This window comes from Enterococcus sp. DIV0774 (assembly GCF_050539095.1).
Lineage (GTDB): Bacteria > Bacillota > Bacilli > Lactobacillales > Enterococcaceae > Enterococcus > Enterococcus faecalis.
Genome location: NZ_CP172923.1, coordinates 1,043,187 through 1,273,872, shown reverse-complemented (window position 1 = coordinate 1,273,872; position 230,686 = coordinate 1,043,187). Strand labels below are relative to the sequence as shown.

210 protein-coding genes, 3 tRNA genes, 3 pseudogenes, 3 riboswitches and 1 other annotated feature are annotated in these 230,686 nt (G+C 37.4%); of the genes and pseudogenes, 33 read left to right on the top strand and 183 right to left on the bottom strand.

Going from position 1 to position 230,686, the window contains the following annotated elements; translation table 11 throughout:
• Nucleotides 1-90: 90 nt before the first annotated feature.
• From IGL86_RS06225 to IGL86_RS06095, 27 genes are all read right to left on the bottom strand, one after another.
• The gene (locus tag IGL86_RS06225) at nucleotides 91-312 is read right to left on the bottom strand and encodes a hypothetical protein (RefSeq protein ID WP_033625924.1); all 222 of its coding nucleotides are present in this window, start codon (nucleotides 310-312) and stop codon (nucleotides 91-93) included.
• Complete coding sequence (locus IGL86_RS06220; protein WP_241433245.1) at nucleotides 309-701, bottom strand: LXG domain-containing protein; 393 nt, start codon at nucleotides 699-701, stop codon at nucleotides 309-311. The genes IGL86_RS06225 and IGL86_RS06220 overlap by 4 nt, the downstream gene beginning before the upstream one ends.
• A 143-nt stretch (nucleotides 702-844) precedes the next feature.
• Nucleotides 845-1,159, bottom strand: a complete 315-nt coding sequence (locus IGL86_RS06215) for a hypothetical protein (protein WP_430605677.1) — start codon at nucleotides 1,157-1,159, stop codon at nucleotides 845-847.
• A gap of 15 nt (nucleotides 1,160-1,174) precedes the next feature.
• Nucleotides 1,175-2,710, bottom strand: coding sequence for a T7SS effector LXG polymorphic toxin (locus tag IGL86_RS06210; protein ID WP_430605676.1), 1,536 nt, complete (start codon nucleotides 2,708-2,710; stop codon nucleotides 1,175-1,177).
• Complete coding sequence (locus IGL86_RS06205; RefSeq protein WP_016626322.1) at nucleotides 2,701-3,063, bottom strand: hypothetical protein; 363 nt, start codon at nucleotides 3,061-3,063, stop codon at nucleotides 2,701-2,703. The genes IGL86_RS06210 and IGL86_RS06205 overlap by 10 nt, the downstream gene beginning before the upstream one ends.
• A gap of 9 nt (nucleotides 3,064-3,072) precedes the next feature.
• A complete protein-coding gene (locus tag IGL86_RS06200; RefSeq protein ID WP_430605674.1) occupies nucleotides 3,073-3,327 on the bottom strand; it encodes a hypothetical protein in 255 nt (84 codons plus the stop codon).
• A gap of 81 nt (nucleotides 3,328-3,408) precedes the next feature.
• Complete coding sequence (locus IGL86_RS06195) at nucleotides 3,409-3,675, bottom strand: YiaA/YiaB family inner membrane protein (RefSeq protein WP_010828797.1); 267 nt, start codon at nucleotides 3,673-3,675, stop codon at nucleotides 3,409-3,411.
• 25 nt (nucleotides 3,676-3,700) lie between these two features.
• Nucleotides 3,701-3,994, bottom strand: coding sequence for a WXG100 family type VII secretion target (locus tag IGL86_RS06190; protein WP_010824652.1), 294 nt, complete (start codon nucleotides 3,992-3,994; stop codon nucleotides 3,701-3,703).
• 374 nt (nucleotides 3,995-4,368) lie between these two features.
• The gene (locus IGL86_RS06185) at nucleotides 4,369-6,423 is read right to left on the bottom strand and encodes a cation:proton antiporter (RefSeq protein WP_002360309.1); all 2,055 of its coding nucleotides are present in this window, start codon (nucleotides 6,421-6,423) and stop codon (nucleotides 4,369-4,371) included.
• Nucleotides 6,424-6,458: 35 nt separating this feature from the next.
• A complete protein-coding gene (locus tag IGL86_RS06180) occupies nucleotides 6,459-6,791 on the bottom strand; it encodes an ACP phosphodiesterase (protein ID WP_002357572.1) in 333 nt (110 codons plus the stop codon).
• Nucleotides 6,792-6,868: 77 nt separating this feature from the next.
• Nucleotides 6,869-7,345 carry a hypothetical protein gene (locus IGL86_RS06175; RefSeq protein WP_033625384.1) on the bottom strand — a complete coding sequence of 159 codons (477 nt, stop codon included), beginning with the start codon at nucleotides 7,343-7,345 and terminating at the stop codon, nucleotides 6,869-6,871.
• Nucleotides 7,346-7,356: 11 nt separating this feature from the next.
• Entirely contained in the window at nucleotides 7,357-7,551 is a 195-nt protein-coding gene (locus tag IGL86_RS06170) for a hypothetical protein (protein WP_002357574.1), read from the bottom strand.
• A gap of 193 nt (nucleotides 7,552-7,744) precedes the next feature.
• A complete protein-coding gene (locus IGL86_RS06165; RefSeq protein WP_002382324.1) occupies nucleotides 7,745-8,593 on the bottom strand; it encodes a DegV family protein in 849 nt (282 codons plus the stop codon).
• Nucleotides 8,594-8,668: 75 nt separating this feature from the next.
• Nucleotides 8,669-9,841 (bottom strand): LCP family protein, encoded by a 1,173-nt coding sequence (locus IGL86_RS06160; RefSeq protein WP_002365661.1) that lies wholly within the window; start codon nucleotides 9,839-9,841, stop codon nucleotides 8,669-8,671.
• 142 nt (nucleotides 9,842-9,983) lie between these two features.
• Entirely contained in the window at nucleotides 9,984-10,832 is an 849-nt protein-coding gene (gene pheA, locus IGL86_RS06155) for a prephenate dehydratase (RefSeq protein WP_033625383.1), read from the bottom strand.
• A 7-nt stretch (nucleotides 10,833-10,839) separates the two neighbouring features.
• Nucleotides 10,840-11,346 (bottom strand): shikimate kinase, encoded by a 507-nt coding sequence (locus tag IGL86_RS06150; protein WP_033625382.1) that lies wholly within the window; start codon nucleotides 11,344-11,346, stop codon nucleotides 10,840-10,842.
• Between the two features lie 19 nt (nucleotides 11,347-11,365).
• On the bottom strand, nucleotides 11,366-12,652 hold the full coding sequence (gene aroA / locus IGL86_RS06145) for a 3-phosphoshikimate 1-carboxyvinyltransferase (protein WP_025192040.1): 1,287 nt from the start codon (nucleotides 12,650-12,652) through the stop codon (nucleotides 11,366-11,368).
• A 6-nt stretch (nucleotides 12,653-12,658) separates the two neighbouring features.
• Complete coding sequence (locus IGL86_RS06140; protein ID WP_002420202.1) at nucleotides 12,659-13,753, bottom strand: prephenate dehydrogenase; 1,095 nt, start codon at nucleotides 13,751-13,753, stop codon at nucleotides 12,659-12,661.
• 33 nt (nucleotides 13,754-13,786) lie between these two features.
• Nucleotides 13,787-14,953, bottom strand: coding sequence for a chorismate synthase (gene aroC / locus IGL86_RS06135; RefSeq protein WP_010713405.1), 1,167 nt, complete (start codon nucleotides 14,951-14,953; stop codon nucleotides 13,787-13,789).
• A 1-nt stretch (nucleotide 14,954) separates the two neighbouring features.
• The gene (gene aroB / locus IGL86_RS06130; protein WP_010777636.1) at nucleotides 14,955-16,031 is read right to left on the bottom strand and encodes a 3-dehydroquinate synthase; all 1,077 of its coding nucleotides are present in this window, start codon (nucleotides 16,029-16,031) and stop codon (nucleotides 14,955-14,957) included.
• A 22-nt stretch (nucleotides 16,032-16,053) separates the two neighbouring features.
• Complete coding sequence (gene aroF, locus IGL86_RS06125) at nucleotides 16,054-17,079, bottom strand: 3-deoxy-7-phosphoheptulonate synthase (RefSeq protein ID WP_002363948.1); 1,026 nt, start codon at nucleotides 17,077-17,079, stop codon at nucleotides 16,054-16,056.
• A 36-nt stretch (nucleotides 17,080-17,115) separates the two neighbouring features.
• On the bottom strand, nucleotides 17,116-17,982 hold the full coding sequence (gene aroE, locus IGL86_RS06120; RefSeq protein WP_002369402.1) for a shikimate dehydrogenase: 867 nt from the start codon (nucleotides 17,980-17,982) through the stop codon (nucleotides 17,116-17,118).
• A gap of 488 nt (nucleotides 17,983-18,470) precedes the next feature.
• Entirely contained in the window at nucleotides 18,471-18,926 is a 456-nt protein-coding gene (locus IGL86_RS06115; protein ID WP_002357586.1) for a hypothetical protein, read from the bottom strand.
• A gap of 89 nt (nucleotides 18,927-19,015) precedes the next feature.
• Nucleotides 19,016-19,390 (bottom strand): thioesterase family protein, encoded by a 375-nt coding sequence (locus IGL86_RS06110; RefSeq protein ID WP_033625381.1) that lies wholly within the window; start codon nucleotides 19,388-19,390, stop codon nucleotides 19,016-19,018.
• On the bottom strand, nucleotides 19,390-20,610 hold the full coding sequence (locus tag IGL86_RS06105) for a CCA tRNA nucleotidyltransferase (RefSeq protein ID WP_002365655.1): 1,221 nt from the start codon (nucleotides 20,608-20,610) through the stop codon (nucleotides 19,390-19,392). The genes IGL86_RS06110 and IGL86_RS06105 overlap by 1 nt, the downstream gene beginning before the upstream one ends.
• Nucleotides 20,607-21,386 carry a 4-hydroxy-tetrahydrodipicolinate reductase gene (gene dapB, locus IGL86_RS06100; protein WP_033625380.1) on the bottom strand — a complete coding sequence of 260 codons (780 nt, stop codon included), beginning with the start codon at nucleotides 21,384-21,386 and terminating at the stop codon, nucleotides 20,607-20,609. Before dapB ends, IGL86_RS06105 begins: the two co-directional genes overlap by 4 nt.
• Nucleotides 21,379-21,729 (bottom strand): nucleotide pyrophosphohydrolase, encoded by a 351-nt coding sequence (locus IGL86_RS06095; protein WP_430605671.1) that lies wholly within the window; start codon nucleotides 21,727-21,729, stop codon nucleotides 21,379-21,381. The genes dapB and IGL86_RS06095 overlap by 8 nt, the downstream gene beginning before the upstream one ends.
• Before the next feature lie 123 nt (nucleotides 21,730-21,852).
• On the opposite strand from IGL86_RS06095, the gene IGL86_RS06090 reads away from it, so the two are divergent.
• On the top strand, nucleotides 21,853-22,737 hold the full coding sequence (locus IGL86_RS06090; RefSeq protein WP_002357595.1) for a YitT family protein: 885 nt from the start codon (nucleotides 21,853-21,855) through the stop codon (nucleotides 22,735-22,737).
• Between the two features lie 37 nt (nucleotides 22,738-22,774).
• On the opposite strand, the gene IGL86_RS06085 is transcribed toward IGL86_RS06090, so the two are convergent.
• The 10 genes from IGL86_RS06085 to IGL86_RS06040 all read right to left on the bottom strand — a co-directional run bounded on the left by IGL86_RS06085 (nucleotide 22,775) and on the right by IGL86_RS06040 (nucleotide 33,368).
• Nucleotides 22,775-23,314: a ReoY family proteolytic degradation factor gene (locus IGL86_RS06085; protein ID WP_002361802.1), complete on the bottom strand. Its 540-nt coding sequence runs from the start codon at nucleotides 23,312-23,314 to the stop codon at nucleotides 22,775-22,777.
• 9 nt (nucleotides 23,315-23,323) lie between these two features.
• A complete protein-coding gene (locus IGL86_RS06080; RefSeq protein ID WP_002377424.1) occupies nucleotides 23,324-24,580 on the bottom strand; it encodes a tetratricopeptide repeat protein in 1,257 nt (418 codons plus the stop codon).
• A 9-nt stretch (nucleotides 24,581-24,589) separates the two neighbouring features.
• Entirely contained in the window at nucleotides 24,590-25,630 is a 1,041-nt protein-coding gene (locus tag IGL86_RS06075; RefSeq protein WP_002403614.1) for a hypothetical protein, read from the bottom strand.
• Nucleotides 25,631-25,936: 306 nt separating this feature from the next.
• Nucleotides 25,937-26,212, bottom strand: coding sequence for an HU family DNA-binding protein (locus IGL86_RS06070; protein ID WP_002357604.1), 276 nt, complete (start codon nucleotides 26,210-26,212; stop codon nucleotides 25,937-25,939).
• Between the two features lie 247 nt (nucleotides 26,213-26,459).
• Nucleotides 26,460-27,770, bottom strand: coding sequence for a ribosome biogenesis GTPase Der (der, locus tag IGL86_RS06065; protein WP_002357608.1), 1,311 nt, complete (start codon nucleotides 27,768-27,770; stop codon nucleotides 26,460-26,462).
• Between the two features lie 173 nt (nucleotides 27,771-27,943).
• Nucleotides 27,944-29,155 carry a 30S ribosomal protein S1 gene (gene rpsA, locus IGL86_RS06060; protein WP_002360341.1) on the bottom strand — a complete coding sequence of 404 codons (1,212 nt, stop codon included), beginning with the start codon at nucleotides 29,153-29,155 and terminating at the stop codon, nucleotides 27,944-27,946.
• 113 nt (nucleotides 29,156-29,268) lie between these two features.
• Nucleotides 29,269-29,949: a (d)CMP kinase gene (gene cmk / locus IGL86_RS06055; RefSeq protein ID WP_002357612.1), complete on the bottom strand. Its 681-nt coding sequence runs from the start codon at nucleotides 29,947-29,949 to the stop codon at nucleotides 29,269-29,271.
• Nucleotides 29,950-30,185: 236 nt separating this feature from the next.
• A complete protein-coding gene (locus tag IGL86_RS06050; RefSeq protein WP_010775837.1) occupies nucleotides 30,186-30,815 on the bottom strand; it encodes a LysM peptidoglycan-binding domain-containing protein in 630 nt (209 codons plus the stop codon).
• Between the two features lie 75 nt (nucleotides 30,816-30,890).
• The gene (locus IGL86_RS06045; protein WP_033625670.1) at nucleotides 30,891-32,327 is read right to left on the bottom strand and encodes a RecQ family ATP-dependent DNA helicase; all 1,437 of its coding nucleotides are present in this window, start codon (nucleotides 32,325-32,327) and stop codon (nucleotides 30,891-30,893) included.
• 6 nt (nucleotides 32,328-32,333) lie between these two features.
• On the bottom strand, nucleotides 32,334-33,368 hold the full coding sequence (locus IGL86_RS06040) for a helix-turn-helix domain-containing protein (protein ID WP_033625669.1): 1,035 nt from the start codon (nucleotides 33,366-33,368) through the stop codon (nucleotides 32,334-32,336).
• 35 nt (nucleotides 33,369-33,403) lie between these two features.
• Here IGL86_RS06040 and IGL86_RS06035 point away from each other — a divergent pair, with 35 nt between their 5' ends.
• Nucleotides 33,404-33,622 carry a ferredoxin gene (locus IGL86_RS06035; protein ID WP_002357617.1) on the top strand — a complete coding sequence of 73 codons (219 nt, stop codon included), beginning with the start codon at nucleotides 33,404-33,406 and terminating at the stop codon, nucleotides 33,620-33,622.
• 22 nt (nucleotides 33,623-33,644) lie between these two features.
• Here the strand turns inward: IGL86_RS06035 and IGL86_RS06030 are convergent, their stop codons facing one another.
• The 8 genes from IGL86_RS06030 to IGL86_RS05995 all read right to left on the bottom strand — a co-directional run bounded on the left by IGL86_RS06030 (nucleotide 33,645) and on the right by IGL86_RS05995 (nucleotide 41,693).
• Nucleotides 33,645-34,976: a zinc ribbon domain-containing protein gene (locus tag IGL86_RS06030; protein WP_033625671.1), complete on the bottom strand. Its 1,332-nt coding sequence runs from the start codon at nucleotides 34,974-34,976 to the stop codon at nucleotides 33,645-33,647.
• 255 nt (nucleotides 34,977-35,231) lie between these two features.
• The gene (locus tag IGL86_RS06025) at nucleotides 35,232-35,897 is read right to left on the bottom strand and encodes an ECF transporter S component (RefSeq protein ID WP_002382314.1); all 666 of its coding nucleotides are present in this window, start codon (nucleotides 35,895-35,897) and stop codon (nucleotides 35,232-35,234) included.
• Between the two features lie 71 nt (nucleotides 35,898-35,968).
• Nucleotides 35,969-36,088, bottom strand: a riboswitch (FMN riboswitch).
• A gap of 150 nt (nucleotides 36,089-36,238) precedes the next feature.
• Nucleotides 36,239-36,955, bottom strand: a complete 717-nt coding sequence (locus IGL86_RS06020) for a pseudouridine synthase (protein ID WP_002357624.1) — start codon at nucleotides 36,953-36,955, stop codon at nucleotides 36,239-36,241.
• A 3-nt stretch (nucleotides 36,956-36,958) separates the two neighbouring features.
• A complete protein-coding gene (gene scpB, locus IGL86_RS06015) occupies nucleotides 36,959-37,564 on the bottom strand; it encodes an SMC-Scp complex subunit ScpB (protein WP_002357625.1) in 606 nt (201 codons plus the stop codon).
• Entirely contained in the window at nucleotides 37,561-38,355 is a 795-nt protein-coding gene (locus tag IGL86_RS06010) for a segregation/condensation protein A (protein ID WP_080280116.1), read from the bottom strand. Before IGL86_RS06010 ends, scpB begins: the two co-directional genes overlap by 4 nt.
• Before the next feature lie 64 nt (nucleotides 38,356-38,419).
• Entirely contained in the window at nucleotides 38,420-39,310 is an 891-nt protein-coding gene (gene xerD / locus IGL86_RS06005) for a site-specific tyrosine recombinase XerD (RefSeq protein ID WP_002360354.1), read from the bottom strand.
• Nucleotides 39,311-39,478: 168 nt separating this feature from the next.
• Nucleotides 39,479-40,408 (bottom strand): alpha/beta hydrolase, encoded by a 930-nt coding sequence (locus IGL86_RS06000; protein ID WP_002357629.1) that lies wholly within the window; start codon nucleotides 40,406-40,408, stop codon nucleotides 39,479-39,481.
• Between the two features lie 193 nt (nucleotides 40,409-40,601).
• The gene (locus IGL86_RS05995) at nucleotides 40,602-41,693 is read right to left on the bottom strand and encodes a DUF871 domain-containing protein (protein ID WP_002360357.1); all 1,092 of its coding nucleotides are present in this window, start codon (nucleotides 41,691-41,693) and stop codon (nucleotides 40,602-40,604) included.
• Nucleotides 41,694-41,874: 181 nt separating this feature from the next.
• Between IGL86_RS05995 and IGL86_RS05990 the strand changes: the two genes are divergently transcribed.
• Complete coding sequence (locus IGL86_RS05990) at nucleotides 41,875-42,624, top strand: peptidylprolyl isomerase (RefSeq protein ID WP_033625667.1); 750 nt, start codon at nucleotides 41,875-41,877, stop codon at nucleotides 42,622-42,624.
• Nucleotides 42,625-42,667: 43 nt separating this feature from the next.
• On the opposite strand, the gene IGL86_RS05985 is transcribed toward IGL86_RS05990, so the two are convergent.
• The 5 genes from IGL86_RS05985 to obgE all read right to left on the bottom strand — a co-directional run bounded on the left by IGL86_RS05985 (nucleotide 42,668) and on the right by obgE (nucleotide 47,031).
• Nucleotides 42,668-43,042 (bottom strand): YxeA family protein, encoded by a 375-nt coding sequence (locus IGL86_RS05985; RefSeq protein WP_002357632.1) that lies wholly within the window; start codon nucleotides 43,040-43,042, stop codon nucleotides 42,668-42,670.
• A 142-nt stretch (nucleotides 43,043-43,184) separates the two neighbouring features.
• Nucleotides 43,185-43,730 carry a TetR/AcrR family transcriptional regulator gene (locus IGL86_RS05980; protein ID WP_002360361.1) on the bottom strand — a complete coding sequence of 182 codons (546 nt, stop codon included), beginning with the start codon at nucleotides 43,728-43,730 and terminating at the stop codon, nucleotides 43,185-43,187.
• Nucleotides 43,731-43,948: 218 nt separating this feature from the next.
• Nucleotides 43,949-45,247, bottom strand: coding sequence for a PTS sugar transporter subunit IIC (locus IGL86_RS05975; protein ID WP_002363934.1), 1,299 nt, complete (start codon nucleotides 45,245-45,247; stop codon nucleotides 43,949-43,951).
• A gap of 26 nt (nucleotides 45,248-45,273) precedes the next feature.
• On the bottom strand, nucleotides 45,274-45,576 hold the full coding sequence (locus IGL86_RS05970) for a hypothetical protein (protein WP_002357636.1): 303 nt from the start codon (nucleotides 45,574-45,576) through the stop codon (nucleotides 45,274-45,276).
• Nucleotides 45,577-45,714: 138 nt separating this feature from the next.
• Complete coding sequence (gene obgE, locus IGL86_RS05965; protein WP_002384537.1) at nucleotides 45,715-47,031, bottom strand: GTPase ObgE; 1,317 nt, start codon at nucleotides 47,029-47,031, stop codon at nucleotides 45,715-45,717.
• A 287-nt stretch (nucleotides 47,032-47,318) separates the two neighbouring features.
• Here obgE and gap point away from each other — a divergent pair, with 287 nt between their 5' ends.
• Nucleotides 47,319-48,329, top strand: a complete 1,011-nt coding sequence (gap, locus tag IGL86_RS05960) for a type I glyceraldehyde-3-phosphate dehydrogenase (RefSeq protein WP_002357638.1) — start codon at nucleotides 47,319-47,321, stop codon at nucleotides 48,327-48,329.
• A 50-nt stretch (nucleotides 48,330-48,379) separates the two neighbouring features.
• On the opposite strand, the gene IGL86_RS05955 is transcribed toward gap, so the two are convergent.
• The 12 genes from IGL86_RS05955 to IGL86_RS05900 all read right to left on the bottom strand — a co-directional run bounded on the left by IGL86_RS05955 (nucleotide 48,380) and on the right by IGL86_RS05900 (nucleotide 66,140).
• Nucleotides 48,380-48,829, bottom strand: a complete 450-nt coding sequence (locus IGL86_RS05955; RefSeq protein ID WP_002357640.1) for a Fur family transcriptional regulator — start codon at nucleotides 48,827-48,829, stop codon at nucleotides 48,380-48,382.
• A 115-nt stretch (nucleotides 48,830-48,944) separates the two neighbouring features.
• Nucleotides 48,945-49,826: a CvfB family protein gene (locus IGL86_RS05950; protein WP_002361792.1), complete on the bottom strand. Its 882-nt coding sequence runs from the start codon at nucleotides 49,824-49,826 to the stop codon at nucleotides 48,945-48,947.
• A 73-nt stretch (nucleotides 49,827-49,899) separates the two neighbouring features.
• A complete protein-coding gene (locus IGL86_RS05945) occupies nucleotides 49,900-51,957 on the bottom strand; it encodes a cell division site-positioning protein MapZ family protein (RefSeq protein WP_033625666.1) in 2,058 nt (685 codons plus the stop codon).
• A 151-nt stretch (nucleotides 51,958-52,108) separates the two neighbouring features.
• Nucleotides 52,109-53,215 (bottom strand): RNA polymerase sigma factor RpoD, encoded by a 1,107-nt coding sequence (rpoD, locus tag IGL86_RS05940; protein ID WP_002360364.1) that lies wholly within the window; start codon nucleotides 53,213-53,215, stop codon nucleotides 52,109-52,111.
• A 108-nt stretch (nucleotides 53,216-53,323) separates the two neighbouring features.
• Complete coding sequence (gene dnaG / locus IGL86_RS05935) at nucleotides 53,324-55,210, bottom strand: DNA primase (protein WP_002380276.1); 1,887 nt, start codon at nucleotides 55,208-55,210, stop codon at nucleotides 53,324-53,326.
• 316 nt (nucleotides 55,211-55,526) lie between these two features.
• The gene (locus IGL86_RS05930) at nucleotides 55,527-57,863 is read right to left on the bottom strand and encodes a cation-translocating P-type ATPase (protein WP_033625665.1); all 2,337 of its coding nucleotides are present in this window, start codon (nucleotides 57,861-57,863) and stop codon (nucleotides 55,527-55,529) included.
• Between the two features lie 128 nt (nucleotides 57,864-57,991).
• Entirely contained in the window at nucleotides 57,992-58,609 is a 618-nt protein-coding gene (locus IGL86_RS05925) for a lysozyme family protein (protein ID WP_002357646.1), read from the bottom strand.
• Between the two features lie 226 nt (nucleotides 58,610-58,835).
• On the bottom strand, nucleotides 58,836-60,833 hold the full coding sequence (nagE, locus tag IGL86_RS05920; protein ID WP_002374894.1) for an N-acetylglucosamine-specific PTS transporter subunit IIBC: 1,998 nt from the start codon (nucleotides 60,831-60,833) through the stop codon (nucleotides 58,836-58,838).
• Between the two features lie 36 nt (nucleotides 60,834-60,869).
• Complete coding sequence (locus IGL86_RS05915; protein ID WP_002357655.1) at nucleotides 60,870-61,703, bottom strand: PRD domain-containing protein; 834 nt, start codon at nucleotides 61,701-61,703, stop codon at nucleotides 60,870-60,872.
• Between the two features lie 309 nt (nucleotides 61,704-62,012).
• Nucleotides 62,013-63,665, bottom strand: a complete 1,653-nt coding sequence (locus tag IGL86_RS05910) for a peptide ABC transporter substrate-binding protein (RefSeq protein ID WP_010710403.1) — start codon at nucleotides 63,663-63,665, stop codon at nucleotides 62,013-62,015.
• Nucleotides 63,666-63,682: 17 nt separating this feature from the next.
• Nucleotides 63,683-65,059, bottom strand: a complete 1,377-nt coding sequence (locus IGL86_RS05905) for a transglutaminase-like domain-containing protein (RefSeq protein ID WP_016617952.1) — start codon at nucleotides 65,057-65,059, stop codon at nucleotides 63,683-63,685.
• Between the two features lie 16 nt (nucleotides 65,060-65,075).
• On the bottom strand, nucleotides 65,076-66,140 hold the full coding sequence (locus IGL86_RS05900) for a dipeptide epimerase (protein ID WP_033625664.1): 1,065 nt from the start codon (nucleotides 66,138-66,140) through the stop codon (nucleotides 65,076-65,078).
• 275 nt (nucleotides 66,141-66,415) lie between these two features.
• On the opposite strand from IGL86_RS05900, the gene IGL86_RS05895 reads away from it, so the two are divergent.
• On the top strand, nucleotides 66,416-66,760 hold the full coding sequence (locus tag IGL86_RS05895; RefSeq protein ID WP_002357660.1) for a metal-sulfur cluster assembly factor: 345 nt from the start codon (nucleotides 66,416-66,418) through the stop codon (nucleotides 66,758-66,760).
• 97 nt (nucleotides 66,761-66,857) lie between these two features.
• Here the strand turns inward: IGL86_RS05895 and IGL86_RS05890 are convergent, their stop codons facing one another.
• Together IGL86_RS05890 and IGL86_RS05885 are read right to left on the bottom strand one after the other, a co-directional pair.
• Nucleotides 66,858-67,397 carry a GNAT family N-acetyltransferase gene (locus IGL86_RS05890; protein ID WP_010713419.1) on the bottom strand — a complete coding sequence of 180 codons (540 nt, stop codon included), beginning with the start codon at nucleotides 67,395-67,397 and terminating at the stop codon, nucleotides 66,858-66,860.
• A 212-nt stretch (nucleotides 67,398-67,609) separates the two neighbouring features.
• A pseudogene (locus tag IGL86_RS05885) lies at nucleotides 67,610-68,444 on the bottom strand (hypothetical protein).
• A 286-nt stretch (nucleotides 68,445-68,730) separates the two neighbouring features.
• Here IGL86_RS05885 and IGL86_RS05880 point away from each other — a divergent pair.
• Nucleotides 68,731-69,264 carry a hypothetical protein gene (locus IGL86_RS05880; protein ID WP_002365632.1) on the top strand — a complete coding sequence of 178 codons (534 nt, stop codon included), beginning with the start codon at nucleotides 68,731-68,733 and terminating at the stop codon, nucleotides 69,262-69,264.
• 15 nt (nucleotides 69,265-69,279) lie between these two features.
• On the opposite strand, the gene IGL86_RS05875 is transcribed toward IGL86_RS05880, so the two are convergent.
• On the bottom strand, nucleotides 69,280-70,272 hold the full coding sequence (locus IGL86_RS05875; RefSeq protein ID WP_016617300.1) for an alpha/beta hydrolase: 993 nt from the start codon (nucleotides 70,270-70,272) through the stop codon (nucleotides 69,280-69,282).
• A gap of 145 nt (nucleotides 70,273-70,417) precedes the next feature.
• Nucleotides 70,418-71,728, bottom strand: a complete 1,311-nt coding sequence (lysA, locus tag IGL86_RS05870) for a diaminopimelate decarboxylase (RefSeq protein ID WP_025192682.1) — start codon at nucleotides 71,726-71,728, stop codon at nucleotides 70,418-70,420.
• A 197-nt stretch (nucleotides 71,729-71,925) separates the two neighbouring features.
• Between lysA and IGL86_RS05865 the strand changes: the two genes are divergently transcribed.
• Both IGL86_RS05865 and IGL86_RS05860 read left to right on the top strand, forming a co-directional pair.
• Nucleotides 71,926-73,806 carry a fructose-bisphosphatase class III gene (locus IGL86_RS05865; protein WP_033625661.1) on the top strand — a complete coding sequence of 627 codons (1,881 nt, stop codon included), beginning with the start codon at nucleotides 71,926-71,928 and terminating at the stop codon, nucleotides 73,804-73,806.
• 153 nt (nucleotides 73,807-73,959) lie between these two features.
• Complete coding sequence (locus IGL86_RS05860) at nucleotides 73,960-74,841, top strand: serine hydrolase (RefSeq protein ID WP_002374908.1); 882 nt, start codon at nucleotides 73,960-73,962, stop codon at nucleotides 74,839-74,841.
• Between the two features lie 54 nt (nucleotides 74,842-74,895).
• Here IGL86_RS05860 and IGL86_RS05855 read toward each other — a convergent pair whose 3' ends face one another.
• The 10 genes from IGL86_RS05855 to IGL86_RS05810 form a co-directional block, all read right to left on the bottom strand.
• Complete coding sequence (locus IGL86_RS05855; RefSeq protein WP_002374910.1) at nucleotides 74,896-75,306, bottom strand: hypothetical protein; 411 nt, start codon at nucleotides 75,304-75,306, stop codon at nucleotides 74,896-74,898.
• 74 nt (nucleotides 75,307-75,380) lie between these two features.
• A complete protein-coding gene (locus IGL86_RS05850) occupies nucleotides 75,381-76,016 on the bottom strand; it encodes a V-type ATP synthase subunit D (protein ID WP_002357673.1) in 636 nt (211 codons plus the stop codon).
• A gap of 4 nt (nucleotides 76,017-76,020) precedes the next feature.
• The gene (locus IGL86_RS05845; protein ID WP_002357674.1) at nucleotides 76,021-77,397 is read right to left on the bottom strand and encodes a V-type ATP synthase subunit B; all 1,377 of its coding nucleotides are present in this window, start codon (nucleotides 77,395-77,397) and stop codon (nucleotides 76,021-76,023) included.
• Entirely contained in the window at nucleotides 77,390-79,171 is a 1,782-nt protein-coding gene (locus tag IGL86_RS05840) for a V-type ATP synthase subunit A (protein WP_002371187.1), read from the bottom strand. The genes IGL86_RS05845 and IGL86_RS05840 overlap by 8 nt, the downstream gene beginning before the upstream one ends.
• Nucleotides 79,172-79,188: 17 nt before the next feature.
• Nucleotides 79,189-79,500 carry a V-type ATP synthase subunit F gene (locus IGL86_RS05835; protein WP_002357676.1) on the bottom strand — a complete coding sequence of 104 codons (312 nt, stop codon included), beginning with the start codon at nucleotides 79,498-79,500 and terminating at the stop codon, nucleotides 79,189-79,191.
• A complete protein-coding gene (locus IGL86_RS05830) occupies nucleotides 79,490-80,491 on the bottom strand; it encodes a V-type ATPase subunit (protein ID WP_002366645.1) in 1,002 nt (333 codons plus the stop codon). The genes IGL86_RS05835 and IGL86_RS05830 overlap by 11 nt, the downstream gene beginning before the upstream one ends.
• Nucleotides 80,492-80,507: 16 nt before the next feature.
• The gene (locus tag IGL86_RS05825; protein WP_010827385.1) at nucleotides 80,508-81,089 is read right to left on the bottom strand and encodes a V-type ATP synthase subunit E; all 582 of its coding nucleotides are present in this window, start codon (nucleotides 81,087-81,089) and stop codon (nucleotides 80,508-80,510) included.
• 16 nt (nucleotides 81,090-81,105) lie between these two features.
• Entirely contained in the window at nucleotides 81,106-81,579 is a 474-nt protein-coding gene (locus tag IGL86_RS05820) for a V-type ATP synthase subunit K (protein ID WP_002363905.1), read from the bottom strand.
• Between the two features lie 27 nt (nucleotides 81,580-81,606).
• Nucleotides 81,607-83,586, bottom strand: a complete 1,980-nt coding sequence (locus IGL86_RS05815) for a V-type ATP synthase subunit I (protein ID WP_033625660.1) — start codon at nucleotides 83,584-83,586, stop codon at nucleotides 81,607-81,609.
• Nucleotides 83,576-83,899, bottom strand: coding sequence for a hypothetical protein (locus tag IGL86_RS05810; RefSeq protein ID WP_002391201.1), 324 nt, complete (start codon nucleotides 83,897-83,899; stop codon nucleotides 83,576-83,578). Before IGL86_RS05810 ends, IGL86_RS05815 begins: the two co-directional genes overlap by 11 nt.
• Nucleotides 83,900-84,015: 116 nt before the next feature.
• Nucleotides 84,016-84,063, bottom strand: a sequence feature (sodium ion sensor (DUF1646 type); this cis-regulatory element may regulate processes involved in with the transportation of sodium ions).
• 208 nt (nucleotides 84,064-84,271) lie between these two features.
• On the opposite strand from IGL86_RS05810, the gene nrdI reads away from it, so the two are divergent.
• Both nrdI and IGL86_RS05800 read left to right on the top strand, forming a co-directional pair.
• Nucleotides 84,272-84,715 carry a class Ib ribonucleoside-diphosphate reductase assembly flavoprotein NrdI gene (nrdI, locus tag IGL86_RS05805; protein WP_002389303.1) on the top strand — a complete coding sequence of 148 codons (444 nt, stop codon included), beginning with the start codon at nucleotides 84,272-84,274 and terminating at the stop codon, nucleotides 84,713-84,715.
• Nucleotides 84,716-84,773: 58 nt separating this feature from the next.
• Nucleotides 84,774-84,953 carry a hypothetical protein gene (locus tag IGL86_RS05800; protein WP_002357684.1) on the top strand — a complete coding sequence of 60 codons (180 nt, stop codon included), beginning with the start codon at nucleotides 84,774-84,776 and terminating at the stop codon, nucleotides 84,951-84,953.
• Between the two features lie 65 nt (nucleotides 84,954-85,018).
• Here IGL86_RS05800 and IGL86_RS05795 read toward each other — a convergent pair whose 3' ends face one another.
• The gene (locus IGL86_RS05795; RefSeq protein ID WP_002357685.1) at nucleotides 85,019-86,368 is read right to left on the bottom strand and encodes a glucose-6-phosphate isomerase; all 1,350 of its coding nucleotides are present in this window, start codon (nucleotides 86,366-86,368) and stop codon (nucleotides 85,019-85,021) included.
• Nucleotides 86,369-86,549: 181 nt separating this feature from the next.
• Entirely contained in the window at nucleotides 86,550-87,896 is a 1,347-nt protein-coding gene (gdhA, locus tag IGL86_RS05790; RefSeq protein WP_002366640.1) for an NADP-specific glutamate dehydrogenase, read from the bottom strand.
• Between the two features lie 137 nt (nucleotides 87,897-88,033).
• Between gdhA and IGL86_RS05785 the strand changes: the two genes are divergently transcribed.
• Nucleotides 88,034-89,320 carry an NAD(P)/FAD-dependent oxidoreductase gene (locus IGL86_RS05785; protein WP_002361770.1) on the top strand — a complete coding sequence of 429 codons (1,287 nt, stop codon included), beginning with the start codon at nucleotides 88,034-88,036 and terminating at the stop codon, nucleotides 89,318-89,320.
• Nucleotides 89,321-89,360: 40 nt separating this feature from the next.
• On the opposite strand, the gene abc-f is transcribed toward IGL86_RS05785, so the two are convergent.
• On the bottom strand, nucleotides 89,361-90,809 hold the full coding sequence (abc-f, locus tag IGL86_RS05780; RefSeq protein ID WP_033625657.1) for a ribosomal protection-like ABC-F family protein: 1,449 nt from the start codon (nucleotides 90,807-90,809) through the stop codon (nucleotides 89,361-89,363).
• A gap of 336 nt (nucleotides 90,810-91,145) precedes the next feature.
• On the opposite strand from abc-f, the gene IGL86_RS05775 reads away from it, so the two are divergent.
• Nucleotides 91,146-91,580 carry a hypothetical protein gene (locus tag IGL86_RS05775; RefSeq protein WP_002381929.1) on the top strand — a complete coding sequence of 145 codons (435 nt, stop codon included), beginning with the start codon at nucleotides 91,146-91,148 and terminating at the stop codon, nucleotides 91,578-91,580.
• Between the two features lie 25 nt (nucleotides 91,581-91,605).
• Here the strand turns inward: IGL86_RS05775 and IGL86_RS05770 are convergent, their stop codons facing one another.
• A complete protein-coding gene (locus IGL86_RS05770) occupies nucleotides 91,606-93,000 on the bottom strand; it encodes a 6-phospho-beta-glucosidase (RefSeq protein ID WP_002357694.1) in 1,395 nt (464 codons plus the stop codon).
• Nucleotides 93,001-93,141: 141 nt separating this feature from the next.
• Between IGL86_RS05770 and IGL86_RS05765 the strand changes: the two genes are divergently transcribed.
• Nucleotides 93,142-94,140 (top strand): LacI family DNA-binding transcriptional regulator, encoded by a 999-nt coding sequence (locus tag IGL86_RS05765; protein WP_033625656.1) that lies wholly within the window; start codon nucleotides 93,142-93,144, stop codon nucleotides 94,138-94,140.
• A 35-nt stretch (nucleotides 94,141-94,175) separates the two neighbouring features.
• Here the strand turns inward: IGL86_RS05765 and IGL86_RS05760 are convergent, their stop codons facing one another.
• The 33 genes from IGL86_RS05760 to IGL86_RS05600 form a co-directional block, all read right to left on the bottom strand.
• Nucleotides 94,176-95,438 (bottom strand): ABC transporter permease, encoded by a 1,263-nt coding sequence (locus IGL86_RS05760; RefSeq protein ID WP_002357698.1) that lies wholly within the window; start codon nucleotides 95,436-95,438, stop codon nucleotides 94,176-94,178.
• Complete coding sequence (locus IGL86_RS05755) at nucleotides 95,431-96,330, bottom strand: ABC transporter ATP-binding protein (RefSeq protein ID WP_002357699.1); 900 nt, start codon at nucleotides 96,328-96,330, stop codon at nucleotides 95,431-95,433. Before IGL86_RS05755 ends, IGL86_RS05760 begins: the two co-directional genes overlap by 8 nt.
• Before the next feature lie 104 nt (nucleotides 96,331-96,434).
• Nucleotides 96,435-96,692 carry a DUF3884 family protein gene (locus tag IGL86_RS05750; protein ID WP_010713433.1) on the bottom strand — a complete coding sequence of 86 codons (258 nt, stop codon included), beginning with the start codon at nucleotides 96,690-96,692 and terminating at the stop codon, nucleotides 96,435-96,437.
• Nucleotides 96,693-96,843: 151 nt separating this feature from the next.
• Complete coding sequence (gene uvrC, locus IGL86_RS05745; protein WP_033625655.1) at nucleotides 96,844-98,640, bottom strand: excinuclease ABC subunit UvrC; 1,797 nt, start codon at nucleotides 98,638-98,640, stop codon at nucleotides 96,844-96,846.
• 164 nt (nucleotides 98,641-98,804) lie between these two features.
• Complete coding sequence (trxA, locus tag IGL86_RS05740; protein WP_002357703.1) at nucleotides 98,805-99,119, bottom strand: thioredoxin; 315 nt, start codon at nucleotides 99,117-99,119, stop codon at nucleotides 98,805-98,807.
• Between the two features lie 97 nt (nucleotides 99,120-99,216).
• Entirely contained in the window at nucleotides 99,217-101,583 is a 2,367-nt protein-coding gene (locus tag IGL86_RS05735) for an endonuclease MutS2 (protein WP_010823651.1), read from the bottom strand.
• 110 nt (nucleotides 101,584-101,693) lie between these two features.
• Entirely contained in the window at nucleotides 101,694-102,242 is a 549-nt protein-coding gene (locus IGL86_RS05730; protein ID WP_002357705.1) for a CvpA family protein, read from the bottom strand.
• Nucleotides 102,243-102,261: 19 nt separating this feature from the next.
• Nucleotides 102,262-102,705, bottom strand: coding sequence for a cell division protein ZapA (gene zapA / locus IGL86_RS05725; RefSeq protein ID WP_002357706.1), 444 nt, complete (start codon nucleotides 102,703-102,705; stop codon nucleotides 102,262-102,264).
• Nucleotides 102,706-102,973: 268 nt separating this feature from the next.
• Entirely contained in the window at nucleotides 102,974-105,076 is a 2,103-nt protein-coding gene (locus IGL86_RS05720; RefSeq protein WP_033625654.1) for a heavy metal translocating P-type ATPase, read from the bottom strand.
• Between the two features lie 121 nt (nucleotides 105,077-105,197).
• Nucleotides 105,198-106,202: an ATP-binding cassette domain-containing protein gene (locus IGL86_RS05715; RefSeq protein WP_033625653.1), complete on the bottom strand. Its 1,005-nt coding sequence runs from the start codon at nucleotides 106,200-106,202 to the stop codon at nucleotides 105,198-105,200.
• Nucleotides 106,199-106,870: a molybdate ABC transporter permease subunit gene (gene modB / locus IGL86_RS05710; protein ID WP_002357709.1), complete on the bottom strand. Its 672-nt coding sequence runs from the start codon at nucleotides 106,868-106,870 to the stop codon at nucleotides 106,199-106,201. The genes IGL86_RS05715 and modB overlap by 4 nt, the downstream gene beginning before the upstream one ends.
• An 8-nt stretch (nucleotides 106,871-106,878) precedes the next feature.
• Nucleotides 106,879-107,679: a molybdate ABC transporter substrate-binding protein gene (gene modA, locus IGL86_RS05705; protein WP_002398258.1), complete on the bottom strand. Its 801-nt coding sequence runs from the start codon at nucleotides 107,677-107,679 to the stop codon at nucleotides 106,879-106,881.
• Between the two features lie 18 nt (nucleotides 107,680-107,697).
• Entirely contained in the window at nucleotides 107,698-108,669 is a 972-nt protein-coding gene (locus tag IGL86_RS05700; protein ID WP_033625652.1) for a molybdopterin-binding protein, read from the bottom strand.
• 3 nt (nucleotides 108,670-108,672) lie between these two features.
• Nucleotides 108,673-109,155, bottom strand: coding sequence for a MogA/MoaB family molybdenum cofactor biosynthesis protein (locus IGL86_RS05695; RefSeq protein ID WP_002361756.1), 483 nt, complete (start codon nucleotides 109,153-109,155; stop codon nucleotides 108,673-108,675).
• Nucleotides 109,148-109,582: an MOSC domain-containing protein gene (locus tag IGL86_RS05690; protein WP_002357714.1), complete on the bottom strand. Its 435-nt coding sequence runs from the start codon at nucleotides 109,580-109,582 to the stop codon at nucleotides 109,148-109,150. The genes IGL86_RS05695 and IGL86_RS05690 overlap by 8 nt, the downstream gene beginning before the upstream one ends.
• 2 nt (nucleotides 109,583-109,584) lie before the next feature.
• Nucleotides 109,585-110,559, bottom strand: coding sequence for a GTP 3',8-cyclase MoaA (moaA, locus tag IGL86_RS05685; RefSeq protein WP_080113331.1), 975 nt, complete (start codon nucleotides 110,557-110,559; stop codon nucleotides 109,585-109,587).
• Nucleotides 110,556-111,065 carry a cyclic pyranopterin monophosphate synthase MoaC gene (moaC, locus tag IGL86_RS05680; RefSeq protein WP_010713439.1) on the bottom strand — a complete coding sequence of 170 codons (510 nt, stop codon included), beginning with the start codon at nucleotides 111,063-111,065 and terminating at the stop codon, nucleotides 110,556-110,558. The genes moaA and moaC overlap by 4 nt, the downstream gene beginning before the upstream one ends.
• 498 nt (nucleotides 111,066-111,563) lie before the next feature.
• Nucleotides 111,564-112,766 (bottom strand): molybdopterin molybdotransferase MoeA, encoded by a 1,203-nt coding sequence (locus IGL86_RS05675; protein ID WP_430605666.1) that lies wholly within the window; start codon nucleotides 112,764-112,766, stop codon nucleotides 111,564-111,566.
• Between the two features lie 17 nt (nucleotides 112,767-112,783).
• A complete protein-coding gene (fdhF, locus tag IGL86_RS05670) occupies nucleotides 112,784-115,504 on the bottom strand; it encodes a formate dehydrogenase subunit alpha (protein WP_033625989.1) in 2,721 nt (906 codons plus the stop codon).
• A gap of 2 nt (nucleotides 115,505-115,506) precedes the next feature.
• Nucleotides 115,507-116,805: a complex I 51 kDa subunit family protein gene (locus tag IGL86_RS05665; protein ID WP_010823646.1), complete on the bottom strand. Its 1,299-nt coding sequence runs from the start codon at nucleotides 116,803-116,805 to the stop codon at nucleotides 115,507-115,509.
• 11 nt (nucleotides 116,806-116,816) lie between these two features.
• The gene (locus IGL86_RS05660) at nucleotides 116,817-117,305 is read right to left on the bottom strand and encodes an NAD(P)H-dependent oxidoreductase subunit E (protein ID WP_002357722.1); all 489 of its coding nucleotides are present in this window, start codon (nucleotides 117,303-117,305) and stop codon (nucleotides 116,817-116,819) included.
• Nucleotides 117,293-117,874, bottom strand: coding sequence for a hypothetical protein (locus IGL86_RS05655; protein WP_002378323.1), 582 nt, complete (start codon nucleotides 117,872-117,874; stop codon nucleotides 117,293-117,295). Before IGL86_RS05655 ends, IGL86_RS05660 begins: the two co-directional genes overlap by 13 nt.
• Entirely contained in the window at nucleotides 117,864-118,688 is an 825-nt protein-coding gene (locus tag IGL86_RS05650; RefSeq protein ID WP_010775809.1) for a formate/nitrite transporter family protein, read from the bottom strand. The genes IGL86_RS05655 and IGL86_RS05650 overlap by 11 nt, the downstream gene beginning before the upstream one ends.
• Nucleotides 118,689-118,703: 15 nt before the next feature.
• The gene (gene mobA / locus IGL86_RS05645; RefSeq protein WP_002361748.1) at nucleotides 118,704-119,279 is read right to left on the bottom strand and encodes a molybdenum cofactor guanylyltransferase; all 576 of its coding nucleotides are present in this window, start codon (nucleotides 119,277-119,279) and stop codon (nucleotides 118,704-118,706) included.
• A 139-nt stretch (nucleotides 119,280-119,418) separates the two neighbouring features.
• On the bottom strand, nucleotides 119,419-120,447 hold the full coding sequence (locus IGL86_RS05640) for a lysylphosphatidylglycerol synthase transmembrane domain-containing protein (protein ID WP_002360426.1): 1,029 nt from the start codon (nucleotides 120,445-120,447) through the stop codon (nucleotides 119,419-119,421).
• 19 nt (nucleotides 120,448-120,466) lie between these two features.
• Complete coding sequence (locus IGL86_RS05635; RefSeq protein WP_002377631.1) at nucleotides 120,467-120,733, bottom strand: DUF1294 domain-containing protein; 267 nt, start codon at nucleotides 120,731-120,733, stop codon at nucleotides 120,467-120,469.
• Between the two features lie 145 nt (nucleotides 120,734-120,878).
• The gene (gene pepT, locus IGL86_RS05630; RefSeq protein ID WP_033625988.1) at nucleotides 120,879-122,108 is read right to left on the bottom strand and encodes a peptidase T; all 1,230 of its coding nucleotides are present in this window, start codon (nucleotides 122,106-122,108) and stop codon (nucleotides 120,879-120,881) included.
• A gap of 29 nt (nucleotides 122,109-122,137) precedes the next feature.
• A complete protein-coding gene (locus IGL86_RS05625; protein WP_033625986.1) occupies nucleotides 122,138-123,256 on the bottom strand; it encodes a Nif3-like dinuclear metal center hexameric protein in 1,119 nt (372 codons plus the stop codon).
• On the bottom strand, nucleotides 123,240-123,956 hold the full coding sequence (locus IGL86_RS05620) for a tRNA (adenine(22)-N(1))-methyltransferase (protein ID WP_033625984.1): 717 nt from the start codon (nucleotides 123,954-123,956) through the stop codon (nucleotides 123,240-123,242). Before IGL86_RS05620 ends, IGL86_RS05625 begins: the two co-directional genes overlap by 17 nt.
• 202 nt (nucleotides 123,957-124,158) lie before the next feature.
• Nucleotides 124,159-126,801, bottom strand: a complete 2,643-nt coding sequence (gene alaS, locus IGL86_RS05615) for an alanine--tRNA ligase (RefSeq protein WP_033625983.1) — start codon at nucleotides 126,799-126,801, stop codon at nucleotides 124,159-124,161.
• Between the two features lie 345 nt (nucleotides 126,802-127,146).
• Nucleotides 127,147-127,830: a helix-turn-helix domain-containing protein gene (locus IGL86_RS05610; protein WP_002381934.1), complete on the bottom strand. Its 684-nt coding sequence runs from the start codon at nucleotides 127,828-127,830 to the stop codon at nucleotides 127,147-127,149.
• A gap of 547 nt (nucleotides 127,831-128,377) precedes the next feature.
• On the bottom strand, nucleotides 128,378-129,736 hold the full coding sequence (locus IGL86_RS05605; RefSeq protein WP_002385937.1) for a DEAD/DEAH box helicase: 1,359 nt from the start codon (nucleotides 129,734-129,736) through the stop codon (nucleotides 128,378-128,380).
• A gap of 53 nt (nucleotides 129,737-129,789) precedes the next feature.
• Entirely contained in the window at nucleotides 129,790-130,971 is a 1,182-nt protein-coding gene (locus IGL86_RS05600; protein ID WP_010825205.1) for a VanZ family protein, read from the bottom strand.
• Nucleotides 130,972-131,026: 55 nt separating this feature from the next.
• On the opposite strand from IGL86_RS05600, the gene IGL86_RS05595 reads away from it, so the two are divergent.
• Entirely contained in the window at nucleotides 131,027-131,425 is a 399-nt protein-coding gene (locus IGL86_RS05595) for a hypothetical protein (protein WP_002382283.1), read from the top strand.
• A 60-nt stretch (nucleotides 131,426-131,485) separates the two neighbouring features.
• Here the strand turns inward: IGL86_RS05595 and IGL86_RS05590 are convergent, their stop codons facing one another.
• From IGL86_RS05590 to IGL86_RS05570, 5 genes are all read right to left on the bottom strand, one after another.
• Nucleotides 131,486-131,824: a zinc ribbon domain-containing protein YjdM gene (locus IGL86_RS05590; protein WP_002357741.1), complete on the bottom strand. Its 339-nt coding sequence runs from the start codon at nucleotides 131,822-131,824 to the stop codon at nucleotides 131,486-131,488.
• A gap of 113 nt (nucleotides 131,825-131,937) precedes the next feature.
• Entirely contained in the window at nucleotides 131,938-132,891 is a 954-nt protein-coding gene (locus IGL86_RS05585; protein ID WP_033625981.1) for a DHH family phosphoesterase, read from the bottom strand.
• A gap of 13 nt (nucleotides 132,892-132,904) precedes the next feature.
• On the bottom strand, nucleotides 132,905-134,224 hold the full coding sequence (locus IGL86_RS05580; RefSeq protein ID WP_002357743.1) for a DRTGG domain-containing protein: 1,320 nt from the start codon (nucleotides 134,222-134,224) through the stop codon (nucleotides 132,905-132,907).
• 9 nt (nucleotides 134,225-134,233) lie between these two features.
• The gene (locus IGL86_RS05575; protein ID WP_002366611.1) at nucleotides 134,234-134,908 is read right to left on the bottom strand and encodes a metal-dependent hydrolase; all 675 of its coding nucleotides are present in this window, start codon (nucleotides 134,906-134,908) and stop codon (nucleotides 134,234-134,236) included.
• A 204-nt stretch (nucleotides 134,909-135,112) separates the two neighbouring features.
• Nucleotides 135,113-136,546 carry an MFS transporter gene (locus IGL86_RS05570; RefSeq protein ID WP_002366610.1) on the bottom strand — a complete coding sequence of 478 codons (1,434 nt, stop codon included), beginning with the start codon at nucleotides 136,544-136,546 and terminating at the stop codon, nucleotides 135,113-135,115.
• 191 nt (nucleotides 136,547-136,737) lie between these two features.
• Between IGL86_RS05570 and IGL86_RS05565 the strand changes: the two genes are divergently transcribed.
• The 5 genes from IGL86_RS05565 to IGL86_RS05545 all read left to right on the top strand — a co-directional run bounded on the left by IGL86_RS05565 (nucleotide 136,738) and on the right by IGL86_RS05545 (nucleotide 141,474).
• Entirely contained in the window at nucleotides 136,738-137,088 is a 351-nt protein-coding gene (locus tag IGL86_RS05565; RefSeq protein WP_002357747.1) for a helix-turn-helix domain-containing protein, read from the top strand.
• A gap of 335 nt (nucleotides 137,089-137,423) precedes the next feature.
• Nucleotides 137,424-138,545, top strand: a complete 1,122-nt coding sequence (locus tag IGL86_RS05560; RefSeq protein WP_002357749.1) for a hypothetical protein — start codon at nucleotides 137,424-137,426, stop codon at nucleotides 138,543-138,545.
• Nucleotides 138,546-138,842: 297 nt separating this feature from the next.
• Entirely contained in the window at nucleotides 138,843-139,043 is a 201-nt protein-coding gene (locus IGL86_RS05555; protein WP_002357750.1) for a cold-shock protein, read from the top strand.
• Between the two features lie 156 nt (nucleotides 139,044-139,199).
• Nucleotides 139,200-140,405: a YdcF family protein gene (locus tag IGL86_RS05550; protein WP_010713445.1), complete on the top strand. Its 1,206-nt coding sequence runs from the start codon at nucleotides 139,200-139,202 to the stop codon at nucleotides 140,403-140,405.
• A 16-nt stretch (nucleotides 140,406-140,421) separates the two neighbouring features.
• Nucleotides 140,422-141,474 carry an AI-2E family transporter gene (locus IGL86_RS05545; RefSeq protein ID WP_002357754.1) on the top strand — a complete coding sequence of 351 codons (1,053 nt, stop codon included), beginning with the start codon at nucleotides 140,422-140,424 and terminating at the stop codon, nucleotides 141,472-141,474.
• A 19-nt stretch (nucleotides 141,475-141,493) separates the two neighbouring features.
• Here the strand turns inward: IGL86_RS05545 and IGL86_RS05540 are convergent, their stop codons facing one another.
• Entirely contained in the window at nucleotides 141,494-143,905 is a 2,412-nt protein-coding gene (locus IGL86_RS05540; protein ID WP_430605663.1) for a hydroxymethylglutaryl-CoA reductase, degradative, read from the bottom strand.
• A gap of 185 nt (nucleotides 143,906-144,090) precedes the next feature.
• Here IGL86_RS05540 and IGL86_RS05535 point away from each other — a divergent pair, with 185 nt between their 5' ends.
• Nucleotides 144,091-145,242 carry a hydroxymethylglutaryl-CoA synthase gene (locus IGL86_RS05535; RefSeq protein WP_033625681.1) on the top strand — a complete coding sequence of 384 codons (1,152 nt, stop codon included), beginning with the start codon at nucleotides 144,091-144,093 and terminating at the stop codon, nucleotides 145,240-145,242.
• Between the two features lie 72 nt (nucleotides 145,243-145,314).
• On the opposite strand, the gene IGL86_RS05530 is transcribed toward IGL86_RS05535, so the two are convergent.
• The 5 genes from IGL86_RS05530 to IGL86_RS05510 all read right to left on the bottom strand — a co-directional run bounded on the left by IGL86_RS05530 (nucleotide 145,315) and on the right by IGL86_RS05510 (nucleotide 149,370).
• Nucleotides 145,315-146,097, bottom strand: a complete 783-nt coding sequence (locus IGL86_RS05530; RefSeq protein WP_033625682.1) for a hypothetical protein — start codon at nucleotides 146,095-146,097, stop codon at nucleotides 145,315-145,317.
• Nucleotides 146,098-146,220: 123 nt separating this feature from the next.
• Entirely contained in the window at nucleotides 146,221-146,823 is a 603-nt protein-coding gene (gene dhaL, locus IGL86_RS05525) for a dihydroxyacetone kinase subunit DhaL (RefSeq protein ID WP_002357759.1), read from the bottom strand.
• Between the two features lie 12 nt (nucleotides 146,824-146,835).
• Nucleotides 146,836-147,819: a dihydroxyacetone kinase subunit DhaK gene (gene dhaK, locus IGL86_RS05520; protein WP_002363860.1), complete on the bottom strand. Its 984-nt coding sequence runs from the start codon at nucleotides 147,817-147,819 to the stop codon at nucleotides 146,836-146,838.
• Nucleotides 147,820-148,218, bottom strand: coding sequence for a dihydroxyacetone kinase phosphoryl donor subunit DhaM (gene dhaM / locus IGL86_RS05515; RefSeq protein ID WP_002357762.1), 399 nt, complete (start codon nucleotides 148,216-148,218; stop codon nucleotides 147,820-147,822). It abuts the gene before it with no gap.
• Between the two features lie 12 nt (nucleotides 148,219-148,230).
• Complete coding sequence (locus IGL86_RS05510; protein ID WP_033625683.1) at nucleotides 148,231-149,370, bottom strand: glycerol dehydrogenase; 1,140 nt, start codon at nucleotides 149,368-149,370, stop codon at nucleotides 148,231-148,233.
• 160 nt (nucleotides 149,371-149,530) lie between these two features.
• Between IGL86_RS05510 and IGL86_RS05505 the strand changes: the two genes are divergently transcribed.
• The gene (locus tag IGL86_RS05505; RefSeq protein ID WP_002382271.1) at nucleotides 149,531-150,517 is read left to right on the top strand and encodes a PocR ligand-binding domain-containing protein; all 987 of its coding nucleotides are present in this window, start codon (nucleotides 149,531-149,533) and stop codon (nucleotides 150,515-150,517) included.
• Between the two features lie 112 nt (nucleotides 150,518-150,629).
• Here IGL86_RS05505 and lpdA read toward each other — a convergent pair whose 3' ends face one another.
• The 9 genes from lpdA to IGL86_RS05460 form a co-directional block, all read right to left on the bottom strand.
• Nucleotides 150,630-152,036 (bottom strand): dihydrolipoyl dehydrogenase, encoded by a 1,407-nt coding sequence (gene lpdA, locus IGL86_RS05500; protein WP_002357765.1) that lies wholly within the window; start codon nucleotides 152,034-152,036, stop codon nucleotides 150,630-150,632.
• Between the two features lie 7 nt (nucleotides 152,037-152,043).
• On the bottom strand, nucleotides 152,044-153,660 hold the full coding sequence (locus IGL86_RS05495) for a dihydrolipoyllysine-residue acetyltransferase (RefSeq protein WP_033624947.1): 1,617 nt from the start codon (nucleotides 153,658-153,660) through the stop codon (nucleotides 152,044-152,046).
• Between the two features lie 142 nt (nucleotides 153,661-153,802).
• Entirely contained in the window at nucleotides 153,803-154,780 is a 978-nt protein-coding gene (locus tag IGL86_RS05490) for an alpha-ketoacid dehydrogenase subunit beta (protein WP_002357767.1), read from the bottom strand.
• Between the two features lie 2 nt (nucleotides 154,781-154,782).
• Nucleotides 154,783-155,898 (bottom strand): pyruvate dehydrogenase (acetyl-transferring) E1 component subunit alpha, encoded by a 1,116-nt coding sequence (gene pdhA, locus IGL86_RS05485; RefSeq protein WP_002357768.1) that lies wholly within the window; start codon nucleotides 155,896-155,898, stop codon nucleotides 154,783-154,785.
• Nucleotides 155,899-156,496: 598 nt separating this feature from the next.
• Nucleotides 156,497-159,109, bottom strand: a complete 2,613-nt coding sequence (mgtA, locus tag IGL86_RS05480) for a magnesium-translocating P-type ATPase (protein WP_002388982.1) — start codon at nucleotides 159,107-159,109, stop codon at nucleotides 156,497-156,499.
• Nucleotides 159,110-159,332: 223 nt separating this feature from the next.
• Nucleotides 159,333-159,500: riboswitch (M-box (ykoK) riboswitch) on the bottom strand.
• A gap of 81 nt (nucleotides 159,501-159,581) precedes the next feature.
• On the bottom strand, nucleotides 159,582-160,163 hold the full coding sequence (locus IGL86_RS05475) for a TMEM175 family protein (protein ID WP_033625424.1): 582 nt from the start codon (nucleotides 160,161-160,163) through the stop codon (nucleotides 159,582-159,584).
• A gap of 169 nt (nucleotides 160,164-160,332) precedes the next feature.
• Entirely contained in the window at nucleotides 160,333-161,946 is a 1,614-nt protein-coding gene (locus IGL86_RS05470; protein WP_033625423.1) for a glycoside hydrolase family 13 protein, read from the bottom strand.
• Between the two features lies 1 nt (nucleotide 161,947).
• Complete coding sequence (locus IGL86_RS05465; protein ID WP_016626466.1) at nucleotides 161,948-163,573, bottom strand: glycoside hydrolase family 13 protein; 1,626 nt, start codon at nucleotides 163,571-163,573, stop codon at nucleotides 161,948-161,950.
• A 27-nt stretch (nucleotides 163,574-163,600) separates the two neighbouring features.
• Nucleotides 163,601-165,367 carry a glycoside hydrolase family 13 protein gene (locus IGL86_RS05460; RefSeq protein ID WP_016615768.1) on the bottom strand — a complete coding sequence of 589 codons (1,767 nt, stop codon included), beginning with the start codon at nucleotides 165,365-165,367 and terminating at the stop codon, nucleotides 163,601-163,603.
• Between the two features lie 259 nt (nucleotides 165,368-165,626).
• Between IGL86_RS05460 and IGL86_RS05455 the strand changes: the two genes are divergently transcribed.
• The 3 genes from IGL86_RS05455 to IGL86_RS05445 all read left to right on the top strand — a co-directional run bounded on the left by IGL86_RS05455 (nucleotide 165,627) and on the right by IGL86_RS05445 (nucleotide 169,173).
• Entirely contained in the window at nucleotides 165,627-166,877 is a 1,251-nt protein-coding gene (locus IGL86_RS05455) for an extracellular solute-binding protein (protein ID WP_002382263.1), read from the top strand.
• A gap of 85 nt (nucleotides 166,878-166,962) precedes the next feature.
• Nucleotides 166,963-168,306, top strand: coding sequence for a carbohydrate ABC transporter permease (locus IGL86_RS05450; protein ID WP_002357775.1), 1,344 nt, complete (start codon nucleotides 166,963-166,965; stop codon nucleotides 168,304-168,306).
• A 3-nt stretch (nucleotides 168,307-168,309) separates the two neighbouring features.
• The gene (locus IGL86_RS05445; RefSeq protein WP_033624944.1) at nucleotides 168,310-169,173 is read left to right on the top strand and encodes a sugar ABC transporter permease; all 864 of its coding nucleotides are present in this window, start codon (nucleotides 168,310-168,312) and stop codon (nucleotides 169,171-169,173) included.
• 37 nt (nucleotides 169,174-169,210) lie between these two features.
• Here the strand turns inward: IGL86_RS05445 and IGL86_RS05440 are convergent, their stop codons facing one another.
• Nucleotides 169,211-169,720: a MarR family winged helix-turn-helix transcriptional regulator gene (locus tag IGL86_RS05440; RefSeq protein WP_002365578.1), complete on the bottom strand. Its 510-nt coding sequence runs from the start codon at nucleotides 169,718-169,720 to the stop codon at nucleotides 169,211-169,213.
• A 124-nt stretch (nucleotides 169,721-169,844) separates the two neighbouring features.
• On the opposite strand from IGL86_RS05440, the gene IGL86_RS05435 reads away from it, so the two are divergent.
• From IGL86_RS05435 to IGL86_RS05425, 3 genes are all read left to right on the top strand, one after another.
• Nucleotides 169,845-172,184, top strand: a complete 2,340-nt coding sequence (locus tag IGL86_RS05435; protein WP_002360456.1) for an ATP-binding cassette domain-containing protein — start codon at nucleotides 169,845-169,847, stop codon at nucleotides 172,182-172,184.
• 118 nt (nucleotides 172,185-172,302) lie between these two features.
• Nucleotides 172,303-172,803 carry a plasmid sex pheromone cAM373 precursor gene (gene camE / locus IGL86_RS05430; RefSeq protein WP_033625422.1) on the top strand — a complete coding sequence of 167 codons (501 nt, stop codon included), beginning with the start codon at nucleotides 172,303-172,305 and terminating at the stop codon, nucleotides 172,801-172,803.
• Nucleotides 172,804-172,999: 196 nt separating this feature from the next.
• On the top strand, nucleotides 173,000-173,461 hold the full coding sequence (locus IGL86_RS05425; protein WP_033625421.1) for a hypothetical protein: 462 nt from the start codon (nucleotides 173,000-173,002) through the stop codon (nucleotides 173,459-173,461).
• A 42-nt stretch (nucleotides 173,462-173,503) separates the two neighbouring features.
• Here IGL86_RS05425 and trxB read toward each other — a convergent pair whose 3' ends face one another.
• From trxB to IGL86_RS05315, 22 genes and pseudogenes are all read right to left on the bottom strand, one after another.
• On the bottom strand, nucleotides 173,504-174,418 hold the full coding sequence (gene trxB / locus IGL86_RS05420; RefSeq protein WP_033625420.1) for a thioredoxin-disulfide reductase: 915 nt from the start codon (nucleotides 174,416-174,418) through the stop codon (nucleotides 173,504-173,506).
• A gap of 157 nt (nucleotides 174,419-174,575) precedes the next feature.
• Nucleotides 174,576-175,112: a hypothetical protein gene (locus IGL86_RS05415; RefSeq protein ID WP_241433241.1), complete on the bottom strand. Its 537-nt coding sequence runs from the start codon at nucleotides 175,110-175,112 to the stop codon at nucleotides 174,576-174,578.
• Nucleotides 175,113-175,159: 47 nt separating this feature from the next.
• Nucleotides 175,160-175,609: a DUF5085 family protein gene (locus tag IGL86_RS05410; RefSeq protein ID WP_033625419.1), complete on the bottom strand. Its 450-nt coding sequence runs from the start codon at nucleotides 175,607-175,609 to the stop codon at nucleotides 175,160-175,162.
• An 8-nt stretch (nucleotides 175,610-175,617) separates the two neighbouring features.
• Nucleotides 175,618-176,064, bottom strand: coding sequence for a hypothetical protein (locus IGL86_RS05405; protein WP_033625418.1), 447 nt, complete (start codon nucleotides 176,062-176,064; stop codon nucleotides 175,618-175,620).
• A 270-nt stretch (nucleotides 176,065-176,334) separates the two neighbouring features.
• The gene (locus IGL86_RS05400; protein ID WP_430605661.1) at nucleotides 176,335-177,009 is read right to left on the bottom strand and encodes a hypothetical protein; all 675 of its coding nucleotides are present in this window, start codon (nucleotides 177,007-177,009) and stop codon (nucleotides 176,335-176,337) included.
• Nucleotides 177,006-177,566: pseudogene (locus IGL86_RS05395) on the bottom strand (hypothetical protein); the annotation flags it as partial. The gene IGL86_RS05400 and the pseudogene IGL86_RS05395, both read right to left, overlap by 4 nt.
• A 12-nt stretch (nucleotides 177,567-177,578) precedes the next feature.
• Nucleotides 177,579-178,148, bottom strand: a pseudogene (locus tag IGL86_RS05390) (FtsK/SpoIIIE domain-containing protein); the annotation flags it as partial.
• Nucleotides 178,149-178,531: 383 nt separating this feature from the next.
• Nucleotides 178,532-179,059 carry a DUF2247 family protein gene (locus tag IGL86_RS05385; RefSeq protein WP_206537148.1) on the bottom strand — a complete coding sequence of 176 codons (528 nt, stop codon included), beginning with the start codon at nucleotides 179,057-179,059 and terminating at the stop codon, nucleotides 178,532-178,534.
• Nucleotides 179,056-179,904, bottom strand: a complete 849-nt coding sequence (locus IGL86_RS05380) for a hypothetical protein (protein WP_430605660.1) — start codon at nucleotides 179,902-179,904, stop codon at nucleotides 179,056-179,058. Before IGL86_RS05380 ends, IGL86_RS05385 begins: the two co-directional genes overlap by 4 nt.
• A 306-nt stretch (nucleotides 179,905-180,210) precedes the next feature.
• The gene (locus tag IGL86_RS05375) at nucleotides 180,211-180,642 is read right to left on the bottom strand and encodes an Imm63 family immunity protein (protein WP_033626073.1); all 432 of its coding nucleotides are present in this window, start codon (nucleotides 180,640-180,642) and stop codon (nucleotides 180,211-180,213) included.
• Nucleotides 180,643-180,653: 11 nt separating this feature from the next.
• Nucleotides 180,654-182,174 carry a TNT domain-containing protein gene (locus IGL86_RS05370; protein WP_430605659.1) on the bottom strand — a complete coding sequence of 507 codons (1,521 nt, stop codon included), beginning with the start codon at nucleotides 182,172-182,174 and terminating at the stop codon, nucleotides 180,654-180,656.
• Nucleotides 182,165-182,527 (bottom strand): hypothetical protein, encoded by a 363-nt coding sequence (locus IGL86_RS05365; protein ID WP_033625595.1) that lies wholly within the window; start codon nucleotides 182,525-182,527, stop codon nucleotides 182,165-182,167. Before IGL86_RS05365 ends, IGL86_RS05370 begins: the two co-directional genes overlap by 10 nt.
• Before the next feature lie 13 nt (nucleotides 182,528-182,540).
• The gene (locus IGL86_RS05360) at nucleotides 182,541-182,795 is read right to left on the bottom strand and encodes a hypothetical protein (protein WP_033625594.1); all 255 of its coding nucleotides are present in this window, start codon (nucleotides 182,793-182,795) and stop codon (nucleotides 182,541-182,543) included.
• Nucleotides 182,796-182,806: 11 nt separating this feature from the next.
• Nucleotides 182,807-183,214, bottom strand: coding sequence for a DUF4176 domain-containing protein (locus IGL86_RS05355; protein ID WP_033625593.1), 408 nt, complete (start codon nucleotides 183,212-183,214; stop codon nucleotides 182,807-182,809).
• A complete protein-coding gene (essC, locus tag IGL86_RS05350) occupies nucleotides 183,211-187,644 on the bottom strand; it encodes a type VII secretion protein EssC (protein ID WP_033625591.1) in 4,434 nt (1,477 codons plus the stop codon). The genes IGL86_RS05355 and essC overlap by 4 nt, the downstream gene beginning before the upstream one ends.
• Nucleotides 187,625-188,797: a type VII secretion protein EssB gene (gene essB, locus IGL86_RS05345; protein WP_002385952.1), complete on the bottom strand. Its 1,173-nt coding sequence runs from the start codon at nucleotides 188,795-188,797 to the stop codon at nucleotides 187,625-187,627. The genes essC and essB overlap by 20 nt, the downstream gene beginning before the upstream one ends.
• Nucleotides 188,794-189,063, bottom strand: coding sequence for an EsaB/YukD family protein (locus IGL86_RS05340; protein ID WP_010712367.1), 270 nt, complete (start codon nucleotides 189,061-189,063; stop codon nucleotides 188,794-188,796). Before IGL86_RS05340 ends, essB begins: the two co-directional genes overlap by 4 nt.
• Before the next feature lie 14 nt (nucleotides 189,064-189,077).
• Complete coding sequence (locus IGL86_RS05335) at nucleotides 189,078-189,575, bottom strand: hypothetical protein (protein WP_033625589.1); 498 nt, start codon at nucleotides 189,573-189,575, stop codon at nucleotides 189,078-189,080.
• A 2-nt stretch (nucleotides 189,576-189,577) separates the two neighbouring features.
• Complete coding sequence (esaA, locus tag IGL86_RS05330) at nucleotides 189,578-193,054, bottom strand: type VII secretion protein EsaA (protein WP_033625588.1); 3,477 nt, start codon at nucleotides 193,052-193,054, stop codon at nucleotides 189,578-189,580.
• 27 nt (nucleotides 193,055-193,081) lie between these two features.
• Nucleotides 193,082-193,375, bottom strand: a complete 294-nt coding sequence (locus IGL86_RS05325) for a WXG100 family type VII secretion target (protein ID WP_002357798.1) — start codon at nucleotides 193,373-193,375, stop codon at nucleotides 193,082-193,084.
• A gap of 415 nt (nucleotides 193,376-193,790) precedes the next feature.
• Complete coding sequence (locus IGL86_RS05320; RefSeq protein WP_002357800.1) at nucleotides 193,791-194,498, bottom strand: GntR family transcriptional regulator; 708 nt, start codon at nucleotides 194,496-194,498, stop codon at nucleotides 193,791-193,793.
• 206 nt (nucleotides 194,499-194,704) lie between these two features.
• The gene (locus tag IGL86_RS05315; RefSeq protein ID WP_033625587.1) at nucleotides 194,705-198,952 is read right to left on the bottom strand and encodes a 2-hydroxyacyl-CoA dehydratase; all 4,248 of its coding nucleotides are present in this window, start codon (nucleotides 198,950-198,952) and stop codon (nucleotides 194,705-194,707) included.
• 175 nt (nucleotides 198,953-199,127) lie between these two features.
• Between IGL86_RS05315 and IGL86_RS05310 the strand changes: the two genes are divergently transcribed.
• Complete coding sequence (locus tag IGL86_RS05310) at nucleotides 199,128-199,739, top strand: TetR/AcrR family transcriptional regulator (RefSeq protein ID WP_002357803.1); 612 nt, start codon at nucleotides 199,128-199,130, stop codon at nucleotides 199,737-199,739.
• Nucleotides 199,740-199,794: 55 nt separating this feature from the next.
• On the opposite strand, the gene IGL86_RS05305 is transcribed toward IGL86_RS05310, so the two are convergent.
• The 8 genes from IGL86_RS05305 to IGL86_RS05270 form a co-directional block, all read right to left on the bottom strand.
• Nucleotides 199,795-199,974: a hypothetical protein gene (locus IGL86_RS05305; protein WP_002357804.1), complete on the bottom strand. Its 180-nt coding sequence runs from the start codon at nucleotides 199,972-199,974 to the stop codon at nucleotides 199,795-199,797.
• Nucleotides 199,975-200,128: 154 nt separating this feature from the next.
• Nucleotides 200,129-200,200 (bottom strand) — tRNA-Gln (locus IGL86_RS05300).
• 10 nt (nucleotides 200,201-200,210) lie between these two features.
• Nucleotides 200,211-200,291: transfer RNA gene (locus tag IGL86_RS05295), tRNA-Tyr, on the bottom strand.
• A 97-nt stretch (nucleotides 200,292-200,388) separates the two neighbouring features.
• On the bottom strand, nucleotides 200,389-200,622 hold the full coding sequence (locus IGL86_RS05290) for a DUF2969 domain-containing protein (RefSeq protein ID WP_002357806.1): 234 nt from the start codon (nucleotides 200,620-200,622) through the stop codon (nucleotides 200,389-200,391).
• Between the two features lie 146 nt (nucleotides 200,623-200,768).
• Nucleotides 200,769-202,238, bottom strand: coding sequence for a flotillin family protein (locus tag IGL86_RS05285; RefSeq protein WP_002357808.1), 1,470 nt, complete (start codon nucleotides 202,236-202,238; stop codon nucleotides 200,769-200,771).
• A gap of 16 nt (nucleotides 202,239-202,254) precedes the next feature.
• Nucleotides 202,255-202,788: a hypothetical protein gene (locus IGL86_RS05280; protein ID WP_002357809.1), complete on the bottom strand. Its 534-nt coding sequence runs from the start codon at nucleotides 202,786-202,788 to the stop codon at nucleotides 202,255-202,257.
• Nucleotides 202,789-202,970: 182 nt separating this feature from the next.
• Nucleotides 202,971-205,607 carry an FtsX-like permease family protein gene (locus IGL86_RS05275; protein WP_033625599.1) on the bottom strand — a complete coding sequence of 879 codons (2,637 nt, stop codon included), beginning with the start codon at nucleotides 205,605-205,607 and terminating at the stop codon, nucleotides 202,971-202,973.
• 9 nt (nucleotides 205,608-205,616) lie between these two features.
• Nucleotides 205,617-206,318, bottom strand: coding sequence for an ABC transporter ATP-binding protein (locus IGL86_RS05270; RefSeq protein ID WP_002363831.1), 702 nt, complete (start codon nucleotides 206,316-206,318; stop codon nucleotides 205,617-205,619).
• A gap of 160 nt (nucleotides 206,319-206,478) precedes the next feature.
• On the opposite strand from IGL86_RS05270, the gene IGL86_RS05265 reads away from it, so the two are divergent.
• Nucleotides 206,479-207,138 (top strand): DNA/RNA non-specific endonuclease, encoded by a 660-nt coding sequence (locus IGL86_RS05265; protein WP_002363828.1) that lies wholly within the window; start codon nucleotides 206,479-206,481, stop codon nucleotides 207,136-207,138.
• 13 nt (nucleotides 207,139-207,151) lie between these two features.
• Entirely contained in the window at nucleotides 207,152-207,538 is a 387-nt protein-coding gene (locus IGL86_RS05260) for a hypothetical protein (protein ID WP_033625598.1), read from the top strand.
• Nucleotides 207,539-207,580: 42 nt separating this feature from the next.
• On the opposite strand, the gene nagA is transcribed toward IGL86_RS05260, so the two are convergent.
• A complete protein-coding gene (gene nagA / locus IGL86_RS05255) occupies nucleotides 207,581-208,729 on the bottom strand; it encodes an N-acetylglucosamine-6-phosphate deacetylase (RefSeq protein WP_002357814.1) in 1,149 nt (382 codons plus the stop codon).
• A 100-nt stretch (nucleotides 208,730-208,829) separates the two neighbouring features.
• On the bottom strand, nucleotides 208,830-209,657 hold the full coding sequence (locus IGL86_RS05250) for a helix-turn-helix domain-containing protein (protein WP_002381942.1): 828 nt from the start codon (nucleotides 209,655-209,657) through the stop codon (nucleotides 208,830-208,832).
• Nucleotides 209,658-209,834: 177 nt separating this feature from the next.
• On the opposite strand from IGL86_RS05250, the gene IGL86_RS05245 reads away from it, so the two are divergent.
• Nucleotides 209,835-210,011, top strand: coding sequence for a hypothetical protein (locus IGL86_RS05245; RefSeq protein ID WP_002357816.1), 177 nt, complete (start codon nucleotides 209,835-209,837; stop codon nucleotides 210,009-210,011).
• Between the two features lie 65 nt (nucleotides 210,012-210,076).
• Here IGL86_RS05245 and IGL86_RS05240 read toward each other — a convergent pair whose 3' ends face one another.
• The 12 genes from IGL86_RS05240 to mgtA (IGL86_RS05185) form a co-directional block, all read right to left on the bottom strand.
• On the bottom strand, nucleotides 210,077-211,294 hold the full coding sequence (locus tag IGL86_RS05240) for a pyridoxal phosphate-dependent aminotransferase (RefSeq protein WP_002357817.1): 1,218 nt from the start codon (nucleotides 211,292-211,294) through the stop codon (nucleotides 210,077-210,079).
• Between the two features lie 300 nt (nucleotides 211,295-211,594).
• Nucleotides 211,595-211,678: transfer RNA gene (locus IGL86_RS05235), tRNA-Leu, on the bottom strand.
• Between the two features lie 68 nt (nucleotides 211,679-211,746).
• Nucleotides 211,747-212,208 (bottom strand): SprT family protein, encoded by a 462-nt coding sequence (locus IGL86_RS05230; protein WP_002365561.1) that lies wholly within the window; start codon nucleotides 212,206-212,208, stop codon nucleotides 211,747-211,749.
• A gap of 26 nt (nucleotides 212,209-212,234) precedes the next feature.
• Entirely contained in the window at nucleotides 212,235-214,427 is a 2,193-nt protein-coding gene (locus IGL86_RS05225) for a Tex family protein (RefSeq protein WP_033625338.1), read from the bottom strand.
• A 97-nt stretch (nucleotides 214,428-214,524) separates the two neighbouring features.
• On the bottom strand, nucleotides 214,525-215,259 hold the full coding sequence (locus IGL86_RS05220; protein ID WP_002392539.1) for a metallophosphoesterase family protein: 735 nt from the start codon (nucleotides 215,257-215,259) through the stop codon (nucleotides 214,525-214,527).
• A 238-nt stretch (nucleotides 215,260-215,497) separates the two neighbouring features.
• Nucleotides 215,498-216,667 carry a molecular chaperone DnaJ gene (dnaJ, locus tag IGL86_RS05215; protein ID WP_002357822.1) on the bottom strand — a complete coding sequence of 390 codons (1,170 nt, stop codon included), beginning with the start codon at nucleotides 216,665-216,667 and terminating at the stop codon, nucleotides 215,498-215,500.
• Nucleotides 216,668-216,721: 54 nt separating this feature from the next.
• Nucleotides 216,722-216,844, bottom strand: a complete 123-nt coding sequence (locus IGL86_RS05210) for a hypothetical protein (RefSeq protein ID WP_002357824.1) — start codon at nucleotides 216,842-216,844, stop codon at nucleotides 216,722-216,724.
• 114 nt (nucleotides 216,845-216,958) lie between these two features.
• Nucleotides 216,959-218,788 carry a molecular chaperone DnaK gene (dnaK, locus tag IGL86_RS05205; protein WP_002357825.1) on the bottom strand — a complete coding sequence of 610 codons (1,830 nt, stop codon included), beginning with the start codon at nucleotides 218,786-218,788 and terminating at the stop codon, nucleotides 216,959-216,961.
• 59 nt (nucleotides 218,789-218,847) lie between these two features.
• Nucleotides 218,848-219,387, bottom strand: coding sequence for a nucleotide exchange factor GrpE (grpE, locus tag IGL86_RS05200; protein WP_033625337.1), 540 nt, complete (start codon nucleotides 219,385-219,387; stop codon nucleotides 218,848-218,850).
• 54 nt (nucleotides 219,388-219,441) lie between these two features.
• Entirely contained in the window at nucleotides 219,442-220,485 is a 1,044-nt protein-coding gene (gene hrcA / locus IGL86_RS05195; protein WP_002357828.1) for a heat-inducible transcriptional repressor HrcA, read from the bottom strand.
• Between the two features lie 225 nt (nucleotides 220,486-220,710).
• Nucleotides 220,711-221,859, bottom strand: coding sequence for a radical SAM family heme chaperone HemW (gene hemW, locus IGL86_RS05190; protein ID WP_002360468.1), 1,149 nt, complete (start codon nucleotides 221,857-221,859; stop codon nucleotides 220,711-220,713).
• Between the two features lie 243 nt (nucleotides 221,860-222,102).
• Nucleotides 222,103-224,763, bottom strand: a complete 2,661-nt coding sequence (gene mgtA / locus IGL86_RS05185) for a magnesium-translocating P-type ATPase (protein WP_430605657.1) — start codon at nucleotides 224,761-224,763, stop codon at nucleotides 222,103-222,105.
• Between the two features lie 113 nt (nucleotides 224,764-224,876).
• A riboswitch (M-box (ykoK) riboswitch) is annotated at nucleotides 224,877-225,047 on the bottom strand.
• A gap of 252 nt (nucleotides 225,048-225,299) precedes the next feature.
• On the opposite strand from mgtA (IGL86_RS05185), the gene IGL86_RS05180 reads away from it, so the two are divergent.
• Together IGL86_RS05180 and IGL86_RS05175 are read left to right on the top strand one after the other, a co-directional pair.
• The gene (locus tag IGL86_RS05180) at nucleotides 225,300-226,175 is read left to right on the top strand and encodes a LysR family transcriptional regulator (protein ID WP_002382245.1); all 876 of its coding nucleotides are present in this window, start codon (nucleotides 225,300-225,302) and stop codon (nucleotides 226,173-226,175) included.
• 23 nt (nucleotides 226,176-226,198) lie between these two features.
• Complete coding sequence (locus IGL86_RS05175; RefSeq protein WP_002357832.1) at nucleotides 226,199-227,086, top strand: LysR family transcriptional regulator; 888 nt, start codon at nucleotides 226,199-226,201, stop codon at nucleotides 227,084-227,086.
• Nucleotides 227,087-227,147: 61 nt separating this feature from the next.
• On the opposite strand, the gene IGL86_RS05170 is transcribed toward IGL86_RS05175, so the two are convergent.
• From IGL86_RS05170 to IGL86_RS05150, 5 genes are all read right to left on the bottom strand, one after another.
• The gene (locus tag IGL86_RS05170; RefSeq protein WP_033625336.1) at nucleotides 227,148-228,296 is read right to left on the bottom strand and encodes an FtsW/RodA/SpoVE family cell cycle protein; all 1,149 of its coding nucleotides are present in this window, start codon (nucleotides 228,294-228,296) and stop codon (nucleotides 227,148-227,150) included.
• The gene (locus tag IGL86_RS05165; protein WP_002357834.1) at nucleotides 228,262-229,437 is read right to left on the bottom strand and encodes an FtsW/RodA/SpoVE family cell cycle protein; all 1,176 of its coding nucleotides are present in this window, start codon (nucleotides 229,435-229,437) and stop codon (nucleotides 228,262-228,264) included. The genes IGL86_RS05170 and IGL86_RS05165 overlap by 35 nt, the downstream gene beginning before the upstream one ends.
• A 158-nt stretch (nucleotides 229,438-229,595) precedes the next feature.
• Complete coding sequence (locus IGL86_RS05160) at nucleotides 229,596-229,856, bottom strand: DUF2087 domain-containing protein (protein ID WP_002360471.1); 261 nt, start codon at nucleotides 229,854-229,856, stop codon at nucleotides 229,596-229,598.
• A 25-nt stretch (nucleotides 229,857-229,881) separates the two neighbouring features.
• A complete protein-coding gene (locus tag IGL86_RS05155; RefSeq protein ID WP_002357836.1) occupies nucleotides 229,882-230,223 on the bottom strand; it encodes a DUF1048 domain-containing protein in 342 nt (113 codons plus the stop codon).
• A gap of 3 nt (nucleotides 230,224-230,226) precedes the next feature.
• Nucleotides 230,227-230,550 (bottom strand): PadR family transcriptional regulator, encoded by a 324-nt coding sequence (locus tag IGL86_RS05150; protein ID WP_002357837.1) that lies wholly within the window; start codon nucleotides 230,548-230,550, stop codon nucleotides 230,227-230,229.
• Between the last annotated feature and the right edge of the window lie 136 nt (nucleotides 230,551-230,686).

Here is a 230,686-nt window from a genome sequence, read left to right as displayed (position 1 = left end):
TAATCTTCGTCAAGAGAGAATTTCATATGTAGCGAACCTTAACTTTGGACAAAAATTCAAACCCGCTTTGTCCAAGGTTCTGTATGTTCTTTATTTTCTTGATAAATAGCCTCGAGCAAGCTCCCAAACATTGTCTTCATAATTACTAAAAACTGTGTATATATCTTTTCCCAAAGGATTGAACAGTGAAATACAGGAAACACTGGGATCACAACCTTCAATATAAATATGCGTATGATTTTTTGTTGGATTGGCCAACCAAATTCCAAGTCCGTAATGTTCTTTTTCATTTCCTGCATGTTTTTTAATCATTTCTGAAATGCTCTTTTCAGATAAGATTTCATAGGAGAACAGTCCATCCCAAAAGTTACAGTTGTTTCATTCAGGACTAAGATGCCTTGCATCGCCAACTGCATTTCCTCTAAGCTAGTGACGAACAGGTTTTTAGTTTGTCGATCAAACTCATTGAGCTTTTGTATTTGCTTGTGGAGCTTATCAATGTCTTGTTGCATACTATCAGCCATCTTAATAAAGGTCCGTTGGGCATTTTGTAAGAGTTCATAAATTCCTGGAATCGGCTGACTATGGGCTAGCGTGGCGACTGCCCTAGCAGAATCGTGCAATAATTGTTGGTTGGCTTTCATGATTTTAGATTTTATATTTACTTTAACTAGAGTGATTACAGTTAATTCAAACCACAACCACTCTAGTTATTTTTAATGAATATACAGTTAGCTTTTGGTAGTTATTGGCAATTTGATTAGCGAGTTATAGCTTACTAGTCAAGGCTTTAGTATCCGACTCCAATCAGATATTAAAGTGCCTTTTTTCTTTAGTAATCCAATTATTGATTTTCAATACTTATAGAAAGCATTGTACCAAAACAAAGACTGGCGATTGGACTATTCTCTCTTAAAACTCTCAAATACATATCTTCCTTTCTCAATTCAGTAACATTATCAAAATCTCCATAAAAAATATCTTTTTTTTTGTAAGTCAAAAATACACTAACTTGGTTTTCATATGTTCTTATAAAGATTTTTAAAGTAAAATCACCTTTACTAATTTTGTACGTTATATTGCCATCACCTACATTATCAGTCAGACTTTCGCTTTCAGATAGAAATAGTTCCATCAAGTCTAATTCATCATATTTCATTTTTTTCAATCTCCTTTATTTAGGTATTACTGTAATTACATCACCTAAATCATTAATTATAACTGTAACATCACCAGTTTCAAATTTCCATGTATTTATTTGGTTTCCTGATATTTTCACCCCATTTGTTATAGCGTCCTCAATAACTGATGGGGGAACATTTCTTGGCTGTACATATTTTTTTATAAAATCGCTATATTCTCTTGTTCCTGGAACGTATCCTTTACCTTTGGCAATTTCTTGTGCTCTAGTATGCAATTGAGCTCGAATATCTGGTGTGTCGGGAGCCATTCTTTCTAAAACATGTCCAGAATACTTACGTCCGTTTATAGTTGCTCCATTTTTATTTAAACTCCAAGATACATCATCCACAGCCCCACTGGCTTTCTTATAAGTCACATTACCAGTACTTTTAGGCTTATCTAACACATAAGTCTTTCCGTTTTTGCTTCCTCTTAAAGCAGCGTTATCCGTTCCTTTAACTCCGTTAGAAAAGGTCTGCGCATTTCTTACCGAAGCAACACCCATTCCTAACATCCACAAGGAATCCCACACACCTGATTCTTGGATTTCATCCATAACTCCTTGGCATTTTGACAGGAGACCTAATCCTAAAACTCTGTCATCTTTTTCAAAGTAATTATAACCTTTTTTCTGTTGGTTATTGACCCGGGTAGTCAGTTCCTTTGGCGTCAATTCTACTACATCTAAGTCATATTTTCTTATTAGAGAAGCCAAGTTTCCTGATAGTTTTTTCTCGTCTATTCGGTAGGAATAGCCGTCCTTTTCTAACATGTAATAATTGAAACCGTTCTTTTTATCATGAACATAAAGAATGGTGCAACCCGCTAACAGCTGTTTGTCAGTCACTTCATTTTTAGTATCTTTTTTGATTTCCGTAAAGTAACTTTTATCAACACCACTTGGTAAGGTGTAGAGGCCGTTGCTTTTGACCGTTGTTTCATTCAGGACTAAGATCCCTTGCATCGCCAACTGCATTTCTTCTAAGCTAGTGGCGAATAGGTTTTTGGTTTGTCGATCAAACTCATTGAGCTTTTGTATTTGCTTGTGGAGCTTATCAATGTCCTGTTGCATGCTTTCTGCCATCTTAATAAAGGTCCGTTGAGCATTTTGTAAGAGTTCATAAATTCCTGGAATTGGCTGACTATGGGCTAATGTGGCGACTGCTCTAGCAGAATCGTGCAATAATTGTTGATTGGCTTTCATGATTTTTATTTTTAATTTGAGTTTGTCTTCATCTAAAAAGCCTTCACTGGCAATAAACGCATCCGCAGCGCTGTATTTGGCCAAATCACTTTGGACGTTATCAACGGCGGCAGTCATTCGATGAATCGTCGGAATCACTAATTCTGAAAATAGCCCTTTTCCCGCATTATAGGCAGCGCCAGACAATGTATGACCGTCGATAGCTGCGATTAGTTGCTGACAACCTGCTGTTAGCTCACTGGTGGTTGTTCGGGCAACTGCTAGGTTGCTGGACAGCGCGCGCATCATTGCTGAAGAATCGCTACTGGAGTAGATTAATCCCATGACAACCGACTCCTTTCTCTTTGGAGCTGTAGTCGTTCTTCATTCGATTGTGCGGTTGCTTTTGTGTATCTTTGACTTAATTCATGTGTCTGTTGTTGTAAAAAGCCCTTTAAATAGCGTTGTTTTCCAGAGAGCTCCTCTTGCTCCCAACGCGTCGACTTACCGCCTTTATGAATCACTTCTGCGTTGAGTTGCTCAAGTTCGCGAAAATTTCTAGTTAGTTCATACTCTAGTGTACCAAAAATGGTTTGGATTTGCTTCTTTTCCTTCGACAATTGATCCATCGCTCGTTCTTTTTCGACAATCTGTTCCGCATAGTTCCTTCTTAATTTTTCATTCGTATCCTTTTCCATCGTTTCTCCTTATTTAAACGTTGTTTGGCTATCTCTAGCCGCCATCGTTGCCGCTAATTTGGGGAATTTATTGGCTTGTGCGTTGACACCATTGACTACTTTTGCTAATTGATTGAGCAGTTGATTACTGACTTTAAACCCTTTTTTCATGCTTGAAATATTGCTTTCTCCTAAATGACATATTTGATTTTTATTCACAGATACACTCTTGATCCCGGCAATTGCCTTTTGGGCAGTGCCTTGATTGGATGCAATTTTTACCATCAATTTCCTCCTTTAATTATTATATAAAAAGAGCATTCAAAAGAATGCCCTTTCAATTCATTAAAAATCAGAAGAAATTTCTTACTCTTCTGATTCTTCATGTGCTCGAAACATCTGATTATATCTTTCTTCATCTTCTTGATTATCTCTAATGACTTTAGATAAAGTGAATGAAGAAGAAATTAACCCTACCGATCCCATTAAATAATATCCCTTTACCATTAAAGGCTCCTTTAATGTATAAAGTCCCACCAAAATTAATACCACAAAGAACAGAAACGAACCCCATGCTAACATCACAAAAGCTGGTGTGTTTCGATAAGCTTTTTTCTTTAAATGATTATTCATTTTCCCCTCCAACAACTATAATTATTTAAAAACCAAATGAATGTGCATCCTGTTGATCTCGTTGTGCGACAGTATCAGCGTATTTGTTCAATTGTTGATTGATGCTAATAAGTAATTCTTCCATTTTTTTCACGTTACCCTCTAATTGATTATATTGTTCCAAGTACGCTTGAAATGCTTCGCCTTTCCATTGTTGCGAAATTTGTTGATTCATTGAATTAACTTTGCGAATTGCATCGTTAATTTGATTCGAGGCTTGTGCGTAAACTTTAGCTTGACTCTTAAGTTGTTCTGGAGTTACCGCAACTGTCCCTACCATTTTCACCACTCCTTTTTAATCGTATATTTATTATTACAATAATTAATTGCACACACAAACACCACATAAATAAAGGGTTTTTTTTAACGAAATATTAAAAATTGTTATTAAATAACGTTTTAGGCATATATCAAGAAATATAAACAAACGTTACGAATAATAATTAAAATATTTATTTTATTAAAAATTATATCTATTAATGGATTTTGTTATTATTTTTAATTAAATGTATAATTATTATAAAGAAAAAACCACCGTAAAAATTCTTTAAAATAAAAAATTTTACAGTGGTTTTTAGTCTGTACTTAAAATTTAGATATAGGATTTTCAAATTTTGAAGGAGATACCAACTCATCTATCTCATACACTATTACTTATTCTTTATTAAAATTTTTAACAAATCGTTTCAGCGGAACGTTATTCACTTCGCCGCTAATCGAATAACTCTCTAATAAATTGACATTTTTTCGTAACTCGTTCGCTTCGATAATTGAAATGCGTTCAGATTGTTCGTAATGATCAATCATCCGTCGTTCTTCTTGGAAGCCTAATAATAGGTCTTTGACATAGTCTGTCTCCGTATGAACAATATATGAATCAATAAATTCGCCTTTTTCAAACTTATGGGCTAAATCCAAGCGTCCGTCAATGAAGAAATCAATTAAATCATCATCATAGACACCGCGCAAATTATCTAAACTCTTCAGAATAACTTGAGAATTTCTTAGAAAAACTTGGCGAATATTTTCTAGTTCTTCATTTCGTAATTCTTTTTCTTCTTCAGAAGCTTCACCACGATTGAAAAATAGCTTAGGATGTAAAAGAATCGAAATGATTTGTCGAGCAAATAATAACCAAAAGCCTACAATCGATAATAATTGTTTGGCAATCGACCGTTGCATCCGTGTAATCAAGCGTTGATACATACGATAACTTCTGACACTAATTTCTCCTTGTTTCAGACTTTCTTCTAAGCCGTCTCGTTCAATGGACACAATTAACGTCCGCAACTCTTGCACTTCTTGTTTTCGTTCTGCACTTAGCTGCTCGGTATACAATTCTTTTAAACGATCTTGATAATTTTCAATGACCGCATTCATTTCACCACGAGGATTCTCTTCATTTTGCTGTTTTAAGACATCAATGACATCACGTAATAAATCAATTTCGACTGACTCTTCATTTTCCACTTCCGTCTCTGAATCAGTTAAAAATGGTAAAACTAGAATCCCGCCAATCAGAGTCACCAAAATAACACAAGCCGTAATGAATAGTAATAACGGTCGTTCTTTAAAATGCTCGCCGTTAATCGCTGTTGGCAAAATAAAGATGGTGGCTAAACTCACTGTTCCTTTAACACCGCCAAAAGTTAAAATCAGCATTTCATTCATTGCGTTTTTAACTTTTTTAAGGCCATGTTGAAGCGTGTAAACACTGAAAATGGCTAAGAAACGAATCAAAAAGACAACGGCGCTAATAATTAGAACAACCATTAGTAGGAACCAGTTTGAATATTGTTGGTCAATCCAAATTGGCGAAAACACTTGAGAAAGTTCAATTCCTAAGAATAAGAAAACTAAGGCATTTAAAGTGAACTCAATCATACTCCAAATACTTTCGCCAACATTTGACAGCTCTGCTTCAAAAAGCGAAACTTTTTTCAAACTAGACGCTTGCATAATTCCAGCAATCACAGCAGCAATAATTCCAGAAACGCCAATCAACTCTGAAATTAAATAAGCAATAAATGGCAAGAGTAATTCAATCAACAAGTAGCCTGTAACATCTTTTGCCACTGCAGTTTCAAGTAAATGAACAATTTGCTGTTTTAATAGAACTAACACGATTCCGACTACCGCTCCACCAATACTGGAAATAACCAAGGTCCCTGCCGCTTCCACCGGCGAAAATGACCCCGTTAATAAAGCCGCTAATGCAAATTGAAAGGCTGTAACGCCTGATGCATCATTAATGAGTCCTTCACCAGATAAAATGTTCATCGAACGTTCAGGAATGTCAATTCGACCTGATAACGAACCTACCGCCACCGCATCCGTTGGCCCTAAAGCCGCCCCAAAAGCGAAGCAAGCGGCTAATGGTAAAGTAGGCAAAATCATATGCAAGGTCCAGCCGACTCCGACTAAGGTAATTAACACACCAAAAAAGGCCAAGAAAAGAATCATCCCGAAATTTTTCATCATTGCTTTCAGATTGATTAGCTCCCCTTCTCTAAATAAAAGCGGTGCAATAATCATTACTAAAAACACTTCAGGCTCAAATTCAATTTCCTGCCCCATTTTAGTTAAACCAATTAGAACGCCTACAATAATTTGCACAATTGGCAGCGGAATGACGGGAACAATCCGGTTGAATATGTTTGAGAAGGTAATAGACAGTGCAAAAACAATGATTAGAAAGGTAAATTCCATCCTATCATTCCCTTCTATATTAAATTTTTATTGACTTACCGATCAAAACATTTAAGTAATTTTTTCTTTTTAAGAATAATTTTCTTTTCGACTTCTTCTAACTCAGAACTGCGTTCGCAAAGTTCCAATTGAGCGCGTCGTGCTTCTAAACGAAGAAGTTCTCCTTTAATTAATTCAATCTTTTTGTAGCGTAAGAAATTTTTCTTTTGCATACGTTCTGCAAAGTGTTGTCGTTTTTCTTCAGGGATTGCTTGATATTTCTTTTTCAAGTCAGCGACACACTTTTCAAATTCTTCACTCACCGAAACAACTTCCTTCCAAAATTTAATCTGACTAATTATAACAAATTTTACCAAAAGTACAAGCAAAATTGCTTTCTTTTTTTCAAAAGAAATTCAGACAAAACTTAACGCGGGAAAAGCTGATTTCTAGGAGCTGAACATGGTTAATCTTCATTAACAATAATATCAATTTCTGCCTCTTCATTCATCCGTGTTGAAAGAAAAAGAACTATTTCTTCTAGTGGCGCAGAAAAGCGTAAAACCACCCCTCTTCTGCCTTTTTTTAAATACCCTAAACGAATACCGTTCGGCTTTTGAACAAGGACAATCTTTTCGATATCTTTAAAGGCCGTGCCCTGATTGTCAAAAGGATGCGTAATAATACAGTCCTCCGCAAAACCTCTTGCATCGTAAAGAAAACTGAAGATAATCAAAATATATAACACACTTCGAATCATTTCAATTTTATCTCCTGCCGAAAATGCATTGGCCAGAATCATTAAACTAAAAAAAGCAACTAGATATTTTGTTGTAGGATGTTTTGCAGCCGGAATTACAATACTTTTACGTACGAAGTAAAAGTAACCATACATAACGACGACAAATAAAAATAGCAATAACGTAAATCCATCGATAATCACAAACGACTCCTTTATTTCTTTTTCTTTTGAATATCTGTTAATATATCATTTATTTCTTTAATTTCTTTTTTTGATTCATTAATCTTTTTGATAACCGCCTCACGGTTTTTTCCAGGCGGTAAGTCAATTGATTCTTGGTAGTAGTTTGCTAAAGCTTGAACTTTTTTCATTTTTTCGCTTTGCAACAAGGCTATATTTCTTTTCATTTAACCGCCTCCTCTTCCTTAGTATACATTACTTTGTAAGGAATTGCTTAATTTGCAAGATATTTTCTAATAAAAAGGAGTAATTTTACATTTTCTTATAAACAAAAAGTATTCGGCTGAGTAACAGCAGCAAACGACAAAATAATAGAATAAAAGATGAGACAGAAGTAGTTTACTTTTGTCTCATCTTTTATTATTGAGCTGAAATCGCTAAACCAATTGCTTTTTCCCCTAGATGGGTCCCAATAACTGGACCAAAATGACCGATTTCAATTTCTGCATTTGGGTATAGCTTTTGTAATTTTGCTTGTTCTTTTTCAGCAACGATGCGGTTATTGGCATGAATCACATACAGTTTAACTGGCGCTTCAATCCCTGCGTTTCGTTCACCAATAATCTTTTCTGCACGAGCAAAAGCTTTCTTTGTTGAACGGATTTTTTCAAATAATACAATCTTTCCATCTTCAAAAGTCAAGATAGGTTTAATCTTCAATAGCCCAGCGATCAAGGCTGCGCCATTCGTTAAGCGACCGCCACGAACTAAGTTGTTCAGATCTTCTACAATTAGATATGCATACGTATTGTCACGAATTAAATCTAATTTGGCAAAAATTTCTTCTAAGCTGGCTTTTTCTTCTGTTAAATCTAAAGCAGCTTCTACCATGTGTCCCATTGGCATACTTGTAATTTTTGAGTCATATGGATACAAAGCAACGCCTGGGATTTCATCAGTAAGTCCGTGCAATGTATGAACAAAACCAGAGATTCCTGAAGAAAGATGAATGCTGATGATGGTGTCGTACCCTTGTTCAGCGATTGATTTGTAAAGCTCTAACACTTCTCCTAAAGCAGGTTGTGAAGTCGTCGGAAATTCTTTACTATTATTTAGCAATGCATAATATTCATCTGCTTCAATGTCAATGCCTTCGTTGTATATTTTTCCATCTAAAATGACTGGGATGGGAATTACAAAAAGATTCGGATGATCTTTAATGCGCTCGGGTAAATAAGCTGTACTATCTGTCACAATAGCAATTTTCATTTTGTAACCTCGTTTCACTAATTTTCCACGTTGTTTCTAATATAGCATAAAAAAGGATATTTTAAAATGCTTTCCTTATTCGTTCAGGAATTTTTCGATGGCGTCAGCATTTTTTTGTTCATCTACTTCTAAAATACTGCCTGCATAAGAGGATTCACCAAAATTCCAAGAATCTGGTACCGGAACCGATAATGACTCAACCCCTGCTTTTCCTTTAATCAGCAATGATGGTCCGTTCGTTAACATGAAACTAACAGGCACATCTGTCGACATATAGCCGACTAATTTCCCAAGTGATTCTGGGGTTCTTAATAAAGTCATTGGGTTTTTCATTTGGCTCATTACAGCTGACATAACTTGTTGTTGGCGACGAACCCGACCAAAGTCGCCTTCTTCATCCATCCTAAAGCGAGCGTATTGAAGTAAGACATGTCCATCCATGACCTGTTGCCCTTTTTCAATATCAACACCATCTAAATTCAGTGATTTTTCTGCATCGATTTTGACACCTTTTGGAAACATAGAGTCAACAATTTTTTCAAATGATTGGAAATCTACCTTAGCATAATATTTCGTATCTAAATTAAAGTTTTGTTTTAACGTTTCACGAACCAATTCAGCACCGCCATAAGCGTATGCGGCATTAATTTTATTCGGCCCGACACCAGGAATGTCCACGAATGTATCACGCATAAATGAAATTAATTTCGGTTTTTTTGATGGTCCATTTAGTTGGAGAACCATTATTGTGTCGGCTCGTCCAGCATCTTCCCCACGTGTATCGCTGCCAAGAATTAAAATATTCTTAGCCCCATTGCTACTTTTGACACCATTAAATGTTTCTACTTTTTCTTGAGGCAACGAGTCATCATGTTCTGCTGCAGATTTTCCTTTTAAAAACATGACTGTACTATAGGCAAATAACAGAATCAATAGGATCACTAGCCATTTGAAAAAGCGTTTTGTTTTTGATTTTTTACGTTTCTTTTTTGGTTTCTTGTCTTTTTTTCCGCGGGGTGGTTGGTCAGAACCGTTGCCACCACCTGAATCTGTTTGATGTCGCCTCTCACTTCTGCGACTGTCCTCAGTATAGCTGTCTTCGTAAACTGGCTCTTGAAGGCTTTCAGCTAGTTCTTCTGGTTCTTCTTCTCTATGTTCACCCATTGATTTTCGGGGATTAAAGGTCTTTTTATGCTCTGCTGGTCTCGATTTTTCATGAATATGTTTATAACGATCTACACGACTCATCGTGTCACTCCTTTACCTCTGTGTTTTATCACCTTTCTTAGGATACCTCATTTCGCAGGAAATTCCTATTACAAATATGTAATTTAATAAAAAATGAAACTCACTTTATCTAATAAGTAAGCTTCATTTTCATTTTAACTCTTTAAAGTGTGGACAAAACATAGATCGGGTAATCCCCTAAAATTTTTATTTCTGCGCCAATGAGTTCCAGTTCTGTTAAGGCTGCTTCAATTAATTTTTCTGGTTGATCTTTCACTAAGTCCATTAAAAAGAAGTACTCTCCTAGCTTTGTTTTCAACGGCCGCGATTCTATTTTGCTAAGATTAATCCCTCGCCAACTAAACACGCTTAATGCTTTGTGTAAAGAGCCAGGAACATTACTTGGCATCGTAATCGCCAGCGTTATTTTTTTCTCAGATAGCGGGAAAGAAATCGCTAAATTTTCAGAACCAAGAACCCAAAATCGGGTTTGATTTACCGATAAATCTTGTATATTTTTTTCTACGATGGTCAAATCATACATTTCCGCAGAAAGTTTTGGTGCAATAGCTGCAAAAGGTAATTCTGGATGTTCTGCAATGTATTTGGCGGCGTAAGCTGTTGAAGGCGTTGCTTCTAAAATCGCTTCTGGAAAGTTTTTCTCTAGAAACATCTGCGATTGAGCTAATGCTTGCGGATGTGATAAAATTTTCTGACTTTGTTGCCAGATCGCTTGATTCTCTTTTGCCACCATTAATTGTTGTTGAATCGGTAAAACTAACTCTGCTTGGACAGGTAACTGCGCTTGATGATACAAATAATCTATCGATGCGTTAACAGTTCCTTCAATCGTGTTTTCTATTGGGATAATGCTGCATACCACTTCTTGCTGTTCAATTGCTTTCAAGCAAGCTGGAATCGATGCGTACGGTATCAATGTAGCATCAGGAAAAGCAGCCAACGTTGCACTGTACGTAAAGGAACCAATCGGACCTAAATAACCAACTTTCATCGTTTCTCTACTCCTTTAATTGTTGCAGAATTTCATGGATAATTTCTTCTGGCGAGCGATTGGTCGTATCAATTGTCATCTTCGCACATTCTTCATAAAAATTTTTACGAGACTCAAATAAAGTAATGATTTCTTTTGAAGAACGTTCTATAGCTAAGGGGCGTTGGTTTTCAGTATCTTCTGCGATTCTTTTTAACAGCTCTTCTGGTGTCGCATGTAAATAAATCACTTGCTGAAAAGATTTTAATAAGCTACGATTTTCTGGTCCGACAACAATCCCGCCCCCAGTTGAAAGGACGGCTGTATTTTTTGACAGCTCCTTTAAAAGTTGGGTTTCCTGTTCTCGGAAAGCTGCTTCACCATATTTTTCGAAATAGTCAGGAATTGAGCGTCCTATTTTTTCCATTAACGCTGTATCTAAATCAAGATGAGGCATCTTTAGTTTATTGGCCAAACTTTGGCCGATAGTTGTTTTACCCGCACCCATGAAACCAATTAAAACAATGCTTTCCATGGTTCGTTATCCTCCTTCGTTAACAACTTAAACGTTCTAAGTCGTCAAAAAATGCTGGATAAGAAACTGAAACTGCTTCAGCCTTATCTAATTCAACAGTGCCTTCTTTTACAAGTAATGCAGCAATTTGTAACATCATCCCGATACGATGATCCCCATAACTGGTAACTCTTCCACCATGTAAAGAAGTTGGCCCATGTATAATTAAGCCATCATCAGTAGGCGTGATGTCGGCGCCTAAAATTGTTAATTCTTTCGCTACTGCATCAATCCGATTGGTTTCTTTGACTTTCAATTCTTCTGCATCTCGAATGATTGTCGTGCCAGTAGCCTGAGTAGCTAACAAAGCAATAATCGGTAACTCATCAATTAAACGTGGGATAATAGCGCCACCAATCTCTGTAGCTGTTAATTGACTCGTTTTTACAAGTAAATCGCCAGAGTGATTGGCCTCATCTTCATTTAAAATAGTGACGGAACCACCCATGTTTTTAATCACATCTAAAATACCTGTCCGCGTTTGATTTAAGCCAACATTTTTCAGAAGTATCTCGCTATCTAGGACTACTAAACCCGCAACTAAAAAGAAAGCTGCAGAAGAGATATCACCAGGAACTACCACATTTTGACCTGTTAATTGTTGCGGTCCAGTTAACATAATTTTTTTACCGTCTACTTCAAGCGTCCCACCAAATTGTCGAATCATCTCTTCTGTATGATCACGTGTCTTTTCTTTCTCAACCACTACAGAAGTGCCCTTGGCTTGCAAAGCAGCGAATAAAATAGCCGATTTAACTTGAGCACTTGCAACAGGCATTGTGTAGTCAATCGGTTGCAAATTTTGAGTCCCGCGAATAGAAATTGGCGGAAACTCCGTTTGCTGAACCCCTTGACATTCCGCTCCCATTTGGTTTAAAGGAAGCATCACACGATTCATCGGTCGTTTGGCAATAGACGCATCACCAGCTAGGCGCGTTTCAAAGGGACAGCCAGCTAAAATGCCCAGCATCAGACGAATTGTTGTCCCTGAATTTCCAACATCAATTGTATTCTTCGCCTTTTTTAAACCTGCAAATCCTTGCCCCTCAACGGTGATTGTCGTCCCGTCATCTTCAATGTTCACACCTAAAGAACGAAACGCCGCTAAGGTACTTAAACAATCTTCGCCTCTTAGAAAATTTGTAATCGTCGTTTTTCCAGAAGAAATCGCTCCAAACATAATACTTCTATGGGAAATCGATTTGTCGCTAGGAACCATCAGAGTCCCTTGTAAATGTTTCACATTTGTACGTAGTTGCACCCTCATCACCTCTTATTTTTCGTAACATGTATAGTTCGTTTTTTTAGATAAAATTTGTTTTGCAGCTTGGCAGTCTGGTTGATTTTTAAAAGACAATTGAAGAATCCCATAGATTTCTTCTCTCGTTTCTAAAATTTTAATATTTGTAAGAGAAAGGTCCGCTTCGCCTAAAATTTGCGTAATTTCAGCAATGATTCCTGGTTGATCTGGTACATCAACAAACAGATCATAGAAAGCTGGGATTGCGCCTTCTTTATGAATAGGCAATTGAGCACGTGTTTCTTTGGCTTTATCAAAAAAATTACGAATAGCTGGGGCGTTTTTTTCCGTTAACCATTGGCAAACAGTAGTCATCTCTTTTTGCCAATTTTCTAGTAAATCCAATAATACTAAGCGATTGCTTAATAAAATATCCGTCCACATCGTTGCATCAGAGGAAGCAATTCGAGTAATATCTCTAAATCCTCCAGCCGCTAGCTGCTGTGCTCTAGGGTAAGTGGTATTCAGTTGCTGACTTTCGTTCACTAAAGCTGCGGCAACAATATGTGGCAAGTGACTTAGAGCACCAGTAATTTCATCATGTTCCTGTGCAGGCATCGTAATAAACTTCGCATGCGTTCCTTTTAGTAACGTTTGTAACTCCTGAATCTGTTTGCTTTTTTCGCCATGGTCATCGGTAAAAATATAGTAGGCATTTTCAAACAAACGTTCATCAGCGGCTGTTACGCCGGATTTATGTGAACCAGCCATTGGATGACCACCAATAAAATTTTTCATGTTAAGCTTTGTTGCTAACTGATTAATTTCCACCTTGGTACTACCCACATCTGTGATCAGAGCAGTTTCTAGTGATAATTGGTTTAATTCTTCTAGTTGTACTAAAGTTGCTTTAACTGGGGAACAAAGAAAAATAATCTCTGCTCGTCTTGCCCCACTTGTTAAAGATTCAGCTATCTCATCAATTAGACCCGTTTTCTTAGCAAATTCAGTTGACTCCGCTTGATTATCAAAACCGATAATCTCACTGTTTGGATGCCCTTTTTTGATACACAAAGCCAGTGAACTCCCGATTAGCCCTAATCCTACGATTAAAATACGTTTCTTCATTTTTTCCCTCCATATACTTGCGACTTTCTTCCATTAAAAGTTTTGAGTATATAGGCGATAACGTTTCACTGCTTCTTTCATTTGTTCAAATGAGTCACTATCAAATTTTTCGAGCATAGCCTTCGCTACTTCCGTTGCAACAACGGCTTCACAAACAACGCTAGCGGCCGGTACTGCCGTGCTATCAGAGCGCTCAACGCTGGCCTTATAAGGCTCTTTTGTATCAATATTTACGCTTTGCAATGGTTTATAAAGGGTTGGAATAGGTTTCATGACACCACGAACGATGATTGGCATTCCGTTGGTCATTCCTCCTTCAAAACCGCCTAAATTGTTGGAAGTTCTGGTATAACCTGTACTTTCGTCCCAAACAATCTCGTCCATCACTTGACTACCAGGGCGTTGCGCCATTTCAAATCCAATGCCAAACTCAGCACCTTTAAAAGCATTGATGCTTACAACAGCTTGCGCAATTTTGGCATCTAGTTTACGATCCCATTGAACATAGCTACCTAAGCCAGCTGGAACGCCACCCACAAGTACTTCTACTACCCCACCAATTGTATCGCCATTTTTCTTGGTTTGGTCAATTAGTTCTTTCATTTTTTCTTCTACGGAAGGATCTAATACGCGAACGGCAGATTGTTCAGACCGTTCTTGAATTTCACGGATCGTTAAATTTTCAGGGATCGTAGCTTCAATCCCGCCTAATACTGCGACATGCCCAGCGACTTGGATATTCAGTTCAGCTAAGAGTTTTTTAGCAACCGCACCAATCGCCACACGCATCGTTGTTTCTCGTGCCGAAGACCGTTCTAAAACATTCCGTAAATCATCATGTTGATATTTCATGCCACCGACTAAATCAGCATGTCCTGGACGTGGTTTGCTGACGCGGCGGATTTTCTTTTGTTTTTCAGGAACTGGCTCTACTGACATCACGGAGGTCCAATTTTTCCAGTCTTTGTTTTCGACAATCAACGTTACTGGTGAGCCAAGTGTTTTACCATGCCGAATGCCCGAAGTAATACGTACTTGGTCTTTTTCAATTTTCATCCGTCCCCCACGACCGTAACCGCCTTGACGTCTTGCTAATTCTCGGTTAATCTCTTCGCTACTTAAAGGCAAGCCGGCTGGTAAGCCTTCAATAATAGCAGTTAATTCAGGTCCATGTGATTCGCCTGCTGTAATAAAGCGCATCTTAAATTCCTCCTTCTCTGTTTAAAAATGCTCGAATTTCTTCCGTTGGTAAAGAGACAATTTTCGCTTGACCAATTTTTTCTAAGACAATGATTTTAATCTGTCCCCCACGTGTTTTTTTATCATGTGTAATTGCTTGATAGAGACGTTCTTCTGGCCAACAATCTGTCGTTACTGGTAAATCGAACTTTTCTAGCATGGTGACTAACTCTTGGGTAGTCCCAAGTGGGGAAAGCCCTTGTTGTTCTGCGACTTGAGTTATTTGAATCATTCCTAAAGAAACGCCTTCACCGTGAGCAATCACCCCGTAACCAGCTGTATTTTCTAATGCGTGGCCGATCGTATGCCCAAAATTCAGAATCAAACGTAAGCCCAAATCTAATTCATCTTCTTCGACGACATCACGTTTAATCTTGCAACAGGCCGTGATAATTTCTTCTGCATGTGCCACTAAATCTTGTTCATTTTCCAAAGAGGATAAACGGTGCCACAATTCAACATCAGCGATAGCTGCTGATTTTACAATTTCTGCAATTCCTTCACGCACACGTCTAGGTTCTAATGTTTTAAGTGTATTAGGATCAATTAAAACCCCATCTGGTTGGGCAAAAGTACCGACAAGATTTTTGGCTTTTTTAGTATTAACCGCTGTTTTACCTCCAATGCTACTATCTACTTGTGCCAGTAAGGTTGTTGGTACTTGCAAAAAGTGAATACCGCGCATATAGGTTGAAGCGACAAATCCAGCTAGATCTCCCACAACGCCTCCACCTAAAGCAATTAGACCATCACTTCGAGTCAATTGCTGTTCCGCTAAAAAATCATAAAGCAGCTGAGCTGTTTCGAGGCTCTTACTTTGTTCACCTGCCGCTACAGCAATCAATGATGTTTCAAAACCAGCAGCTTGCAATTCTTTCTCAACAGCTGCGCCATATAATTTATTCACCGTTTCATCGGTAATAATCGCTACCCGTTGTGGCTGCCACAGGCTACGTACCCAGGTGCCAATTTTATCTAAGGCACCTGTTTCGATGGTTAAATCATATGAATGTGTAGGTAACGTTACGGTTAATTTCATGTCCTCTACTCCTCTGTCTTTACTAATCTTCTAAAGCATTAATTTCTTTCATTGCTTTTTCGATGATATGAACTTCTTTCATCATACGTAGGTAAGTTTTTTCATTCAAGGATTGTGGCCCATCTGACCACGCATTCGCTGGATCTGGGTGAATTTCTACAATCAAGCCGTCCGCACCTGAAGCAACACCTGCTCGGGCCATTGGCGGTACTAAATCCCAGATACCAACACCATGACTCGGATCAACAATAATTGGAAAATGACTTAATTTTTTAATTAAAGGCACCGCACTTAAATCAAGTGTATTGCGCGTAGCTGTTTCGTACGTACGAATCCCACGTTCAATGAAGATCACATTGAAATTTCCTTGCGCAGCAATGTATTCAGCTGCGTTTAGCCATTCATCAATCGTACCGGCAATCCCGCGTTTTAAGCCAATAGGTTTTCCAGTTTTACCAACCGCTTGTAATAACTTGAAATTTTGCATGTTGCGTGCACCGATTTGTAAAATGTCACTGTATTTTGCGACAAGTTCTAAATTCGCTTCATCCATCACTTCTGTAATGACTTGCATATCTAATTCATCAGCCGCTTGGCGAATGTATTTCAGTCCTTCTTCTTCTAGTCCTTGGAAAGCGTATGGCGACGTTCTAGGTTTGAATGCACCACCTCGTAAAATTGTTGCACCGCCAGCTTTAGCAATTCGCGCACATTCACGAATCTGATCTAAGCTTTCGATTGAACAAGGGCCCGCCATCATGGTCATACTGCCGTCACCGATTTTAACACCGTTCACATCAACCACTGTATTCTCTGGATGAAATAAACGACTCGTTAGTTTGTAAGACAACGAAATGCGAACACTTTTTTCCACGCCTTCTAATGCTGTTAACTCTGCTTCAACTAATTTTTCTGTATCACCAATCAAGCCGATCACTGTTTTTCCATTATCTTGACTTGTTTGAGTAGTTAAGCCTGCACCTGTTACTAAATCAATGACTTGTTTCATTTGCTTTTCGGTTGCATTTTCTTTCATAATTACGATCATTATATTCTCTCCTCATGCCTTTAAACGGCGCTCTTTTTATCTATTTTCAATTTTACGTTTTACGACTGATACAGGCATTTTTTGTCCTGTCCATTGTTCAAAAGCAGCAGCGCCTTGATAAAGTAGCATGTCCAAGCCGTTGCTTGTTTCTGCGCCACGTAAACGGGCTTCTTTTAATAACTGTGTTTCTCTGGGATTATAAATAGCATCATACACGAATAACTTCGGTTGAATCATTGCATAATTTTCTATAGGACTACTATGTGCATGGGGATGCATACCCACACTCGTTGCATTAACTAACAAGACGCTTTCAGCAACATCTTTTGCTAGTTTTTCAGTATCCGCTAAATCGTTTAAATGAATTACACAGTTGGTTCGTTCAGTGAAATTTGCCAGTTTTTTTTGACTGTCGTTAAACCCCGCGCTTTTCCTGTTGTAAACGGCGATTTCTTTCACGCCATCTAAAGCAGCTTGGGCAATGATTGATAAGGCTGCACCACCTGTTCCTAAGATGGTCATTTTATTCTGAAAAACGTCAACCTTTTTCTCTTTCAAACTCCACATAAAACCAGTACCATCCGTGCTGTCTCCGTAAAGTTTTCCATCTTTGTTGACAATCGTATTAATTGCGCCAACCAGTTGAGCGGTAGGACTTAGTTCATCCATATAACTTACAGCCGCCACTTTATTGGGCATTGATAAGTTGGCCCCTAACATGTGAAACGTTCGAATCGCTTCAATTGCTTGTGGCAATGTCTCTTGTCCAACGTCAAACGCCAGATACCGAGCATCAACTCCTAAATTTTGAAATGCTGTATTATGAATCAACGGTGAAATACTGTGTTGGCTGGGTTTCGCGAATAGCCCAGCTAAACGAGTGGCTCCAGTTATTTCTTTCATCCTGTGTGCTCCTTTACGAAATTTTTTTAGTAAGTTTCTGAAATCCTAATTTTTGGCCAAACAAAAAGGATATTCACAGTAAATTTTAAGAAAAATCTACAGTGAATACCCTACAAAAAAGCAATATAAAAGCCACTATAGATTTTCTTAAATCTACATGGCTGAAAGTCATCTTAAATTTCCCTAGCCATTATAGATACAAACGTTTGTTGTCTGTACCCATAATGTTATGAATACAAACCTATCTAAAATAGCTAAAGTAAAAGTTATTCAGTTGTGTATGGTTTTTCTTCGTTGTTGTCATAAGAATCACTCCAAAACTGATTTAATTAAGAATTGTTAACAGTATACCGCTAGAAAAAACATGTGTCAACACTTATTCGCTTATTTTTTCGACTATTCCATTAAAACCAATGTTATTTTATTCGTCAAAAGACTGAAAAAAGCCACAGGAACCAGTCATTTCACTGATTCCTGTGGGGCAAAAATTATTTTAATTCTTCAGCGTATACATCGTCAACTGTTTGTGTTGGGTCGATAACAATGTATAAGTTTTTAGTTTTTTCGCTGACTTTTGTAGATTGATAGATGTTATCCAAGCCCTCATCTGTTTTATCTTTGTAAGGGAAATAAACTAAATCTGGTGTGCCATTTTTGTAAAGAATTTCCATACGTTCGATATCTTCATATTTTAAAGCACGAGAGAACATCCCTAATTCTAAGCCACCTAAGTTAATATCGTGGGTTTGAACATGATCTCCTTCTTGGAAAATTTCAATTTTGAACCCTTCACATGGATGAATTTCAACAAATTCACTACCATGGATACGGCCAAAACTTGTTGTAATATGTTTGATCCATAAATCACCAATAAAACGACGATCAATCGTCCAAGTTTCACCATTTCTGAAATAAAATTTAAGTCCTGTCATTTCTCTAGCCATAGCACAAATCTCCTTACTTAAAAATAATTTCTTACATTATTAGTTTACCATACTTTTGATAAACGGTCACAAACTTTCGCTGTAGATTCTTAATATTTTGTTATTCTTTTTAAAAAAGAATCAATCTCAACTACTGCACGTTGGTGAGAACCTTTGGCAATTTGTCGTTCTCCTTCATAAGCAACAAATTCATAGCGTATTTTGTGTGCAGTCTGTTCAATGCTGGTCATCGTAACAACGATTGTCGCCCCTACCGCAGATGGATATAAGTGGCGTAATTCTAACACCGTTCCGACAGTTGTTTCCCCAACTGATAATTGGTCCTTCACAGCTTCTTTGGCTGTTTGTTCAATCATGGCAGCTAAAGCAGGGGTTCCTAAAACTTCTAAGTCACCAGAACCGAGCATTTTAGCCGTTTGTGATTCTTTCACCAAGAATTTTTTTGTAAACATTTCTGTTGGCATTATGCTTTCTCTCCTTTTGAACGTTGTTTTTTGGCAAACGAAAGCAGAACTTCTTGTTTATTCTCTAAGCTACCTTCAACAACGTGTTGCTCGATTTCAGCAATCAGTTCCCCTAACCATTTGCCTGGTGTTTCTTCTAAGACGGCTAAAAGGTCTTTTCCTGTTATGGCCAATTCATGTCTTTGATGGATGGGTAATGCCTTAACTAACTCTTTTGTTACTTGTACTTGACTCTCTTGTTGGTAATAATATAAAAGCCTTTCAACAAGTACTGCTGATTCTTCGCCTAATTCATAAAGCATCATTGGCTGCCAGTCGTTACTCAAGCGAAAACGCAAACCGCGTACTAATTGTGAAACGTTTTGGATTAATTGATTTGAAAGTTTCCAAGCCTTTAAGAAGGAGCGAATTTCTGCTTCTGGTAAATTCAATGATTGGATAAGTAACGTCCACGCTTCTGCTTCTGTTTCAATTTGACGAGCAGGCAAGTCCATTAAACGAAAAAGTCCAGCCCCTTGTTCTCGTAATTTGGGACAGTATTGATAGCATTCTGTTTCAATAAACGGAGCTAAGCCACCTTGTCGATTAACCCCTAAAAGCATTTTTACAAATTCAATCGTAATGCGTTCTACTGAAATTTTTTCTAATAAAGGATGAAATTCAGCGATAGCGGCTAAGGTTTTTTCTTCAATTTTAAAATCTAATTGGCTAGCAAAGCGTAAGCCCCGCATCATTCGCAGAGCATCTTCATGAAACCGCTCATGGGGATTACCGACTGCACGAATGGTTTGATTAGTTAAATCTTCGATACCATCAAATAAATCAATGATTTCACCTGTGCTGTCGAGCGCCAAGGCATTAATCGTAAAATCTCGTCGTTTTAAATCTTCTTTCAAGGAGCGAACAAAGGTGACTTCATCCGGTCGGCGAAAGTCTTGATAAGTTGACTCGGTACGAAAGGTTGTTACTTCATACTGTTGGTCTTCCATCAATACAAGGACTGTGCCATGTTCGATGCCCACATCAACGGTTCGTTTAAAAATTTGCTTAATTTCTTCTGGATAGGCACTTGTCGCAATATCGACATCATGGATTGGTTTATTTAATAAAGCATCACGGACGCTGCCCCCGACAAAATACGCTTCAAAGCCCTGTGCATTGATTTCACGAATAACGGGAGCAGCTTCTTTAAATTCGTTTGGAATAGTTGTCAATTTCATAGCATCTGTTCCAATCCGTAAAGTAGTTCTGTTCTCTGTACCACTTGCCGACAAGCTAACGCCACTCCTGTCATGAATGAACGCCGATCATAAGAATCATGCCGAATAGTGAGCCCTTCACCTACACTGCCAAATTGGACTTGTTGGTGTGCCACTAAACCAGGTAAGCGGACACTATGGATTCGCAGACCCTCGAAATCAGCCCCGCGTGCCCCTGGTATTGATTCTACCTCTTGCGGATTCCCTTGTTTTTTTGCTGGCCGAACTTCTTGAATCATTTCTGCAGTTTTTATAGCCGTTCCGCTCGGTGCATCCAATTTGTTATCATGATGTAATTCAATGATTTCCACATCTGGAAAATACTGTGCCGCTTTTTGGGCAAATTGCATCATTAAAACTGCCCCAATTGCAAAGTTTGGCGCAATTAAGCCGCCGATGGCTTTTTCTCGAGATAGGTTTGTCAATTCGTTGATTTGTTCCTCCGTAAAGCCTGTCGTCCCAACAACTGGCGCCATACCATGTTCCAACGCAAAACGTGTATTTGGATAGGCGGCTTCAGGAACCGTAAAATCAATCCAAACATCTGGTTTGACAGCTAGGACTTCTTCTAAGCGCTGAAAAACGGGAATTGCTGTTTCATCATTGAAAGAAACAGTTTCTGGTGCTTCATGAGGATCATACACACCTACTAATTCAAAGTCTGCGGTTTCTAAGACCATTTGTGTAGCAGTACTGCCCATCCGTCCTTTAAACCCAGCGACAATTATTTTAATCATGTGTTTTCCCATCCTTTCTTTCAAAGCGATAGCGATCCCGCTTGTTAAATTTGGCCATATTTTCTTCAAAAACTTCGGTTAAATCAATCTCTAAAGAATTTGCCATGCTAATCAATACAAAAAAGACATCTCCAAGTTCCTCTGATACTGTCTTTGATTTTTCGTCTGCTTTTTTCTGTTTTTCACCATAATAATGATTGACTTCACGGGCTAATTCTCCGACCTCTTCCGTCAAACGAGCCATTTGTCCTAATGGTGAAAAATAGCCTGTTTTAAACTGTTGAATATAATCATCAACTTCTGTTTGCATCGATTGCAAACTACGTTGTTCTGATTCTGACATTTTACCCCAACCTTTCTTACTCTACCTCCTACATCTTATCAAAAACTTGACTATCTGGAAAGGTTCTACTTGTTGTTTTATATAGAGAATGATACAGTTTATACTGTAAAAGGACGTGATTAAATGGAAGAACAAAGATTTTATTTTAAAGATGTGTTATTTATTGTATTAGGAAGCTGTATCTATGCCTTTGGTTTGGTTACTTTCAATATTGCCAATGACCTGGCCGAAGGTGGTGTCACGGGGATTACTTTGATTTTAAGGGCCTTATTTCATTTTAACCCAGCATATACGACATTATTAATCAATATTCCGCTCTTATTAATTGGTGGTAAAATTTTAGGCAAACGTTCCCTCTATTATACGCTAATTGGTACCGTGTCGTTATCGGTATTTTTGTGGTTTTGGCAAAAATTTCCTGTTGAAATTAATTTAGATCATGATTTATTGATTGCTGCTCTCTTAGCTGGTTTGGCCGCAGGATTCGGGAGTGGCCTTGTTTACCGCGTAGGCGGAACCACTGGTGGGACCGACGTCATTGCCCGCATTTTCGAAAAATACTTTGGGATTAGCATGGGCCGCTCGTTGTTACTTTTTGATGTTGCAGTCTTACTCCTCTCGTTGACCTATATTGATGTCAAACGAATGATGTATACTTTAATTGTGTCCTTTGTTTTCAGTCGTGTTGTCGATTCTGTACTCGATGGAGCCTATGCTGCGAAAGGAATTTTAATTGTTTCCAATCATTCCGAAGAAATCGGTCAAAGTTTAATGGCTTCTTTAGAACGTGGGGTAACATATTTAAATGGTGAAGGTGCTTATTCACAAGTGGAAAAACGGGTTCTCTACACGGTAGTCAGCCCTCGAGAAATAATGGAAGTCAAACGGATTGCTAATGAAATAGATGAAAAAGCCTTTGTGTCCATCATTAACGTACATGAAGCAATTGGCGAAGGCTTTACTTATGCAAAACCCAGCAAACAACGGCGCTTTAAATTAAAACAATAAATAAAACCCAGCATTTATTGAAAATGCTGGGTTTTATTTATTGTTGTTTCAAACGATTTAATTCATCGGATAATTCTAAAAACGCTTCTTTGTTGCCTGTTTCTAAAGCATCATCAATTTGAGCTTTAATTAATGCCATTCGTTGCGTTTGTTCTTCTTGCTTAAAGTATTGATCAATCGCTCTGGCAACTTCCTGATCCACTTGTTCATTCCATGGCGCAAACGGATTGTCTTCTAAAACAGATAAATACTGGCTCGTTTGCCAAGCCTCTGGAAATACACATTCTAAATAAAGAGCTTTCCGCCAATTCATCCGAATCTCGTGAAAAATTTGTTCCGGATCTGTAAATTCTTGTGCTTGGATAAAAAGCAATAACGGCTCCTTACCTAAACCATCTGCTACCACGCGGATCCCTCGATCAGTCTTCTCTACGTTCTCAACAAAATGAACATTATTTAAAATCGCATCGTGCGTTAATAAGTAATTTAAAATCCACAGTACTTCTCTTCTTCCAAAAGGCACTGTATTCACTAACCAAGTTAAAAATTTTTTCTTTTCTGATAAACTAACAAACATCGTCGTTTCCTATCTTTCTTCCATATCTGCTAGCACAGATTGCATGTCGACATCACCAGGTTCATGTTCCAAATAATGGTGCAACAAGTGTTTTGCTTTTTCAAGTTCGCCTTCTTCTCGTAAGAACAATGCGTATTCTTTTAGAAATTCTGGTTCGTGAGACAATTCTTGCGCTGCTTGTTCGTAATGAACTTTAGCGACGGCAAAGTCTTCTAATTCGTTGTACGCTTTTGCTAAGTTCCATTCAGCATAAGGATGATCCGTTTCCTCTAAATCATTTAAGATAGTAATTACTTCCTCAAAACGCTCTTCCGTGATGTAGAGATTACTTAAGGTCAAACGACTTTCATCTGTTTTCTCACCTAATTCCAAAGCTTTTAACAACCAGTTTTCAGCACCAGCAATATCGTGTAAGCGATAGGCATTTTCAGAGGCAAATTGGTATAACTCTACTTGGAAGGGGTTTTCCGCAATTCCTTCTTCGATCACCGCTTTTGCTTCCTCTAATTGCTCTTCTTCTTGGAGCGCTTCCGCTAAATATAGATAAAGTGATTGATAATGTGGGTTTAGTGTTTTTAATTGCTGGAACAACGCAATGGCTTTTTGATTCTCATGTAACTGTAAATAAGTGAAAGCTAACTGGAATAAACGATCGTCTGTTTGTTCTTCTTTGACCGCGGCTTCCAAATAAGGAACTGCTTCTTCAAAATCACCTAACATGCTGTAACTACTTCCTAAGCGTTCATTCAAGGAAATAGCAGAGATTTGTGCTGTCCCGCTTTCTACAATGCTTTGATAACGAGTAATAGCCTCGACAAATTGACCATTTGTAAAGTATAGTTCTCCCAAAGCAAATTGAATTAACGGCTCTTCTGGCATAAGATTGGCTGCTTCTTTTAATTTCGCTTCACTGACTTCTGGAATCCCTAAAACTTGGTACAAATCCGCAGTAACTAAGAGGCTTTGGACATAACTGTCACTAGTTTCTGGAATTTTTTCTAAATAGATGAATGCGTCATCTATTTCATTATTTTCAATGGCGATTTCTGCTAATGGAATGTTTAAGCCATCTGCATCGGGAAATTGTTCCAACAACTGTTGGAAAATTTGTTTGGCTTCTTCTAGAAAACCTAAAGATAATAACGTTTCCCCTAAATCAGCTAAAGTATTTTCATCATCTTTCTTTAATGCTTCTTCAAACATTAACTGTGCTTCTGCTAAATTTTCAGCTTGTAATGCTTGAACCATTTTTTCACTATATGACATAATTTCCCCTCAAATCTCTTTTAAAATTTCTTGGTATCTTTCAATCGTTGTTAACAGTTGATCGGGCGTTGGCTTTAAAGCTACTCCTAGTTGACCGATTTTTTCCAACACCATAGGAGGACCTAGTGTTTCTGTGTGAGCCAAGACTTGTTCTGCGTAATCAGCACTTAAAATTTCTTTTGGAAACGCCACCGGAAAACCTAAGCGAATAAACCAAACGATAAAATTTTTAAATTGAAAGTCAAAGTGATTGACTTGCTGGCTCCATAAAACTTGTAACAACAATCCCAATAATCGTTTCATGGGACCTGATAACAAATGGCCATTTTCGGTTGTAGCAAAGGCCGCTTCAAAAACTCGACCAAATTGATCCACTTTTTCCCCTGCTTGTTCATAAAAAGATAACAACTCGTCTAAAATACCATTAAATGACGTTTGATTCAACCGTTTTTTATCTGGATACGTTTGGTATAGCATTTGTAAATAAGTATAATCACAGACAAGACCCGCTCGAATAAAAACGAGCAAATCAATTAAAGGAGCGGCACCTTTTTTATTGGTCAAGGTACTATCAAACAAAATTTCTTCTGAATGATTTTCTATATGCATAGTTGCATGCTGTGCTTGCTGAATTGTGACACTTGGTAAAAGCCCTTGCCGTAACGCTTGAACAGACACAGGCATCAGCCAACATTTGGAGGAACACTTACTTACTTGGTGCAAAAATGCGGTTAATTGTAGTACCCCTTCATTACCCAAACCAATCAATAAAACATCCTGATTTTCTGGCCAATCAGCTAAGAAACGTAACACACTTTCTAATTCTGATAAGTCATTGCAATGAACATCATTGCGACAAATATACCAGTTTAATCCCAACTGTTCCCCAAAGGCATAATTAATCTTCTCCGAAAAAAGATCATAGTAACGCTGATTCGTCAAAACAACGATTGACTCCGTCGTTACTGGTCGTTTTTTTAGGACGGAAGCAAATGTTTCTCCATAAATAATAGCGACCTTGTTTTCCCCTCTAGAATAGTTGTATTTCATTGATTCACCACCTTAAGACTGTTTCCTCTTCCTTCACCCCAAGTCTAGCATAACCACTAAAAAACAGCTACTGGCAACAACTTATTTTTGTCCTTCATTCATAAATCTTTCTCTTTTTATCAAAAAAGCAAGGAGCGAGTGTCGAACCGTTCCCGCTTGATTCTCGGAGCGAAGCACGTTTTTCTCACCCAAGGTTCGTTACAATTTAGCCTTTTAGAGTACTGTTTCGACCACCTCTTAAAATAACATTTTTTATGTATGATTCAAAAAAGAACCCTTGGAAACCAAGGGTTCTAATTGTCTGTCTTATTTCACTGCATCTTTCAATGCTTTACCTGGTTTGAATGCAGGTACTTTGCTTGCAGCGATTTGAATTTCTTGTCCAGTTTGTGGGTTACGTCCTTTACGAGCTGCGCGTTCGCGAACTTCAAAGTTACCAAAACCGATTAATTGAACTTTTTCACCTTTAGCAAGAGTTTCTTGAATTGTTGAAAAGACAGCGTCTACTGCTGCAGTAGCATCTTTTTTAGTTAAACCAGTTGAAGATGCAACGTTTTCGATTAATTCTGCTTTATTTGCCATGGATCATTTCACCTCCTCTATAAGAGATACGATGTTTTTACACACCTAAAGTTCCGTCTATTTTTGAGTGGTCCAAAAACAGACAGCAAATATTGATCTGGTTCAATATTCTGTTAACAAGATAGCATAAGAAAGTTGTAATAGCAAGGTTTTTAGTGTATTTTAACCAGTTTTTTCAAAAAATAATCATTTTTTCTCAAAGTTGATAAATTTATTTGAATATCTAAAAAAAGTATGGTAGAATGCACTATTTTCGGCGTCGCGGAATGATTTTAATCGGCGTGCCCTCAAACGTAAATGCTTTTCTGATTTGATTTTCTAAAAACCGGGCATAAGAAAAGTGCATTAGTTCTTCTTCGTTGACAAAAATAACAAATGTAGGTGGTTTGACTGCCACTTGTGTTGCATAAAAAATCTTCAAACGTTTTCCTTTATCGGTTGGTGTCGGATTAATTGCTACAGCATCCATTACAACGTCATTTAACAACGCTGAAGGAATCCGTAAGTTTTGATTCATACTTACTGTTTCAATTAGTTCAGGCAGTTTGTTTAAACGTTGTTTGGTTAATGCAGACACAAAAATAATGGGTGCATAATCTAAATATTGGAATTCATCACGAATTTCAGCTTCAAAATCACGCATTGTATTTGTATCTTTTTTAACTGTATCCCATTTGTTGACCACGATAATAATACCTCGACCTGCTTCATGGGCATAGCCCGCCACACGCTTGTCTTGCTCACGAATACCTTCTTCTGCATTCAAGACCATTAAAACAATGTCTGAGCGTTCAATCGCCCGCATTGCGCGCATGACGCTATATTTTTCAGTTGATTCGTATACTTTTCCACGTTTACGCATACCAGCCGTATCAATCATTAAGAACTTTTGACCTTCTTCAGATTCAAAATACGTATCGATTGCATCTCGCGTTGTTCCTTCAATATCTGAAACAATCACGCGATCCTCACCAAGAATAGCATTAATCAATGATGATTTACCGACATTTGGACGCCCGATTAAACTAAATTTAATTGTATCTTCGTCCTCTTCTTCTGAAGTGTTAGGAAAATGTTTAACTGCTTCGTCTAACACATCGCCAATGCCTAAACCGTGACTACCAGAAACTGGGAAAGGATCCCCTAGTCCTAAAGCATAAAATTCATAAATATCATTACGCATTTCAGGATTGTCAACTTTATTAACAGCTAAGATCACTGGTTTATTACTACGATATAAAATTTTTGCTACTAACTCATCTGCATCAGTAATTCCTTCACGGCCACTAGCAACAAAGATAATCACATCTGCTTCATCAATCGCAATTTCTGCTTGGTGTTTGATTTGGTCCATAAATGGTTCGTCACCTAAATCAATCCCACCTGTATCAATAATACTAAATTCACGCCCTAACCATTCTCCAGTTGTATAAATACGGTCGCGTGTTACGCCAGGAGTATCTTCTACAATCGAGATACGCTCACCGGCAATGCGGTTAAAAATAGTCGATTTACCGACATTCGGTCTACCGACAATCGCAATAGTTGGATTTGCCATTTGATTCCCTCCTTGAGAATTTCAATCCTTACTAGTTTACCTAATCAAACCTTAAAGTGCAAGAAAAGTTTTAGTTTCTGCTGATTTTCTAACCAATTCAAGAAAAAATGAGTTTGACATAGCCGATCTGTTTACGGCTATGTCAAACTCATAAATTTCAAGAAAGTAACGTGTTATTCCTCTTCTTTCGCATCAGATAAAGCGTCACCTAAAATATCGCCCATGGTAAAGCCAGTATTTTCTTCAGGCAATTCATATTCCTGTTCTTCTTTTGGTTCTTCTTGAGACTCAGGTTTTGGTTCTAACGCTTTGATACTTAAAGCAATACGATGTTCCTCTGGATTAACTTCTAAAACTTTCACTTGTACTTGATCCCCTTCATGAAGGACTTCATGAGGCGTTGCAATATGCTTGTGAGAAATTTGAGAAATATGCACTAATCCTTCCACACCAGGGAAAACTTCCACAAACGCACCGAAGCTTGTTAGGCGTTTTACTGTGCCATCTAAAACAGTCCCAGCGGCTGCTTTTGTTTCGATATCTGTCCATGGTCCAGGCAGTGTTTCTTTAATAGATAAAGAAATACGTCCTTCTTCTGGATTAATTGAAAGAATTTTTACTTGAACGTCTTCGCCAACAGTTAACGCATCACTTGGTTTGCCCACATGCTGATGAGCAATTTCAGAAACATGAACTAAACCATCCACGCCACCTAAATCAATGAATGCGCCGAAATCTGTCAAACGAGCTACTTTCCCTTCAACAACGTCTCCGTCATGTAAGGAAGAAAGTAATTCTTCTTTTTTCGATTCTTTTTCAGCTTCAACAACTGCTTTATGTGAAAGAATTAAGCGGTTTTCTGAAGGTTCGATTTCAATAATTTTAAATGCTAGTGTTTGACCTTTATATTCAGAAAAATCTGCAACAAAATGATCTTCAACCATTGAGGCAGGAACAAATCCGCGAACACCAACATCAACAACCAAACCACCTTTAACAACATTTGTAACAGGTGCTTCGATTACTTTGCCCGCTTGGAAATCTTGTTCAATTTCTTCCCAAACTTTTTTAGCATCTAAACGGCGTTTTGACAGTAAATAACTGCCGTTTTCTTTATCTTTGCCAATTGATGTGATAACAACTAAATCTAACACATCACCGACTTTCACAAGTTCGTGTACATCTTCAACTGGTAAAGTCGATAATTCCTTTGCAGGAACAACGCCTTCAACGCCCGCTCCTTCAATGCCGACAACAACTTGTTTGTCTTCGATGGCTAAAACTTCGCCTTTAACAATATCGCCAACACTGACTTCTTGAACGCTGTTCATTGCATCTTCCATTGTTTCGTTGTTTGCTACTTGTTTGTCTTCAAAATCTGTCATGCCTCTTATCCTCCTATGCCAACAAAAATTCCAAAACTTAGCTATATATACTTACATAGTACGAGATTTTTGTAAAAAAATAAAGCGATTTCTTCTATTTTTCTTAAAATTCTTTAAAAAAGTTCAAAACCTTTTTGTTTAATCACATTTTGTATGGCGGCGACGACTTCTTCAATCGTCAACCCTGTTGTATCGATTTTCACAGCATCACTTGCTTGGACAAGGGGTGATACTTCTCTCGTTGAATCTAAATAATCCCGACGTTCAATCTCCGCCTTCAAGGTTTCAAAATCCGTCTCAATCCCTTTTTCTTGATTTTCTTTAAAACGACGTTCTGCACGTTCTTCAACGCTAGCCACCAAGAATATCTTTACTTCGGCCTTTGGTAAAACTGCAGTACCAATATCTCGACCATCCATGACAACTCCGCCGGCTTGACCAATTTTCTGTTGTAACGCCACCATTTCTTCTCTAACTTTTGCATGTTTTGAAACAGCTGAAACAGCATTCGTTACATCTGGCTGGCGAATCGCTTCGGTCACTTCATGACCGTCGATAAAAACACGTTGGCCATTCTCTGCTTGCTGAAAAGAAATAGTGTGGTTGACACAAAGCGCTACTAATGGCTCTTCCGCTTGAATGTCGATTTGATTTTGCAAGGCCAGATACGTAATCGCTCGGTACATGGCCCCCGTGTCACAATACACATAATTCAATTGTTTTGCTAAAATTTTTGCAACTGTACTTTTGCCTGACGAAGCTGGTCCGTCAATAGCAATACTGATTTTCCCCATGAAAAAACTCCTTAACTGATATGCATCCTTTAAAATGCGTTTCTTCTTTTATATTAAAATCAGAAGAAAAGAACTTGGATTTAAACTGATGACGAGTTTCTAACGAAAAAGCAATAAGCCGAAATCCCTCGAAAGACGCAAAACATCTTTCGGAAATTTCTGCTTATTGGCATTCTCATGTAATCATCCGTCGCGATTTAGCCCTTGAAAGTGCTGTCCAAACCTCTTTTTCTGGATTATTTAATACGTAATGGTTGTCCTGGATAAAACACAGATGTATCAATCCCAGGATTTAACGCTAAAATTTGTTCTAATGTCATTCCGTTACGTTCGGCAACTTGACGTGCCCCTTCGCCACTTTGAACGGTATCATAAACAGGTTGTTGGTTCTGCGCTTGTTGCTGTTGTTGATTTTGAGCTTCTTGTTGTTGCTGCTCTTGTTGTTGCTGTTGTTGTTGTGCTTGTTGGTCCTGTTGTTGCTGTTGTTGCTGTGCAGCAGCATCTGAACTTGAAGGTGTTGTATTTTCAGCTGGTTGGCTGCTTGCTGGTTCTGAGCTTTCCACTGATTTTGACGTACTTTCTTTTTTCTTCTCTTTTGATGATGATTGGACTAATGAAGAAGATGGCTGGCTATTTTTGCTAGCACTTTCGTTCGGTTTCTTGTCTTGCATCATCCATAAGAAAGTCCCAATTGGAATGGCAATAATTAATAATAGCAAAATAACTAAAACAGTTAGAAATAATGAATTTCCTCGTTGCTGTTGGCGTTTTGCTAAACGAGAACCACCACCATTTTGATCAGGTTCATAAATTGATTGTTCCCATGGCTCACGAGCTTGGTTTTTCTTTTTGTCCTTTTTACTCACTGCTAATTTCCTCCTAAACTTCTCTCGCTTGTTATTATATCATAGCTTTTGCCAACTGCCGACTAAAAAAATGAATTAATCACGTTCTTTAAATAATTTTAGAAATTTAGAACGCCAATCTTCTTCATTTTGATTGCTGGTCTTGTTCGATTTTACTATTGAATCTTGGTAAATGTCAAAGAATAACGCACAATTATCACAACAAGTTTCCGGTGATTGTTTGACAATCGATTCTTGAAAATAAGTTTGAATCAACGTTCTTCGACAGGTTGTGGCTTCAATATACGTCAGCATCCCTCTTAATTGCGCTTGACGATCTTTTTCTTTCTCCTCTAAACGATGCTCTAGCTCTTCAAAAGAATAATCCTTGGCTAAATAGCCTTGGACCCATTTTTGTTGTAACTCGGTGGCATTTTCTAACAAACCTGCTTGTTCTTCTCCTTCAATCAGCGATTTTAAGGTCGCTCGATTCGCTCTTGTCTCTTCTAAGAAAAACCGATGAATAAATTCATCCCCTTTTTTATACAATAATAGCGCCCAACTTTTTTGACTATCACGTCCAGCTCGCCCGATTTCTTGCAGGTAATTTTCTAAGCTGTCAGGCAAATCAAAATGAATCACTCCACGAACATCAGGTTTGTCGATTCCCATCCCAAAAGCATTCGTTGCACAAAGAATATCGATTTGATTATCAATAAATTGTTCTTGCAAGCGACTACGTTCACTAGCCTCCAAGCCCCCATGATAATAGGCTACCTTAAAACTGGTTTTCGCCTGAATAAGTTGACTAATTTGTTCTGTTTTGTTGCGCGTGGCGCAATAGATAATGATTTTACCAGCCGTTTTAGATAAGTAATATAGTAACACTTCTTCTTTTTCTGACGTTTCCTTCACGAACAAGCCAATATTTTTTCGATTCACTGAAGAAAGAACTTCTTGATAGCTACCATGAGAAAATAATTGTTTTATAATTGCGTGCTGTACAACGGGTGTCGCTGTGGCAGTTAACGCCAAGGTCAAAGGAAAGTCTAGCTGTTTTTGGACCAGATCTAATTTACTATATTCAGGGCGAAAATCGACGCCCCACTGATAAACACAATGGGCTTCATCCACCACAAATAATGCAATTTTTTGGCGTTGTAACACACTAAGTACTTCTTGCTGTAAAAGCATTTCTGGGCTTAAAAACAGATAATCGTATTGGAACATTTTCGCTAAAATATAACGCTTTTCTGAATATTGTAACGTACTGTTTAAGGCAACCGCACCTTTAATTCCTTGTCTTTGTAATTGATGCACCTGATCTTCCATTAACGAAAGTAAAGGAGAAACAATTACCGTTAGTCCCTCTAACTTCTGGCCCACAAATTGATAACACAATGATTTGCCAGTGCCTGTTGGCAAAACAGCCAATGTATTCATACCGTCAAGTAAGTTTGTAATCACTTCTTTTTGACCAGGCTTAAACGCTGCATAACCAAATCGAGTGAATAATTCTTGTTCTAATGTCAACAATACTCACTCCTTTTCTTGCCAAATTTGTTGGATTTGATATAACCGGAAATCTAAATAAGAAAGCGTATCTTCTTGCGCTCGCCAATCCCGATACACCCACAACCGCGGATCTTGTTCTGTTTGAGCCAAGTTTTGGAGTATTGCCTCCTTTTCAAGATAAACAGACGCCTGCAGCTGCCCTTGAATAGCCAACTCTAATAGATGGTCATGAATGGTACTCGGTTTTATTTTTCGCTGCTCAGCAATTTCTTGAAGCGTCTTGCCTTCCGTTAACAATCGTTGGGTTTCTTGCATACTTTGGTTTAGATTTTTTTCTAGATACGGCCATACAAGCGTTTGTAAAGCAGGATAGTTTCCTCCGTACATTATCAACTGCAGTAAATGATGAACCGCTTGCGTATGCCATAAACGCTGTTCAAGAGCTGTCTTATGGCTTGTTAATTGCTGAGGAACTTTGCCAGTTTGCTGATAACCAGAAAGTTGCGCAACCAAATAGTCGCTTTCTGCTTCAGGTAGTAACTCAAACCCTCGCAACAGTTCTTCTTTGATTGATTGAATGCGCTGCTCTTTCTTGTCTTGTTGTAACCATCGTTTCAAATATAGTTGCGGAATCGGTGTTGATAAAAGTGGAATATACTGTTTTTCCTCAAATGATAAATACGAAGTCACTTGCACGGCAAATTGAATGAGTTGCCAACTTTCTCGATCACTTCTGCCAAAACGATAAAGATCAATTGCAGGATAATCCAGCAACGAAAAATGGTGCTCCTTTAAAAATAGTTGCCCTTCTTTTGTTAGTTGAATCTCATTTGTCTCTTTGTGATACTGAATTTGTTTCGCCTTCGAAAGTTTTTCAAGAAATTGAAAATAGGCTTGTTCGGAAATCGTTGGCCACCAGCCAATGAACCGTAAACAATCATATAAAAAACCATAAATCAAAACAGAGCTAGTCCGTTTGCCTTTTAAAAGATGATACAAAGTTGATGCACGTACCTTGTATCCGTGAGATAATAACGCTAAAATAAAAGTTGCCTCCATAGTAAACCTCTTTTAGATAGGATGTGTCACTGTTTATGCAATCACGTTTAGTTCCTGAAAAATGTATTGCTTGTGGACTTTGTCAAGTTTATGCGCCCAATATATTTGATTATGATGATCATGGGATTGTCCTTTTTAAAGACGAGCCGCATGCTCGACAACAATTTATTCCAGAAAACGAACGCGAGAATGTGTTAAAAGCGTACCGCAAATGTCCCACGCGTGCAATAGAAATAAGCAAAAATGAGTGCTAAATAATTTAGCACTCATTTTTGCTTAGAGTATTTTTTCGAGCCAAGCAAGTGTTTGCTCATCTATCGAAACAAACTGTAATTGTCCTTCTTTTAGCGGTTCTTTGACTAAATGAATTTGATCATTTAGGCCATTGATCCATTCATAACGAAGACCATTTTCTTTTGCTTTAGAATTTTTAGCTTCTAAATAATAATTGACATGGTAATTTTCTTTACCATCCAATTGTAGCGTATTAATGGTCACTTCAAAATCTGGTGAAACATCGGTCGATTTCTTTTCACGTAATCGTTCAAGTGCTTCAATAAAAGAAGGAAATTGAGGATTATTTTCCCCACCAACGAGATATTTTTTAGCAAATTCTGTACTATCCGTATGACTTTTCACTTGTTTGGCAAATGCTTGATAAAAGGTTTCTAGCGCTTTGCGGGCATCATAGTCGCTAACTAACGGAAAATTCAATTGTAGCGTTGGATTATCGGAGAGCGCTTCGACAAAATCATTTTCACCAATCGTTTCTTTTGATGTTTGAATTTCTTCTCCATTAATCGTCTTTTTAAGTTGAATCGTCATCCCTTTGGACCAGAACAAAGGGCCAATCGTTTTGCTTCCATTTGTTAGCGTACCAACTTTCCGATCATTAATATAAATATCTGCGTCTGGCAGATTGCTCTCCACAACAAAATTCATTCGTTTAAAATCTAAAGGAATACTAGAAATATAATTTTCCTCTTCTAATAAACGATACTCTTCTGTGATAACAGGTTCGCCGGTGCTATCTTTCACTGTGGCTGTAAAGGTATATTGTCCTGGCGCTAAGGGTCCCAATTCTTTTTGATAAGTAGTTGAGTCGGAAGTGCCCACTTCCCGCCCATTCATTGCCAGCGTCACACCGCGCTGATTCGTCGTTAACTGAACAGAAACAGGCGTTAAAATGAATTGATAACGGTGAAAGAAAAATGCTGTTTGACTTGTTTCACGAATAGTTAAACCATGTAGCTTTTTATCCTTTAATAACGCTTTTTCTAATTTTTTTAGCTCAGTTGGATTTTTTTGATAATAAGTGATTAAGGGCTTAATGCTTTGCGGATTCACTTGAAATTCAGACTCGTTCGTCCTCATTTTTTTACTTAATTCTTGGGCATCACCATTCTCAATCGCTTCAATAAAATGAGAAATTTGTTGTTCCTTAGAAAAATAATGCGTCCCGAGAAAATAGCTACCCGCTCCAAGAACGATGAACACAAAAAGAAACACCCAGATCCAGCTTCTTTTTGATCTGAGAGGAGCAGATTCGTTCCCTTTATTCATTGATGGTTGTGCTTGGTTTTCCTCTTGATGCATTGATTCATTCATTAGCGGAGCGCCGCATTCTTCACAAAAGGACTCCGTATCACGATTCACGTGACGACAATTTTTACACTTTTTCACTCAGGAAAACTCCTCTTTCTTTGATGATTTCTATCATACCAAGGGAAAGTTAAAATTACAATGCAGATGGTTTAGTATTTTTTAACAGAATGATGACAGATTATGACAACCTCTTTTCTTTTAGGCGTAAATTTTAAAAACCCACTGTCAAACATTGTTCAACAGCAGGTTTTTTATCATTTATTTTGTTAACGGTGTTTTTTTCTGAATAGTATGTTGTTTTTTTGATAGCCATGGCAATAACTTCGCATGTAGTACTAGAAAAACACCACTGACTAAGAGGCCTTTAATAAGGTTGAATGGCACAATACCAATCGCCACATAGCTTGCTAAAGATGTTCCTAAAAATTGTTGTGTGGTCACACCATATAATTGTAAGTAAATGGGTGTAATGACAAAATAATTCGCAATACTCATGAAAATTGTCAAGGCTAAGATCCCACTTACTAAGCCCACTATCCGATTTGTACGGATATTTTTCTTTTTACCAAAGAAATAAAAAATTGGCAAAGTGAAGATACTACTTGCTAAAAAGCTAGCGAAATCTCCCACCATATTTTGCGGTGCTAGTCCGGTTAAGAACAGGTGTAGCAACGAACGAACAAAAGCAGTAATTACTCCTGCTAACGGTCCGTACAAGAACATTCCGAGTAAAATCGGAATATCACTAAAATCGATTTTCAAAAAACTAAACGCCGGCATAATCGGAAATGCCACAAATTGTAATACTGTACCGATTGCGGCCAACATTGCAATGCTGACCATTTTTTGTACCTTGTTGTTCATCTGAAATCCTCCAATTAAGGACCCATCTTCAACGAACTTTTTGATTCGCTTCTTTGTCATACAAAAAAACCCTATTTTTCTGCAGGGAAAAATAGAGTAGGATTATCTGATGAAAAAGCGTCTCAAATAAGCCCTATCTTCTTTATCCAGACTATACTGTCGGTATTGGAATTACACCAATTCAATCGTTAAAAACGAGTCGTGGACTATAACCACCGGTCGGGAATTACACCCTGCCCCTGAAGACGAACCTTGTATTATATTTTTTTACTTACTTAGTGTAACTGATTTGAACAATGAATGCAACTAACTAAGCTTTTTTATTAAATTTCATTGATTGTTTCATTTCTCAAAAAAACAATCCCTCCGCCATAAGCGCGAAGAGATCGAGTCATTTTATCTTATTTAGCTTGATTTAATAATTGACTGATTTCTTTTTTAGTTAAATCACGATATTGCCCTGGTCGCAAACCTTGTAAGGTCAACTCACCATAACGTTCACGTTTTAATTTTTGAACAGGGAAACCAACAGCTTGAAACATTTTCTTCACTTGATGATTACGTCCTTCATGAATCGTTAATTCCACGACACTGCTACCTGTTTTAATATCCGCTGAAAGAATTTGAAAATTGGCTGGTGCTGTGCGTTTGCCATCAATGCGAATGCCTTTGGCTAATGGCAATAGATCCCGTTTAGTAGGTACACCTTTAATTTTTGCTACGTAGACTTTATCTACTTCATGTTTAGGATGGGTTAATTTTTGTGAAAAACTTCCATCATTCGTTAAAAGTAACAACCCAGAAGTATCATAATCCAGACGGCCGACTGGATAAATTCGCTCAGTAACATCTGTAAAATAATCCGTTACTACTTTACGGCCTTTATCGTCAGACACCGCAGAAATAACCCCTCTTGGTTTATAGAATAAATAATAACCATATTCTTCTTGATAAATTGGTACACCATCAACTTCAACGGTATCTTGTTTACTTACTTGTGTTCCTAATTCTTTGACCACTTGGCCATTGACTTTTACGCGACCTTTGACAATTAATTCTTCTGCTTTGCGACGCGAAGTCACCCCAGCATGAGCAATTGCTTTTTGTAATCTTTCCATTGTTTAAGCTTCCTCGCCTTCTGTTGTTTCAGACATTGGGTTCGTTTCTTGATAACGATCAAAAAATAGATCCATTGGTAGTTCTTCTTCTAATTCATCTTCCATTTGTTGGATATCTGGTAATTCATCTAAACTTTTCAACCCAAAGTAATCCATAAAATACTTCGTTGTGCCATACAAAATTGCTCTACCAGGACCATCGACGCGGCCTTTTTCTTCTATCAACTGACGGGCAACTAACTTTTGGATAGAGCCAGAAGTCTGTACGCCACGAATTTCATCAATTTCAATACGCGAAATTGGTTGCTTATAAGCAATAATGGATAATGTTTCTAGCGCCGCTTGTGATAAGGCGTTCGACATAGGCGATTGCGCATATTTTTTTAGTAATGAGGCATATTTTTTCTTCGTTGTTAAGACAAAATGATTGCCGACTTCTAAAATATTTAACGCCGATTTATTGTCAGAAGCATAATGTTCTTTCAATTTCGTTAATTCTTCATAGGTTTTTGCTGTTGACTTCTCTAATAAGTACGCAAGCTCTTCCAAGCCAATTCCTTCTTCGCCAACCACAAATAAAATTGCTTCAATTTGACTAACTAATGTCACTGTGTTTCCTCCACCTCTGTTGTATCTTCCTGCTGGGTTTCTGTATTAAATAACAAAATTTCACTATAATTATTTTCTTGTTCAGCATAAATCACGCCCGTTTTCATTAATTCTAAAAGAGCCATGAACGTTGTCACAATTTCTTGTTTGGAATAAGAATCGAAGAAAGAATCAAACGACACTGACTTCCCTTTCTGTACTTGACGCATACGCTCTGAAATAGCGGAGATTTTTTCTTCGATGGAAACATCGTCACTGGCAACAGTTGTTTCAACAGGCTGGCGATTTTTTTTCTTTTCTAACATGGAATGAAAGGCTAGAAATAAATCAATTGTATTGATTTGATTAGGCGGTAGTGTTGTATCTTCCTCTTTATAATCATCCATATCCATTGGTTCTTTTGTATAATAGAGTTTACGTTCTTCTTCTTTTTCATGTAAAACAGTCGCTGCATATTTAAATTTCCGATACTCCAATAACTGAGCTACTAAAGCTTCCCGTGGGTCTTCCTCTTCAAAAAAATCTTCATCATCAATGATTTCAAGCTCTTGTTTTGGAAGCAACATCTGACTTTTAATAGCCATTAAGGTGGCAGCCATGACTAGATATTCCCCAGCGACTTCTAATTCTAAGGTTTGCATCGCATGAATATAAGACATGTATTGTTCAGTTACTGCTGTAATGGGAATGTCATAGATATCGATTTCTAATTTTTGAATTAAATGTAGTAGAAGATCCAGTGGTCCTTCAAAGACATCTAGTTTTAAATTAATTTCTTGCAAAAACGACACCTACTTTCTTTTCTCGACTTCCTAGTTTACCATAAATTTATTCGTTTGTGGGCATTCTCGCAAATTAAGCCCGAGGAAAATGTTCCTTATAAACATCTGCCATTCGTTGTTTGGTAATATGTGTATAAATTTGTGTCGTGGAGATATCTGCATGTCCTAATAATTCTTGCACGATTCTAAGGTCTGCGCCATTTTCCAACAAATGTGTCGCAAAACTATGCCGTAATGTATGCGGCGTAATATTTTTCTCTATCTGGGCTTCTCGGACAATCTGTTTTAAATTTTTCCAAATGCCCTGTCTAGATAACGGTTCGCCATGATGATTAACGAACAGGTGTGTTTCATTCGGATGGTTTTTAATCAATTGAGGTCTGGCTTCGTTCATATAGCGCTCAATCCATTGAATCGCATAATCGCCTAAAGGAATAATTCGTTCTTTGTCCCCTTTTCCGATTGTTTGCAATAAACCAATGGATAAATGCAGATCCCCTAATTTTATTTCAATTAGCTCACTAACTCGCAGGCCCGTTGCATACATCACTTCTAAAATAGCACGATTCCGCATACCTAGTGGTTTACTTGTATCAGGCGTTTCAATTAATCGAGTCACTTCGTCAACAGATAATGTACTTGGCAATTTTTGAACTTTCTTGGGGGAGTCAATATGTTGCATCGGATTATGTTCGCTTAAGCGTTCTTGACGTAAAAATTGATGAAATCCTCTCAAACTAGAAATCATCCGAATCACACTTGCTGAAGCTTGCTGTTCTTCGTGAAGGGATTGCAAAAATTCTGTAATCATGTAACGATCAACTTCGTCCCAAGAATGCAAGCCTTGTTCTTGTAAAAAGGCTACGTATTTTTTTAAATCTCGTTCGTAACTCCGTCGTGTGTTATTTGATAAGCCCCGCTCTATTTGTAAATAGTGTAAATAATCGACTAATTGTTCTTCCATTATCCTTCCCTCATTTCTAGTACTATCCTATCAGATTATGCCCTAGATTGCATGGGTAAATTCCAACTTATTAAAAAAAATCAACTGACAACAAAAGACTTGTTCACTAAGTCGTTAACTTAAGAACAAGTCTTTTGTTTTTGCTACTATTAGTAAAGAATAAATTTGTTATTTTATATATTTATCTAGAAAAGCAGCTACTGTTTCCTTATATTTTTCTGGGTTTTTATTATAAGCTTTCGCATGCTCTGCTCCAGGCACGACATATTTCTCTTTAGGTCCTTGGGTTGCATTATAAACTTCGTCTAACATACTAAACGGCACAAACGTATCATTTTCACCATGAATAAAGAGCATTGGTAAATGATTCTTTTGCAATTGCTTAACAGCGCTTGCTTCCCCAAAGAAATAGCCAGCTCTAAGTTTCGTAATCCCGCTAGTAACATTAACTAATGGGAAACTTGGTAAATTGAAAAGCTCTTTCAATTGATATTGCAACTCCTGATTGACTGTAGAATAGCCACAATCTTCCACAATGGCTTTCACGTTATCTGGTAATTTTTCCCCGCTCGTCATCATGACTGTAGCAGCACCCATACTGACACCGTATAAAGTGATTTGTTCTTGCTGACCATTTTCGGTTAAAACTTTCTCAATCCATTGGACATAATCTTTACGATCGGGCCAGCCGAACCCAATATAATCTCCTTGACTTTTCCCGTGACCACGCGCATCTGGCGCTAACACATTGTAGCCCCAATCATGATACATTTTCGCAAAGACAGACATCGTTTCTGCCGAACCCATATAACCATGCGCCATAATAACGGTACGATTACTTTTTTTGTCGGCTGGTAAATAAATAGCCTTTAGACGTAGCCCATCTTCCGAAGTAATTGACCATTCTTGTCGATTTTTGTCATCTTTAAACCACGCGCCTTCAGGTGTCTGGACCACTTTTGACCCTGGCGTATTCTCATTTATAAAGTCTTTCTTTCCTGGAACTACTGCATAATTATAAAAATATAAGCCTGCCGCAATTAAACCAATTGCAATTACTACAATAAGCGCAATCAAAATTTTTAACCATCGATTCATCTACGTACTCCTTTTATTTAAATTGTATGATTCATTATAAGTTGTCGCCCTTTTTTTGACAACCACCATTCAAAGATTCAACCATCTTTCTTTACCACTACAATGGGACAATTTTGTTGCGACAAAAAAGCATAGCACAAAAATATTACCTTTTACGCTATGCTCCACTTATCTATTTATAGGAAACTAAAAATTATTTATTTTCAATAAGTTTAAAACTTGACCATGGTTTCAAAAATTCTAATAAGAAACGTTCGTCATCAGAAATACGACCAACCACATTTACACGGCCATCATTTTTCATTTCTTTTAAAGCAATTTGTGTTTCCCCTTTGTATTGTCCATAGCCAACGTTGTCAATCAAGACATCGCCTCGAACAATATCTCTCGTTGTATGAGCTGGGAAAGGACGATCTTTATAGTAAACACGTGTCATTGTTGAACGCAAAACGTAATCAGAACGATCTCCACGATAACTGTGTAAGTTATCGAACAATGCAATTCTTTCATCTTCTGTGATTTCTGGTTCTGTATCCACTTTGATCGAAGGATACGGTGCATGAAAGGCTTCTGCCATTGCTGCTAATTCTGCTTCTGAGGCATAAGCATTTCCGACAGAAATATCATCGATTAATCCTGTTAAAACTAAATGCTTAACTTGCGTTGCAATTTCTAAATCGCGGTGGTCTTCCAAAGAACATAATCCATCTTGTGTCGGCCATGGTCCAAATGTAGCATCGTGTGAGTTCACAAACGCCATCGTATTTAAATTATATTTTCTAAATTTTTCTGAACAATAAACAAAATGCTCATAGCCTAAGCCTGTATAACGATGTGGATAGAAATTATGTGAGCCTAGTAAATTTTCTGTGTTTGGTGAGTAGGCCATAATATTATCTACATAACTTGTCCCTGAACTCATATTAATTTCAATTTTAATGCCATAAGGGTTTCTTGTCATATTCGCCTCTTCTTGCCCAGTAAAGCCAAGATCTAAACGAATACCGTAAGCGCCCATATCATGGAAAAATGATAAATCATCATAAGAGATGCCTAATTGTTCGAACAATGCAGGATTAATATCGACCATCACTTCCATACCTAATTGGTTGGCGTAATCTACGACTTTTTTAAACTCTGCTAATACCTTTTCCCGATCATCATTGATTTGCAATAAACTAGTAAAGACACGCTTAAATCCGTATTTATGAGCCAAATCCAAATATGCTTTGTCCTTTTCAAATGTTGAACGTTCTGGATAAATTGAAATACCTAATTTTCCCATGTGATTGCCTCCTAAATTGTAAAACATAATAATGTATCTGCTTACATTGTAACAAAAAAAACAAAAGTGGTCTACACCTTTCCTATAGGAAATCTTATAAAAATTCCACTGGTTTGTTATCTTCTCTTTTGTTATGATAAAAAAGAACCTAATTGTCAGTGTGAAAGGAAGAGGAAAACAGATGAAACATAAGAAAATGCTTGCTGTTGCTTCAGTTGCAGCATTCACCTTGCTTTTAGCAGGCTGTAACACGACCAATAATAAAGGCACGACCGCAACGAGTGATTCTATCGCTAAATCCAGTGAAAGCAAAACAAAGGATTCGGTCGACTTAAATTCACTAGATTTACCACAACTAGATGACAAAGTTGCCGAAGATCAAGACTTAGTCCAAATGGTTACTTCAATGGGAAATATTGAAATCAAACTATTTCCTAAACAGGCTCCAAAAACTGTCGAGAACTTTATGAAACATGCCAAAGATGGCTATTATGATGGCTTGACTTTCCACCGCGTCATCAATAACTTTATGATCCAAGGTGGCGATCCTAGCGGTGATGGAACTGGCGGAAACAGCATCTGGAATAAACCATTTGAAGATGAATTTTCAAACCAGTTATATAACATTCGTGGCGCATTATCAATGGCGAATGCAGGACCTAATACTAACGGCAGTCAGTTCTTTATTGTCCAAAATACAGATGATCAATCTGATGGTCTTTTATATGATGATTATCCAAAAGCAATCATTGATGCTTACAAAAAAGGCGGCTATCCTTCTCTTGATAAAAAACATACTGTTTTCGGTCAAGTAACCAAAGGAATGGATATTGTCGATAAAATTGCCAAAGTCGAAGTTGGTGCCAACGATAAACCAAAAACTGATGTTAAAATTGAAAAAATCAATATTCTTCAAGAAGCAAAAAAATAACAAAAAGTCAGAACGTACGCTGAAGATACGTTCTGACTTTTTGTTATTTTTGAATCGCTTGTAATGCCTTTTCTGGTACTTGGTCTTGATTGACCTCTTCATACGTATTGATGTGGGCCCCTTTATTTGAGACTTTTAGATAATGATCTGTTTTTAATTCATGGTCCGCTGTGAAAGTTATTTCTCGCGTTTTGCCTTCCTCATCTGCGGCTACTTGCGTATAACTAGCAATTCCATAGCCATTAACGCTATCGGCTTTCTTTGTTTTAACATACACATTTCCTTCTTTAACCAATGGATTTAATTGATCTAACACACCAGCTAATTCGCCAGAGTTCTTCTCTGCGTAAAACTTGGCCCCGAATAAACCACCACCAATAACAATTGCTGTCACCACTAAAAATTTAATAAATTTCATCACATAAATCCTCCCGAGTAATTATTCTCTGTTACTTCTTCCAAAGTATAGCAAGATTTAAACAATCCTTCCTCGGGCGCAACGACCAGTTTTTTCTCAGACTTATGTCGTATTTTTGTTATTTTGAATAAATAACAAAACACTACTCTTCTATCAATAATTGACTTAATAATTGAATTTCTTGATTCTTAGTTAAGTCAATTGTTTTCATTGTAACCGCTGTGGCTAAACCTAAATAGATTACCACCATTTTAGGAAATAATTCGACAAATTTTCCTTTGTCCATTTGTACATATTTTTTATCCAATAATAAACGCTCTTCAAAAAAAGTTTGAAGCATTTGCTGCAATTCTTCTTCATAACCATGTGCTTTCATAAATAACGCCGTATAGATTTTTTGATGTTTTTGGGCAAATAATATAAAGTTCAGACCCAATGCAATCACTGGGTCTGAGGCACCGACATCTGCTTTATAAAATAATTGCATACGATGAAATAACGATTTAATTAAGGTTCGTTTTAAATCGTCCATGTTGACAAATTCTAAATAAATTGGCTGCGTAGAAATCCCCATAGTATCTGCAATATTTCTAGCAGTTAAATTAGAAAAACCTTTATCTACTAAAATTTTTTCAGCTACGTTTAAGATTTTTTCCTTTGTATATACCTTCGTTCTAACCATTTTCATACCCCTTTTCTCTTTTAGTTAACAATAACTTTATTATGTTCACACAAAAGAAAACCATTTTCATTATATATATAATATTTTACACTTTTTTATGCGTTTCTTTTCTCAAAATTTTCTATACATTTCAAAAAAATTGAGAATTTTCATCGCCTATAAACAAATAGGTCCAGAACAAAAGGTCATCACCTTTTGTTCTGGACACTAAACGGCTGCACTCTTTATTCTTCTATTTGTTTGCCTTGCTCTTTGGCAAGCTCATTTTTATCATAAGCTACAAAGAACGGATAGTAAATCAAGATGGCCACTAGAATTAAAACAATATTCAAAACAGCAGCACGCCAATCGCCACCTGTCGCCATAAAGGCGCCAATTGGTCCTGGTAAGGTCCAAGGTGCGGTAAAGACAACTTCACTAACTAAACCTAATTTAGTGGCAAACCAAGCAATCGTTGCTAAAACCATTGGTGCAAAGATAAAAGGAATCATTAAAATCGGATTTAAGACAATCGGTACACCGAAAATAACTGGCTCATTAATATTAAAAATAGACGGTGCTAAAATAGCTTTTCCTAGTTTTGAACCATATTCTGATTTTGCCCGAAAGGCTAATAATATAGCTAAGCCAATTGTGGCTCCAGCACCACCAATCCAAATGAACCATTGGTAAAATGGCTCTGCCGCAATCCGAGGCAATGCTTCGCCAGCTGCTTTAGCAGTCGTGTTTTCCTCTAATAGTTGTAGCCATAGAGGACGCGCCAACGATCCTACGATTGAAGCACCGTGAATCCCAAAGAACCAGAAAAATGTGGTTAAAAAGACTAACAGCAAGACACTCAATAAAGAATCTGCTGCTTGAACTAGTGGTCCTACTAAGTTCCCTACAAATGTGTGCCAATCAAAGCCTAAATAATAAGTGATTGAACCAATCAATAACATGACAATTAACGTCGGCGTCAATGATTCAAATGAACGAGCAACAGCAGGTGGAACGTTATCAGGCATTGTAATTTTGAACTTAGACTTATCTGTTACTCGATAGATTTCGACAGCAATAATTGACGTCACAATCCCGACAAACATCCCTGCACCACCCAAATTAGCCATTGGTAAAACAAACCCAGAAACGCCAGCTGCTTTACTGGCTTCTTCAGGAATCGCTACAGGTACTAATGTTAATAAAAAAGCAATCGTAGCCAAAATCCCTCCAGAGACTTGATCAAGATTATATGATTTCGCTAAACTAGCGCCAATGCCAAAAGTCGCATATAACGCCATAATGTACATTGTCATTCGGTAAGGCAGTAAGATTGTAGCAGCATTACTTGTTAAAAATTGAGTAATGCCCCAAGATTCTGGTAACGGCGGAAACGCAATAATTAGAAAAAAAGAACCGACAATAATTAAAGGTAATGTCGCAATAATTCCATCCCGCACCGCACGTAAATGGCGCTGATTGGCAATTTTAGCCATTGGTCCAGCTAGATGATTTTCAATCCAAACAGTCAGTTTATCTAACATAAATAACACTCTCCTCTGTTTTTCTCTTAAAAAATAACTCCTTTAATCAGCCATAAATAAGAGATAAGCTCTAATAAAATAAGAGAAATTAAAAACAACCAAATAAAACGCTTACAAAAACCTGTTTTCGTTTCAATAAAATAATGACTATACGCTAACGCAAAAGCAATCCCAACAGGCAAAAAAATCATGGCACCAATATTAAACGGCAGATTGAAAGTCCATAATAAAACACTCGGCAACAGGACACCACATAAGAGCCCCATACTAAAAAGAAAACCGGCACTTTTAACTGAAAACTTAGGAACCATTGCTTGATTGTTTTCCATTTCAATTTCGCTCCTTTCGTTTGTTATTTTGTTACATTTAAAATTATAAGCTATTAAAAATATTATTTCAATCTATTCGGTGATTTAATACTAATTTTAAAATAAAAAACCAGTTCACTGAGTGAACTGGTTTTATGCTTATTCGACAAATTCAAATTCAAAATTACCAATCCGAACAATGTCGCCATCTTTCGCGCCACGTGCTCGTAATGCCTCATCGACACCCATACCACGTAATTGACGTGCAAAACGCATTACTGTTTCATCATGATCGAAATTCGTCATTTCAAATAATTTTTCTAATTTTTCACCAGATAAAACCCATGAAGCATCTGGTTCACGATCAATCGTAAATTCTGGACCTTCTGGTTGGAAGCCATAACGAACGGTTTCTTCCTCTACCACTTCATCTTCATATAATGGGAATTCAGGCGTTACTTCCAACAAGTCAGCTGTTGCATTTAATAAAGGTTCAATACCTTTACGAGTAACCCCAGAGATTGGGAAAATAGGTAGCTCATCGGCATACTCATCGGTGCGTTCCTTCGCAAGTTGCTCTTTAAATTTCGCTAAATTCTCTTCTGCTTCAGGCATGTCCATTTTATTGGCAACAATAATTTGAGGTCGTTCCATCAAGCGTAAATTGTGTGAAGCCAATTCTTTATTGATTGCCAAGTAATCTTCATAAGGATCGCGTCCTTCCATGCCACTCATATCAATGACATGTAAAATAACACGCGTCCGTTCAATGTGGCGTAAGAACTGTGTTCCTAAGCCGACACCTTGAGAAGCTCCTTCAATTAAGCCTGGCAAATCTGCTGCAGCAAAGCTTCGACCATCACTAGTAGTCACCATCCCTAAGTTTGGAACTAACGTCGTAAAATGATAGGCACCAATTTTCGGACGAGCGGACGAGATAACAGAGAGTAACGTTGATTTCCCTACAGAAGGAAACCCAACTAAGCCAACATCTGCTAAAACTTTTAATTCTAATTCGATTTTACGTTCTTGACCCGGTTCGCCGTTTTCGGCAATTTCTGGTGCAGGATTTCTTGGGGAAGCAAAGCGAATATTCCCGCGACCACCGCGTCCGCCTTTTGCTACTACTAAGGTCTGACCATTCTCAATTAAATCCCCAATTAAGGCTCCAGTTTCTGCATCACGAACTGTTGTACCTGGTGGAACTTTGACAAGTAAATCTTCTGAACCACGACCGTGCATTCCTTTACTCATACCATTTTCTCCAGGTGTCGCCTTAAAATGACGATTAAACCGGAAATCCATTAATGTGCGTAATCCTTCTTCAACAACTAAAACAACGTCGCCACCGCGACCGCCATCACCACCAGCGGGACCCCCGTCTGGTACATATTTTTCTCTACGGAAAGCAACCATTCCGTCGCCGCCTTTACCAGCTTTGACATCAATCGTCACTTGATCTAAAAACATGGACATATAATTTGTCCTCCTATTCTACTTCTACTATCTTTAATCACCTCAAAAAGCGTGATTCGAAAGTCTTTATTATTGTATCGGGAAAACAACCGTTTGTCTAGCAATTCTAGTTAGTTATCGTTGGAAAAAGCAAAATTTCTCATGAATCTTTCGCTTTCTTTTTGTCGCTTCGCTATCAGTCTTTTGACAAAAAAATTTTAGAGGTTCATACTATAGATAGTTGAAGAAAATCACTTTTTCAGCAAGGGTCCAAAGAAACACAAACATCTAAAGGAGGAATTTTTGTTATGACAGTCAAAGTAGGAATTAACGGTTTTGGAAGAATTGGTCGTTTAGCCTTTCGCCGAATAAAAGAAGTTTCTGATGATATTGAAGTTGTGGCTATCAATGATTTGACTAGCCCAACAATGTTGGCTCACTTATTACAATTTGACTCTACGCATGGCACCTATCCTGGCACCGTGACAGCCACTGAAAATGGCATTGTTGTTGATGGCGAAGAAACCCGTGTCTACGCAGAACCAGATGCAAGTAAAATCCCTTGGGTTAAAGAAAACGGAGTAGACATTGTCCTTGAATGTACAGGTTTTTATACCTCTGAAGAAAAAGCACAAGCTCATTTAGATGCAGGTGTGAAACGTGTGGTTATCTCTGCTCCTGCAGGCGCAATGAAAACAATCGTTTATAACGTCAATGATGATACACTTGATGCCAACGATAAAATCATTTCTGCCGGCTCATGTACGACAAACTGTCTAGCACCGATGGCTTACTTTTTAAATAATGAATTTGGTATTGAAGTTGGTACCATGACAACTGTTCATGCCTACACATCAACACAAATGCTATTAGATGGCCCTGTTCGTGGCGGAAATCTTCGTGCGGCACGCTCTGCTGCAGACAATACTATTCCCCATTCAACTGGTGCTGCTAAAGCAATTGGCTTAGTTATTCCAGAACTTAATGGAAAATTACAAGGCCATGCCCAACGTGTTCCCGTTGTGGATGGATCCTTAACAGAATTAGTTAGCATTTTAAAAACAAAAGTAACAGCTGATCAAGTAAATGAAGCAATGAAAAAACACACCATTGATAACCCTTCTTTCGGTTATGATGATCGTGAAATTGTTTCTGGAGACATAATCGGCACGACAGAAGGTTCGATTTTTGACCCAACGCAAACAGAAGTAACGACAGCTGGCGATTTCCAATTAGTGAAAACTGTGGCTTGGTATGACAATGAATATGGTTTTACTTGCCAAATGATTCGCTTATTGGAAAAATTCGCTAATTTATAATTCCAATGAATAAAAAACTGCCTTGCATAAATTAATGCAAGGCAGTTTTTTTAATGTTTACTTTGACAACTTTGACAAATACCATGAAAAGTTAGGCGATGATCTTTGACTAAAAAATGATACCGACTTTCAACAATTTGCTCTACTTCACCAAGCAAGTCTTCTTCCACTTCCTCAATTGTGCCACATTCTAAGCATAACAAATGGTGGTGAAAGTGTTTGGCGCCTTCTTTTCTTAAATCATAGCGAGCTAAACCATCGTTAAAGCTCACTTTATCAACGACTTTTAAGTCTGTTAAAATTTCTAGCGTTCGATAGACTGTTGCTAGACCAATTTCCGGACTTTTTTGTTTTACCAAGAAGTAAATTTCTTCTGCTGATAAATGATCTTTTTCATTTTCCAATAATACAAGTACGGTTGCTTCCCGTTGTGGTGTTAATTTAAAGCCTGATTCATGTAATTGTTTTTTTGTCTTTTTTAAAGCAGCAGTCGAATCCATTATTACAGCTCCTTGTTTAGAATGATTATAAATTAAGAAACTTAATTTATCAATCAAATTAAAATAATTATAAAAGAAATAACTGTAATTTGCAAGATATTCTCAATTAGCTACCTTAATTTTTTTCTTTTGATTGTTCCAACGAGCCAATTAGAATTGTTTTACCATCTTCTTGTTTAATTAATTTTTGTTTCATTAAATGACCTAAAGCGCGTTTAAATTGAGCTTTACTAATACCAAAAGTCTGTTTAATTTCATCAGGACTTGATTTATCGGTGAAAGGAATTTGATGATCGTTTGCTCTTTCTAAGAAAGTTAGAATCATTAACGCATCATCGCTGATTACTTCATGACTTCTTGGTTTTAATGAAAGATTCAATACGCCGTCCGGCCGCACGCCAATCACACGTCCCACTACTTTTTCACCTAAACGTGGTTCCTGGAATCGTTCAGAAGGATGGATAAATCCAATGTATAAATCATCAGTTAAAATATACGTTCCTGCAAGTTTCAGACGATACACATGCCCAGTTAAGTTTTGGTTTTGCATTTCAGCATTCCCGCGTTTTGCCATGGCTTTAAAGACTTTTTCATCTGCTAATTCGCCCCAAATGCGGTCTTTACTGTCCACTTTTAAAGTAACCATTACTCGGTCTTCTTTTTTAGGCCAAAGTTCCCGCATGGTTGGTAATTCATCCAACGAAATAACGACATCTTTATCTGGTAAGCCAACATCCACAAAGACACCTAAATCACGTCTCGTTCCTGTGACAGTACCAAAGCCATAGCTACCAATGCGCACAGTAGGAATTGTAGTTGTCAGTGCTGGTTCTTGTTTTTGATTTAAATAACCAAACCCTTCTACAGCCTCCCCTATAGCATGCGTACCTTCTTCTTTTTTTAAACGGAATGTGATGCCATTTTTTTGAACAAAATAAAATTGTTCATTTTCATCGACCACAATGCCGGTAAATGTTGTTGCTAGTAATTCTCTCATTTATCATTAACTCCTCAAGGAAAATCAATCGAACAAAAGATTTCCGCTTTTGTTCGATTGTTTCTATTTTCTTTTATTGCCCTGCATTACGAGAAGCGTTCCCTTTGAACCAACCTGTTTTAGCATTGATTGTAACTAAATACATGTGAACATTTTTCTCTGTAGTGCCTTCTAATAATTTTGATTGATTGTTTGTTGCATAAAGATTGTAGTAACCTTCGCCATTCACAATTTTGGCAGGTTCTAAAGAATATCCACCAGGAACAACATAGCCACGAGCAATCACTGTGTCTAAGACTTTTTCTTTCACACCTGGTGCCCATGTCCACGCTGGATTGCTACTATCAGCGATATCGGCAGCATCTGGCGCATAAAGCGGACTAGTGTAAACCCCGTCACTGTTCGGCGCCGTGTAGCCATTCGCTTCTGTTTTTGCTGTTTCTTCCTTCTTAGCGTTCTCTTTTTTCGCGGCAGCAGCTTGTTTCGCTTGTTCTTCTGCTTGTTTTGCTTGCTCTGCGGCAGCTTGTTCTTCTGCAATTCTTTTCTGTTCTTCTTCAACCTTGGTTAACGCTTGGTCAGCTGTCGTGACTTGTTTGACCAGTTCTTTTTTCAGCTTATCACTTGTTACTTTATCTACTTCTGCCTTAGCAGCTTGATACGTGTCTCGATTCAGCTGATTGGTAGTTTTTCCATCTTTATAAATGACCTCAACCGCTTTTTTAGCTTTTTGTAATTGGTTGTATTGTTGGTTCGCTTGATCGATTGCTTGGTTCATCAATTGGTCAAATGGATCATTTCCTGTTAATTTCTTTACGGAAATTGGTTGATCAGCAGCTAGAATCGCCGGTTTCAACTCATTGCCATTGACAATCGGCGCCTCAAATAATTGGTTAATTTGTTGAATGGTTTGTTGCTTCTCTTTCAATGTTTGAATTTGTTTATTTAATTGAGAATACTCTTCTGAATCTTTAATTTCCGCGACTTGTTTTGAGAGTTTTTCTGGACTAACAGTCACCATATCTGGTTTAATAAAAACTTGCTCCTTCGTGGTATAAAAGGCTGCTAGTTCATCTTTCAGTGTATCTTTTTTCTTGGTTAGTGCCGCCGCCTCTTGCGCGGCAGCTTTTTGCGTTTGATCATGATACGCCCAAGCACTACCTCCAGCTAATAAAACAACCGCAAGCGCAACAAAAGCCACTTTTTTTGATGGTTTCTTCGGAGCAGGCGCTGGTTGAGTATTCCCAGTTTCATTCATCGGTGGTATCACACCTGAATCTGAAACTTTTTCCTCGGTTGTATCAGCTTCGCTCGGTTCCTCTAGCGACGCTGCACTTGTTAGCCCTTCTTCAGAATCTGAAATGAATTCAGTTGGTGTTTCGGCTTGGGTTAATACTGCCTCACCGCTGTTTTCTAACTCTTGGGTCTCTGCTGTTTCTTCTAATGGATTTTCAGACATTTCTGTATCTGCTCGATGCGCTTGAATATAAGCTTGCAAAGTTTCGTTTGGTGTGACATCTTGATCTTCTATCGGTGGTTGTGAAAAAATTTCTTCTTCAGAAGTGGTAGAGATAACTTCAGTTCCTGAAATCTCTGTTAAAGCTTCCTCTTCTGACTTCACCGTCTCAGATACCTCAGCTGTTTCTGCTTCAACAGTAGTTGTTTCTTCCGTTGTTTCTTCCGTTGTTTCCTCTAAATTAACTGCTTCGTCCGTTGCTAGTTCTTCTTCTGTTGAATGAGTAGGCGTCTCTTCTGTCGCTGGTATCGACTCCTCCACCGAATCATGAGTCTCCTCACTAGCCCCTTCTTGAAGCGCTGCTTCTGAATCAGAGACTATTAAGTTATCTTCTATCGACTCTTCTTTTTTGTCATCATTACTTTCTTCTTCTGGTGATTCGCCAAACAGTTCCATCACATGGCCTAAGCTCATATCTTTTAACTCAGACCACTCAATATTCTCATTTAATTGATCTTCGTGTTGTTCATTTTCCTGTGTTTCAAAATCTATATTTGTTGAAGTCGTTTCCACTTCTTCTTTATCAACTGTTGTGTCAGTTAGTGAATAGCCACATGTTGGGCAGGTCGTTAATTCTGCATCGAATTCGTTCCCGCACTTCGGACATTTCTTTGTCATTCTTCCGCCTCACATTCTGCTAATATTCCATTACTTCTAATTTACCATAACTTGCGCCTTCTTCCAATAACTAGCAATGACATTTAGAGACTTTTTAAAAAACAAAAGCGGCTCTTCTCGCATGCACGAAAAGAGCCGCTAAACGGTATGTTTATTCTAAAAAGTCTTTTAATTGTTTTGAACGAGAAGGATGTCTTAGTTTTCTTAACGCTTTTGCTTCAATTTGACGAATACGTTCGCGAGTGACACCGAAAACTTTTCCGACTTCTTCTAGCGTACGTGTCCGACCATCATCTAAACCAAAACGTAAACGTAAAACATTTTCTTCACGGTCTGTTAAAGTATCCAGAACATCTTCTAGTTGTTCTTTTAACAATTCGTAAGCTGCATGTTCAGCAGGACTGGTAGCATCTTGGTCTTCAATGAAATCACCTAAATGTGAATCATCTTCTTCACCAATTGGTGTTTCTAAAGAGACTGGCTCTTGTGCGATTTTTAGGATTTCACGAACTTTTTCTGTTGGTAAATCCATTTCCGCACCAATTTCTTCTGGCGTTGGTTCTCTACCTAAATCTTGCAATAGTTGGCGTTGAATCCGAATCAATTTATTGATTGTTTCAACCATGTGAACAGGAATTCGAATCGTTCTAGCTTGGTCCGCAATTGCCCGCGTAATCGCTTGACGAATCCACCAAGTAGCATACGTAGAGAATTTGAACCCTTTACGGTAGTCAAATTTTTCAACAGCTTTCATTAAGCCCATATTACCTTCTTGAATTAAATCCAAGAATTGCATACCACGACCTACATATCGTTTGGCAATTGAAACAACCAAACGTAAGTTGGCTTCTGCTAAACGTTGTTTTGCTTCTTGATCGCCTTCTTCAATTTTAAGTGCCAATTCAACTTCTTCTGCGGCAGTTAATAATTGAACGCGCCCAATTTCTTTTAGGTACATACGCACGGGATCATTAATTTTAACACCTGTTGGCGCAGATAAGTCTTCTGCTTGGGCCTTTTCCGCTTCTTTTTCATCTTTTTTCAAGCTATGTTCACTTGGGTCTCCATTTTCATCGACCACGCTGATACCAGCATCTTCAACTTTTTGGATCAATTTTTCCATAGCTTCTGCATCCAAAGTATACGGTGTGGCTAATTGATTCGCTAAATCATCATAAACCACTGTTCCTTTAGGCTTGTTTTCTTTGATAAATGCTGCCACTGCAGCTTCATATTTTTTACTTGTTTCTTTTTCCATGAAAGAAGGCCCCCTTCATTTTTCGGTTCACGCTTGAAATAACTGATAAATCACTGAGACTTATCAAAATAAAATGAACAAAACGCTTAGTTCTATTCATTATATTGCTTAAGTAAATGTTCGTTGAGCTTTAAGCTGTCGAGCCAATTGGATAATCTCCATTGTTAATTCGGCTTCAAGCTGTTGGTTGCCCACTCGTTTTGCTTCTTGCTGTTGAATCTTTTTCTGCTCAATTGCCTCTGCAATACTTGATAAGGCAATTACATGTAATAAATCGGCAACTTCTCGCTCAGAGCTTTCTTCCGATAAATTCTGATACGCAATTTCAATTGCTAATTGTTTGGTTTGATTATCTTGCAAGAAATTAATAAAATCGGCAATGTCGAAACTTTGATGCAGTGTCGCATAACTTTCTAGCAAGAAATATAATTCTTGGTATTCATCATGAGCGAATGAAAAATCTGGCAATTGTTGAACAGTTTGCCGTACTCCTTGTTCATTCATTAAACGAAATAATAAAGAACGTTCTGCTTTTTGAACTTGGGTTAACGGTAACTTGTTCTGGACGTGATTCTCTTCAAAAACAGGTTCTTCCATTGGTGGTGGCATCATTTCATCTTGATAAAATTGTTGCCTTTCTTGCCGTTGAACTGAACGTTGCTCTTGCTTCAATTGATTGAATTGTTCTTCCAAACTATGAACAGAAAGTTGAAATTCCTGAGCAATTTGGTTTAAATAACGATCACGTTCCAAGGGAGATTGAACATTGGTTAACTCCCGTAACAATTCGTTCACATAATCCAATTGTTCTTTTTCGTTATTCATGTTTCTAGTTAACCGATGATAGTTCATTTTAAAACTAAAAACTGTTTCTCGGCCATGATTGGCTAAATTTTGAAAAGCTTCTGCGCCATATTTCCGCACATATTCATCAGGATCCAGCTTTTCAGGGATACTGACAATACTCAAGTCAAAATGACTGTTTTCTTGCAATAATTGAATCGCACGGTTTGTGGCTTGAACACCGGCATTATCGCCATCGTAACAAATAACTACTTCCTTAGCGACCCGTTCCAAACGCCGAATTTGTTCATTGGTCAAACTAGTCCCCATTGAAGCCACGCCACTTTTTACGCCTGATTGCCAAGCAGCGATAACATCCATGAATCCTTCAAAAAGCAAGACTGTATTTTCTTTACGAATTTCTTTTCTGGCTTTATCAAAGTTAAACAGCGTTTCTCGCTTATTAAAAAGTGTTGTTTCAGGACTATTCAAGTATTTAGGCATCTCATCCCCTGGAAAATCAGCTGTTTTTAACAAGCGACCAGAAAAGGCGATGACATTGCCTTGGGGATCATTAATTGGAAACATGATTCGTTGATAGAAACGATCCAAAAACGTACCGTTATCTCTTTGGACAAACAGCCCAGAAGGCTCAAAAAGCGTTTCATCCAGTTGTTCATTTTTAAAAACTTGACTTAAGAAATCACGTTTTTGCGGCGCAAATCCAATTTGAAAGGTCTCAATTAGTTCTTGTGTTAACCCCCGCTCTAATAAATAGTTTAATGCGGGTTCGCCAATTTTAGTATTCACTAAAATATGATGGTAAAGTTCTGCGGCTTTACTATGCAGTTGTAACAAACTCCGTCTTTGTTGGTTTTCTGGGGTATCCGCTACTTCACGCGGCTCTGACCAATCAAAGTCCACAGATAAATGTTCCAAATCTGCAACACGTTTCACGGATTCTGGAAAACTAATGCCTTCAATTTCTTGCAAGAAATTAAAAACAGTTCCACCTTTCCCGCAGCCAAAACAGTGAAAAATTTGTTTGTCTTCTGCTACTGAAAATGAAGGGGAACGTTCTTCGTGAAACGGACATAAACCCATATAATTTTTACCGGATTTTTTTAACTGGACATACTGCCCAATAATATCTACTATATTCGTTCGGTGACGAACTTCCTCAATGACTTCCTGAGGAATGCGTTGTGCCATTGTCCTCACCTCCTAAGAATAGCATTGTGCTAACTCATGTGATTGACCGTTTAAAAAACGCACTGTCATTTCAGTGCGAATTCCAATGGACACATTTACACATGATTTATTGTATCACATAATCTCTGTTTTTCAAGTATCTTGTTTCAACTCAACAAAAAAAGAAAGTATCTAGGACAAAAGTCATCCTGACTCCTGCCCCAGACACTAACTCTTAAAATAATCAGTTAAACATCAAGCTTGCTCCGACTTCCTTCAAGATTTAAAGAAGAACTGCATTTCTGGAGACGAATGCTTTTAGCTCAACCTCTGCTTTTTATAAATCTTTAATTGTTTTTCCAGCACGTTTCATTTGTACGAATCCAATTGTTACACGCACCACAATATTAATGGCCATCATAATAAAGAAGAGACCCATTGTTTGCGAAGTTAAGAAACCAATTTCTAAAATGTTGTGGAATAACATAGCTGCTACATAAATACCAATAATGGTACTGAAAACCAAGAAAATGCGTAATGGATTTAAAGGCAGACATGCTCGAACAACAGCCATACAGCTAATTCCGACTAATAAATAATACATTAACGTCGTGGTGTCTAAAGAAGAAAATCCTTGATTTTGTCCAATCAGATAAACAGCAATGATATTCGCTACAACTAAAAGCGCATTAACAGACGCATTTTTCAAAGCCGTTGGTAAAAACTTCCCGACAACTTTTCGTTTGTCCCCTTCGAAAGATAAGAAGAAGGCTGGATATCCTTCAATTGCTAAATCAATCAAGGTCACTTGAATCGGAATGAACGGGAACGCAATGGCCGTTAAGGCACAAATGATTGAGAGAATAAACGAATAAATCGTTTTAATGAAGAAAACGCTGGAAACTCGGGTTACATTATTTACCACACGCCGTCCTTCAAACAAGACATCTGGTAACGTTGTAAAATCAGAATCTAGCAAAACTAGATTAGAAATTTGCCGAGTAGCGCCATCTCCCTCTGCCATGGCGATACTACAATCCGCTTCTCGTAACGCTAAAACATCGTTGACGCCATCGCCGGTCATCGCCACCACATGCTCTGTGTCTTTCAACTCACGCACAATGGTTCGTTTTTGCTGAGGCGATACACGTCCGAACACTGTGTATTGCTGAACCGCTTCTCGCACTTCTGCTTCTGTCGTTTTGGTCGACAAATCAATATAAGACTCATAACCGGGTAGCCCAGCACGACGAGCAATATTTGAAACAGTTACCGGATTATCACCAGAAATTACTTTTAAGTCGATTCCTTCTTCTTTTAGATAAGCCAGTGTTTCTTTGGCATTTTGGCGAATTGGATCATCAATTTCTAGAATCGCTAATGGCTCTAAATAAGGCATTTTGGTTTCGTTTAACGGTTGTTGTTCCGCAATGGCTATCATCAAGACGCGATAACCGTTCTCTTGTGCTGTAAAAACAGCTTCTGGCAACCGACTATCGTCTACCAAACGCTCAGGAGCCCCTAAATAAACTGTCCCAATTTCTGGAAATTCAATAGCTCCCCATTTTCGTTCAGAAGAAAAAGCCAAGACTTCTTTTGCGCCAAATCGATTGGATACTTCATAATGATCACGAATTGCTTGCATTGTAATATTATTATCTGTACTTTCAGATAGGTAGCTTCCGATAATCTGCGGGAAAAGTTCTTCATATTTGTCATGCAAGATAATCGCCTTTTGCACTTTCATTTTACCTTCTGTAATCGTTCCAGTTTTATCTAAACACAAAGTGTCCACATGGGCCAATGTTTCAATTGAGTACATATCTTGTACTAGAATACGTTTTTTGGCTAACTTAATGACACCTGTTGTCAGCGCAATACTAATTAATAGTACTAATCCTTTTGGTAACATCCCTAACAAAGCTGCTGCAGAAGCAACAACAGATGTTTTAATGCCAGCATCTCTTAACCAAAAAGCTTCAACAAATAAAATAATCCCTAGAGGAATAATCACCCAACTTGTAAATTTAGAGACTTTACGAATCGAATTGACTAACTCTGATTGAATTGGTTTATGCACTTTGGCTTCTTGGGTGATTTTCACAGCATAATTTTCGGCACCAACGTGGATAACACGGGCATAGGCTTGTCCGCTAACAATGAAACTTCCAGAAAGCAAGGTATCGCCGATTTCCTTTTCAATTAAATCTGATTCACCTGTTAACAACGCTTCATTCGCTTCGACTTTACCGTCAATAACTTCCATATCAGAAGGAACTTGTTCCCCTGCAGAGATAATAACAATATCTTCCATAACTAGTTCTTTTGTATCAATTTCTTGTTGTACGCCATTTCGAACAACATGAACATTTTCTTTTGCCACAATAGATAATTTTTGAACTAAATTACGGGCATGAATTTCTTGGAAAATCCCGATTGACATGTTCACAATAATAATCGCTAAGAAAGCCAGATTGGAATACGCTCCGACAAATAGTAAACAAACAGCGATTGCAAAGTTTAAAAAGTTGAATAACGTCATGACGTTATCAAAAATAATATCTTTTGTAGATTTCGCTACATTTTCCTCATAATTATTTTGAAGGCCTAACTCTTTCTGCTTGGCAACTTCTTCTGTACTTAACCCTTTTTTCAGGTCGACTTTATTCAACATCCAGCTCTTTCCCTACCTTTTCAATTAATCAGTTACATCCCTTCTAGTTTACTTGCATTTTCATGAAACTGCAAGAAAAGCCTAAAAAATTCCTGTAAGTTGAAAGAATTCTTTAGACTTTTCTCGTTTTAATTTAACTTTTCAATAAACCAACGATTCATTTTGACAATTTCCGCATAGAACATATTGCCACCATTTTGATAAAGGTAACCACCATTGTAAACTAACGCTTGCCAACGATAATAACGATATTTCGTATTTTGGTCATTCCCTAGCAACGGTGAAAGGACTTCTCTTGAATATTCTTCTGCTAACTCTGTCGTGTGTTTCCCGCCACGTTCTTTAACAAACTGAATATAATCCAGTCCATAATTATATGCTTGTACGCCTGTCCATTCATCACAGCCAGCTTCTTTTGCTTTCGCTAACGCTTCCGCGAGAAATTTGACGCCATGTGCGATACTTTCTTCTGGTGTTTCAATCACTTCTTGTTGTCCATAAACACTTTCACTGCTCTGCATAATATCGCCAGATTTCCCTTTAGATTCTGTATAGATAATCGCTAAAGCTAATGTTTTGTATTCAGGTATTTTATTTTTTTTGACTTCTGCTTCTACTTGTTTTTCAAAGGTCATTACCGTTTCAACATTTTGATGTATTTTATAGCCAAGATAGCCAAGACCAGCAACTAAACCAACAAACAAAAGTAGCATGATTTTATAAATTATTTTTCTTACTCTACGCATCGAATCATCCAAACTTTTTCTTTTAAGATACGTTCTATGTTACTTGAAATAACTGAAAAAAGCGAAGTTTTTGTTACTTCTTTAGTTTTATTTAATAAAAGTAACTTTTTTGTGAACAAACCGTAACTTCGCAAGATTGAACGTTTTCACCTAGAATAGAATAACAAGTAATTTTATCGAATTTCATCAAAAAAAGGGCTGCCTTACGGCTAGCCCTTTTTTACTTTTATTTTACGGTAACATTTCCGATTACATCATTCATTGAAGTCGTTTGACCTGCTTTTTGTAAATCGTATTGAGCAACGATATCTTGATTTGTGAAAACAACAATTAAATCTGATTTTTTGCCAGCTTGTTCTAATGCGGCTAAATCAATGGTTGCAATTTTATCGCCTTGTTTTACAACTTGGCCTTCTTCAACATGTAATGTAAATGGTCCACCTTGTAACTCAACAGTATCTAGACCCATGTGTAATAATACTTCAATGCCTGAATCTGTTTGGATACCTAACGCATGTTTTGTTGGGAAAATGCTAGTAATTTTACCAGCAACAGGTGTTGAAACTTCGCCGTCTGTTGGTACGACAGCAAAACCGTCACCCATCATTTTTGCTGAGAAAACATCATCTGGTACTTCAGAAATAGGAATAACTTTCCCATTCGCTACAGAATATAATTCAGTTTCTTTCGTTGAAACTGGTGCTTTTTCTTCAACAACTGGTTGAGAAACAGGTGTTTCTTTGACTGGTGTTGCTGGCGCTTGGTGGTTATATAATCGTTGCATTTCGTCAGCAACAAATTGTACTTCTGTACCAACGATCACTTGGATATTGGTGTCATCAATGACTTTCACACCAGGAACCCCAGTTGCTTTAATTTTTGCTTGATCCACTTTGCCTGTATCTTTCACTGTTAAGCGTAAACGAGTTGTACAGTTATCAATAGAAGTTACATTAGCATCAGCGCCTAAACCATCATAAATACGACGAGCTAGAGAAGCAAATTTGTTGTCGCCTTCTGCAACATCTGGCGTTTCTTCGCCATCGCCTTCTTCACGTCCTGGTGTCATTAAGTTAAACTTAGTGATTGCAAAACGGAAACCGAAGTAGTAAATTGCTGCAAAGACAAGTCCTTGAACCACCAACATCATTGGATGATTCGCGACTGGGTTTTTCAAACTTAAGAAGAAGTCTACAAAACCTGCACTAAAGGCAAAGCCAGCTGTCCAATGCATAAACGCAGCGAATGCTAAAGAAATACCTGTAAAGACTGCATGTAAAACATATAAAGGCCAAGCAACGAACATAAATGAGAATTCTAAAGGTTCAGTTACGCCTGTAAAGAAGGCCGCAAAACCAGCAGCTAACATTAATGAAGCTGTAACTTTTTTCTTCTCAGGACGTGCACATTGATAAATAGCAAACGCACCTGCTGGTAAACCAAACATCATTACTGGGAAGAAACCAGCTTGATACATACCCGTTTGTCCTACAATTGCTTTACCAGTATCTAACGCTTGTTGACCAGCTAAAAAGTTCCCAATATCATTGATACCAGCAACATCAAACCAGAAAACAGAATTCAAGGCATGGTGTAAGCCTGTTGGAATTAATAGTCGGTTAAAGAAACCATACAAGCCAGCTCCTACGAAACCTAAGCTAGAGATTCCTTTACCAAAAGCAACTAATCCGTTATAAACAACTGGCCAGAAGAAGAATAAGACAGCTGAGATTGCTAACATCGAAATAGCTGACATAATAGGAACTAAACGTTTTCCACTAAAGAATGATAAAGCCATTGGCAATTTCACACCAGAGAAACGATTATACATTGCCGCAGCAACTAAACCAGCGACAATCCCGACAAAGACATTGTTGTCCATGCTGTTGAAGGCTGGGTTTACTTCAGCAATATCCTTGAAGCCTTTAATGGCTTGGATAGAAGCAGGCGCTAAAACAGTTTTTGGCACTAAATAAGCGACTAAACCAGCTAATGCTGCCGATCCATCTTTATCTTTTGACATTCCTAACGCTAAACCAACCGCAAATAATAATGCTAAGTTGTTTAAGATAGCCAAGCCACCATTCATTAGAAAAGTTGTGGCTGGACTAGCGCCGATTGTTCCCACGATCCAGTTGGCAATACCGACTAATAAAGAAGCCGCCGGTAATACAGCAACTGGTAACATTAACGAACGTCCCATTCTTTGCATATACGCTTTCATTATACGTAACTCCTCACATAAACTATTTAATTTTTATTATTTGGTCATTCTTAATCGTTCAATGTGAATCGATAAATAACCAAGTTCTTCATTTGGTACTTGATAATGAAAATTTCTCATTAATAAGACTTGTACTTTTTTTGAGATTTCATAGCTTTCAGCATACTTTTTCTTTACGACTTCCAAAATTTCTTCATCTAAAACAGCATATTGATTTTGTTGGAAGCGATGAATAAACAAACGTAAATGATTCACCAAACGTGAATAACTGAGACTATTTTTGTCATCATGAATATCAATAGCCAATTCCTGCTCGATTAAATGAATAATTTCAGAAACGATTGTAACTTCACGGATACTTTTACTATTATCAGTACGCCCGCTGCGAGCACTATGGATATGAATTGCAATATATCCCGCTTCATCATAACTAAATGGAATCTCTAAGGTTTGTGTTAAATATTCTACAGCCCATTGAGCAATAGCAAATTCTTCACTATATAAAATCTCAATTTCACTTAAAAGCTTGTTCCGAACAATAATATTATTTTGAATATTTTCAGCTGCAAAAGCAATGTGATCACTCAACCCAATATTAATATGTTCATTCAACTTTTCACCCAATACCGTTTCAGCATGTTGGATAATTTCTTCACTCGCTAAAAAGTATTTGTCTTCAATTTGTGATAGCAGTACTTGAAGTTTTTTCAGTCCTTCTGGCTCCATCACAAACATCCGCTCCACCAATTGTCGAGATAAGACATCATTTTTAGTCTTATTAAACCCGACGCCTTTACCGACAGCTACTTTCTCCTGTCCTTCGTCAAGAACAAGTACAGCATTTTGATTTAGCACCTTTTTAATTTTCATAAATGACCCTCTTCTGCAGAAGTAATTCTAACATTTTCAGTGAAAACAACAAAAAAAGCATAGAACAATCCCGTTAAACATGTTGCGTAACCATTGTACACCACATTGTATTACGAAATTCTTCCATGCCTAGTATTATCTAGTCACATGAAAACGCTATTCATTTGTTAACAGTGCTTATTCTAACGAGTATCATTATTTTTGTCAACCTTTTTCAATTATTTTTTTATTAATTGTTGACTATTAACAAAAAAGAAGCTCTTATCGGGAAAAAAGTACCTTCAGCTAAAGGTACTTTTGTTCACTAATTTATTCTTTATAGGCATACTTATATGTGCTCGTTGCACCGAAGTTATGATACTGAATACCTTTGACACCTGGTCGTATAAGCTGACTACGAGCCTCTTGGTATAAAGGAATTAAAGCGGCATCTTCTTCCACCAATACTTTTTCAGCTTTAATTAATGTTTGCCAACGAGTTTCAGGATCATTTGCGTATTTAGTTGTTGCTTCTTCAATTAGTTGATCAAACGTTGGGCTAGAATAGTTCATACGGTTACCACTAACTGAGCTTTCTAAGAAAGTCATTGGATCCTGATAATCGGGTCCCCACATGCCAACAGACAATTCATAATCCCCTTTTCTCATTAATTCAATCGCATTATTTAAAGGAACTGTTTTGACATTAATAGTGAGACCTGGCAACGTTTCTTGTAACTGGCCTTGGATAAATTCAGCAACTTTTCGGTCACTATCACCATCTCTTGAAAGAAGTTCAATGGCTACATCTCCGTTTAGCTCTGCTTTTGCTTTATCTAAATACTCTTTGGCTTTTTTGGCGTCTGTTTTGACAAGGGCGCCTGCTTCTTGACGAAAATCTTCATTCGTTTCTGGGTTATATACAAATTTTTCTGGAATGTACCCATAAATTTCTTTTGAACCATCTGCTAAAATATTGTCGACTAAACTTTTTTTATCCAAAGCATAAGCTAAAGCTTTGCGGACATTCTCATTTGCAAAAATGGATGGTTTTTCGTTTCTTTTTTGGTTTAAACGTAAGGAATAGACTTTTGACCGTTCGATTGCTTCATAGTCTGGGTTGTCTCGATTTTGTTTAGCAAAATCTCCTGTTAAGACAGCCACATCTAATTCACCTGATTCGTACAAATTATAAACGGTATTGGTTTCTTTAAGAACTTCAAAATGAATCGTTTCTGATTTTACTTTTTCTTTATCGTAATAGTCGGGATTACGCACAAAATCCCACGACATCGCTGACTGATCCCAATTTTTCATTAAAAATGGACCATTAGATACAATCATTTCACTAGAAGTGCCATATGCTTGTCCTTTTTCTTTCACGAATGCTTCGTTTTGTGGGAAAAATGGAGAAAATGCCAATAACGACGTAAAATACGGTACAGGCTTTTCCAAAGTAACCTCCAAAGTATAATCATCAAGCGCTTTGACACCCAATTCCTCTGGTGCTTTTTCCTCTTTTGTAATAGCTGTTCCGTTCAGAATCGTTCCTTCTAACAAGAAAAAGTAATTGGCTTGGTTTTTGGGATTCGCTAATTTACGCCAAGCAAAAACAAAATCATTGGCTGTTACAGCATCACCATTGGACCACTTACCATCTTCTCTTAGTTTAATGGTATATCGTTTGCCATCCTCAGAAATTTCAGGCATCTCTTTAGCGGCAGCTGGTATTAGTTGATCTTTTTCATCCAATTGATATAACCCTTCAAAGACATTGGACTGTGCGTTAATACTGGCTTCATCTTGTGTAAAAATAGAATCCATTGAACCGATTTCCGAGTTCTCCATTAAATTTAAAACTTTTTTCGAGACACTGGTTTTCTCAGTTGCTTTCTCGTCTATTTTTGTTTCTGCTGTTGTGCCACAACCTACCAAGACCGTACTAACAAATAACATAATCCCCATCATTTTTAACTTTTTCATACTATTCCCCCTATGTGTCAATCAAACGGCAACTCTTCCATGGAAAGCCGTTCTTGCGAAACTATCAAGCATGCGTAGGGCAAGCCCTCATTTTCGTACTCAAATTCTCCCCGCTGGTTGTCAATTGGGTCTGCACGTAATTGCATTTTTGCCGGGTGAAAGTCTGCCTGGATCTCACTATTTGCGACCATTCTAAAAACATCTAAATTGCCGAAATAATGATTCCACCGCTGTCTATCCCCGTCTCGGTAAGCACCTCCGCCAAAAGATAAATCCGCAAAGAGCCAGCCGTACGGTTCTATATAAAATTGTGCCCAATCATGACAGCCTGTATAATGTGTAGAAACATATAATCCCGATTGCCATTTGGCTGGTATCCCTGTAATCCGACAAAGCGTGATAAACAAAATCGCTTGCACGCCGCAGTCACCTTTTAAATTAGTTGCAGCATACTCTGAAATATTGGTAATTGTAAAATATTCACGCATGAAAGAATAATGAATCTTTGTCGTCACAAAGTCATAAATCAAGCGTGCCTTTTTTAAGGGATTACTTTCATCGCCCACAATCTCATCTGCTAAATTTCTTAAATAAGGCGTGAATCGAATATGCGGTAACTGTTCCTCTAAATCAAAGCTTGGTTGCATTTTGTCTACGTTATTTTCTTCTAACTGTTGGTAAACCATCCGATTAACATAACAATATTCAACTGTAAACGTTTGATTTTCTTTTAAGATTGTTTCAAAACACAGTGTTCGTTGAGGCGCATCTTCTGCCGCAATATAGGTTGCTTCAGGTGACGTAGCTAGGATTTCAATTTCTGATTGTTGTTGACACGCTTTGGGCAGCGGCAAATGGACACGAACACGCTCACCTGGACGCTCAAATTCTTTTTTCACCTGAATGGTGGCTTTAATTGTTGTTCTCACTTTTCTACCACCGTTTTTTTGCATTTGTTCGATGTTCTCTTTTAGTTCTTTTTTGCGGAGAATTTCTAATTGATTGCTTTCTGCTTCCCGCAAACGTGCAACATATGCCGCATTTGTTTTAATTAAATTGGCCAAAAATCGAAGTTGGAAATACGGTTCACCGTCAATATAAACCCAGTCCACTAATCCCGTTTCTTTTAAACGAATTAATTCCTCTGTTTGATAATCCTGAAAAGTGTCTCTCATCATTTGATCAGCTTTTGCAAAGCTATGAGGATACTCATTCATACGCATCATTTTAATGACATCTTTTTCAATTATCAAACGTTCTTTTAATGCCTGCGGAAGTTCTTTTGTCAACCAAAAATCAATGGCAATATCCGCACTTGCAAAATCGCCAAATTCTTTCACCCTTTGAATTTCCTCAGGCAAAGGAACACTAAGATACTTTAAATCATACTTCATTTGCTTTACTCCTTTTTTAATGAGAAATGCCTAATCCAGCTGTTTCTCCTAATTCCAATAATGGTTTTGCTTCTAAGGATACGCCCCCAGTTACGGGCGCAGTTTCTAAACCGAATGTCGCATCTAAATCTGCTCGTGTGATATTCTTTTGAGCAGCAGCTAAATGGGCAGCAGCCGTGATGCCAATGGTTGTTTCTTCCGCCATGCAACCAATCATGCATTCGATGCCTGCTGTTTCACAAATCTGATTAATTTTCAGCGCTTCATGAATGCCGCCACACTTCATTAATTTTATATTGATAACATCGACTGTGCCTTTTTTAACTAATTCCAACGCATCTTGAGCATCAAAACAGCTTTCATCAGCCATAATTGTCGTATTAACTTGTGAAGTAACGTATTTTAGACCTTCTAAATCGCGTCTTTTAACTGGCTGTTCCACTAATTCAATTTGATAATCTGCTAATTCTTGAATCGCTTTAACTGCATCTTTGGGCGTCCAAGCCTGATTCGCATCTAAGCGGAGCTTGATATCAAAGCCAACTGCTTCACGAATCGCTTTTACTCTTGCGATATCAGCTTCAATTCCTGTTCCGACTTTAATTTTTAATGTATCAAAACCTAGTTTGACTTTTTCGACGGCTTTTTGTGCCATCACATTTGGTTCATCAATACCTAGTGTAATATCCGTTATTACTTGGTTATCATAGCCGCCTAACAATTGATAAAGAGGCAGTTGAGCTTTCTGACCCATCAAATCATAACAAGCAATATCGATTGCTGCTTTTGCCGCTGGAGCGAAAGCAGATATTTTATCCATCACTTCATGAATTTTCTCAATATTAAAGGGGTTTAAGCCAATGATTGCTTGGCCAAATAATTCGATCGTTTCAAGCGTGCCAGCCAACGTTTCACCGGTAATAAAAATGCCTGGCCCTCCTTCTCCATATCCAACTAATCCCTCTTCTGTTTCAATTTCCACAATTGCACTATCCGCTGATTCTATCGTCCCCAAAGCGATCGTAAATGTTTCTTTCAGTTTAATTTTCGATGCCCTAACATGTACCTGCTTAATTTTCATAAAATCCTCCCTTTGATATTTCCAATTGACTGAAAATTCAGTTTTTTAAAAATATCCAAAAATTAAATTTAGATTGTTATCGATCATTCTAAACTCATTGTTTTCTAATGTCAATAAAATAATGAGATTTCAATTAAAATAAAATGAATTTCGAATTTTATGAGCTTTTTTAATAAATCAGTAAATTACATGACATGTGAGATACTTCTCATTTACAAACATTCTTAAAAAAGGTATGATAGTAAAGAGGCAACTTGCAAAGGAGTAGAAGACGAATGAGTGAACAACCTCAACAACGTTCAACCGAAGAAGTTGAAGCAATTAAAGAAGATATTTTAACTGCATTAGAAACAGTGATTGACCCTGAATTAGGCATCGATATTGTTAATTTAGGACTAATTTATGAAGTTGAATTTGCAGAAGAAACTGGTGATACTGTCATCAAAATGACCTTAACCACAATGGGTTGTCCGTTAGCAGATGTTTTAACAGAACAAATCCATGGTGTTTTAAAAGATATTCCTGAAGTGAATAATATCGAAGTAAAATTAGTCTGGTACCCTGCTTGGACAACGGATAAAATGAGCCGTTACGCACGAATTGCTTTGGGTATTCGCTAGTTATTTCGAGGCTAATGATAAAAAACATATGAAAGAACCGATTGGTCCGTTCTTTCATATGTTTTTTTGTTTGTTTAATTTACTTATTTGATAAAAATTACCTGATGCCATCAATACTTGGCTTTTTCCAAATTTTTGCTACTGGATGGAAGTCTAATAAAAACTGTAGCTGCGTTCCACTGAAGCCTGATGCTCCAGCAAACATGATATGAAAAGTGAGTCCTCTATCCATAATCAGATACCCTGTATCCAGCACGCCATTTCTTTCATAAAACTGATAACGTTTTTCTCTTTGGGCTTCATTCGCTGCATTTTTGCCAATTTCTTCACTCTCCAAAAGAACCCCCTTAGGATAACGTGTCTTCAATAACGCTAACACTGTTGAACCTAATCGTTGGTTTCGGTGGTGCTGATCAATTGCAAAGAAAAAGACATAGGTTGCTTCAGGTGCAATTTGACTATTTAACAAAATCCCCACGTTCTCATCCGCCTCTTGAATAACAAACAAATGAAATTTTCCTGCTTGAGAAGACGTCAATAATTGATCAAACGGCAGTCTCTCTTCTTCTGGAAAAGCTTCTATGTAGGTTGCTTCCCAATAGGCTTGATTTCCTTGATTTAATAATGTGAATTGCATAAAAGCTCCTTTCTAAAATGATTGCTTCGTACTAATAACTTTTGTTACTTACATAAGACCTAAAAGTCATTTAAACATGCGACTGGTTATCCCTATACGCAATTATTTTTTGATACTAATCTAGTAGTTTAATCGTTCTCTGTTCCTGAGTCAATAAAAGAGCACAAGATTCGAGACTTTCAACGTTTAGTGAAAAGTCGATTCTTATTTCATTACAACCGATTCACTATTCGCTGCCCTCTTTTTTCTATTCGTTGATTTACTTGAACTAAATATTCATTTATCTCCTCTAGATTCTGAGGTAAGATAAACGAGTCTTTTTTCAAATGATTTTTCCATAGCGCTACTGGTTGATACTGTTCATTTAAAAATGGTTGCATCTCATACGTATGAACGTAGCTTTCCCATGAATGAAACGAAGCTAAAAATATCGAAAGTTGTTCTAAAGAATAATCCCAATAATCTTTAAACGATAAGCTTCTTCCACTGTTAAATCCTAGTGGAACTACTGTAATGTTTCCAATTGAATGGGTAAGTTCGGCAAAACGCTTTAATTGTGGGTCCTGATGGACTCGATCAAATTTAGTAAAATTGTCGAGAAGGAATTCATTCCATGTATATTTTTTGGGTACAGGATTTGGTAAATAGTCAGGAAAAGCTTGGTCAAAATAAGTTAAATATCGGTCCGGAATCATGAGGCGGATACTTGCTATTTACTGCAAGCAAATTCTGTTCAGAAGGTTTTTCTAAATAGCTTTCTTGATTTTCCCCAATTACTTCCGCTGGTCTAAAGAAATCGGGATAAACAAGTTGTAACATAATTTTATACGTTGTCCAAAATGAGTTCATAATATCTTTGTGCACGGTCGCCTTCCCAGTTAACTTTAAAAAAACATCCTCCACAACCTCGTACTTTTCAATATGGACATTCGATGTTCTAGCTTTTAAAATATTTTTAACCGGCTGCTGGTGGTCATACTCTTGACCCAAAAGCAACTTCTTTAAATCATCTTTCGCTGAAATTGTCTTAACTGTAATCTCCGCCACTTTGAATAACTCCCATCCTACGATTTTCTCTATATTCTTTTATATTATTATACTAGAAAAACGCTCCCTCCTGCCCTTTTTTAATCAACAAATCATCAATTAGAAAACACCAACGAAACAGAAGTGCAACACTAGCATGCGAAAAAATGCGATCGGCAACTTATTTTTTAGACACTCTGTGTGTTTCGTATAGTCGAGGCTGGTTGCGTGTATTTTTTTCAAGAAAATTGAGCACAGCTATGGTATAGTCAAAACTACGATTATTTCAAACACGGAGCGACAGTTTATGGAAATGTACCAAGTAATTAGATATTTTTTAAATGAAATGGAGAAAAAGATTTGGCATGCCTTGTTAACATTAGTACTTTTTTGTCTTTATATTTCCATTTTTGATGTTCCTTTTACAATTAAAAATACATTCATCGGCAGACTACTTTTCCCGAAAGCTTTTATGAACGCAGGAAGTGCGAATCTGATTTTTTATTTGATTAGTTTTTTTGGTTTTTTATGGTCAATTTTCATTTTTGCTTATCTATTGAATAAGACACGCCTCAAATTATTAAATAAAACCTTTCCTTATCTTTTGGAAATATTAGAAGTCTGTATTTTGCCTTTAGTGATTCTTTTTGCTTACATTTATATTTATTTGCGGGTCCATGGCGAAGGTTTCAGCTATATACGAGAATCTCTTTTACAGCAAGAGTTAACTTATTCAATGAAATGGTTCCTTTGCCTTGGTAGTTTGGCGCCGTTATTTTTCTTTTTAAGCACTTTAAATTTAGCTAAACGAGTCAGACAAAAAAAAGACATGGAATCATGAAAATCCATGTCTTTTTTAGTCGGATATTGTTTTTACCGCAGGACAGTTTTCTTCCAAAAATTCAAAAATACTACTGTAATAATTTTCAGGTTCGTAGACACTTGAAGATAAATGTGGTGCTTTAGCAACAATGAGACCTTTTTTTATCCCCTGAGTTGCCGCTAAATTTTCTTCAAACATTGTCATTGGAACAAAGCGATCACCTGTACCGTGAATAAAGAATGTGGGCAACGTATTTTTGTGTAATTGTCTCACGGAAGAAGCAGTTTTCAATTGAAAGCCATAGTTATTTAATGCTAATTGATTAGCAATCGTTAAAATAGGAAAAGCGGGTAAATGAAAAGATTCATGTAGGACATATTTAAATTCATCATAAACAGAAGTATAGCCACAATCCACTATTAATCCGCGGACATTCGTTGGTAACTTTTCACCACTTGCCATCATGACAGTAGCCGCTCCCATGGAACCGCCCACTAAAATAATTTCTGCTTCCATATCAATGGCAAGAACTTCACTAAGCCAACTTAATAAATCTAACCGATCCAGCCATCCCATCCCAATTTTATTACCTGAACTTTTCCCGTGCGCACGCAAATCGGGAACTAAAACATTGTAGCCTTCTTCTGCAAAACGTAATGCAGTATATGCCATATCGCGTTTTCCGTTTGAACGATAACCATGCACACAAATCGCCCAACGATGGTTATCTGGATAAGGAATAAAGCACCGTGCATACAATGTTTCATCTTTAATTTTCAACCAACGATCTTCAGCAAAAGACTCTGTCCAAAAAGCTTCGCCTTCTTGTTTTTGTTGTTCTTCTATTTTAGTATATCTTGTTTCTCGTTCTTGAAAATTATCCGGATTTAATAACCGATGCCCTTTTTTATGATACCAAGGGTTGTCTTTAAGCAACGCGATTTTCAAAAAATAATTGGCAATGTAAACAGAAAAAACAACGCCAATCATTGCAAAAATGATCAGTAACCCGAGGAGCCATTTCATCTGCAAATCACACCCTCTTCTAAAGTATTTCCTTCTTCATTTAATATACTATGGATTTTTCATTTCTGAAAGGAATCACCCTTACATTTTGTTATTTTTTGAAAAAAAGCAGCCGTCTCAAAAAGAGGCGGCTACTTTTAATCTATCAACAATCCAACGTTGTCATATCTTCATATGTCTCACGGCGAGCAACTAATTTTGCTTGTCCATCTTCGACAAAAACCACCGCTGGTCGAGGATTTCGGTTGTAATTACTTGCCATTGAATAACCGTAAGCCCCCGTACTACTAATGGCCAATAAATCCCCTGCTTTAACTTCTGGCAATAAAATATCTCGAAGTAAGACATCTCCTGATTCGCAATATTTACCAACCACTGTGACTTTCTTGATTGAATCATGCCCATCACGATTCGCTAGAAATCCATCATAAACCGCTTGATACAAAGCAGGCCGTATATTATCACCCATGCCACCATCTACGGAAACAAAATGACGAACACCAGGAACCTCTTTTTGCGCGCCAACTGTATATATCGTTGTGCCCGCTTCGGCAATTAAACTGCGGCCTGGTTCAATCCAAAGCTCAGGCAGTGGATACCCTAATTGTTCACAATGACCTTTCAAGGAATAAACAATTTTTTCAACAAATGTTGCTGGTGCTAATGGCTCATCTTGCTGCGTGTACTGCACACCAAAACCACCACCCATATTTAAAACACGTGCTGTAAATTGATGGACTTGCCGCCAGTCTTCTAAAATAGTGAACATTTTTTCAACAGCAGCTAAAAAGCCTTCCACAGCAAAAATTTGCGAGCCAATATGGCAATGGACCCCTTGCACATCAAAAGAGGGATTTGATAAAAGGCGAACGAGCGCTTCTGTTGCCTGGCCACTTGCAACATCAAAACCAAATTTTGAATCTTCTTGGCCTGTCAAAATGTAATCATGTGTTTCTGCATCCACGCCAGGACTCACCCGAAAAAGAACTTTTTGTGTTTGGTTTCGTGTAGCTAATAATTCTTCCAACAAGTCAATTTCGTAAAAATTATCAATGACAATTGTACCTATTTTGTTATCCAAAGCATAACGTAATTCTTCAGGGGTTTTGTTATTTCCATGGAATTCAATTTCCGCTGGCTCCATGCCCCCTTTTAAAGCTGTGAATAGTTCTCCACCAGAGACAACATCACAAGCAATATCTTCTTCCTTTAACACTTGATAAATAGCTAAACAACTAAATGCTTTACTTGCATAAACCACTTTATTTTTGATACCTAATTGATTTAACGTTTGTTTAAAACCACGTGCTTGTGCGCGAATATGAGCGACATCATAAACAAATAACGGCGTCCCGAATTTTTGCGCCAACTTTACGGTGTCACAACCACCGATTTCTAAATGATTTTCCCGATTCATTTTTGCTGTACCAAATAACATGTTTTCCCGCCCCTTCATTTCGTTTTATTAAAAATCATAGCATAAAACCCAGTAGCTTCCTATAATTTTCCACATTTTTCTCTGACTTTCTCCTGTTGCTTTTTTTCGCCAAATAGCCTACAATAATTGGCATATGAATAAAAAACCTTTATTCTCAAGACTTTAATCTTTTAAACAAAAATTGGTATATACGAAAAAGAAAGAAGGCAGATGACTTGGCTACACTGAACCGCGATCAACAAATTGAAGAAATTATTAATTTGGAAGCAATTTTGAATTTACCGAAAGGAACAGAACATTTTGTCAGTGATTTACATGGTGAATTTGAAGCTTTTGACCATATTTTAAGAAATGGTTCTGGGCGAATCCGAGAAAAAGTTCAATTTTTATTTAAACAAGAATTAAATGCCCATCAGATGGACGAGCTTTGTTTTATTATCTACTATCCAGAAGAAAAATTAACACTTTTAGAAAATGAAAGCGCCCTCTCTTATGAATGGTGGCTATTAACGATTCGCCGTCTGGTTGAAATCGTCCGTTCTTCTTCGATGAAGTACACACGTTCTAAAGTTCGCAAAGCCCTTCCTGAAACCTATGGGTATATTCTCGAAGAATTGATTTATCAATATGATGAAACAACAACCAAAAACGGTTACTATCAACAAATTATTGAAAAAATTATTTTACTAGGTGAAGCCAAACGTTTCGTGACAGAATTAGCTTATCTAATCCAACGTCTGATTATTGATCACCTACATGTTATTGGGGATATCTATGATCGGGGGCCAGCACCAGATAAAATTATGGACCGATTAATGTCCTATCACTCCTTGGATATTCAACTAGGCAATCATGATATGATTTGGCTGGCTGCTTATAGTGGTTCACTGGCTTGTTTAGCCAATGTAGTGCGTATTTGTGCTCGCTATGGAAATTTAGATTTGTTAGAAGAACGTTATGCTATCGATTTAACCGCCTTAAAAAAATTTAGTTTAGAAACGTATAAAGAAAATCCTGCTTTTGCACCCAAGAAAAATCCCTATCGTGCGTTAACTGAAGATGAAAAACAAGTAGCGATGCGTGTGCAACAAGCCATTGCCATTATTCAAGAAAAACTAGAAGGCCAAATTATTGGTCGACGCCCTGATTTTAACTTGGCACATCGGCTACGCTTAGATAAGATTCAAGGGGAAACTATTACTTTTGACGAATGTCGTTATACATTAATTAACAGCTGTTTCCAAACCGTTTCTGAAGAGCAGCCTTACCAATTAACACGTGAGGAAAAACAGATAATTGATGATTTATTAACGCAATTTCAGTCTTCACCGCGGTTAACAAAACACATGCGCTTTCTAATGGAAAAAGCTTCTCTTTACCTTGTGTATAATCAAAATTTATTGATTCATGGCTGTCTGCCTCTGAATGCGGACGGTACTTTTCAAGCTTATACATTTAAAGGCCACTCCTATTCAGGAAAAGCTTTAGTTGACTTCTTTCAGAAAATGTTAGAAGAAGCATACGCTCAGCCTGCTAGTACAGATGACTATGCGACAGATTGTTTATGGTATCTTTGGTGTGGCGAAGGTTCCTCATTATTTGGCAAACGAGCTATGAAAACCTTCGAGCGTTATTTTCTCGCTGAAAAAGAAACACATTACGAAGAAAAGAATCCTTATTACTCTTTGCGTGATACAGTTGAAGTTTGTGAAAGAATCCTAGATGAATTTGAAGTGACTGGTGAAAATCGACATATCATTAATGGTCATACACCAGTTAAACGAACAAAAGGCGAATCACCAATCAAAGCAAATGGCACGCTTCTCGTAATTGACGGCGGCTTTTCAAAATCTTATCAGACAATTACTGGAATTGCTGGTTATACATTGTTGTACAACTCGTTCGGGTTACAACTGACCGCGCATAAATCTTTTTCTAGTAAAGAAACAGCCATTTTAAATAATCAAGACATTCATTCCATCAAACAAGTCATCGATCGCCCCTTACAGCGGCTATTAGTGAAAGATACCACTATCGGCAAAGAGCTATTAAAGCAATCGCAAGCACTCCAAAAACAAATGAAACAAAACCAGTAGTGCCATTAAAAAGACGCTTGCGCTCTTATCCGAAAAATGATTAAATGGAGGAGTTGAGAAAATATCTATTAGAGAAACGGAAAGGGTTTTACATTGAAGAAACAGCAACTCTCACTATACGGCATCATTTTCTTTCTTTGCTTTTTCCTAATTGTGGGCTTCTTCTTCTCAAGTCGTGGCGAAGATTATGCCAAAGAATCTGAACAAAAAGTTACAATTGATTCCGCCAAACATGAGAAACATACGAAAGACAAGGAAGAAAACAATTCAGCAAATACAGTATTTTTTGATAAAATAAATGACCTGCTCGTCGCTTCTGTCAAAGAATTTGAAGGAACGGTCGGGATTAGTTATTTGGATTTAGAAACTGGCGAACAACGTTCCGTGAATGGCCAACATGAATTTTATACAGCTAGTACTATTAAAGTGCCACTGACGATGCTAGTCGCCGACACGGTTGCTTCTGGTCAAAAAAAATGGACAGACCTGATTCCCTATAACGCCGAAGAAGATTATGAAGAAGGAACTGGGATCATTGCCTATAATATCCAACCAGAATATCCATTAAAAACGTTACAAGAATATGCCATCACCTATTCTGATAATATCGCTAAAAATATGCTCTATGACACATTGGGTGGTGATGCAAAAGCAAAACGAGAAATGTATCAGCGTTATTTGCACAAGACACCTTCGATTGAAGAGCCACAATTTTCTTCGGAAGATGCGCTTGTTATTCTACAAAAATTATATACTGAAAAAGCAACAAAACCAGATTACCAAGCGATTTATGATTCTATGAAACAAAGTGTTTTCCATGAAAGAATGGAAACTCCCACAACTCAAGGAAAAGTTGCTCATAAAATTGGTTCCTATGATGAATTTATTCATGATATGGGGATTTTAGAAACACCTCACCCCTTTGCTTTAGCAATTTTTACGAAAGGACCTGATAATGCTAAGAGTGCTGCGTTTATTGCTTCAGTGACAGATAAGTTATGGCAATTACAGGTGTCTGAATATCCTAATCAATAACAGTTAAAAAATACCCTTGGTTTATTAAGACGACTTAATAAACCAAGGGTATTTTTATTGTTTGTTATTATTATCCGTTTGTACAGACAACAACTTCGTAAAACGTTCTGCCAACATTTGGTGGGCATCAATTTTTTTGGTTCCTTGTGCTTTTGCTGCAAAACTAGCAAAGTTTAAGCCAGCCCCAAATAGTTGTAACGCACCGTTGCCTAAATCTCCCTTTTTAAGAGCTTCAAGCCCATCTTCGATAAATTGGTTACTTTCATCTAAATGACACTCAGGAAGATATTTCACGCCGTGATGATATCGTTTTACATTCAGAATGATTTGCTTCGCGGCTTCTTCTGAAATAGCCGCTCCCAAGTTTAACAGTAGCTCATTGATTGGTTCCACCAAGCGAGCATAGTCACTTTCGTATTTTTGACAATTCAGTGCAATCGCTTTGCGGCGTTCTTCATTTTTCATTTTTTCCACTCCCTTTTTTATTAAAAACGAGCACGAAAGCTACCAACTGGCTTCGCACTCGTTCTTTCTAACCATTAATTTTCTTTGTTCATGCTTTTAATTTTAATTAGACGTGTAATTTCGCCACGTTCATTTTCTTCTAATTTCATTTGAATGTAGTAAATTGTTTCTTCTAATTGTGGAATCGTCATATACTCTAAAGCGTTGACACGACGACGCGTTTTTTCAATTTCTTTTGATAATAATTGGCACGTCTTTTCAACATTTGCAAGTGCTAATAATTTCGGTAAAATGCTTGAAATTTTAGCAAAAGCTTGATCAAGCTCGCTGTTTGAATTCACGTAGCCATAATCTAAAGGTGCTTCTTGAACCGATTCATCGTAATCAAAAATCATTTTAGGAACTGGCACACTTAAGATGTTCTGTTCAATAATTTCTAATTCAACTTTTTCGGCTGGAATTGCCACTAACTCTTCAATAAAGGCTTCGTTCAACGTTGCGTTTGCCAATACAAAATTTGATAACGCATCCGTTACTTCTTGTTCAACCTGAATACGTAACTCATTGTTTTCTTTGACTAGCGCAATAAACCGTCGCATCAATTCATCTTGTTTGTCTTTCAGCAACTTATGACCTCTCGTGGCCGTAGTCAACTGTTTTTTCAATCGGGAAAGTTCCATACGGGTTGGATTAACATTTAATCGAGCCATTTTTCTACTTCCCTTCAGTTAAATATTGATCGAGCATATCCTCTTTAATTCGTTTTAGTTCTGTTCTCGGTAGCATACTTAATAGTTCCCACCCAAGATCTAACGTTTCTTCAATCGAACGGTTTGTATCGAATCCTTGGTTGACATATTCTTCTTCAAAACGTTGGGCAAAAGCTGCGTAAATTTTATCGACATCGGAAAGAGCTGATTCTCCTAAAATGACAGCTAATTCTTTGGCTTGTTTCCCTTGTGCATAGGCTGAGAACAATTGATTCATCGTCGCTGCATGATCCCCGCGCGTTTTGCCTTCACCAGTTCCTTTGTCTTTAAGACGGGAAAGTGATGGCAAGACATCAATTGGTGGTTGGATACCGCTCTTATATAGTTCCCGGGACAAGATAATTTGCCCTTCTGTAATATAGCCAGTTAAATCGGGAATTGGATGTGTTTTATCCTCCTCTGGCATTGTTAAAATAGGAATCTGTGTTACGGAACCTTTTGAGCCACGAATTCGGCCTGCCCGTTCATACAACGTTGCTAAGTTCGTGTAAAGATAACCCGGGTAACCACGACGTCCTGGAACTTCACGGCGTGCTGCTGAAATTTCTCGCAACGCTTCGCAATAATTGGTCATATCCGTCATGATAACTAAGACATGCATGCCCTTTTCATAAGCTAAATATTCAGCGGCTGTCAAAGCCATTCTAGGTGTTGCAATCCGTTCAATGGCTGGATCATTCGCTAAGTTCATAAACAAGACTGAACGATCAATTGCGCCTGTTTGACGGAAATCTTCCATAAAATATTCCGCTTCTTCAAAGGTAATCCCAATGGCCGCAAAAACTACGGCAAATTCTTCTTCACTATTTAACACGTTGGCTTGTCTGGCAATTTGTGCCGCTAATTCTTTATGAGGTAAGCCAGATGCTGAAAAAACAGGTAATTTTTGACCACGAACTAAGGTATTTAAATGGTCAATCGCTGAAATCCCTGTTTGGATGAACTCATCGGGATAATCACGAGCAACTGGATTGATAACTTCGCCGTTAATATCTAATTTTTTCTCAGGTAATAATTCTGGTCCATTATCTTTTAAGCGACCTAAGCCGTCAAAAACGCGCCCCATCATATCTGGCGAAACCCCTAATTCTAAAGGATGTCCCAGAAAGCGAACTTTTGAATCACGAATATTGATGTTACTCGTTCCTTCAAAAATTTGGACCATCGCTTTATCTCCATTGATTTCTAAAACTTGCCCTTGGCGAATTTCGCCATTTTGCATGCGTACTTCAATTAATTCTTCGTACTTTACGCCTGCCACTTTTTCAACAATCATCAGAGGACCAACGACTTCATTGATTGTGCGATATTCTTTAATCATTCGTCATTCCTCCTTCAGCAATGATTTCTTTTATCGTTGTTTTAATTTCTGCTTGTAAACGATCCAATTTTTCTAATTCTTCTTCTGGTAAATACTTGCTACGAGCAATGCGATCACGGATTTCAACTGTTCCCGCCATTAACTCAGAGAAATAAGTGCCTAAACTTAAGGCTTTTTGACCTTCTTCACCAAAAGTTAGAATCAATTGCAACATTTTCGCTTGTTTGGTTCGAGAAGTGAACGTATCCACGTCATCAAAAGCATTTTGTTGCAAATAGTCTTCCCGTAATGATTTGGCTGTTTCCAACGTTAAACGGTCTTTATCCGACAAGGAATCAATCCCAACCAAGCGAACAATTTCTTCCAGTTGAGATTCCTCTTGTAAAATCCGCATCCCTTCAGCTACCATAGCGGCCCAGTTTCCTTGCAATTCCAAGTCTAAATATTGCCCTACTTCTGTGGAGTAAAGAGAATAACTTTGCAACCAGTTAATAGAAGGAAAATGACGCTTTTGTGCTAATTGAGAATCTAAGCCCCAGAATACTTTAACAACGCGTAACGTATTTTGGGTGACAGGTTCTGATATGTCCCCACCAGATGGCGAAACCGCACTAATCGCTGTAATGCTTCCTTCACGATGATCTTTTCCTAACGCGATGACTTGTCCTGCTCGTTCATAATATTCAGCTAAACGGCTACCTAAATAGGCTGGATAGCCTTCATCACCAGGCATTTCTTCTAACCGGCCACTCATTTCTCGTAACGCTTCTGCCCAACGAGAAGTAGAATCCGCCATAATTGCGACTGAGTAACCCATATCACGGAAATATTCTGCAATGGTAATCCCTGTATAAATCGAGGCTTCCCGTGCCGCTACCGGCATATTTGACGTATTCGCAATTAAAATCGTCCGATTCATCAAAGACTCACCAGTTGTTGGGTCAATTAATTCTGGAAATTCATTTAAAACATCTGTCATTTCATTCCCACGTTCCCCACAACCAACGTAAACGACTAAGTCGACATCGGCCCACTTAGCAATTTGGTGCTGAACGACTGTTTTTCCAGCGCCAAATGGTCCTGGAACTGCTGCCGCTCCGCCTTTCGTAATTGGGAAAAAGGTATCAATTACGCGTTGTCCGGTCACCATCGGTACTTTGGGACTTAGTTTTTCTAAAATGGGACGTCCCCGCCGAACGGGCCATTTTTGCATCATGCTAAAACTTTCCGTTCCTTTAGCCGTTTCCACTGAGTAAACTGTTTCATCAATGGCAAAGTCACCTGCTTTAATTTCGGCAATCGTTCCTGAAACGCCGAAAGGCACCATAATTTTATGTTGAATAATCGGTGTTTCTTGAACCACACCGACGATGTCACCTGCCGACACTTCTTCACCAACTGCCACAGTCGGTTCAAACGTCCATTTTTTCTCACGATCTAACGCATCAATTTTAACGCCACGACCTAAAAAGTTACTGTGGGTTACTTCTTGAAATGTATCCAATGGTCGTTGAATACCATCAAACATTTCGGCAATTAAACCTGGGGCTAATTCAACAGATAATGGTTCTCCTGTTGAAATAACTGGTTCTCCTGGTCCAATGCCTGTTGTTTCTTCATATACTTGAATCGAAGCGACGTCGCCTCGCATTTCAATAATCTCTCCGATAACGCCTAAATCTCCCACATGACAAATGTCTTGGATACTAGCATCTGACATGTTTTCAGCTAAAATCAAAGGACCTGAAACTTTGACAATTTTTCCAATTTGCACGCTCATTCTCCTTTGCATTATAAAATATTTTGTCCAATTGCTTTTTCAACATTTTTTTCAATCTCACTTAAACCGATTCCGATTGTACCATTATGACTTGGGATTAAAATAATCGCTGGTGTCACTTGTTCTTTGTATCGTTCAATCGTTTCTTCTGCTAAAGTAGAGGCTTCTTCCGTTATGAAAATAACCCCAAACTTATTTTTTGCCATAGTTTCAATGGCTTCTCTAACTTGCATTTCTGAAATGGCATGATGGACCTCAAAGCCAAACAGTTTAAATGGTAAGATTGAATTTTTGTCTCCAATGACACCAATTTTATACCCCATTGACTTTTCGCATCCTTTCTCGAATTTTTTCATTTGAAAACCCACTATGTTTTCCGACCAAAATTAAACGCAAATTTTTCCATTCAACTTCTTTCGCATTCAAAAAGGCTAGTAATGGGAGCGGCCCAAAAGCAACCGTTCGACCGTTTTCATACATTGAGGTCAGGTAATCATCTTTGAGTTTTTCAAAAGCCAATAAATTTAATTCATTGGTTTCTTTATTGATAATCTTTTCTAATAGTTGTCCGTAATTCGTTGTTCTGACAAATGCTGTAAATTCTACAAGTGACTTTTCCGCATAGGTCAACAGCTCTTTCTTTGAGATACTGCCAGCACTAGAAAGCACGGTTGATAAAAAGTTACTGTTTTGATGTTGAACAATCCCTCTAGCCATCGTTGATAGATTGGTTAAATCAATAAAAGCGATGACTTCCTTCGTTAACTCTTCATAGCCCAATTCATCCGCCAATTTTCGCTGTTGCTGTAAAAATGCTCGATCATAAAGGATATCAATTGCTTGCGGCAAACCGCCTTCTTCCAGATAGGCAAAAACATCACGGATCACTTCTAATAATGCTGGTTCAAGTTCGGAAGAGTTTTTTGTATGAATGGCACTTTTGACTGTGTTTAGAGAATAACGACCATCCTCTAAATAAAGATAATCAAAATCTTTACCTGTTTGCTCAGCTTTCGTCAAAATTTTCAAGTTATGGAAGGTAAAACGCATCGTATACAACGTTACTACAGCTGGTTCTGGAGCCATTTCATATAACCAGCGATAAAGATTTCCCAGCGCTTCAGAAGAATGGTAGTCAAATTTTTCTTCAAAAGTTTCGGTTAAATAAGGTTGATAAACCGTACTTTTTAACATATTTTTAACGTCTTCAACTGTTTCCGCTTCTAAAAGTTGTTGAAACTGTTGCTCAGAAAGCAGCTCCGTTTCTTTTAAACGAATCAGCGGATTAATTTGATGATACGTTGGTTTTCTCATGCTACGTCCTCCCTTCTTAACTGAAAAGTTTTTCTGCTACTTTAAAGCCTTCTGTTTTTTGAATCTCTTCAACTAATGCTGAAAAGAGAAAATTATAATCCAAACCGTCTTTTGCAACGATAAAGCCACTTTCTTTTGGAACAACTTCCTCTGAAAGCTCCCATTGAACAGTAGCATCAGAAAGAGCGGTCAGCCATTCTTGCGTCACTTTCATTTGAGAATACTCTCCTAAAAGAATGGTCGCTTTTCCTGTTAATTCAAGTGAACCTAATTGTGCTTTCATAAATTGTTGAAATTCTTCCGCTGACCATTCACTCATCTTTAAGACCACTTCGTCAAATAATTGGTTAAGATATGCTTGTTTTTTATTTAATGCATCCTGACGAATTTCTAGTGTTTGCCGTTGTTGGCGTTGTTTAAATTCTTTTAATAATTGTTGTTGTCGTTTTTCTATTTCATGTTCTTGCTTCAGCAAAATTTCTTGTTGTGCTGCTTGGAATTCTTGATCGATGCGCGTTTGTTCACTGGTGACATAGGCTTCGACTTCTTGCTTTCCTTGCTGCTTAATTTCACTGATGATTTTTTCAATGGCATCCATCCATCTGCCTCCTCAATTATTTGACGTTCAATACAAGTAAGAAGGAAATTACGAACCCTAAGATGGCATAAGTTTCAACCATGGCAGCATAGATAATTCCTTTTGTTGCATGTTCTGGTTTCTTCGCTAAAATTTGGATCCCCGCAGCGGCTACACGACCTTGGGCAATCCCAGAGAACAATCCTGCAAAAGCAATTGGTAAAGCTGCTACAAAATAGTTCAATCCTTGAACCATACTCATATCGTTTCCTAAGTTAATATAAATTAAGAAAGCAATAACGAAACCGTATAGTCCTTGTGTACCTGGTAATAACTGTAAAATTAACGCTTGACCAAATTTTTCTGGCTGCTCCGTCGTTAAAGCTGCTGCTGCTTCCCCAGTAAAGCCAACCCCTTTGGCTGATCCAATCCCAGCAAAAATTGTCGCCATCGCCATTCCTAATACTGCAAAAACAATTCCACCATTATTATTAATTAAGTAATCCATCATCTCTATTTTCCTCCAATAAATAATTTTCTATTTTTTCTCAACATTGACATACTTTTCTTTTGTTTTTAGCGGATTAAACGCCCGGCCACCGCCTGTGTAAAATTTTCCAAAGAACTCAACATATTGCAAACGTGCGCCATGAACATACGCACCTAATAACGATAAGAATATGTTTAACGCATGTAAAACAATTAACAGCAAGATGCCCACGCTAAAACGGGCAACTGGCGGCATGAACTCTACGAGCATATTAAACGCTGAAGCAATACTTCCCCCAGCAATTCCTAACGCCATCAAACGTGTATAACTAACTAAATCACCGACATAACCTGTCACACCGTATAGTCCATACAGTCCTTTGGCTAAGCCTTTTAATTTGGCCTTCGATTGAATCATTGGAATCACAATAATTGCAATGGCAGAAAGACTAGCTAAAATTGCACCTGCTGTAAATAAGCCTTCATTTTTAACCACTAATTTACCAACGACTAACAATGCTAAACCAAACAAAATCCCTAACCAAGCGTAACTTTCGTTAATACTATCTAAATAGCGCTTTTGTTTTGATAACTGAATCCCATTAATCATTAAACCGACAACTAATTGGATAAACCCAAAAATAACCGATAAAATAAGAATCGTATTTACATCTTCGGTCGTTGATAAAATCGGAAATGGTGATTTGATTCCAAACATTGTTGGCGGTAATGCTGCACCGAAAAACGAACCGTAAATGAAGCCCCAAATAATTGTTGGAACTGATAAAATCAAGAAAAAGTCGGCAAAACGTTTCATGCCTCTCGGTAAAACAAATGCTTTCAAAGCAATAATAGACAAGAGTAGCATCAGTAAGCCATAGCCAATATCCGCTACCATCATGCCAAAAAAGACTAGATAAAACGGCATCATCGCAGGTGTCGGATCAACTTCTTCATATTTTGGTAAGCTATACATCTCTGTTAACATTTCAAACGGCTGCACCAATTTATTATTCGCTAGTTTAACTGGTATATCCGTCTCAATTTCCGCCTTCGTAGGATTTTCAAAAGTAAGAGCTATTTCGTCCTTAGGAACTTTTTCTTCAATCGCTGTCAAAATCTCGGCTTTTTCTTCGACTGGAATCCAAGTTTGCAAGATGAAAAATGATGAAGCATTTAACAAATGTTGACGTGCTTGTTCTCTTTGGATAACCGCCAATAAGACTTCTTCAGCCAAGCAAAACGTTTCATAGAAATCATGATAAGAAGCCAGTTGTTGCTTTAAGGTTTTTTCTTCTTTTTGTAAAATTTCATATCGTTCTTTGACTTGTTGATATGCCTCTTTAGGTGGAACATCATAACGGTATTGGAGTGGTTCAAAACTATATTGGTTTAATAACTCGGTTACACTCTGCTGATGTTCCTTCAGGTAAACGAGTGTAAAATAACTATGATGCATACTTTGATAAATTTCTTCAAAATAAACCGTTGGCCATTGAGACAAAACGCTCAAGAAACTGGCTTTATTGGCTAGATTTATCGAACCATGAACGACATGACTACTTTTTAACTGCTGTTTGTGTGGTAGAACATCCAGATATTGCCAGCGGCCTAATAATTCTTCTTCTGCTTCTAACCCTTGACGATCCGTTTGAATTTGTTTCAAAGATTCTTGAATATTCTTTAATTCCGTCAAATAGCTTTGTAATGTTTCTTCATCAAAGGTTTGTTCCAACTCTTCCAAAGTATAGACTTTTCTTTTTATCTTTAACCCTTTTCCTGAAGAGCGTGTCAAAAATAAAAGAAGCTCTTGCAATTGTTGTAGCATCGTTTCATATTTACGTAGCTGTTCAGTTGACTGTTCTGCTTGTAAAAAAGAATATTGACTCTTTAAGGCTTGTTCTTCTTCAGGCGAATGAAAAATCCGTTTTACTTCGACAATTTGCAAGCCTTGAATGGCTTGTAGAATTGCTGCTTCTTTTTCGGCAGCGGCAATTATTGTCATTTTTTCCATTTTACTAACTGCCATAAACGTCTTTCACCCTCTCAATAATTGAATCAATGACTTGTTCTTTGTTCGCTTCATAACGTTCGTGAAGCGCTTGTTCAGTGCGCTTTGTTTCATCTAAAAGTTGTTCTTTTTCAAGTTGTAACATCTTTTCTTGCGTTGCTAGTGAATCCGTCAGCACTTTTTCAACAGCTTCTTCACTCTCTTGACGTAGTTTAGCTAAACGTTCTTGCTTCTGTTCTTCATATAAACGACAATTCATCTTAGCTTGTTGCCGATGCTCTTCCACCGCATCTTCCGCTGCCTTGATTTGCTCTAGTACTTCTTGTACCATTGTCTCCACCTCCTTAGTTTTTACACCTTTAGCATATAAGAAAAAGGACTAGCGAAATAGAGATACGCTCAGCCCTTTTGTTTTAGGTATGCAAAAAGGCGCAAACTCAAAAATTGTTCTTCTCACCCCTTGAAGAACTGAATCCTTGAAGCTTTCGCCCAACCATTCTTTATTCAATACTCTACCATCTTAGCAAAGTTTTTCGCAAAATTCAATACTTACCCAAATGAATTAAAATAACAAATTTTCACTTTTATAATAGGTAATAAAAAGGCATTATTTTTTTCGCTTTATAATTATTGATCTTGAATTTTTTTCACATAGATGTGCTATACTTACGTAAACAATTAAATTTATTTGGAGGGATCTCTGATGAATATACGATATATTTCAATCTCTGGTAATACACGCTCATTTGTTCAACGTTTAACAACTTATGCTGAAGAGCAACATCAGCAAAACGAAAAAAATCCTACGATTACTTTCAAAGAAATTTCGGAAAATTCTCCGTTAGAAGTAGAAACAGAACCATTTTTTACTTTTGTGCCTACCTATTTAGATGGTGGCGATGGCATCAACAACGGCAATACCGAAATTTTAACAGAAGTCATGCGAGAATATCTTGCTTTTGAAAATAATTATCGTTATTGCTCTGGCGTGGTGGGCAGCGGCAATAAAAACTTTAACCACCAATACTGCCTGACAGCTAAACAGTATGCGGAACAATTTAACTTCCCCTTCTTAGCTGACTATGAATTAAGAGGTACTCAAGCGGATATTGAACGAATTTATGCTATTTTAAAGGAAAACCAATAAGCAAGTTTCATTACTAAAAAGCTCACCTATGATAGACTACATTTTGAGGTGAAGAAAAATGAGAAATACATGGTTAGCAGAACAACTTCAGTCAATCAGCGAAGAGCCCAATTCTTTTATTATCGAGGAAACCATCAAATATATTGAACAATTAGAAGATGATAATGAAAGTCTTCAAGTTGCATTGGAAGGAACTATTTGGAGTCCTAAAAAATGGAACGAACCATTGGAAAAATAATTTAAACAGAAGAAAAGAGCCAGAAACGTAAGTGTTTCTGGCTCTTTTCTTCTGTTATTTACAAATTATAGGCGTGCATTTAAATCTTTTGCTAATTCTTCAAAACCTGGTTTACCTAATAAAGCGAACATGTTGCGTTTGTAAGCTTCAACACCTGGTTGGTCAAATGGATTAACCCCATTTAAGTAACCTGAGATGCCCACTGCAATTTCGAAGAAGTACATAACATAACCTAATGAATAAGCATCCATTGTTGGCACTTTAACGATCATGTTTGGCACACCACCATCTGTGTGAGCAAGCAACGTACCTTCGAACGCTTTTGTATTGACGAAGTCAATTTCTTTTCCTTGTAAATAGCCTAGGCCATCTAGATCTTCATTTTGTTCTGGAATTGAAATGCTATGGCGTGGATTTTCAATTTTAACCACTGTTTCAAATAAGTTACGCATACCCTCTTGAACATATTGACCCATAGAATGTAAGTCAGTTGAAAAGTCTGCGGCTGCTGGGAAAATACCTTTGCCATCTTTTCCCTCTGATTCACCGTATAATTGTTTCCACCATTCAGAGAAATAGTGCATGCCAGGCTCATAGTTAATTAACATTTCAGTTGTTTTGCCTTTGCGATATAAAATGTTACGTAACGCAGCATATTGATAGGCTTGGTTTTCTTTTAAGTCGCTCGTTGCGCCGTATTCTTTACGTGCATCATTTGCACCTTCCATTAAACGATCAATATCCGCACCGCTAACAGCGATTGGTAAAAGACCTACTGGCGTTAAAACAGTGAAACGACCGCCCACATCATCAGGAATCACAAATGTTTCCCAACCTTCCGCATCGGCTTCAACTTTTACTGCTCCTTTAGCACGGTCAGTTGTCGCATAAATACGTTTATTGGCTTCTTCTTTGCCATATTTATTAATTAATAACTCTTTAAAGACGCGGAAAGCAATCGCTGGTTCTGTCGTAGTTCCAGATTTTGAAATAACGTTGACAGAAAAATCACGATCACCAATCACATTGATTAAATCAGCTAAATAAGTTGAGCTGATGCTATTTCCAGCAAAGAAGATTTGTGGCGCTTTCCGTTCTTCTTTTGATAATAGATTATTAAATGAATGTGTCAAAAATTCAATTGCTGCACGGGCACCTAAATATGAACCACCGATACCAATGACTACTAATACCTCAGAGTCAGATTGAATTTTTGCTGCTGCTTTTTTAATGCGCGCGAATTCTTCTTTGTCATAGTTTTCTGGTAAATCAATCCAGCCAGTAAAATCATTACCAGCTCCTGTACCTTCACGTAATGCTTTGTCCACTGCAGTGACTTGTGTTTGCATGTATTCCAATTCATGGTCAGCAACAAATGGTGCTAATTTGGAATAATCTAATTGAATGTGTGACATTCCTTTTCCTCCTCGAAAGTAAACTTACTACATGTATACTTTACGTGTTTTTAGACATTTTTTCAAGCAAATTCTTTTGGATAGACCAATTGTTTAATTTTAACTATTTAATTAGAGATATTTATTCTCTTAATCAAACAAACCAAGAAAAAATGCTAGGAAATCCTAGCATTTTTTGTTATTAAACAAGTCCTTGACTCAGCATCGCTGCCGCTACTTTTTCAAAGCCAGCAATATTCGCACCTAAAACAAAGTTATCTCGTGCCTGATATTCGTTAGCTGTATCACGACAAGTCTCATAAATGTTTTGCATAATTTGATCTAGCATACCATCAACTTTTTCAAAGGACCAAGCTAAACGTTCAGCATTTTGGCTCATCTCTAATGCAGAAACCGCAACACCACCTGCATTAGCGGCTTTGCCTGGACAATAAATTACAGCTGATTTAGCAAAAACGGCGACTGCTTCTAGTGTACAAGGCATATTTGCGCCTTCTGCCACGACTTTCACTCCGTTTTTCACTAAAATAGCGGCTTGCTTTTCGTTGATTTCATTTTGTGTTGCACATGGTAACGCAATGTCATACGCTGTTTCGAAATCCCAAACAGATTCTTTATCATAATAAGTTGCGCCTTTACGTGTTTCAACATATTTTGAAATGCGTTCACGATTTTTTTCTTTTAGTTCTTTTACTAACGCCACATCAATTCCTTCTGGATCATAGACAAAACCAGACGAATCGGAACATGTGATTACTGTGGCGCCTAGCTCAGTCGCTTTTTCCATGGCATAAATTGCGACATTCCCGCTACCAGAAACAGCGACTTTTTTGCCTTCAAACGTATCGTTTTTATCTGCTAATAAATGTTTAACAAAATAAACCGTTCCATAACCCGTCGCTTCTGTTCTTGCTTGGCTTCCCCAGTATCCTAAAGGTTTGCCAGTCAACACTCCTGCATCATAGTTGCGCAAGCGTTTATACATACCAAACAAATAACCAATTTCACGAGCGCCTACGCCAATATCGCCGGCTGGAACATCTGTACTTGGACCAATATGTTTTTGAAGTTCGGTCATGAAACTTTGACAAAAGCGCATCACTTCAGCATCTGACTTACCTTTTGGATCGAAATCACTACCGCCTTTGCCGCCACCGATTGGCAAACCAGTTAAACTATTTTTAAAAATTTGTTCAAAGGCCAAAAACTTCATCACACTTAAATTCACACTTGGATGAAACCGCAAACCACCTTTGTATGGTCCAATCGCTGAATTATATTGAACACGATAGCCTCTGTTCACATGCCAGTTGCCCTGGTCATCTTGCCACGGCACACGAAATTGAAAAATACGTTCAGGTTCAATCAAGACACCTAAAATATTTGCTTCAATGTATTGAGGATTTTTTTCTAAAAAACCTTCTACGGTTGGTAAAAACTCATCGACTGCTTGTAAATATTCTGTTTGACCTTGGTCTAATTGGTGAATCTTTTCTTGAATATTTTTAACATATTGTTTTGCGTCCATTTAATCATCCTCTCATTGTTATAGGTTTATTTTAACTGAAAATTCAAAAATTACCATAGTCAAACGTTTATTTTTTCCTTAAATCCAGAAAAAATCCCGTAATTATGGTACACTACCTATTGAATTGGAGGAGAACTATGAAGAAATTTGATGTAATTATTGTCGGCGCTGGGACGAGTGGTATGATGGCCACGATTGCGGCCGCAGAAGCAGGCGCTCAAGTATTATTGATTGAAAAAAATCGCCGTGTTGGGAAAAAATTATTAATGACTGGTGGCGGCCGCTGTAATGTAACCAATAATCGGCCCGCAGAAGAAATCATTTCATTTATTCCTGGGAATGGAAAATTTTTATACAGCGCATTTTCACAATTTGATAACTATGATATCATGAACTTTTTTGAATCCAATGGTATTCACTTAAAAGAAGAAGATCACGGACGCATGTTCCCTGTCACAGATAAATCGAAGTCAATTGTTGATGCGCTATTTAACCGCATTAACGAATTAGGAGTCACTGTTTTTACAAAAACACAGGTCACAAAATTACTACGAAAAGACGATCAAATAATTGGCGTTGAAACCGAACTGGAAAAAATTTATGCACCGTGTGTTGTATTAACAACTGGCGGCCGCACTTATCCTTCCACAGGAGCAACTGGTGATGGCTATAAACTAGCCAAAAAAATGGGGCATACTATCAGCCCACTCTACCCTACCGAATCGCCTATTATTTCTGAAGAACCTTTTATCCTTGATAAAACGTTGCAAGGTCTCTCTTTACAAGATATTAATTTAACTGTTTTGAACCAAAAAGGAAAACCTTTAGTTAATCATCAAATGGATATGCTGTTTACACATTTTGGCATTTCAGGACCTGCCGCGCTCCGCTGTTCTAGTTTTATTAACCAAGAATTAACTCGCAACGGCAATCAACCTGTCACGGTAGCCTTGGATGTGTTTCCGACAAAATCTTTTGAAGAAGTGCTGAAAAATGTTGATTACATGATTGAGGAACAGCCAAATAAAGTGGCAAAAAATGCCTTTCATTCTTTAATACCAGAACGTCTGCTCACTTTTTATCTAGAGAAACTAGCAATTGAAGAAGTGCCTGCCAAACAACTAACAGAAAAGCAACGTCTTTCCTTTGTGGAACTACTGAAAGACTTTCAGTTCACTGTTACGAAAACATTGCCTTTGGAAAAATCTTTTGTCACAGGCGGTGGGATTTCCCTCAAAGAAGTGACCCCTAAAACAATGGAGAGCAAATTAGTCAATGGTTTATTTTTTGCTGGTGAACTTTTAGATATTAATGGCTATACTGGAGGCTACAATGTTACAGCTGCATTTGTCACTGGACATGTTGCTGGCTCCCATGCCGCAGAAATTGCAGAATACACCTATTTACCAATTGAAGAAGTCTAAACAAAAAGTCGCTAAAATAGCGACTTTTTGTTTGCTTTTTTTATTTATCAATAATTTTCCCGTTTTCTAAATAAATAGTGCGGGTGGCTACTTTTTCCACAAACGTTTCATCATGCGAGGTGAAAATTACTGTTCCTTGATAGGCACTTATAAATTCTTCAAGTGCTTGGATTGTCTCTAAATCAAGAAAATTGGTGGGTTCATCCAATAAGATGATATTATTTGGTTCTATAAACAATTGCGCCAAAGTAATTTTTATGGCTTCGCCACCACTTAGAGAAGATATCTTTGTCTGTAAATTTTCTTGTTGAAAACCTAGCCGATATAAAAGTGAACGCACAATCTTTTCAGAATAATTTGTCCGCTTCAATAAATAAGTCAACAGTGGTTCATCATTTTTTAATCGATAATCTAATTGATGATACGTTCCTAACCGGACTTTGGGAGAAAAGTAAATGGCCGGGTGACGGGCTTCAATTTGTTGAAGGAAGGTACTCTTCCCAGCACCATTTTTTCCACAAAGTGCTATTTTTTCGTTTAAAGGAATTTGAACGTTCACTTGGTTAAGAATTGTTCGATTCTCATAAGCGAAAGTTAAATTTTCAATTCTAATTGGATATGGATTGTATAAAGAGAACTGATTATTAGTAGGAAAAATAATTTTTCGCTCTTGTTTTGCTTGCGCAGCATCGGGTAATCTGTCAATTCTGGCATTAATCGCTTTCGCTTGTTTTTGGAGTGCTTTTTGTACGGTATCTTTTTGTTTAGAACCAGCTAAACGACTAGGTTTAATTTGCTTTTGTTTTTGTTTTTTTGAAACATGACTAGATTTTTGCGCTTGTGCTTGTTTCTTTGCGTAAGATTCCTGTAATTTTTTCTTTTCCTTTTGATATTGATGATAGACATTATATTGTGTTTGCTGTTCCAATTCTTTTTGACGACAATACGCATCGTAGTTCCCTAAATATTCTTTGACATGTCCATCCGAAACTTCCCAAATTTTCTCTGCTAATTGATTCAAGAAAAAGCGATCATGACTAACAAACAAAACGGTCCCATAATAATACGTTAAATCTGCCACTAACAACTGACGATGTTCTTTATCTAAATGTGTAGTTGGTTCATCTAAAATAACCCCGGTTGGATACTCTGAAAATAATGTTGCTAAGCGTTTTTGGACTTTTTCGCCACCACTTAGTTTTTGATTTTTCTGATTTAGCAAACAGTTTTTGTCAGTTTTCTCTGATTCATTCGTTATTTCTTCAGCTACTTGTGCCAAGTAATGAAAGTCGTTCAATCTTTGAACTTTTCCTTTGTCTGATTGAATCTTACCCATAATTAAATTGAGCAGTGTTGATTTTCCTGCGCCGTTTTTACCAATAATCCCAATTTTTTCATTTTCATATACAAATAATTCATCAATTTCTAGAATTGGTTTTCCCGAAAAGTGAATACTTACTTCTTTCAGATGAATACTTAATTTTTTCATTTAGCCCTCTTCTTTCATTTCTGAAACGAAAGAATCTTGGGTACGCAAAAAAGGACAGCCTAATCGCTATCCTTGTAGTTTCGTATAAAAGTACACACGTCACCCATGAATTTTAATTTCAGACTTTTTGATAAGATTTATTCAATTTATTTTGTCAAAAAGTCAATCCAAATTCTGATAGATGCCAACATACAATTATACCTCCTCGTTTAATTACTCCCACATTAACACCTCTGCTTTCTTTTGTCAATTCTGACCCTAAAATCAGAGAATCGGACTTTAGTAGGATACAATTTTACCGCAAACTATGGCAAAATAAAGACGGAGGTGAAAACCATGAAGATTACATTGACACGAAAAACATCAGCTTGGGGCGCGTTACGCTATTTTACATTTTATAAAAATGGTGTGCATCAAGGGAAACTTTTTACTAATGTACCTATTGAAATTGAGGCTGATCCTGGGGATGTTTTAACGTTCTATGAAGGCTGGTTCCAGTTTTATCGGCGCATTGAAGTTACTGAAGATACCAAAGAAATCACGATTATCAATTCTAAAAAATTGCAACACGTTTTTTATACCTGTGTCGTCTTATTTTTAATTTTAACGCTATTATTCCTTTCCGCACAGAAACTTTCGACATTTATTATTGCTGAAATTTTAATTTACTCTGGTATTCAGTGGCTGTTCCGGCAACAAACCTATCATTTTACTGTCAAGAAAAAAACGGAATCCTTTGCTTCCTATTCTAAAAAAAGTATCGCACACTAAACGAATCTTTAGCGTGCGATATTTTTTAATTACTTTTCATTAATTCGGCCACATATGTGACTGTTTCTGGTTGTGTTTCTTCAATTTTATTAATCGCATCTGCAAAATTCGGTAAATGCGCTTTGTGGGCAATTAATAATTCGTCCAACAAGGTCTTCGCCATGACGCCGCCAGGAACTAATGGATTAATAGTGAAAGCATGCAATGCTGCGCCGTAATCACCATTGATGGCTGCTCGAATAACCGTTTCTTCCATAGCTTTCATATTTTGAATAATTCCTCGTGCTGCTGGCGGAAAGGCCCCCCAGTTGTAAGGTTCATGGCCATGTGCTGTCACAGGTCCAGATACTTCTACAACACAATCATACGGTAAATCAGTAATTGTCCCATTATTTTCAGTAGAAACAACCATATCCGTTCGTTTATCATTATAAATTGATGCGATCATTTCACAAGCTGCATCGCTATAGTGTGTGCCGCCCCGTTCTTCTAATTCTTTTGGTTTGTAATCTAGTTTGGGATCTTTATACAATTCAAACAGACGACCTTCCGTTTCTTTAACTACTTGTGCTCTTGTTTCGCCCCGTTCATACTCTTCGATGGAATGCTTCAACATCTCATCTTCAATATAATAATAGCGATGATAACCACATGGTAACATTCCTAAATCTTTTAACTGTTCATAATGGAACGGCGCATCAAAAATATTTTTCAAATGACTTTCTTGCTCTTGCTTAGGTCCGTAAATTAAATCAATGAGTTCTTGTGTTCGCTCTTGTCCTTCTTTGTCCCAAACGCGGTGCCAATGGAAATGATTAATTCCAGCAAATTTAAAGAATAAGTCTTCTTCTGGAATTCCCAGCATTTCGGCCGCTTGTTTTCTATGACCAATCGGCACATTACATAAGCCAACTGTTTTTTTCCAACCACCATGTTTAATTGCAGCTTCCGTAACCATTCCAGCTGGATTAGTAAAATTCACTAACCAAGCATCTGGGCAAAGGCGTTTCATATCGTCAATAATAGCTAAAATGACAGGAATTGTTCGAAATGCTTTAAACATTCCTCCCGCGCCATTTGTTTCTTGGCCTAATACTCCATGGGACAAAGGAATCCGTTCATCTTTAATGCGAGCATCTAATAATCCTACACGGAACTGTGTTGAAACAAAATCCGCCCCTTTTAAGGCTGCTTCACGGTCCAATGTTAAATGAACTTCCCAATCTAAACCAGCAGCTTTAATCATGCGCTTCGCCATTGCCCCAACGATTTCCAATTTTTCTTTACCAGCTTCAATATCGACTAACCAAATTTCCTTAATTGGCAGTTCATCTTTTCTTTTAATGTATCCTTCAATTAATTCAGGTGTATAACTAGAACCGCCACCAATTGTTGCAATTTTTAATGCTCCTCTTGTCATCCGTCTTCTTCCTCCTTGATTAAATTGTTATCGTTTACATCTTTAGGATAAATTATGGGAATGTTCCCATGTCAAGCACTATTTTCAAAAAAATGTATGCTATACTTCTTATAAGAATACATTCCACTTTGGAGGTAAAAAATGACGTCTATCATTGATGTAGCAAAAGTTGCCGGTGTCTCGAAATCGACTGTTTCTCGCTTAATTTCTGGAAAAGGATATGTGAGTGCCGATAGTCAAGAAAAAATTCTCAAAGCAATGAAAGAATTAAATTATACCCCGAATTATGTGGCGCGGAATTTACGAGCAGGTGCCACAAAAACTATTGGCTTTTTAGCCCCTAGCTATTTAGGTTCCTTAGGTATTTTCTTGAATCGCTTTATTTCAATTGCCAAAAAATACAATTATTCCGTAACCTTATTTTTTACAGATGGCGATCAGCAGAAAGAAATTGATGCCTTGAACCAATTAAAATACAAACAATTAGATGGCTTGTTTTTATTGACACGAACAAATGAATGGTCGGTGATTGAGCCTTACAGCGCGTATGGCCCTTTAGCAACCTGGCATCGTATCGATTCACCTAATATATACTCTTCCTACATTGATCATTACTCTGGTTACTATCGTTCCTTAGAATATTTACAACAACAAGGATACCAAAAAATCGGTCATGTCCTCGGTAATCCCGAAAATTTAAACACGCACGCACGAAAACGTGCAATGAAAGATTTTTATGAAAACACTCAGGCACCTTGGCAAGCTGAGTGGCTGATTAATGATCAGTATACTAACCATTCTGGTCGCAAAATTGCCCACTACTGGCAACAATTAACCGACAAGCCAGAAGCTTTGGCCTTTTATAATGATCACGTAGCAGCTGAGTTTATTTCAGAACTTGAAAATCTAAATTATACCGTTCCTCGCGATGTCGCTGTCATTGGCTTTGATAATAGTTATGTCAGTGAGTTGATGCATATTACGACTGTTGATTATGCCATTCAGTATCAAGCCGAAAACTCATTTATTTACCTATACAACCAATTAAATCAGACGAACATTCCTGAAAAAAAATTAACCGTTCGTCTAGTTGAACGACGAACGGTGCCTAAAAAAGACCCGGCAGATCAGTCACTTTGACTGATTTACCGGGTCCTTTTAGAGTTAAACAAAAATTATTTATGCTTTTGTTCATTTTTTAAAATAGAAATTGACTGTTTTAAGGATTGAATCATGCCGCCTTCGCTGTATACAAGAACGTTTGATTTGTATAAACGAGCAGAGAAGATTGTTAAAATAATTCCAAAGACTGCCAAAATCACTAATGAGACAATTGCTTCCATTGTTGATGCCGTTTCGGTCGCCAAGCGTACTGGCATAATGTATGACGAAATCAGCGGAATAAAGGAAGTCACTTTCACCACGATATTTTGTGGATCATTCGTCCCAAACGTAATGCCAATCATATAACCGATTAAACCAATATACATGATGGGCTGAACTGCTTTTGCTGTATCCTCTGGTTTGGAAACAAGAGAACCACAAAGTGCTGCCAAAACAGCAAAAACGAGAATACCAATAATGAAAAAGCCTAATGTAAAAATAAAGGTTGATGAAAAAATACTTTGTGGTGAAATACCACTTAATAGACTTTTCATAAAATCAAGATTTTTCAATTGAGAATAGCCGAGAACAAACGCCACTCCGTAAATAAAAATTTGTGTTAAAGCTACTAGAATAACCCCAGTTAATTTGCCATAAAAATGGGTTTGCGCTTTTGTACTAGAGAGAATAACTTCCATGATTCTAGTGCCTTTTTCAGAAGCAATCTCTTGGGCAATAATTGAAGAATAACTGCTGATGAAGACAAATAACAAAATTGTTATCCCCATTGCTAACGCCATTTGAATCCCTGTGTTATCTTCTCCTGTTTTTATTTTGCCATTTTCATCAAAACTAATTTTGGCTTTTTTAAATGTTGCTTGTTGATTCAACATGGCAACTTGCTCAGCTGTTAGGTTTAAACGATTGGCATTCGCCATTGTTTGTAATTGGTTTAACATTTGAGGAATTAGCATCTCGGTTGCATTTCCTAAAGAGCGTTCAGAGTAAAGCTGACCAGAAATCTGATTATCTGTAGTGTCCAAAAGTAAATAGGCATCAATTTTCTCGTCTTTTAATTGTTCTTGGGCCTTTTTCTCAGAAGAAACAGCTTTGAAAGAAAAGTCCTCTGTTTTATTCTTTGTCAACTCTTTAACCAGCGCTTGGTTTTCCGAAACCAGACCAATGGTAGTATCTCCTGAAAAACCGCTAGCTAGAGAGCCCGCTAAGTAAACAATTCCTACAAGAAGAAATGGCGCTAAAATCATGATTAAGAAAGACAGCGACTTCACATTTTTCTTATAGACATCAGTCGCAATAATCCAAAATTTACTCATCTTGCCCACCTACTTTCATTTTGAAAATTTCTTCCAATGTTGGTGGTTGTTGATTAAACATTGGAATGTAGCCGTTGGCTGTCGCTTTATCAAACAACACTTTGCCCACTTCAGCGTTTTCTAATGTCGCTTCTAAGACGCCATCTTGTCGCAAGTGTGCTTCTTTCACACCTGCTGTAGCAGCAACTTCCTCAACAGATAACGGTGATTCTAAAAATAATTTTGTTCGACCAAATTGTTGTCGAATTTCATGAACCTGACCATCTAAAACCATGCGTCCATTTTTTAACATGACTAAATGGTCACAGATTTTTTCCACATTGTCCATATTATGACTGGAAAAAATGACACAAGAACCTTGATTTTTCAATTCAATAATGCCGTCTTTTAATAATTCTGCATTAACTGGATCCAAGCCACTGAATGGTTCGTCTAAAATAATTAACTTCGGTTCATGAATAAGTGTCGCAATCAATTGAACTTTTTGTTGATTGCCTTTTGATAAAGATTTAACTTTATCCGTTTTTTTGCCTTTAACTTGAAATTTTTCCATCCAAAAGTCAATTTTAGGTTCAATTTCTTTTTTAGTTTTCCCCCGCAATGAAGCGAAATAAATTAGTTGGTCTTCAATCGTAATTTTAGGATATAAACCCCGTTCTTCTGGTAAATAACCAATAATATTGTATTCTTTTTCGTTTAATGGTTGACCATTCCATAAAACCGACCCGCTATCTTGTGTTAAAAAATTTAAAATCAAGCGAAACGTAGTTGTTTTCCCGGCACCATTTTGGCCAATTAATCCTAAAATTTTCCCGTCCGGTATCGTAAAGGATACATGATCAACTGCTTTAAAATCCCCAAAGGTTTTGACTAACTCTTTTACCTCTAACACATAAACGCCCCCTTCACTTTTTCTAAACCGCTGTTTAGTTACTCATATCGTATCTTTACTGTGTTGGCTTGTCAATGACAATTGTTATGGAAAGATGCTGCACTTTAATCAGACGCTTTATTTTCTGCTAAACGAAAAAGACCATCCGTCTCGGCAGAAATATGCACTTCATTTGCGGACAAGCCTGTACTTTCATAAAATGTATTTTTAAATTCCTTTGCCGATTTTGATGATTGGCAGGCCCAAATTCGACCTGTACGATTCAGCCACGTACCCAATTCATTTATTAAACGCTCATCAATCAGTAATTGATTTGGTACTTTTTTAAATTTTATTTGATAAACGGGTGTTAGTATTTTCATGATCAGACGTCCTCTCTTTTAAGTTAGTATTAGTATATCACGAAAGAAATCGTTATCATATTTTCTTGAGAGTTCAACTTTTCATGAAAAAATTGAATAAAAAAACCAGACAAATTAGGAAAAGCACCTAATTGGTCTGGTTCATTTTCATTTATTTTTCTATCTCAGAGGTTGTTTCTTGGTGCAAATGACGATACACATTCTTTGCGACAGTTTCAGGTAACCCAGCTTTTCTTAATTCTTCAACACTGGCTGCCGTAATATTTTTAAGCGATTTAAATTCTTTTAAAAGATTTTTTTTGCGTTTCGGTCCCAAGCCTTCAATGTTATCTAATTTGGAAGCAAAACTATTTTTACTACGTAATTGACGATGGAATGTGATGGCGAAACGATGGACTTCATCTTGGATTCGTTGCAACAAGAAAAATTCTTGTGAGTTTCTTTCCAATGGTACAACTTCTAAGTTTGGACCAAATAAAAGTTCACTCGTTTTGTGCTTGTCGTTCTTGGCTAATCCAGCTACAGGAATATCGACTCCTAGTTGATTGGCTAACACATCTTTAGCAACATCGACTTGACCTTTACCACCATCGATTAAAATTAAATCAGGAAAAGGCAAGCCTTCTTTTAAAACTCGTGAATATCTGCGATAAATGACTTCTCTCATAGAAGCGTAATCATCAGGACCTTGGACAGTTTTTATTTTATATTTTCGATACTCATTTTTAGCTGGCCGTCCGTCAATAAACACAACCATCGCAGAAACAGGGTTGGTTCCCATAATATTTGAATTATCAAATGCTTCAATTCGAATGGGCGCAGGTATGTTCATCGCATTGCCTAATTTTTCAACTGCGCCAATTGTTCGTTCTTGTTTCCGTACAATCAAATCGAATTTTTCATTTAAAGCAACTGCAGCATTTTTACTGGCTAATTTAACCAGTTTTTTCTTTTCTCCCCGTTGCGGCTGCAAGACTTTCGTAGCTAATAAAGCTTCGACGCTTTCTTTATCAATGTCATCAGGAATCAAGACTTCTTTTGGCACAAAATGCTCATTCTCTTGATAAAATTGTCCAATAAAAGTTAAAAATGCTTCACTGGCATCATCATAAAATGGAAAAATCGATACATCACGTTCGATTAATTTTCCTTGTCTGACAAAGAATACTTGGACACACATCCAGCCTTTATCAACAGCATAACCAAACACATCACGATCAATTAAATCCACATTCGTCATTTTTTGGCGGGTCATAACTGTTTCAATCGCTTTAATTTGATCGCGAAATTCTGCAGCTTTTTCAAATTCCATATGTGCTGCTGCATAAGCCATTTTTTCTTGTAAGCGGTCTTGAATTTCTGTATGTCCACCAGAGAGAAACCCTTTAATCTCTTCCACCATATCTTTGTAGACTTGCGGATCTACATCAAAAGCATAGGGACACAGACATTGCCCTAAATGGTAATACAAACAAGGTTTTTTTTGCGACGGATTACATTTTCGCAAAGGAAAAAGCCGATCTAACAGTTTCTTTGTTTCATTCGCTGCATTTACATCTGGATATGGTCCAAAATATAACGCTTTGTCTTTTAAAACCTTTCGAGTAATCATTAAACGAGGATATTTTTCGTTTGTGATTTTAATAAAAGGATAGGTTTTATCGTCTTTTAACATGATGTTATATTTGGGATTATTTTTATGGATTAAATTAATTTCTAATAAAAGTGCTTCAATATTCGATTCTGTCACAATATATTCAAAATCATCGATTTCACTGACTAATCGTTCTGTCTTAGTATCATGGCTACCACGAAAATAAGACCGGACACGGTTTTTCAAAATTTTGGCTTTCCCAACATAGATAATCGTGCCGTTTTTATCTTTCATTAAATAACAACCAGGTTGATCAGGAAGCAGTGCTAATTTATTTTTTATTCGTTCGTTCATACGATACTTCCTTTCTAACAAAATACTTCATCTATTATACACCTCTTTTTGTAATTAAACAAAAAAAGCCGCTACTTTATGTACGAAAGAAACAGCCTGAAAAGACAATCGCTAATGATTTCTCTTCAGACTGAATCAGACTATTCGTAATGACTAATCAACGTTTATAAGTGTTTGGCAATCATTGCTTGCAATTGGTCTTTTGTATGAACACCGACTGCTTTTTCAACAACTTCGCCATCTTTTTTCAATAGCAATGTTGGGATGCTCATGATTCCAAAACTTGCTGGTGTTGCAGGATTTTCATCCACATCCATTTTGACGATTTTTACTTCGTCTTCATCATATTCTTCAGATAATTGTTCTAAGATGGGTGCTTGCATACGACAAGGGCCACACCAAGTTGCCCAAAAGTCGATTAAGACTAATCCTTCATCTGTTTCTGTTGCAAAATCTTTATCGGTAATTGCTTGTGTCATTTCACAAACCTCCTACTCTTTACTCTTATTACATGCTTAGTATAACATGTCATCTCTAAGATAGCGAGTGTTCTGCTTACTTATTGTAAGTCCTTGTTTATTGGAATTTTACGACAGTCGCACCATTACCACCTTGGTTTTGTGGCGCAAATTCATAGCTTTTCACACTGCGGTGATTTTTTAAAAATTCCGTTATTCCGGTTCTTAATGCACCTGTTCCTTTGCCGTGAACAATGGTTACTTGTGGATAGCCCGCTAGAATCGCAGCATCAATGTATTGGTCAACTTCTGCCAATGCTTCTTCGTAGCGTTTGCCACGTAAGTCTAGTTGTGTGCTAACATGACTGCTTTCTGCAGAACGAACCGTTGTAACTCTTGGTTTTGCTTCTTTTTGTGGAGCGACAGGCGTCATATCCTCTTCAGATACGTTCATTTTTAAAATGCCTAATTGGACTTGCCATTGTCCTTTGCCGTTGTCTTTTAATAAGGTCCCTCGTTGGCCGTAGGTATTGACAATTACTTCATCGCCAGCTTTTAATTTTTTCTGCTCTTTCGCCTTCTTCAGCACTTTGTTTTTAGCAAGCTTAGTTTCTTCGTGGTGTAATTGAGAAAGTTGTGTTTTCGCATCAATTAACTGATGTTCTTTGACACCACCTTGTTGGCCACTTTCCAATTGCATTTTGCGAATATCAGAAATAATGGTTTCTGCGTTTTCTTCCGCTTCTGCAATAATTTTATTCGCTTCTTTCCGCGCTTTTTGTAATTCTTTTTCTCGTTCTTCAAAAAATACTTGATAGGCTTCTTTCAGTTCTTTATGCAAAGCGGCCGATTCATCGACATAGTGGCGAGCTTCTAAATATTCAGTTTCGGCCATTTTGCGACGATTTTCCAGGTCTTCAATCATTTCGTTTAAATCTTGACTTTCACCGTCCATTATTTGTTTTGCAGCCTCGATAATACTGTTGTCTAATCCAAGACGTTTCGAAATTTCAAAAGCATTACTTCGGCCAGGCACACCAATTAATAAACGATAGGTTGGACTCAAAGTATCTACATCAAATTCCATACTGGCATTGATTGTTCCAGCTCGATTATAGCCATACACTTTTAATTCAGGATAATGGGTTGTTGCCATCACATAGGCTCCTTTAGCACCCAATGAATCTAAAATGGCAATCGCTAAAGCGGCCCCTTCTTGCGGATCTGTCCCAGCACCTAATTCATCAAATAGTACTAAACTTTGATGATCGACTTTCTTTAAGACAGACACGATATTCGTCATATGTGAAGAGAAAGTACTTAAACTTTGTTCAATCGATTGTTCATCCCCGATATCCGCAAATACTTCTGTAAAAATACCCATTTTACTTTCTTCTTCAACTGGAATAGGTAATCCAGCTTGACCCATTAATTGTAAAAGACCTAACGTTTTCAGAGTAATGGTTTTCCCGCCGGTATTAGGCCCTGTAATCACAATTGCTTGATATTCTTCTCCAATCACAATGTCATTGGCTACAGCTTTTTCTGGATCCAATAGTGGGTGCCGGGCTTGTTTAAAAACTACATGATTTGCTTGACTAATTTCTGGAACAACTGCTTTTAGTTCTTTTCCTAGTCGCGCCTTAGCATTAATAAAATCAAGTTTACCGATGACATAAGCATTATGCGTAATTTCTCGGCGATAAGGGACCAACTCAGCCGACAGTTCTGCCAAGATGCGAGTAATCTCATTTCTTTCGGCAATTTGTTGTTGTCGCAAACGATTATTCATTTCTAAAATTTGTTTAGGTTCAATAAATAAGGTTTGTCCTGAAGCACTTTGGTCGTGAACCACGCCACCAAAAATATTTTTATATTCTTGTTTGACTGGAATTACGTAGCGTTCATTTCGCATAGTAACAAGAGCATCACTAAGGTAACGTGCGTTTTTCCCACGAATAATACTATCTAGTTCTTCTCGAATGGTCTGCTCACTACGTCGAATATTTTGCCGAATTGCCTTTAAGGCTGGCGAAGCTTCATCTGTGACGTAGCCATCATCATCAATGGCTTGTTTGAGTTGGCGATTTAATTCAGGCAAAACTTCTAGTTGCTCTCGCCACATATATAAACGTTCAAAATCAACTTCATTTTCACTTAACTCATCAAAAAAACGAGTCAGTTCTGAAGTAGTCGACAAGACACGGCCTACTTGTGCTAATTCTATGCCATTTAAATCCGCACCAATTTCAATCCGTTTCATGTGTGGTTGGATATTTTCTAATTTAGGAATGGGGATTCCACCACGTAATCGTTGAACTTTTAAACCATCCTGTGTTTCATTTAGCCATGATTGAATTTTATTTTCATCAGCAATCGGTAATAATTCCGAAACTTCGTTTGTCCCCTGAGCTGTCACAATAAATTGCAACAACTGTTGTTTTACTTTATCAAACCCTAATGTTGATAGAATACGCTGATTCATTTTTCCACCTACTTTTCTAACTTTTTCATTTGTTGAAAAGACTGAGACATAACATAAGAAGTTTCGCTTTGCTCACTTACTTCTTATCTCTATCTCAGTCCCATTCAGCTTTATTTCGTAATTGGTTCAACCCATAATTCATATGCTTGTTTTGTTAGAATTGGGGTATTTTTTACAATGCCTCGTGCCAAGCCACTTGACCGAAACTGATTTTGGACAATATCTGACGGAATCATTGACGCCGTAGCTAACACTAGAAAAAGACCCACGTATAATACAAGAACACTTAATACGCCACCTAATAGTCCATTTACCTGTTTCAAAACTGGAATAAATGTTAATCCATGTAAAAAGATAGCTAAAAAACGAACGACCAACCAGCCTGCAAACAGCAATAATAAAAACGCAACTGCTGAATAAAAGGCTTTGTCCAAGTCTAAAGAAATCTCTTGATTAAAAAAGACAAGCTTTGACGTTGGCGTAACCGATGGATATGGAATATACAATTCTAAATGAGAAGCGACCTCTTTGTAATAGGTTCGAGCAACAAAATATGAAATTAAATAACCTACCGAATAGAGCACTTGTAAAATCAAGCCTCGTTTAGCTCCTGTATAAAATCCAAAGGCTAAAAGTAATAAAATAAGTATTGTTAACATCTTGTCATCCTTTCAGGAACTACTCCGAAACACCTTTATTTTGAATCTGCTGTTTTCGATTTTCATTCAAAATTTGTTGGGCTTCCACATGATTATGAATTTCTACATCTTCTTGTCCATTCTTTTTCAAAACATCCCGTGCTTCTTCTTCGATAATTTCCATTCGGCGCACACGATTCTCTAATTCAGCCAAACGAATGGTTTTCTGTTTTAAATCTGCTACTTGTTTTTCCAATTTTAAAGCATATTCTTGTTTTTTTAGTTGATCTGAAATTGCATTAATTGCTAATAAAACAGAAGCTTGTTCCGTATCAGTTTGCGGAGAAAGATGTTTAATTTCCGCCAGTTGTTCGTTGACAATTTTTGTGACTAAATCCATATGTTGTTTTGACTCTTGGCCAATAATTGTATACGTATGGTCTGCAATGATTGCTTTATATCGTGTTTTTTCATTTGATGCCATGTTGAGGTTCCCTCCTGTAAATCAATCCATTCTTGCTTATTGTACCATGAAAAAAAAGCGAAGCGCAATTTTCGTACAAATTCTCTCTTATTATATGCCACAAAGCGAAAAATTTAAAGATTTCTTTACAAGAACTCTGGCAATTTAAGAACGAATAGAAATTGTGTAGGAGAAAAAGCGTGGAACAAAAAGTCAAAGTGATTTTTGTCCCACGCTCAAACTCTGATAATCAGCTAAAAATGTTTGTTTCAGCTGTACTTTTTAAGGCTTAGTTATTATCTTTCATCTTTTCTACACGTAAACAACGCATAGCATTTAAAACAGCGATAATAGTTACACCAACATCAGCAAACACTGCTGCTTGCATTGAAGCCAAGCCTAATGCACCTAGTACCAAAACAATAATTTTAACAGCAATCGCAAAGATAATGTTTTGTTTAACAATTCTCAATGTTTTTCTTGATAATTTAATCGCAGAGGCGATACGACTTGGTTCATCATTCATAATCACCACATCAGCAGCTTCAATTGCAGCATCACTTCCTAAACCACCCATGGCAATCCCAACATCAGCCCGAGCTAAAACAGGTGCATCATTCATACCATCACCAACAAAGGCAACTTTGTTTTTAGGTGAAGATGCTTTTAACAACTCTTCTAAACGATCCACTTTGCCATCTGGTAAAAGTTCCGCATAAACTTTGTCAACACCAACTTCTTTTGCAATAGCTTCTGCAACTTGTTGATTGTCTCCAGTCAGCATAACAGTTTGTTTGACCCCTTCAGCTTTTAATTCTTTTATTGCTGAAATGGCGTCTGGTTTCAATTGATCCGCAATCACTAAGTAGCCTGCAAATTGATTATCAATAGCGACAAAAATTAAAGTTCCCGCTTCCTTCACTTCTGGTGCTTCGATACCAAATTGTCTCATTAACTTCGCATTACCGACTAAAACTGTTTTGCCTTCAATTGTGGCTTTGATACCGTGACCGGCAACCTCTTCAATTGCTGTTGCTGGAACAGTTTCTTTGCCATAGCTTTCTTTAATAGAAATAGCAATTGGATGAGTGGATAATTGTTCTGCTGTTGCTGTTAAACGCAACAACTCTTCTTCAGGTAAAACAACACTAGTTATGTTTTGAACCACAAAATTTCCTTTTGTTAGCGTACCAGTTTTATCAAAAACAATCGTTTCCGTATTCGCTAAAATTTCTAAATAGTTGCTCCCTTTAATTAAAACACCTAGTTTGCTGGCTCCGCCAATTCCACCGAAGAAACTTAAAGGAACAGAAATGACTAAGGCACATGGACAAGAAATAACCAAGAACGTTAATGCCCGATAAACCCATTCATTAATAGAAGTATCAGGGAAAATAAATGGTGGAATCACTGCCAATAAGACAGCTAAAACAACGACAACTGGTGTATAGTAACGAGCAAATTTAGAAATAAAGTTTTCTGCAGGGGCTTTTTTACTGCTAGCATTTTCAACTAAATCTAAAATTTTGCTAACTGTTGAATCCCCAAATTTTTTCGTAACATTAATAGTCAAGGCCCCATTTTTATTAATAAAACCACCTAAGATTTCATCGCCGACTTTGACCGTTCTTGGAACGGATTCACCAGTCAACGCAGAGGTATCTATCATACTTGATCCATCAATAATTTGACCATCTAATGGAACTTTTTCACCTGGTTTCACTAATATTTGTTGCCCAATTTCAATTGTATCTGGAGCGACCGCTTTTATTTGTCCATTTACTAAAAGGTTTGCTGAATCTGGACGAATATCCATTAATTTGGCAATTGATTTTCTGGATTGATCAACCGCAGCACTTTGGAACCATTCGCCGACTTGGTAGAACAACATTACTGCCACAGCTTCGGGATATTCCCCAATAAAAAATGCCCCAATCGTTGCCACAGACATTAAGAAATTTTCATCAAACACTTCCCCACGAAAAATATTCGTTACCGCTCGTTTGACAATGTCGCCACCAATTAAGACATAAACGACTAAATAAGACGCCAAAGCAACCCAATTATTACTTGGCTTAATGATAATAAGTGCTAAAAATAAAACAAATGCAATAATGATACGAATTAAGCGATTCTTATTTGGATTACGTCCCTCTTCTTCTTTGACATCTTTTAAAGAAATAACTTTGACATCTGGTTCTAACTTACCAATCACTGCACGCGCTTCATTTTCGACTTCTAAATCATGTCCTGATTCAACTTCCAGTGTCATTTTTTCAGCCATGAAGTCTACACGCGCTTTTTCTACTCCGTGAATTTTTTGGACAGATTTTTCAATTTTGTCTGCACAACTTGCACAATCAAGTCCTTCTAGTTTATAACTCTTTTGCATTTAAACACCTTCACTCCCTATATAATAGCGATTATTCCGTTTACATGAATAACCTTTCATGAATCTATTATAAATGAAGATGCAATCATATGTCAACTGCTTCACGTAATCTTTTTCTATTTTATAGACATAATGGCATAATTGCTGTAGGTGGAATGGATAACTGAGTAATAACTTTCGGATTGAGTCTATTGCTGCCTTTCCACCAAATTTTGGTTTGTTGGTGTTGAAACCAAGCACTTTGTTCAAAAGGTGCTGACAATGTTTGTAAGTGATGCACTTCGATTTGATTGGTTGCCTGCGGTTCTGTTGTGAAATCATGGGCCCGAATACCAATAGAATGACAAGAAATAGGAACTTCTTGTGTAACCGTTAGTGTTTGTTGCCAGCCAATCACTTGGACTCTGTGCGCATCTATGCGTTTGACAGGCCAAATATTTTTACAACCAGTGAGTTTAGCTGCTTCAATCGTTTGAGGTTGGTTAAATAATTGATTTGTTGCACCAAAAAGTGTTTGTTTTTTTGTGATTATCACTAAACTCTGACATAACTTATACAGTTCATCTAAACTATGACTCACAATTAAGGCATGTTGATTTAAATTACTTAATCGCTGTTGAAGTTCAATTTGCAGCTCTTCCTTTAAGGGTGCATCTAATGCGGAAAATGGCTCATCTAATAATAGGTAAGCCGGCTGAGCCGCTAGCATTCGCGCAAAAGCCACTCGTTGTCTTTGTCCTCCAGAAAGTTGACTAGGATATTGTTGTTGGACTTTAGTTAAGTGAAAAGACGCAAGCAATTGAGTGACCAATTGTAAATCTTTTGTCACGCACGTCAGATTTTCTACTACCGATAAATGAGGAAACAACGCATACTGTTGAAACAAAAGACCAATTTTTCGTTGTTGCGGCGACAAATTGATCTTTTGTTCAGCATCGAATAAGACTTGATCATTTAAAACAATCTGACCTTTATCCGCAGTCTCAACACCCGCAATACATTTTAATAACATACTCTTGCCACAACCAGAAGCACCTAAAATTCCTGTTGTTTGAGTCTTTGTTTCAAACTGAATTTGCAAAGTATGACTTTTCAATTCTTTTTGAATATCAACAATTAATCTCATTCCGATCTTCTCCAAGCGCGCTGACTAAAAAATTCCGTAAAAAATAAAATAATCAGGCAAAGTAATAACATAATCACAACATATTGATTGGCTAAACGCCAATCCCCACTTGCTACAGCAGAGTAGATAGCTAAAGGAAGCGTTCTTGTTTTGCCAGCAATATTCCCTGCTAACATTGTCGTCGCTCCAAATTCGCCTAACCCGCGGGCAAAGGCTAACACGCCACCGGCCAAGAGACCGTTCATCGACAAAGGTAACGCAATTTTTCTAAAATATCGACTTTCCGAAAACCCGAGTGTCTGGGCCACCGCCAACAACTCACTATCCATTTGTTCAAACGCCGTTAAGGCTGAACGATACATTAAAGGAAATGAAACAGCAACGGCAGCAATAACCGTAGCTGGCCATGAAAAAACAACTTGAATGGCAAAAAAATCAAGTAAAAACTGGCCGACTGGTTGCTGAACACCAAAAATAGTTAAGAGAAAAAAACCAAAAACAGTCGGCGGTAAAACTAATGGCAACGTAAATAAACTATTCAAAAGAATTTTTAATTTACGATTTTTCAAACGAAAAACAATATATGCAACGCCTGTTCCTAAAACAAAAGTAAATAAAATGGCGATTATTGCTGTCTGAAAAGATAAAAGAATTGGTCGAACATCCATTTTCCCACCTACTTTGTTAACTTAAAGCCAATACTTTCAAAATATTTTCTGCATTGTTGACTCTGTAAAAAATTTAAAAAAGCATCTGCTGATTTTTGTTTCTTAGAGGCGGCAACTTTACCAACTGGATAGATAATTGGCTTTTTCAAAGCAGCTTCAGGCATGGCCGCAACAATCGCTACTTTTGAATTGGTTGCTGCATCTGTCGCATAAACCAAGCCAGCTTCTGCACTTGCATTCGCTACCCATTCAAGGACTTCTGTTACATTCGTGCCAAAGCTTGCGTGTTTTTCTACATAGGACCAAGCACCTAAAGCTTTTAAGCCTTCTTCGGCATATTGACCAGCTGGAACACTCGCAGGATCACCAATTGCTATCATTTGGGCTTTTTTTAAATCAGAAAAATCATGCCACTTTGCTTGATCTTGGTTAGGCACAATAAGAACAAGCTGGTTTTCCAATAAAGGAACGACACTTTTCTTATTAATTAGTTTTTCTGCAACCAATGCATTCATTTGTTTTGTCGAAGCCGAGAAAAATACATCGGCTTTTAGGCCTTTTTCAATTTGCATCTGTAATTTTCCAGAACTATCATAGGTTCCAGTTACCTGAATATCTGGATGCTCTTTTTCAAAGGCTGGAATAATTTTCTTCTCCATGACTGATTCTAAGCTAGCTGCTGCCGCAAGGGTTATTTCTTCTTTTTTTGTTGAAACTGTTTCTTTTTGCGGCTGATTTGTACATGCAGCAATTAGGGCAACTAAACTGAATAAACTAAGCAAGAACACAGTCTTTTTTTGTTTAGACATTTGAACGCCTCTTTTCTTTTATAAATACCCGCCATAACTCAAGTCAATAATTTCAGATTTTTTAATCACTTCTTTGGCCATTAATCTTGGTAACAACAAATCAAAAACCGTTTTTTCTGAAAATAAAACACCACCTGGTAAGCCAATGATCGTTTGCTCTCCTTTATAAGCCAGCAAAAACATTGAGCCTGGTAAGACTGGTGTCCCATGGGTTACGATTTCAGCACCTGCCTGCTTAATTGCTAACGGTGTCAAATCATCAGGATCTACACTCATACCACCTGTACAAACAATCAGATCAAGCCCTTGTGCTAACATCTTTTTGATCGCAACAGTAATTTTTTGCGGCTGATCATCGACAATTTCTTGCTTGACAATCGTAACTAAAGGATACGCGGAGAACTTGGCTTTTAACACAGGGTAAAAAGCATCCTCAACCAATCCTGTGTAAACTTCACTGCCAGTAGTTACAATCCCGACCCGTATTTTTTTGAAAGGTTTCACAGAGATTAGTGGCTCAGACGTGCTGAACTGGCATGCCTTTTCTAATTGGCTTTTAGAAATTGTTAGTGGAATCACTCGAAAGGCTGCAACTTTTTCATCTTTCTGAACTTCTATATTGGTAATTTTAGTTGACAAGGCAAGACCTTCAATTTCATTTAAAGCAATTAATTTTTCTCGATTGACTTTTAAAAGACCTCTCGTGCTAGCTTTAGCAACAATTTTTCCTTCATGGACTTCACTCGGCTGACATGAGTCATCTGTTAACAGGTTATACAAAAATGTCGCTGCCTCTTCTTCATGTATTTCTGCTGGATCCAAGGAAACAAACAGATGTTTTTTCCCTAATGATAAAAGAATTGGAATATCTTCTTGAACAACTATATGTCCTTTTTTAAAACACACTTCCTTGGTCTTTCCATAGTCAATTCGCGTAATATCATGACTCAACGGAAGGCCAACTGCCTCTTCTGTTCGAATTGTTTTCATGGTTTATTCCTCATCATGTATGATTTTTTTATTTGTGATTAAATCCAAAGCGTGGGGCAAAACAGGCAACAAAAAATGCAAATGTTCTGTTACACTTTTTGGACTACCAGGCAAATTAACAATGAGCGTGCGTCCTCTTTGAACAGAAACGCCTCGACTTAACATAGCAAATGGTGTTTTTTCCAAGCTAAGTTGACGCAAGCCCTCACTGATCCCAGGAATGATTCGCTCTGCTACACGTAAGGTAGCTTCTGGGGTCCGATCCCGTTCACTCAACCCTGTGCCGCCTGTCGTTAAAATCAAATCACAGGTCTTAGACCACTCTTGCAATAGCTCTACTAATTGATTTTCTTCATCTGGTAAAATGGTTTGTTTGGTTACCTGGTAGAGCGCAGGTAACTGTTCACGAATCAAGGGCCCCGATTGGTCGACAGCAAGTCCTTGAAAGCAACGATCACTTAATGTTACAATGCCAACTTTAAACAACGTCTAACTGATCTCCTTTTTTAATATGACCTTCTGTCACAACAACTGCAAAGATTCCTTCTCTAGGCATGATGCAATCGCCCACTCGCGCATAAATCTGACAGTGTTTATGGCACTCTTTCCCAATTTGAGTAACCACCAATTCGGAATCGCCTATTTTCATTTTCGTTCCAACAGGTAATTGACGTAAATCAATCCCTGAGACGATAATATTTTCCCCGAAAGCACCATTACCAACCCGAGCTCCTTTTTCATTGAAAGCCGTTATTTCTTCAAAAGATAACAAACTGACTTGTCGATGCCAATTACCGCCGTGCGCATCATTTTCTAATCCGAAACCTTTAATTAAGTTGACTTCAGGAATTTCCTTTTTCTGTGTGCCTCTTCGCGGGCTAATATTTATTGCAATAATTTCTCCTGTTTTCATACTTACCCTCCTATTTGTGACATAAATCGTTGTTCTCCTTGTTGTTCCAAGAAAAGATGTTTTTCAGGCTTACAGGCAATGCCACTCTTGATAATCCCTAACAATTCTGCTGTTTGTTCCTTAGCTAAAGCTTCCTTTAACGAGTAGCCGTCTGCAGAATGCAGGCACGTTTTTAAATGGCCGTCTGCAGTAATTCGAATTCGATTGCACGTCTCGCAAAAACAATGCCCTAATGCACTAATAAAACCTATTTTCCCTTTAAAATCTTTTAAGGCGTAATAACTAGCAGGGCCATTGCCCAATGGTTTTTGGTATGGTTGCAACGTTCCATAATATTTGGTTAAAATGGCTTCTACTTCTTCTTGTTGCTTACCTGGATGCTCCTTCCCTAATCCAATTGGCATCATTTCAATGAAACGAAGATGCACAGTCTCTTTCTTAGCGATTTCAGCCAGTTCTACAATTGTTGCTTCACTTAGCTCTTTCCTAGCTACAGTATTAATTTTGATATTAGGTAATCCCACATCAATCGCTTGTTCTATGCCCGCCAGAACATTCCTTAACTGACCAACTCTTGTTATTTCACGAAATTCTTCTGGATCCAAAGTGTCTAAGCTAATATTAATGCCGTCCAAGCCCGCCTCTTTTAATCCTTGAGCCTCACGAGCTAACTTCATGCCATTAGTCGTTAAGGTTACTTTTTCGATGCCTGAGATTTGCTTTATCCTTTTAATTAAAGAGAGTAAATTTGGTCTAACAAGCGGTTCACCACCTGTTAATTTAACTTTTTTGATGCCTTCTTTCGCTAATATCCTCAGTAAAAAAATAATCTCATCATCTGTTAGAAGCTGCTCTTTTTTTAAAAAGCAAAGACCTGTTGCTGGCATGCAATACGTGCAACGTAAGTCACAACGATCTGTTAAAGACAAACGAACATAATCAATTTCACGGTTAAATGCATCTTTCATGCTGTTCACTCATCACTTTCCTTTGATTTAATTGAAGAACGAATGAAATGACCACTGCGTCCACCATTTTTCTCTAATAAACCAATGTTTGTCATTGTCATTCCGCGATCAATTGCTTTACACATGTCATAAATTGTTAAGAGTGCTGTCTGCACACCTGTTAGCGCTTCCATTTCAACGCCAGTTGAACCCACTGTTTTTGTAAAGCAACGTACTTCTAAACAAGTTTGATTGCGCCAATTAAACTGAATTTCACACTTTGTCAAAGCAACCAAATGACACAAAGGAATCCATTCAAACGTTCGTTTTGCGGCGGTAATCCCAGCTACTCTTGCTACCTGTAATACTTCACCTTTTTTAATCATTTGGGTCTGGATCGCTTCTGCTGTCGCTTCCAACATGTGAATTTCTCCATAAGCGAGGGCTGTTCTTTGAGTGTCATTTTTTTCCGAAATATCAACCATATGCACTTCTCCTTGTGTATTCAAGTGCGTAAATTCCTTACTTTGAACCATCTCTCCACCTCACATTTGACATTTGTTAACGTTTACACAATACTTCTTTTTCAAGTGTATCACTCTTGCATCAAAAAAACAATCTGGCATCCACAATTTTTTTTAGCGAGAAATCGAAGTTAAAAAAGTTAAGCGACAAAAATTACGTGCTTCGCTTAGCCTGACCAGACTTTTGTCTAAGTCTTAAAACTTGATAAGCAATAAGAGGTCGGGACAGAAGTGCTTATTTCCGAAGGACCTTCACCAAGTAGGTACGATGATTTCATCTGTTCATGCTTCACAGTGAAACATCGCAACTCTTAGAGCTGTAGCTCTTTTGAAGGCTGTACTGTGACGAGACGCATGTCGAGAAAACACCTTAGAAGTTGTTGAGATCGGAGCAACGCGTAGTGTTGGTTCTGTTCCCGCCGTTTATCAATTTTTAAGCCTGGAACAAAAATTCAAAGTGATTTTTGTTCCAGGCTCTTACTTTCATACTAATCTTAGGTCAGGTTGTCATCAAGTTTGCCAATAATAGACTTTTACAAGCGCGCCTTTTTTGAGTAGTACACCAGCTGGTTGTTCTAGTAAGCAATTTGTTTCTAAAGTATTTGATAAATTGGATGAAAGATGACTTTTTGTCACTAAATTTACTTTGCCATCTATTTCTTTCGCTCGGTAAAATCGACGTAGTCTACTGGGGGCTAATTCATGCGCTAAAATTACTGTTCGTTCCTTTAGATTTAACTCGACACAATTAAAAAAAGTAGCTAATAATGTCCAGTAAAAAAGATGTAAATTAACCATTGCCGCAAACGGATTGCCTGAAACGCTTAAAATGAGTGTTTCTTGAAATTGACTTCCCATAACTGGGGTTCCAGGTTTCATATTTACAAAATGAAACAACTCTGTTCCTCCGATACGTTTAATCGCTAAAGGTAAATTGTCCTTTTCACCTACCGAAACACCACCACAAGTAATTAATAAATCAAGTTTCGGTGAAATCTCAATCAGCCTCTTCGCTAATTCTTCAGGGTCATCTGAACAATGGTCTAGGTGGATTACTTCATTGCCACTCGCTTTGACAAAAGCTGCTAACATGTAGAGATTACTATTATAAATTTTCCCAACTGACAGTGGTTCTTCCAAAGAAACTAACTCACTACCGGTCGCTAAAATCCCCACCTTCATGCGCTTCAAAACAACAACTTTATCAATCCCTTGCATTGCCAACAAACCAATCATGCGACTATTAATCTGTTGATGTTTTGCTAAAATTTTTTGCTGAAAAGCAATATCTTCTCCAATTTCCGCATAGTTTTGGCCCGCAGTGACAGAGCGAAAAATTTTAACATGGTCCTGCCCAAAATCCGTCCATTCTTGTGGCACTACAGCATCAAAATCGGTTGGAATAAAAGCACCTGTCGTTATTTTAATCGCACAGTTATTCGTCTGATTACAATAAAACATGGAATCCCCTGCCACTAAAGAGCCGACGACTTTTAAACAACTTGGGCTTTCAGCAGTCGCACCTCGTGTTTCTACTGCACGAACGGCATACCCATCCATCCCGGCACGAGGAAAATGAGGAATCGCTGTCTCTGCAAAAATGGTTTCTCTGCTAATCCGCCCCAAGGAATCAAGCAGCGCCACTTCTTCTGTTTCACATTGACTCTTCATATGTTGGGTCATTTTCTCTCGTGCTTCTTCCAACTCGATCATGTTTTAACCATCCTTTTTTATTTATTCACTGGTTTAATCGCAACGGCACAAACTTTATATTCAGGAATTGTGGCGATATCATCAAATACAGCATTGGTGATTTCGTTAACATTCCCATCTGGAAAGTGGAATGTCATAAAGACTTCTTGCGGAAATACTCGATTTCCGACAGCCGCATAGGTTTCAATTTTGCCACGTCGAGAATGAACTTCAACTTTGTCACCTTCTTGGATTCCCAGAGCTTGTGCATCGACTGCATTTATCTCAATATAAGAGTGATTCGCTATTTGGTTAATCCCTTCCGTTCGTCCTGTCATCGCTCGGGTATTGTAATGGTAAAGCATTCGGCCTGTCGACATTAAATACGGGTACTCTTCATCTGGTAATTCTTGTGCTTGCTTATACGGAATTGCTTTAAATAAACCTTTCCCACGAGCAAAACTGCCCACATGCATAATCGGCGTACCTGGATCTGTCAAGCTACGACAAGGCCATTGTAAGCTCTCCTTCTCTAATCGTTCATAATTAATTCCACCAAACGAAGGCGTCACAGCTGAAATTTCTTTCATAATTTCTTTTGCAGATTCATACGCACAAGGATAGCCCATTCGTGTCATGACTTCACAAAAAATTTCATAGTCTTCTCGCGCTTGTCCCCTTGGTTCAACAGCTTTGCGGACTCTTTGCACGCGCCGTTCTGTATTTGTAAATGTCCCATCTTTTTCTGCATAACTGATGCCAGGTAAAACAACATCTGCATAAGCAGCCGTTTCGGTCATAAATAATTCTTGAACGACTAAAAAGTCTAAACTTTCTAAAGCTTGACGAACATGTCCTGTGTCTGGATCCGTAACAATTGGATCTTCTCCAAAAATATAAAGGCCTTTGACGTTTCCTGCCGTTGCTGCTGGCAAGACTTTAGTAGAAGTTAAACCGGTGTTTCGATTTAGCGGCACATGCCAAGCTTTTTCAAATTTGTCGATTACTTCTGGATTATTGACTTTTTGATAGCCTGGGAAATCATAAGGCATACAGCCCATATCACAGGCACCTTGAACATTATTTTGACCTCGCAAAGGATTGACACCACAGCCAGGTTTTCCAACTTTACCAACCAACATTGCCAAATTAGACATACTCATAACACCCTCAGTTCCTGTCGAATGTTCCGTTACGCCTAAACAATAAATGATTGGTGCTTTTTCTGCTTTTGCATACATGCGTGCCGCTTGAATTAGATCTTCTGGATGAATATGACAAATTTCTGCGACTTTTTCCGGCGTATAATCAGCCACCATTTTTTCTAAATCTGAAAATCCTTCTGTCCGTTCTTCAATAAAATGGCGATCTGCTAAACCTTCTTTCAAAATCACATGCATCATGCCATTAGCAAATGCGACATTCGTTCCCGCCTGAACTTGTAAATGCAGCGCACTATCCTTCACTAAGTTAATTTTCCGCGGATCAACAACAACAACTTGCGTTCCTCTTTGGATGGCTTGGCGAATTTGCGCACCAATAACTGGATGAGCTTCTTCTGGATTGGAACCTACTAATAAAATCATGTCGACATCTTCAGTGATATCAGCAATAGGATTAGTCATCGCACCAGAGCCTAAGGTTTGGGCTAAACCATGGACCGAAGCCGAATGACAAACACGGGCACAGTTATCAACATTATTGGTACCAAAAGCAGCACGCACCATTTTTTGAAAGACATAATTATCTTCATTTGTCGCTCTAGAGCACGAAAAACCAGCAAGAGCATCCGGACCGTTTTCTGCTTTAATTTCGTTAAATTTTGACGAAACAAGCGTTAAGGCTTCTTCCCAAGAAGCAGGTTCAAAAATCCCATTCCGTTTAATTAATGGCTCCGTTAAGCGATCTCCTGACCCAACAAATTTATATGAAGCAAATTTTCCTTTCACACAAAGTAAATTTTTATTAGCTGGTCCATCCAGGGGTTCAACACCCACTAAACGATTATTTTTAACGAGTAAATTCATCTGACAGCCTGTCCCACAATGCGGACAAGTTGTAGGAATTTTCTGGGTTTCCCATTTGCGGTACTCTTTCGTATCTTTTGCTGTTAACGCTCCTGTAGGACAGGAAGAGACACAATTGCCACATGATTCACAGATAGATTGATCAAACGCCTGCCCATAACTTGGCATCATTTTTGTTTCAAAGCCACGATTAGCAATACTAAGTACATCTCTTCCCTGCCGCAATTGACAGACACGAGCACAACGACGACACATGATACACTTTTCTGGATCATAAGAGAAAAATGGATTACTGGTATCTTCTTGATGGCAAGGCATTCTTTTTCCCTCGGTAAAGCTAGTGGCATCAATCCCATAATCTAGCGCATACTGTTGTAATTGACAATCCCCGTTTTTTCCACAAGAAAAACATTCTAATTTATGATTACTCAATAATAAATCAAGAATAAAACGTCTGGAATCAACAACTTTTTCAGAATGTGTTGACACAACCATGTCCTCTTGACAATGTGCCGTACAAGCAGTTGTTAAGCCACCACGTCGGCCGCCTTCCACCTCAACCACGCACATCCGACAAGAACCATCAGGCGCTAATTCCTTTAAATGACAGAGCGTTGGGATTTCAACACCTAGCCCTTTCGCTGCTTCGAGAATGGTAGTCCCTTTAGGCACAGTTACTTCTTGGTTATCAATAGACAATGTAACTGTTTGCGTATGCAACTTTGTTTTCATTTTTACCAACCTCCTTTGCTGGTGGCATAGATTTCTGTTTCAGCAGTCGTTTCAAATTCTTCTGGAAACAAAGCCAATGCACTCTTCATTGGATTTGCGACGGATTGGCCCAAACCACAAGCTGATAATCGCGTGACATGCGTGAGCATCTTTTCCAATCGTGGCAAATCACTAGCTGTTGCCTCTTTCCGATTGAATTTACTCAATAATTCCAAAATCCTAGTTGTTCCCAATCGACAAGGGGTGCATTTACCACAGGACTCATGAGCAAAAAAGGCCGCCACGTGTACTAAATAGTCCACAACATTGACTGAATCATCCATTACTACAATTGCACCAGAGCCGACAGATAAGTCATGGGCCCATAAATCTTCGTAGGAATACAAACAATCCCTTAACGTTGCGACAGCACCAATTGGACCGGATTGTCCACCGAAGTGAATAAATTTTAATGCTCGACCAGTTGCAGAGCCTCCGCCGTATTGCTCGCCATAAATTATTTCTTCTAATGGTGTTCCAAGGTTGACCTCGTATAAGCCCCGATTTTTAATATGTCCAGACAAACAAATTAGCTTTGTGCCGCCACCATCGGCAGTACCCATCTCTAAAAAGGCTTGTCCACCTTCTCGTAAAATTACGGGAACACTTGCAAATGATTCAACATTATTCACTAATGTTGGTTGCAAATATAAACCAACATCTGCTAAGTGTGGTGGTTTGACACGCGGCCGCCCCGTTTTTCCTTCAATTGAATTTAAAAGTGCTGAATTTTCCCCACAAATATAGGCGCCAGCACCAGAAATAATCGTAATATCATAATTGAATCCTTCAATTCCTAAAATGTTTTCCCCTAAAAAGCCAGCTTGTCGTGCATTATCCAGTGCTTCTTGAAATGTTTTTTGGATTCTGCGATATTCTCCTCGCATATAAATATAACCTGCTTTTGCTGAAAATAAATAGCCAGCAATGATCATTCCTTCAATCACACTCAATGGATCTTCAGATAAAAGTACTTTATCCTTAAAGGTCCCTGGTTCGCCTTCATCAGCATTACAAACAATGTACTTTGTGGTTCCTTTTGCATGATAAAGATGGCGCCATTTTTTTCCTAAAGGATAGGCTGCTCCACCGCGACCTCTTAAGTGCGCAATATCCAGTTCGTTTAAAATTTCTTCATCCGATAGTGAAATTGCTCTTTTTAAACCATCAAATCCATCGTATTTACAATATTCAGCAACATCGGTCGCAGATTGCATTTTTCCCATTCTCTCTAATAACATTGGTTGGTTTCTCTTAAGCATTGACTCACCTCCTACAATCCTTCATAGCAATCATTTTGTAAATGTTGAATTAATTGATAAATTTTCTCTTCTGTTAGTTGACTAAAAACGGTGTCCTTAATTTTAATTACTGGACCTAAATCACAAGCCCCGATACAAGGAATACTGTGATACATAAATAAGCCATCTGGTGTCGGCTGATTCTCTGGCACTTCTAAAATGGTTTCTAAAACTTCGGCAACCATCGCCCCACCAGTATAATGACACGGTGTGCTGTTACAAATCTTCAAGACATACTTCGCTTGCGGTTCCGTCTTTAAAATGGCATAAAAACTGACGATTTCATAGACTCGCGCTTCCGTTAAATGTAGATGCTCTGCAACTAATTGAGCTGTCTCCTGATCGATATACCCTTCTTCTGAAGCAAATTGTAATTCAATTAAAATATTTAAAATTCGTTGTGGATCAGCATCGTTTTCTAGAATAATCGCTTCTTTTTCAATTAAGCTTAATGCACACATTCCTTTTTATTCCCCCTTTTTAGTGAAACTTGAAGTTGTTCTCCTTGATAATAGATACGCAATTCTTTTGGTATTTCAGCAGATAGTAAACAAAAATCGGCTTTATCTATAACATTTTTTGCTGATTCTTTTTGGCGATTCTGGTTATTCATCATAAGAAATAGTCCTGGCTGCACAACATTACGTAATGAATTTGATTCACAAATGATTAATGCTTGGGCCGGCACAGCTTTCAGAAATTGCTGAATGGCTTCCGCCAAATTTTCTTGAAAAACTTTCAATAGAAAAACTTTTTGACAACCTGCAGCTAATAATTTCATGGTATCTTTATTGCCAATCGTCTCTTGCTCTTCTACTAATTCATAACCAGCTGTAATACTGGTACAAATTCCGCATCCTTTTGTGCCTCGTTGACACACCCCTCGTTGACCACTAATCGTAATAATCTTCAAGCCATAAATTGGATAGACTTCTTGGTACTGTTTAATAAGAGCTTCGGCTAATGTCGTTTTGCCACTATTCCGACCAGTAGATCCAATTTGAATCATATTTGGTACCTCAATTGCCATAGAGCTCCTCCGTCTGAATCGTTTTCTCAACTCTTGGTTTGACAGTTGCTGGTTTTGTCATAAAGATCAATGGTACGGCCATAAAAAGACTGCCCCCTACCGCATTGCCTAAAAATACCCATAGTGTATTTTGCAAATAATCCCACCAACTGATTGTGGTGCTTTGTGAAAAAATTGCCGCTGGAATAATAAACGCATTGGCGACCACGTGTTGAAACCCACAAACAACGAAAACCATGACAGGAAACCACAAGCCAAACATTTTACCTAAATATGATTTTGCCAACGCTCCGAGATAAACCGCTAAACAAACAAAAATATTACAGCCAATCCCTGAAACAAAAGCAACTAGCGGTGGATCAGCAATTTTCGCCTGAGCAACTGCGACTGTTTTATCCAGAAACGCACCTTCAGTTAACCCAACAATATGGCCAAATAAATACGCCACAAGAAATCCGCCTAGACAATTGGTCAATAAAACAACTAGCCAGTTATAACAAAGAGTGCCCACTCGAACCTTTTTCTGTAATACGCCTAATGTCATTACCATCATATTGCCTGTTGCTAACTCACCACCAACAAAAGTAAGCGCTATCAATCCAACTGGAAATAAAGCTCCACCCAGAAAGTTGTTAAAACTTCCCCATTCTGTGGGGGCGGTTCCAGTGATACGAATAAACGCCAAGTAACCCAGTGCAATACAAAAACCAGCCATGATGCCTAAAATACAGAGTCGAACAAACGATAATTTCCCTTTCATTTTTGCCTTATCACCTAAGCTTGCAACTATTTCTTCACTACTGAAAAAATCCATTACGATTCCTCCTTTTTATCGATACCACTGAGACAATTCTTCTTTTCGATTGACATTTTTAAGTTGATTCTCTTTTGATAGTTGCACCGTTTTTACAGATAGATGCTCAAATTCTTGCCGAATCTGATAGTTATTTTGCGCAAGCTGTTTTTGAAATGTTGGTAAACAAGAACATCGATAAAAGCCAAATAATGGTTCTTGACGACCTTCAAAGTCAAAGATTGTTACTTGATTTTGTCCACGCTTAGAGGCTAACTGATACACAAGTTTAGGAGAAAAAGTTGGTATATCACAGGCAATTACAAACACTTCAGCTTTCTGAGTATAGTTCATTGCTGTCACAATCCCACCTAATGGCCCCTTTCCAAGATACATATCTTGAATGATTGTGCATTTTCTAAACGCCTTAGGAAATTTTTGACTATCATTCGTTACTAAAATAACCTCTTCGAACAGTTCCATTAACTTTTCAGCTGTTTGCAAGATCACGTATTGCCCTTGAATTTTCAATAATGCTTTATCAAATCCCATCCGTGAACTTTTCCCGCCGCATAACAGCACTGCTGTACAATCAGCAATAATTTTCGCCACCCCTTTACCATAATTTTTATTAGTTCAAAAAAATATTTTTTAGTCATGTATTAAGTCTATTATAAGACATCCCTCGTACAAGTCAATTCCTTTTAAAAAAAAGAACGAGAAAAAGAGTCGCTCTTTTTCTCGTTCTACCTTATTCATCTGTTTGACGTTTTATTTCTTCAATCTCAATGCGTAATGATTTTCGTTTCTCAATGGCGACATAAACCAAGCCAATCAAAAAGGGTAACACAAAGCTACCAAATCGATACAGTAAAACAGATGCTACAGCATCAACATTGCCGACCAATGGTTTAAACAACAATAAGTAAACAAATTCAAATGGACCAATGCCAGCAGGTGTCGGAATAACTCCTGAAAGAATAACAGCAAAACTGGTAAAGGACATCACTAATAATAAATCAATATTCGGGTGATTTTCTACTAAAACAATGTAAGGAATAATGTACCAAAATAATAATTTAAATACATTCCATGAAAAGATTCGAAGCAACGCTGAGCGATCTTGTGTAATTGTTTGGACAGCTGCCCGCAAGGAATAGATTTGTAAATTACAATTATCCACCCAATCTCTTAGTTTTGGTCGTTTAAACCAACGATTGGCAAACTTAACCAATAAAACTTGCAACTTTAAGCTACTAGATAAAATAAGTAATGCTGCAATTATTACTAATGTTAAAATAACACCTGCTAAAATGAATGGAATCATCTTAGGCGCATTTTCATAAAACAGGGAAAATTGAATAATCAAACCAATAATTGCTAAAAAAATCACGGCTGCTTTGTACATAATCATATGTAATGCCGTTATCCCCACACTTTTAGAAACAGGAATTCCCTTTTTCTTATAAAAATAAATTTCTGAAAGCAAGGTTCCCGTGCCAAATGAAATAATCCGATAAAATGCTACATAACAAGAAGTAAAAAAACCATCCACTGTTGTAAAGTCTTTGTTAAAATAACGAGCTATTTCCTTGATTGAGCGCCCTTCTGCAAATTGATAAACTACACCAAAAAAAATAACAGCAATCAGCACCAGCCAACTCGTTTCCATCAGTTGAGCAAAAATATCACTTAATGAATTATCCATGACATAAAAGATTACGCCTAAAACGATAATCATTAACAACATATTTAAGCCAATTTTTACTTTTCCTTTCATCGCTTCTCCTTTTTTGTTCTTACTTAAATGTTAGATAGATGCAACTAATCATCGCGATTACGCCAATTGAATAACACAATGCAAAAACTGGTTTTTGGGTTTTATGATGAAATTTCTTTTGTCCCATTAGCCCACCTAGACCGCCACCGACAAGTCCTATCATCAATAAGCGGCGTTCCGGAATACGCCAGTTCCCACGTTTTGCTTGTTTTTTATCATAACCCATCATACTAAACAATACTAAATTAATGACGAGGAAATAAATGATTACTATCCACTGAAGCATTCTTTCTGGCCTCCTAACTAGTTACTGTACTAGGATACCTTGTTCTGATTCTAATTGCAAAAAATTTTTCAATGACTCATGAAACTACAACAGGAAAGTAAGTTCTCGGTTGCCCGTTTTCTTACTTTCCTATTGAGTGCCTCATTTATTTTGCATTTAATTCAGCAATTTTAATAATCACATTGGTCGCTTTTTCCATGGCTTGTAATGAAACAAATTCAAAACGGCCATGCATATTTTCGCCACCAGCAAAGATATTTGGTGTTGGAATCCCTAAATAAGAAATTTTTGAGCCATCCGTTCCACCGCGAACAGGTTCAATAATTGGTTGAATTGACAATTCTTCCATTGCTTGTTTAGCAATTTCGACAATGGACATATCTTTTTCAATCACTTCTCGCATATTATAGTATTGATCAAATAAATCAACTTTGATTCGTTCTTCATCAAATGGTGCATTCAATGTTTGCTGAATTTCTTTAATTTTAGCTTTACGTGCTTCAAAAATCTCGCGATTGTGATCGCGAATAATATATGTCATTGTAGCTTCTTCTGGCGTTCCAGCAAACGCTGCTAAATGATAAAAACCTTCTTCACCTGCTGTTTTTTCTGGAACTTCGTCAGCAGGTAAGGCATTATGGAAATCAATTCCTAATTGTAACGCATTAATCATTGTATTTTTGGCTGTTCCTGGATGAACGTTTTTCCCTTGAATTGTAATTTCTGCTTGCGCCGCATTAAACGTTTCAAATTGTAATTCACCTACCGGTCCGCCATCCATTGTATAAGCAAAATCCACGTTAAATTGAGCGACATCAAATTTGTCGGCACCTACACCAATTTCTTCGTCAGGACCGAAAGCCACACGAATGGTGCCATGTTTAACTTCTGGGTGATTAATTAAATATTCCATGGCTGTCATTATTTCCGCAATACCTGATTTATCGTCAGCCCCTAATAAAGTGGTACCATCTGTTGTGATAAGTGTTTCACCACGATAATTTTTTAAGTTAGGAAAGTCTTTCGTATTTAAAGTGAATTTGCCTTCTTTATCTAAAGGAATCGTTGATTCTCCGTCATAGTTCTCAATAATTTGCGGAGAAACATTCACTGCATTAAAATCAGCCGTATCCATATGGGCAATAAAGCCGATTGAACGAACGTCTTTCTCCACGTTACTAGGTAACGTAGCAATCACAAAACCATTTGTTTCGTTATAAATAACATCGCTCATCCCTAATTCTTCTAATTCTTTTTTTAAGGTTTGTGCAAAGGCTACTTGTGTTTGTGTTGATGGTGTCGTTGTGCTAGTTGCATCTGAGCGTGTTTCTGTTTTCACATAGCGTAAAAAACGAGGTAATAAATTTTCATACATAAAAGAACACTCCTTTAATCTTCATTTTTTTATTTAAAACGAAATGGGTTGGTATTCGCTTCTGATTCAAAAATGGATACAGCCCACTCATTTTCTTGTTTCCATTGATTCATTAATTCCACAAGTTTTGGCTTACAAAGCGCTTCAATGTAATGACCAGGATCGATGACTGGTAAATCTTCAGCAATCATGTCATGTGCCGTATGATAATACACATCACCAGTAATATAGACATCGGCTTGTTTACGTAATGCATCATGATAGAATTTTTCACCACTTCCACCACAAATGGCTACCCGTTGAATCATTTTAGTATCATCTTTTGCAATGACCCGCAAGCCATCCAATTGGAAAGCTTCCTTAACTTGCTGTACAAAATCAGAGAATCTCACAGGCTTGTCTAATACTCCAACCCGACCTAAACCAAATTCTTTTGATTGATTTTCAATGGTATAAACATCATACGCCGGTTCTTCATAAGGATGCGCCTGTAACATAGCTGCAAGAACTTGTTCTTGTTTAGTTTCAGGGAAAATCACTTCGATTTTTGCTTCTTGGACGACACTTTCTTGACCAATTTCGCCAATCGTTGGATTTGCTCCTTGTGTTGGTGTAAAACGTCCTGTTCCAATTAAAGAGTAACTTGTTTTAGAATAATCACCTTGAGACCCGGCGCCAGCTAGACCTAAAGCTTCTCTCATTTGCGGAGCTTCATCAATTGGCACAAAAACGGCTAATTTTTTATAAGGAACAGTATGTGTTTTAGTTAAAAAGGTGGTCTGTTTAATTCCCAATAATTCACAAAACCAATCGTTTAAGCCATTGTCAATAATATCCATGTTAGTATGCGCTGCGTAAACAGCAATATCGTGTTTTAATAAATCAGCGTACATTTTTTCTTGAAAATTATCTGTGGTTAATCGCTTAACTGGGCGGAAAATAGGTGGGTGTTTCGCAATAATCAAATCAACCTGCTTCTCAATTGCTTCTGCAACGACCTCAGGACGAACATCTAAGGTAACCATCACATTTTCAATTGGTTTATCTAACGTACCAATGTGCAAGCCCACAGAATCTCCCGTTTCTGCTAACCATTCGGGACAATAGTCATTGAAGCGTCGAATCAATGTCTTACCGTTCACAGCCATTGGCCAGCACCTCCTCAATTAATTGTTGGTCTTGCTGTAGTTTCACTCGTTTTTCAATATGTTCTCCACTTGCTTTTGCTAGTTGTGCAAGAACAGTTTTGCGCTGTTTTAATTCTCGTTGCCATTTTTTGGTAAAAACGGGTCCTTGTTTTTTAATTAAAACTGGCCCAAATAGTAATTCTTGGTCCGTATAAGAAACGGATTGCTCTGTTTTTTCGGCTACGATAATTTCATACAACTTACGGTTTTCTTCCACGATTGTTTCATCAATAATACTGTAGTCGTTTGCCATTAACCAGCGGCGTAAAGTTGGTTCACCAATATTCGGTTGTAAAACAAGGCGTTCCTTCCCTGTTAAACGATTTTTTTTGCGTCCAGCTTCTAAAATATCTCGGATTAATGTGCCGCCCATTCCACAAATACTAATGACGTCTATTTGATCTTCAGGTTCAATTGCATCTAGCCCGTTCGCTAAACGTACGATAATTTTATCCGTCAAATTGGATTTACTGACTTGGGTTTTGGCAGATTGATAAGGTCCTTCTACCACTTCCCCAGCCACAGCAAAAGACAGTTTATTTTCTAACATTAAAGCAACTGGTAAATAAGCATGGTCTGAACCAATGTCTGCTAAGCGACTTCCTCTAGGGATTAAATCACCAACCGTTGCGAGACGTTTTGATAATTGATTTTCATTCATATTTTTGATTCCTCCGTTGCTTATTATACCATTGTCAATTGAAGATGAAAACTTACACATTCGTGCAATCTACTGTTTCCTCTCCTTAATCATTTATAAAAAAGAACCCCCTTCAAAATCAATTTCATAACCTTGAAGGGGGCTGTCATTATTGCTATAAAGAGCATTCTCCTTATATTAATAATAGGGAAAACATTTTTAATTAGGCATTTGCCAACCAGTTTTCAACTTCTGCTAAGGCATCCGCAATCCCTGCTGGATTTTTCCCACCAGCTTGAGCCATATCAGGACGACCACCGCCGCCACCGCCAACTTTTGGCGCAATTGCTTTGATTAAGTCACCGGCTTTTAAGCCTTTTCCGTTCATGTCTTTTGTCATAGCCGCTAACAAGCTTACTTTTTCATCTTGTGCAGTTGCTAGAACTAGTACATCAGACAATTCTTTTTGTTTCCATTGGTCAGCCAATTGGCGTAATTGATTCATGTCTTTAACATTGACTTGAGCGGCAATATAACGAACACCATTGATGTCTTTGACATCTTTAAAAATGTCACCAGCTTGTTGGTTCGCTAATTTGCCAGCCAATTGTTCGTTTTCTTTTTGTAGATCACGTAATTGTTGTTGCAATTGCTCTGTTTTCGTAACCACTTCTTTTAATTGAGGTGATTTAACTAATGTAGCAATCTCTTTCAATTGACGTTCTTCTTCTTGTAAAAGTTGATACGCTTCTTTACTCGTCACTGCTTCAATACGGCGTACTCCTGCACCAATCCCAGATTCAGAAACAATTTTGAAAATCCCGATATCTTCTGTATTAGTAACATGTGTTCCACCACATAATTCGATAGAGTAATCCCCAATATTAACTACACGGACTTCTTTGCCATATTTTTCGCCAAATAACGCCATTGCGCCCATGTTTTTCGCTGTATCAATATCTGTTTCAATTGTGACAACAGGAATAGCTTCCCAGATTTTTTCGTTAACGATGGCTTCCATCCGCGCTAGTTCTTCTGATGTAACTTGCCCAAAATGAGTAAAGTCAAAACGTAGATGTCCTGGTGCAACTAATGAGCCTGCTTGGTTGGCATGCTCCCCTAACACATCTTTTAAAGCACGATGCAATAAATGGGTTGCCGTATGGTTTTTCAAAATACGTGTCCGCATCCGTTCGTCCACTTGCAATTGATAAATTTGACCTTCTGCTAATGGCGCCAAAACTTCTACTTTGTGTAAAAATTGACCGTTTGGTGCTTTTTTCACATCCACCACGTTGGCAACGACTTCCCCTGCGGTATTTTTTACATAGCCGCGGTCAGCAATTTGTCCACCCATTTCAGCATAAAATGGTGTTTCAGCAAAAATTAATTCGGCTGTTCCTGCAGATGCTTCATTTACTAGTGCGTCACCTTGAATAATAACAAATAATTCACTATCATGTGTTAATTCTGTATAGCCAACAAATTTACTTTCTACTTTAATATCTGTTAATAAAGCAGATTGAACACCCATTGAAGTTTCTTTACTGCGGGCAGAACGAGCACGTTCACGCTGTGCTTCCATTTCTGTTTCAAACCCAGCATGGTCGACTTTCAAGCCTTCATCTTCTGCAACTTCTTCCGTTAATTCTACGGGGAAGCCAAAAGTATCATAAAGTTTGAAGATAATTTTTCCATCTAATGTATCGCCTTTTGCATCTTTAACTTCTTTAATAACCTCATTTAACATGCTTAAACCTTCATTGATGGTTTCATGGAAACGTTCTTCCTCTGTCCGAACCACTTTTTCGATGAAGTCTTTTTGTTGTAATACTTCTGGATAGTAGCTTACCATGATTTCGCCAACAACAGGCACTAATTTGTATAAAAAGGCTTCATTAATGCCTAATTTTTTCCCGTGCATTACCGCACGACGTAATAAACGACGTAACACATAGCCACGACCTTCATTTGAAGGAAGCGCACCATCACCAATTGCAAAGGACAAGGCGCGAATATGGTCAGCAATCACTTTAAAGGAAACATCCGTTTGTGGTGCATCTCCATATTTCACGTTAGTTCCTAAAGCTTCTACCGCATGAATGATTGGCATAAATAAATCAGTTTCAAAATTTGTTGGTGCATCTTGAATGATAGATACAACACGTTCCAAGCCCATGCCCGTATCAATGTTTTTATGTGGTAATGGTTCGTACGTATCTTCTGGTGTATGGTTAAATTCAGAGAACACTAAGTTCCAAATTTCTAAATAGCGTTCATTTTCGCCACCAGGATAATTTTCTGGATCATCTTCTGGAATATCTAAAAATTCTTCGCCGCGATCATAAAAGATTTCCGTATCCGGACCACTTGGACCAGCACCGATATCCCAGAAGTTATCTTCTACATCAATAATATGGTCTTCAGATAAACCAACTTCATCACGCCAAATGCGTTTTGCTTCTGTATCTTTCGGATAAACAGTCACATATAATTTTTCTGGGTCAAAAGCAAGCCATTCAGCACCAGTTAAAAATTCCCAGGCCCAGTGAATCGCTTCATTTTTAAAATAATCTCCAATTGAGAAGTTCCCTAACATTTCAAACATTGTATGATGACGAGCCGTTTTCCCAACATTCTCAATATCATTTGTACGAATAGATTTTTGAGCATTCGTAATTCTTGGATTTTCTGGCACAACAGAGCCATCAAAATATTTTTTCAAGGTTGCAACACCAGAGTTAATCCATAATAATGTTGGATCGTTTACTGGTACTAAAGAAGCGCTTGGTTCTACTGAATGTCCTTTAGACTTAAAGAAGTCTAAATACATTTGGCGAACTTGACTACTTGTTAATTCTTTCATTGATTTTCCTACTTTCTATTAATAATTAACTATTTATATTTTGTACCCTCTTAAGTGGCAGATTGTGAACACAAAAAACACCATTGCAGTCAAGGACGATTGCTCGCGGTACCACCTTGATTGCAATGATGTTGGATCATTACCTCTTAAGCTCTATAACGCAGAGTCGCGTTGATATTTCTATCAAGTCCATCTAAAGGGAGCAAGTAAATTTATCTGATGCCCTTCTCTCAGCAATGAACGGCTTTCTGTGATCAAAATAAGATTCCTCATATCCTTTAGCTTATAGTCAAAAGTATAAGAAAGATCTGCTAAAAAGTCAATTGTTTTCGTAGGAATCTTTCCTTACTGAGCTGTTTCAAATAACGTTTGCTCTAAATAAGGCAAAATTTGTTCATTTATTTGATACCCTTTTCCCCAAGAGGTTGTAATAATCTCTTCGTTCATACCTGCATCACTAAATTTTTGTTTCACTCGTTTACATACGAAAGACAGCTGCGATTTTGTAGAAGCATCTGGTTCTTTCTGCCAAAGCAAGCGACAAATTTGATCACGATCCAACCCTTCGTGGGCATGCTGATACAAGATTTTTAAAAAGCGTTGTTCGTTTTTTGTAAAGCGAATCTTTTTTACTTGGTCATCAAGTAGCTCGGCTGTGACTTCGGCAAAACTTTGATCGACAGTGTCAATTTTTTCACGAATATCTTCCAATGAATCTTTGAGGCCTAACCACCGGATAATACCTCTTTCCTGCCAAATCTCCGCTTCACGTTTATTACACATCGATTGTGAACGTCGATAAATCGGCTTCTCTAACGATGAAAGACTTCCTAATAATCTCAAGCAATCGTTCTGAGAAAGTGTTTCGCTTAATACAATTGCATCAAAATAATTAAAAAAAGTTAACTCATGTTCTATAGTTTCTTCACAGCAGTTCGTACAAAAGACTTCATAATTTAAATGTTGTAATTGCTGCTGAAATGTTTGCTCAACTAAAATGTTCTTTGTTAATACCAAAATCCTTCTCATTTCTTCTTTCCTCCTAGAACTCTTTCTGCTACCAATAACTAAACGCACCAATCAAAATACGTTACCAAATCGCGTGTTTTCTCCATCGATTGGTTAATAAACACCTTTTTATCTTCATCTCTCTTCGCTCCTTTATTCTTTATTTTGGTGGTTATTTATATTATATTAGAAAATGATTTTTTTTGTGTGTAAAATTTTTTTATCCTCCGTAAAAAAAAATGAATTTCCTTTAATATCAACTAATAAAGCTGATTTTTTAACAAAAAAAGTGCCGAAACTTCCTACTTTTTGCTAAAACACGCCAAAAATTCTGTAATTTTATTATTTTTTTCTTGAGAAAACATCAAAATGTTGATGTTTAACACTAACATTTTGATGTTTTCGACAAAAATCTTTACAATTAATCGGTAATTTTCTCTACTTTTAACGATAACTACTTTTAAAAAAGAGTTATTTTAAAAGTGACTTAAATATTTATCATATAAAAAAGTAAGGGACGAGAATCTTTACGATTCTCGTCCCTTACTTTAAATAATCCACAACAATGTTAGTTAGAAGAATTCTTTTTTGCTTTTCTAGCAGAACGATCTTTTTGACGACGTTCAATTTTACGTTTTTTCTTATTGCTGTCTTCAATTGCCCAATTAATTTTTTTCTTGTATCCTGGTTTAATTTTTTTCTTTTTCTTTTTCACTAAACCAATTAACGTTGGGTCTAATTCTTCTCGAGATTTTTCTCGTTTTGTTCGACGGTTGCGATCATACGTCTCTACAATCTCACCATTTTTAATTTCTTTTGGTTTGAAAGAAACACCTAACTGCTCAATCTGAGTAATCGCTTCATCATCTGCTGGTGAATATAATGTTATGGCAGTCCCATTCAATCCATTACGTCCTGTGCGGCCAACCCGATGGATAAAGAAGTCCAATTCATGTGGAACTTCTGCATTGATGACATGTGAAACCCCTTCAATATCAATCCCACGTGCGGCTAAATCAGTAGCTACCACATATTGGTAGTCAAGATTTTGAACTTGACGCATCACACGTTTTCTTTCGCGTGGTGTGATGTCTCCATGAATTTTGGCAACTTTTAGGCCCTGATCTTTTAAGTAATCGGTGATTTCATCAACTCTTTGTTTAGTATTTGCAAAAACAATCGCTAAATAAGGATGCCCGATAGTCAATAATTGATAAATTATTTGATTGCTGTTTTTTCCTTTGGTGGAAATCAACCAATTGTCAATTGTTTCTGAAATAACTGCTTTTGGTTTGATATGTTCAATCACTGGATTTTCTAAATATTTTTTTAAGAATGGTCGTAACTTTTCTGGAATGGTTGCAGAAAAAACGAGCATTTGTAATTTTTCTGGCAAACGGCCAGCAATTTGATCGACTTCTGCTAAAAAGCCCATATCTAATGTCATGTCTGCTTCATCGACAACAAAGGCAAAAGCCGTATGCACTTTCAAGGCTTGTTCATTCATCATATCTAAAATACGCCCTGGTGTACCAATCACCACATGAGGTTGCTGATGCTTTAATTTATTTAATTGACGTTGTTTATCTGTTCCGCCAACAAAATTTGACACGCGAATTTCTGGTTGACTGAAACGAGCCAGTTGCTGCGCTTCTTGATAAATTTGATTGGCTAATTCACGACTAGGCGCAGTAATCACAATTTGTACTTCGTCGATAGTTGGCTTAACTTTATCCATTAATGGAAGTAAAAAAGTATGCGTCTTTCCACTTCCTGTTTGCGATTGTCCAATGACACTTTTCCCTTTCTTAATGATTGGGATTAATTTTTCTTGGACTTCTGTTGGTTCTTCAAACCCTTTTTCTGCGAGTGCTTCGTTGATAAAAGGTTGAAATTGAAATTGTTTAAATGAAGGCACTTGCCTCACCTCTTCTCGTTAAATTCTTTATGCACTTTGGCATTATAACACAAAAACAACTTTTACTCACCTGCTGATTCCTTTGTTTTCGCAACTTCTAATGTACTGACTGTATAAGTATGGCTGGCTTTTTCATAAAACAAACGCCGTTTTTTACGAATCAAGGTTAACAAAACGTTGATCAAAAATAGTAAATATAAAATTAAACAGAACAAATACAGAAGCAGTGACACCATTTGCAACATCCGATTAGAAGAATTCAATAACTCAGTGGCATTAGCTAGATAAATACTAATTAAACCATACACAAAATACAAATAACCGTAGCGAACAAACAAAGCTTTTAAACGAATTTTTTCATGTCCTGTTTCAACCACCCGAATGCGAACAACTTTTTTCCCTAACGTTTGACCATTTGTCAGTTTCATCATGACAATAAAGACCGCAAACACCATGATAAAGAACCACATCCGATCTGAAAAAATCGGATAATTGGTTGCCCAATTTTTATAAGCTGGAATGAAATTTAGTCCAAAAACGAGCAGGCCTTGCACAAAGCCAATCACCAACCAATCAATCCCCCATGCAAAGAAACGTCTTAACAGGCTAACTGTCTGACCTTTTTCATAAGAGGTGGCATCAATTTCTTCTCTTGTTGGCAATAAAAAGGTAAAGAGTGGCGTCAACCAATAACCGACCATGCCTCCGACGGTATTATTAATTAAATCATTGACATCCGCCAAGCGATACGAACGTGGATAAATAAAATAAAGGCCAGATAACTGTGTTAATTCAAAAAATAATGACAATAAAAAACTCGCAAGAACTGTTTTTAAAAATGAACATTTGAAATAATACCGTAAATACACACCAAAAGGTAAAACTAATAAAACATTAAACAGTGGTTCTAAAACGGCATGCTGTTTTAATGCTGGCAAATACGTACTAGGATCTTTGAGCGAAAAAACAGTTTCGTTTAAAATCCCTGAAATAAAATGAAAAGGCCGCAGTTCCATTGTTGGTCCTGTGTATTGAGCCACTTCTGCCCGAGATGGCAACGGTAAAATTACCAAGAAATAGGCACATAATAAATAAAAAACAAATGAATACAAAATCATTGCTCGTGTCCAAACAAAGGAACCATATTTGCGGTATTCATAGATTAATAATGCCCCAGAAATAAAAAATGCTAGAAACGGGAAAATAATGATTGCCCATTTAATTGGTTCGCTATATACAGCCATAAAAATTCCTCCAAGATAAACAATTTCAAGTATGAATGCCTCAATAACACTATACTTGTTTCTAAAAAAATGTACCAACAATAAATTTTATTTTGCAAATCCTCTTCTTTGCAGTATCATTAAGAAAAAGGAGGACGTTCTCATGTTACAGCCATATTTTGCGTTTGGAGTGCCGCTATTTTTACTTGTGCTCTACTTACTCTTTGCACTGATTCACCGTCAAACAACGATTCATTATTTACGGTTTATTTTATTACTTATTTCAACATTTCTCATGGTTTTTAGTTTCCAAGTATTGCAAGAATCATGGACCATCAACCCTGAAACGTTAAAAGATGCCGCTTATTCTCCGCAATGGTTATGGATTCCTTTAGGTATCGGGTTAATCCTCACACTTTACAACGCTTGGCACGGCCTTCGTACAATGATAAAATACAAGACCGATAAACATTAGTAAGAGTCTAGGACGATGGTTGTGTCCTAGACTCTTACTGTCTCATCATTCAAATGAAATTTAATTTTTCTTAACAAACTCTGATTTTAACTTCATTGGACCAAAGCCATCTACCTTACAGTCGATGTTATGATCGCCTTCCACTAAACGAATGTTTTTCACTTTTGTGCCTTGTTTAATTGCGCCACTGGCACCTTTAACTTTCAAATCTTTGATTACAGTAACACTGTCACCATCCGCTAAAAGATTGCCATTTGAATCCTTAACTACTAAGCCTTCTTCTGCAACTTCTTCCGTTGGTGACCATTCATGACCGCATTCTGGACAAATAAATAATCCGCGATCTTCATAGGCATATGCCGACCCACATTCAGGGCAGTTTGGTAATTGCTCTGTCATTAACGTTCTCCTTTGTAAAAAATAATTCTTTTTCATTTTACCTTATTTTCTAGTGAATGAAAAGTAGTCCTAATGATTTATCAACGTCCGATAACTACTTTCTAATTACTTATTTATTTTTGAGCCCACTCTTGGCAAGCTGCTTGGATTTCTTGGTAAATCACTTCAATTTCAGCCGCATCACGTGCATTAGCGCCACTTGCCAAAGGATGGCCGCCGCCATGATGTTTTTTAGCAATTGTATTAATGATTGGTCCTTTGGAACGTAACCGAACGCGATAATAACCTTCCGGCTGTTCAACAAAGATTGCCCATGAGAGAACATCTTCAATTTTTCCTGGCATTGAAACAATGGCTGCCGTTTCAGAATCGACAATATCATAACTGTTTAAAATACTTTGTGGTAAAACGACACAAGCAGCGCCATTTGCGTCGATTTCTAAATTTTGATAAATATAACCCGCTAATTTAGCAACCTTTAAAGGCATTTGGTCTAACTCACGATTTAAGTCTGCGGCATTAAAGTTAAACGTACGCAATTGTGCAGCGACAGCGAGTGTATGCGCCGAAGTGGAAGGATAAAGAAAACGTCCTGTATCCCCCACAATCCCAGCATACAATAAACGAGCTGCATTATCTGTCATCGTTAATTCTGCTAAATGCTGTTGCCAAAAATCAACAATAATTTCACTACAACTACTTGCATTTGTATTCACCCAAACTAAATCTCCATAGGGTTCATCATTCGGATGATGATCGATTTTAATTAATTGATCGCCTAAAGAAAAACGCGCATCACTAATTCGTGGAGCATTTGCAGTATCTGTTACAATGACTAATGCACCTCGATAGACATCGTCAGTAATAACGTCCATTTCAGCTAAAAACTCTAAGCCTTCCACTGGTCCGCCTACTTGATAAATATTTTTTTCAGGAAAGCTCGCTCTTAAGAGTTCTGCTAACCCAACCTGTGAGCCAATCGCATCTGGGTCGGGCCTTTGATGTCTATGAATAATAATTGTTTCATATTGTTTAATTGCTGCCATAATTTCTTTTACTACGTCCATTCTTTGTAGCCTCCTACGTTCTCTCCATCACTTGGCAAACAACAATTGCTTTTGCCACAATGACATTTTCTAAATAAACTTCAATATCTAATTTTGCAGAGCGACGACCAATTTCTAAAATTCGTGGACGAATGTCCAATTCACTTTCCAACTGGATTAGCCGCAAATAATGTAGATTCACTTGTTCAATCAGTACATTTCTTTTTTGATTCATCAACATTGTTCGTTGTGTCACGTTAGAAATAATTTCACTTAGGACACCAAACGAGATGGTACCAACACTGTTAACCATTTGGGGCGCAACCGAAAAACGAAAACGGGTTGTTTCTTTGCCATTTTCTTCAACAGGCATCACTTCCCCGGAAATTTGATCTGAAATTGTATCTGCAATTTGTGGTTGTCGTTGCACCAATTGCATGGCTTTCATCACATCTTGGCGAGAAACAATTCCAACAAGCGCTAAATCATCTTCCACCACCGGCATGACTTCTAGACCATCCCAAATCATTTGATGACTGACACTCGCTACACTCATCATCTTTTTCACAACATTGGGGTCCTTTGTCATGACTTTATCCACGGTTAAATGTTCACTTTTACCAATGACATCTTTGGCTGTGACAATCCCCACTAAACGTAATTTCTTATTTACTACTGGGAAACGAGAATGATGGGTACTTTCAGATAATGCCTGATAATCTGCAATCGTTTGAGTTGTCAACAAATAATTGGTTTTTTCAAGCGCTGTATAAATATCACTGACGAGTAAAATGTCTTTTTTAATCAGCTGATCACTTAAAGCACGGTTAATCATAGTAGCCACAGTAAATGTATCATATGTGGTTCTCAAGACAGGCATACCCAGACGATCTGCTAACTGCGCAATCTCTTCAGATGTTTCAAATCCACCTGTAATTAAAACGGCTGCCCCATTTTCTAAAGCAAGCTTTTGCACACCTTGGCGGTTACCAACAATCATTAAGGAGCCTGGAGTAATATATCGCGTCATCGCGGTTTCTGTCATCGCACCAATTACAAATTTATTAAGGACTTTGTCTAGACCAGAGCTACCGCCTAACACATCCCCTTCAATAATCCGGACCACTTCACCAAATGTTAATTTTTCAATATGTTTTTTTAACTTCCGCTCAATTCGTATCGTACCAACACGTTGAATGGTGGAAACAAGCCCAATATTTTCTGCATCTTTGATGGCCCGATACGCTGTTCCTTCACTAACACTTAAACTTTTGGCAATGCTTCGAACAGAGATTCGATCGCCAATTGGTAATTCTTCAATATGTTTTAAAATTTGATCATGTTTCGTCGCCATAATTTCCTCCTAAACTAGGATCGTCTCTCCTGGGTTTAATACTTTCCCGCCAACTACTTGCTCTGCGAATATTGCTGGATTTTGTTGGATAACAGGAAAGGTATTGTAATGAATTGGAATGGTTATTTTGGGATTTAAGTAAGAGACTGCTTCTAGCGCATCCTCTGGTCCCATCGTATAATTATCGCCAATTGGTAAGAACGCTACATCAATGGATTTGTCTTTTGCAAAAAGGCGCATATCTGAAAACAACGCCGTATCACCAGCGTGATAAATTTTTTTATCTTCTGCTTCTAAAATAATCCCACTTGCTTCGCCCATGTAGGTCATTACGCCGTCTATTTCATAACCGGAACTATGCAAAGCTGGCACAAATTTAACCGAACCAAAAGGAAAGACATAACGCCCACCTAGATTCATTCCATGCGCTTTTACCCCTTGCGACTGTGCATACGTAGCCACTTCAGCTATCGCAATAATTGTTGCCTTGTTGGCTTGAGCAATTGCTAGCATATCGCCAATATGATCGCTGTGTCCGTGAGTGATTAAGATGTAATCAGGGTGTAAATCTTCAAGTGAAACGTCCGCTAAAGGGTTGCCATTAATAAAAGGATCAAATAAAAGGTTCGTGCCGTCGTTTAGACGAATTTCAATACATGAATGTCCATGTCCTATCAGTTCCATTTGTATTCCTCCTACGGTATTTTCTACACACTCTTATGATAATTAATCGTCAAATTCATTCTTAAAAGTAGTACAGTTTAGTACAGTTTACTTTCTTTATTGTAACAGAGAATTAGAAATATACAATCGCATTTGCTTATTTTCTTAGCTAGTAAAGAAACAGACGAGAAAAATCATGAATCTTTCTCGTCTGCTTCTTTTTACTTATTTGGTTGTTTTCCGAAAACGTAAAATCGTTAATATAAAGGCCGCCACACATAATAGAAAGGCGACAAAAAAGGTTTCACGCATTCCCACAATAAATATATCTGGGCGATTAGCCAGATACGTGGTTACTCGTTCACCATAGGCTTCGCTCATGCCACGATATAAAATGGTCGTTGACAACGCAATCCCAATGACCATTCCTAAGTTTCTAGCAAAAGAATTCATACTTCCTGCTACACCTAAATCTTGCTTTTCAACACTGCTCATAACCATTGTATTGTTTGGAGACTGGAAAAGTGCATTTCCCAAGCCCATAATGGCTGTTGCAATCACATAATACCAGATGGGCGAGTTCATATCTAAAAACATATACATTAACGACGTACAGCACAAGAGCAACAATCCGCCAAACGTTAAAATAGCTGGGCCAATTTTATCCGTCAAATAGCCACTCAGAGGAGCCCCAACCACCATTAATAACGGAAATACCATCATTAATAGACCAGCATAACTAGCACTTAGTTTGCGTGCATCCTGCAAATAAAATGGAATGACAACATTTACAAAAAAGTTTGAGGCAAAAATTAAAACGGCGGACAATAAACTTAATGTAAAAATTTTGTTTTTAAAAATTGCGAACTTAATAAGTGGGCTTTTTCTTTTTCGTTCAACCATTATAAATAATCCTAATGCGATTACTGCAATAATGAACAATAAATAGGATTGTAACGAGCCAAACCCGCTCTCTTGTCCGAGGAAAATCCCACCGAAGAACGTCATAATCGCAATGGCAATACAAGCAAATCCTGAAAAATCGATTTTTTCTTTTGTTTTTGTAATATCTTTTGGTAGAAACTTTTCGCCAATTAAAATTGTAACTAGCCCCACAGGAACATTAATCCAAAAAATATACGACCAAGAAAAGTTTGATAAGATCAATCCACCAATCCCAGGACCAGCAATCGCGCCTAAAGAGACAAAGGCACCTACTGCACCAAGCGCCCGCCCTCTTTCATTTAAAGGGAATACTTCCGTAATAATTCCTGAATTGGTCGCCATGGTCATGCTAGCACCAATACTTTGAACGACTCGCGCAAATAATAGAAAGCTCAGCGATTGATTAAAGCCACAAAGTAACGAACCAATCGTAAAAATAACCGTGCCAATTCGATAAACTTTTATTTTTCCAAAACTGTCGCCAATTTTTCCAAATAATAATAAACAAGCACAGACAACCATTAAATAAATAGATACGACCCATTCCGCTTGATTCATGGGTACGGACATTTCTTTTGAAATAGTCGGTAAAGCAATATTTACAATGCTGGAATCTAATGTAGACATGAAGGTAAACATAGCCACAGAAACTAAGATCCACCAACGATTTTTCTGCACTTCAGAATCCTCTTGGTAACTTTTAATTTTCTCCATTGATTCATCCCCTCTCGCTCCAAAACAGTTTACTTACTAATAATAACTCTATTTCTTCTTTTTTTCATCGGAAATTTTCTAAAAAATCACTCATGAGATGTTCACCTTCTTATTACACGCTCGCAATTGACAACCATTCGCTTTTACGCTAATTTAAAATTAGCAAACGGAAAACACAAGGAGGACTTGAAATGACCTTAATTTCTCGCATTAAACAACTAGCTCAGTCAAAGCAATTAACCCTCGCCCAATTAGAAAGAAACGTCGGCATTTCCAATGGACAAATTCGTCGTTGGGATACCTCTTCGCCTAAAGTAGAGAATCTTTTAAAAATAGCAGACTATTTTTCTGTTTCCTTGGACTATTTAATGGGCCGCACCCAACAAACAGAGATCAATCATCAGGCACCTATGACAAGCACACAAAAAGAGTTACATATTCACATTACTACGGAAGAGTTAACAGAAGAAGAAATTACTCAGTTAGAGGAAGAAGCAAATCGTTTCTTGCGGTTCCGTAAATTTGAAATGACAAATTCTTAAAGAGCGTTCACTTCTCCTAGTCAATTAATAGCAAAAACTAGAACCTAAACAAAAAAACCACCACGACCGTCGTCTGTGGTGGAAATGAAGGTTGTTATTTACTCTTGGTAGGAGTAAGTATGAAAAAACCAATTCGGGATAATTGGCATAACGTAAGTATAGTGGTTTGTGCCTTTTTTATCATGAGTTTCAGCTATATTTTTTATAAAACTTTTATTAGAACACCATTAACAGTCCTTTATTTAGATTCTTTAAAGCGTTTTCTTTTATTGAACATATTGTTTTAAACATTCGATTTCCTGTGCTACACTTACTTTTAGAAGGGGGATTTTATTATGGCAAATCAAAAAAAAGATAGCTTATCAACATTATTTTCTGAAGAAGTTCATGGACCGTTTGTTACTTTCTTGTTTAACACCCATGTCGCTCATCAAAACGTAGAAAAAGATTCGCTTGTTTTGAAAAATTTTGCAAAAGCGGCAAAAACACGCTTTGAAAAAAAATTTCCTGAGGAAAAATGGGCTGTTTTCCAAGAAAAAATTGACGCACTTCTAGCTGATGCTTCCTTCTGGCGCAACGGCACAGCAAGTGTTTCAATCATCTTATCTCCAGAGAACACCTTTGTTCAACGATTAGATGTGCCCGTTGACGATCAATATTACGTGGACACGATTCCTTATTTACTTGGACTAGTCAAAGACAAACAATTTAACTACCATTATTACCTACTTGCTCTAAATCGCGATTCAATGAAACTTTACAAGGTCGATCATACGACTGTGACTCCTGTTGAATTGCCTAAAGATGCACCAACAGACGTGGTCACAGCATTAGGTGATGAATTAACGGGGGGTAATTTAAACTTTTCAACTCAAGGTAGTTCTAACGGTTCTAAAGAAGGTGTCGCTTATCATAGCATCAATACTAAAGATAAAGAAGTTGAAATTGATTGGGTGAACTACTATCAAGCAGTCGATACTTTCTTAAAAGATCAACTGGATAATCCTGAAAAATTACCGCTTTATCTTTATGCTTTACCAGAAAACCAAACACTCTTTAAAAAGATTGCTAAAAACCCTTATTATGATTGCTCAATTTCAGTTGCTGCTTCACCTGCACAAGCAACCATTCAAGATATCCGCAGCGCTAGTGAAAAAATAGCTGCAGAGTTAACAGAAAAAGAAACAGCTTCTTATAACAAATTACTAGATCGTAAATTCTTAGATCAATTTACAGATATTTCGCCAGCGGCAGCTGACGGCAAAATTTCCCATCTTTTTATTGCAACGTCACTCTTTGTTACTGAAAACAATGAAATGTCATCTGAAGAGTACGATCGCCGCAAACTTTTAAACACCATTGCTTACCAAGTCATTCAAAACGGCGGTCAAGTTTTTGTTTTAGACCAAAAAGCTGCACCAGATGAAAAGTCTTTAGCGGCTATCCTCCGTTATTAAAAACAGGCAAAAAGCCCATTGTAAGAAAGCGCCTTACAATGGGCTTTTTTTCTGAGTCTTATTGAAACAGCACTATAACAGCCTTATCTTCACTTTCTAGTTTTTAAAAAACATCCGATAAAAAAGAAAATAAGGTTATCGCTATACAAAAACCAGTTAGTATGCTATAGTAATAGATGTAGTTTTTGTTCGGTAATATGGGTAGCTGTTTCAAATAAACATCTTCCACATTTTTCACCTTTCAAGTAATTGCAAAATATGAATGTGTTATAACACACATCTAGGAGGATATTTATTATGGAAACAGGTACAGTAAAATGGTTTAACTCAGACAAAGGCTTTGGCTTCATCACTGCAGAAAACGGAAACGATGTATTCGTACATTTCTCAGCTATCCAAGGTGACGGCTTCAAAACTTTAGAAGAAGGTCAAGCAGTAACTTTCGAAATCGAAGAAGGTCAACGTGGCCCTCAAGCAACTAACGTTACTAAAGCTTAATTAAACAATACTGACTCAAAAACCTGACGTTAATCGTCAGGTTTTTTTTTATAAAAAAAAGAACAAGAAAACTTTCTGAAACTAAGTGCTTCCTCTATTTTTTTTGAAGAGTTTTCGTTATACTGAAGAGGAAAAATGTTTTAAAGGAGTTTATTTATGCAATTTTATGGTGATTTAACCTTTTTAGGTGTTTATTTATTGGGTCTCTTTTTCATTCCCTCGTGGCGGAAAAAGAAAAAAGAACACGATTGGTTGCCGTGGATGTTTGGCTGGACCGTCTTTGTGTTCTTCTCATATGTTTTATATTTAGAAATCATTCGTGGCACAGCCTTCTTTTTAATTCCCATTGCTTTTTTTGGCTTGTTTGCGCTCTTCTACTTCAAAGAAAAAAGGCGTTTACTGAATGGAACATTATTTAATATTTTTCTTGTGGTTCTAGCGACTTATTTAGGGATTACTGCGATTCGTACAAACAACTACTTTCTAATCACCTTAGCAATTATTGCCCTGCTGGCGATTTTTATCGCTTTGGCTTTAGGACTCTATGCCTTAATTATTTTCCTCTATTGGAATGCGGTCGTTGTTATGAGAAAAGAAGGTCGTTCTTTAGGGAACTTGTTGACGTTGTTGCTGGCAATTGGCTTAACATTACTATTAATTTATAATTTCTTTTTTCAATCGTTGTTACCAACTTGGCTCTCCTTACCCTTAACTATTGCGCCATTTATTTTGACTTATTTCGCGTTTGTTTTTTATAATTTTTTAACTGTTTCTACGTTGTATCAATTTAATCAGCCAAAATATACACAGGATTATATTGTTGTGTTAGGTTCGGGGTTAATCAATGGTGAGATTGTGCCGCCGTTATTGCAAGCCCGCATCAACAAAGCCATTCAATTTTACAAGGCTCAAAATCGCGCAACGTTAAATCCACCAAAAATCGTCATGTCTGGTGGCCAAGGTCCCGATGAATTACTTCCTGAAAGTGTCGCAATGAAAATGTATGCTTTGACACAAGGTATTCCTGATGATGATATTTTAGTAGAAGCTCATTCAAAAAACACACTAGAAAATATGCGTTTTTCCAAAGAAACAATGATTGAGGATTTTGGAAATGCTAATTTCCAAGCCATTTTTACTACAAACAATTATCACCTTTTCCGAGCGGGTCTTTTCGCTCGAATGGCTGGCTTAAAAGCTGATGGTATTGGTGCAAAAACCGCTTTTTATTTTTTACCTAATGCGTTTATTCGAGAGTTCATCGCCATTGTAGTGATGTACAAACGCCGCCATATTATTGTTTGTGGCCTAGCTGCCATCGGTATGGTTATGTTATTCTTAACAGGATTGATTATTCAGTAAAGAAGGAGTTTCCCCTATGAGTTTGTATCAAAAATTTATTCAAAATGAACGTTTGCGACGTTTTTGCGTCCTTGCTTTGATTATTTTTGTGCTTTATTTATCCAGAAGCATGATTACAACAATTCTTTTAACATTTATCTTTACCTATTTAGCTGTTCGTTTGGTCCATTTTGTTCAACGCTATATGAAAATCCCGACGATTGTCATCGTTCTCTTAACCTATGCATTGGTTGTTTTTCTAATCTATTTAGCGATTACTAAATATGTTCCCGTTCTAGTTAACCAAACGACTCAAATGATTAATTCTGTAGTTGATTTTTATCAAAGTCCACATACAGATACAAATCAAGTATTGCAATTTATTGATCAATACTTGGAAAAATCTAACTTACTCTCTCAACTCCAGAATGGTGCTTCAATGATTTTACGCTACATTCAAGATATTGGTGCTGTCGGTTTATCATTTGTCATGTCCTTTATTTTAAGTTTCTTCTTTATGATTGAGAAGAAGCAAATGGCTGATTTTTCTAAGTTATTTTTAAAAAGTGATTTTGATTGGTTTTTTCAGGATATCTATTATTTCGCCAACAAGTTCGTTAACACATTTGGTGTCGTAATGGAAGCTCAGTTTTTCATTGCTGTGGTGAATACAGTCATTACTACCTTGGCCTTGGCGATAATCGGCTTTACTCAGTTACCTAGTTTAGCCATTATGATCTTCATTTTGAGCTTAGTCCCAGTTGCTGGTGTGATTATTTCCTGCATTCCGCTAAGTTTCATCGCTTATTCCCAAGGTGGCTTGAACGATGTGATTTATATCTTAGCTTTAATTACAATCGTCCATTTATTTGAATCTTACGTGCTAAATCCTAAATTCATGTCTAGTAAAACAGAGTTACCAATCTTTTATACGTTTGTCATTTTATTAGTTAGTGAGCGTCTCTTTGGTGTATGGGGACTTATTGTAGGAATCCCTGTGTTCACTTTCTTCTTAGATGTCTTAAAAGTAAAACCAATTCGTGGCCTGAAACGTCTACCTAATGTGAAAAAAAATAGTTCAGCAGAATAATTTCTGCTGAACTGTTTTTTTATTGTTTTCTTAAATCATTTAAAATAGCCAAGGCTCGGTCTTGGTTCATCGTTTTTTGACGTTTTAATTGTTGAGCGACTGCCTCAACTTCTTTACCAGTAGCTCCGACCGTCATCGCTAAAGAACGTGCTTGTAGAGCCATGTGTCCTTTTTGAATTCCTTCAGAGACTAAGGCCCGTAACGCCGCTAAATTTTGTGCCAAACCAACAGCCGCTACTACTCGACTTAGTTCTTTTGCATCCGTCACTGCTAACAAATCAGCGGCTGCTTGAGATTTAGGTAAGACTTTTGTGGCACCGCCAACCGTGGCTAAAGCAAGCGGAACTGAAATTTCACCAATTAGTTGTTCGCCATCCAGCGTCCAACTAGTCAAACCTTGGTAGCGACCTTCCTTCACCGCAAAAGCATGACAAGAAGCGCTAACAGCGCGTGTATCATTTCCTGTAGCTAAAACGACAGCTTCAATGCCATTCATGATCCCTTTGTTATGCGTGACTGCCCGATAAGGATCTAATGAAGCATAGCGTGAAGCTAAAACAATTTTTTCAGCAATTTCCCGGCCATTGCTCCCCTTACTTAAACGTGAAACTGGAATAGCCGTTTTCATCGTAACAACCGACTCCGTTGCGTAATTGCTTAAAATACTGAATAGAATCTTTTGCTCCGCAAACCATTCACGGAACAACTCGGCCACACCTTCCAACATAGCGTTAACGATATTTGCCCCCATTGCATCCTTAACATCTACTAAAAAGTCGACAGATACAAACGATTCATCAAAAGCACGATATTGCAAATCTCTTAAGCCGCCGCCGCGTTTAACGATAGATGGATAACTTAACTCTGCTTGTTGAAAAATTTCCGCTTCTCTTACTTGTAGTTTATCAATCAACGACTCGGGGTCTGCAACATCGTAAAAAACGATTTGTCCACGCATTAAGCGTTGTTGACTCACTGTTTTAAATCCTTGTGCTATTTTTGCACCATTACTCAAAGCCGCAATCACTGAGGGCTCTTCTGTCGCCATTGGTACCAAATAATCAGTTTCATCCACTGTTAAATGTAAGCCAACGCCCATCGGCACTTCTGTTTCACTGATTTGATTTTCAATCATATGATTGGCAATCTGCGAAGATAAAGCCATATTTTCAAATTCTTTTTTTGTATCAGCAGAAATCTGACCTTCATTAAGAAGAGAAGCCAGGCGTTCCTCAGGACTCATTTGATAAAATCGGCTGTTTTTTTTTTGCTGAGGTCTCTCTAGTAGCATAGCGAGTCCTAAGCCACCGCCGATACATAAAGAAGCCACGCCATATTTCTTTTCTTTTTGATTTAATTGATAACTTAAACTCGTTAATAAACGAGCACCTGTGGCACCAATCGCATGACCTAATGAAATACCGCCACCATAAATGTTGACCTTTTCCTCTGGTAAAGCCAGTTCTCTTTGGACCACGATTGAAGTTGCTGCAAATGCTTCGTTGATTTCATACAGATCAATTTCTTCCGTAGTAAGTTGATTGCGCGCTAACAGTTTTTGAATGGCTTTAATCGGCGAAATTCCCATATAGGCTGGATCAATACCGACTTCCACACTGTCTCGAATAATAGCTAAATAAGGAAGACCGTGTGCTTCGGCATATTCTTGTGAAGCAATAATCAAAGCAGAAGCCCCATCATTAATGGTTGATGCATTCCCTGCTGTTACAGTACCGTCTTCTTTAAAAACTGTTTTAAGCGTTCCTAGCTTCTCAACGCTCGAATTAGGGCGAATCCCTTCATCTTTCTCCACAAGCGTTCCTGATACTTCTAAGGGGGCTATTTCGTCAGCGAATATCCCTTCTGCTTGTGCTTGAGCTGCTTTTAATTGTGAATGTACAGAAAATTGATCTTGCTCTTCTCTAGTTACATGATACTTTTCGGCCACATTTTCAGCAGTTAAGCCCATTGCCTGACCACTAAAGGCATCCGTTAACCCATCATACATCATACTAGAAAAAGGCGCATCGTAGCTTTCTGTTTCGTAATTAAATCGTTGTAATTTAGGTGCTTGGGACATATTCTCAATCCCGCCAGCAATTAAAACTTCCGCTTCTCCTAATTGAATCAATTGTTTCGCCAAAATAACGGCCTTCATGCCTGATCCGCAGACCTCATTAACCGTCATGGCGGGAATTTCATGAGACAAGCCGCTGTTTATTGCTATTTGTCGTGCGGGATTTTGGCCATTTCCAGCTTGTAAAACATTTCCAAAGATTACTTGATCAATTTCTTCAGAAATAGTGGAATTTCTTTTTAAAAGTTGTGTTGTAACATGTGTTCCTAAGTCTACGGCACTTACTTGACTTAAGCTGCCTTTATATTTTCCAATTGGTGTTCGTAATGCATCAATAATAACTACTGTTTTCAACTAAATGCACCTCCATCTTGAAATATATCATAAAATCCCAGAATCACAAGTGCCAATTACTGAATGTTAACAGACTTATAAGATATTTTTTAATAATCTATGAAGTTAATACAAAAATTCCCCATTTTGGTTCATTTCGTGCTATTTTATATAATGAATCTATTTATCGTAAAGGAGTTAAAGAAATGACAATTGGGATTGATAAAATTAGTTTTTTTGTGCCCCCTTATTATATTGATATGACGGCACTGGCTGAAGCCAGAAATGTAGACCCTGGAAAATTTCATATTGGTATTGGGCAAGACCAAATGGCGGTGAACCCAATCAGCCAAGATATTGTGACATTTGCAGCCAATGCCGCAGAAGCGATCTTGACCAAAGAAGATAAAGAGGCCATTGATATGGTGATTGTCGGGACTGAGTCCAGTATCGATGAGTCAAAAGCGGCCGCAGTTGTCTTACATCGTTTAATGGGGATTCAACCTTTCGCTCGCTCTTTCGAAATCAAGGAAGCTTGTTACGGAGCAACAGCAGGCTTACAGTTAGCTAAGAATCACGTAGCCTTACATCCAGATAAAAAAGTTTTGGTTGTAGCAGCAGATATTGCAAAATATGGCTTAAATTCTGGCGGTGAGCCTACACAAGGAGCTGGGGCGGTTGCAATGTTAGTTTCTAGTGAACCGCGCATCTTGGCTTTAAAAGAGGATAATGTGATGCTGACGCAAGATATCTATGACTTTTGGCGTCCAACAGGCCATCCGTATCCTATGGTCGATGGTCCTTTGTCAAACGAAACCTACATCCAATCTTTTGCCCAAGTCTGGGATGAACATAAAAAAAGAACCGGTCTTAATTTTGCAGATTATGATGCTTTAGCGTTCCATATTCCTTACACAAAAATGGGCAAAAAAGCCTTATTAGCAAAAATTTCCGACCAAACTGAAGCAGAACAGGAACGAATTTTAGCCCGTTATGAAGAAAGCATCGTCTATAGTCGTCGCGTAGGAAACTTGTATACGGGTTCACTTTATCTTGGACTCATTTCCCTTTTAGAAAATGCAACGACTTTAACCGCAGGCAATCAAATTGGGTTATTCAGTTATGGTTCTGGTGCTGTCGCTGAATTTTTCACTGGTGAATTAGTAGCTGGCTATCAAAATCATTTACAAAAAGAAACTCATTTAGCACTGCTGGATAATCGGACAGAACTTTCTATCGCTGAATATGAAGCCATGTTTGCAGAAACTTTAGACACAGACATTGATCAAACGTTAGAAGATGAATTAAAATATAGTATTTCTGCTATTAATAATACCGTTCGTTCTTATCGAAACTAAGTATTTAAATCCCCCGATTCAATCAACAAAAGAGCTAGACATTCAAGCAAAAACTTGAATGTCTAGCTCTTTTTATGAAAGCCAAACTTCTTTGACCCCGTCTGTCACGGCGATACCATCTGTCAAAGCTAAACGTTGTGAATAAGAAACGTAGCCATAATAAACATCAACACCGCCGCCATTGTTCCAAGTAACAGTGATTTTAACATTTGGAGTAATCGATTTTGTAGCTGGTTGGGTCGTCGGGCGATAACTAGTCGTATCATAACTTAAAATAGCGCCCGAAGCTCCACTTATTTCGGCTTTTCCTGTGTAAATTTCGCCATTCGTATTCGTCTGCGTGACCGCTCCATTCGCTTCAATGATTAAACCCGCTTGCTTTTGATCTCCTCGTGGATAATAAAAAAGATACGTGGTTGCCCATTTAGCAAATTCATCTGGAATTGGTTTAAGTGATTCCGTTGGTGCCGGACTCGACTTCGTTTGCTTTTCAACCGCGACTTCTTCTTGTCTTTTTAAGCCTTCATTATTTTGATTATTTAGTTTCTCAACCGTTTCTTTAACGATCGAATAGTGTGGTTTCCCTAAATCGCTAACAGGGATCGTAGCTAATTTTTCTTCTGATTCTTTATATTGCCCCTCTGCCGTTAACTTTTTAGCTTCTGTAATAATGGCATCATACTTGGTTTGGTCTACAGAAGAGGATGTGCTTTGTCCCGTAGCTTCGACTTGTTTTGTGACACTGGTTTTTTCCGTGGTCACGTCTGACGAATTTCCACAAGCACTTACAAACATTGAGCTAACGATTAATAAACATCCCACAATCACATGCTTTTTCATCTTTAAATCCCCCATTGGTCTATCTTTGTTATTTTTTGTTACTTAAATTATCCCATAGATGAACAAAAGAAACCATTATTTATAAAAAAGTTTAGCAAGCGCTTCAAGAGAGGCACTTGCTAAACTTTTTTCTCACTGTTATTGATTGATTACTTTGACTAGTTCTTCAAATAATAATGCACTAGATGCTGCTCCTGGATCAATATGACCAATTGCTCGTTCCCCTAAATAAGAGGCACGTCCTTTTTTCGCCACCCAATCTTTTGTTGCTTCAGCAAATTGTTCAATTTTTTCTTCATTAAATTGTTCCGTTCCAATTACTTCAGCAACAGGTGCCCAGACATCAACCATCGTTTTATCTCCTGGTTCAGCTTTGCCACGCATCTGAATCCCAGCTAGACCTTGCTGAACAATTTCTTTTAATTGCTCTGGCGAACTGATGGTTTCCAAATCTTTTGTCGCTTTAGTCATATTCATAAACGCAGTACCATATAAAGGACCAGAAGCTCCGCCAACTTTTGAAATCAAGGCCATGGATAGGACTTTAAATGTCTCCGTGATTGTTGTTGGTACTTTTTTGTCAAACGCAATTTTGTATTCAGCCATACCACGAGCCATGTTGTTACCGTGATCCCCATCACCAATCGGCGTGTCTAATTCACTTAGATAGTCTTTTTTTTCTTCGATAACTTTTGAATAATTGTCTAACCATGTTTGAATGTCTTGTACTGTTAATTCCATCTTTTATCACCCTTACCAAGAAATTGTTGTTACATTGCTTTCTAGCGCTGTTTGCCAGTCTTTTGTCGCCAAGTCAATCATCGTTAAAGATAATCCTTGCATGTCAATAGACGTCATATAGTTACCCACTTTATGGAAGGTCACTTGAACACCTTTATCTTCTAATAATGTTAGCACGTCGTTCATAAATACAAATTGTTCCATTAATGGCGTGCCGCCCATGCCATTGACAAGTACCCCCACTGTTTGTGGTTGTTGTTCATAGCTACTTAATGTTTTTTCAACTAATTCTTTCGCTAACTCTTTCGATGGTTGGATTTTTTCACGACGATAGCCTGGTTCTCCGTGAATCCCTACGCCAAATTCAATTTCATCTTCTGGTAAAGTAAAACCTGGTTTGCCAACTTCAGGCACAGTGGCTGCTTTTAAAGCCACTCCAATTGTTTTCGTGGCTGATACAATCTTTTCTCCTAAAGAAACGAGCTCTTCTAAAGAAGCACCTTGGCGGGCATGATGTCCTAAAATTTTATGGACAAGAACAGTCCCGGCAACGCCTCGTTTTCCAGCGGTATAGGTGCTATCTTCGACAGCAATATCGTCATCGACAACGACCATTTCTACATGAATGTCTTCCATATCAGCCATATCTTTGGCCATTTCAAAGTTCAAAATATCGCCTGTATAATTTTTTACGATTAACAGAACACCGGCCCCTTGGTCTGCCGCTTGGATCCCTGTTAAAATTTGATCTGGTGTTGGTGAAGTAAAGACATCACCTAAAACTGCGGCATTTAACATTCCATCACCAACAAACCCAGCATGTGCAGGCTCATGACCACTTCCGCCACCAGATACTAACCCAACTTGTTTGTTTGAGTCGTTGCGAGCAATCACGCGAGAATCTTCGACTTGATGAACAAGGTTTCCATAGCTTTTCACAATTCCTTGGAGCATTTCTTCGACAATTTTACCAGGTTCATTAATAATTTTTTTCATTTAGTTCCACCCTTTCTTACCAGCATTTTGAGCTTCTGCTAAAATTTGCGTCAAATCATCTGAGACACCTGCAGTAATTGCTGCCGCAAAGGCACCTTCAACCAATGGTGCATCGACTAAATGATAATGTTTCTGTTGGTCTTCTTCTAGCATATCAAAAGCTAATTCTGAACTTAAAACGGCACTGCCTAAATCGGCAAAAATTAAAAATTCTCGGTCAGAGTCCGCTTCGTTAATCGTGTCAATGATTTTCATTGGATCTGAACCTAATGAACCATCTGATGTACCACCAAGTGAATGAATTGTAATTTCTTCACTGGCGTTCATCTGTTCAATCATCTCTTTAATACCATCTGTAATCATTTTGCTATGTGAAACGAGTAAAATATCTGCTTTCATGTGGACACTTCCTTAATCTAATTTATGTCTTGTTTTATATTCTTGTCCGACTTTATCTGCAACAATGATTGCATTCGCTACTTCTTCAACGACAATTGGGAATGGCATTGAATGAATTGATTCTTCTGGAATGCAAGCAATTTTGGCTACTTCCAACGCTTCTTCATAAGTGATTTCATCGACACCAATGTCTGAAAGCGTTAATGGTAAACCTACAGAAGCGCTAAAGTCTAAAACAGCTTCTAATTCGTCTTTTGCTGCATCTTCTAATACAAGTTGTGCAATCGTTGCAAAGGCTACTTTTTCACCATGTAAATAACTGTGCGCATCAGGTAAGACTGTCATACCGTTATGAATCGCATGCGCTGCAGCTAAACCGCCACTTTCAAAACCTAAGCCTGAAAGTAAGATATTTGTTTCGATAATCTTATTCAATGATTCAGTAACCACATTTGCATCACAAGCTAATTTCGCTTTTAACCCATCTTCCTGGAGGTTTTCCCAGCAAAGTTTTGCCATGGCCAAAGCTGCATATGTGCCGCTAGCAGCAGGCGTTAAGCCTTCTCTTGAACCCATTGGCAAACTAGCATTAACCCGAGAATATGAATTGTGTGTTGCGCGTGCTTCAAAATATGTGGATAAGGCATCCCCCATTCCAGCAACTAAAAATCTAGTTGGCGCTTTGGCAACCACTTTTGTATCAACCATAACGACGCTTGGACTTTGTTTAAAGTAAGCATAATCATCAAATGAGCCATCTTCATGATATAGTACAGCTGAATGCGAAGTTGGTGCATCTTGAGCCGCAATCGTTGGTACAATAATTAAGTTTTCACCTTCTGCTACGACTTTTGAAGCATCGATTGCTTTACCGCCACCTAAACCAATGATACAGTCTGCTTGTTCTTTTTGTCCAACGTTTTGCAAGCGCTTTGTTTCTTCACGCGTTACTTCTCCACTAAAGCCACCCTCTACGAATGTAATGTCAAACTTTTTCGCTGTTTCTTCCAATTGTGGACGTACACGATCAACGTCAGCAGGATTTGCAATTAGTAACGCTTTTTTTCCAAAAGTTGAAACGAAGTAACCTAAGTTTAGTAATTCATCTTCCCCTTGAACATATTTCGTTGGTAAAATCAATGCTTTTCTCATGTTGATAGCCTCCTATATTTTGTTTACATACATAGTATAAAACGCTTTCATCAAAAAAGCATTGAACTTTTGGTATCGTTTTCTTGCAAAAAATGATAGAATTATTTTGTGAAATAATAAAATATTATGATTTTTAAACTTTAGATTGAAGGATTGCCTTATGACTGTAGAATTAAAAAATATTTTAGATTTAGAAAAGTGGGAAAAATTGCAAGAATCATTGGCCTTAAGCACTCGTTTAGCCATTATTTTAGTCGATTATAAAGGTCGACCTGTGACGAAACATAGTCAAGTTCAACCCTTTTGCCAACTGGTACGTCACTCCCCTGAGCTCTCGAAACTTTGTGAAAAATGTGATGCTCGTGGTGGCTTGGAAGCTGTTCGCACTGGTCAGCCTTTTATCTACCGTTGTCACTTTAACATCGTTGATATGGCCATCCCCATTATTGTTGATGACCAGTATGTAGGAGCCATTATGGCTGGTGAAGTTTTGCTCGAAGATCACCAAGAAGAGTTAGAACAGGTTTTAACCATGAATGATGCCTTCATTCAAGAATTTTTAGTAACACACCAAGAGCTGTATCAACAATACCCTGTTTTAGAACTAGCAGACTTAGAAAAGAGCGCGACATTAATCGCTGATCTAAGCCAATATATTATTTCTGAAGCCATCAAAAAAGATTATTTAATCAATACGTACAAACAATCCTTACAGATTAGTTCGCGAAAAGAAGAGCTGGAGCCATTGAATATGATCCAAAAAGATATTCAACAAACTTTATTAACTGCTCAATTAACTCCTTCAAGTGCCTATCAAACTAAAAATAAGCAATTACAACCGGTTTTAGATGCCCTTTGGGAAAACAAATCGCTGCGTTTAAATTTACAAGAACTGGCAGACCTTGTTCATTTGACACCGACGTATTTAAGTCGTTTATTAAAAGAGGAGTTTGGTATTCCCTTTAGTCAATTTTATCGACAATTAAAAATCACATGGGCTAAACAGCTTCTTTTGGAGACAGATAAAACAATTGCCCAAATCAGTGAAGATTTAGGGTTTGTTGAAGATAGCTATTTTGTCCGGATCTTTAAACAAGAAACGGGTGAAACACCCCTTAAATACCGTAAAAGAAAGAACAGAGCATAAAAAAACAACGACTCCTAGAAGTCGTTGTTTTTTTACACCTTTTGCTCTTGCTGTGGCTAATGCAACAAGTGCAAAAGGCGCATTATATCTGTCGTGCGACAAAGTGATACTATTAAATATGAATTGGTAAACCTAAAGCCAATTCAGCTGTATCCATAGTGATTTCGCCCAATGATGGGTGTGGGTGGATTGTTAAAGCAATGTCTTCTGCATTCATGCCAGATTCAATAGCTAAAGCTAATTCAGAAATCATGTCACTTGCACCGACACCGGCAATTTGTGCACCGATGATGACATTGTCTTCTACAGTTGTAACTAAACGCATGAATCCTTCAGTTTTATCTAAAGAGATTGCACGGCCGTTACCAGCAAATGGGAATTTGTAGCCTTTTGCTTCGATTCCCGCTTCTTTTGCTTCTGCAACAGTCATACCAACGCTTGCCAATTCTGGATCAGTAAAGGCAACAGCTGGCATTGCTTTGTAATCAACTGCAACTTTCTTACCAGAAATTGCTTCAGCAGCAATTTTTGCTTCGTAGCTTGCTTTATGCGCTAACGCAGCACCTGGTACGATGTCGCCGATTGCGAAGATGTTTTTCACGTTAGTACGTCCTTGGTTGTCAACTGGGATTAAACCACGTTCGCCAATTTCAACGCCCGCTTGTTCTAAGCCTAAGTCGTCTGTGTTTGGACGACGTCCAACAGTGACCATTACGTAATCTGCTTCAACACTTTCTTCTTTTCCGTTAACTTCATATTTAACAGTGACGCTATCGCCATTGTCAACAGCTTCTTTAGCCATTGCAGAAGTCACGATTGTTACGTTTTTCTTCTTGAAGTCGTCTGTGACAACTTTAACCATATCTTTTTCATAAGTTGGTAAAATTGATGGGCTACCTTCTAAAATTGTTACTTCTGAACCTAAGTTAGCATAAGCGCCACCTAATTCAGCACCGATGACACCGCCACCGATAATAACGAATTTTTTAGGAACTTCTTTTAAGTTTAAACCGCCTGTAGAATCTAACACGCGTCCGCCAAATTTGAATCCTGGGATTTCAATTGGACGAGAACCTGTTGCTACAATAGCATTATTGAATGAGTAAGTTTGTGCTGAGTCTGGGTGAATAACACGCAATGTATTTTCGTCAACGAAGAATGCTTCGCCTTCAATAATTTCCACTTTGTGTTTTTTCAATAACATGCCAACGCCGCCTGTTAATGATTTAACAACTGTGTTATCTTTCCAGTCTTGTGTTTTGGCAAAGTCTAATTCGACTCCTTTAGCTGTTACACCAAAAGTTGAAGAATCTTGTGCTTCTTGGTAATGATGTCCAGCAGCAATTAAAGCTTTTGAAGGAATACATCCAACGTTTAAACAAACGCCTCCGATGTATTCACGTTCGATAATCGCAACTTTTTGACCCATTTCTGCGGCACGAATTGCGGCAACGTATCCTCCAGGACCAGCTCCGATTACGACTGTATCTAGTTCAATGGCGAAATCTCCTACTACCATTTGTTAATCATCCTTCCATTAATAGTAATTCTGGATCAGCTAATAAGCGTTTAATGTTGTTCATTGCTTTTTGAGCAGTTGCGCCGTCAACGATACGGTGGTCAAAGCTTAATGATAATTTCATCATGCGTCCCACAACGATTTCGCCGTCTGCATTAACAACTGGTTCTTGTGCAATTGTACCAACGCCTAAAATAGCAACTTCAGGGTAGTTGATTACTGGTGTAAACCAGCCGCCACCGACTGAACCAATGTTACTAATTGTGATTGTACCATCACGCATATCTTGTGCAGTTAATTTGCCTTCGATAGCCAATGCTGCTTTTTCGTTGATTTCATCAGCGATAGCAAACATGCTCTTCGTATTAGCATTTTTAACATTTGGTACATATAAGCCATGATCTGTATCAGTAGCGATACCAATGTTAAAGTAATTTTTGTAAACAATTTCTTGTGCTGCATCATCGATTGATGCATTCAAGATTGGGAATTTTTGAACAGTTGAAGTCAATGCTTTTACAACGTATGGTAAGAATGTTAATTTTGTACCATTTGCAGCAGCAACATCTTTAAATTTCTTACGGTGATCCCATAATTTAGAAACTTCTACTTCATCATGTAATGTTACGTGAGGAGCAGTGTGTTTGCTGTTAACCATTGCTTTAGCAATTGCTTTACGTGTTGGTGTCATTTTTTCACGTGTTTCCATTTCGCCTAAATCAGAAGTAAAGGCTTTTGGCGCTGCTTTAGGTGCTGCTTCCGCTTTAGGTGCTGCTTCTGTTGCGGCAGCTTCAGTAGCTGGTGCTGCTTGAGAGCCACCAGAAACAAAGGCATCAATATCCGCTTTAATGACACGGCCACCTTTACCAGTTGCAGTTACTTGTGTAATATCAACGTCTTTTTCACGCGCATACTGACGAACAGATGGCATTGCTAAAACGCGTTTGTTTGGATCAGCGGCTGCAACTACGCCTGTTGAAGCGGCTGGAGCTGATGCTTCCGCTTTAGGAGCGTCAGTAGCTGGTGCTGCGGCTGCCGGTGCTGCTGAATTATGACCAGGTGCGTCAATTTCAACTAACACGTCACCAACATTGGCAACTGTTCCTTCTGGTACAACGATATTTTTTACAGTACCTGTTACTGGTGATGGAATTTCTTCTACTGATTTGTCATTTTGTACTTCTAATAATGAATCATCTTCATTAATTGTGTCGCCAGCTTTAACGAACCATTTAACGATTTCGCCTTCGGCAATTCCTTCACCGATGTCTGGTAATTTGAATTGGAAAAATCCGCCAGCTGCTTCTGTTGTTGGTACAGCAGCAGGTTGTGCTGGTGTTTGTTCTTGTGCAGGAGCTGCTGGTGCTGCATCGTTATCTTCGTGACCAGGTGCGTCGATTTCGATTAACACGTCACCAACGTTTGCAACTGTTCCTTCTGGTACAACGATATTTTTTACAGTACCTGTTACTGGTGATGGAATTTCTTCCACTGATTTGTCATTTTGTACTTCTAATAACGTATCGTCTTCGTTGATTGTATCGCCAGGTTTTACAAACCATTTAACGATTTCGCCTTCGGCAATCCCTTCACCGATATCCGGTAATTTAAACTGATAAGCCATTTTTTAAGTCTTCCCTTCTTCGTTGGATCTGTCTATTTTCTTAGGAGCAAAACGCGGGGAAACGACTATAGTAGCTGAACATTTCATGCCTATAGCCGTATTCCACCTGTTTAATTCTTCGTTTATCTACTTCGAATAACTATTAAAATTCGACGATTTCTCTAGCTTTTGCTTCGATATCTTTCGCATTTGGTAACCAGATATTTTCTGCTTGTCCGAATGGGAAGATTGTATCTGGAGCAGATACACGTCCGATTGGTGCTTCTAATGATAATACGGCACGTTCAGAAATTTCAGAAACAACCATAGCGCCAACGCCAGCTTGTTTTTGTGCTTCTTGAACGACAACCACACGGCCAGTTTTTTCAACAGAGTTAATAATTGTTTCCACATCTAAAGGAGCCACTGTACGTAAGTCAATGATTTCTGCTGAAATATTGTCTTTCGCTAAGCTATCAGCTGCTTTAATCGCTTCACGAACCATAGCGCCGTAAGTGATGATTGATACGTCTGTTCCTTCACGAGTTACAGCCGCTTTATCTAAAGGCACTTCATAAGCTTCGTCTGGCACTTCCTCACGGAATGAACGGTATAATTTCATGTGCTCTAAGTAGACAACTGGATCGTTGCTACGAATAGATGAAATTAATAGTCCTTTTGCATCGTAAGGGTTTGATGGAATAACAACACGAACACCTGGTGATTGTGCGATTAATCCTTCTAAGTTATCTGAGTGAAGTTCTGGTGTATGAACACCACCACCAAATGGGGCACGAACAGTAATTGGCATATTACGAGTTCCACCCATACGGTAACGCGTACGAGCCATTTGACCAACGATTTCGTCAAATACTTCAAAAACGAAACCAAAGAATTGGATTTCAGGAACTGGACGGTAACCTTGCAAGGCAAGACCGAAAGCCAATCCACCGATACCAGATTCAGCTAAAGGTGTATCGAAGACGCGGTCTTCACCAAATTTTTCTTGTAAACCTTCAGTTGCACGGAAAACCCCACCGTTGTTACCAACGTCTTCACCGAAGATTAAGACATTTTCGTCTTTCTCTAATTCAAGAGCTAAGGCATCTGTAATTGCTTGGATCATAGTTTTTTGTGCCATTTTTATTTCGACTCCTTCGCTTCATAAAATGCAATTTGTTCTTTAATTGTTTGAGGTTGAACTTCAAACATATTTTTCAAGAAATCAGAAACTTTTTGTTTTGGCGCTTTATCCGCTTCTGCAATCGCTACTTTGATTTCTTCTTTTGTTTTTTCAATAATTTCTTCTTCTTTTGCCTCAGACCATAAGCCTTTATCTGTTAGATATTTACGGAAACGAGTCAATGGATCTTTTTGTACCCATTCGTCATCCATTTCTTTTGAACGGTAACGTGTTGGATCGTCTCCAGATAAAGTATGTGGACCATAACGATAAGTTAATGTTTCAATTAAAACTGGACCGTTTCCTGCAGCTGACCAATCGCGTGCTTCTTTTGCAATTGCGTAAACTGCTAATGGATCCATACCATCAACTTGAATACCAGGAATTCCTGCTGCAACAGCTTTTTGAGCTAAAGTTTTAGCCGCTGTTTGTTTTTCACGAGGTGTAGAAATCGCAAAACCATTGTTTTGGATAATGAAGACACCATTTGCTTGGTAAGCACCAGCAAAGTTAATTGCTTCATAGAAGTCCCCTTGTGAAGAACCGCCGTCACCAGTATAAGTGAAGACAACATTTTCTTTTCCACGTTTTTTCAATCCTAAAGCAACACCAGCTGCTTGGATGTATTGAGCACCAATGATAATTTGTGGTGGTAATGCATTTAAATCTTCCGCGTAGTAGTTCCCTGCTACGTGACCACGAGACCATAAGAAAGCTTCTCTTAATGGTAAACCATGTTGTACTAATTGAGGTACATCACGGTAACCTGGTAGTAAGTAGTCTTCTTTTTCCATTGCAAATTGACTTGCCAATTGGCTTGCTTCTTGTCCAGCTGTTGGCGCGAAGAATCCTAAGCGTCCTTGACGGTTTAATGCAGTAGAACGTTGGTCTAACACACGAGACCAAACCATGCGTGTCATTAATTCAACTAATTCCTCATCCGATAAATCAGGTACTAAATCTTCATTCACAATTTTTCCATCTTGATCCAAGATTTGGAAAGTTGGGAAATCAGCGTCGACTTTAGCCATTAGCTCTTTAAAGTCAATAGGTTTTTGTTTCTTAGCCTTTGCCATTTTGTCACACAATCCTCTCTATTACGTTTCTTTAATTTCGATAAAAGTAAAACAGAGTGCGAAACTGTATTACTTTTTATCGACTACACTTAACAAATTATCACTAAATTCGAAAAAGCGCAAGAAAAAAACTCTAATTTCTTCATTTTTTCACAAAAGAGCAAAACCGCATGTTTTTGCGTTTTAGTGATAATTTTCACAAACAAGAAAACGGTTTCTGTTCCACACTTCTTCTGTACTATTTTTCTCCTAACTGTTATATTCTATTTTGAAAATATTATATAACAGTTCTATTAATTCGAGCCCCCTCATCCCCGAGCTGGCTAGTAATCTGATTTCCGAACTTTGCGTTTTCATGAAAATTATCTTGAAAAAACCAAAAAATAAAAACCGTCAGCCGAGTAACCTACTCAGCATGCGGTTTTTTATTTTTTAGAGAACAAAGTTTTTTTTCGTTAATTTTTATTTTTTTGGCTCGTTTTTTTGCCAAATACTTTACCTTAGGTTTTATCACGAACATTCATTGCTTAAAATCACCAAATTTTCGCAAAACGAGTAATACAGCTTAGCAAATTCTTTTCTCTTTCAGTAGATTTTACTAAATCCATTCCTTGGTAATTTTAATATATAAACGTTTAGCTACTTCAACAGTTAACATGTACGCAATGATGATTCCAAAGAACCATGGCCAGTAGTTAGCCGGAAGTTTCACAAAGTCAAAAACCTCTCTTATAGGCGTTGCTACAATCAAGAAACCGAGTAAAATCGCGCCTAAACTACTTAACATCACAGGCATTGACGCACGACTTTGAATGAATGGTATTTTCCGCGTCCGGACCATATGAACAACTAACGTTTGACTAACAAGTCCCACCATAAACCAACCTGTTTGGAATAAATGTTGAGTTGCCAAACTATTGGCGCTAAACACAAACCACATGACAAGATACGTTAGAATATCGAAAATACTACTTACCGGGCCAATACATACCGTAAATTTCGCTAGTCCGTTCGTTTCCCACCGAACAGGGCTTAATAACTCTTCTTCATCGACATTATCCCAAGGAATTGTCAACTGAGCTACATCATAAATCAAATTTTGAATCAAGAGTTGTAAGGAAAGCATTGGTAGAAATGGTAAAAAGGCACTGGCTACTAAAATTGAAAAGACATTCCCAAAATTAGAACTGATGGTAATTTTAATATATTTCATCATATTGCTAAATACTTTTCGTCCTTCAATCACACCAGATTCCAGTACATTTAAACTTTTTTCCAGTAAAATAATCGAGCTAGCATCTTTAGTAATATCAGCTGCAGTATCTACTGAAATGCCCACATCAGCTTTTCGTAATGCCGGTGCATCATTAATGCCATCCCCCATAAAACCAACCGTATGACCTTTTGCTTGTAGCAATTCAATAATTTTAGATTTTTGCATCGGATTTAATTTGGCAAATAAATTAGTTTCTTCTACTTGCGCCCGCAACTCTTCATCTGTCATTGCTTCAATTTGAGAACCTAATAACACATGGGAAACTTCAATACCTACATCTTTACAGACTTTTTTGGCGACAATGTCATTATCGCCCGTTAGCACTTTCACGTTGACACCATGTTCATGTAAGGAGCGGATAGCGCTGACGGCTGACTCTTTTGCTGGATCAAGAAAACCCATAAATCCAATCAATGTCATCTCTTTTTCATCTTCAACTGAATAAACTGCTTCTTTATGGACATCTTTTTTTACAGCTACCGCTAACACACGCATCCCTTGTTTGTTCATTTGAACATTCACTCGGCGTAGTTCTTCTCGTACAGCAGTGCTTAATGGTACAATTTCGCCATTAATTTGCGCATGCGTGCACACTTCTTCCATTTCTTCCACGGCGCCTTTCGTAATCATCAATTGATGATCATCTGCATTCACGACAACCGTTAAGCGGCGTCTGGAAAAATCAAAAGGAATTTCATCAATTTTAGTGACATTTTTAAACGGCGTTTTCCATTGATGCTCTTCATAAAAATTAATAACGGCAATATCCATTAAATTTTTCCAACCTGTTTGATAAGAAGAATTTAAGTAGGCTAAATTTAGAACCTCGTCACTCAAATCACCTAATGGATTCAAATGTTGAACCAAAACTACACGATCTTCGGTAATCGTTCCAGTTTTATCTGTACAGAGCACATCCATACCACCCAAATTTTGGATAGCCGCTAATTCTTTAACAATGACTTTATGTTTCGATAAGGATAATGCACCCTTGGCTAAGTTACTCGTAACAATCATTGGCAACATTTCTGGTGTCAAACCAACTGCAACGGCAATCGCGAAGAAAAACGCTTCGCCCCAAGCACCTTTAGTTAAACCATTAATCAAGAAAACGATTGGAAACAAAATCATTACCATTCGTAATAAAAACTTACTGACTTTTGCTAAGCCTAAGTCAAAACTAGTTTTTCCTCGTTGTGTTGTAGCATTTTTAGCAATATCACCAAAAAATGTATGTTGCCCAGTTTTTAAAATAATCGCTTTTCCTTGTCCACTCAAGACATCTGTGCCCATAAACACTAGGTCTTGCATATCTAATGCAGAAACCTCTGTTTGTTGACGATCCACACCTGCATCCACAAATTTTTCAACAGGCATGGATTCGCCTGTTAGCGACGATTGATTAACGAATAAATCTTTGGTCCAAATCAACACGGCATCTGCAGGAATCATGTCTCCTGTAGCTAAAGTTACAATGTCTCCTGGAACAATTTCGTCCATTGGAATTTCTTTCGTAATCCCTTCCCGTGTCACTGCAGCGGTGTTTTCAATTAATTCTTTTAAATCCAAACTCGCTTTTTGAGAACGATATTCTTGTATAAAAGCAATCAAGACACTGGCTAAAATCATCACGCCCATCACGATAGCGGCTTCGAAATCTTTCGTTAAAGTTGAAACGACCATCAATAAGGCTAAGACATAGACAAATGGATCTTTGAATGCACTTAAAAATAAAATAATTGCTGGGGTTGGCTTTTGTGCAGAAACTTCGTTTGGTCCAAATTCCTCTAATCTTTTTTCGGCATCTTCATTCGAGAGTCCTTTTTCAGATGTCCGTAATTCCATCATTAATTCCCGTTCAGAAAGCAACGCCAATTTACGTAATTCTTGATCTTTGGTTGCTTTTCTCATATCCATTGTTTTTTTGTTCATCATTTTCTTTTCCTCCAAGGTTGTGGTCACCTGCCGAAAAGAGTGCTAAAATCTTCTCCTTTCGTTGGTGACTGTATTTTGTTTCTCTGTTCACTTCCAGGGTCTTCCATGACAGTCATCCTTTCTTTTTCTTATTTATACTTCCAGTGAATAATTGCTTTTTTGCCAAACACACAAAAAAGGACCTACTCAACAATAGAGTACGTCCCAAAATACCATCTTTAAATAAGATTCTCTATCGTTGAGCTTTAGCACTATAGGGCGTAGATAACATGTATCAGCTACATTATGAATAACCTTCACGATTATTCCTGTTCAACCAACTAAGGGTCTCTCGATCCTTTCGCGGCAGCAGCATTTGTCCAAATAGGAGCCTCACCTAACAATTATTCAGTTTTTATCCACTTCTTATAATAGAGGAGTTTGACATTCTTGTCAAAAGATTTATGACTTTTTTGTTATAAATAAAAAATAACTACTTTAAAGTTTCCTTTATTTCTGCTTTTCGCTCAGGAATAAACCACATGACTAAAACAATCGTATCAATAATCAGAACAGCGATTGGCGCTACCAGTTTACCCACAATCAACGCAATAATATTCAACACAATCGAAAGCGTTAATTTTGGATAGTGGCCAAACAAACGTTGTACTTCGGATTTGGGCCCATTTGCCTGAATCAATGCCCGCACCACTAGATAATAAGCAACATCAGCTCCTAATACTACTAAGCCATACAAAGCTTGTGGCGGCCAAGAAAACGGATGTTCACCTACCCAACCAGTAACAAACGGGAAAAACGTCAACGTCAAAATTAGAAAATTATTCATCCAAAGGACACGTCCATCAATTTTACGGACACTTTGAAATAAATGATGATGATTGTTCCAGTAAATTAATAAAGTAACAAAACTAATTAAATAAATAATGATTTTGTGTCCAGATTGAGTCAGAGCAGACCAATCTGCTTTTTCAGGAATTTTTAATTCTAAAATTAATAACGTTAAAATAATCGCAATGACTGCATCTGTAAATGCTTCTACACGTGTTTTCAGCATCATTTCCCCCTACTTTCATAAAATTAAATAACTTACCCAAAGTAAGTATAACGCATTTCTGTAAAAATTCAATTATTTATGAAGTCTCTCGGTTGTTGAAGTTCCTAAAAACGAGTGCAAGAGTCCTACTTAAAAGTAAGCCTCTTGCACTCATTATAGAACAAATCAGTTATTGGAAGACCCCTGCCTGATAAGGTGCTAACCGCATCCGTTTCTCCACTGTAAACTCTTGGTTTCCTAACAATTGTTGCCACTTTCTGCCTAGTAATTTATTCGGCAAGTCAAATTGGCACTTTTCTCCACTTAAATTGACAATCACTAACGCTGTTGCCTCAGTTGTTTTTCTTAAAAAAGCAAAAACAGACGGATGATTGGGCGCTAATAGTTCAAACTGTCCATCTGTAAAGACTGGATTTTCTTTCCGCAGCGCAATTAACTTTTTATAATAATTCAACACGGATTGCGCATCCGTTTCTTGGTCAGCCACATTTATTTCTTTGAAATTGGGATGAATTGCTAACCACGGATGCCCCGAGGTGAATGAACTTGCCTCTTGATTCGTCCACTGCATAGGCGTACGCGAATGGTCCCGCGTCCAATGCGCCACTTCTTTTAATGCTTGTTTCGCATCGTAGCCATTTTCTATAAGCAAACGATAATGGTTATGGGAATCTTTAGCATCTAACTCGTCAATCTGTTGAAACGGATAATTAACCATGCCGATTTCCTGTCCTTGATAAATAAACGGCGTTCCTCGCAAGAGCAAGGCGATTGTTCCAATCGCCTTAGCAGAATGAGAGGTTTCATCGCCTAAAATTGAATTGATTCTGGGATTATCATGATTTTCTACATATAATGCATTCCAGCCTTCTGTCCCTAAATGCTTTTGCCAGCGAGCCATTACTTTTTTATAGCCTAAAATATTTAACCGTTCTTCTCCTGGCTTTCCTTCTCGAACATTGTGCTCTAATTCAAAAATCATATTTAGATAGCCCGTATCATTGGTCCATTCCACCGCTTTTTTACTTGAAACACCACTAGCTTCCCCCACTGTCATGATGTCATACTCAGCAAAAATAGCTTTCAAATCCAGCATATAGTCTTCAATGCCTTTTACATTCATAAAGGGAGCCCACGGATTCGTGGTAATTTTAAAATCCCAAGGTTCTTTTTGGATATGACTAATCGCATCCAATCGGAAACCATCAATTCCCAAATCTAACCACCAGCGAATCATCGCATAAATCTCTTCACGAACTTTAGGATTTTTCCAGTTCAAATCAGGTTGCTCTTTTGCAAACACATGAAAATATGCTTGCTTTGTACCCTCGTCATACGTCCAAGTCGAGCCACCAAAAAAGCTTTGCCATTCATTCGGCATACGTTCTGGTGTCGCATCGGCCCATAAATAATACTCACGATACGGATTATCTAAACTTTTTTTCGCTTCAACAAACCACGGATGTTGATCACTTGTATGATTGACTACCAGATCAAGAATAATCTTCAAATCTAATTGATGCGCTTGATCCAAAAGTTCTTGAAAATCTTCCATCGTACCAAATTCTGGCTGAATCCCTTGATAATCCGCAATATCATAACCATTGTCAACGTTTGGCGAAGTGTAAATCGGATTTAACCATAAAAAATCGACCCCTAGTTCTTTTAAATACGGTAATTTCTCAATAATTCCCTGCAAATCACCAATGCCATCCCCGTTGCTATCTTTAAAACTCCGAGGATAAATTTGATAACCGACAGCATTTTTCCACCATTGGTCCATCTTATTGACTCACTTTCACAACAAATGCTTGCCAAGGCGCTAACGAATAATCTGCTAAAGCAGTGACATCTGTCGGCATATTTTCAATCATTACTTGTTCTACATGAACGTCTGCAGAAAATGGCTGAACTTTGTCAGAAAAGTTCGTTACAACAAGCCAGCGTTCCTCACCATAGGTACGATAAAAACTGATCACTTCGTCCACTGTTTCTAGCAATTCAAAGTTGCCCCAAACAATTAAAGGATGTTCTTTTCTCAAACGAATCATTTCTTGGTACGTATAGAATAGTGAATTTTTATCTGCCAAAGCAGCAGCGACGTTAATCGTTTGATAATTGGGATTAACATCAATCCAAGGTGTACCCGTCGTAAAGCCCGCATTTTTTTCAGCGGTCCACTGCATAGGCCGGCGTGCATTGTCGCGACCTTTAGTATTAATTTTCAGCAAAATTTCTTCTTTAGAATATCCTTTTTCTAGATACTCATGGTACATGTTAATCGTTTCGATGTCCCGCGCTTCACGAATATCTGTAATCGGCGTATTGGTCATACCAATTTCTTCCCCTTGATAAATATAAGGTGTGCCTTTCATCATGTGCAGTAAAATAGCGAATAACTTACTACTTTCCAACCAATGTTCCTGATCATTTCCCCAACGTGAAATCATTCTCGGTAAATCATGGTTATTCCAAAATAAAGAATTCCAGCCATCATTTCCTAATTCTGTTTGCCATTTTGCAAAAACCTGTTTCAACTTGGCAACTTCCATTGGCTGAAGGTCCCATTTTTCTTTACCTGGTTGTTGATCCAAGCTCATATGTTCAAACTGAAAAATCATAGATAATTCATGACGCTCTGGACTAGAGTACATTTTTGCAATCTCAGGTGTGGCCCCCCATGTTTCACCTACAGTTAACAGCTCTTTGCCGCCAAATGTCGCGGCGTTCATTTCTTGTAAATAACGATGTAAATGAGGTCCATTCGCGGTGATCTCTTCTCCTGGAATTTTACCCACTAAGTCAATTACATCTAAACGGAAACCGCCAATTCCTTTATCAATCCAAAAATTCATCATCTCGTAAACCGACTGACGCATTTGTTGGTTTTCCCAATTTAAATCTGGTTGTTTTTTACTAAACAAATGCAAATAGTATTGCCCACTCGCTTCATCAAACGTCCACGCCGAACCCGAAAAGGCAGATTTCAATCGGTTAGGCACACCGCCATCTGAAGCAGGATCAGCCCATACATAATAGTCTCGGTAGGGGTTCTCCTTGCTTTTTTTCGCTTCAATAAACCAACGATGTTCATCTGACGTATGGTTAACCACTAAATCCATAATAATTTCAATCTTTCGCTTTTTCGCTTCCTCAATTAGACGATCCATATCCGCCATCGTCCCAAACTCTGTCATAATCGCTTCATAATCAGAAATATCATAACCATTGTCATCATTGGGTGATTGATAAACTGGTGATAACCAAATAGCCCCAATGCCTAACGTTTCCAAATAATCCAATTTTTCAATAATTCCTGGTAAATCTCCAATGCCATCTCCATTGCTATCCTTAAAACTGCGAGGATAAATCTGATAAACCACGACTTCTTGCCACCAATGTTTTTCCATTCTTCTTCACATTCCTTTGCTTAATTATTATGCTTGATATAAAAGAAAACCTTTTGGTAAAACCATTATCTGTTCTGAAGCAATTTCGATAGAAGAACTTAGCAAAACTTCTCGATCAGTTCTATCAACAAATTGTGTCTCTTGGCCAGTATTAAAAATCCCATAGATCGTTTGTTCCTCCAAACGACAAGCGAGTCTAATCAACCCCGTTTCAAAAGAAGTTCCTGTCCAATCGATTGTTCCACCAGAAAAAACAGCCGCATACTTTTTGCGAAGGGCAATCAATGATTTTACAAATTCCTTCAAATCCAAATCTTGCTGATTTTCCTCCCAAACCATACAACGACGACAATCAGGATCCATATCACCTGTCATACCAATTTCATCACCATAGTAAAGACAAGGGACGCCTGGTTGAATATACGTAAACGCTAATACTTGGCGCATCAACTCTTTATCCTCTTTCGTTTCATGCAATAAGCGTGGTGTATCGTGGGAATCTAAAACATTAAACTGCATTTGATTCGTTTGTTGTCGATAGAGCATTAACTGGTTGTTCATTTCAGAAAGCATCTTTTCCAAGGACAGTTCTTGCTTAACAAAGTAGCCCATAATCGCATCTGTGTATGCATAATTCATCACTGCATGAAATTCGTCTCCTTGGAGCCAGCTTTGCGACGAGTGCCAAATTTCTCCTAAAATATAAAAATCTTCTTTTGCGTCATCACATGTTTGCCGGAATTTTTTCCAGAACGCATGATCCACTTCGTTTGCCACATCTAAACGCCAGGCGTCAATATCATATTCCTCAATCCAATAACGAGCAATTTCTAAAAGATAGGCTTGCACCTCTGGATTTGCTGTATTTAATTTAGGCATATGCGGAGTGAATGCAAAAGTATCATAGGTAATGTTGCTTGCTTCTTCAAAATCAGCACTTTCTTCATAGCTAGCTGGAAACTCATTTACGTGGAACCAATCGGCATAAATTGAGTCCTGGCCATTTTTTAACACATCTTGCCATTGAGGCGAAGTGTCCCCCATATGATTAAAAACGGCGTCCAACATAATCTTAATGCCCCGTCGATGACACTCTTCGACTAAACGCTTAAAGGTAGCGCCATCACCAAAAGCTGGGTCAATTTTTAAATAATCAATCGTATCATATTTGTGATTAGAAAACGCTTCAAAAATTGGGCAAAAATATAAGCCGTTAACACCTAAATCTTCAATGTAATCAAGATGATCTAGCACCCCTTGCAAATCCCCACCAAAAAAATCTTGTCGATCTGGTCTTTTAGATCCCCACGGCAACGTCCCTTCAGGATCATTGGCGGGATCACCATTTGCAAAACGCTCTGGAAATATTTGATACCAAACCGTTTCTTTGACCCATTCAGGTGCTTTAAAACGATCGATTTCATGAAAATACGGCATCCGAAAATAATTATTCGCCATCGCTAAATACTTTTCTTCTAAAGGATAAATGCCGTGTTCGCCATAAAACGCCGTCAAGCCATCCGTCCCTACTAAAGTAAAAGCATATGAAAGGCGTTTAAATTTTGCACTTAATGCAATAAACCAGTAATCATATAACTCCGTAGATACTAACTTCTCCATGGTTAACGACTGTTGGTACCACTTTTCTTTCCCTAAAAGATAAGGATCTCCTTGCACTAATTGGACAGAGGCAATGTCGCCTTTTGCCGTACGCAAACGAATATGCATGGTTTCTTCTGTATAAAGATAAGCAAATTCACTTTCTGGACGATGGTAGATTGCAGCAGTGTTCATTTAATTCTCTCCTTTAATTGTCGCTTTTCGTGTATTTTCTAATACTCGAACACATTTTAGCGCAAACGATTGCATTTGTATACCCTTTTTTATTTTTTTATTTAAAATGCTTAATTAGTGGTATACACCACTTTAAATAAACAGTATGTTATTTATAACAAAAAAACTTTTTTAACTTTCTCGATGAAAAACACTTGATTATTTCCGCAATCGGTTGCATAATAAGACTTGTAAAAAATAATTTTTGGAGGGTTCAAAAATGAAAGCGAATTGGAAAAAGATTTTAATGGGCGGTATCCTTTTAAGTGCTTCCGCGGTTTTACTTACTGCCTGTGGTGGCGCAGAAAAAACGAAAGCTGAAAATGAAAGCGGTTCAGCAAATAAAGCAGCTGGTGACGTAAAATTATGGGTTGATACTGAATATATGGGCGTCTTTAAAAAAGTTGTCGCCGATTTTGAAAAAGAAAACCCCGATATTAAAGTTAACTTAACTGCTGGAAATTCGGCAGATGCTAAAAAAGACATTGCAAAAGATCCTAAAGCTGCCGCAGATGTTTTCATGATGCCACATGATCAAATTGGTCAAATGGCAGAAGCTGGTCTGATTTACCCTAACACAAAATATGAAAAAGAAGTCAAAGAAAACAATATCGACTCGGCAGTCGCAGGAGTCACTTGGAAAGACAAAGTCTATGCCTACCCTTATGCCGTAGAGTCACAAGTTCTTTATTATAACAAAGATACGTATTCTCCAGAGGAAATCAAAACTTGGAAGTCTTTAACTGAAAAAGGCAAAATCGGTACCAATTTTGGCGAAGATGGCGCAAATTATATCTTCGGTCCTCTATTTATGAGTAACGGCGATTACTTATATGGTGAAAATGGCGAAGATCCAAAAGGTACCAACTTTAATAACCAACAAGGTATAGAAGTATTACAATGGATTGCCGATCAAAAAAATAATCCTGGTGTGATCCAATCAAATACAGAAGCATTGTCTAATCTAGGTTCTGGCAAAACGGATGCCTTCCTTTCTGGTCCTTGGTCTAAAAACGATGTAGAAAAAGCTCTTGGCGACAAAATGGGGGCTGCTGCCTATCCAACCATTGATTTTGGCAATGGAGAAAAACAAATGAAAGCTTTCTTGGGCGTTCGTAGTTTTGCTGTCAACCAACAAACACAAGCACCATTGGCCGCAATGACATTAGCAAACTATTTAACCAGCGAAAAAGCACAAATGACTTACTTTAAAGAAATCGGCTTTGTCCCTTCAAACAAAAAATTACAAACAAACGAAGAAATCACACAAGATACTGTTGCAAAAGCTATCTTAGAAATGGCGCAACCAACCCACTCTGTGGTAATGCCAAAAATCCCAGAAATCGTTTCATTCTGGCCTGCGATGGATGCAGTGATCAATGATACGTACAAAGGCAATATCAAACCTGCGGATTATCAAGCAAAATTAGATAAATTAGTCCAAGACACATCAAAAGAAGCAAAAGAATAAAAAGAGTAAAGAAATGGGACGAGCTTCAATCTGCTGTCCCATTTCCTCTATCTTTTTTATTTAAGTAGAAAGTGAGTGAACGAAGATGTTCAAGAAAAAGAAAGCCCAGACGTCATTTCGAGAGGTCTTTAAAAAAGGCGACTTCGCTACAAAACTATCTTTTTTAGTTATGGGTGCTGCAAACTTCGCCAACAAGCAGTGGTTAAAGGGAATCATCTTTTTAACAGCTGAAATTGGCTTTATCTATTGGTTAATCCGTAATGGTTTCCACGCATTAATGATGCTAGGAACACTAGGGACCCAACAGCAAGGATTAGTATATGATGATTCTTTAGGGATTGAAGTTCTAAAAGAAGGCGATAATTCAATGCTCTTATTATTATTCGGAATTGCAGCAATTTTAGTCTGTTTATCGCTAATCATTTTATATGTAATCAATTTAAAAAGCGCCCGTCACCTATATGAATTAAAGACAGCCGGCAAAAAAATTCCAACAACTATGGATGATTTACGTAGCTTGTTAAACGAACGTTTCCATGCAACTTTAATGACGATTCCCTTACTAGGCGTTCTTTTCTTTACCATCTTGCCGTTGTTATATATGATTTCCATTGCCTTTACCAACTACGACCATAACCATTTGCCACCGAAAAACCTTTTTACTTGGGTTGGATTGGCAAATCTAGGCAATGTAATCACAGGCGATATGGCTTCAACGTTCTTTCCAGTACTTGGCTGGACCTTGATTTGGGCTGTTTTCGCAACCGCAACTTGTTTCTTTTTTGGAATCATTTTAGCCTTGCTTATCAATACAAAAGGCTTAAAATATAAAGCGTTTTGGCGGACTATTTTTGTCATCACGATGGCCGTACCTCCGTTTGTTTCACTTTTAATTATGCGAAACCTCTTAAATGGTTCCGGACCTATCAATGCTCTGTTGTTAAACTGGGGCTTAATCGATTCTTCTATCCCCTTCTTAACAGATCCGAATTGGGCAAAATTAACCATTATTGTTGTCAATATGTGGATTGGTATTCCTGCTACGATGTTAATCTCTACAGGGATTATCCAAAACCTTCCTGAAGATCAAATCGAAGCAGCTAGAATTGACGGTGCCAATAAATGGCAAATTTTTAAAAGTATTACGTTTCCACAAATTCTATTTGTAATGACCCCGGCGCTGATTCAACAGTTTATTGGCAACATCAATAACTTCAATGTCATTTATCTATTAACAGGCGGCGGTCCAGCCAATTCTAACTTCTACGGTGCAGGCTCAACTGACCTTTTAGTTACCTGGTTATACAAATTGACTGTCGATACAATGGATTACAATTTAGCCTCTGTGATTGGTATTTTAATCTTCATTCTTTCCGCAGTCTTCAGTTTAATTGCCTATACACGGACGAATTCATTTAAGGAGGCGTAACTTATGGCTAAAGCAAAAAGTTACCAGAAAAAACAACGCACTGCACTTACCAGCGTTTACATCATTCTAACCATTTTAGCAGTTTTTTGGATATTCCCCATTGTGTGGATTATCTTAACAAGTTTTCGTGGCGAAGGCGGTGCATTTGTTCCCTATATCATTCCCAAAACATTCACTTTAGAAAATTATAAAGTATTATTAACAAATCAGACTGGCAACTTCCCCTTTGTCCGTTGGTTTTTGAACACCTTGTTCGTTTCCATCGCAAGCTGTCTGTTATCAACTTTCATTACAATCGCAATGGCTTATGCGCTGTCCCGGTTGCGTTTCCGCTTAAGAAAACCCTTTTTAAAAGTGGCGCTCGTTTTAAATATGTTCCCTGGTTTTATGAGCATGATTGCCGTTTACTATATTTTAAAAGCCTTAAATTTAACTGAAAGTTTATTCGCTTTAATTCTGGTTTACTCTGCAGGCTCGGCGCTAGGTTTTTACATCGCCAAAGGGTTCTTCGATACCATTCCGATGGCTTTAGACGAGTCGGCTATGATTGACGGTGCCAACAAGTGGCAAATTTTCACAAAAATTACGTTGCCATTGTCGAAACCAATTATTGTCTATACTTCTTTAACCGCCTTCATGGGCCCTTGGATGGATTTTATTTTCGCAAAAGTTATTATGGGTGATAAAGTTGAAAATTACACCGTTGCGATTGGTCTCTTTTCGATGATGACCAAATCAACAGCCAATTCACTATTCATGGCTTTTACAGCTGGATGTGTGCTAATTGCCATTCCAATTACTATTTTATTTATATTAATGCAACGTTTCTATGTAGAAGGCGTGACTTCTGGCTCTGTCAAAGGCTAGAAAAAACATCGTTTGGTTTATAGCCAAACGATGTTTTTTATTTTTTGGCGTTGTTTTCCTTACACGTTTTTCTTCGTAGCGCTTGATAATTGGACAAAATTTTCATGACCGCCAAAAAGTGTTGATTGACCTCTTGATAATCCTCTAAGGAAAGAACACTAAGCGTTTCAGATAGTTGCTGTTTTACTTGATTTTCTTTTTGCTTAAAGAGCTTCTCGCCTTCTTTTGTCGTATAAACATTAACCACGCGGCGATTTTCTTGATTATGGCGACGTTGAACAATCGCTCGTTCTTCTAACCCCGCAATAGAGCGACTCACTTGAACTTTCGACGTTCCTACTTGGTTGGCTAACTCTGTCATACTGATTCCTTCATTCGTTGCCACAATTAATAAAATTAACATGTCTAACTTTGTTAATTTTAGATCCTCCAAGTCTAGGTCTTTAAAAAGCAATTGGCTCATATATGAAAAAATTTCAGTAAAGACACTAATATCTAAATTTGATGAATGCTTCTCTTTATCCATATGTTCTCCCTCGTTTCCCACCTAGTGTATACTAAATTCACTTGATTATCAAATGGTAATGATTGATTTTTGTTAACTATTATGTTACGTTATACACTAACTTAAGGTTGTGTTGTTGATAAATTGGAAGAAGGATGCGAAAAATATGCTAGAACTCAAAGAGATAAAAAAATATTATACTGTCGGCGGAACGACCACTAAAGCTTTAGATGGCGTCTCTGTCGCTTTTCGAAAACAAGAATTTGTAGCCATTCTGGGTCCCAGCGGCTCTGGTAAAACGACGATGTTGAATGTGATTGGCGGATTGGACAATTACGATTCTGGTGACTTAATCATTAACGGCAAATCAACAAAAAATTTTAAAGAAGCCGACTGGGATGCTTATCGGAATAACTCAATTGGTTTTATTTTTCAAAGTTACAACTTAATTAGTCATCAAGGGATTTTGGATAATGTCGAGCTTGGTATGACACTGAGTGGTATTTCAAAAGCAGAAAGACGCCAAAAAGCCGAAGATGCACTCATCCGTGTCGGTTTGAAGGACCATATCCATAAAAAACCTTCCCAATTATCTGGCGGTCAAATGCAACGGGTTGCCATTGCTCGTGCTTTAGCTAATGATCCCGATATTTTACTTTGTGACGAACCAACTGGTGCATTGGATTCAGAAACCAGTCTGCAAATTATGGCACTTATCCAAGAACTTTCGAAAGAAAAATTAGTTATTATGGTGACCCACAATCCTGAATTAGCTCACGAATACGCTGATCGAATTATTGAATTTTCAGATGGCCAAATTCGTCATGACTCGCGTCCTCATATTGAACATGAAAAAAAAGAACCTTTCGAATTGAAACGCACCAAAATGAAATTCACGACTGCGTTGCGTTTATCTTTTAATAATATCCGCACTAAAAAAGGGCGAACTTTTTTAACCGCCTTTGCTTCAAGTATCGGAATTATCAGTATCGCGATTGTCCTTTCTCTTTCAACAGGATTCCAGAAACAAATTGATAAAACTCAGTCGGAAACGTTAGCGCAATTTCCGATTACCATTTCTAAAATAGCGACCGATCAAGATCCAGAAAGTTTCAATAATCAGGACAAAAAAGGCACCTTCCCGAAAGAAAAAGAAGTAACTGCTAAAATTAGCGATGCGGACCGTGCGCAACACACGAATTTAATTGATCAAAAGTTTATTGACTATGTCAATCACATTGATCCTGAATTAAGTAATAATATCGGCTATACTCGTCTAGTCAATATGAACTTATTAAGAGAAATCAACGGGAAAGCACAAGCTGTCAAATTTTCAAACGATGCACCCGACGGCCAATCAAACGCGATGGCTTCTATGATGGCTGCCCAAACTGGCGTCGGCGTTTCTGCTTTTCCTAAACAACTAGAAAATGGAAAAAACAATTTCTTAAAAGACAATTACTCGTTGCTTGAAGGAAATTATCCAGAAAAAGAAACCGATGTCGTTTTAATCGTTGATAGTAACAATACCACCAATATTAATGCTTTAAAAAATCTTGGCTTTGACGTGAAAGATAATCAAAAGATTGCCTTTTCAGACATTGTTGGCACAAAAATGAAATTAGCCAATAATAATGCATTTTACACCAAATTACCGACAGGCAACTTCATTCCTAACCAAGATTTGCAAGCTGTTTACGATAACCCAGAAAATACTGAATTAACAATTTCAGGGATTTTGCGAATTAAAGATTCTTCAACAATGAATCTATTAGCACCTGGAATTGCTTATAGCGATGCACTTTCAACTAATATGATTGCCAAAAACAAAACCTCTGATATTGTTAAAGCGCAAGAAGCCAGCAACACTAACGTTATGACTAACGAAACATTAGATGCTTCCGCGAAAGAAAACCTATTGTCTTATTTAGGAGCGAACGAAATCCCTTCAAGTATTATGATTTATCCAAACGACTTCAAATCAAAAGATAAAATTCTTGATTATTTAGATGCTTATAACAAAGGAAAAGATAAAAAAGACCAAATCATCTATTCTGATTTAGCTGGAACAATGACCCGCTTAACAGGTGGTTTAATGGATGCCATCACCTATGTGCTGATTGCATTTGCTGGGATTTCCCTTGTTACAAGTATGATTATGATTGGGATTATCACCTATACTTCTGTCATTGAGCGGACCAAAGAAATCGGTATTCTGAAAGCGTTAGGAGCTCGTAAAAAAGATATTACCCGGGTGTTCGATGCCGAAACTGCTATTTTAGGCGTTGCCTCTGGTATTCTTGGTGTTGTGATTGCCTTTCTCGCAACATTTCCGATCAATGCAGTGCTCTATAACCTGACTGATTTAGAAAATGTTGCCACCTTAAATCCAATTCACGGGATTATTTTGATTGTAATTAGCACAATCTTAACCATGATTGGTGGCCATATTCCTGCCCGAATGGCAGCGAAAAAAGATGCGGCAGTTGCTTTACGTGCAGAATAAATAACAAAAAATAATCCTTTAATTTCTCTTAAAGGATTGTTTTTTATTTGTATTTCTTATAAAACCTCCGTATACTAAGTGATTGTGAATACTTAATAAAAGGAAACGAGGTAATTTCATGTTAAAAAAACCATTTTTACTATTTTTTTCACTTTTAGGAGCTATTTTTATTTTAGCTAGTTGCGGCGTAGGAAAAGATGCCGTCACGGATACAAAGTACAAAGTTAGTTTGCAGCAAGCTGCTGAAATCTACGAAAAAGAAGCCGGCAACAGCAAACCATTAGTAAATGTCCAATTTGATACAAAACCAGAAAGTGACTACAGCTATATCTTTACCAACGATACAGAAACACTTTACGTGAATCCTGAAACAGGAAAAGTCACCAAAAATACTGAAACAAATCAACTTGGCGAAAACGAGACAGCCTTTTCAGCTGCTGAAGTCAAAGAATTAGGCGCTGTTAACGACGTTTTAGCCAAAGCAAAAAAAGAAGTTGGAGGACTTTCTCCACGTATTTTGACTTGGAAGTTAACCAAAAATAACAATAAACTTGTTTATACAGTAGATGTTAAAACGACTACGGCAGATGAAAAAGTTACCTTAGATGCCAATAAATAAGTACAAGCGTATAACTTATCACGAAATAACCAAATCTTAAAATACTCTTTGGGACAGAACCTACGCATTCGGAAATCTTAACATTTTCTGAAGCCGATCGTTCTGTCCCAATTTCATTCTTTTAAGTAATAATAATTGTTCGTTACCCCTGCTACCGTTATACTTAGTTTAAAAGAAAAGATGGGAGTATCAATTCATGGTTTATACAGTTGATTTTAAAGAAGTAGCCACTATTGGTTTAGAAAGTTCACCAGTGGCACCTGCTCTTGCTGGACTAAGAGCGAATGAAGCTCGCTATTTTTGGAATAAATACAAACATCGCTTTACGACCGTCCCTGCCTCTGAAGCTCCAGAAACATTGGCCTGGATTGAAAAAATTTTATTGGAACGAGTGTTACATTTCCCTTACAAGCCACTTGAAATTTCTTCTTTCACTTTAGATGGCATAAAAATGGCCTATGTATTTTATGAAAACGGCTTAGCAGTTAACGTGATGTACACATTAGCTGAGGAAGGCAAACGCGCCGTTGGGTTTAAACTTTCAGATGGTATGGCAATCCCTGCAGAATTTGAAGGAAAATTCAAATTTGCTCGTCAAAAATCAAAATTAGCTGGAACCATTCGCGGCTCTTATTTTGTCATTAAAGGAACCTATTAAAAAAATGCTTTTGCCCTTATTATTAAAGGCAAAAGCATTTTTTTATTTTAATTCTTCAATATAGTTAAATACTTGTTGTCCAGCAATACCGCCTTCACCGACCGCTGTCGTGATTTGACGCAATGTTTTTTCACGGACATCACCAATGGCATAAACACCAGGAATTTTTGTTCTCATTTCTTGGTCTGTTTCAATCCAACCAGCCTCATTCGTAATACCAGATTTCTTAAATGGTTCTGTTAATGGATCTAGCCCCACGTAAATGAACACGCCGTTTGCTTCAATTTCAGAAACTTCATCTGTTTTGACATTCCGGGCTTTCACACCTGTCACGACCATTTCATTGCCAACAATTTCTTCGACAACTGTATCCCAAACAAAGGAAATCTTTTCATTTGCAAAGGCACGATCTTGAATGATTTTTTGCGCACGCAATTCATCACGACGGTGAACAATCACTACTTCAGAAGCAAATTGTGTTAAATAGATTGCTTCTTCAACTGCAGAATCACCGCCACCAACAACTACTAAGCGTTTATTTTTAAAGAAGGCACCGTCACAAACAGCACAATAAGAAACACCACGGCCAGCAAATTCTTCTTCGCCTTTTACACCCAATTTTCGGTGTTCACAGCCTGTTGCAATAATTACCGCTTTAGCTTCATAAGATTTGTCATCACAAATCACTTCTTTATAGGATCCGTGGTCTTCGATGCCCATCACAATGCCATACGCATTTTCCGTACCAAATTTTTCTACATTTTCATACATTTTATAGGCCAATTCTGGACCCATAATAGAATCAAAGCCTGGGTAATTCTCTACCTCAGCAGTGTTGTTCATTTGCCCACCAGGCGCACCGCGTTCAATCATCAATACAGAAAGATTGGACCGTGATGCATAAAGTGCTGCCGTCATCCCAGCAGGACCGGCACCAATGATAATTACATCATACATTTTATTTCCCCCAAAATTTTAAGTAAGTTTACTTTACTCCTTAAACAATTTCTTGTCTACTTTTCTGCCCTTTTTTGACATTCGGAGTAGGTGTGTCTATTACGTAAGTTATTGTACCACGGTTTTGTGTTTTCTAGGAGGGGGAAGGAAGATTAATTTAGCTATTGTATTTAAACCAGAATTCTTCAATTTTTTCTTTGAATGCTATCGTTGGATAATTCCCTCTTAAATCAAAAGTGTGTCTATCACCATCACTAAATTTTATTTGATAATTATAAATAACCTCCCTTTCCGTTTGTCTGAAAAGTCCTACATCAATGACCTCCGACCAACCACGCACTATTAGAAATCCCTTTTCATGATATGACAAACCATGACTGTCCATTCTATATAAAATGCCACCATATTTTCTGATATACTTAGTCTCATTAATCCCAGTTTCGATTATCAAAAAAGCAAACATACATATTAATTTAAGTAAGGATAAAGCACTGATTAGTATAGCCACTACTGTTAAAAAAACAAAAAAAATTATATTACTTGTCACTGGATTTTTATAGAGTGGAAAGTAAAACCATACCAAGCAACTAAGTGTGACAAAAATAACACCTAGTCCTATACCAATTTTTTTGTACCCATCTGCCTTAGTCAGTCTCACTTCAAATATCTCTTCCTCATTTATAAGCAAACTCAAACTTTTCTCTCCTCTTTCCTTACGAGAAAACTCTAATCAGTTCAAAACTATTTAATACCAATCATCAAATCAGTGTATACCTTATTATCTATTACTTGCGGACAATAGAAAATTGGTGAAACAATTGTCAAATCTTCCTGAACAACTATAGTGATTAACTCTTCTAATGCTTTAGAGAATTCAGATAACTTATCGCCTTTTGCTCTAGTTGCTAACATATTGTTCACCTGAAAATAAGATTGGAAACGATATTCTGCTGGAAGATTCTCTTGGCATTCTTCATTGACAGGTAAAAAAACTTGAATCAGCAATTCTTCTTCACGAATGTCAGAATCCATTGAATAGAAAAAGCTGTCTGATAAAGAATAATCTGCTTCAAAAATTGTTTCCAAAGCATCTTCTAAACAACGGCCCATCTCCTCTGAAGTCGTTACATAATAACGACTGATGACATTTTGATAATGTAATGATTGTTTATAGCCAATTGTTTTTCTCATTTTTTCACCTACTCTTTTGTTGGGATTAAAACATCTACCCAATATTCATCATAAACTAAGGTCATTACCAACAATAATTTATCATCAAATTCAATCTTTTGTTTCAGCAAGTAATCCGTCATTTCCTCAATATTAGCACCAAGTTCATCATCAAAAGGAATTCTTTTACGAACTAGATGATCATAATGAATATTTTCTACAGTAAAAATCTCGCCACTTTCAACTGGCTCATTCACAGGAATATAAAATTTATACGTTTGTTGTTCTTCACTTAATTCAGTTGGTTTTAGTTCAATCATTGTTGGTCCATTTTTATAAAAACCTTCTTCATAAGTTAATTCTTCTGATTGTAAAATTAAATCCACTAATTGATCTGTTGTTGCTCGTTTTTCAATATACACTAAATTGTTCATTTCCAATGATACTTTTTCAATCATCTTCTCCCCTCTTTTCATTAAATTAATTTTCTAAAATCGATCTATTTTTAAATTTTTCAATACCTACCAATTCCTTTGATTGAATCTTTGAAGGCTGGTTTTAAGCCTCCTTGCGTGCTTGGAGTCAAGTAAAGTCTTTACCTTTTCTCATAACGTTATCAATGCCATTTAATTTATCTCATTTATTCAACCATTTTCCAGATTTTTTGATTACTAAAGTACCGTCTGACATTCGTTTAACCCTGGAAGAAATATAGCTATTTTTTGGTTCTCTTGTTCTTCATCATTTCAATAGAATTTCCATATACAGATGTATTTTCTTTTTTCTGGTTCTTTTCTCCAATATTGTAATATTCTTGGTATTTGAAAAATACTAACAAAAATAATCATAGCAACTATAAAAAATTCTCCCAAAAAGAAATAAAACATATTTCCTGTCAATTCTGATAAAGCTAGACAAATAATCCCTATGATACTAACTACACTAGAAATATAATCAGAAATTTCCCCACTAATATCTATTTTTTTTAACCTTATTAAAGTGTATCTTAACAATAAATAAAGAATTTCCATTCCAACAAAAATTACTATTGTTCCTAAAAGACTTAACATATATGTTTTAATTGGTTCATCCGATATTAAAGATAAAATACCTTCAAATATAAATAAGCAAACTAAAGATGAAATATACATATATATTGTTATATATTTTTGTGTATTGATTTTTTTTAAATATATATTTTTAGCTATAGTAGTTGTGATTAGAAATACTATCATTATTACAGTTAATACATTAAAGAAATGGATATTATTAATTTCTTTTCGAACTAATAATTGTAAAAACAATGTCCCAAATGTCATAACACCATAACAATTTATAAGTTTACGAAACGAATTTCTTGTAAATTTTTTATTTTCGAAATGCTTATATTTTTTTGGAATAAAATTTTTATATATACTCATCGTTTAAACCACCCCGATACTCCTTTAATCATTGAATTAACAGCTCTTTTTGCAGTTTTAGATACTTTTAAAGATGAATCAATTTTATTAATAGCTAAAGAAACAGCAATATCTGCTCCGATAACTCCCCATACTGGCGCTACTGTAGCTACTACAGCCCCAGCCGCTCCTATCGCCGCCGTGGTCACCGCTACTTTCCCGACATCCACCAATGCACCACCCACTTTACTTGCGGTAATTTCTTGCCCTTTCAATCCGTCTTTTCTGGCTTGTTTCTCACTCTTGCTTATTCCTTGAACGACATCTACAGCTCCTAAAGCTATGTTCAACCCTGGCACAATTTTTCCTGCACCTTTTGCATTGACTAATGCTTTGGCATCTTTCACAACACCATTAATCCCAAAACTTACGCTTTTTTTCAACGCACCACCAGCACTCTTTAAAGTTCCTTTGCCAATACCTTTAACTGATTCTTTGAATGCTTGTTTTGATCCTTTTAATACAACATTTTTATCCACTAACTTCAATTTATCCAGTACGCCGCTTGGTTTTTGTGTCGCTAAAATTTAATGTACACCTAACGAACGACCAATCCGTGCAGTAGAGACAAGTTCTGCCATAAAATCTGGTTCATTGGCTTTTAATTCAGCAAATTCATCGCTGATTAAAAATAAATGGGGTAAGGGCTCACTTGGATAGTTTTTCTTTTCTTCTGGGTCAGTAATTTCTTTTCCTTGTTTATATAATTTCGTATAACCATTGATGTGGTTAACCCCGTATTCTCCAAATTTTCGTTGTCGTTTTTGTAATTCTGCACGAATACTTTGTAATGCTCTAGCTGAACTAGCTCCATCTAAGTTAGTAATCGAACCCAACAAATGAGGTAATTTTGCAAATAAGTTAGCCATTCCGCCTCCTTTAAAATCAATAGGTAAAAAACCTACATCTTCTGGAGCAAAATTAACAGCTAATGACAACATATAACTTTGAACGATTTCAGACTTACCAGAGCCAGTCGTTCCTGCGACAAGTCCATGCGGTCCATGGGCACGTTCATGTAAGTTCAAGTAAACAATGTCATCTTTGCCACGAACGCCAAGAGGAACTGCTAAAGACTTAGAAGTATCGGCTTTTTGCCAAATAGTATATGTTTTAATGCTATATTATGTAGAAAGGCCAGAAGTTATATTGCAACTCCAAAATCTCAACTTTTTTTAGAATTGGCATAACTATTCTGGTCTCATTCATAGAAGTTTATCCGGATTACTTTTATTTATTACTGAAAAAATCGTTATGAATATCTTCTGTTAGTTTTCATATATTTTAAATGTTTGCAACTATTATTATTTGTTCCTATACCATTCTTCTTTATCAAAAAAAACGTTCTACGAAATTCTTCTGAATATTTTTTTATTAATGCACCTTGAATAAATTCATTCCCATCAAATTGCAAAATATACTTCTAACAATAATTAAATTTAGAGCCAGTCGCTTTAATAAATATTGTCTATTACAATTTATACTAAGATAATTTCTTTTTTTCACTTATTAACCATTCTTTATGTTCTAAAATAACTTTAGACAAATGCTCTTCTGTATAAAAGTATTCAGGAGTCATATCATTATTAATTCCCTGATACTGATAAGGCATATCGAATGGAGATTGCAAATCCAGCCAAAACTCACTAATCTCTAATAAAGCATTGATGGTATCCATACATTTAATCTCGTTTAATAGGTTATTAACTAAAATCCATCGCCATTTGTAGTAAGCTTGCAAATCTTCATCAGAATTAGTAATTGAATCCAAAAGGTCATACACTTCCGTTTCATCATATGGTAAAGATAAGCTTCCTAATTCCCATAAAAAAGAATTCTCCTCATTTTCATTCTTAGATAGATAATCTAACGTATATGCCATTACATAATCATCATTAATCCTTCCTTGCAGATAGAAATTATCATCTGAATAACCAAATCTACCGATTTTCAGTTCACTCCAAGAAAAAGAAATAGCATTTTCTTTAAATTCGTCTATATAGTTCATCATTTTATAGGCACTCCGTTCAATTCTATATTTCTTACAAACATTCTATGAGTAACTTTTCCATTTTGGATTATCCATTCAAAACGCCCCATAACACCGTTTTGACTTCCTTGAATTTGATATAGTTTAGCATTCCCTAAATCAGTGACTTTTGCTAATCCAGCATAATTATCAACTATATCAGAGAATCCATGTGCTTTAGGAACATGAGGAAACTCATCTATAATAATTTGAATTTTTTTCGTAGGATGTTTTCCTGTCAATGGGTCAATATCGTAGATATATCCTTTTCCTTTAATTGGCTTAATATCATCTATCTTCAGCCCGCTCCCAGTTCTAGGAGATTTTATAATCGGATTAGAAACCTCCTCTAACACTTTCAAATTAGTTCCACTATCTTTTTTACTAAACGATTTTTGCTTCACATTCCCCACATCATCAAGTCCGTCCAATCGTGAAGCGGCTTTATTTCCATAATATGAGCCTAAAACGACATTTCCAATCTCCGTAAGCGTTCCAGACCATGCAGCATACTTAAATCGATTGGCTTGACTTTCATTTATCTTTTCACCTGTGTAGGGATTGATTCCAAGGTTGGCTAAAGCGATTGTTTTTCTGCTGACTTCTTCTATACTATCAGTTGGTTTGATTAGCTCAATTTTTTGTTTCTCTGAATCAATAACTGTTGAGGTGTCTTTTTTAATTTCCGTGAAATAACTTTTATCGACACCACTTGGTAGTGTATAGGTTCCGTTGCTCTTGACAGTTGTTTCATTCAATACCATAACACCTTGCATTGCAAGTTCCATTTCGTTGAGGCTATTGTTAAATAAGCCATTGATTTTCATGGCGAAATCATTGAGCTTTTGCAATTTCTTTTGGAGCTCAGATTATCGATATTTTGAATCTTAGGACTTATAGATTTGAATTATGTATTCATGATTTTTAATTATATATTACTGAATTTATTTTAAACAGAGTGATTATAGTTTGTATTAACTACAATCACTCTAATTTTTCTAATGAATGTATAACTAGATTTTGTTTGTTATTGGCGACTTGATTAGCGAGTTATTGCTTACCAGTCAAGGTTTTACTATTCGACATCAATTAATCAGTACATCACCTTTTTTAATTACTAAAATTCAACAATTTTAATCACTGTATGGATTATCTATCAATATTTCCTCTATCTCTTGCTTTCTTTTCATATACAAGTTTTGTCCTATTGATGCCCAGATCTCTAGTTCTTTTCCAAACAATATTCTTCTGAAGTCCTCCGCATTGTTTCTATTTTTCTTTGCGTAATCCATTGTTAATTCAAATATATATTCTTTCAAAGACCAATAGACTATGTCAAACAAATTTTCCGTTCTTTTTTTATTTTCTATTTGACCTCTTTCAAGATACAAGTAATAATATCCAGTTGATGAAGAATATACATACTCTCCATCCATATCTCCTTTGTTTCCTCTTTCAAAATTAACAGAAAATTTTACATCACATTGGGAATATTTTTTTAGTTTCTCTTGTATAATATCTTTTATATATTTTTCTAAGTCACTTGTCTCTAATATATTATCCATATCTTTCTCCTTTACTTAGGAATAATGTATCCTTTTTCAATTAGTGTTTTAATACTATGTGGCATTAACATTTGTGTACCTCCACCAGGCTTATCAAACCATGGAGCAATTTGGGCTCTTTCGACATTTGGAATATCTTTGATAATTTCGTATTCAGTGTACACACTTAAGTCTGTACCTGGAGCCAAAGCTAGTTTATCGGAGCTTGACCCAGTTGGTGCTGTATATCTACCTGTATCTTTCCCAATTCTTCCAAATGTATCTCCTTTTTTCAAAGTTACCATTTCTTCTGTTCCAGGTACTGCACCATTATTCGGTGGCCATTTTATTGTACCATCTGGATTTTTCCATTTATTTCCATTCTCACTAATTTTTTTATAAGTCGCATTCCCCGTACTTTTACTTTTATCTAACCCATAATTTTTCCCGTTTTTAGTTCCTGTTAATGGCTTGTTCCCCTGAACTTTCCCTGAAAAGGTCTGCGCATTTCTTACCGAAGCAACACCCATTCCTACCGACCACAAGGAATTCCAAACTCCTGATTCTTGAATCCCTTCTATAAAGTCTTGTCCATGAGACAGCAGTCCTAAGCCTCTTATTTTTTCATTTTTGTCAAAATAATTGTATCCTTTTTTCTGCTGATTATTGACTCGGGTGGTCAGTTCCTTTGGTGTCAGTTCTACTACATCTAAATCGTATTTTTTCACTAAAGAAGCAAGGTTGCCTGTTAGTTTTTGCTCATCCAAATGATAGGAATAGCCGTCCTTTTCTAACATGTAATACTCAAAGCCGCGTGATTTGTCACGAACACGAATAATCGTGCAGCCTTCTAGTAATTGTTTGTCGGTCACTTCATTTTTGGTATCTTTTTTGATTTCTGTGAAATAACTTTTATCGACACCACTTGGTAGTGTATAGGTTCCGTTGCTCTTGACAGTTGTTTCATTCAATACCGTAACACCTTGCATGGCAAGTTCCATCTCGTTGAGGCTATTGTTAAATAAGCCATTGATTTGCATAGCGAAATCATTGAGTTTTTGCAATTTCTTTTGGATTTTGTCAATATCTTGTTGAAGGCTATCTGCCATTTGAATCAAGGTGCGCTGCGTGTCTTTTAACAGGTCATGAATCCCTGGGATTGGCGTGTTATAAGCAATCGTTGCTACTTGTTTAGCTGCTTCATGCAAGGATTTTTGACTGGCTTTCATGATTTTGATTTGTAATTTTAACTTATCTTCATTTAAATAGCCTTCACTGGAGATAAATGCGTTGGCTGCGCCATATTTGGTCAAATCACTTTGAACATGATCAATGGCAGCCGTCATTCGATGAATCGTGGGAATCACTAATTCTGAAAACAAGCCTTTTCCGGCGTTATAAGCCACTCCTGACAACGTATGTCCGTCAATGGCTGCGATTAGTTGTTGACAACCAGCTGTTAATTCACTGGTGGTCGTTCGTGCGACAGATAGATTACTAGACAGAGCACTCATTAATTCTGATGAGTCTGCACTAGAATAGATTAATCCCATGATAACGTACTCCTTTCTTTTTGGAGTTGATCACGTTCTTCACGCACTCTTTCTGTCGCCTTAGCATAATTCCGTGTAAATTCTTGATTTTGTTGTTGGAGAAATCCAGTAAGGTATCGTTGTTTACCGGATAATTCATCTTGTGCCCAACGAGCTGGTTTATTGCCTTTACTAATGTCCTCTCCATTCAATCGTTCTAGTTCTCGAAAATTTCTAGTTATCTCATAGTCTAGTGTACCAAATATAGCTTGGATTTTCTTCTGATCATTTGATAAATTATCCATTTGATGTTCTTTTTGAAAAATTTTTTGACTATATTCACTTCTTAAACGCTCTTTATTTTCGGTCTCCATTTTTTTCAACTCCTTACTTAAAACGGGTTTGACTATCTCTTGCAGCAATCGCAGCTGCTAATTTAGGGAATTTATTGGCTTGAGTATTGACACATTTCACTAGTTTAGACAAGTTATTCAGCATTTTATTATTAACTTTTACGCCTTTTTTCATTCCAGAAATGTTACTTTCTCCTAATGTACACTTTGTATTTTTACTAACGGACACATTTTTAATCCCAGAAACGGCTGCTTGAGCCGCTCCTTGATTTGATGCAACTTTAGTCATTGCTTATTTCCTCACTTTCTAAATTTGTAAAAGGGATCTTTTTTGAGTTTTTCTTTTTCATCGACAATTTCTTCTGATTCATTTGGAGCAACTACTTGAGCAGTTGGCTGAGCAACAGGTATGTCTTTGGCATTCGTCATTTTAGTGATTAAACTTTCGAGAAATTTATTGTCAATTTCATTTGTATATCCTTCGAAAACTACTTCAGAGATTTCATCATGTCTAATTGAAAAAACATTTTCCGTTGGAACATCTCCAAATGGATGCGGCGCTACTTTGTATCTAGAAATAATTTTGCCGTCATTATTTTTAGCAATTGCTCGAGCTACTATAAAAAATAACATTGCTCCGTGGATTCCCTCATTTAAACGAATCACACTACCCAGCGCTAAAAAAGGAGTTGATAATTCTTCACTCATTTTTTGGTCACCTCCGTCGGAATGGTAATAGCTTCTAATACATCATCTTTCAAACTATGCAAGACATTTCTAGAAACTGGCGCATTCTTTTTATCCAATGATAAATTCTCAATAAATAATTGTTTGTTGAGACTGCCGCCGAAAAGAAGATATTCTATATTTTCTTTAGCTAAGGCTGTCATACCGCCATAAGTTGCACCAACTTTACTTAAGGAATCAACACATAACACTTGCAAGTTTTGCTTACGGTTGTTTAGTAGCATTATTATTGCTTCTGGTTCTAAAGAAAGTTTTTCAACTAAATCAGCAATTCCATTTATAACCACCACTCGCTGCCTTTCTTTTTCTGCCACCATTGCTATTAGGGCTTCTTTAAGTTCAGCGCTTTGCTGTGCCACTTGTGTTCGTTCAATGTAAATTGCGACTTTGTCTATCATCATTTCCAAATTCCCTGCAACATCAATCAAGATAACTTCGTGATTAGCAGACAATTCTTCCAGTTGCTGCATAAACCAGGGCATTAATAACTGGAATTGTTTATTGGATTCGACAAAAATCCCCAATGTTTTTCCTCGGAATAACGAGAATGTTTCTGGTAAAGCACTTAATTTGTTTAATCCCAAATAGAATTGATTGGCTTCTTTTTCTGGGACAAATTGTTGGAATTTTTCAATAGTTAATTCTTCGGGAACCATCGGAATCGGTTCTGGGCGCGTGCCTGTCCAATCTTGATTCATTTTAGTGACTTCTGATTCTAAGTTTTCCAACAGCTCCGCACTAGTCGCTCCTTTTGTTGGCAAATAAAATTGAATCGCAGTTGGTACTTCTAATAGGACCTGCCCGCGACCATTGATGGCTTGGGCAGCTAAGACTTCCCTTCCTAGTAAAGAGTTTAATTCGCTTTCATCGTTTAAATACAATGCCATTTTTGTAGCAATGTTACTCATCATATTCATGCGAATGCTGCCAGATCGACTAGCTGTGAAAATCAAGTAAATTCCTAAACTGGCGCCATCTCTTAAGAGTTGAAGTAATAATTCATCGATGCCGTCTTTGCGTTTGTCTTCCAAACTTAATCCGTCGTAGCTATCTAATAAGTTAATAATGATTGGCAATTTGCTTTGCGTTTTGGCTTCATACTGTGCCAAGCTGGCCACACCATTAGTTTTAAAAAGCTTTTTCCGTTGTGCTAGAAGTTGACTAATTTTATCCAACATTTTCTGTAATTTTTCTGCTTCTTCTAAAGTCACAATATCGGCTACATGAGGTAGATCTTTTAGTGGCAATAAGCCGTTATTTCCGAAATCAATTAAATTAAATTGAACTTGTTCAGGGGTATTCTTATGGGCAAGATTGATTGCTATCGTTTGTAAAATCGTCGATTTCCCATATCCTGGACTCGCAAAAATTGCTGTATGGCTGGACTTCTCCAAATCATATTCATAGACTTCTTGAGCTTGATTTGCAGGAATATCAAGTAAGCCTATTGGTACTTTAAGGCTACGATCATTTGATTTTCCAATACTTGGTGTTGCTATTTTTTCTTCAAGATTAGGTAACCACGGTTTATCTGGAATCGTCAGTGTTGATTGTTCAAAAATTTCGCCAATCGTAGTAATAACAGCTTCCAATTGGGTTGGTAAGTCGCTCTTATCTTTTCCTTGAACCACTTCTTCACCTGGATCATAAAGCAATTCAGTTTGTCCTAAATCATTGATCCGATATAGCCGTTCATCCACCACTTCTTCCATCACTTGGTCAGGATCGTAAGGAACCCCCGCATAACCACTTTGGAACATTTCATAAACTTCATTTTCCCCAACTTTTAAATACCCCCGACCAGGATTGGTAATTTGAGCTGCATCTGGCGTTTTTAATAATTCATTAGAATCTTGGACACTCGCCATTTTTAAAGCAATTTTGCTGGTGCTATTCGCTTCAATTTGGTCATTCACCACACCGCTTGGCTTTTGTGTAGCTAAAATTAAATGGACTCCTAGAGAACGACCAATCCGCGCCACCGAAGTTAGCTCATCTAAAAATTCTGGAACATTCGCTTTTAATTCCGCAAATTCATCAGAAACCAAAATTAAATGAGGCAATGGTTTAGTAGGATAGATAATATCAGGTTTCGGTTCGTGTCGTTGTTTGTATAAACTCATATATCCGTTGATATTATTCACACCATATTTGGCGAATTCTCGTTGACGTTTATCCAATTCTGCTTTGATACTGGCTAAGGCTCTAGCTGTTCCGGCTCCGTCTAAATTGGTAATAGCGCCCATAAAATGTGGTAGCTTATCTAAGGTATTGGCTATTCCGCCACCTTTCCAATCAATAATCAACATGCCGATATCTTCAGGAGAAAAATTAATCGCTAAGCCAATTAAATAAGTTGTTAAAAATTCTGATTTTCCTGAGCCTGTGGTCCCTCCAACAAGTGCATGAGGACCATGCAAACGTTCGTGTAAGTCCCAATAGACATAATCTGATTTACCACGCCAGCCAATTAGTGAACGAATTGATTTATTTGGCTGCGCATTCAACCAACGTTGATCGATAGTTAATTCTTCAATCCTTGTTACTTCGTATTGCTCAAGTAAACTCAGACTTTCTGGCACCGCATTCTTCTCCACTTCCACATGCTGCAAATTTGCCAAGCGCTGAATCGCATAAGCAAGCGGATAAGCAGTCGGTAAATGATTAGGAACGAAGTTTTGGTTCACATATTTATTATTTTGATTGATTAAAGTCGCCGCTTCACTACTTTGATACTCAATCAGTGTAGTTGTCGTTTCTGGTAACATATTTAAAGCATCTTTTCCCCAAATAACTGTCACACCATATTGACTCATATCTTCAGCTAAAAATTCATTTAAGCCATGCCCTGACAACCAACTTTCCTCTAAAATCGACAGAATGTACTGTGGTTGAAAGTGAACTTTTTCATTGCCGGCTTCACGCACTTGTTGACGACGTTTCGTAATCATTTGATAGAAAGAATTTAAAACCATATCCCTTGTTTGAGGATCATGAACAATCCCACGCAAATTCAGGCTGCGGATTTTGACGTGTGGCAACCAACGCCAAGAATGCCAATCTTTCTGATAATCTTCCTCTGGTACTAAAGTAACAAACTCTACGTCACGATAGGAATGTAAAATAGACACTTGAAATAACAACGTTTGAATGGCTGTCCTTAAAACAGCAGGTGTTCCCGCCAATCCTAAGGTTTGTCCCATTAGTGGTACAACAATCGGCGCCTTTTCTAATTGTTTATATGGCCATACTAATTGTTCTTCAGCTTCTTGACTTAGTGAATCATCTTCCGTTGACTGATAATTTGTCGTAAAACTTGAAGAAATTTCACCAACCCCTAAGCGAACTGTCAAAAAATCTTCATTAGTCATCATGCGTTCATATATTCGCGCATGATACTCTTTTGTCATTAAGGCTAATTCGTTCATGGCAGGATTCATATATTCCAAGGCCTCTTTTTGTTCTTGCTGCAGTATACTTAAACGAGCTTTCTCTTGTATTAAATATTGTTCGTAGCTATTTGTCCGTTCGATATTCTTTTGCTTTGTTTCTTTTTTATTGGTGAAATAACTAGAGACTGAAAAACCAGCCGTCAATAAACTCGCTCCGCCCATACTAAGCATCATAATTGGATTGCCCCCACTTAAAAAGCTTGTTGCGCCACTCAAAACGACCATTCCTAAAGGTGGGACAATCGTCCGTAACAGTTCATTTTTCCCTTCTGTTTGCTTGGCTTTTGGGGCAGCAATTTCTATTTGTTTTTTTGGCTCCTTCAAGTGAATCCGTGGACTTCGTCGAAATGACGGGAAATCGACAGGATATTCTGGAATAACCTCCTCTTCTACAATTTGCCAAGGATTCAGGGAATATGTAGCTCCTAGACTTGTTAACTTTAATTGTTTTTCCCGAACTTCAATGATTAAGCCATTGACAACTAATTGATCACCGACTGCAAAAGCATAGCTTCCTTTTTCAACTAAATAATGATTGTAGTAAATCGTATCTTCTCCGGGATAAATCGTTGCTGTATATTCCCCAGTTTCTGGTGCTAGTGTAATATTGATGATGGCATCTGTTTCTAATGAAATCGCAGCATTTTTGGCAGAGGCAATTAAAAAATCTTTCTGCGGTTTATTGGTGGTGACAGTAATCAATTCTTCGTGGGGAAAAACAGAAAAATTTTCAGCAGAATCAAAGGTTTCACCATTACAGAATAATTTTTCATTTTCATAAAAAAATAATTGTTGATTGATTGAAACACTTGGGTTTTTAGCCGTAATTTGACGGTGAAGAAGTTGGGGACCAAAATAAAAAATGTCAAAATAAATCATGCTAGATGTATGAATTTGATCATTCACAGAGACCAATTTTTTACTGATTTTCGTTGTCATCCGTTTTTCCTCCCAAGATTTTCATGTATTTATCAATTGCTTCTTCATATTTTGTTAACAATGCTTGTTTTTTCTCGCCGTTCATTTTGTTATTGGCTTTGGTTGCATCATATAATTTTGTATAGGCATGTAATATATATTGGTTATCGCCTAAATTTTGGGCAATATCTAATGATTTTTCAAAGTCTCCTTTGCCAATATAAATCCAATAAAGTAAGGTATTTTCACTAGATTTTTGAGATAAATTATTTAAAATTGCTGTTTTTTGTTCATTTGATAAATTATCTAGTTGGACAGAACTAACAGCAGCAACATACTTAGCTCCTATCGGTAATTCTTCTGGTGTATCTTCTTTTAATGTTTTCGTAACACTTGCATAGTCATTAGAAATATACTGCGCTTCTGCCAAACTCACTCGCTCTTGGGCAGGTAATTTTTTTAAGACATAAATCCCTGTTGTAGTTGCAAAAAGTAGCGTTAAAGCCAATAACACTAAGCTGGCCCATTTAAAGGTTAAATAACTTTTTTTACTCACTAATTTGGTTTCTGCTTCACGCTTGGCTTTTTGACGAATGATTTGTTCACCAATGATTTGCTCAATTTCATTGATTGTTTTCGCCTCTTGTAATTGTTTAGATAGCGTATCTTTCAGGGTGCCATTCCCTTGAATCAATTGTTCATACTCATACTTTGGATGTAAGATTGCTAAAATCAGCGCTCGATATTGTTTAAAAAATTCTCTTTCATCTGCTGAATAAGGCACAATGACCTGCATAAAACCACGATGAGCAATTAATAATTCTTCTCCCAAGATATAGATGTTTTCTGGATGAATAAAGGGTTGGACCGGCGTACCTAAGAAATCAACCAAATAATGAACTCTTTGCGCTAACAATAATCGCTCATATTGATCCATTTTTTTTATCGCTTGTAAAATGGATTGCATATATTGATCCTTATGGTATTGAATCACTAACGCTTCTTCCGTTGCTTGTATTATTTTTCCCGATAAAAATCCACGACTTGATTTTAAAAATTGTTGAAACTGTTCTAGTCTTTCTAACTGATATTGATTTGCTTGTAATGTCACTTGAACATATTCTTTTGTTGCTTCTAACGTGATTGTCTCTGAAATATCCTTTAACTCGCTCATCCATGTGTCTCCTTTATAATTTCTTTTACTACTAGTTGGTCGCCATTCCCTAATGGATAATCTGCAATTAATTGATTGTCAGCTAAATGAATTGGTTTATTCAAAACAACCAATTCAAATGATGCTGGCAAACGGTTTGGCAACAGCTCAAACGATTCGAGTAACAATTCTTTTAAACGTGCAACTGATACCTGATTAGGGATTTGCAAATCAATAATTTGATTCGACACATGTAAGCCGATACCAATCGATGTTCTTTTGTTCATGTTTCTTTCACTCCTTAATTTCCGCTTTGTGCACGATGATATGAAAAACGTTTTCCTAGAAAAACACCAACGAATAAAATAACTATACTTCCTAAAAAAATACCACTGTACAACCAAAAGTTTATGGATATTTCTCGGTGAACCTCAAGAGATTCAACGCTTTCAGGAGAAGTGACCGTTGCCGTCTCTTTGAACAGAAAAGGCCTTACCTTTTTATCAACTGCTAATGTTTTTGCATTCTGTTCTGTCCTAAATACATCATTTTTTGCTTCGTTGACAACCCTCGCTTTACTTTGATTGACTTCTTTTTCTCTCTCTGCTTTTATCGGCAAAAACAAATCTGGAATAATGAAATTCACTTCTACGTTTTTTTTCTGCTGATTGTCTTGGTAGATCACTTGATTATTTATTTTTAAAGTGCCTACTTCTTCTGCTTTTGTTTTTGTTGATGACAATGACAAATAGAGCATATTAACACTTAAAACAATCACTATTTTTATTAATTTTCTCATGGCTATTCCTCCGGTCGTACAAACAAATTAAGGACAACACCTAAAACAAGTAAAACGATTAAAATAAGGTAACTAACCCAACTAATTTGTACGCCATTTACTAAAGCAGTAAAGCCATTTTGGATATTTTGAAGCGGCGATAAACGATAGAGCCAATTGCTTAATGAGCCTACCTTTGTTGCAATGCCTAATAAAGGTGTCAACATGAAAAATAACCCCAGCATAGCTCCATAAACATATAAAGTAAATTTTTTAAATTGGCGCAAACAAGCACAAACCAAAAGTGCACCGCTAGCAAATACTAAGAAACTATAGCTAAACCAAGCGAATCGATTTATTTGAGATACATTGAACACCAGTAGAAGTGAAAAGACACTTCCAAACAAAATAACCGTAATCAAGAGTAATAACAGATTTGGTATATTTTGCCAAACTCTGGTTGGTTCAACCAACGCATCCGCTACAGTAACTGTTCTTTTCTTCATAAAGCCTTGGAAAGTTAGCGCAATAACGAATGTTAAAATACTAACAATCAAGGTAGCGTAATAGGGAATTAAAGAGACTTGTCGTGTTTCGCCAAAGATTCCTTCTCCTTGAATTGGGCTCGCAAGGAAACTAAATACCCGTGGATTATCAGCACCGCCGTCTCTTGTATTAGCCAATACTTTTTCAAATGTTTTGGCATACTCTTCATTTTCTTTGGTTGTTTTCTTTGACTCATCAATTGAATCATTTAAGTTTGCTAAGATATTTTGCGCATGATCTTGAACTTTGGTTGTTGAGTCTTTCAACTCTTTGATAATCGGGGCAACATCTTTGACTTTGGCTGCTGAATCAGCTGTTATTAGACTAGTTTCTTTCGTTGTTTGCATTAACGTTTGCATCATTTTAACTAAATTTTCTGTTTCTACATCTAAAGTGCTGGTTTGATTTTCTTCTGGATGTGGATTTCTTTCATCAATTACAGAAGTAGCTCCCACTTTTCCAGCTTCTTGCCAAGTAGCATATGTCGCATTGACTTGTTTTGTTGCTTCATCAAACCATGTATTTAATTTCTCTGCTTCTCGTAATAATTTTTCAGGGACCGTCATTAAATTTAATGTTCCGTAAAGTGTTGTAGGTCGTCCGTCTGTATTTTGATCTGTCTCAGTACCAATTAATTGTTTTAATTGATTAATTTGTTCATCTGTTTCTCGATATAATTGATTTCCTGTTTTTTTATATTCGTCTAATAATTTATCTGTAATCATCATGGTTTGCTCGTTTTCAGTGATATTGTCGTACATCCAGTAAATGGATGTCTCACCTGCTAACTCTTCAATTGTTTTATCCTGATTTTCAGGAGCGGTTAACATTGCTGCATACTCTTGAATAGATAGACTTTGATTAGGCGTACCATATAAAGTCACAATTTGTTGTGATACAGTATCTAAAAGTTGAAATTGCTTCATGATTTCAGGAATATCAGTTACTAATGGTTGGTCCATTGCAATATACACAGCGAACGAACGTGCATTTTGAAGCTCATTATTTACCCACCAAGAATAATCAATCTGATTAAATGCTGTTTTTTGTTGTTCTGGTGTCAGTTGCCAAGCCATTGGTAAGTCAATCGTTAAGGAAAGTTTTTCTGGAAGTGAGAGCAAATCATTTACTGGCTCAGTTACTTTTTCAGATTCATCTTCGGATTCTTCTGCCAACTCTTCTTGCGTATTTTCTTCGTCCACTTCATCATTCTCAGGAATCTCAGCTTGTATTTTCACTGGTTTGGTAATTGTTAGCTGTGTTGGGGTAATTGCTGAAATATCAATGCTGTAACCTGCACCTGCTAACTGCTGATTCAAAGATGTTTTAATTGTTTGAACTTTTAAATCATCTAAAAGAAATGACAATTCGCCATTTTGTGTATTGGTTTGTCGTAATGAAATAACCGACTCTTGATTTGTTGCTAGTGAAAAAGTTACTTTTTCATGTGGAATCGCTATAGTATCTTCATGAAGTTGTTTAGGTTCCAAATACATAAAGCGGCTTGAATTGGTGAAATCAAGTTCATGTTGTTCTGCATATCGCTGAATAATTTGTAACTCATCACGGAAAAGATTGCCTTGTTCTACTGAAATCCTATTATTCATTTCTAATTCACTAACGAGACTTTCTAAACTTACAAAAGAAACTTCACTTAGTGATTCTTCCAATCTTTCCTGATAATTTTTATCTAAGTTAGGTATATTTTCTTTTTCGTTCGTAATTAACTGAATAATCGCTTGCTTAATTTGAGTGTCTGTTGCTATCTCAGGTGTTGCTTCAAGATCATTATAATATGTAGCCGCAATTTGCTTTTTTAACGCAGTTAATTGTTCTACTTGCATATGTAGTTCTGCGATTTCTTTTTGTAGTTCGCCAATGCGATTGCTTTGTGTTTCTTGAAATAATTTAGATTCTGATAAAAAGTCAGCATAAATCCCTGAGCTTCCTTGTTCACTTGGTGTGTAGAAGGAGCTAAACTGATTGATTACCGTTCCATTTAGTTGATCGAATTGTTGTTTGTATACTGTCGTGTCACTTTCCCATTGATTAGTTAATTCTTGTTTTTGTCTCTCAAACTGTTCATTAAATTGTGCAATTGATTTTTTTATTTTTTCATTTGCTTCTTTCGAATACTCGCCCACTGATTTTTTCGTATCTTCCGTTGTCTTACTAGTTGATTCTAAGCTCTGATTATTGCTTTCTAGTAAGGTTTGTACTGATTTTACAAACGCTTCTTGCTCGGTTGTAAATAATTTATTGTCCTCATCTAAAATACTAGCCGTACTTAATACTGTCGTATAATTCATGGGAATTTCTTTAAATGGTTGCTGAATTGTTTCTTCTAATTGATTTTGATATAGCAACTGCGTATCAGTAATTTGGTTAACGTTTTGTTGTGCGATAACTAAATTTCCAACAATACTGGAAAAATACATCTGAATTACGCGTTGGTTAAAATCTTTTAAAATAGTATTTACTTTGTCTTGAATTGCTTGATTGGTCAATTCATTTTGTCCGTCTCGCACTTGGTATTCAACAGAAGCCTGCTCTGGACTAACAGCTTGTAGTGACAATAATTTCTCAGAAAAATCTTGCGGAATAATAATTTGGGCATCGAATTGTCCATTTTCAACACCAGATGTTGCGATATTCCGAGTCGTTGTTTCCCATCGATTAGCTGTATCTTTGTTAATTAATGTGACAAAATCAGAACCTAATGCATAACGTTTTCCTTCAAAACTTGCGCCTTTATCTTCATTAACTAATGCGTACTGCATCTTTGTTGTCTGATCTTTGCTACTTCGAGTCATGTTCTCATCTTTAAACCCTAAATGAATGAAAAAAAGTAATAACAAGAAAGTTGCTCCAATTGCTAAGGCAAAAGGGATACCTTTTTTTATTTTCCCTTCCATTATCTTCTCTCCTTTAGAAAAAGCGCTAGTGCAATTCATTGCGCTAGCGCTTCAATCTTTGATCAATTAAAAGCCAAATGATCCTGCATCTTGACGGTCACGTTCTGCGACAGTGTCTGCATATTTGTTTAATTGTTGATTAATACTAATCAATAATTCTTCCATCTGTTTGACATTACCTTCCAATTGATTGTACTGTTCCAGATACGCTTGAAATGCTTGCCCTTTCCATTGTTGTGAAATTTGTTGGTTCATTGAATTCACTTTACGAATTGCATCTTGAATTTGAGACGATGCTTGCGAATATACTTTCGCTTGTGATTTCAGTTGTTCTGGTGTTACAGCAATTGATCCTGCCATAAGTAATCCCTCCACATTTTTTATAGTTTTATTACCCGGTACAAATATTATAACTATATATAAAAAATATAGTCAACAACTATTTTAAAATATACGTATTCGCATAAAAATAATTATAACAATAAAATAAACAAATAAAAACTCTTGAAAACAACATTACAAAACCACCAAAATCAATATTTATTAAAATAAAAACAAAAATAACTGATAAATAAAAATTATTCAAAAAATATTTAAATAAAATTTTAAAAAATATTTAAATTCCATTAAATCGTTATTTTTTAATGTCAGATAAATTAATAAGTAAATATGCATTTTATTAAAAAAACAATTTATTTCTTTAGCAAAAAAAATTAAAAGATAGGAAAACTTATCACATTGATAAGTTTTCCTATCTTTTATTCATTCTTTTTCTCTACTTCTCTAAATAAAACTCAAATCGACTTCCTGCATACTGCGTACGAACATATTCAAAAGGTAGTCCGTTTTCAAAATAGGATACTTGGCGCACACGCAGAATCGCATCGCCTCGTTTAATCTCTAAATATTCTGCGATCTGCTCCGATGCTTGAACAGCAGAGATTGTTTGGTTAGAATGGCCAATTTTGTGGCCAGATTTGGCTTCAAGTGTTTTATAAAAAGAGTTCGTGATTTCAGATTTGCCATATTGCGAGACCAATGAATAAGGAATGCTCGCCACCTCAAAACAAATCGGAATGTCATCCGCAAAACGAATTCTTTCCATTCGTAAAATTGAATCTTCTGGACCTAGTTGTAATTTTTCCATCTCACTAGAACTAGGTTTCGCTACAAAATAAGACACCGTCCGACTAGAAGGAACGCGATTTTGAGACAAGGTAATTTCTGTAAAACTAGTGGTACCTGTCATTGTTTCTTGAACTTTCTTACGTGCTACATACGTTCCTGAACCAATTTTTCGTTCTAAAATCCCTTCGTCTGCTAAAGTCTGAATGGCTTGGCGTAAGGTCATTCGACTAACATCAAATTTCAAGGCTAATTCTCGCTCAGAGGGCAAACGATCCCCGATACTCCAGACACCTTTTTCAATATCTTCTTTGATTTTATCGTGAATTTGAATATAAATTGGTATATTTTGAACCATTTACGCTTCCTCCTCTTCGTTCATCTCCTCTTCTATTATAACTGGTATAGACCGTGTAAACAACCAAAAAATGATAAATAAAAGAGGAATTAGAATTTTTATCAAAGTTGGTCTAGTTGCATGCTTTCTTTTTATAACAAAAACATTTGGCTTAGTCAGTAAAAAGTGACCAAGTCAAATGTTTTTAAACGAATTTCTATTAGTTATTATCTTTTTACATTTTCTTCTTTCAACAACTTGTTCGCTGTGGCCATCATCAAACGGATTCGGTTCAACTGATTAACCAAAGATACCCCTGGATCATAATCCACCGCCGCAATGTTTGCTTGCGGATATTGACGTCGTAGCTCTTTCACGACCCCTTTTCCAACAATATGGTTTGGTAAACACCCAAACGGCTGCATACAAACGATGTTATTCACCTCGTGTTTTAAGAGCTCAATCATTTCAGCTGTTAAAAACCAACCTTCACCCGTATGATTGCCAATTGATAAAATTTTACTTGCATCTGCTGCCATATCATAAATGGAATGAATGCCATCAAAACGGACCGACTTTCTCAATGCCTTATCCATTGGTTTTTCTACCAATTCAATGATTTTTATCGCAAATTCTGCTAAACGTTTGCTTTGTTTTGACATGCCCATATTTTCGTATTTCCAAATTTGATTGTACAAAGAATAGTTCATAAAGCCAACAATATCTGGCACAACTGCTTCAGCACCTTCTTCTTCTAGCAAACGCACAATATCATTATTCGCTGTCGGCGAATATTTCACTAAAATTTCCCCGACCACACCGACTTTTGGTTTTTTTATCTCCTGTAAAGGAATTTCATCAAACGTCCGAATAATTTTTTTCATGAAGTGATTAAATTGTGTCAGCGAACCATTCCGGACATTGGCTTCCACTCTTTTTAGCCAATCTTGGTGCAGTTGATCCACCATTCCTTTTTCTGTTTCATAAGGTCTTGTTCGATAAACTACTCGTTCGAATAAGTCACCATATAAAAAGGCAACTACTAAGCGCTTGATCATTGGCAACGTAAATTTAAATCCTGGATTGGATTCGACTCCTTTATTGCCCATCGAAACTGAAACTACAGGAACTTGAGAAAAACCGGCATCATTTAAGGCTTTTCGTAATAAGGGAATGTAATTCGTTGCGCGACAACCGCCCCCTGTTTGCGTCATTAAGACACTGACATTATCCAAATCATATTGACCACTTTCCAAAGCTTCAACTAGTTGTCCGATAGAAATAATTGCTGGGTAACACGCATCATTATTGACATATTTTAACCCGACATTCACGGCTTCTTTATCCTGCGCAGGCAAACAGACGACATGATAGCCAGAAGCTTGTAATGCTACATCGACTAATCCAGATTGATGAATCGGGCTAAGCATTGGTAACAGTAAAGTATGTGTTTTTTTCATTTGTTTTGTAAACACTATTTTCTCTGGCTCTTCCATTTGCATATGCGGAACAAACTGTTGCTTCTCCCGCTCATTGACAGCCGCTTTCAAGGAGCGCAACCGAATACGAATTGCGCCCAAATTCGCGCCTTCATCGATTTTGAGGACTGTATAAATTTTGCCAGACCGATCCATGATTTCTTCTACTTGATCGGTGGTCACAGCATCTAAGCCGCAACCAAAGGAATTCAGTTGGACAAGTTCTAAATTTTTCGTCTTAGCCACTACTTTAGCCGCCGCATATAAGCGAGAATGATAGACCCATTGATTCACCACACGTAAATTCTGCACGTCTCCAAGATGCGAGATACTGTCTTCTGTCAAGACATGGAATCCTTCCTGTGTAATGACTTCGGCAATGCCGTGATTAATTTCTGGATCCAAGTGATACGGTCGTCCCGATAAGACAATTCCTCTCTGGCCTTTTTCGGTTAACATGGCTAACGTTTCTTCGCCTTTTTCTTGAATTTCTTTTTTAAAAGCTGCTAATTCTTGATAACCATGATGCAGCGCTGTTTGAATTTCTTCTAGGGAAATCCCTAAATCAGCAAAATTTTCAGCTAAAACTTTGGCAACTGCAGCTTCATTCGCTAAATTAAGATAGGGATTTCGATAATCCACTTGGCCCTCTCTGATGGCATCCACATTATTTCGAATAACATCTGGGTAGCTTTGCACAATTGGACAATTAAAATGATTATCAGCTTCCACTGTTTCTTGCTGTTCAAAAACGACACCAGGATAAAAGATGATTGGCACTTGCGCATCAATTAATGCTTGAATATGTCCATGCGCCATTTTCGCTGGGTAACAAACCGTATCACTGGGAATCGTTTCAAGGCCTTGTTCATAGATTTGTTTATTAGAACGTGGCGATAATTCGACCCGAAAGCCTAAGTCAGTAAAAAATGTATGCCACAAAGGATAATTTTCATACATGTTTAGGACTCTAGGGATACCCACGCGCCCACGAAACGCTTTATTTTCCCGCAAAGGTCGGTACTTAAATAACTTGCGGTACTTATAATCAACCAAATTCACTTTGCGTTCTTCTCGTTTAATTTTAATTCGTGCACCACGTTCACAGCGATTTCCCGTAATAAATTGGCGCCCATCTGAAAACACTGTGACCGTTAATTGACAATTGTTTTCACACAAGCCGCAATGAGTAAATTCCTTTTCAGAGGTAAATGCCGCTAACTCTTCTAAAGAAAGAAGCGTGGTTTCTTCCCCAATTTCATAAGCGTCCAAAGCAATCAGCGCTGCCCCATAGGCCCCCATCAAACCAGCAATAGAAGGACGAACCACTTCACGACCGCTAATTTTTTCAAAAGCTCTCAAGACCGCTTCATTGTAAAATGTTCCTCCCTGGCAGACAATCTTTTCTCCCAACTCTTCAGGTCGGCGAACCTTAATAACTTTATAAATGGCATTTTTGATGACTGAATAAGATAGTCCAGCAGAAATATCGCCGACAGAGGCCCCTTCTTTTTGAACCTGTTTCACTTTTGAGTTCATAAAAACAGTACACCGAGAACCTAAATCAACAGGCGCTTGCGATTCTAAAGCCGCCAAAGCAAAATCCTTCACATTATATTTTAAAGATTGCGCAAAGGTTTCGATAAAAGAACCGCACCCAGAAGAACAAGCTTCATTTAATTGTATCGAGGAAAGCACGCCATTTTTAATGGTCATCGCTTTCATATCTTGTCCTCCGATATCCAAAATAAAATCCACACCTGGCTGAAAATGGTTGGCTGCTTTGTAATGGGCCATCGTTTCAACTTCACCAATATCGACTTTTAACGCATTTTTTATTAGCTGTTCTCCATATCCTGTAACAGCCGTTTTTCCGATAAAAACTTCTTCAGGCAGTTGTTGATAAAGTGATTTCAGTACTGTCATGGTGGTTTCTAAAGGTTGCCCTTGGTTATTACCATAAAAAGAAAACAACAAATGACCATCTTCATCAATCAATGTGACTTTTGTCGTTGTTGAGCCTGCATCAATCCCTAAAAAGGCTACGCCAGTATGTTGAGATAAAGGTTTCTCCGTTGCTTGGGCTTGCGCGTGTCTTTCTCGAAAATCTGCTAAATCTTCTGCGCTGTTAAATAACGGTGGTAACGTGTCGCTCGGCTGTAAATCAGTAGCCTGGCTGTTCACTAAGCGCTGAATTAATTCTTCCAATGTACATTCGGCTGCATCTTCTGAATAAAGTGCTGCTCCCATTGCTACAAACAGTTGCGGTTGTTCTGGAAAAATAACATCTTCTGGCTGAATTGCTAAGGTTTCAACAAACCGTTTTCTCAATTCTGACATGAAAAATAAAGGTCCCCCTAAAAATGCTACTTTACCTTTAATTTTGCGACCAGCAGCTAACCCGGCGATTGTTTGATTAACTACCGCTTGAAAAATACTCGCCGCGATATCTTCTTTCGCTGCTCCTTCATTGATTAAAGGTTGAATATCCGTTTTGGCAAAAACCCCACAGCGGGAAGCAATCGGATAAATAGTTTGATAATTCTTCGCCAATTCATTCACTCCATTGGCATCCGTTTTAAGTAAAACAGCCATTTGATCGATGAAGGCGCCTGTCCCACCTGCACAACTACCATTCATTCGTTGCTCTAAAGCACCATCAAAAAAAGTGATTTTTGCATCTTCTCCGCCAAGTTCAATAGCAACATCCGTTTCTGGGATTATTGTTTCAACAGTTCGTGTACACGCGATAACTTCTTGAACAAAGGGAATCCCTAATACCTCAGCCAGCCCCATACCACCAGAGCCAGTTATGCTCATTGTCACAGGTTGGTCTGCACCTATCCTTGCTAGCCCTTCTTTTAAAATGCGTTCCGTTGCTGCTTTGACATCTGAAAAATGGCGTTCATATTTTGTAAAAATAGGCTGATTTTGTTTATTTAAAAATACTAATTTTACTGTCGTTGACCCAACATCAATCCCTGCTCTCATAACCATCAATTAAAATACCCCTTCATTTCCCAACAGTTTGTTGATTATTATACAAACTGTTTGTTATAATAGATATACCTATTTTAGAAAGGTTCTAAATGATTTGCAACAAGCAATTTACCCTATTTTGTGAGATAAACAACAAAGTTTCCGCGAATGTTGACTATCTCGAAAGGAATTTATGATGGCAAAGAAAACAGACCTTAGAGTACAACGAACCAGAAAAATGATTATTGAAGCTTTTTTTAAACTTGTAGAAACGAAAGGCTACGAAGCGGTGACGATTCAAGATATTGCTGATGAAGCTATGATTAATCGTGCGACTTTTTATGCTCATTTTAAAGACAAACAGCATTTATATGATGCAATCTTCACCTTTACGCTTAGTGCTTTTACCGCTATTCTTGATTCGCAACAACTGGTTAATGGCAACCGTGTCCGCGTGAAGCACATTGAAGAACTTCTGACGCAACTCTATATTAATATTCAAGAGAACAAATCTTTCTTCTTAACTATCATGGACAATAATTTCAACGAACACTTTCGAAAACGCTTAGCTGAAATTATCGAAGAAAAATATGCGACGATTTTTTCGCAGTTGCGTATTACCGAAAATGATATTGATGTACCGATAGATTTTGTTATTGAATATATGACCTCTATCTTCATCGGTACCCTTCATTGGTGGATTACTAGCGAAACGGATATGACACCCAACCACTTAGCCCAATTAGTTATCAAATTAGTTGGTAATGGTCATTTAACTGTCTTAGGCATCGAATTAGAAAAATAAAAACACCGGAGTAGACAATAATTTTGTCTGCTCCGGTGTTTCTGTTAAAGACGAATTAGTTTTTTGAACGCCATTTGATATTGTGGGCTGTATTTCTTGAAGAAGTGACTTTAACACCACTTTTGATGTTGCCTTTTTTACGAGGAATTAAGTCAACTTTGACATCATACTTACCATCGCGTGCTAAATCGTAAACATTTTCAACCATTTCTGTAATTTTTTCTTTAAAGTTCATTCTTATCAACTCCAGACTATTCTTTCTTAATACTTTAGCATATTCTTATATAAATGAAAACTTTTCTAGCCTGTACATGAGGAAAATCTTACCTCATTTTTGTTATATAATTATACAAAAAAAGAACATCTCTCTACCAGAAATGTTCTGAAAACTGGGGTAGCTGGATTCGAACCAACGCATGACGGAGTCAAAGTCCGTTGCCTTACCGCTTGGCTATACCCCAAAAAAGAAAATGGAGGAAAGTGGATTCGAACCACTGAACCCTAAGGAACGGATTTACAGTCCGTCGCGTTTAGCCACTTCGCTATTCCTCCAAAAAGTCATTGTCGCTGTAACGACCTGACTTAGTTATAATACAATCTTTTCCAGAAAAAAGCAACCCTTTTTTTTAAAAAAATTGTTATTTATTTTTTATTCACTTAAATTCCATTGACGAATAATTGTTTCAAAGGCTTCGTCCAGATTTTTTGCTGTACCTTCTTGCTTGCCATCAATTTCAATGATGAATTTTTTATCATTTTGCGGAATGACACGACCGATTTCTTTTTTACCAATAAATAATTTGTTCATTAAAACGTTCGCTCCATTGTATTGGGCTTTTTCTTCTTCAACACGTACTTCAATATCTTTATTCTTTTTTGACATCTCTATCCCTCCAAGAACTCTATGTTATCAGAATCTTTGAAACAAAACAAGCACCCGCTATTTCTCTATCAGATTATTCGTTTAACGCTTCAATGCAGCATTAAGGAGTAACGAAATGCGATTCGCTACTCCTCAAAGACTGATTTCTATTCTTTTTCTGAACCTTCTGTTGCATGATAGTTCACGCTATTTGAGGTACCTTTTTTAGAAAAGTTTTCAATTAGCTCTTTCACGTCGAGGCCCGTTGTTTCTTTTAGTGTTTCTTGTGTACCAGCCAACAAATTTGTTGCATAATTTGTAATACGGTTGGCGCCAGAATTTTCGCCACCTGCGCCTGTATCTACCACTGAAATCTTGTCGATGTTGCCCAGTGGTTGTGCTGCTTCTTTCATTAATTGTGGCAACATTTCCATCACCATACTTAACACAGCTGCTTCACCATATTCTTTGAAGGCATCAGCAATCTTTTGTTTGGCTTCGGCTTCCGCTGCACCACGAGCTAAAATAGCTTCGGCTTGCGCTTGACCTGTTAAACGCGTTTTGTTGGCTTCCGCTTCGGCTAATGCTTCAACTTTGAAACGTTCTGCTTCGGCTTCTGCCACTTCGCGTGCTTTTTGAGCAAGAGCTTCTTGTTCGCGTGCATAACGATCTGCATCGGCTTTTTTCTTCACTTCTGAGTCGTATTGTTTTTCACGACGCGTAATTTCTTTTTCTTCTAACTCAATTTGTTTTTGACGTTCAACGACTTTGACTTCCATTTCTTGTTCCACCACGTGTTGTTGGGCACGCGCGCTTTCCAAGTTATAGGCTTGGTCTGCTTTGGCTTTGGCAATATCTTGTTCTTGTTTGTATAACGCTAATTTCAATTCTTTTTCTTTTGAAGCTTCTGCAATTTCTGTTTGACGTTGCAATTCCGCTTGTTGTGATTCTTTTTCTGCTTCCGCTTTTTTGATGCGAGTTTCTTTCAAGGCTTCTGCTTCTGCAATATCTGCATCACGTTTAACTTGAGCGATTCTTGGTTTTCCTAATGAATCCAAGTATCCATTTTTATCACGAACTTCTTTAATTGTGAACGACACAATAACTAAGCCCATTTTAGCTAAGTCAACACTGGCAACTTCTTGTACACTTTGGCTAAATTTATCACGGTTTTGGTAAATTTCTTCCACTGTCATTGAACCTAAAATCGAACGTAAATGTCCTTCTAATACTTCACGTGCTTCATTTTCTAATTCTTCCGTTGTTTTTCCTAAAAATTGTTCCGCTGCTGTCGCAATTTCTTCAACTGACGAACCAATTTTAATGATTGATGTCCCATCACACATCACAGGAACCCCTTGTTCTGTGTATACTTCTGGTGTAGAAACATCTAATTTACTTGAAAGCAAACTAATTCGATTTGAGCGTTGGAACACTGGTAAGACAAACGCACCACCGCCACGAACGATTTTAATTTTGTTGCCACCTTCGTCTACATGAACATTTTTAGAGCCTAGATAGCTCCCGCTGATAATTAACGCTTCATCAGGTTTGGCTGTCTGATATTTAGAAACAAACACAATTAATAACATTAATAATACTAAAACTGCAATAATAATCGGTAACAAAATCCCCATTTCCTTCTCTCCTACTCTATATTTTTAGACTGCCTTCGTAAGGAATGACATAACAAACCCGTTCTTTCAATTCAATAATCAATACCTCACTACCTCTTGGCGCAGCCACTTCTTGTGGCACATAAAATGCTGCTGGTCGACTTAACGAACCTGTGACACTCTTCAATTGAATCTCGCCCATTCCCCGGACAGGAATTGGGGTAATCACAGTAGCAACACGACCCTCCATGTCTTTTTCCGAAATAGAAATTGTGGCCTCCGAATTTTTCAAAGGGACCAACACATAAAAATTCAGGAAGAAAACAATAATGGTTGAAAGAATACCACTGACAATTAAAATAAGCCAACTATTCACCGCTGTTAATTCTTCCCCAAGGTACCCAAACAGCGAGGTAAAAGCAATCCATGGAATAATCAGCATTGGGTCCACCGGTCCATCAAAATTAAAAACATCCCCAAAAATAATTAGTAAAAAAGCGAGGACCGCGCTCCCCACTAATGCATAAAAATAAACCGTTTCCAATGGTAGACCTTCTAACACTTTTCCCACACTCCTTTCTGTGCTATAACCTAGTAATAGTGTACCAATTTTTAAATAAAAAGAGTAGTAATTTCCAAATAAATCTCAAAAGATACATCTTAAGACCTATTTTTTCTTAATAAAAGAAGCAACAATAAACGAGCAGCCCAAGAATTATCGAACTTCTACGGACTGCTCGTTTTTAAAATGTGCTATTCATTTGATTTTAACGCTTCAATCATATTGATTTTCTTCAATTTTCGATGCATAATGACCATCACAAACAACGTGAAACACATGGTGATGACTGCGGAATATAGATAACTTGGCCAATGAATAATTGGCGAAAACATAATTAAATCAACTTCAACGGTTGCTAAAATATATTGATGCAAAATTTTCCCAAAGAAGCAGCCAACAATAATACCAATGAACGTTAAAATAATGTTTTCACGGTAAACATAGGTGGTGACTTCACGATCGTAAAACCCTAAAACCTTAATCGTGGAAAGTTCTCGAATCCGTTCAGAAACATTAATGTTGGTTAAATTATATAACACAATTAACGCTAAAGAACCAGAAACAGCAATTAGTACCCAAATGACAATATCAAGGCTTTTCAGCATATCATCAAACGAACCTTTCATCGCAGTTAAAAACGTAATGTTCAACACTTTCGGCTGTTTTGTCAACGCCTCTCCGATTGAGGTTTCTTGTTTTGAGGATAACTTTTTGTCAAAAAGTAGGAATTCTGTATTATACTCCGGCTTCTGTTTGGTCATCGTCTGGTAGAGTTTCGGCGTCATATAGACAAAATGACCCGTGTAGTTTTCTGCAATCGCGGCAATTTCCACGTGATAGGTTTGATTATCACTATTTTCTAAATTTAATTGATCTCCGACTTTATAGCCAAATAATTTAGCTAATTTTTCATTAATGATTACACCATCATCGTTGAGGGAATATTTTTCTCCAGTGACTCGATCATTAAATAATTGAAACTCAGCCATTTTCGAAGGATCTTGTGGCACATAAAGAGTAATATTTTGAGTTGGTGCGCCTTTGCCCTTCGTTTTAAAGATTTCTGAATATAACGGAATTGTTTTATTCAAACCATCCAGTTTGCGCAACGTTTCTTGATACTCTTTTGTCTCTTCAGGTGTTGTTTGCTCTTTAAAAGTCACGACTGCTTGGTAATGCCAGATTTTATTAAATTGAATTGTAGCGACATCCACAATTGAATCGCGTAAACCAAAACCAACAATTAACAGCCCCATACAACCAGCTATTCCGATAACGGTCATCAGCATCCGTCGTTTATAGCGGAACAGATTTCTAGCGGTCACTTTTTGAATAAAGCTCATGCGTTGCCATAAAGGGCGGATTCGTTCTAATAAAATCCGTTGGCCTGCTTTCGGCGCTTTGGGTCTTAGCAAGGTAGCTGGGGTACTTAATAAATCGATTCTTAATGTCACTAAGGCCGCTCCCACAGTACAAGCTAAGGCTACAATGATGCCCCATAAACTGTAATTTAAGTACCACGGTGTAACTAAATCAGGAATATTGTACATTTGACCGTAGGCATCAAAAATTATTTTAGGGAATAGATAATAGCCAACTGCCAATCCTAATAATGCACCTGTTAGACTGGCAACCGTTGCATAGGTAATAAAAATCGAAGCAATTTCACGATTACGATAACCTAAAGCTTTCAAACTACCAATTTCCATTCTTTTTTCTTCAACCATACGTGTCATGGTAGTTAAGCTGACTAATGCCGCAATTAGGAAAAAGAACAACGGGAACAACGTGGCTAAAGAAGAAATCCGATCAGCGTTATCTTGATATTCAGAAAATCCTGGATTGTCTTCCCTAGTAAAATAATAATACGTTGGGGCTTTCAAATTGGCTAGCTCTGTTTCTTTTTCAGCCAACAGTTGTTCTTGTTTAGCCAATTCGTCTTTTTGCTTTTCAAGCATCTCAGATGGAATTCCTGGTTGTTGCTCCAACTGCGCAAGTGCTTGTTTTCCCGTTTCCAGCGCTTGCCGACCTTGGTTAATGTCCGGCTGAGCCGAATCACGCAGAGCCGCAACCTGTTCTTCTGGCCGATTTTTCAGTGCCTCTTTTACTTGATTTAAGGCCTGCTCTCTTTTCTTTTCATAATCAGAGGAATACGTATTTTGATGTTTTAATGAACGAAATGAGATTAGCAATTCTGGATACCGTTGACTGTCAAAGGCTTTTTCCGAAACCACGCCAAAAAAGTTTAACGTTCCAGACCCGACCGTTGTGGTTCCCCTGGATGTATTATCAATATATTCTGGTGAATTGATAAATCCAACAACAGTAAAATGAGTTTGCGTCAGTCCTTTTTCTTTAATCGCTGCATCGTTTAAAGTGATTTTATCACCCATTTTATAGTCATATCTAGTTTTCGCTAATGTATCTAATGCAATTTCATTTGCTTGTTTAGGTAACCGACCGTCAACTACTTGATAGTTAAGCGATCCTGCTTGATTTTTTCGATAACCAAACAATTTTACTGCATTATTTTGCGGCCCAATCGTGGCATCTATTGTATACCGCGGCACAACTGTTTCGACATCTTTTAAAGACTGTAGTGTTGTTAAATCTTTCTTTTCCAGTCCCATTGTAGAAATTATTCGCGCATCTGGAAGCTGCTCTTTCTGGTAATAATTATTCGCGGTTTTAATCATATCTGGTCCAGTAGCTTTCAAACCAACAAAGACCATTACACCAAGGAAAATAATCCCCATAATCGATAAAAACCGTGTAGTAGATTGTCTAATTTCACGTAAACTTGTTTTAATTAGCGCTGTTTTCTTCATTTTAGGCACCTACCATTCAATTTCAGCAACCAATTTAGGCTGATCATTCACAGTCATTTCGCGAACTTTCGCATCATTAATTCGAATTACCCGATCGGCCATTTCTGCAATGGCTGAATTGTGGGTAATAATTAAGACGGTCGTTCCAGTTTCACGAGCAGTGTTTTGCAAAATGGTTAAAATTTGTTTCCCTGTTTCATAATCCAGTGCTCCTGTCGGTTCATCACATAAAAGTAACTTGGGCTTTTTAGCAATCGCACGGGCGATGGTTACTCGTTGTTGTTCACCACCAGAAAGTTGCGCTGGAAAATTATCTAAACGTTCCCCTAAACCCACCGATTGTAAAACATTGGTCGAATCCAACGCATCCGCAACGATTTGCGAAGCCAATTCGACATTTTCTTTTGCCGTTAAATTTGGGACTAAATTGTAAAATTGGAAAACAAACCCGACATCATTTCGTCGATAAGTGGTTAATTGTTTCTCTGAAAACTGAGCGATATCTGTGCCATCAATAATAATTTCCCCTTCATCACAGCTGTCCATTCCACCAAGAATATTTAAAACAGTTGATTTTCCAGCACCGCTGGGGCCTAAAATAACCGCTACTTCTCCTTTTTCCACTTCAAAAGAAATGCCGTCATTCGCAGTAATAGTTGTCTCTCCCATTTGGTAACGCTTGTATTCATTTTTGACTTCAATATAGGCCATCCACTATCCCTTCCCTTCTACATTAAAATAGTAACATATCTGAGAAAACAAGTCTTTCAAAGAAAAGCCTTTTTTGATTTTTTAGCAAATTTACGTATAATAGAAAAGATGGTCCACTTAAATTTGGACTATTGCAAGTATAAAATTAGAGGAGCACGTTATGGCAAACAGAAAGAAGAAACCACCATTTAATTCAACCATCATGCTGATTGGCGCATTAATCATTTTAATTTTAGGCGCGGTTGGCGTTAAAGTTCCTGATGCTTTACAAGATTTATTTAATGTTCAACCACAAACAACCACCCCCTCAAGCACACCAGCACCTAAAGGAGATAATCCCGGACCAATTGAAAATGGTAAAGCCACATTTTCAGCAGAGGAATTAAAGGATAGCTCAAACGGCTGGATTACTTATCATTCACTAGATCGTCTAAAACGAGCGACAGGCGCTGATGCGCTATTAAAACCCGCAATGGTCAATACAGGAACTTCCGCTAATAAAGATATTCGACCAGCTGGTTTCATTTCAGGAAAAGCTAATCATTCGCGTGGCCACCTAATCGGCCGTCAAATGGGAGGCAGTGGTGATGATCCACGTAACTTAACCACCTTGTATCAGAATCCTGTCAACACTCCTTATATGACGAAATATGAAAATCAGATTCGGGCAGCTCTTGATCGCGGCGAAACCGTTCGCTATCGCGTGACACCTGTATATAACGGAAACGATTTGTTGGCTGAAAAAATCATCTTAGAAGCCAAAAGCCTTAAAACAAATTCACCCATTGATTTTTCAGTAACTATTTTAAACAAACAATAAGGAGGAACTTTCATTGGATTTTGAACAGCTAAAAGAAACATTACCCGATGCAAAACCACAAACATTTTTGCAAGCAATCCTCTCTCAACCTCAAGAAGAGGATGCTGAATTAACCTTCAGTGAAGAAATTGATGAACAGTTTGTCGAAAATTGTAAATTTTTAGTCTCTCCAGAAACCATTTCTGAAACAGATGTGGAACATTGGCGCGAACAAGAATTTTTAGTTGTCGCCCAAAGTTTAGATGGCGATTATCTAGCAGGCACTCTAGAGCAAACCTTTGTGATTCCTAGCTCCCTTTACAAAGAGGATATTGAGCAATTTGACAAGCAATTAATCGATTTTTTTATTGCCTACGAGAACAAAGAAATCACTTCTGCGATTTTACCAAAAGAATTATAAAAAAAGCTTGCGGATAAATTTCCGCAAGCTTTTTCTTGTGTCTTATGCTCGATAACGTTCAACGCCATCTAAATAAGTGGCTGCTAATTCCATGGTTGGTTCTAATACGATAAAGTCAGCATCGCGACCATTTGCAATCATGCCGCATTGATCATCAATTTTACAGCTAATCGCAGGAACTAATGAAGCCATCATAATTGCTTGTGCAGGTGTTGCAATACCCCAATCAACTACATTTTTAATTGCTTCTTTTAGTTTTAAAATACTACCTGCTAAGTTCCCAGTATCCAAACGAGCCGTTCCTTCTGCTACCACAACAGGAAATTCACCTAAATTGTAGTTGCCATCTGGCATACCGCCAGCCATCATGCAGTCTGTAATTAACGCAACGTGATCATGGCCCGCTTTTTCCATCAATACTTCAGCCGCTTGCGGATGTACATGGTGTCCATCACAAATTAATTCAGAGAAAACGTGTTGTAACGTTAACAATGCACCAACCATCCCTGGTTCACGGTGATTTAAGCCACGCATCCCATTATATGCATGAACAAAAACGCTAGCGCCTGCTTCAACTGCCACATCAGCTTCTTCTAAGGTCGCATTACTATGGCCTAAAGCAACAACGACACCTTCATCTGTAACGGTTTCAACAAATTCTTTCACACCATTACGTTCTGGTGCCAACGCAATTTTCTTAATAATTCCGCCTGAAGCTTCTTGCCATTCGTGGAATGTATCAAGGTCTGGATCTCCAAAATAACTTGGATTTTGTGCGCCTTTATGTTCTTCAGTAAAGAAAGGTCCTTCAAAGTAAATCCCTTGAATTTTTGCACCAGGTACTTCTTGGTAGACTTGACCAATCGTACGTGCAACGTCTGTTAAACGTTCTTTACTTGAAGTTAACGTTGTTGGTAAAAATGAAGTTACACCACAAGATAATAAGCCTTCAGACATCACTTTAATGCCTTCTGCATCGTTATCCATTACGTCATGATTCATGTAACCATGAATATGAGTATCCACTAAACCTGGGGCAATCCATTTGCCTTCCTCACGAATAATTTTTACGTCCCCTTGCGGTTCATCTTTTGTATAATTACCAAAGATACCATCCGTGATTTCTAAATAACCAGGTCCTTTAACATCGCTTTTTAAAAAGAACTTGTCTGCAAAGATAAATGTTTTCATCTTCATCCTTCTTTCTTTATTTTACTTACTTCAAAAGTACTCTTAATCAGTACAAAAGTCAAGAAATGGTGTAGACCTTTTAAGCAATTCTGAGGATTTTTTAAAGATTGCCACTTTCCACATTTTTCATTTGTTGTGCTAAGTTCAGATAACGTTCTGCTTCTTCATGTTTATTCTTTCTCATTAAAACTAAATATTTTAGATTTAATAATTCACTTAAATAATAATAACTATTTTTTTTGCGGGCCCAAGTAATTCCTTGATCCACATAAATTTCGGCATCTTTTTCTGTATAATTTTTGAATAAGAAATCAGCATAATTAAAAAATATTTTCGTTAACTCTGCATTACTGCGTTCATTTGGCAATTGATTAAAATAATGAATACTCAAACTTAAAAATCGTTCTGCTTCTACTCGATTGCCCATGTAACCATAAGTAGCACCTAGACAACTAATTAATTGAATCTCTAAATCAGAAACATTTAACTTATCGGCTTTATAGGTGAAAGATAACCCTTTACGCAAGCTAGCAATAGCTTTTTCATAATCATTTAGAACAAACAATTCACAACTACCTAAATAATAATAATATTTTTGCCAGTCCGTATCTAAATACAATTGTTCTTCAATACGATTTTCCTTTAAATAATTTAATAATAATTGATATTTTTTATGGCGAAAATATTCAGCCATTTTTTCAAATGAATACGTAACAACGTGCACATCACCAGATTTATAACGCATAATCTGGTCAACAGTCACACCTAAACGATCACAAAGTTGTTGCATTACGAGAACGTTTGGCAACTCTTCATTGTTTTCAATGCGACTTAAAACACTTTGCGAACAGATGTCTTCTGATAACATTTTCTGTGTCAATTTTCTATTTTTTCTAATTTCTTTAATAACTGCACCTAAAGAATTCATCACAATAGCTCCTATTTATATCGGCCATTTTCCTTGCAAAATGGGGATTTTGTCAAAATATGCGAATTCGCATTATGCTTTTATTGTACTTTATTGCATAATATACTGCAAGAACATTATCTAAGGTTTTCTTAGAAAATAAATAGGTTCATTTTTATTAAAAAGGAGTGTTATTGTATGGCCGAAGAGAAAAAGGTTCACTTCATTTGGGAAAAAACAAATTATTCAGGCTTTGTGGAGAAGGAGTATGAAAATTCTTATCTCATCGTAGTAGCAAATCCTAGTCCTGATATGGAAGAAAAATACACCAACCGAATGATTATTAGTAAAAAAGCATGTGAAACCGCAGAATAGTATTGTTGATAAAACAAGAACTACCAAAAAATAGCTTCGTTAGAGGCTATTTTTTGGTAGTTCTTTTATTTTTGTTTGTAGGTACTTAAAAATTCACGCATTTTATCTGCTGTAGTTTTTAAGTCTTCCATCTTCGGTAAATAAACAATACGGAAGTGATCGGGTTGTTGCCAGTTGAACCCACCACCATGGACTAATAAAATATGATGTTTGTGTAAGAAATCTAAAACAAATTTTTCATCATCATAAATGTCAAATTTGGCCGTATCAATTTTCGGGAAAATATAGAAAGCTGCTTTAGGCTTCACGGCTGATAAACCAGGAATGTCATTTATCGCATTGTAAATAAATTCTCGTTGTTCGTAAATTCTGCCACCTGGTAAAAGTAAATCATCGACACTTTGATAGCCGCCTAATGCGGTTTGAATGATTTGTTGTGACAACACATTCGAGCATAACCGCATGGAAGCAAGCATATTTAGCCCTTCGATATACCCTTTTACTCGTGATTTATCTCCACTTAACACCATCCAACCGCATCGGAAGCCTGCCACTCGATGTGATTTTGACAAACCATTCAATGTTACGACAAATAAATCAGGTGCTAATGTAGCAATCGGTACATGAACCAAACCGTCCATGACCAAACGATCATAAATTTCATCGGAGTAAATAATTAAATCATTTTGACGTGCCACTTCGACAATTTCTAGTAATAACTCTTTCGGATATAAAGCACCAGTCGGATTATTTGGATTTATAATAACGATTGCTTTTGTATTCGAAGTTATTTTTGATTTTATATCATCAATGTCTGGATACCATTCTGCTTGCTCATCACAAATATAATGAACGGGCGTACCGCCCGCCAAAGAAACAGATGCAGTCCATAAAGGATAGTCTGGCATTGGCACAAGTACTTCATCGCCGTTATTTAACAAGCCTTGCATACACATGGTAATTAGTTCACTCACGCCATTACCAGTGTAAATATCATTAATCGTTACATTAGGAAATTTTTTTAATTGGCAATATTGTTCAATCGCTTTTCTTGCAGAAAAAATACCTTTTGAATCAGAATAACCTTCTGAATCGCGAACATTCACAATCATGTCGCGCACAATTTCATTTGGGGCATCAAAACCAAATGGCGCTGGATTCCCTGTATTTAATTTCAAAATACGTATGCCCTCTTCTTGCATGCGTTCTGCTTCTTCTAAAACAGGACCACGGACATCGTAACTTACGTTATTTAATTTATCGGATTTTTTAAAATTTCTCACACGGACTCCCTCGCTTCACAAATTTATACTCTAAAGTTACGCCAACTATAATGAAAAAGCAATAATAAATATCAGAATTTAATAAAAAATTGATGGTTTTTCCGTAATAAACAAGAGCGTAGGACAAAAATCACTTTGGATTTTTGCTCCACGCTCAAAAACTGATAAACGGTGGGAACAGAAGCAACTTCTTCGGAAATAAGCCGAAATTCTCCAAAAATTAAAGAACAATTTTCGGAAATTCCTTCTTATTTCTCGGAGTTAAACACTTCTGTCCCGACCTCTTGTTATACTAGTCGATGCAGATGATGGGACTCGAACCCACACGGACATCTGTCCACATGACCCTCAATCATGCTTGTCTGCCAATTCCAACACATCTGCATTTTAAGAGCACTTATTTATCCTAAAATAATTACTGGTCTTTGTCAAGATAACAAAGACCAGAATTGTTAGATTTGTTCTTTTTTCGCTTGCCAGGACAAACGCCCATGACATTTTCCGCAGACATATCGTGTCGTATCAATTCGTCGTTTTCTGAGGATGACTTCTCCACAAGACTGACATTGGTACTGATGGAAAACTGCTTTTTTCCGTTCTACTAGAGGCGGTGCATAACGGGCACCGCCAGTCTTAGCCAATAACTCTTTAAAGTCCTTATCTTTATGCTGATAGCCTTTGCCAGCTAAATGTAAATGATAGTGACATAACTCATGCTTAATGACTTTTTCCAGTTCCTCTTGTCCATACTTTAAAAAGACAGTTGGATTAAAATCCAGGTGATGCGAAGCTAAATGATAGCGACCGCCCGTAGTTTTTAACCGCCGATTAAATGTAGCTTGATGCAGAAAAGGTTTCTGAAAAAATACGATTGAAATTTTTTCCACTAGCGTTTGAAGTGCTTGATCTGTCATCAAGACTGGTTGAGACTCTTTCATTGTTACTCTTTTCTATCAGTCCGAGGCAACATGGTTAAACTAATTCGCCCCTTTTTCAAGTCAACATCTTCTACCCAAACTGTGACTACATCACCCACCGCAACAACATCCGTTGGGTGCTTAACAAATTTAGTACTTAACTTAGAAATGTGGACTAAGCCATCTTGCTTCACACCAATATCGACAAACGCACCAAAGTCAATTACGTTTCGAACAGTCCCTTGCATTTCCATTCCTGGTTTCAAATCTTCCATCGTCAACACGTCTTTACGTAAAAGTGGTGCTGACATCTCATCGCGCATATCACGACCTGGTTGGATTAAACTAGCAATAATATCTGTGAGTGTTTCTGAACCTACTTCTAACTCAGTAGCTAATTGATTCACTGGTAACTGTTTCAATTTTTCGATAGCTTCTGCTGTCCCTAATTCTTTAGAAGCAATCTCTGCTTTTTCTAAAATTGCTTGTGCTACTGGATAACTTTCTGGGTGAATGCCAGTGTTATCTAACACATTTTTGCCATTAGGAATTCGTAAAAAGCCAATTGCTTGTTCAAATGCTTTTGGTCCTAAACGAGGTACTTTTTTGACTTGATTTCGTGCTGTAAAGACACCATTTTCATCACGATAAGTGACTAAGTTTTGCGCCGTTGTTTTATTTAAGCCAGAAATATGTTGTAAAAGTTGAGCACTCGCTGTATTCACATCAACACCAACTTGGTTTACTGCAGTTTCCACAACAAAATCCAATTGCTCGGCAAGACGTTTTTGCGATACGTCATGCTGATATTGACCAACCCCGACTGCTTTGGGATCAATTTTTACTAATTCTGACAACGGATCTTGTAAACGACGTGCAATGCTGACCGCACTTCGTTCTTCGACTTGTAAATCAGGAAACTCTTTACGAGCCACTTCACTCGCAGAGTAAACGGAAGCCCCTGCTTCATTAACAATCACGTAAAAGACGTCCCGCTTCACCGCTTTTAATTGCTCTGCCACAAACAATTCAGATTCACGACTTGCCGTTCCGTTTCCAATAGCTACCATGTCCACTTGATAGTCTTCAATGATCTTTTTAAAGGCTGGACCAGCGGCTTCACGTTTCGCAGCAGTCGCTGGTTTATGTGGATAAATCACTTGAATTGCTAAAACTTTACCAGTTTCATCGACAACTGCTAATTTACAGCCTGTCCGATAAGCCGGGTCAAATCCTAGAACAACTTTTCCTTTAAGTGGTGACTGTAATAATAAATTACGTAAATTTTCACCGAAAATTGCAATCGCTTGTTCATCAGCTTTTTCTGTTAATTCATTGCGAATCTCCCGTTCAATCGCTGGTCCAATGAATCGTTTATAGCTATCTAAATAAGCAGCCTCAATGTATGGAGCAGCTAAACTTGTTGCTTGCTTGCCGATTAGTTGACGTTGGAAATAATCATTAATTTTTATTTCATCAGCGACAAGGGAAACCTTTAAAATGTCTTCTTTTTCACCACGATTCGTTGCTAAGACACGGTGCGGCACCATTTTGCTAACTGGTTCTGCAAAATCGTAATACATTTCATAGGTCCGCTTTTCGTCTTTTTCTTCGTCCTTAACTACGCTAACGTATTGCGCATGTTTAACCATATAATCACGTAACCATGTTCGGTATTTTGGTTCATCGCTAATACGTTCTGCTAAAATTTCATGAGCACCTTGCAAGGCTATCTCGGCGGTTGCAACTTCTTTTTCTTCATTAATAAAAGTAGCCGCTTTGGCTAAGATATCCGCGTTTTCAGGTAAAGAGAGCAACCAATCTGCTAATGGTTCCAACCCTTTTTCTTTCGCGATAGTCGCTTTGGTCCGACGTTTTTGTTTATATGGTCGATACAAATCTTCCACTTGTTGCATTTTTACTGCTTTTTGAATATCTGTTTTGAGTTCTTTTGTTAGTTTTCCTTGCTCTTCAATTAATCGGAGAACTTCTTCTTTCCGCTTTTTCAAGTTTTGTAAATAATGATAACGTTCTTCTATTTCACGGATTTGGACTTCATCTAAACTTCCAGTCATTTCTTTCCGGTAACGGGCAATAAAAGGAACTGTATTTCCTTCATTTAATAAAGTTAAAACCGTTGTTATTTGTTTTGAACGATACGTTGTCAATTCTTTTTGAAGTAGCGCTACTACTTCTTCGTTATAAGCTTCTGCCATTAACTAGATACCTCTTTTCTTATGCATACTTATCTATTTTAGCATATTTTTGCTTCTAAATATAGAAGTGAGGTAACTGATTCGTGCGATTAAGGAATCAAAATTCTGGTTGCCACGCAGGGGTGCGTTTTTGATATTCGATATCTTGGACAATGCCTTTTTCATTAAAAATCACACCATGCACAGAGCCGCCAAAAATAGCACCACCATCTATCCCGATTTTCCCATCACTTTGCCAAAGGTCCGTGGTCTGCATATCACCATGTAACATCGGGGTAATGGTATGACCAAAAACAATGGTCTTGCCTGTATTATTTTTCCCTTGATGAAAGGGTTCGCGAATCCACAAAAAATCCTTAGGTGCTGTTTGCCGCCAATCTTCCATCGTTAAATCAACCCCAGCATGCACAAATAAGTAATGCTGCCATTCAAAATAAAGTGGTCGTTTTGTTAAAAAATCAATTAACTCTGGATAGCGACTACGGATCATTAAGGCCATTTCTGTTGGTGAGTATTCTGCAGTAGCTCCTGGATGCAAGAGACTTTCAATTGTTTCCTTGCCACCATTGCGAACATATCCTGCAAACCAGTCCTCTGGATTTTGAAGAAACTGCAAAAAATATTCTTCATGATTGCCTCGTAAATAAACAGCGCCGTGTTGCTCGACAAGTTCTTTTCCTTTGAGAAAACAGGCTTTAGAATCCGGACCACGGTCGTTTAAATCACCAATTAAAACTAGCTGATGCTCGACTGGGTCATAGTCTGTGAGTAAGGCATCAAACAAATCTGCTTGTCCATGAATATCACTGATTACATAAACATATGGTTTCATAAATAAGCCCTCCTAACTTGCTTATATTAAGTATACGCTAAATTTTAAAATATTCTCGTAAAATGTTTGGAAGTAAAAAAAGAAAATAGGACATAAGTCAAAACGACTTATGTCCCACTCTCTAAATCTTAAAATAATCAGTTGAACAAAAGCAGCACCTACAATTACTCGTTGCAATTTAGCCTTCGAGAGTGATGAACACTTGGAGCTAACTGCTTTTGTCTCTGACTCGTTTGTTTTATTTTTTCTTCTTACCGCCAAACGCATCTTTCATTTTATCAAAGAAGCCTTCTTCTTGTTGTTCAGTTACATTTTGTCCGCCAGCTTTTGCAAAAGCTCGTAGGGCATCCTTTTGTTCTTCATTAAGATTTTTTGGTGTTATTAATTTCACTTTCACGTGTTGATCACCATTGCCCCCACCACGTAAACGTGGCGCACCTTTGCCTCTTAAGCGGAAGTTTGTGCCAGTTTGTGTTCCAGCCGGAATTTTTAATTTCACGTCACCATGAACAGTTGGGACAGTTACTTCGTCCCCTAGAGCCGCTTGGACGAAACTTACTGGTAAATCATAGTAGATTTCTGCGCCATCTCGATCGAAAATATCACTATCTTCAACACGAAAGACTACATATAAATCACCATATGGTCCACCATTGGTACCCGCTTCTCCTTGGTTAGCTAAGCGCATTTGTTGGCCGTCTTCTACTCCAGCAGGCACATTTACTTTGACAGTATGTGCTTTTTTCTCATGACCTGTGCCATGACAAGTTGGACATGGTTCTTTAATTTCTTTCCCTGTACCATGACACACATCACAAGTTTGACGACTCATCATACGACCTAATGGCGTTTGACGTTCAACATTGATTGTTCCAGAGCCATGACATTTATGACAAGTTTCTGGGTGTGTGCCTGGTTTGGCGCCATTACCGCCACAGGTTGCACAAGTATCTTCTCGATTGTACTTAATCTCTTTTTCGACACCGAAAATAGCTTCTTCAAATTTCAATTGAATTGTATATTGTAAATCGGCGCCTTGTCTTGGTGCATTTGGATCAACAGAACGGCCACCGCCGCCGCCAAAGAATGAATCGAAAATATCTTCGAATCCACCAAAACCACTACTGCTAAATCCGCCGCCACCGAAACCGCCAAAGCCACCAGCGCCGCCACCGTAATTAGGATCAGTTCCTGCATGGCCATATTGGTCATAGGCCGCTTTTTTCTGTGGATCACTTAATACTTCATACGCTTCAGAAACTTCTTTAAATTTTTCTTCCGCATCGGCTTCTTTGTTAATATCTGGATGGTACTTTTTGGAAAGTTTGCGGTATGCTTTTTTAATTTCATCATCTGAAGCACCTTTTGCTAATCCTAGCACTTCATAATAATCTCGTTTCGTCGCCATTGACTTCCCTCCAACTTTCTTCAAACTTTACAATGTGTTTAGAACCAGCCAAATTCATCGATTGCTTTCGGTCTCTCTGGTTGGATTATCTGTCACACCTTGAATCAGTGTTACTAGCTGTGAATAGGTATTTTCAGCTTGTTTAACATCGTTGTAATCATACCACAGTTCTTTCAAAACCTAAATAGTTTCTTGCTAACTTGATTGTGGTTGATTTTCTCACAAAAGACAAGGGACTGGGACATTAGTCATTGTACTAATGATCCAGTCCCTAAAATCAATTGTTATTGATTATTTGTCATCACCATTTACTTCTTCAAAATCAGCATCAACAACATCATCAGCGCCACCTTGGGCAGCTTCAGGATTTTCTTGTGCTTGTTGTTGCGCAGCTTGTTCGTAAAGTTTTACTGTTAAGTTTTGGACGATTTCATTCAATGAATCACGTTTTGCTTTCATTTGTTCGATATCGTTTGCTTCGATGGCTGCTTTTAATTCATCACGCGCATCTTCTGCTTTTTTCACTTCTTCAGCGTCTACTTTGCCTTCTAATTCTTTCAATGTTTTATCAACAGTGAATAATAAAGCATCTGCATCGTTACGTAAGTCAACTTCTTCTTTACGTTGTTTATCTGCTTCAGCGTTTGCTTCAGCATCTTTCACCATACGTTCGATTTCATCATCAGATAAACCTGAAGAAGATTTAATCGTGATTGTTTGTTCTTTTTGAGTGCCTAAGTCTTTCGCACGAACATTTACAATCCCATTTTTATCAATGTCAAAGCTTACTTCAATTTGTGGCACACCACGAGGAGCCGCAGGAATATCTGTTAATTGGAAACGACCTAATGTTTTATTATCAGCGGCCATTGGACGTTCACCTTGTAAAACGTGAATATCAACAGCTGGTTGATTGTCAGCAGCAGTTGAGAAGACTTGTGATTTACTTGTTGGAATCGTAGTGTTACGATCAATTAATTTTGTAAATACGCCACCCATTGTTTCAATACCTAATGACAACGGTGTTACGTCTAATAAGACAACGTCTTTAACATCACCAGTGATTACGCCACCTTGGATGGCAGCACCCATTGCTACTACTTCGTCAGGGTTAACTGATTTGTTTGGTTCTTTGTTTGTTTCTTTGCGAACAGCTTCAACTACAGCTGGAATACGTGTTGAACCACCAACTAGGATAACTTCGTCGATTTCAGAAGGATTTAAACCAGCATCTTTCAAGGCTTGACGTACTGGTACTTTTGTACGTTCAACTAAATCACTTGTTAATTCATCAAATTTTGCACGAGTTAAGTTCATTTCTAAGTGCAATGGTCCTGCTTCGCCAGCAGTAATAAATGGCAAGCTGATTTGTGTGCTTGTTACACCTGATAAGTCTTTTTTCGCTTTTTCAGCAGCATCTTTCAAACGTTGTAATGCCATTTTATCGTTAGCTAAGTCAATGCCATTTTCTTTTTTAAATTCTGCAACCATGTAGTCAATGATTTTATTATCAAAGTCATCCCCACCTAGGTTGTTATCACCGGCTGTTGATAATACATCGAAAACGCCATCGCCTAATTCAAGGATTGACACGTCGAATGTACCACCACCAAGGTCAAAGACAAGAATTTTTTCATCTTTGTCTGTTTTATCTAAACCATAAGCTAAAGCTGCTGCTGTTGGTTCGTTAACGATCCGTTCTACTTCTAAACCAGCAATTTTACCAGCATCTTTTGTTGCTTGACGTTGCGCATCGTTGAAATATGCAGGAACTGTAATAACTGCTTTTTCAACTTTTTCACCTAAATAGTCTTCAGCAAAACCTTTTAAATATTGTAAGATCATTGCAGAAACTTCTTGTGGTGTATATGATTTTCCTTCAACATCAACTTTGTAGCCAGCTTCACCCATGTGACGTTTAATAGATGAAATCGTGTTAGGATTTGTAACAGCTTGACGTTTTGCTACTTCGCCCACTTGAATTTCACCGTTTTTGAATGAAACGACCGAAGGAGTTGTGCGGTTACCTTCTGGGTTTGCAATAATTTTCGCTTCGCCGCCTTCTAGCACTGCGACAGCTGAGTTTGTTGTTCCTAAGTCAATACCAATAATTTTACTCATAGTGAATATCTCCAATCTGTATTAGTTTTCTATAATAATATATTTTTAATTAACGTTTGTTATTGTGCAACAATGACCATTGATGGTCGTAACACACGATCTTGTAATTTGTACCCTTTTTGTAGAACTTCAACAATGATATCTGCTGGGGTTTCTTCAGAAGCAGGGACTGTTTGAACGGCTTGATGTAAATTTGGATCAAAGGTTTCACCCATTGCTGGGATTTCTTCAATTCCTTCTTCTTTTAAAGCCACAGTAATACTTTCTAGCACCATCGAAATACCTTTTTTCAAGCTTTCGCCTTGTTCATCTGATACTTCAATAGCCATTGCTCGTTCTAAATTATCAATAGATGGTAAAATCTTTTTACCTAAATCTTGTGAGCGGTAACGAACTAATAATTCTCGTTCGTTTTTATTTCGATTGCTCATATTAGCAATTTCGGCTCTTGCCCGCAAGAACTTGTCTTCCATTTCGGAAAGCTCTGCTTTAAGATTTTCAATCTCTGTTGCTTCAACTTCTACTTCAGAAACGCCAGCAGCATCAACAGCTTCCATTTCTTCTTGTAATTCTTCTTGCTTCTCTTCTTTTTTACTCACTTCAGCAACTTCCTTTCTCTTTATGCATCTACTTCTTATCCTAACAAGGTTTGCTTAATTACCTAAAAAACGGTAATAGTCACCTAGTTGTGAAGCTAGCTCATGTCGAAACGTGTCTACCAAACCGAATATTTTTGAATACGGCATACTGGTTGGTCCTAGCAGGGCAATTGTTCCTTTGCCATGTCCTGATACTTCATACGTAGCAGTGATCATGCTCATATCTTCTAAGAGATTGTTGCCAATTTCTGAGCCGATACGAAAAACAATTGGATTTTCTGTTGTTGCAGAACCATTTAATAAATGCGTCAGCTCATCAGAATTTTGCATAAAGGAATAGACAGATTTCAATTGTTCAATATCTTGTTTGATGCCAAAATCTAACAAATTCATGCGACCACCGACAAAGACTTTTTCTTCAAAGGCATGTCCTAACATCTCATCGAATAAGTTCATCATTCCTTCTGGCGTTTGGAAATAGCGATGTAAAATCATCGGAATCTCCGTCCGCAAACGATGATAAACGGTCAACAAAGGTTGTCCAACCAACTTATCATTGATGATTTGTGTCATTTTTTCAAGATCTTGGCTAGAAACAGCGGCAGGAATGGCAAATACTTGGTTTTCAACATTGCCTTTATCTGTCACTATAATAGCAAGGACTTGCCGATCATTCAAAGGAACCATTCGAAAGCCGGTTAATTTCCGTTCTTTCACTTCAGGTCCTAATGAAAAAGCAGTATAACTTGTCAATTCTGATAGAATTTCAGCTGATTGTCGAATAATATCATTAATCTCATGAAATTCTTTTCCAAAAGATTGACGGATCCTTCTAAGTTCGTTCTCTTCTACTTGTGTTGGTTGTAAAAGATGATCCACGTAGTAACGATAACCAGCCATTGAGGGGATTCGCCCTGAAGAAGAATGGGTCTTAGCTAATAAGCCGTATTCTTCTAATGCTTTCATATCATTACGAATTGTGGCAGAACTAGAGGCAATGCCATCCTCCATCAATTTCTTAGAACCGACAGGTAAGCCCGTGTTCGTGTAATTTTGGATGATAAGTCTCAAGATATTTTGTTGTCTTTCTGTAATCATCGTTATTACCACCCTTCATTAGCACTCTTAACATCTAAGTGCTAACTACATATACTAATATAACAAGTCCTTACCTTTTTGTCAAGGGAAATACGCAACTTTTTAGCACTCTTCACGCAAGAGTGCTAATCACTGCAAACCACCTTCAAAAACCATCAATACCAACTTTTGTAATAAAAAAATCATCGAAATGCTTTGTCACACTTCGATGATTTTTTTATTTTTTTACTCTTTTTCACTTAACAAAAATGCTTCAAAAACATTATTCCCCACAAATAGTCCTTTTTTCGTTAAACGTAAGATATCTGCTTCTTCAATTAATAATTCTTCTTTGATTAAGCGTTGAATGACCTCTCCATAAATCGCTTCAATTGGTTCCTGAAATTTTTGTTGGAATTTTTGTTTAGAAATACCTACTTTTTTACGTAAGCCTAAAAATAGCTCCTCTTCTATTTGATTTAGACGAGTTAATTCTTCAGTCTCCACAATTGGCAATTGATTTTCTCGCAAGGGTTTCAAATAATGTTGGATTGGACCGTGATTTTTGTAACGAGTTTGCCCAAGATAGCCGCTGGCACCTGCGCCAAATCCATAGTAGTGGTCATTATTCCAATAAGCCAGATTATGCTGGCTTTCTTTTCCTGTTAAAGCAAAATTACTGACTTCATATTGGTGACGTCCTTTTTTCTCCATTGCTTCAATCGTTTCGTCAAACATTTGTGCTTCGATTTCTTCTTCAGGCAGCTGTAACCGTCCTTGACGAACCCAGTTCATGAACATTGTTTTATTTTCAAGAATTAATGAATAAAGCGAATAGTGTGGCAAGTCCAATGCTAAGGCTCTTGTCAAAGTATCGCGAAAACTTTCCAATGTTTGTCCAGGTAAAGCATAGATTAAGTCAATACTGACATTGGTAAAATTTTCTTTTTCTAAAAATTTCATTGTTTCATAAACATCTGCGGCGGTATGCTTGCGACCGATTTTTTTGAGCAAGCGATCATCAAATGTCTGAACGCCCATCGAAAGACGATTGACGCCATAGTTTTTCATGACTTGTAATTTTTCTTGGGTTAAATCCCCAGGGTTTGCTTCCACCGTAAATTCATTTCGGTCATCAAACGTTAGCTGTTCGCGAACCCCTTTTAGTAGCACATCTAACTGTTTCGCTGATAATGAAGTTGGCGTGCCTCCGCCAATATAGATGGTTTTCATTTCTTGTTCTGGATACAATGCTTGCGTAAGTTGAATTTCTTTTAATAAACTCTGAATATATTCATCAACTGGTTGTCCTTCTAAAAAGACCTTGTTAAAATCGCAATAATAACAAATATGCTCACAAAATGGAATATGAATATAGGCCGACCGATCGAACATCGGCGTTGAAGTTGAAAGTTGGTTTGTTTTGGTCATTAGCTCGTTTTATCTCCTTATTACCAAAAAGCTCGTTCTTTTTGGAAAGTCTCTACTAGCCATACTAACTGTAAATGACAAATAAATCCATAAAAAAATTCGCACAGTCACTTAAAACAACAACGAGGAGCTGTCATAAAAACCGACACCTCCTCAACCTTGAAAGAAAAGTAAAAAAATTTTTCTATATATAATAGTACAAATCAGTTACAGTAATTGACCGTAACGTTTGACGTATAAAACTTTAATGAACGCAACCAGTGCTAAATAAGCAACAATTGTCGGGATTAAATACAAGAAATAGCTTGGTGATAAACCGACAAATCCTAGTTCTGCACCGAAAGCGGTAAAGGGTAAAACAGTTCCGAGAACAATCCCTGCTGTAGTGACTAACGTCATAATTCCAGAAGCACTACTTTGAAGGAAAGGCATTTTTTCTGTTCGTAGGAAATGCAAGACGAGCATTTGGGACCATAAGGACTCAATGAACCACCCTGCATGGAAAATACCGATAAAGAGCAATTGATCTGCTCCATTTAATTCAAAGAATGAGCCACCTAGGATAGCCGGACACACAATGAAATACATAAATAAATAGGTAACAATATCAAAAATAGAACTCGTTGGGCCAAACCAACGCATAAAATTACCAATTGATTTTGGTTCCCATTTTTTTGGTTTTTCTACGTATTCTTCATCTACTTTGTCCCAAGGAACTGACATACACGAAGTATCGTAAATTAGATTTAATAATAGCGATTGAATCGGAGCAATCGGTAAAAATGGTAAAAAGATACTTGCTGGGATCACGGAAAACACATTGCCAAAATTAGAACTTGCTGTTAATTTGACGTACTTCATCGTGTTCGTAAACACGCGCCGTCCAGATAAAATTCCTTTTTCCAAAACCATTAAATCTTTTCTCAATAAAATTACATCCGCCGATTCTTTCGCTACATCGACAGCTGTATCAACAGAGATTCCTACATCAGCAGCACGCATTGCTCCAGCATCATTTATTCCATCACCTAAAAAGCCAACAGTTTGACCATTTTCAGTTAACGCATTTACAATACGAACTTTTTGGCCAGGCGTAATTTTGGCGAAAATATTATACGCTTGAACGGTTTTTCTTAATTCTTCTTGGTTTAATTGTTGAAGTTCATTTCCTGTAATAATTTTTTCGCCAGCCAGACCAACTTCTTTACAAACAGAATGCGTCACATACTGATTGTCCCCCGTTAATACTTTCACAGCTACATTATGTTGATGCAAGGCGTGAATAGCTGCCGCCGCTGTTTCTTTTGGTGGATCTAAGAAAGCAAGATAGCCTTGTAAAATCAACTCTGATTCATCTTTAGTTGTATACTCCCATTCAGCCGCTTCGACTTTTTTATCGGCAATTGCTAGAACGCGCAAACCATCTCGATTTAAAGCTTCAACGTCTTTGGTAATTTTTTGACGCAGCGTCTCTGTTAAGGGCACAATTTCGCCATTTAAAAGTACCTGTGTGCAGACCAAGAGCATTTCTTCAACCGCCCCTTTGGTAATTAAGCGTGTTTCTCGCGTTTTAAACTCTTTGATAATCACACTCATTCGACGTCGATTGAAATCGAAAGGAATTTCATCTACTTTATAAAAATCATCTGATTGTATATCACTTTCTTGCGTCGCCGCTTGAATAACGGCGTTATCCATTAAATTACGCAAGCCCGTTTGAAAATAACTGTTTAGAAATGCTAAATCCAAGACTTTTTGATCTTCTTGGCACCCAATATTATAGTGGTATTCTAAAATTACTTTATCTTGTGTTAAGGTACCTGTTTTATCCGTACAAAGTACATCCATCCCGCCAAAATTTTGAATGGCATTGACATTTTTCATAATCGTGCCTTCTTTAGCCATTTCTCGAGAACCTTTGACTAAATTGGTTGTTACAATCATAGGTAACATTTCTGGTGTCAAGCCGACAGCTGTGGCAATCGCGAACATTAATGCTTCCACCCAATCGCCTTTTGTTAACCCATTAATTAGAAAAACAGTTGGCGTAATGACCAACATAAAGCGAATCAGTACCCACGTTGTTTTATTAATTCCTGTTTCAAAACTCGTCTGTTGCTGCTCTTCTCCGTTATCAGAAGCCATCCGTCCGAATAAAGTTTGATTACCAACTTTAATGACAATGCCCAAACCAGTGCCACTAATGACATTTGTTCCTAAAAACAAAAGATTGTCGTATTCTGTATCAATTTGATCACTATCTTTTTGATGAGTCGCGTGTTTTTCAATGGGAAAACTCTCTCCAGTCAAGGATGATTGGGAAACAAATAAGTCCTTAGATTGGATTAAACGTAAATCGGCTGGAATCATATCGCCAGCGGATAGTTGGACTAAGTCGCCACACACAACTTCCTCAATAGGAATTTCCATTTGCTTCTTGTCACGAATGACTGTCGCTGTAACTTTAATCATATTTTGTAATTTTTCAACTGCATTGCTTGATTTGACTGATTGGACAAAACTCATCGTGCCGCTTAAGATGACCATCGCTAACATAATTAACACGCCAGTAACATCTTTTTCCTCTGGCGCAGCATAGACATATTCTGTAAAAAATGAAATCGTGGCTAGTGCTAATAACACCAAAGTAAACGGCGTGATATACGATTTTATAAAAAGTCGCAGCCGTGAAGCTTTTTTTTCATTCATAATTTTATTGCGGCCATAACGTTCTTGTAATTCTTCAATATCTTGGTGTTTAATGCCATCCCAAGTTGAGCCGAAACGTTGTAAAACTTTTTCTACTTCTGAATGGGCAAACTTTTTGTAACTATAGTCATGGCCCAAGTGACGCATTTTCTTTTCCATTTTCTTTCACCTCATTTATCTGTTGTTGACTTGAATTGACGATCGGTTCATCTTCCATTTTCCTCACCCTTTCCACAAAAAAAGACACGCTGAAAACTCAACGTGTCAAAGAATAATCGTTCTTATCGTTGAGCTTTAGCACTATACAACGTAAAAAGCGATTGCTTTTAGCTACCTTAAGAAAAGCCTTCATTCGACAGTTCCTGTTCTACCCATTGGCGTCTCTCGACATTTTTGGGCAGTAGCCTATGTTTGTATAGGAGCCTCACCTAACAAATCTTATTTAATTACAACAGCAAGTATAATTCTTCCATGAAAAAATAACGATATAGAAAAAGTTTTTAGTAGATAACTTTTTGTCCATTCAGTAACAAAAAGAAAAATAATCCGCTTATTTACTATGGTTTTCTGGTATGATTCGTATTTATTCATAGAATCATAACTGGTTAAATTAATCTAAAGACCGTCAGATAGCCTTGTCGAGAAGCTTTTCTTCTGCTATTTTTTGTATAGTTAAAGAAACGGCGGTGAGGAAAATGAAATTACAACAACTAGAATATTTTATGGCAGTTTCAAAGTATGCGAGTTTTACTTTAGCTTCTCAAAAGCTCCATACGAGTCAACCTTATTTAAGTACCCAGCTCAAGGAGTTGGAACGTGAATTAGGTGCTTCATTAATTTTAAGAGACAAGAAACATTGTCGGCTTTCTCCAGCAGGCGAAGTCGTCGCCAAGCGAACAGAAATGATTTTTGCACTCATTAAGGAAGCGCAAGAAGAGATTAATGAATTAGTGACCCAAGGATCGACAACGACCATTCGGATTGGAACAAACTTAATTGATATAGATAAAGCATTTGGAGAAGTCTTGTTGTTATTTAATCAATCCTATCCGTATGTAAGTATTGATTTTAAGTATTATTACGATCTTGAAACAGCCTTGGAAACAGATTTAATTGACATTGGGATTGGGATATTTTTGGATACCTCGATTCCATTAGAGAAAGAATTAATTTATACAGAAAGCTATCTCCTTTGTGTCAATAAAAATCATCCTTTAGCCCATGCCGATAGCGTAACGATTGACGAAATTCGTTCTTTACCTTTTGCTGCATATTCCGATCAAGTATATGAAAAAAAAGTGTTTAAACGTTGGGAACGTAAAATCAATTGGGAAAATCGGCAAATCGTCATCGAACTCCCTTCTCTTCATTTAGTCTTAGACATGGTCCAACGAGAAAAAGCCTGTAGCATTCTTCCCTATTCACTCACTGATGAACTAAACAGACGTAACTTAGTTGGTATCCCTCTGGAAGATAGTCCAGAACGAGCCATCTATTTAGTTCAGAATAATCATCACGGACATTGTGAAGCACACCGTTATTTATTCGAACAATTACGTTATTTATTCTAGGAATAGAAAAAGGAGGAATTCCCATGGAACTATTTCGTTTACATTATTTTTTAGAGTTATGCAAAGTGAAACAATTTACTAAAGCAGCCGAAAATTTAGCAATTTCTCAAGCTGCATTAAGTAAGCAAATAAAAATTCTTGAAGCAACGTTAGGCGCGGAACTTTTTAATCGCCAAGGTCAAACTACCACCTTAACACCAGCTGGATTAATTTTAGAAAAATATTGTTGGCGCATCACCAATGAGTTGGTCTCAATTGAAGAAGAGCTAAAAGAAATTAATCATTCTTCCAATCATATTTATGTAGCCACTTATCTCTGTGATTTAGAATATAAATTGAATGACTTACTAATGACAACATTAACGGATCGTTCATCCAACTTACAAGTCCACACTATTATTACAGAAAATATTCTTCAATCCTTGGAAACAATGGATGCAGATTTTGGTATTTCCTTTGCTGACTTACCATTACCTGAACATATTGGTAAAATTGATTTATTTACAGCAAATTATCAATTCATTTTAAGAAATGATCATCCAGCTTTGGCCAAAGCCACGACGGAAGAAATTTTAAAAGAACTAACAATGTATCCCTTCGTCCGTTTAAATACCGAATTTTCCGAGCAAAACAAATTAACCAATTGGCTAGATACTACGTTTTCTAATTTTTCTCCAGAGAAAGTCATTCAAGTGGATACTCTTTCACTTATTACTCACTTGGTGTCTCATTCCGATAGTTTCGCTATTGTCCCCGAATACACAAATATTCAACTTTTAGACAATTCGATCCATACACTGACTTACCAAGAACTACCTAAACGAAACATGGCAGTTTATTATTTAAAAGAACGTTACATGAGTCGACAACTTCAACAACTTTTGGCTGAATGCCAAAAACAATTTCAATAGTAAAAACCAAGACTAGAGCTTGTCGGCAAGCGAGTTCCAGTCTTGGTTTTTATTTGTGTTTTCAGGTAGCGGCTTCTCTTCCTTTGACAAATCCTAAAGAAGTGATAGCCATCACTAACGAAGTGCCTCCTTGACTTAAAAACGGAAGCGGAATACCTTTTAACGGCAACAGTCCAATCACCGCACCGATATTCTCCACCGTTTGAAAAACCAGCGAAAAAATGAGGGCGACACAGATGTACATACAAAAACGCGAATTGCTCCGCAAGCCAGCTACTAAAACTTGATAAAACAAGTAAAAATAGAGAAAAACAACGGTGGCACTGCCCACAAAGCCCCAGGCTTCCCCGATAAAAGTAAAAACCATATCAGACTCACGAACAGGGACATACACTTCAATCCCATGCACACCCTTGCCAAATAAACCACCCGAACCAATTGCCAATAAACCTTGTACTTGTTGATAGGAGATTTTATCGACATAATCATAGGGATGAATCCATGCTAAAATTCGATCCAATTGATATTGTTTAAAATGTAAAAAGAAGAGTACTTTGTGCCCCCACTCTGTAAAGACTAACAGAATCAAGACCATGCCTAACGTTGCTAAAGCACTGAAAATAATGATTAAAATTTTGCGATCAATTCCTGAAATAACTAAAAGAGATAGGATAATCGTTACGAAAACAAGGGATGTCCCAAAATCTTTTTGTACCGCCATCAAGAAAAAAACAGGGACACTAACCGCAACGATTTTTTTTAGAAGTTGCTTGTCTGAACGCCATTTATCAGACCAGTCTTGTTGCTCATGTTGGACAATAATTTTTGCCAACATTAAAATAAACGCAATTTTCGCAATTTCTGATGGCTGAAATTTAATAAACCCTAAATCTAACCAGCGCTTTGTGCCCGTCAATAAATACATTCCTTTGTCATAGGAAAAATACAAAGCACTCATTAAGATTAATGAAAACCCATAGAAAAAAGGAGCTACTTTCCAAATAAATTTCTGTGACAGCCGACTAGCTAAAAACATGCCTGCATAGCCAACAAAAATAAAGAAAAGTTGTTTTAATGCTGGCACAGTTCCATCTTTTCCTTCATTAACGGCAATCCAATATTGCACACCAGAAGATAAAAGTGTGAGTAAAAAAATGGGCAATAATAAATCATAATTAAGATGTAAGTTGAATTTTTTTGTATTGACCATTTAACTGCCGCCTTTCGTTTGCAATAATTTTAATGACGATTCCTAATGCCACTGAAAAGATTAAATAACTTGTCCCACCGTAACTAACAAACGGTAAAGGAATTCCCGTCATTGGAATCAAACCCAAAACGCCACCAATGTTAATCGCCGTTTGAGCTAAAATCAAGGTCCCGACCCCTAACAAAAACAAGCCGTAACAATGATTCTTTATTACACAACTACTTCGCAAAATCGAGGCCGCTAAAAATAACAAAAGAAATAGTAATAGTAAGCCGCCAATCAAACCAAGTTCTTCCACAATCACCGCAAAAATAAAATCGGTTTGACCTTCTGGCAAGCCACCTTTTTTTACCATACCATTGGCTAATCCAGTGCCCCAAAACCCACCGTTATACATTGCTAAATAGGCCATTGAAGGCTGAAATCCTCGATCATGAAAGGATAAAAACGGATTTTTCAAAACAACTAAGCGGTCATACACATGCGCAAAAAAATGTGGTAAGTAGCGGTGATCGCCTAGAAAAATAATTATTTTAGAAAGAAGCGCCGCGCTAGCAACGACAATCCCCGCAGCAATTACACTAAATTTTGCATGAATACTTGCTGAGAAAATTAAGACACTGCCAATAACTAAAATAAGAATAGCCCCGCCAACTTTGGGTTGAATCAAAACTAAAAATGCAACGACCAAAACAAACAGCCATTGTTTCCTTAACTGCTTCGTTGTCAAGCCATTTTCTTTTTCACCTAAATAACAGCTCAAGTAATAAATAATCGCAAAATTACAAAGTTCTGATGGCTGAAATTGGATTCCAAAGAGAGAAATCCAACGTTGTGCGCCATTCGCTGCTACACCAAAAAAAGGTAGTCGAACCATTAACAGTAATAGTACCGAAACTAAAAGCAGTCCAATCGCAATTTTTTTATTAAATAACACTTCTAGTCGAACTTTGTAAATCACGAACATTAGCACCCAGCTGAGACACATAATAATGCCTTGTTTAATAAACACAGCAGTGGGCTTCACGCCTTGCATCAACAAGTCATAGCTACTGGCGCTATAAATCATTAACGCGCCAATAATACTTAATATAATAAAGGTCAAAAGAATTTTTGTTAGACCTAAAGTACGTAGATTCATTCTCTCACCTCTATCTTTTTCTAATTAAATCAATCTTACCAGTCTGAGTTAGAAAACAAATAGAGAGTTTTTTATAGAACTATTACTAAGCTTACATAACAAAAAGTAGCTAGACTTGGTTCATTTCACCTAGTTTCGCTACTTTTAAAAAAAAACATTTATATAATTTTTGTGTGTTGCTCACATTTCTGATAAATTTTTCCAAACTTATCTCTTTCTAAATACTGATAATCTACTAAATACCGTCTCAAAAGTGCATAATCTTCATAGATTTCTCTAAGTCGCTGATTGACTTCTTTTTCCGTATATTCTTTCCCAAATTCAAATTGGTTGGCCACACGTTGAAACACTTGGACTTTTTTCGCATTTTTCTTGGGAATAACCAGCAACTTTCCTTCTTTAAAAAAATTTTCAACCATGTTTATTCTCCTTTTTTTGTTTTGACTATTGTTTAGAAAATTGATGATTCAGTTTTTCTTTCTGTTTATCAGTCCATTTGCCAGCGACTTCATTGACAATTGTTTCAGCAAAATCACCTACTTTTTCTCCCGTAATATTTTTGATAGGTGTTCCGTTAGCAGCTCCTTCTTCAAACAGATCAAGTAAATCAGTCAACGCATTGAACATATTGGCTCCGCTATGATCTGAAAAATGCCATGCATATTTTTCAATTTCTTGAAATACTTGTCGATACTCTGCTGGTAATGCTGCAATCCGTCGTTTATATTCTTTGTACTCTTTTTTATCCCCAACAACTTTTTTGATCAACGCTTTAAAATTTGACATGCTCTATCCCTCCATTTTTTTCATCTTGTTTACTTGTTTTGAAAGCAACGTCCACCGCTGCCAAAAATCAGCGAGTTCTGCTTCTCCTGATGAGGTTAAGCGATAGAACTTCCGCATTGGCCCTTTTTCTGAAGGCTTTTTTTCAGCTATAACCCATTGATTTTTTTCTAAACGCAGTAAAATCGTATAAACGGTTCCTTCAACAATTTCAGTAAACCCTTGGTCATTTAAAATTTTTGTAATTTCATAACCATATGTTTCTTTCCTTTGGATGATGGCTAAAACTAAACCTTCTAAAATGCCTTTTAGCAACTCTGTCTGCTTCACTGCTTTTCCTCCCTGAACTACTCTTTATTGCTATGTACCACTACATAATAATACTGAGTACCGGTTCTGTCAACTACTTTGTAGTAAAAAGTAGTAAAGACACGACAACTACCAGTACTTAACTAGTGGTTGTCGT

Excerpts from the sequence above, each read along its gene's own strand:
- IGL86_RS06225 (WP_033625924.1), bottom strand. The coding sequence starts at position 312 with ATGATTAAAAAACATGCAGGAAATGAAAAAGAACATTACGGACTTGGA.
- IGL86_RS06215 (WP_430605677.1), bottom strand. The coding sequence starts at position 1,159 with ATGAAATATGATGAATTAGACTTGATGGAACTATTTCTATCTGAAAGC.
- IGL86_RS06210 (WP_430605676.1), bottom strand. The coding sequence starts at position 2,710 with ATGGGATTAATCTACTCCAGTAGCGATTCTTCAGCAATGATGCGCGCG.
- IGL86_RS06205 (WP_016626322.1), bottom strand. The coding sequence starts at position 3,063 with ATGGAAAAGGATACGAATGAAAAATTAAGAAGGAACTATGCGGAACAG.
- IGL86_RS06200 (WP_430605674.1), bottom strand. The coding sequence starts at position 3,327 with ATGGTAAAAATTGCATCCAATCAAGGCACTGCCCAAAAGGCAATTGCC.
- IGL86_RS06195 (WP_010828797.1), bottom strand. The coding sequence starts at position 3,675 with ATGAATAATCATTTAAAGAAAAAAGCTTATCGAAACACACCAGCTTTT.
- IGL86_RS06190 (WP_010824652.1), bottom strand. The coding sequence starts at position 3,994 with ATGGTAGGGACAGTTGCGGTAACTCCAGAACAACTTAAGAGTCAAGCT.
- IGL86_RS06185 (WP_002360309.1), bottom strand. The coding sequence starts at position 6,423 with ATGGAATTTACCTTTCTAATCATTGTTTTTGCACTGTCTATTACCTTC.
- IGL86_RS06170 (WP_002357574.1), bottom strand. The coding sequence starts at position 7,551 with ATGAAAAGAAATATAGCCTTGTTGCAAAGCGAAAAAATGAAAAAAGTT.
- IGL86_RS06165 (WP_002382324.1), bottom strand. The coding sequence starts at position 8,593 with ATGAAAATTGCTATTGTGACAGATAGTACAGCTTATTTACCCGAGCGC.
- IGL86_RS06160 (WP_002365661.1), bottom strand. The coding sequence starts at position 9,841 with ATGAGTCGTGTAGATCGTTATAAACATATTCATGAAAAATCGAGACCA.
- pheA (WP_033625383.1), bottom strand. The coding sequence starts at position 10,832 with ATGAAAGTTGGTTATTTAGGTCCGATTGGTTCCTTTACGTACAGTGCA.
- IGL86_RS06150 (WP_033625382.1), bottom strand. The coding sequence starts at position 11,346 with ATGGAAAGCATTGTTTTAATTGGTTTCATGGGTGCGGGTAAAACAACT.
- aroA (WP_025192040.1), bottom strand. The coding sequence starts at position 12,652 with ATGAGGGTGCAACTACGTACAAATGTGAAACATTTACAAGGGACTCTG.
- IGL86_RS06140 (WP_002420202.1), bottom strand. The coding sequence starts at position 13,753 with ATGAAGAAACGTATTTTAATCGTAGGATTAGGGCTAATCGGGAGTTCA.
- aroC (WP_010713405.1), bottom strand. The coding sequence starts at position 14,953 with ATGCGCTTTATTACAGCAGGCGAATCACATGGACCTGAATTAACTGCT.
- aroB (WP_010777636.1), bottom strand. The coding sequence starts at position 16,031 with ATGAAATTAACCGTAACGTTACCTACACATTCATATGATTTAACCATC.
- aroF (WP_002363948.1), bottom strand. The coding sequence starts at position 17,079 with ATGATCGTAATTATGAAAGAAAATGCAACCGAAAAGCAAATGAAACAA.
- aroE (WP_002369402.1), bottom strand. The coding sequence starts at position 17,982 with ATGAAAGAAATAACTGGAGCCACTCGTTTAGCTGGGCTATTCGCGAAA.
- IGL86_RS06115 (WP_002357586.1), bottom strand. The coding sequence starts at position 18,926 with ATGGCTAGAGAAATGACAGGACTTAAATTTTATTTCAGAAATGGTGAA.
- IGL86_RS06110 (WP_033625381.1), bottom strand. The coding sequence starts at position 19,390 with ATGCCAACAGAAATGTTTACAAAAAAATTCTTGGTGAAAGAATCACAA.
- IGL86_RS06105 (WP_002365655.1), bottom strand. The coding sequence starts at position 20,610 with ATGAAATTGACAACTATTCCAAACGAATTTAAAGAAGCTGCTCCCGTT.
- dapB (WP_033625380.1), bottom strand. The coding sequence starts at position 21,386 with ATGATTAAAATAATTGTCGCTGGGTTTAAAGGACGGATGGGCAGTACT.
- IGL86_RS06095 (WP_430605671.1), bottom strand. The coding sequence starts at position 21,729 with ATGTCAGAATCAGAACAACGTAGTTTGCAATCGATGCAAACAGAAGTT.
- IGL86_RS06090 (WP_002357595.1), top strand. The coding sequence starts at position 21,853 with ATGGAAGAACAAAGATTTTATTTTAAAGATGTGTTATTTATTGTATTA.
- IGL86_RS06085 (WP_002361802.1), bottom strand. The coding sequence starts at position 23,314 with ATGTTTGTTAGTTTATCAGAAAAGAAAAAATTTTTAACTTGGTTAGTG.
- IGL86_RS06080 (WP_002377424.1), bottom strand. The coding sequence starts at position 24,580 with ATGTCATATAGTGAAAAAATGGTTCAAGCATTACAAGCTGAAAATTTA.
- IGL86_RS06075 (WP_002403614.1), bottom strand. The coding sequence starts at position 25,630 with ATGAAATACAACTATTCTAGAGGGGAAAACAAGGTCGCTATTATTTAT.
- IGL86_RS06070 (WP_002357604.1), bottom strand. The coding sequence starts at position 26,212 with ATGGCAAATAAAGCAGAATTAATCGAAAACGTTGCATCTTCAACTGGT.
- der (WP_002357608.1), bottom strand. The coding sequence starts at position 27,770 with ATGGCAAATCCAACTATTGCGATTGTCGGTAGACCGAATGTCGGTAAA.
- rpsA (WP_002360341.1), bottom strand. The coding sequence starts at position 29,155 with ATGACAGATTTTGAAGACAAACAAGTAGCAAACAACGAAACAATGGAA.
- cmk (WP_002357612.1), bottom strand. The coding sequence starts at position 29,949 with ATGGGGAAAATCAGTATTGCTATTGACGGACCAGCTTCGTCAGGCAAA.
- IGL86_RS06040 (WP_033625669.1), bottom strand. The coding sequence starts at position 33,368 with ATGGAGGCAACTTTTATTTTAGCGTTATTATCTCACGGATACAAGGTA.
- IGL86_RS06035 (WP_002357617.1), top strand. The coding sequence starts at position 33,404 with ATGCAATCACGTTTAGTTCCTGAAAAATGTATTGCTTGTGGACTTTGT.
- IGL86_RS06030 (WP_033625671.1), bottom strand. The coding sequence starts at position 34,976 with ATGAATGAATCAATGCATCAAGAGGAAAACCAAGCACAACCATCAATG.
- IGL86_RS06025 (WP_002382314.1), bottom strand. The coding sequence starts at position 35,897 with ATGACAAAGAAGCGAATCAAAAAGTTCGTTGAAGATGGGTCCTTAATT.
- IGL86_RS06020 (WP_002357624.1), bottom strand. The coding sequence starts at position 36,955 with ATGGAAAGATTACAAAAAGCAATTGCTCATGCTGGGGTGACTTCGCGT.
- xerD (WP_002360354.1), bottom strand. The coding sequence starts at position 39,310 with ATGGAAGAACAATTAGTCGATTATTTACACTATTTACAAATAGAGCGG.
- IGL86_RS06000 (WP_002357629.1), bottom strand. The coding sequence starts at position 40,408 with ATGAATCGATGGTTAAAAATTTTGATTGCGCTTATTGTAGTAATTGCA.
- IGL86_RS05995 (WP_002360357.1), bottom strand. The coding sequence starts at position 41,693 with ATGGGAAAATTAGGTATTTCAATTTATCCAGAACGTTCAACATTTGAA.
- IGL86_RS05990 (WP_033625667.1), top strand. The coding sequence starts at position 41,875 with ATGAAACATAAGAAAATGCTTGCTGTTGCTTCAGTTGCAGCATTCACC.
- IGL86_RS05985 (WP_002357632.1), bottom strand. The coding sequence starts at position 43,042 with ATGAAATTTATTAAATTTTTAGTGGTGACAGCAATTGTTATTGGTGGT.
- IGL86_RS05980 (WP_002360361.1), bottom strand. The coding sequence starts at position 43,730 with ATGAAAATGGTTAGAACGAAGGTATATACAAAGGAAAAAATCTTAAAC.
- IGL86_RS05975 (WP_002363934.1), bottom strand. The coding sequence starts at position 45,247 with ATGTTAGATAAACTGACTGTTTGGATTGAAAATCATCTAGCTGGACCA.
- IGL86_RS05970 (WP_002357636.1), bottom strand. The coding sequence starts at position 45,576 with ATGGAAAACAATCAAGCAATGGTTCCTAAGTTTTCAGTTAAAAGTGCC.
- obgE (WP_002384537.1), bottom strand. The coding sequence starts at position 47,031 with ATGTCCATGTTTTTAGATCAAGTGACGATTGATGTCAAAGCTGGTAAA.
- gap (WP_002357638.1), top strand. The coding sequence starts at position 47,319 with ATGACAGTCAAAGTAGGAATTAACGGTTTTGGAAGAATTGGTCGTTTA.
- IGL86_RS05955 (WP_002357640.1), bottom strand. The coding sequence starts at position 48,829 with ATGGATTCGACTGCTGCTTTAAAAAAGACAAAAAAACAATTACATGAA.
- IGL86_RS05950 (WP_002361792.1), bottom strand. The coding sequence starts at position 49,826 with ATGAGAGAATTACTAGCAACAACATTTACCGGCATTGTGGTCGATGAA.
- IGL86_RS05945 (WP_033625666.1), bottom strand. The coding sequence starts at position 51,957 with ATGACAAAGAAATGTCCGAAGTGCGGGAACGAATTCGATGCAGAATTA.
- rpoD (WP_002360364.1), bottom strand. The coding sequence starts at position 53,215 with ATGGAAAAAGAAACAAGTAAAAAATATGAAGCTGCAGTGGCAGCATTT.
- dnaG (WP_002380276.1), bottom strand. The coding sequence starts at position 55,210 with ATGGCACAACGCATTCCTCAGGAAGTCATTGAGGAAGTTCGTCACCGA.
- IGL86_RS05930 (WP_033625665.1), bottom strand. The coding sequence starts at position 57,863 with ATGTTGAATAAAGTCGACCTGAAAAAAGGGTTAAGTACAGAAGAAGTT.
- IGL86_RS05925 (WP_002357646.1), bottom strand. The coding sequence starts at position 58,609 with ATGCGTAGAGTAAGAAAAATAATTTATAAAATCATGCTACTTTTGTTT.
- nagE (WP_002374894.1), bottom strand. The coding sequence starts at position 60,833 with ATGAAAGCGTATATGCAAAGAATGGGACGTTCGTTAATGTTACCAGTT.
- IGL86_RS05915 (WP_002357655.1), bottom strand. The coding sequence starts at position 61,703 with ATGAAAATTAAAAAGGTGCTAAATCAAAATGCTGTACTTGTTCTTGAC.
- IGL86_RS05910 (WP_010710403.1), bottom strand. The coding sequence starts at position 63,665 with ATGAAAAAGTTAAAAATGATGGGGATTATGTTATTTGTTAGTACGGTC.
- IGL86_RS05905 (WP_016617952.1), bottom strand. The coding sequence starts at position 65,059 with ATGAAGTATGATTTAAAGTATCTTAGTGTTCCTTTGCCTGAGGAAATT.
- IGL86_RS05900 (WP_033625664.1), bottom strand. The coding sequence starts at position 66,140 with ATGAAAATTAAGCAGGTACATGTTAGGGCATCGAAAATTAAACTGAAA.
- IGL86_RS05895 (WP_002357660.1), top strand. The coding sequence starts at position 66,416 with ATGAGTGAACAACCTCAACAACGTTCAACCGAAGAAGTTGAAGCAATT.
- IGL86_RS05890 (WP_010713419.1), bottom strand. The coding sequence starts at position 67,397 with ATGCAATTCACATTATTAAATCAAGGAAATCAAGCCTATTGGGAAGCA.
- IGL86_RS05880 (WP_002365632.1), top strand. The coding sequence starts at position 68,731 with ATGGAAATGTACCAAGTAATTAGATATTTTTTAAATGAAATGGAGAAA.
- IGL86_RS05875 (WP_016617300.1), bottom strand. The coding sequence starts at position 70,272 with ATGAAATGGCTCCTCGGGTTACTGATCATTTTTGCAATGATTGGCGTT.
- lysA (WP_025192682.1), bottom strand. The coding sequence starts at position 71,728 with ATGAAGGGGCGGGAAAACATGTTATTTGGTACAGCAAAAATGAATCGG.
- IGL86_RS05855 (WP_002374910.1), bottom strand. The coding sequence starts at position 75,306 with ATGAAAAATGAAGAACGCCGCAAAGCGATTGCACTGAATTGTCAAAAA.
- IGL86_RS05850 (WP_002357673.1), bottom strand. The coding sequence starts at position 76,016 with ATGGCTCGATTAAATGTTAATCCAACCCGTATGGAACTTTCCCGATTG.
- IGL86_RS05845 (WP_002357674.1), bottom strand. The coding sequence starts at position 77,397 with ATGATTAAAGAATATCGCACAATCAATGAAGTCGTTGGTCCTCTGATG.
- IGL86_RS05835 (WP_002357676.1), bottom strand. The coding sequence starts at position 79,500 with ATGGGGTATAAAATTGGTGTCATTGGAGACAAAAATTCAATCTTACCA.
- IGL86_RS05830 (WP_002366645.1), bottom strand. The coding sequence starts at position 80,491 with ATGAGAAAACCAACGTATCATCAAATTAATCCGCTGATTCGTTTAAAA.
- IGL86_RS05825 (WP_010827385.1), bottom strand. The coding sequence starts at position 81,089 with ATGGATGCCATTGAAAAAATCATCAGTGAAATTAAGCAGCAAGGAAAG.
- IGL86_RS05820 (WP_002363905.1), bottom strand. The coding sequence starts at position 81,579 with ATGATGGATTACTTAATTAATAATAATGGTGGAATTGTTTTTGCAGTA.
- IGL86_RS05815 (WP_033625660.1), bottom strand. The coding sequence starts at position 83,586 with ATGGCAGTTAGTAAAATGGAAAAAATGACAATAATTGCCGCTGCCGAA.
- IGL86_RS05810 (WP_002391201.1), bottom strand. The coding sequence starts at position 83,899 with ATGGTACAAGAAGTACTAGAGCAAATCAAGGCAGCGGAAGATGCGGTG.
- nrdI (WP_002389303.1), top strand. The coding sequence starts at position 84,272 with ATGAATATACGATATATTTCAATCTCTGGTAATACACGCTCATTTGTT.
- IGL86_RS05800 (WP_002357684.1), top strand. The coding sequence starts at position 84,774 with ATGAGAAATACATGGTTAGCAGAACAACTTCAGTCAATCAGCGAAGAG.
- IGL86_RS05795 (WP_002357685.1), bottom strand. The coding sequence starts at position 86,368 with ATGTCACACATTCAATTAGATTATTCCAAATTAGCACCATTTGTTGCT.
- gdhA (WP_002366640.1), bottom strand. The coding sequence starts at position 87,896 with ATGGACGCAAAACAATATGTTAAAAATATTCAAGAAAAGATTCACCAA.
- IGL86_RS05785 (WP_002361770.1), top strand. The coding sequence starts at position 88,034 with ATGAAGAAATTTGATGTAATTATTGTCGGCGCTGGGACGAGTGGTATG.
- abc-f (WP_033625657.1), bottom strand. The coding sequence starts at position 90,809 with ATGAAAAAATTAAGTATTCATCTGAAAGAAGTAAGTATTCACTTTTCG.
- IGL86_RS05775 (WP_002381929.1), top strand. The coding sequence starts at position 91,146 with ATGAAGATTACATTGACACGAAAAACATCAGCTTGGGGCGCGTTACGC.
- IGL86_RS05770 (WP_002357694.1), bottom strand. The coding sequence starts at position 93,000 with ATGACAAGAGGAGCATTAAAAATTGCAACAATTGGTGGCGGTTCTAGT.
- IGL86_RS05765 (WP_033625656.1), top strand. The coding sequence starts at position 93,142 with ATGACGTCTATCATTGATGTAGCAAAAGTTGCCGGTGTCTCGAAATCG.
- IGL86_RS05760 (WP_002357698.1), bottom strand. The coding sequence starts at position 95,438 with ATGAGTAAATTTTGGATTATTGCGACTGATGTCTATAAGAAAAATGTG.
- IGL86_RS05750 (WP_010713433.1), bottom strand. The coding sequence starts at position 96,692 with ATGAAAATACTAACACCCGTTTATCAAATAAAATTTAAAAAAGTACCA.
- uvrC (WP_033625655.1), bottom strand. The coding sequence starts at position 98,640 with ATGAACGAACGAATAAAAAATAAATTAGCACTGCTTCCTGATCAACCT.
- trxA (WP_002357703.1), bottom strand. The coding sequence starts at position 99,119 with ATGACACAAGCAATTACCGATAAAGATTTTGCAACAGAAACAGATGAA.
- IGL86_RS05735 (WP_010823651.1), bottom strand. The coding sequence starts at position 101,583 with ATGAATCAGCGTATTCTATCAACATTAGGGTTTGATAAAGTAAAACAA.
- IGL86_RS05730 (WP_002357705.1), bottom strand. The coding sequence starts at position 102,242 with ATGTTAACAATACTTATTTTATTACTTTTAGCCTTTGGATTTTATACA.
- zapA (WP_002357706.1), bottom strand. The coding sequence starts at position 102,705 with ATGGCATCAAATGAAAAAACACGATATAAAGCAATCATTGCAGACCAT.
- IGL86_RS05720 (WP_033625654.1), bottom strand. The coding sequence starts at position 105,076 with ATGCAAAAGAGTTATAAACTAGAAGGACTTGATTGTGCAAGTTGTGCA.
- IGL86_RS05715 (WP_033625653.1), bottom strand. The coding sequence starts at position 106,202 with ATGAGATTAATTGTTGATATTCAAAAAGAATTGAAAAGTCATACTTTG.
- modB (WP_002357709.1), bottom strand. The coding sequence starts at position 106,870 with ATGGATGTTCGACCAATTCTTTTATCTTTTCAGACAGCAATAATCGCC.
- modA (WP_002398258.1), bottom strand. The coding sequence starts at position 107,679 with ATGTCTAAACAAAAAAAGACTGTGTTCTTGCTTAGTTTATTCAGTTTA.
- IGL86_RS05700 (WP_033625652.1), bottom strand. The coding sequence starts at position 108,669 with ATGAAAACAATTCGAACAGAAGAGGCAGTTGGCCTTCCGTTGAGTCAT.
- IGL86_RS05690 (WP_002357714.1), bottom strand. The coding sequence starts at position 109,582 with ATGAAAACAGGAGAAATTATTGCAATAAATATTAGCCCGCGAAGAGGC.
- moaC (WP_010713439.1), bottom strand. The coding sequence starts at position 111,065 with ATGGTTCAAAGTAAGGAATTTACGCACTTGAATACACAAGGAGAAGTG.
- IGL86_RS05675 (WP_430605666.1), bottom strand. The coding sequence starts at position 112,766 with ATGATCGAGTTGGAAGAAGCACGAGAGAAAATGACCCAACATATGAAG.
- fdhF (WP_033625989.1), bottom strand. The coding sequence starts at position 115,504 with ATGAAAACAAAGTTGCATACGCAAACAGTTACATTGTCTATTGATAAC.
- IGL86_RS05665 (WP_010823646.1), bottom strand. The coding sequence starts at position 116,805 with ATGCTTAAGAGAAACCAACCAATGTTATTAGAGAGAATGGGAAAAATG.
- IGL86_RS05660 (WP_002357722.1), bottom strand. The coding sequence starts at position 117,305 with ATGTGTGCATTAAGCTTAATTGAAAAAGAAGCGATTATTCTAGAAAAC.
- IGL86_RS05655 (WP_002378323.1), bottom strand. The coding sequence starts at position 117,874 with ATGGCAATTGAGGTACCAAATATGATTCAAATTGGATCTACTGGTCGG.
- IGL86_RS05650 (WP_010775809.1), bottom strand. The coding sequence starts at position 118,688 with ATGGATTTTTTCAGTAGTGAAGAAATAGTTGCAAGCTTAGGTGATAAG.
- IGL86_RS05640 (WP_002360426.1), bottom strand. The coding sequence starts at position 120,447 with ATGAAAGGAAAAGTAAAAATTGGCTTAAATATGTTGTTAATGATTATC.
- IGL86_RS05635 (WP_002377631.1), bottom strand. The coding sequence starts at position 120,733 with ATGCTTCAGTGGATAGTAATCATTTATTTCCTCGTCATTAATTTAGTA.
- pepT (WP_033625988.1), bottom strand. The coding sequence starts at position 122,108 with ATGTATGAAAATTTATTACCTCGTTTTTTACGCTATGTGAAAACAGAA.
- IGL86_RS05625 (WP_033625986.1), bottom strand. The coding sequence starts at position 123,256 with ATGGCTGTGAACGGTAAGACATTGATTCGACGCTTCAATGACTATTGT.
- IGL86_RS05620 (WP_033625984.1), bottom strand. The coding sequence starts at position 123,956 with ATGAATGAAAATCAATTATCAAAACGTCTCGCAACGGTTGGTGATTTA.
- alaS (WP_033625983.1), bottom strand. The coding sequence starts at position 126,801 with ATGAAAGAATTAACAAGTAGTCAAGTTCGCCAAATGTATTTAGACTTC.
- IGL86_RS05610 (WP_002381934.1), bottom strand. The coding sequence starts at position 127,830 with ATGAGAAGGATTTTGGTATTAACAAAGAACATTTTAGTTGAGCAAACA.
- IGL86_RS05600 (WP_010825205.1), bottom strand. The coding sequence starts at position 130,971 with ATGGCTGTATATAGCGAACCAATTAAATGGGCAATCATTATTTTCCCG.
- IGL86_RS05590 (WP_002357741.1), bottom strand. The coding sequence starts at position 131,824 with ATGACAGAGCAATTACCAAACTGCCCTGAATGTGGGTCGGCATATGCC.
- IGL86_RS05585 (WP_033625981.1), bottom strand. The coding sequence starts at position 132,891 with ATGGACGTAGTAAAAGAAATTATGGCAGCAATTAAACAATATGAAACA.
- IGL86_RS05580 (WP_002357743.1), bottom strand. The coding sequence starts at position 134,224 with ATGGCGACGAAACATGATCAAATTTTAAAACATATTGAAGAATTACCA.
- IGL86_RS05575 (WP_002366611.1), bottom strand. The coding sequence starts at position 134,908 with ATGGAACTGATAGGACATGGACATTCATGTATTGAAATTCGTCTAAAC.
- IGL86_RS05570 (WP_002366610.1), bottom strand. The coding sequence starts at position 136,546 with ATGGAGAAAATTAAAAGTTACCAAGAGGATTCTGAAGTGCAGAAAAAT.
- IGL86_RS05565 (WP_002357747.1), top strand. The coding sequence starts at position 136,738 with ATGACCTTAATTTCTCGCATTAAACAACTAGCTCAGTCAAAGCAATTA.
- IGL86_RS05560 (WP_002357749.1), top strand. The coding sequence starts at position 137,424 with ATGGCAAATCAAAAAAAAGATAGCTTATCAACATTATTTTCTGAAGAA.
- IGL86_RS05555 (WP_002357750.1), top strand. The coding sequence starts at position 138,843 with ATGGAAACAGGTACAGTAAAATGGTTTAACTCAGACAAAGGCTTTGGC.
- IGL86_RS05550 (WP_010713445.1), top strand. The coding sequence starts at position 139,200 with ATGCAATTTTATGGTGATTTAACCTTTTTAGGTGTTTATTTATTGGGT.
- IGL86_RS05545 (WP_002357754.1), top strand. The coding sequence starts at position 140,422 with ATGAGTTTGTATCAAAAATTTATTCAAAATGAACGTTTGCGACGTTTT.
- IGL86_RS05535 (WP_033625681.1), top strand. The coding sequence starts at position 144,091 with ATGACAATTGGGATTGATAAAATTAGTTTTTTTGTGCCCCCTTATTAT.
- IGL86_RS05530 (WP_033625682.1), bottom strand. The coding sequence starts at position 146,097 with ATGGGGGATTTAAAGATGAAAAAGCATGTGATTGTGGGATGTTTATTA.
- dhaL (WP_002357759.1), bottom strand. The coding sequence starts at position 146,823 with ATGGAATTAACAGTACAAGACATTCAAACATGGTTAGACAATTATTCA.
- dhaK (WP_002363860.1), bottom strand. The coding sequence starts at position 147,819 with ATGAAAAAAATTATTAATGAACCTGGTAAAATTGTCGAAGAAATGCTC.
- dhaM (WP_002357762.1), bottom strand. The coding sequence starts at position 148,218 with ATGAAAGCAGATATTTTACTCGTTTCACATAGCAAAATGATTACAGAT.
- IGL86_RS05510 (WP_033625683.1), bottom strand. The coding sequence starts at position 149,370 with ATGAGAAAAGCATTGATTTTACCAACGAAATATGTTCAAGGGGAAGAT.
- IGL86_RS05505 (WP_002382271.1), top strand. The coding sequence starts at position 149,531 with ATGACTGTAGAATTAAAAAATATTTTAGATTTAGAAAAGTGGGAAAAA.
- lpdA (WP_002357765.1), bottom strand. The coding sequence starts at position 152,036 with ATGGTAGTAGGAGATTTCGCCATTGAACTAGATACAGTCGTAATCGGA.
- IGL86_RS05495 (WP_033624947.1), bottom strand. The coding sequence starts at position 153,660 with ATGGCTTATCAGTTTAAATTACCGGATATCGGTGAAGGGATTGCCGAA.
- IGL86_RS05490 (WP_002357767.1), bottom strand. The coding sequence starts at position 154,780 with ATGGCACAAAAAACTATGATCCAAGCAATTACAGATGCCTTAGCTCTT.
- pdhA (WP_002357768.1), bottom strand. The coding sequence starts at position 155,898 with ATGGCAAAGGCTAAGAAACAAAAACCTATTGACTTTAAAGAGCTAATG.
- mgtA (WP_002388982.1), bottom strand. The coding sequence starts at position 159,109 with ATGATGAACAAAAAAACAATGGATATGAGAAAAGCAACCAAAGATCAA.
- IGL86_RS05475 (WP_033625424.1), bottom strand. The coding sequence starts at position 160,163 with ATGCTGAAAACACGTGTAGAAGCATTTACAGATGCAGTCATTGCGATT.
- IGL86_RS05470 (WP_033625423.1), bottom strand. The coding sequence starts at position 161,946 with ATGGACCAATGGTGGAAAAATGCTGTCGGTTATCAAATTTATCCTCGG.
- IGL86_RS05465 (WP_016626466.1), bottom strand. The coding sequence starts at position 163,573 with ATGGAAAAACATTGGTGGCAAGAAGTCGTGGTTTATCAGATTTATCCT.
- IGL86_RS05460 (WP_016615768.1), bottom strand. The coding sequence starts at position 165,367 with ATGAACACTGCTGCAATCTACCATCGTCCAGAAAGTGAATTTGCTTAT.
- IGL86_RS05455 (WP_002382263.1), top strand. The coding sequence starts at position 165,627 with ATGAAAGCGAATTGGAAAAAGATTTTAATGGGCGGTATCCTTTTAAGT.
- IGL86_RS05450 (WP_002357775.1), top strand. The coding sequence starts at position 166,963 with ATGTTCAAGAAAAAGAAAGCCCAGACGTCATTTCGAGAGGTCTTTAAA.
- IGL86_RS05445 (WP_033624944.1), top strand. The coding sequence starts at position 168,310 with ATGGCTAAAGCAAAAAGTTACCAGAAAAAACAACGCACTGCACTTACC.
- IGL86_RS05435 (WP_002360456.1), top strand. The coding sequence starts at position 169,845 with ATGCTAGAACTCAAAGAGATAAAAAAATATTATACTGTCGGCGGAACG.
- camE (WP_033625422.1), top strand. The coding sequence starts at position 172,303 with ATGTTAAAAAAACCATTTTTACTATTTTTTTCACTTTTAGGAGCTATT.
- IGL86_RS05425 (WP_033625421.1), top strand. The coding sequence starts at position 173,000 with ATGGTTTATACAGTTGATTTTAAAGAAGTAGCCACTATTGGTTTAGAA.
- trxB (WP_033625420.1), bottom strand. The coding sequence starts at position 174,418 with ATGTATGATGTAATTATCATTGGTGCCGGTCCTGCTGGGATGACGGCA.
- IGL86_RS05410 (WP_033625419.1), bottom strand. The coding sequence starts at position 175,609 with ATGAGAAAAACAATTGGCTATAAACAATCATTACATTATCAAAATGTC.
- IGL86_RS05405 (WP_033625418.1), bottom strand. The coding sequence starts at position 176,064 with ATGAAAAGAGGGGAGAAGATGATTGAAAAAGTATCATTGGAAATGAAC.
- IGL86_RS05400 (WP_430605661.1), bottom strand. The coding sequence starts at position 177,009 with ATGAGTATATATAAAAATTTTATTCCAAAAAAATATAAGCATTTCGAA.
- IGL86_RS05385 (WP_206537148.1), bottom strand. The coding sequence starts at position 179,059 with ATGATGAACTATATAGACGAATTTAAAGAAAATGCTATTTCTTTTTCT.
- IGL86_RS05380 (WP_430605660.1), bottom strand. The coding sequence starts at position 179,904 with ATGAAAATCAATGGCTTATTTAACAATAGCCTCAACGAAATGGAACTT.
- IGL86_RS05375 (WP_033626073.1), bottom strand. The coding sequence starts at position 180,642 with ATGGATAATATATTAGAGACAAGTGACTTAGAAAAATATATAAAAGAT.
- IGL86_RS05370 (WP_430605659.1), bottom strand. The coding sequence starts at position 182,174 with ATGGGATTAATCTATTCTAGTGCAGACTCATCAGAATTAATGAGTGCT.
- IGL86_RS05365 (WP_033625595.1), bottom strand. The coding sequence starts at position 182,527 with ATGGAGACCGAAAATAAAGAGCGTTTAAGAAGTGAATATAGTCAAAAA.
- IGL86_RS05360 (WP_033625594.1), bottom strand. The coding sequence starts at position 182,795 with ATGACTAAAGTTGCATCAAATCAAGGAGCGGCTCAAGCAGCCGTTTCT.
- IGL86_RS05355 (WP_033625593.1), bottom strand. The coding sequence starts at position 183,214 with ATGAGTGAAGAATTATCAACTCCTTTTTTAGCGCTGGGTAGTGTGATT.
- essC (WP_033625591.1), bottom strand. The coding sequence starts at position 187,644 with ATGACAACGAAAATCAGTAAAAAATTGGTCTCTGTGAATGATCAAATT.
- essB (WP_002385952.1), bottom strand. The coding sequence starts at position 188,797 with ATGAGCGAGTTAAAGGATATTTCAGAGACAATCACGTTAGAAGCAACA.
- IGL86_RS05340 (WP_010712367.1), bottom strand. The coding sequence starts at position 189,063 with ATGAACAAAAGAACATCGATTGGTATCGGCTTACATGTGTCGAATCAA.
- IGL86_RS05335 (WP_033625589.1), bottom strand. The coding sequence starts at position 189,575 with ATGAGAAAATTAATAAAAATAGTGATTGTTTTAAGTGTTAATATGCTC.
- esaA (WP_033625588.1), bottom strand. The coding sequence starts at position 193,054 with ATGAATTGCACTAGCGCTTTTTCTAAAGGAGAGAAGATAATGGAAGGG.
- IGL86_RS05325 (WP_002357798.1), bottom strand. The coding sequence starts at position 193,375 with ATGGCAGGATCAATTGCTGTAACACCAGAACAACTGAAATCACAAGCG.
- IGL86_RS05320 (WP_002357800.1), bottom strand. The coding sequence starts at position 194,498 with ATGGTTCAAAATATACCAATTTATATTCAAATTCACGATAAAATCAAA.
- IGL86_RS05315 (WP_033625587.1), bottom strand. The coding sequence starts at position 198,952 with ATGGTTATGAGAGCAGGGATTGATGTTGGGTCAACGACAGTAAAATTA.
- IGL86_RS05310 (WP_002357803.1), top strand. The coding sequence starts at position 199,128 with ATGATGGCAAAGAAAACAGACCTTAGAGTACAACGAACCAGAAAAATG.
- IGL86_RS05305 (WP_002357804.1), bottom strand. The coding sequence starts at position 199,974 with ATGAACTTTAAAGAAAAAATTACAGAAATGGTTGAAAATGTTTACGAT.
- IGL86_RS05290 (WP_002357806.1), bottom strand. The coding sequence starts at position 200,622 with ATGTCAAAAAAGAATAAAGATATTGAAGTACGTGTTGAAGAAGAAAAA.
- IGL86_RS05285 (WP_002357808.1), bottom strand. The coding sequence starts at position 202,238 with ATGGGGATTTTGTTACCGATTATTATTGCAGTTTTAGTATTATTAATG.
- IGL86_RS05275 (WP_033625599.1), bottom strand. The coding sequence starts at position 205,607 with ATGAAGAAAACAGCGCTAATTAAAACAAGTTTACGTGAAATTAGACAA.
- IGL86_RS05270 (WP_002363831.1), bottom strand. The coding sequence starts at position 206,318 with ATGGCCTATATTGAAGTCAAAAATGAATACAAGCGTTACCAAATGGGA.
- IGL86_RS05265 (WP_002363828.1), top strand. The coding sequence starts at position 206,479 with ATGGCAAACAGAAAGAAGAAACCACCATTTAATTCAACCATCATGCTG.
- nagA (WP_002357814.1), bottom strand. The coding sequence starts at position 208,729 with ATGAAAACATTTATCTTTGCAGACAAGTTCTTTTTAAAAAGCGATGTT.
- IGL86_RS05250 (WP_002381942.1), bottom strand. The coding sequence starts at position 209,657 with ATGAATTCTTTAGGTGCAGTTATTAAAGAAATTAGAAAAAATAGAAAA.
- IGL86_RS05245 (WP_002357816.1), top strand. The coding sequence starts at position 209,835 with ATGGCCGAAGAGAAAAAGGTTCACTTCATTTGGGAAAAAACAAATTAT.
- IGL86_RS05230 (WP_002365561.1), bottom strand. The coding sequence starts at position 212,208 with ATGACAGATCAAGCACTTCAAACGCTAGTGGAAAAAATTTCAATCGTA.
- IGL86_RS05225 (WP_033625338.1), bottom strand. The coding sequence starts at position 214,427 with ATGGCAGAAGCTTATAACGAAGAAGTAGTAGCGCTACTTCAAAAAGAA.
- IGL86_RS05220 (WP_002392539.1), bottom strand. The coding sequence starts at position 215,259 with ATGAAACCATATGTTTATGTAATCAGTGATATTCATGGACAAGCAGAT.
- dnaJ (WP_002357822.1), bottom strand. The coding sequence starts at position 216,667 with ATGGCGACGAAACGAGATTATTATGAAGTGCTAGGATTAGCAAAAGGT.
- dnaK (WP_002357825.1), bottom strand. The coding sequence starts at position 218,788 with ATGAGTAAAATTATTGGTATTGACTTAGGAACAACAAACTCAGCTGTC.
- hrcA (WP_002357828.1), bottom strand. The coding sequence starts at position 220,485 with ATGATTACAGAAAGACAACAAAATATCTTGAGACTTATCATCCAAAAT.
- hemW (WP_002360468.1), bottom strand. The coding sequence starts at position 221,859 with ATGTTCGATCGGTCGGCCTATATTCATATTCCATTTTGTGAGCATATT.
- mgtA (WP_430605657.1), bottom strand. The coding sequence starts at position 224,763 with ATGGAAAAGAAAATGCGTCACTTGGGCCATGACTATAGTTACAAAAAG.
- IGL86_RS05180 (WP_002382245.1), top strand. The coding sequence starts at position 225,300 with ATGAAATTACAACAACTAGAATATTTTATGGCAGTTTCAAAGTATGCG.
- IGL86_RS05175 (WP_002357832.1), top strand. The coding sequence starts at position 226,199 with ATGGAACTATTTCGTTTACATTATTTTTTAGAGTTATGCAAAGTGAAA.
- IGL86_RS05170 (WP_033625336.1), bottom strand. The coding sequence starts at position 228,296 with ATGGTCAATACAAAAAAATTCAACTTACATCTTAATTATGATTTATTA.
- IGL86_RS05165 (WP_002357834.1), bottom strand. The coding sequence starts at position 229,437 with ATGAATCTACGTACTTTAGGTCTAACAAAAATTCTTTTGACCTTTATT.
- IGL86_RS05160 (WP_002360471.1), bottom strand. The coding sequence starts at position 229,856 with ATGGTTGAAAATTTTTTTAAAGAAGGAAAGTTGCTGGTTATTCCCAAG.
- IGL86_RS05155 (WP_002357836.1), bottom strand. The coding sequence starts at position 230,223 with ATGTCAAATTTTAAAGCGTTGATCAAAAAAGTTGTTGGGGATAAAAAA.